Origin of the sequence: Brevibacillus formosus, from assembly GCF_003013405.1 — a bacterium.
Lineage (GTDB): Bacteria > Bacillota > Bacilli > Brevibacillales > Brevibacillaceae > Brevibacillus > Brevibacillus formosus.
In genome coordinates this window covers 115343-346028 of the sequence record NZ_PXZL01000007.1, presented here as the reverse complement: position 1 = coordinate 346028, position 230686 = coordinate 115343, and the positions used below count along the sequence as shown (strand labels likewise).

General features: G+C 48.4%; 210 protein-coding genes, 1 pseudogene and 4 riboswitches (2 of these 215 cut by a window edge). Of the genes and pseudogenes, 183 read left to right on the top strand and 28 right to left on the bottom strand.

What is annotated here, in order from left to right:
- On the bottom strand, positions 1-48 hold the beginning of the coding sequence (locus C7R91_RS08370) for a DUF779 domain-containing protein (protein WP_047070024.1). 303 nt of this gene lie to the left of the window's left edge; the window shows 48 of its 351 coding nt (coding positions 1-48); its start codon is at positions 46-48; the stop codon falls past the left edge of the window.
- Between the two features lie 3 nt (positions 49-51).
- Positions 52-1572, bottom strand: coding sequence for an aldehyde dehydrogenase (adh, locus tag C7R91_RS08365; protein ID WP_047070023.1), 1521 nt, complete (start codon positions 1570-1572; stop codon positions 52-54).
- A gap of 296 nt (positions 1573-1868) precedes the next feature.
- On the opposite strand from adh, the gene C7R91_RS08360 reads away from it, so the two are divergent.
- From C7R91_RS08360 to C7R91_RS08265, 20 genes are all read left to right on the top strand, one after another.
- On the top strand, positions 1869-2069 hold the full coding sequence (locus C7R91_RS08360) for a helix-turn-helix transcriptional regulator (protein ID WP_047070021.1): 201 nt from the start codon (positions 1869-1871) through the stop codon (positions 2067-2069).
- Positions 2070-2076: 7 nt separating this feature from the next.
- Positions 2077-2466 carry a hypothetical protein gene (locus C7R91_RS08355; protein ID WP_047070019.1) on the top strand — a complete coding sequence of 130 codons (390 nt, stop codon included), beginning with the start codon at positions 2077-2079 and terminating at the stop codon, positions 2464-2466.
- A 105-nt stretch (positions 2467-2571) separates the two neighbouring features.
- The gene (locus C7R91_RS08350; RefSeq protein ID WP_047070017.1) at positions 2572-4305 is read left to right on the top strand and encodes a sigma-54-dependent Fis family transcriptional regulator; all 1734 of its coding nucleotides are present in this window, start codon (positions 2572-2574) and stop codon (positions 4303-4305) included.
- Positions 4306-4521: 216 nt separating this feature from the next.
- Positions 4522-5598 (top strand): tartrate dehydrogenase, encoded by a 1077-nt coding sequence (locus tag C7R91_RS08345; protein WP_047070016.1) that lies wholly within the window; start codon positions 4522-4524, stop codon positions 5596-5598.
- A gap of 20 nt (positions 5599-5618) precedes the next feature.
- Entirely contained in the window at positions 5619-7043 is a 1425-nt protein-coding gene (locus C7R91_RS08340) for an aldehyde dehydrogenase family protein (protein ID WP_047070014.1), read from the top strand.
- The gene (locus C7R91_RS08335; RefSeq protein WP_047070013.1) at positions 7040-7810 is read left to right on the top strand and encodes an SDR family oxidoreductase; all 771 of its coding nucleotides are present in this window, start codon (positions 7040-7042) and stop codon (positions 7808-7810) included. The genes C7R91_RS08340 and C7R91_RS08335 overlap by 4 nt, the downstream gene beginning before the upstream one ends.
- A gap of 28 nt (positions 7811-7838) precedes the next feature.
- Positions 7839-8894 carry a TRAP transporter substrate-binding protein gene (locus C7R91_RS08330; RefSeq protein WP_047070012.1) on the top strand — a complete coding sequence of 352 codons (1056 nt, stop codon included), beginning with the start codon at positions 7839-7841 and terminating at the stop codon, positions 8892-8894.
- Positions 8895-8958: 64 nt separating this feature from the next.
- Positions 8959-9426, top strand: coding sequence for a TRAP transporter small permease (locus C7R91_RS08325; protein ID WP_047070011.1), 468 nt, complete (start codon positions 8959-8961; stop codon positions 9424-9426).
- Positions 9427-9433: 7 nt separating this feature from the next.
- Positions 9434-10708 carry a TRAP transporter large permease gene (locus tag C7R91_RS08320; RefSeq protein ID WP_047070009.1) on the top strand — a complete coding sequence of 425 codons (1275 nt, stop codon included), beginning with the start codon at positions 9434-9436 and terminating at the stop codon, positions 10706-10708.
- Between the two features lie 16 nt (positions 10709-10724).
- The gene (locus C7R91_RS08315; RefSeq protein ID WP_047070007.1) at positions 10725-12089 is read left to right on the top strand and encodes an FAD-binding oxidoreductase; all 1365 of its coding nucleotides are present in this window, start codon (positions 10725-10727) and stop codon (positions 12087-12089) included.
- 147 nt (positions 12090-12236) lie between these two features.
- Positions 12237-13865 carry a formate--tetrahydrofolate ligase gene (locus C7R91_RS08310; RefSeq protein ID WP_047070006.1) on the top strand — a complete coding sequence of 543 codons (1629 nt, stop codon included), beginning with the start codon at positions 12237-12239 and terminating at the stop codon, positions 13863-13865.
- Positions 13866-14000: 135 nt separating this feature from the next.
- Positions 14001-14101, top strand: a riboswitch (cyclic di-GMP riboswitch).
- A gap of 72 nt (positions 14102-14173) precedes the next feature.
- Complete coding sequence (locus C7R91_RS08305) at positions 14174-16147, top strand: methyl-accepting chemotaxis protein (RefSeq protein ID WP_047070004.1); 1974 nt, start codon at positions 14174-14176, stop codon at positions 16145-16147.
- A 117-nt stretch (positions 16148-16264) separates the two neighbouring features.
- On the top strand, positions 16265-17122 hold the full coding sequence (locus C7R91_RS08300; RefSeq protein WP_047070003.1) for a transporter substrate-binding domain-containing protein: 858 nt from the start codon (positions 16265-16267) through the stop codon (positions 17120-17122).
- A 252-nt stretch (positions 17123-17374) separates the two neighbouring features.
- The gene (cshA, locus tag C7R91_RS08295) at positions 17375-18913 is read left to right on the top strand and encodes a degradosome RNA helicase CshA (RefSeq protein ID WP_047070002.1); all 1539 of its coding nucleotides are present in this window, start codon (positions 17375-17377) and stop codon (positions 18911-18913) included.
- Positions 18914-19215: 302 nt separating this feature from the next.
- A complete protein-coding gene (locus tag C7R91_RS08290; RefSeq protein ID WP_047070001.1) occupies positions 19216-20646 on the top strand; it encodes a PTS mannitol transporter subunit IIBC in 1431 nt (476 codons plus the stop codon).
- A 63-nt stretch (positions 20647-20709) separates the two neighbouring features.
- On the top strand, positions 20710-22815 hold the full coding sequence (locus C7R91_RS08285; RefSeq protein WP_047070000.1) for a BglG family transcription antiterminator: 2106 nt from the start codon (positions 20710-20712) through the stop codon (positions 22813-22815).
- Entirely contained in the window at positions 22812-23246 is a 435-nt protein-coding gene (locus C7R91_RS08280; RefSeq protein ID WP_047069999.1) for a PTS mannitol transporter subunit IIA, read from the top strand. The genes C7R91_RS08285 and C7R91_RS08280 overlap by 4 nt, the downstream gene beginning before the upstream one ends.
- A gap of 6 nt (positions 23247-23252) precedes the next feature.
- On the top strand, positions 23253-24413 hold the full coding sequence (locus C7R91_RS08275; RefSeq protein ID WP_047069998.1) for a mannitol-1-phosphate 5-dehydrogenase: 1161 nt from the start codon (positions 23253-23255) through the stop codon (positions 24411-24413).
- A 17-nt stretch (positions 24414-24430) separates the two neighbouring features.
- Positions 24431-26152 carry a phosphoenolpyruvate--protein phosphotransferase gene (ptsP, locus tag C7R91_RS08270; protein ID WP_047070337.1) on the top strand — a complete coding sequence of 574 codons (1722 nt, stop codon included), beginning with the start codon at positions 24431-24433 and terminating at the stop codon, positions 26150-26152.
- 18 nt (positions 26153-26170) lie between these two features.
- Positions 26171-26428 carry an HPr family phosphocarrier protein gene (locus C7R91_RS08265; RefSeq protein ID WP_047069997.1) on the top strand — a complete coding sequence of 86 codons (258 nt, stop codon included), beginning with the start codon at positions 26171-26173 and terminating at the stop codon, positions 26426-26428.
- A 67-nt stretch (positions 26429-26495) separates the two neighbouring features.
- Here C7R91_RS08265 and C7R91_RS08260 read toward each other — a convergent pair whose 3' ends face one another.
- Together C7R91_RS08260 and C7R91_RS08255 are read right to left on the bottom strand one after the other, a co-directional pair.
- Positions 26496-28172: a sulfatase family protein gene (locus C7R91_RS08260; protein WP_047069995.1), complete on the bottom strand. Its 1677-nt coding sequence runs from the start codon at positions 28170-28172 to the stop codon at positions 26496-26498.
- A gap of 136 nt (positions 28173-28308) precedes the next feature.
- The gene (locus C7R91_RS08255) at positions 28309-29376 is read right to left on the bottom strand and encodes a YeiH family protein (protein ID WP_047069994.1); all 1068 of its coding nucleotides are present in this window, start codon (positions 29374-29376) and stop codon (positions 28309-28311) included.
- A 127-nt stretch (positions 29377-29503) separates the two neighbouring features.
- Between C7R91_RS08255 and C7R91_RS08250 the strand changes: the two genes are divergently transcribed.
- The 28 genes from C7R91_RS08250 (at position 29504) to C7R91_RS08110 (ending at position 53926) form a co-directional block, all read left to right on the top strand.
- Entirely contained in the window at positions 29504-30400 is an 897-nt protein-coding gene (locus C7R91_RS08250; protein ID WP_047069992.1) for a LysR family transcriptional regulator, read from the top strand.
- A 332-nt stretch (positions 30401-30732) separates the two neighbouring features.
- Positions 30733-31383, top strand: coding sequence for an ethanolamine utilization microcompartment protein EutL (gene eutL, locus C7R91_RS08245; RefSeq protein WP_016739628.1), 651 nt, complete (start codon positions 30733-30735; stop codon positions 31381-31383).
- 35 nt (positions 31384-31418) lie between these two features.
- Entirely contained in the window at positions 31419-31904 is a 486-nt protein-coding gene (locus C7R91_RS29895; protein WP_047069991.1) for a BMC domain-containing protein, read from the top strand.
- Complete coding sequence (locus C7R91_RS08235; RefSeq protein ID WP_047069990.1) at positions 31904-33397, top strand: acetaldehyde dehydrogenase (acetylating); 1494 nt, start codon at positions 31904-31906, stop codon at positions 33395-33397. The genes C7R91_RS29895 and C7R91_RS08235 overlap by 1 nt, the downstream gene beginning before the upstream one ends.
- 49 nt (positions 33398-33446) lie before the next feature.
- Positions 33447-33734 (top strand): ethanolamine utilization microcompartment protein EutM, encoded by a 288-nt coding sequence (eutM, locus tag C7R91_RS08230; RefSeq protein WP_047069988.1) that lies wholly within the window; start codon positions 33447-33449, stop codon positions 33732-33734.
- Positions 33735-33743: 9 nt separating this feature from the next.
- The gene (gene pduL / locus C7R91_RS08225; protein WP_047069987.1) at positions 33744-34520 is read left to right on the top strand and encodes a phosphate propanoyltransferase; all 777 of its coding nucleotides are present in this window, start codon (positions 33744-33746) and stop codon (positions 34518-34520) included.
- Positions 34521-34535: 15 nt separating this feature from the next.
- Complete coding sequence (locus C7R91_RS08220; protein ID WP_047069986.1) at positions 34536-35363, top strand: hypothetical protein; 828 nt, start codon at positions 34536-34538, stop codon at positions 35361-35363.
- Between the two features lie 4 nt (positions 35364-35367).
- Positions 35368-35655, top strand: coding sequence for a EutN/CcmL family microcompartment protein (locus C7R91_RS08215; protein ID WP_007720099.1), 288 nt, complete (start codon positions 35368-35370; stop codon positions 35653-35655).
- Positions 35656-35657: 2 nt separating this feature from the next.
- Complete coding sequence (gene eutS, locus C7R91_RS08210; RefSeq protein WP_047069984.1) at positions 35658-35999, top strand: ethanolamine utilization microcompartment protein EutS; 342 nt, start codon at positions 35658-35660, stop codon at positions 35997-35999.
- Entirely contained in the window at positions 35996-36439 is a 444-nt protein-coding gene (locus tag C7R91_RS08205; protein ID WP_047069982.1) for a EutP/PduV family microcompartment system protein, read from the top strand. Before eutS ends, C7R91_RS08205 begins: the two co-directional genes overlap by 4 nt.
- Positions 36440-36532: 93 nt before the next feature.
- Positions 36533-37993 (top strand): sensor histidine kinase, encoded by a 1461-nt coding sequence (locus C7R91_RS08200; RefSeq protein ID WP_047069981.1) that lies wholly within the window; start codon positions 36533-36535, stop codon positions 37991-37993.
- Positions 37959-38555, top strand: a complete 597-nt coding sequence (locus C7R91_RS08195) for an ANTAR domain-containing response regulator (protein ID WP_429780242.1) — start codon at positions 37959-37961, stop codon at positions 38553-38555. Before C7R91_RS08200 ends, C7R91_RS08195 begins: the two co-directional genes overlap by 35 nt.
- Before the next feature lie 142 nt (positions 38556-38697).
- A complete protein-coding gene (locus C7R91_RS08190; protein ID WP_047069978.1) occupies positions 38698-40158 on the top strand; it encodes an ethanolamine ammonia-lyase reactivating factor EutA in 1461 nt (486 codons plus the stop codon).
- 20 nt (positions 40159-40178) lie between these two features.
- Positions 40179-41540 (top strand): ethanolamine ammonia-lyase subunit EutB, encoded by a 1362-nt coding sequence (locus C7R91_RS08185; RefSeq protein ID WP_047069976.1) that lies wholly within the window; start codon positions 40179-40181, stop codon positions 41538-41540.
- Positions 41541-41560: 20 nt separating this feature from the next.
- Positions 41561-42502, top strand: coding sequence for an ethanolamine ammonia-lyase subunit EutC (gene eutC / locus C7R91_RS08180; protein WP_047069974.1), 942 nt, complete (start codon positions 41561-41563; stop codon positions 42500-42502).
- Between the two features lie 30 nt (positions 42503-42532).
- Positions 42533-43474: a malate dehydrogenase gene (gene mdh, locus C7R91_RS08175; protein WP_047069971.1), complete on the top strand. Its 942-nt coding sequence runs from the start codon at positions 42533-42535 to the stop codon at positions 43472-43474.
- A gap of 364 nt (positions 43475-43838) precedes the next feature.
- The gene (locus C7R91_RS08165) at positions 43839-45212 is read left to right on the top strand and encodes a helix-turn-helix domain-containing protein (RefSeq protein ID WP_047069969.1); all 1374 of its coding nucleotides are present in this window, start codon (positions 43839-43841) and stop codon (positions 45210-45212) included.
- A 159-nt stretch (positions 45213-45371) separates the two neighbouring features.
- Positions 45372-45497: a hypothetical protein gene (locus tag C7R91_RS29665; protein WP_255322399.1), complete on the top strand. Its 126-nt coding sequence runs from the start codon at positions 45372-45374 to the stop codon at positions 45495-45497.
- A gap of 158 nt (positions 45498-45655) precedes the next feature.
- On the top strand, positions 45656-45946 hold the full coding sequence (locus tag C7R91_RS08160) for an aspartyl-phosphate phosphatase Spo0E family protein (RefSeq protein WP_047069967.1): 291 nt from the start codon (positions 45656-45658) through the stop codon (positions 45944-45946).
- Between the two features lie 181 nt (positions 45947-46127).
- A complete protein-coding gene (locus C7R91_RS08155; RefSeq protein ID WP_047069966.1) occupies positions 46128-47483 on the top strand; it encodes a helix-turn-helix domain-containing protein in 1356 nt (451 codons plus the stop codon).
- 98 nt (positions 47484-47581) lie between these two features.
- Positions 47582-48934 carry a helix-turn-helix domain-containing protein gene (locus tag C7R91_RS08150; protein WP_047069964.1) on the top strand — a complete coding sequence of 451 codons (1353 nt, stop codon included), beginning with the start codon at positions 47582-47584 and terminating at the stop codon, positions 48932-48934.
- Between the two features lie 255 nt (positions 48935-49189).
- Entirely contained in the window at positions 49190-49495 is a 306-nt protein-coding gene (locus C7R91_RS08145) for an aspartyl-phosphate phosphatase Spo0E family protein (RefSeq protein ID WP_047069962.1), read from the top strand.
- Positions 49496-49518: 23 nt separating this feature from the next.
- A complete protein-coding gene (locus C7R91_RS08140; RefSeq protein WP_047069960.1) occupies positions 49519-50265 on the top strand; it encodes a hypothetical protein in 747 nt (248 codons plus the stop codon).
- 46 nt (positions 50266-50311) lie between these two features.
- Positions 50312-51052 carry a hypothetical protein gene (locus tag C7R91_RS08135; protein ID WP_047069959.1) on the top strand — a complete coding sequence of 247 codons (741 nt, stop codon included), beginning with the start codon at positions 50312-50314 and terminating at the stop codon, positions 51050-51052.
- Positions 51053-51199: 147 nt separating this feature from the next.
- Positions 51200-51652 carry a hypothetical protein gene (locus C7R91_RS08130; RefSeq protein WP_047069958.1) on the top strand — a complete coding sequence of 151 codons (453 nt, stop codon included), beginning with the start codon at positions 51200-51202 and terminating at the stop codon, positions 51650-51652.
- A gap of 452 nt (positions 51653-52104) precedes the next feature.
- The gene (locus C7R91_RS08125; protein WP_236697864.1) at positions 52105-52506 is read left to right on the top strand and encodes a DUF4309 domain-containing protein; all 402 of its coding nucleotides are present in this window, start codon (positions 52105-52107) and stop codon (positions 52504-52506) included.
- A 317-nt stretch (positions 52507-52823) separates the two neighbouring features.
- Positions 52824-53360: a hypothetical protein gene (locus C7R91_RS08115; RefSeq protein WP_201781905.1), complete on the top strand. Its 537-nt coding sequence runs from the start codon at positions 52824-52826 to the stop codon at positions 53358-53360.
- A gap of 65 nt (positions 53361-53425) precedes the next feature.
- Positions 53426-53926 (top strand): hypothetical protein, encoded by a 501-nt coding sequence (locus tag C7R91_RS08110; RefSeq protein WP_047069957.1) that lies wholly within the window; start codon positions 53426-53428, stop codon positions 53924-53926.
- Positions 53927-55248: 1322 nt separating this feature from the next.
- On the opposite strand, the gene C7R91_RS08095 is transcribed toward C7R91_RS08110, so the two are convergent.
- Entirely contained in the window at positions 55249-56211 is a 963-nt protein-coding gene (locus C7R91_RS08095) for a hypothetical protein (protein ID WP_047069956.1), read from the bottom strand.
- A gap of 303 nt (positions 56212-56514) precedes the next feature.
- Between C7R91_RS08095 and C7R91_RS08090 the strand changes: the two genes are divergently transcribed.
- The 3 genes from C7R91_RS08090 (at position 56515) to C7R91_RS08080 (ending at position 59509) form a co-directional block, all read left to right on the top strand.
- Positions 56515-57234, top strand: coding sequence for a hypothetical protein (locus C7R91_RS08090; protein ID WP_047069954.1), 720 nt, complete (start codon positions 56515-56517; stop codon positions 57232-57234).
- Between the two features lie 156 nt (positions 57235-57390).
- A complete protein-coding gene (locus tag C7R91_RS08085; RefSeq protein ID WP_255322396.1) occupies positions 57391-58050 on the top strand; it encodes an RNA polymerase sigma factor in 660 nt (219 codons plus the stop codon).
- Positions 58043-59509: a DUF4179 domain-containing protein gene (locus tag C7R91_RS08080; protein WP_047069953.1), complete on the top strand. Its 1467-nt coding sequence runs from the start codon at positions 58043-58045 to the stop codon at positions 59507-59509. The genes C7R91_RS08085 and C7R91_RS08080 overlap by 8 nt, the downstream gene beginning before the upstream one ends.
- Positions 59510-59549: 40 nt before the next feature.
- On the opposite strand, the gene C7R91_RS08075 is transcribed toward C7R91_RS08080, so the two are convergent.
- Positions 59550-60833, bottom strand: coding sequence for a haloacid dehalogenase-like hydrolase (locus tag C7R91_RS08075; protein WP_047069952.1), 1284 nt, complete (start codon positions 60831-60833; stop codon positions 59550-59552).
- Positions 60834-61121: 288 nt separating this feature from the next.
- Between C7R91_RS08075 and C7R91_RS08070 the strand changes: the two genes are divergently transcribed.
- Positions 61122-62066, top strand: coding sequence for an aminopeptidase (locus C7R91_RS08070; RefSeq protein ID WP_047069951.1), 945 nt, complete (start codon positions 61122-61124; stop codon positions 62064-62066).
- Positions 62067-62148: 82 nt separating this feature from the next.
- The gene (cls, locus tag C7R91_RS08065) at positions 62149-63597 is read left to right on the top strand and encodes a cardiolipin synthase (protein WP_047069950.1); all 1449 of its coding nucleotides are present in this window, start codon (positions 62149-62151) and stop codon (positions 63595-63597) included.
- A 142-nt stretch (positions 63598-63739) separates the two neighbouring features.
- Here the strand turns inward: cls and C7R91_RS08060 are convergent, their stop codons facing one another.
- The 3 genes from C7R91_RS08060 to C7R91_RS08050 all read right to left on the bottom strand — a co-directional run bounded on the left by C7R91_RS08060 (position 63740) and on the right by C7R91_RS08050 (position 66659).
- Positions 63740-64129, bottom strand: coding sequence for an OsmC family protein (locus tag C7R91_RS08060; protein ID WP_047069949.1), 390 nt, complete (start codon positions 64127-64129; stop codon positions 63740-63742).
- Positions 64130-64222: 93 nt separating this feature from the next.
- A complete protein-coding gene (locus C7R91_RS08055) occupies positions 64223-65860 on the bottom strand; it encodes a M20/M25/M40 family metallo-hydrolase (RefSeq protein ID WP_047069948.1) in 1638 nt (545 codons plus the stop codon).
- Positions 65861-65918: 58 nt separating this feature from the next.
- Positions 65919-66659 (bottom strand): IclR family transcriptional regulator, encoded by a 741-nt coding sequence (locus C7R91_RS08050; RefSeq protein WP_047069947.1) that lies wholly within the window; start codon positions 66657-66659, stop codon positions 65919-65921.
- A 351-nt stretch (positions 66660-67010) separates the two neighbouring features.
- Between C7R91_RS08050 and C7R91_RS08045 the strand changes: the two genes are divergently transcribed.
- Complete coding sequence (locus C7R91_RS08045) at positions 67011-67775, top strand: dimethylarginine dimethylaminohydrolase family protein (protein ID WP_047069946.1); 765 nt, start codon at positions 67011-67013, stop codon at positions 67773-67775.
- A 72-nt stretch (positions 67776-67847) separates the two neighbouring features.
- Positions 67848-69257, top strand: coding sequence for an amino acid permease (locus C7R91_RS08040; protein ID WP_047069944.1), 1410 nt, complete (start codon positions 67848-67850; stop codon positions 69255-69257).
- Positions 69258-69333: 76 nt separating this feature from the next.
- Here C7R91_RS08040 and C7R91_RS08035 read toward each other — a convergent pair whose 3' ends face one another.
- Complete coding sequence (locus tag C7R91_RS08035; protein ID WP_047069943.1) at positions 69334-70650, bottom strand: D-arabinono-1,4-lactone oxidase; 1317 nt, start codon at positions 70648-70650, stop codon at positions 69334-69336.
- Positions 70638-71825 carry an amino acid deaminase/aldolase gene (locus C7R91_RS08030; RefSeq protein WP_047069942.1) on the bottom strand — a complete coding sequence of 396 codons (1188 nt, stop codon included), beginning with the start codon at positions 71823-71825 and terminating at the stop codon, positions 70638-70640. Before C7R91_RS08030 ends, C7R91_RS08035 begins: the two co-directional genes overlap by 13 nt.
- A 292-nt stretch (positions 71826-72117) precedes the next feature.
- Positions 72118-72217: riboswitch (purine riboswitch) on the top strand.
- A gap of 52 nt (positions 72218-72269) precedes the next feature.
- Here C7R91_RS08030 and C7R91_RS08025 point away from each other — a divergent pair.
- From C7R91_RS08025 to C7R91_RS08015, 3 genes are all read left to right on the top strand, one after another.
- Positions 72270-73703: an NAD(P)/FAD-dependent oxidoreductase gene (locus C7R91_RS08025; RefSeq protein ID WP_047069940.1), complete on the top strand. Its 1434-nt coding sequence runs from the start codon at positions 72270-72272 to the stop codon at positions 73701-73703.
- 183 nt (positions 73704-73886) lie between these two features.
- On the top strand, positions 73887-74219 hold the full coding sequence (locus C7R91_RS08020; RefSeq protein WP_047069939.1) for a hypothetical protein: 333 nt from the start codon (positions 73887-73889) through the stop codon (positions 74217-74219).
- Positions 74194-74469 (top strand): hypothetical protein, encoded by a 276-nt coding sequence (locus C7R91_RS08015; protein ID WP_047069937.1) that lies wholly within the window; start codon positions 74194-74196, stop codon positions 74467-74469. The genes C7R91_RS08020 and C7R91_RS08015 overlap by 26 nt, the downstream gene beginning before the upstream one ends.
- A gap of 50 nt (positions 74470-74519) precedes the next feature.
- On the opposite strand, the gene C7R91_RS08010 is transcribed toward C7R91_RS08015, so the two are convergent.
- On the bottom strand, positions 74520-74933 hold the full coding sequence (locus C7R91_RS08010) for a MarR family winged helix-turn-helix transcriptional regulator (RefSeq protein ID WP_047069936.1): 414 nt from the start codon (positions 74931-74933) through the stop codon (positions 74520-74522).
- Between the two features lie 206 nt (positions 74934-75139).
- Positions 75140-75757: a DUF3298 and DUF4163 domain-containing protein gene (locus C7R91_RS08005; RefSeq protein ID WP_047069934.1), complete on the bottom strand. Its 618-nt coding sequence runs from the start codon at positions 75755-75757 to the stop codon at positions 75140-75142.
- 154 nt (positions 75758-75911) lie between these two features.
- Between C7R91_RS08005 and C7R91_RS08000 the strand changes: the two genes are divergently transcribed.
- From C7R91_RS08000 to C7R91_RS07930, 14 genes and pseudogenes are all read left to right on the top strand, one after another.
- A complete protein-coding gene (locus tag C7R91_RS08000; protein WP_047069933.1) occupies positions 75912-77387 on the top strand; it encodes a methyl-accepting chemotaxis protein in 1476 nt (491 codons plus the stop codon).
- A 271-nt stretch (positions 77388-77658) separates the two neighbouring features.
- A riboswitch (SAM riboswitch) is annotated at positions 77659-77781 on the top strand.
- A 194-nt stretch (positions 77782-77975) separates the two neighbouring features.
- Positions 77976-79004: a BMP family lipoprotein gene (locus C7R91_RS07995; RefSeq protein WP_047069931.1), complete on the top strand. Its 1029-nt coding sequence runs from the start codon at positions 77976-77978 to the stop codon at positions 79002-79004.
- Positions 79005-79110: 106 nt separating this feature from the next.
- Positions 79111-80640: an ABC transporter ATP-binding protein gene (locus C7R91_RS07990; protein ID WP_047069930.1), complete on the top strand. Its 1530-nt coding sequence runs from the start codon at positions 79111-79113 to the stop codon at positions 80638-80640.
- Positions 80615-81685, top strand: a complete 1071-nt coding sequence (locus tag C7R91_RS07985; RefSeq protein WP_017252474.1) for an ABC transporter permease — start codon at positions 80615-80617, stop codon at positions 81683-81685. The genes C7R91_RS07990 and C7R91_RS07985 overlap by 26 nt, the downstream gene beginning before the upstream one ends.
- On the top strand, positions 81672-82586 hold the full coding sequence (locus tag C7R91_RS07980; protein WP_047069929.1) for an ABC transporter permease: 915 nt from the start codon (positions 81672-81674) through the stop codon (positions 82584-82586). The genes C7R91_RS07985 and C7R91_RS07980 overlap by 14 nt, the downstream gene beginning before the upstream one ends.
- Before the next feature lie 37 nt (positions 82587-82623).
- Positions 82624-83286: pseudogene (locus C7R91_RS07975) on the top strand (sulfite oxidase-like oxidoreductase); the annotation flags it as partial.
- A gap of 4 nt (positions 83287-83290) precedes the next feature.
- Positions 83291-84013 (top strand): nucleoside phosphorylase, encoded by a 723-nt coding sequence (locus C7R91_RS07970; RefSeq protein ID WP_083995073.1) that lies wholly within the window; start codon positions 83291-83293, stop codon positions 84011-84013.
- Positions 84014-84426: 413 nt separating this feature from the next.
- Complete coding sequence (locus C7R91_RS07960) at positions 84427-85026, top strand: glycerol-3-phosphate responsive antiterminator (RefSeq protein ID WP_047069924.1); 600 nt, start codon at positions 84427-84429, stop codon at positions 85024-85026.
- Complete coding sequence (locus C7R91_RS07955) at positions 85004-85666, top strand: HAD family hydrolase (protein WP_047069923.1); 663 nt, start codon at positions 85004-85006, stop codon at positions 85664-85666. Before C7R91_RS07960 ends, C7R91_RS07955 begins: the two co-directional genes overlap by 23 nt.
- A gap of 6 nt (positions 85667-85672) precedes the next feature.
- A complete protein-coding gene (locus tag C7R91_RS07950; protein WP_047069922.1) occupies positions 85673-86740 on the top strand; it encodes an ABC transporter ATP-binding protein in 1068 nt (355 codons plus the stop codon).
- Positions 86740-87696, top strand: coding sequence for a carbohydrate ABC transporter permease (locus tag C7R91_RS07945; protein WP_047069921.1), 957 nt, complete (start codon positions 86740-86742; stop codon positions 87694-87696). The genes C7R91_RS07950 and C7R91_RS07945 overlap by 1 nt, the downstream gene beginning before the upstream one ends.
- Positions 87697-87723: 27 nt before the next feature.
- A complete protein-coding gene (locus C7R91_RS07940; protein WP_007720517.1) occupies positions 87724-88551 on the top strand; it encodes a carbohydrate ABC transporter permease in 828 nt (275 codons plus the stop codon).
- 32 nt (positions 88552-88583) lie between these two features.
- Positions 88584-89912, top strand: a complete 1329-nt coding sequence (locus tag C7R91_RS07935) for an ABC transporter substrate-binding protein (protein WP_047069919.1) — start codon at positions 88584-88586, stop codon at positions 89910-89912.
- 30 nt (positions 89913-89942) lie between these two features.
- Positions 89943-90662, top strand: a complete 720-nt coding sequence (locus C7R91_RS07930) for a glycerophosphodiester phosphodiesterase (protein WP_047069917.1) — start codon at positions 89943-89945, stop codon at positions 90660-90662.
- 62 nt (positions 90663-90724) lie between these two features.
- On the opposite strand, the gene C7R91_RS07925 is transcribed toward C7R91_RS07930, so the two are convergent.
- Both C7R91_RS07925 and ggt read right to left on the bottom strand, forming a co-directional pair.
- The gene (locus tag C7R91_RS07925) at positions 90725-92713 is read right to left on the bottom strand and encodes a methyl-accepting chemotaxis protein (RefSeq protein ID WP_047069915.1); all 1989 of its coding nucleotides are present in this window, start codon (positions 92711-92713) and stop codon (positions 90725-90727) included.
- An 80-nt stretch (positions 92714-92793) separates the two neighbouring features.
- The gene (ggt, locus tag C7R91_RS07920; RefSeq protein ID WP_047069913.1) at positions 92794-94512 is read right to left on the bottom strand and encodes a gamma-glutamyltransferase; all 1719 of its coding nucleotides are present in this window, start codon (positions 94510-94512) and stop codon (positions 92794-92796) included.
- A gap of 181 nt (positions 94513-94693) precedes the next feature.
- A riboswitch (cyclic di-GMP riboswitch) is annotated at positions 94694-94782 on the bottom strand.
- Positions 94783-95028: 246 nt separating this feature from the next.
- On the opposite strand from ggt, the gene C7R91_RS07915 reads away from it, so the two are divergent.
- The 8 genes from C7R91_RS07915 (at position 95029) to C7R91_RS07875 (ending at position 103425) form a co-directional block, all read left to right on the top strand.
- Positions 95029-95646, top strand: coding sequence for an SET domain-containing protein (locus tag C7R91_RS07915; RefSeq protein WP_047069911.1), 618 nt, complete (start codon positions 95029-95031; stop codon positions 95644-95646).
- 79 nt (positions 95647-95725) lie between these two features.
- On the top strand, positions 95726-97393 hold the full coding sequence (locus C7R91_RS07910) for a glutamine--tRNA ligase/YqeY domain fusion protein (protein ID WP_047069910.1): 1668 nt from the start codon (positions 95726-95728) through the stop codon (positions 97391-97393).
- Positions 97394-97513: 120 nt separating this feature from the next.
- Complete coding sequence (locus C7R91_RS07905) at positions 97514-98851, top strand: APC family permease (protein WP_047069909.1); 1338 nt, start codon at positions 97514-97516, stop codon at positions 98849-98851.
- A gap of 662 nt (positions 98852-99513) precedes the next feature.
- Complete coding sequence (locus C7R91_RS07895; protein ID WP_047069908.1) at positions 99514-100119, top strand: QueT transporter family protein; 606 nt, start codon at positions 99514-99516, stop codon at positions 100117-100119.
- Positions 100116-100958 (top strand): energy-coupling factor ABC transporter ATP-binding protein, encoded by an 843-nt coding sequence (locus C7R91_RS07890; RefSeq protein ID WP_047069907.1) that lies wholly within the window; start codon positions 100116-100118, stop codon positions 100956-100958. The genes C7R91_RS07895 and C7R91_RS07890 overlap by 4 nt, the downstream gene beginning before the upstream one ends.
- Entirely contained in the window at positions 100955-101770 is an 816-nt protein-coding gene (locus C7R91_RS07885) for an energy-coupling factor ABC transporter ATP-binding protein (protein ID WP_047069906.1), read from the top strand. Before C7R91_RS07890 ends, C7R91_RS07885 begins: the two co-directional genes overlap by 4 nt.
- 1 nt (position 101771) lies before the next feature.
- Positions 101772-102560, top strand: coding sequence for an energy-coupling factor transporter transmembrane component T (locus C7R91_RS07880; RefSeq protein ID WP_047069904.1), 789 nt, complete (start codon positions 101772-101774; stop codon positions 102558-102560).
- A 16-nt stretch (positions 102561-102576) separates the two neighbouring features.
- Complete coding sequence (locus C7R91_RS07875) at positions 102577-103425, top strand: alpha/beta fold hydrolase (RefSeq protein WP_047069903.1); 849 nt, start codon at positions 102577-102579, stop codon at positions 103423-103425.
- 40 nt (positions 103426-103465) lie between these two features.
- On the opposite strand, the gene C7R91_RS07870 is transcribed toward C7R91_RS07875, so the two are convergent.
- On the bottom strand, positions 103466-104161 hold the full coding sequence (locus tag C7R91_RS07870; RefSeq protein ID WP_047069902.1) for a hypothetical protein: 696 nt from the start codon (positions 104159-104161) through the stop codon (positions 103466-103468).
- A gap of 147 nt (positions 104162-104308) precedes the next feature.
- On the opposite strand from C7R91_RS07870, the gene C7R91_RS07865 reads away from it, so the two are divergent.
- The 4 genes from C7R91_RS07865 (at position 104309) to C7R91_RS07850 (ending at position 109701) form a co-directional block, all read left to right on the top strand.
- Positions 104309-105058, top strand: coding sequence for a gluconate 2-dehydrogenase subunit 3 family protein (locus C7R91_RS07865; RefSeq protein WP_083995072.1), 750 nt, complete (start codon positions 104309-104311; stop codon positions 105056-105058).
- Between the two features lie 15 nt (positions 105059-105073).
- Complete coding sequence (locus tag C7R91_RS07860; RefSeq protein ID WP_047069900.1) at positions 105074-106795, top strand: GMC family oxidoreductase; 1722 nt, start codon at positions 105074-105076, stop codon at positions 106793-106795.
- Positions 106796-107014: 219 nt separating this feature from the next.
- Positions 107015-108220 carry a trans-sulfuration enzyme family protein gene (locus C7R91_RS07855; protein WP_047069899.1) on the top strand — a complete coding sequence of 402 codons (1206 nt, stop codon included), beginning with the start codon at positions 107015-107017 and terminating at the stop codon, positions 108218-108220.
- 26 nt (positions 108221-108246) lie between these two features.
- Complete coding sequence (locus C7R91_RS07850) at positions 108247-109701, top strand: sigma-54 interaction domain-containing protein (protein WP_047069898.1); 1455 nt, start codon at positions 108247-108249, stop codon at positions 109699-109701.
- 67 nt (positions 109702-109768) lie between these two features.
- Here the strand turns inward: C7R91_RS07850 and C7R91_RS07845 are convergent, their stop codons facing one another.
- The gene (locus C7R91_RS07845; protein ID WP_047069896.1) at positions 109769-110092 is read right to left on the bottom strand and encodes an antibiotic biosynthesis monooxygenase family protein; all 324 of its coding nucleotides are present in this window, start codon (positions 110090-110092) and stop codon (positions 109769-109771) included.
- 183 nt (positions 110093-110275) lie between these two features.
- Here C7R91_RS07845 and C7R91_RS29890 point away from each other — a divergent pair, with 183 nt between their 5' ends.
- Positions 110276-110644, top strand: a complete 369-nt coding sequence (locus C7R91_RS29890; protein WP_047069895.1) for a DUF6713 family protein — start codon at positions 110276-110278, stop codon at positions 110642-110644.
- A gap of 117 nt (positions 110645-110761) precedes the next feature.
- On the opposite strand, the gene C7R91_RS07835 is transcribed toward C7R91_RS29890, so the two are convergent.
- Together C7R91_RS07835 and C7R91_RS07830 are read right to left on the bottom strand one after the other, a co-directional pair.
- Entirely contained in the window at positions 110762-111673 is a 912-nt protein-coding gene (locus C7R91_RS07835) for an arylamine N-acetyltransferase (protein ID WP_047069893.1), read from the bottom strand.
- 203 nt (positions 111674-111876) lie between these two features.
- Entirely contained in the window at positions 111877-112392 is a 516-nt protein-coding gene (locus C7R91_RS07830; protein WP_047069892.1) for a stalk domain-containing protein, read from the bottom strand.
- A 223-nt stretch (positions 112393-112615) separates the two neighbouring features.
- On the opposite strand from C7R91_RS07830, the gene C7R91_RS07825 reads away from it, so the two are divergent.
- A complete protein-coding gene (locus tag C7R91_RS07825; protein ID WP_047069890.1) occupies positions 112616-113305 on the top strand; it encodes a uracil-DNA glycosylase in 690 nt (229 codons plus the stop codon).
- A 78-nt stretch (positions 113306-113383) separates the two neighbouring features.
- On the opposite strand, the gene C7R91_RS07820 is transcribed toward C7R91_RS07825, so the two are convergent.
- Together C7R91_RS07820 and C7R91_RS07815 are read right to left on the bottom strand one after the other, a co-directional pair.
- Positions 113384-114025, bottom strand: coding sequence for a thiamine diphosphokinase (locus tag C7R91_RS07820; RefSeq protein WP_047069889.1), 642 nt, complete (start codon positions 114023-114025; stop codon positions 113384-113386).
- Between the two features lie 34 nt (positions 114026-114059).
- Positions 114060-114470 carry a 2Fe-2S iron-sulfur cluster binding domain-containing protein gene (locus C7R91_RS07815; protein WP_047069888.1) on the bottom strand — a complete coding sequence of 137 codons (411 nt, stop codon included), beginning with the start codon at positions 114468-114470 and terminating at the stop codon, positions 114060-114062.
- Between the two features lie 141 nt (positions 114471-114611).
- On the opposite strand from C7R91_RS07815, the gene C7R91_RS07810 reads away from it, so the two are divergent.
- Entirely contained in the window at positions 114612-115520 is a 909-nt protein-coding gene (locus tag C7R91_RS07810; RefSeq protein WP_047069887.1) for a GNAT family N-acetyltransferase, read from the top strand.
- A gap of 16 nt (positions 115521-115536) precedes the next feature.
- Here C7R91_RS07810 and C7R91_RS07805 read toward each other — a convergent pair whose 3' ends face one another.
- A complete protein-coding gene (locus C7R91_RS07805) occupies positions 115537-116343 on the bottom strand; it encodes an Fpg/Nei family DNA glycosylase (RefSeq protein ID WP_047069886.1) in 807 nt (268 codons plus the stop codon).
- Positions 116344-116548: 205 nt separating this feature from the next.
- On the opposite strand from C7R91_RS07805, the gene C7R91_RS07800 reads away from it, so the two are divergent.
- Complete coding sequence (locus tag C7R91_RS07800; protein ID WP_047069885.1) at positions 116549-117706, top strand: THUMP domain-containing class I SAM-dependent RNA methyltransferase; 1158 nt, start codon at positions 116549-116551, stop codon at positions 117704-117706.
- A gap of 42 nt (positions 117707-117748) precedes the next feature.
- Positions 117749-120484, top strand: coding sequence for a DUF4855 domain-containing protein (locus tag C7R91_RS07795; RefSeq protein ID WP_047069884.1), 2736 nt, complete (start codon positions 117749-117751; stop codon positions 120482-120484).
- Between the two features lie 47 nt (positions 120485-120531).
- Here C7R91_RS07795 and C7R91_RS07790 read toward each other — a convergent pair whose 3' ends face one another.
- Complete coding sequence (locus C7R91_RS07790) at positions 120532-121179, bottom strand: hypothetical protein (RefSeq protein WP_047069883.1); 648 nt, start codon at positions 121177-121179, stop codon at positions 120532-120534.
- 233 nt (positions 121180-121412) lie between these two features.
- Between C7R91_RS07790 and C7R91_RS07785 the strand changes: the two genes are divergently transcribed.
- The 3 genes from C7R91_RS07785 (at position 121413) to C7R91_RS07775 (ending at position 125229) form a co-directional block, all read left to right on the top strand.
- Entirely contained in the window at positions 121413-122006 is a 594-nt protein-coding gene (locus tag C7R91_RS07785; protein WP_236697862.1) for an RNA polymerase sigma factor, read from the top strand.
- Positions 121981-123207: a DUF4179 domain-containing protein gene (locus tag C7R91_RS07780; protein WP_047069882.1), complete on the top strand. Its 1227-nt coding sequence runs from the start codon at positions 121981-121983 to the stop codon at positions 123205-123207. Before C7R91_RS07785 ends, C7R91_RS07780 begins: the two co-directional genes overlap by 26 nt.
- A 195-nt stretch (positions 123208-123402) precedes the next feature.
- The gene (locus tag C7R91_RS07775) at positions 123403-125229 is read left to right on the top strand and encodes a polysaccharide deacetylase family protein (protein ID WP_052773394.1); all 1827 of its coding nucleotides are present in this window, start codon (positions 123403-123405) and stop codon (positions 125227-125229) included.
- Positions 125230-125372: 143 nt separating this feature from the next.
- On the opposite strand, the gene C7R91_RS07770 is transcribed toward C7R91_RS07775, so the two are convergent.
- Complete coding sequence (locus tag C7R91_RS07770) at positions 125373-126611, bottom strand: MDR family MFS transporter (RefSeq protein ID WP_047070328.1); 1239 nt, start codon at positions 126609-126611, stop codon at positions 125373-125375.
- Positions 126612-127177: 566 nt separating this feature from the next.
- On the opposite strand from C7R91_RS07770, the gene C7R91_RS07765 reads away from it, so the two are divergent.
- The 7 genes from C7R91_RS07765 to C7R91_RS07735 all read left to right on the top strand — a co-directional run bounded on the left by C7R91_RS07765 (position 127178) and on the right by C7R91_RS07735 (position 136402).
- Positions 127178-128290, top strand: coding sequence for an aminopeptidase (locus C7R91_RS07765; RefSeq protein ID WP_047069881.1), 1113 nt, complete (start codon positions 127178-127180; stop codon positions 128288-128290).
- Positions 128291-128855: 565 nt separating this feature from the next.
- Positions 128856-129788 (top strand): RluA family pseudouridine synthase, encoded by a 933-nt coding sequence (locus tag C7R91_RS07760; protein ID WP_047070327.1) that lies wholly within the window; start codon positions 128856-128858, stop codon positions 129786-129788.
- A 123-nt stretch (positions 129789-129911) separates the two neighbouring features.
- A complete protein-coding gene (locus C7R91_RS07755) occupies positions 129912-130535 on the top strand; it encodes a YhbD family protein (protein WP_047069880.1) in 624 nt (207 codons plus the stop codon).
- Positions 130536-130549: 14 nt separating this feature from the next.
- Positions 130550-131278 (top strand): bactofilin family protein, encoded by a 729-nt coding sequence (locus C7R91_RS07750; protein WP_047069879.1) that lies wholly within the window; start codon positions 130550-130552, stop codon positions 131276-131278.
- A 126-nt stretch (positions 131279-131404) separates the two neighbouring features.
- Positions 131405-132031 carry a TetR/AcrR family transcriptional regulator gene (locus tag C7R91_RS07745; protein ID WP_047069878.1) on the top strand — a complete coding sequence of 209 codons (627 nt, stop codon included), beginning with the start codon at positions 131405-131407 and terminating at the stop codon, positions 132029-132031.
- Positions 132032-132062: 31 nt separating this feature from the next.
- Positions 132063-133295 (top strand): efflux RND transporter periplasmic adaptor subunit, encoded by a 1233-nt coding sequence (locus C7R91_RS07740; protein WP_047069876.1) that lies wholly within the window; start codon positions 132063-132065, stop codon positions 133293-133295.
- Positions 133292-136402: an efflux RND transporter permease subunit gene (locus C7R91_RS07735; protein ID WP_047069875.1), complete on the top strand. Its 3111-nt coding sequence runs from the start codon at positions 133292-133294 to the stop codon at positions 136400-136402. The genes C7R91_RS07740 and C7R91_RS07735 overlap by 4 nt, the downstream gene beginning before the upstream one ends.
- A 58-nt stretch (positions 136403-136460) precedes the next feature.
- Here C7R91_RS07735 and C7R91_RS07730 read toward each other — a convergent pair whose 3' ends face one another.
- Complete coding sequence (locus C7R91_RS07730) at positions 136461-137312, bottom strand: CPBP family intramembrane glutamic endopeptidase (protein WP_047069873.1); 852 nt, start codon at positions 137310-137312, stop codon at positions 136461-136463.
- A gap of 198 nt (positions 137313-137510) precedes the next feature.
- On the opposite strand from C7R91_RS07730, the gene C7R91_RS07725 reads away from it, so the two are divergent.
- From C7R91_RS07725 to C7R91_RS07685, 9 genes are all read left to right on the top strand, one after another.
- Complete coding sequence (locus tag C7R91_RS07725) at positions 137511-138806, top strand: HD domain-containing protein (RefSeq protein ID WP_047069872.1); 1296 nt, start codon at positions 137511-137513, stop codon at positions 138804-138806.
- Positions 138799-139329, top strand: a complete 531-nt coding sequence (locus tag C7R91_RS07720) for a YwgA family protein (protein ID WP_047069870.1) — start codon at positions 138799-138801, stop codon at positions 139327-139329. The genes C7R91_RS07725 and C7R91_RS07720 overlap by 8 nt, the downstream gene beginning before the upstream one ends.
- A gap of 184 nt (positions 139330-139513) precedes the next feature.
- Complete coding sequence (locus C7R91_RS07715) at positions 139514-139903, top strand: thioredoxin family protein (protein WP_047069868.1); 390 nt, start codon at positions 139514-139516, stop codon at positions 139901-139903.
- 36 nt (positions 139904-139939) lie between these two features.
- Complete coding sequence (locus C7R91_RS07710) at positions 139940-140824, top strand: S-layer homology domain-containing protein (RefSeq protein ID WP_047069867.1); 885 nt, start codon at positions 139940-139942, stop codon at positions 140822-140824.
- A 92-nt stretch (positions 140825-140916) separates the two neighbouring features.
- Complete coding sequence (locus C7R91_RS07705; protein WP_236697861.1) at positions 140917-144828, top strand: ABC transporter permease; 3912 nt, start codon at positions 140917-140919, stop codon at positions 144826-144828.
- Between the two features lie 66 nt (positions 144829-144894).
- The gene (locus tag C7R91_RS07700) at positions 144895-147702 is read left to right on the top strand and encodes a lipase/acyltransferase domain-containing protein (RefSeq protein ID WP_083995093.1); all 2808 of its coding nucleotides are present in this window, start codon (positions 144895-144897) and stop codon (positions 147700-147702) included.
- Positions 147703-147706: 4 nt separating this feature from the next.
- A complete protein-coding gene (locus C7R91_RS07695) occupies positions 147707-148039 on the top strand; it encodes a hypothetical protein (protein WP_047069863.1) in 333 nt (110 codons plus the stop codon).
- An 83-nt stretch (positions 148040-148122) separates the two neighbouring features.
- A complete protein-coding gene (locus C7R91_RS07690; RefSeq protein ID WP_047069862.1) occupies positions 148123-148620 on the top strand; it encodes a YwhD family protein in 498 nt (165 codons plus the stop codon).
- Positions 148621-148859: 239 nt separating this feature from the next.
- Positions 148860-149117: a hypothetical protein gene (locus C7R91_RS07685; protein WP_015893678.1), complete on the top strand. Its 258-nt coding sequence runs from the start codon at positions 148860-148862 to the stop codon at positions 149115-149117.
- Between the two features lie 50 nt (positions 149118-149167).
- On the opposite strand, the gene C7R91_RS07680 is transcribed toward C7R91_RS07685, so the two are convergent.
- Positions 149168-151219 (bottom strand): transglycosylase domain-containing protein, encoded by a 2052-nt coding sequence (locus C7R91_RS07680; RefSeq protein WP_047069861.1) that lies wholly within the window; start codon positions 151217-151219, stop codon positions 149168-149170.
- Between the two features lie 196 nt (positions 151220-151415).
- Between C7R91_RS07680 and speE the strand changes: the two genes are divergently transcribed.
- From speE to pyrG, 18 genes are all read left to right on the top strand, one after another.
- The gene (gene speE / locus C7R91_RS07675; protein ID WP_047070326.1) at positions 151416-152249 is read left to right on the top strand and encodes a polyamine aminopropyltransferase; all 834 of its coding nucleotides are present in this window, start codon (positions 151416-151418) and stop codon (positions 152247-152249) included.
- Between the two features lie 19 nt (positions 152250-152268).
- Positions 152269-153138: an agmatinase gene (speB, locus tag C7R91_RS07670; RefSeq protein WP_017252411.1), complete on the top strand. Its 870-nt coding sequence runs from the start codon at positions 152269-152271 to the stop codon at positions 153136-153138.
- Positions 153139-153319: 181 nt separating this feature from the next.
- Complete coding sequence (locus C7R91_RS07665) at positions 153320-154564, top strand: MFS transporter (RefSeq protein ID WP_047069859.1); 1245 nt, start codon at positions 153320-153322, stop codon at positions 154562-154564.
- A gap of 52 nt (positions 154565-154616) precedes the next feature.
- Positions 154617-155030 carry a YwiB family protein gene (locus tag C7R91_RS07660; RefSeq protein WP_047069857.1) on the top strand — a complete coding sequence of 138 codons (414 nt, stop codon included), beginning with the start codon at positions 154617-154619 and terminating at the stop codon, positions 155028-155030.
- A 74-nt stretch (positions 155031-155104) separates the two neighbouring features.
- Positions 155105-155497 (top strand): membrane protein, encoded by a 393-nt coding sequence (locus C7R91_RS07655; protein WP_047069856.1) that lies wholly within the window; start codon positions 155105-155107, stop codon positions 155495-155497.
- 77 nt (positions 155498-155574) lie between these two features.
- Positions 155575-156993: a sigma-54 interaction domain-containing protein gene (locus tag C7R91_RS07650; RefSeq protein WP_047069855.1), complete on the top strand. Its 1419-nt coding sequence runs from the start codon at positions 155575-155577 to the stop codon at positions 156991-156993.
- Positions 156994-157157: 164 nt separating this feature from the next.
- Positions 157158-158522 carry a lysine 2,3-aminomutase gene (kamA, locus tag C7R91_RS07645; RefSeq protein ID WP_047069854.1) on the top strand — a complete coding sequence of 455 codons (1365 nt, stop codon included), beginning with the start codon at positions 157158-157160 and terminating at the stop codon, positions 158520-158522.
- 269 nt (positions 158523-158791) lie between these two features.
- A complete protein-coding gene (locus tag C7R91_RS07640) occupies positions 158792-160867 on the top strand; it encodes a heterodisulfide reductase-related iron-sulfur binding cluster (RefSeq protein WP_047069853.1) in 2076 nt (691 codons plus the stop codon).
- A 115-nt stretch (positions 160868-160982) separates the two neighbouring features.
- The gene (locus tag C7R91_RS07635; protein WP_047069852.1) at positions 160983-161522 is read left to right on the top strand and encodes a sigma-70 family RNA polymerase sigma factor; all 540 of its coding nucleotides are present in this window, start codon (positions 160983-160985) and stop codon (positions 161520-161522) included.
- The gene (locus tag C7R91_RS07630) at positions 161519-162631 is read left to right on the top strand and encodes a hypothetical protein (protein ID WP_047069851.1); all 1113 of its coding nucleotides are present in this window, start codon (positions 161519-161521) and stop codon (positions 162629-162631) included. Before C7R91_RS07635 ends, C7R91_RS07630 begins: the two co-directional genes overlap by 4 nt.
- 161 nt (positions 162632-162792) lie before the next feature.
- On the top strand, positions 162793-163971 hold the full coding sequence (locus C7R91_RS07625; RefSeq protein ID WP_047069850.1) for an acetyl-CoA C-acetyltransferase: 1179 nt from the start codon (positions 162793-162795) through the stop codon (positions 163969-163971).
- Positions 163972-163986: 15 nt separating this feature from the next.
- Positions 163987-164838, top strand: coding sequence for a 3-hydroxybutyryl-CoA dehydrogenase (locus C7R91_RS07620; protein ID WP_047069849.1), 852 nt, complete (start codon positions 163987-163989; stop codon positions 164836-164838).
- 31 nt (positions 164839-164869) lie between these two features.
- A complete protein-coding gene (locus C7R91_RS07615) occupies positions 164870-166012 on the top strand; it encodes an acyl-CoA dehydrogenase (protein WP_047069848.1) in 1143 nt (380 codons plus the stop codon).
- Positions 166013-166047: 35 nt separating this feature from the next.
- The gene (locus tag C7R91_RS07610) at positions 166048-167190 is read left to right on the top strand and encodes an acyl-CoA dehydrogenase (protein WP_047069847.1); all 1143 of its coding nucleotides are present in this window, start codon (positions 166048-166050) and stop codon (positions 167188-167190) included.
- A 169-nt stretch (positions 167191-167359) separates the two neighbouring features.
- The gene (locus C7R91_RS07605; protein ID WP_047069846.1) at positions 167360-167992 is read left to right on the top strand and encodes a TetR/AcrR family transcriptional regulator; all 633 of its coding nucleotides are present in this window, start codon (positions 167360-167362) and stop codon (positions 167990-167992) included.
- A gap of 121 nt (positions 167993-168113) precedes the next feature.
- Complete coding sequence (gene icmF, locus C7R91_RS07600; protein WP_047069845.1) at positions 168114-171365, top strand: fused isobutyryl-CoA mutase/GTPase IcmF; 3252 nt, start codon at positions 168114-168116, stop codon at positions 171363-171365.
- A gap of 256 nt (positions 171366-171621) precedes the next feature.
- Complete coding sequence (rpoE, locus tag C7R91_RS07595; RefSeq protein WP_047069844.1) at positions 171622-172182, top strand: DNA-directed RNA polymerase subunit delta; 561 nt, start codon at positions 171622-171624, stop codon at positions 172180-172182.
- Between the two features lie 206 nt (positions 172183-172388).
- Positions 172389-173990 (top strand): CTP synthase, encoded by a 1602-nt coding sequence (gene pyrG, locus C7R91_RS07590; protein ID WP_047069843.1) that lies wholly within the window; start codon positions 172389-172391, stop codon positions 173988-173990.
- Positions 173991-174062: 72 nt separating this feature from the next.
- On the opposite strand, the gene C7R91_RS07585 is transcribed toward pyrG, so the two are convergent.
- Positions 174063-174857, bottom strand: a complete 795-nt coding sequence (locus C7R91_RS07585) for a lipid II flippase Amj family protein (RefSeq protein WP_047069842.1) — start codon at positions 174855-174857, stop codon at positions 174063-174065.
- A gap of 170 nt (positions 174858-175027) precedes the next feature.
- Between C7R91_RS07585 and C7R91_RS07580 the strand changes: the two genes are divergently transcribed.
- The 15 genes from C7R91_RS07580 to spoIIR all read left to right on the top strand — a co-directional run bounded on the left by C7R91_RS07580 (position 175028) and on the right by spoIIR (position 189119).
- Positions 175028-175402 carry a response regulator gene (locus C7R91_RS07580; protein ID WP_007725537.1) on the top strand — a complete coding sequence of 125 codons (375 nt, stop codon included), beginning with the start codon at positions 175028-175030 and terminating at the stop codon, positions 175400-175402.
- 103 nt (positions 175403-175505) lie between these two features.
- A complete protein-coding gene (gene fba / locus C7R91_RS07575) occupies positions 175506-176360 on the top strand; it encodes a class II fructose-1,6-bisphosphate aldolase (RefSeq protein WP_016740164.1) in 855 nt (284 codons plus the stop codon).
- Positions 176361-176374: 14 nt separating this feature from the next.
- Positions 176375-177019, top strand: a complete 645-nt coding sequence (gene fsa / locus C7R91_RS07570; RefSeq protein WP_015893657.1) for a fructose-6-phosphate aldolase — start codon at positions 176375-176377, stop codon at positions 177017-177019.
- Between the two features lie 79 nt (positions 177020-177098).
- Positions 177099-178382 carry a UDP-N-acetylglucosamine 1-carboxyvinyltransferase gene (gene murA / locus C7R91_RS07565; RefSeq protein ID WP_047069841.1) on the top strand — a complete coding sequence of 428 codons (1284 nt, stop codon included), beginning with the start codon at positions 177099-177101 and terminating at the stop codon, positions 178380-178382.
- A 28-nt stretch (positions 178383-178410) separates the two neighbouring features.
- Positions 178411-179373 (top strand): class II fructose-bisphosphatase, encoded by a 963-nt coding sequence (gene glpX / locus C7R91_RS07560; protein ID WP_047069840.1) that lies wholly within the window; start codon positions 178411-178413, stop codon positions 179371-179373.
- A 66-nt stretch (positions 179374-179439) separates the two neighbouring features.
- Positions 179440-180720, top strand: coding sequence for a transcription termination factor Rho (gene rho / locus C7R91_RS07555; RefSeq protein WP_017252384.1), 1281 nt, complete (start codon positions 179440-179442; stop codon positions 180718-180720).
- Between the two features lie 75 nt (positions 180721-180795).
- Positions 180796-181698: a M23 family metallopeptidase gene (locus tag C7R91_RS07550; RefSeq protein WP_047069839.1), complete on the top strand. Its 903-nt coding sequence runs from the start codon at positions 180796-180798 to the stop codon at positions 181696-181698.
- 70 nt (positions 181699-181768) lie between these two features.
- On the top strand, positions 181769-183034 hold the full coding sequence (locus C7R91_RS07545) for a radical SAM family protein (RefSeq protein ID WP_047069838.1): 1266 nt from the start codon (positions 181769-181771) through the stop codon (positions 183032-183034).
- A 106-nt stretch (positions 183035-183140) separates the two neighbouring features.
- Positions 183141-183341: a 50S ribosomal protein L31 gene (gene rpmE, locus C7R91_RS07540; RefSeq protein WP_047069837.1), complete on the top strand. Its 201-nt coding sequence runs from the start codon at positions 183141-183143 to the stop codon at positions 183339-183341.
- Positions 183342-183424: 83 nt separating this feature from the next.
- Positions 183425-184879: a cryptochrome/photolyase family protein gene (locus tag C7R91_RS07535; RefSeq protein WP_047069836.1), complete on the top strand. Its 1455-nt coding sequence runs from the start codon at positions 183425-183427 to the stop codon at positions 184877-184879.
- A 28-nt stretch (positions 184880-184907) separates the two neighbouring features.
- Positions 184908-185483, top strand: a complete 576-nt coding sequence (locus C7R91_RS07530; protein WP_007725515.1) for a thymidine kinase — start codon at positions 184908-184910, stop codon at positions 185481-185483.
- A gap of 85 nt (positions 185484-185568) precedes the next feature.
- Positions 185569-186072, top strand: a complete 504-nt coding sequence (locus C7R91_RS07525) for a sporulation protein (protein ID WP_047069835.1) — start codon at positions 185569-185571, stop codon at positions 186070-186072.
- A 235-nt stretch (positions 186073-186307) separates the two neighbouring features.
- Positions 186308-187384 (top strand): peptide chain release factor 1, encoded by a 1077-nt coding sequence (prfA, locus tag C7R91_RS07520; RefSeq protein ID WP_047069834.1) that lies wholly within the window; start codon positions 186308-186310, stop codon positions 187382-187384.
- Positions 187368-188258, top strand: a complete 891-nt coding sequence (gene prmC / locus C7R91_RS07515) for a peptide chain release factor N(5)-glutamine methyltransferase (protein WP_047069833.1) — start codon at positions 187368-187370, stop codon at positions 188256-188258. Before prfA ends, prmC begins: the two co-directional genes overlap by 17 nt.
- A gap of 111 nt (positions 188259-188369) precedes the next feature.
- On the top strand, positions 188370-189119 hold the full coding sequence (gene spoIIR / locus C7R91_RS07510) for a stage II sporulation protein R (RefSeq protein ID WP_047069832.1): 750 nt from the start codon (positions 188370-188372) through the stop codon (positions 189117-189119).
- Between the two features lie 59 nt (positions 189120-189178).
- Here spoIIR and C7R91_RS07505 read toward each other — a convergent pair whose 3' ends face one another.
- Positions 189179-189976, bottom strand: a complete 798-nt coding sequence (locus tag C7R91_RS07505) for a DUF3298 and DUF4163 domain-containing protein (RefSeq protein WP_047069831.1) — start codon at positions 189974-189976, stop codon at positions 189179-189181.
- Positions 189977-190206: 230 nt separating this feature from the next.
- On the opposite strand from C7R91_RS07505, the gene C7R91_RS07500 reads away from it, so the two are divergent.
- From C7R91_RS07500 to murA (C7R91_RS07290), 42 genes are all read left to right on the top strand, one after another.
- Positions 190207-191286: an L-threonylcarbamoyladenylate synthase gene (locus C7R91_RS07500; RefSeq protein WP_047069830.1), complete on the top strand. Its 1080-nt coding sequence runs from the start codon at positions 190207-190209 to the stop codon at positions 191284-191286.
- 56 nt (positions 191287-191342) lie between these two features.
- Positions 191343-191903 (top strand): manganese efflux pump MntP, encoded by a 561-nt coding sequence (locus C7R91_RS07495; protein ID WP_047069829.1) that lies wholly within the window; start codon positions 191343-191345, stop codon positions 191901-191903.
- A 33-nt stretch (positions 191904-191936) separates the two neighbouring features.
- Positions 191937-192407, top strand: coding sequence for a low molecular weight protein arginine phosphatase (locus tag C7R91_RS07490; RefSeq protein ID WP_047069828.1), 471 nt, complete (start codon positions 191937-191939; stop codon positions 192405-192407).
- A gap of 140 nt (positions 192408-192547) precedes the next feature.
- Entirely contained in the window at positions 192548-193003 is a 456-nt protein-coding gene (gene rpiB / locus C7R91_RS07485) for a ribose 5-phosphate isomerase B (RefSeq protein WP_007725502.1), read from the top strand.
- The gene (locus C7R91_RS07480; RefSeq protein WP_047069827.1) at positions 193004-193573 is read left to right on the top strand and encodes a TIGR01440 family protein; all 570 of its coding nucleotides are present in this window, start codon (positions 193004-193006) and stop codon (positions 193571-193573) included.
- Positions 193574-193592: 19 nt separating this feature from the next.
- The gene (gene glyA / locus C7R91_RS07475) at positions 193593-194843 is read left to right on the top strand and encodes a serine hydroxymethyltransferase (protein WP_047069826.1); all 1251 of its coding nucleotides are present in this window, start codon (positions 193593-193595) and stop codon (positions 194841-194843) included.
- A gap of 180 nt (positions 194844-195023) precedes the next feature.
- A complete protein-coding gene (upp, locus tag C7R91_RS07470; protein WP_047069825.1) occupies positions 195024-195653 on the top strand; it encodes a uracil phosphoribosyltransferase in 630 nt (209 codons plus the stop codon).
- Between the two features lie 18 nt (positions 195654-195671).
- The gene (gene wecB, locus C7R91_RS07465) at positions 195672-196820 is read left to right on the top strand and encodes a non-hydrolyzing UDP-N-acetylglucosamine 2-epimerase (protein ID WP_047069824.1); all 1149 of its coding nucleotides are present in this window, start codon (positions 195672-195674) and stop codon (positions 196818-196820) included.
- Between the two features lie 222 nt (positions 196821-197042).
- Positions 197043-200207 (top strand): phosphodiester glycosidase family protein, encoded by a 3165-nt coding sequence (locus C7R91_RS07460; RefSeq protein WP_047069823.1) that lies wholly within the window; start codon positions 197043-197045, stop codon positions 200205-200207.
- 419 nt (positions 200208-200626) lie between these two features.
- Complete coding sequence (gene bioA, locus C7R91_RS07450; RefSeq protein ID WP_047069822.1) at positions 200627-202012, top strand: adenosylmethionine--8-amino-7-oxononanoate transaminase; 1386 nt, start codon at positions 200627-200629, stop codon at positions 202010-202012.
- Position 202013: 1 nt separating this feature from the next.
- Positions 202014-202733, top strand: a complete 720-nt coding sequence (gene bioD / locus C7R91_RS07445; RefSeq protein WP_047069821.1) for a dethiobiotin synthase — start codon at positions 202014-202016, stop codon at positions 202731-202733.
- Between the two features lie 20 nt (positions 202734-202753).
- Positions 202754-203749: a biotin synthase BioB gene (bioB, locus tag C7R91_RS07440; protein ID WP_047069820.1), complete on the top strand. Its 996-nt coding sequence runs from the start codon at positions 202754-202756 to the stop codon at positions 203747-203749.
- 13 nt (positions 203750-203762) lie between these two features.
- Positions 203763-204962, top strand: a complete 1200-nt coding sequence (gene bioF / locus C7R91_RS07435) for an 8-amino-7-oxononanoate synthase (RefSeq protein ID WP_047069819.1) — start codon at positions 203763-203765, stop codon at positions 204960-204962.
- Positions 204959-205696, top strand: coding sequence for an alpha/beta fold hydrolase (locus C7R91_RS07430; protein WP_047069818.1), 738 nt, complete (start codon positions 204959-204961; stop codon positions 205694-205696). The genes bioF and C7R91_RS07430 overlap by 4 nt, the downstream gene beginning before the upstream one ends.
- A complete protein-coding gene (bioC, locus tag C7R91_RS07425) occupies positions 205665-206483 on the top strand; it encodes a malonyl-ACP O-methyltransferase BioC (RefSeq protein WP_047069817.1) in 819 nt (272 codons plus the stop codon). The genes C7R91_RS07430 and bioC overlap by 32 nt, the downstream gene beginning before the upstream one ends.
- A 99-nt stretch (positions 206484-206582) precedes the next feature.
- A complete protein-coding gene (locus tag C7R91_RS07420) occupies positions 206583-208571 on the top strand; it encodes an AraC family transcriptional regulator (protein WP_047069816.1) in 1989 nt (662 codons plus the stop codon).
- 147 nt (positions 208572-208718) lie between these two features.
- Positions 208719-209909 (top strand): acetyl-CoA C-acetyltransferase, encoded by a 1191-nt coding sequence (locus C7R91_RS07415; protein WP_047069815.1) that lies wholly within the window; start codon positions 208719-208721, stop codon positions 209907-209909.
- Positions 209910-210046: 137 nt separating this feature from the next.
- Positions 210047-210256 (top strand): AtpZ/AtpI family protein, encoded by a 210-nt coding sequence (locus C7R91_RS07410; protein ID WP_083995069.1) that lies wholly within the window; start codon positions 210047-210049, stop codon positions 210254-210256.
- A gap of 11 nt (positions 210257-210267) precedes the next feature.
- Positions 210268-210636 (top strand): ATP synthase subunit I, encoded by a 369-nt coding sequence (locus C7R91_RS07405; RefSeq protein WP_047069813.1) that lies wholly within the window; start codon positions 210268-210270, stop codon positions 210634-210636.
- A 67-nt stretch (positions 210637-210703) separates the two neighbouring features.
- Positions 210704-211519: a F0F1 ATP synthase subunit A gene (gene atpB, locus C7R91_RS07400; RefSeq protein WP_047069812.1), complete on the top strand. Its 816-nt coding sequence runs from the start codon at positions 210704-210706 to the stop codon at positions 211517-211519.
- Between the two features lie 56 nt (positions 211520-211575).
- Positions 211576-211797, top strand: a complete 222-nt coding sequence (gene atpE, locus C7R91_RS07395; RefSeq protein WP_015893623.1) for a F0F1 ATP synthase subunit C — start codon at positions 211576-211578, stop codon at positions 211795-211797.
- Positions 211798-211911: 114 nt separating this feature from the next.
- Positions 211912-212415, top strand: coding sequence for a F0F1 ATP synthase subunit B (gene atpF / locus C7R91_RS07390; protein WP_047069811.1), 504 nt, complete (start codon positions 211912-211914; stop codon positions 212413-212415).
- Entirely contained in the window at positions 212412-212939 is a 528-nt protein-coding gene (locus C7R91_RS07385) for a F0F1 ATP synthase subunit delta (protein WP_047069810.1), read from the top strand. Before atpF ends, C7R91_RS07385 begins: the two co-directional genes overlap by 4 nt.
- Before the next feature lie 43 nt (positions 212940-212982).
- A complete protein-coding gene (gene atpA / locus C7R91_RS07380; protein ID WP_047069809.1) occupies positions 212983-214494 on the top strand; it encodes a F0F1 ATP synthase subunit alpha in 1512 nt (503 codons plus the stop codon).
- Between the two features lie 74 nt (positions 214495-214568).
- Positions 214569-215432 carry an ATP synthase F1 subunit gamma gene (gene atpG / locus C7R91_RS07375; protein WP_047069808.1) on the top strand — a complete coding sequence of 288 codons (864 nt, stop codon included), beginning with the start codon at positions 214569-214571 and terminating at the stop codon, positions 215430-215432.
- Between the two features lie 48 nt (positions 215433-215480).
- A complete protein-coding gene (gene atpD, locus C7R91_RS07370; RefSeq protein WP_047069807.1) occupies positions 215481-216890 on the top strand; it encodes a F0F1 ATP synthase subunit beta in 1410 nt (469 codons plus the stop codon).
- Between the two features lie 27 nt (positions 216891-216917).
- Positions 216918-217316 carry a F0F1 ATP synthase subunit epsilon gene (locus C7R91_RS07365; RefSeq protein WP_047069806.1) on the top strand — a complete coding sequence of 133 codons (399 nt, stop codon included), beginning with the start codon at positions 216918-216920 and terminating at the stop codon, positions 217314-217316.
- A 221-nt stretch (positions 217317-217537) separates the two neighbouring features.
- Positions 217538-218278, top strand: a complete 741-nt coding sequence (locus tag C7R91_RS07360) for a DUF6042 family protein (protein WP_047069805.1) — start codon at positions 217538-217540, stop codon at positions 218276-218278.
- A gap of 342 nt (positions 218279-218620) precedes the next feature.
- The gene (locus C7R91_RS07355; protein ID WP_047069804.1) at positions 218621-218992 is read left to right on the top strand and encodes an NADH-quinone oxidoreductase subunit A; all 372 of its coding nucleotides are present in this window, start codon (positions 218621-218623) and stop codon (positions 218990-218992) included.
- Positions 218983-219501, top strand: a complete 519-nt coding sequence (locus tag C7R91_RS07350; RefSeq protein ID WP_007725455.1) for a NuoB/complex I 20 kDa subunit family protein — start codon at positions 218983-218985, stop codon at positions 219499-219501. The genes C7R91_RS07355 and C7R91_RS07350 overlap by 10 nt, the downstream gene beginning before the upstream one ends.
- Positions 219498-220685, top strand: a complete 1188-nt coding sequence (locus C7R91_RS07345; RefSeq protein WP_047069803.1) for an NADH-quinone oxidoreductase subunit C — start codon at positions 219498-219500, stop codon at positions 220683-220685. The genes C7R91_RS07350 and C7R91_RS07345 overlap by 4 nt, the downstream gene beginning before the upstream one ends.
- A gap of 3 nt (positions 220686-220688) precedes the next feature.
- Positions 220689-221837 (top strand): NADH-quinone oxidoreductase subunit D, encoded by a 1149-nt coding sequence (locus tag C7R91_RS07340; protein ID WP_047069802.1) that lies wholly within the window; start codon positions 220689-220691, stop codon positions 221835-221837.
- Positions 221834-222844: an NADH-quinone oxidoreductase subunit NuoH gene (gene nuoH, locus C7R91_RS07335; RefSeq protein ID WP_174769354.1), complete on the top strand. Its 1011-nt coding sequence runs from the start codon at positions 221834-221836 to the stop codon at positions 222842-222844. Before C7R91_RS07340 ends, nuoH begins: the two co-directional genes overlap by 4 nt.
- 135 nt (positions 222845-222979) lie before the next feature.
- Positions 222980-223393, top strand: coding sequence for an NADH-quinone oxidoreductase subunit NuoI (gene nuoI / locus C7R91_RS07330; RefSeq protein WP_007722093.1), 414 nt, complete (start codon positions 222980-222982; stop codon positions 223391-223393).
- 1 nt (position 223394) lies between these two features.
- Positions 223395-223904, top strand: coding sequence for an NADH-quinone oxidoreductase subunit J (locus C7R91_RS07325; RefSeq protein WP_047069800.1), 510 nt, complete (start codon positions 223395-223397; stop codon positions 223902-223904).
- Complete coding sequence (gene nuoK, locus C7R91_RS07320) at positions 223901-224212, top strand: NADH-quinone oxidoreductase subunit NuoK (protein ID WP_007722089.1); 312 nt, start codon at positions 223901-223903, stop codon at positions 224210-224212. Before C7R91_RS07325 ends, nuoK begins: the two co-directional genes overlap by 4 nt.
- Before the next feature lie 27 nt (positions 224213-224239).
- Complete coding sequence (nuoL, locus tag C7R91_RS07315; RefSeq protein ID WP_047069799.1) at positions 224240-226153, top strand: NADH-quinone oxidoreductase subunit L; 1914 nt, start codon at positions 224240-224242, stop codon at positions 226151-226153.
- Positions 226146-227678, top strand: a complete 1533-nt coding sequence (locus C7R91_RS07310; protein WP_047069798.1) for a complex I subunit 4 family protein — start codon at positions 226146-226148, stop codon at positions 227676-227678. Before nuoL ends, C7R91_RS07310 begins: the two co-directional genes overlap by 8 nt.
- Before the next feature lie 3 nt (positions 227679-227681).
- Complete coding sequence (nuoN, locus tag C7R91_RS07305; RefSeq protein WP_047069797.1) at positions 227682-229214, top strand: NADH-quinone oxidoreductase subunit NuoN; 1533 nt, start codon at positions 227682-227684, stop codon at positions 229212-229214.
- A 104-nt stretch (positions 229215-229318) separates the two neighbouring features.
- Entirely contained in the window at positions 229319-229549 is a 231-nt protein-coding gene (locus C7R91_RS07300) for a DUF1146 family protein (protein WP_047069796.1), read from the top strand.
- A 97-nt stretch (positions 229550-229646) separates the two neighbouring features.
- Complete coding sequence (locus tag C7R91_RS07295; protein ID WP_047069795.1) at positions 229647-230390, top strand: YwmB family TATA-box binding protein; 744 nt, start codon at positions 229647-229649, stop codon at positions 230388-230390.
- An 18-nt stretch (positions 230391-230408) separates the two neighbouring features.
- On the top strand, positions 230409-230686 hold the start of the coding sequence (gene murA / locus C7R91_RS07290) for a UDP-N-acetylglucosamine 1-carboxyvinyltransferase (RefSeq protein ID WP_016740202.1). 1048 nt of this gene lie beyond the right edge of the window; the window shows 278 of its 1326 coding nt (coding positions 1-278); its start codon is at positions 230409-230411; its stop codon lies beyond the right edge, outside the window.

Below are 230686 nucleotides of genomic sequence, written 5' to 3'. Positions count from 1 at the left end.
TAATACCAGTGCAGCATCTGTCGCGAGCACTTTTTCTGGCTGGCTCATTGATCAAAAGAAGCCCAGAGCTTGATCGCTGTAGCTGACCAGCAGGTTTTTCGTTTGTTGGTAGTGAGACAGCATCATTTTGTGTGTCTCACGGCCGATACCGGACATTTTGTAGCCGCCAAACGCTGCGTGAGCCGGGTAAGCATGGTAGCAGTTGGTCCAGACGCGACCAGCCTGGATTTCGCGTCCCATGCGGTAGGCTGTGTTCGTATCGCGTGTCCATACACCTGCACCCAAGCCATACAACGTATCATTTGCCATGGCGAGCGCTTCTTCTGTATCCTTGAAGGTCGCTACGGAGACGACCGGACCGAAGATTTCTTCTTGGAAGATACGCATTTTGTTGTGCCCTTTAAAGACAGTTGGCTGGATGTAGTAGCCGCCCTCGAGATCACCTGCAAGCTGTGCACGAGCTCCTCCAATCAGGCATTCTGCGCCTTCTTGTTTGCCGATATCCAGGTAGGAGAGGATTTTTTCTACCTGCTCCAAGGAAGCCTGTGCGCCAATCATCGTATCCGTATCGAGCGGATTTCCTTGCTTGATATTGGCTACGCGTTGCAGGGCACGCTCCATGAATTGGTCGTAAATGCTTTCGTGAATGAGCGCACGGGATGGGCATGTGCAAACCTCGCCTTGGTTGAGCGCAAACAGTACGAATCCTTCAATGGCTTTGTTAAAGAAGGCATCGTCTTTTGCAGCCACATCCGGGAAGAAGATGTTTGGCGATTTTCCGCCCAGCTCCAGCGTCACCGGAATAATATTTTGGGAAGCGTATTGCATGATCAAGCGCCCTGTGGTCGTTTCACCCGTAAAGGCGATTTTCGCGATGCGGTTGCTTGAAGCGAGAGGTTTACCCGCTTCCAGACCGAAGCCGTTCACGACGTTGACGACGCCAGGAGGGAGCAGGTCGCCGATCAGCTCCATCAGCACCAAGATGGAAGCAGGTGTTTGCTCCGCTGGCTTGAGGACGACGCAGTTGCCCGCAGCCAAGGCTGGAGCCAGCTTCCATGTAGCCATGAGCAGTGGGAAGTTCCAAGGAATAATTTGACCAACGACACCGAGTGGCTCATGGAAATGATAAGCGACCGTATCGTTATCGATTTCAGCGAGTGTACTTTCTTGAGCGCGGATTGCTCCGGCGAAGTAACGGAAATGATCAATCGCCAGCGGGATGTCGGCCGCAAGTGTTTCACGAACGGGCTTGCCGTTTTCCCACGTCTCTGCATTTGCCAGCATCTCCAGATTTGCTTCCATCCGATCCGCGATTTTTAACAAAATATTCGCGCGCTGTGCAACAGAGGTACGACCCCACGCGTCTTTTGCCTCATGGGCAGCGTCCAGTGCCAGCTCAATATCTTCGGCTGTCGAGCGGGCTACCTCGCAAAAGACCTTGCCTGTTACAGGTGATACGTTTTCGAAATACTCACCTTTCACTGGCGGAACCCAATTACCCCCGATGTAGTTTTCATAGCGGTTTTTGAAAGTCACCTTGGAACCGGCTTGGCCGGGCTGAGCATAGATCATTGCGAGCGCCTCCTCATTTATCACATATTTCTTTACAGCCCTCTCTAAAAGCAAGTCTCGTACCAACGTGAAAAAGCTCGAAATGACAGCGTTTTCTTGAATGGATGAGGGTAGAAATTGTTCCATAATGGAGCATGTTGTGTTCCGTATTGGGACAAAAGAGTGGATATGTGTCGGAAAATGACCGATGACGGCTAGGGGTGTAAAACATGTTTGACATGTCTCGTTGTCTTGCTCTATAGTTTGGGTGTAAAAGGTTTTTTACACCCACCTGTAAATGGAAGGTGAACAACTCCATGAAAAATCGAATAAAGGAATTTCGAGAAAAAGGGAACATCTCGCAAGGCAGGTTGGCTGAGCTGTGCAAGGTTAGCAGACAGACGATCAATGCGATAGAGAACAACAAATACGACCCGAGCCTGCAATTGGCTTTTGATTTGGCGAGCAATTTAGGGGTAACGATTGACGAGCTGTTTCAACCATACAGTGAGGAGTGAGAAAACCATGAAAAAGTTCAACGTGATTGTTTCATCCATCCTATTGTTGGCGATCGCAGGGCACGGAGGCTATCGGTGGGTTCGTTATGAGATGCTGGATGCAAGCACGATCATTTTCGGTTGCATTGCACTGTCGTACTTGTTGAACTCGATCACCTGGGGAGACTACGAGGGCGGGAAATACAGTGAAAGTGACGAATTGGACAAGCATATCAAGACGCAAAGTGCGAGAATCGGATACTATGCGCTTATGGTGCTGTCTGCTGCGGTCCTGTTTCTGTCGGAAGGGGTTACTGCACTTAATGACATTCAAAATATTCCTTTAGCAGTCGTCGTCGGTTTGACGTTCATTGTGGCGCCAATTACGGAATTTTTCTATTCGCGGAAATTCAGATAAATAGCAGCCAGTCGGACAAATGTGCTCGTGGTTCGACTGGTTTTTCTATAGCAAAGACTCTCATGTTATACTGAGAGGGAATGATTTTTGGGGGAGGGAATCGTGTTGTCGACGATTGTTCAGCAATCTTGGAAGCGCTGTCAGAAATCGAACCTCAAGGCTACGGAGAAGGCCAATGATCAAATCATTTCTGCCCGACGAATCAAAGAAATCATTCAGGATAATCACCCTCTGATTCGTGAAAGTCTCCCGCTTTTTAACAAGCTTGCTCCCTTTTTGTTATCGACTGAGCACATTGCACTCTTGTCTGACCGGGAAGGAAATATTATACAAACGATCGGGGACCCGGTCTTCGCCAACCAGGCACAAAAAGTACAGCTGCAAATCGGAGCGAACTGGACAGAAGATTACAAAGGAACCAACGCGATTGGGACAGCACTGATCGCGCAACAGCCGATTCAGGTACAGGGAGAGCAACACTACTTCTTGGAAAATCGCTTTCTTGCATGCTCGGCGGCACCTATTTTTTCACCAGCGGGTGAGCTGCTGGGCATCATTGACATTAGTACGCGTAAAGAATATTCCCACCCGTTTGCCCTAACCATTGCTTGCATGATCGCAGAAGCTCTGCAAAACCGCTTTTTGTTAGCAGATGCGGAACGCGTGATTGCCTTGCCAACATCATCAAGCTCAAGAGATGGTCGAGAAAAGCTGGCACTCGTCGGCTTGGATCGGGACGAGCGTATCGTGGGCCTAAATGAAGCCGCGCAGCAGCAGCTCGGAAAGGAAGCCTTGGGGACAAGAGTAAGTGCGGAGCAAGAGCGTGCTGGCCGTCATGTGAAAGATCATCGCCCGCGTTTTTGGTCTGCGGCACCCAAAGTACAGCTGAAGCCCTTTCCGCGTCTAGCTGGTTCATGCCCGCTCTTCCTGCAGGCAAAGATGCTCGGACAAAAGGCTGCTCAGGTAGACTTTCCTGTGATTATTTTGGGGGAGAGCGGTACGGGGAAAGAGCTGTTCGCTCAGATGGTCCATGAGACAGGTCCGCGCTCGCATGAGCCGTTTATCGCAGTGAACTGCAGTTCAATTCCAGAAAATTTGATCGAGAGTGAATTGTTTGGATATGAAAGCGGATCATTCACAGGGGCGCATCGGGAAGGTAGAATCGGAAAGTTTGAAGCGGCGAAAAAGGGCACGATCTTTTTGGATGAGATCGGGGATATGTCTTTGCGTGCGCAAGCGGCACTGCTGCGCGTTTTGCAGGAAAAGGTCGTCACCCCGGTGGGGAGCAATCAATCCCGCCCGATTTATGCGCGGATCATAGCCGCTACGCATAGAAACCTGTCAGAGGAGATCAAGGCGGGACGTTTTCGGGCTGACCTGTACTACCGGCTCAAAGGGGTCACCATTCATTTGCCGTCGTTGAAAAAGCGCAGTGATATCATCCAGTTGGCGGAGCATCTATTGCAGCAGATCGACACAGAACAACCATACATACTGACCACGGAAGCAAAGGATAAGCTGTGTGCTTATTCGTGGCCGGGCAATATCCGGGAACTGCAAGGCGTGCTGATTCAAGCGGTGTTTTTGGCAGAGGGGGACACCATTGATTGCGATCACATCCAGCTCGAGGGATTGATGGAAGCCGATACGTCTGAGACTTCGGATCATGCCATACCTTCGCTGCGTGAAACAGAGAGAAAAGCGATCAAAAAGGCGCTCGAGAAAAGTGGCGGTAATGTCAGCAAAGCGGCTAAAATGCTGCAAATTGGTCGAAATACGTTGTACCGCAAAATAGAAGAATACCAGATTGGAGCACCGATTAATCAGGAAGAGCCATAATGGATGAAACGGTATGGCTTGAAGTGAATAAATGTTGCAATGTGTGTTGCAACATTTTGTTGCGTTTGTTTTGCAATGTCACCTGACAAGTGAGGCATGGAGAGAACGGATGATAGCCTTTTATCCGGTCAGGGGTATGATACGGAGCTTGGCATTAATCATGCAAGGGATAGTTTGTATAAAGTCGAAAAATTTAGATTTTTAGGAGGGAGACCGTTGCTACACTATTCCATTGCAGTAATTCCAGGAGACGGAATCGGTCCCGAGGTCATGGAAGAAGGCCTGAAGGTGTTAGGTGCCATAGAAGAGAGTCACGGCGGCATTCGGTTTGCTCGTGATGTCATGGATTGGAACTGTAGCTACTATCTCCAACACGGCAAAATGATGCCGGAGAATGGACTCGGTATTTTAAAAGACTATGATTTGATTCTGCTTGGTGCGATTGGTGCGCCCGAGGTTCCTGATCATGTCTCTGTGTGGGAGTTGATCTTGCCGATTCGCCGGGCATTCCAGCAGTATGTGAACCTTCGCCCGGTCAAGCTGCTCAAAGGTCTGGAAAGCCCTCTTCGCTATAAAGGGCATGCCGATTTCGATTTCGTCGTGGTGCGGGAGAACACAGAGGGTGAGTACTCCAATATGGGAGGGCGCATGCATCAGGGTACACCGTACGAAATGGCGGTGCAAAACAACGTGTTTACCCGGTATGGCACAGAGCGCATCCTCAAGTACGCTTACGCACTGGCGGAAAAACGTTCGAAAAAGAGTGTGACCGCGGCAACGAAATCCAACGGCATTAACCATTCCATGCCTTTCTGGGATGAGATCGTCAAGGAAGTCAGTCAGGAATACTCAGGTATTCAGACCAATTTGTATCATATCGACGCACTCGCTGCCTATTTCATCACGCGACCAGAAACGTTTGACGTCGTTGTCGCGAGCAACTTGTTTGGGGACATTTTGACCGATCTGGGGGCGGCGATCGTCGGAGGTTTGGGCTTGGCTCCTTCCGCGAACATCAATCCGGAGCGCAAGTATCCATCCATGTTTGAGCCCATTCACGGCTCTGCGCCAGATATCGCGGGCAAAGGAATCGCCAATCCGATCGCACAAGTATGGAGCCTCGCCATGATGATGGATCATCTCGATCTGCCAGAGCTCAGTACGGTCATCATGAACGCCATCGAAAACGTGTTGCAGGATGGCAAGGTGCTCACTCCTGATCTTGGGGGAACGGCGACAACGAAAGAATTGGGAGACGAAATCGTTCGCCACATCTATCAAACAACGAGATAAATATGAGGGAGGAAGAGGACATGGAAGCGAGATCGTATGATTTGTACATCGGTGGAGAATGGGTGAAAACCGAGAGCTACATTCCCGTCCTTCACAAGTACACGGGTGAGTGCATCGCGCGTATTGCCAAGGCAGAGCAGCAGCATGTAACAGAAGCGGTGGAAGCTGCGTGGGAGACGTTTAAGACAGATAAATTGACTCCTTTTCAACGATACAAAATTTTGCTGAAAGCCTCTGAGCTAATGGAGGAACGCCGGGACGAGCTGGAGCGATCCTTGATTCGTGAAGTGGGCAAAACGCGCAAGGACGCGATGAATGAGCTGGATCGGACGATCAATACACTGCGCTTGTCAGCAGAGGAAGCCAAGAAAATTCACGGGGAAATGATTCCGCTGCAAGCAACGGAAGGCTCAGAAAACCGTCTGGGCTTTACCATTCGGGTGCCAAAGGGAGTGATTGGGGCCATTACGCCGTTTAACTATCCCTTGCTGCTCAGCACGCACAAGATCGCGCCAGCGCTAGCCGCAGGAAATACGCTGGTGGTTAAGCCCGCTACAGTCACGCCTATCGCAACCTTTCTGTTAGTGGAGATTCTGGAGGAAGCAGGCCTGCCTAAAGGCTATGTAAATATCGTGACGGGGGCAGGCAGTCAGGTAGGGGAATGGCTGCTGGATGAAGAACGCATCGCCATGTACACCTTTACCGGGTCAGGAGAAGTCGGTCGCCGCATCAAGGAGCGAAGTGGCATGCGTCCCGTCGCGCTAGAGCTGGGCAACAACTCTCCCAATATCGTGCACCTCGATGCAGATTTGGAGCTGGCAGCCCGTCAAACAGCCGCCCGCAGCTTTCACAATGCTGGCCAGGCGTGCATTGCTGTCCAGCGCATTTACGTGCATGAATCGGTTATGCAGGCGTTCAGTGACTTGTATATCTCGCATGTCCAGCAGTTGAAGGTAGGGAACCCGGAAGATCCGGACACGGATGTCGGTCCGATGATCAGTGAAAAAGAGGCGAGTCGTACTGAGGAATGGGTACAGGAAGCGATTAGCCAAGGGGCCAGATCGCTCCTGCCTGTCAAACGGGAAGGGGCACTCTTCTATCCTGCTGTGTTGGTGGATACCAGGCCAGAGATGAAGGTGGTTTGCCGGGAAGTGTTCGCGCCCGTTGTTACGATCATTCCGTACAGTGACCTTGAAGATGCTTTTACACAAGCGAACGATTCGGAGTACGGCTTGCAGGCGGGGATTTTTACCCGTGATTTGAACATCGCGATGAAAGCGGCGCGTGTGCTGGAGTACGGTGGCGTGGTGATCAACGACGTATCGACCTACCGCAATGACGTCATGCCATACGGCGGAATCAAAAACAGCGGGCTGGGCAAGGAAGGTCCGCGTTACGCAGTCGAAGAGATGACCGAAGAGCGAATGGTAGTGATCAACCTATGAATGGGCAGCTTTTGCAAGGAAAAACGGCGATTGTAACAGGGGCAGCGTCAGGAATGGGCAAAGCCATTGCGATGCTTTTTGCGGCCGAGGGAGCCAACGTCATTCTGGCTGATTTGAACAAAGAAGCGGCAGTATCAGTCGCTCAAGAGCTGCCACAAGGGAAAGGTCATGCGGTGCAAACGGATGTGGCAGACGATACGAGCGTTGCTGCACTCGTGATGGAAACGCTCGGAGCGTACGGCTCGATCGATGTTCTGGTCAACTGCGCGGGTGTTCCGCAAGCGTTTACTCCTATTGAGGAGCTGACCTTGGAGCAGTGGGATCGCATCATGTCTGTGAACACGAAGTCGGTCTTTTTGACGACAAGACATGCGGTTCCCCACATGAAAGAGAAGGGGAAAGGCAGCATCATCAACATCGCTTCGATTGCCGGGATCAGAGCCCGTCCGGGGCTGAATGCGTACTGCGCGTCCAAAGGGGCCGCTATCATGTTGAGCAAGGCACTGGCGATTGAGCTCGCTCCTTTTCAAATCCGGGTCAATGTTATCAATCCGGGGCCGGCAGAGACGCCGATGCTGGGTAAGTTTATTAATGGAGATGAAGCGCAAGTAGAGGCCGGGAAAAAAGATATTTTCATCAGCAGTGTCCCATTGGGCATGTTGATTCAGCCGGAGGATATCGCGCAGGCGGCTCTCTATTTGGCTTCAGATCTATCCAAAATTGTCACGGGCGAGGTCATGAATGTAGACGGCGGAAGAGGCATCTAAACAAAAGAATCAACAGGGGGACTATTGCATGTTTCGGAAAAAGGGGAGCTTCGTGCTAGCGAGCATCATGTCTGTGTCTTTATTTCTGGCGGCGTGCGGAGGAGGGGGCGGTCAACAGACTGCCCCGTCTGCGGGACAAGCCGGGGGAACAGAAGCGCCGAAAAGTGACGGCCAAAGCTATGTATTCAAAGCAGGGCATTCACTGACGGAGGATCATCCATATCATTTGGCACTGAAAAAAATGGCCGAGGATGTCGACAAGCGCTCGAGCGGAAAAGTGAAAATTGAGGTGTATCCGCTGAGCCAGCTGGGAGCGGAGCGTGAATTGACAGAGGCGCTGACCTTTGGAACGGCGGATATGTCGATTACCTCGACTGCGCCGGTGATGAACTTCCATCCGAAGCTTGGCGTGCTGGATCTTCCGTTCTTGTTTGAGAGCCGTGAGCAAGCGTACAAGGTACTCGACGGACAAGTCGGAAAAGACTTGCTCAAGGATTTAGAAAATGCCAATCTGGTCGGGCTGGCATGGGCTGAAAACGGCTTCCGCCATATTACAAACGGCTCGAAGGTGATCAAAAAGCCGGAGGATGTGGCAGGGTTGAAGATACGCACACAGGAAAACCCGATCCATCTGGCTGCATTCGAAGCATTGGGAGCGAAGCCGACCCCGATGGCTTGGACAGAGGCGCTGACGGCGCTGCAACAAGGAGTCGTTGATGCCCAGGAAAATCCGGCGATTGTCGCACAAACCTACAAGCTATATGAATCCAAGCAAACACAAATGGCCCTCACCGGGCATGTCTACTCAGCGGCGATGATCTTGTTCAGCAAGCCTGTATGGGATAAGCTCCCGGCAGATATCCAGCAACTTCTTGCCGAGGAAGCCAAGAAAGCAGGTCAATACGAGCGTGAGTTGATGATCAAGATGGAAGAAGAGGCTATCTCGAATATTAAGGCAAAAGGGGTAGTCATTACCGAGGACGTGGATAAGCAAGCTTTCCGCGATGCGATGAAGCCTGTCTATGACAAATTTTCCGGACAGTTTGGCAAAGAGCTGGTGGATCAAATTGTAAATATAAAATAAACGGCAGAAGGGAGAGGAGCCACTCTGGCTTTTCTCCCCTTTTTCCTGCGAAAGGAGATTGTGTGTGGGCAACCTTGTTTCCAAAATAAACAGCATCCTTCGTTTTTTCATCATTGCCCTTCTGGCTATTATGGTGATCGCTGTCTTCCTGCAGGTGCTTTTCCGTTTTTTGCTCGACCAGCCCTTGGCCTGGACGGAGGAATTGGCTCGGTATTTGCTGATCTGGATCACGTTTCTGGGATCAGCGTACGCAATGTCGATCAAAGCACATATCGGTACGGAATACATTCAAAAGTACTTGTCGCCTCGCATGAACAAGCTGGTGCTGGTTATTGCCGCTTTGTGTAGTCTGGTCTTTTTTCTCGTCATGGTTCAGCAAGGCTATTTGTTGTCTGCGAGAAGCATGACCCAAACCTCACCCACTCTGCTCGTTCCCATGGGTTATGTATACATGGTGATTCCGATCAGCGGTGCTCTGCTCATCATGAACGTGATCCATGTGACATGGAAAGACATTATCGGGAAGGAGTGACCAGATTGTGGGTACGATTCTGTTTTTAACACTGTTGGTGCTTCTGATCCTGAATGTGCCGATTGGTGTTGCACTGGGGTTATCCGTCGTTGTCGTGTTTATGCTGGAGGGCAACATCCCTCTTCTGGTTGTCATTCAAAAAATGTTCAACGGGACAGACTCCTTCCCGCTGATGGCGATCCCGTTCTTTCTCCTGGCAGGAAAGCTGATGGAAACAGGCGGAATCTCGGCTAGGCTGATCCGTTTTGCGAATACGATTGTCGGGAACCTGCCTGGAGGATTGGCAATCGTGGCGGTCATGGGTTGTACTTTTTTTGCGGCGATATCGGGTTCTTCGGCCGCGACAACGGCAGCTGTAGGGGGAATTTTGATCCCGCATATGGTCAAAAAAGGGTACAATGTTCGGTTTTCTGCTGCCTTGCATGCAACAGGCGGAACAATCGGTGTCATGATTCCTCCGAGTGTGCCGATGGTTTTGTACGGGGTAGCAGCAAGTGCCTCGATTAGCGACTTGTTTATTGCCGGGATAGGACCGGGCATTCTCGTAGCGATCTCGCTGATCCTGTACTCGTATTGGATCAGTAAGAAAAATGGCTGGGGTGGCGGTGAGAAGCATACGATCAAAGAGATATGGGAGGCGTTCAAGGACGCCATTTTGGCGATTCTCATGCCGATCATTATCCTTGGTGGTATTTACGGAGCCATCTTTACTCCGACAGAAGCAGCAGTAGTAGCCGTGATTTACGGTCTGGTTGTCGGGCTTTTTGTCTACCGGGAAATCAGGTGGAGGGACTTGGGGGAAATTTTCGCGGGCTCTGCCAGCATGACAGCGGTCATTATGCTTATTATCGCGACCGCCAATGCATTTGGCTATCTGATGACGAGGGAAAACATCCCGCAGGAAATTGCGCAATTCATGCTGGCAATTACTGACAGTACAATCATCACGTTGCTCATTATTAACATCTTGCTGCTTATTTTGGGGACGTTCATGGAAACGGCGGTTACGATCATTCTCCTGACACCGATCCTGCTGCCGATCACGAATTCTTTGGGTATTGATCCGGTGCTATTCGGGGTGATCATGGTCGTCAACTCCGCGATCGGAATGCTGACGCCGCCTGTTGGGATCAATTTGTTGGTAGCAGGAAATATTGCGAAGCTCCAGAATACGGAGATTGAGCGAGCGGTGATCCCGTTTTTGGTCATCATGATCGTCGATTTGATGCTCATCACCTACATTCCTGAAATCAGTTTATTCCTTGTCAACTTGAGCAAGTAACGGAGGGGGAACCAACGTGGATTACAAACAAGCATTAGTGGGATTGCTGGGGGAGGAACGAGTAACGACCAACCCCACTGTACTGGAGCACCACAGTCATGATGAATCGTATCATGCCCCGCATCTTCCAGATGTGGTCGTGTTTCCGAAGACGACAGAGGAAGTCAGTCAAATCATGAAGCTGGCCAACGAAAAGCGTATTGCGATAACGCCGTTTGGCATGGGGACCAGTCTGGAGGGACATGCGATTCCTTATGCGGGCGGAATTAGCATGGATTTTTCCTTAATGAACCAAGTGCTGGAGGTGCGACCGAAGGACTTTCTCGTGAGAGTCCAGCCGGGTGTGACGCGCACTCAGCTCAATAAAGAATTGAAAAAGCATGGATTGTTTTTCTCCGTCGATCCTGGCGCGGACGCGACTTTGGGTGGGATGGCTGCTACAAACGCCAGTGGAACGACTTCTGTTCGTTATGGCGTGATGCGTGATCAGGTTCGCGATCTAGAAGTGGTGACGGCGGACGGTCGTATGATACGTACAGGGAGCATGACAGCCAAATCCTCCTCAGGCTACCATCTTACTGGGCTGTTTGTTGGGTCAGAGGGAACGCTCGGTGTATTCACAGAGCTGACCTTGCGTGTTTACGGCATCCCTGAGGCGACAACAGCGGCGCGTGCCAGCTTCCCTACTGTTCAGGATGCCGTCGACACCGTCGTGGATATTCTCGGAGCGGGTATTCAAGTAGCGCGAATCGAGCTGGTTGATGAACGTTCCATCCAACAAGTGAATCTGTACAAAGAAACGAGCTACTCGGAAGCACCGACGCTGTTTATCGAGTTCCACGGCAGTGAACAAGGGCTCGCGTATGATATCGACTTCGCGCAGAACATCGCCGATGGGCATGGCTGCACGCAGTTTCTTTTTGAAACAGATTCGAAGGCCCGGACGCAGCTCTGGGACGCTCGTCATAACCTGGCGTATGCCTTCCTGCACAAATCCCCCGGGAAAAAGCTGATGGTGACAGATGTTTGCTTGCCGATTTCCGAGCTGGCAGGAGCAGTTGTGGACGCACGGCAAGCTATTGATCGCGCAGGGCTGGATGGAGCGATTGCAGGGCATGTCGGGGATGGGAACTATCACGCGATCCTGATGATCGACCTGAATGACCCCGATGAAGTGGCGCGTGCCGAGGAAGTAAATGCCCATCTGGTGGAATACGCATTGAGTCGGGGAGGAACCTGCACAGGAGAACATGGTGTGGGTGTGGGGAAAATCAAATATCAGCGCAAGGAACACGGAGAAGCACTGGACGTCATGCAAGCCATGAAGCAAGTGTTGGACCCGAACGGCATTTTGAATCCGGGAAAAATTTTCAGGAAATAACAGAGAGCCTGCATTCTGAACGTTTGTCGGAATGTGGGCTTTTTCTTTTGCGTAATGTGTCGAAGAGGAGAGGAGAAAGGATGATTATGCAGAATGTAGAAGATTGGTAACTGGTGCATTACATTCTGGTGTGGCAGGGAGGCAAATATGAAGTCTATTGTTGAAATTGCCAAGAGTGCAGGTATCGAAGAACAGCATTTGGAGCTATACGGAAAATATAAAGCCAAACTATCAGATGAACTATGGGAGCAAGTAAAGGATCGCCCTGATGGCAAACTGATTCTTGTTACAGCGATGAACCCCAATCCGGCGGGAGCAGGCAAGACGCTCACGACGATTGGTCTGTCACAAGCTTTAAATCATCTCGGGAAGAAAACAATTGCAGCGCTTCGCGAGCCGTCCTTGGGCCCTTGCATGGGGATCAAAGGAGGCGCAACCGGAAGCGGTCAGGCACAAATTCTCCCGGCTGATGAAATTAACCTGCATTTTACAGGGGATATTCATGCGATTACAGCTGCACATAACTTGTTGGCAGCGATGATCGACAATCATATTTTCCACGGCAATCCGCGTGGGCTCAATCCAAAGAAAATCGTTTGGAAACGAGCCATGGACATGAACGATCGCGCACTGCGAAACATCGTGGTTGGTCTGGGTGAAGGCAATGGGATGACGCGTGAGGATGGCTTCATGATTACGACCGCTTCGGAAATCATGGCGATCTTATGCTTGAGTGAGAATCTGGCAGACTTGCGCGAGCGGTTGAACCATATCATTATTGGCTACGATTTCAATGATCAGCCTGTACGAGCAGAAGAAATCAACGCGGTCGATGCGATGTGCGTTCTCTTGAAGGAAGCCATCAAGCCCAATCTCGTACAGACAATCGAAGGAACTCCGGTCATCATTCACGGGGGGCCTTTTGCCAATATCGCGCATGGGTGCAGCAGCGTGATCGGAACCAAGATGGCCTTGAAGCTGGCAGATTACGTCGTAACAGAGGCGGGCTTCGGTGCGGATCTGGGAGCAGAGAAGTTTTTTGACATCAAGTGCAGAAAAGCAGGTCTGACTCCATCGGCTGCTGTCGTGGTCATTACGGTTCGCTCGTTGAAATACAATGGCGGGGTAAAAGTACCTGACCTGGCAGTAGAGAACTTGTCTGCTCTGGAAAAAGGCTTCGAAAACGTCAAGCGCCATCTGGAAAACCTGCAAAAGTTCGGTGTGCCAGCGGTGGTGGCCATCAACCATTTTGCGACGGATACCCAGGCAGAGATCGATTCTGTAATAGCGTTGTGTAAAGCCGCAGGAGCAGAAGCAGCACTCTCCAAAGTATGGGCAGAAGGAGGAGCAGGCGGTGTTGAGCTGGCTGAAAAAGTGACTCGTGCAGCAGAACAGCCTTCATCCTTCCGATTCTTGTATGAGGAAGACCTCAGCATTAAAGACAAGATTGAGACAGTCGTAAAAGAAGTATACCGTGGATCGGGAGTTGTCTTTTCGCCGCTGGCATTGAAAACGATGCAAAAGGTAGAAGAAATGGGCATGTCCCATCTGCCTGTGTGCATGGCAAAAACCCCGTACTCCTTTACGGACCGCGCTGATCTGTTGGGGGCACCTGTTGACTTCACGATCCAAGTGAGTGAAGTGCGCATATCAGCAGGAGCTGGTTTTATCGTGGCACTGACCGGAAGCTTGGTTACCATGCCAGGCCTCCCGAAAAAGCCGGCTGCTGAATCATTATATGTAGACGAGGATGGACAAGTGATCGGATTAAGCTAATCAAAAAGTTTGACAAAAAGCTGACAACTGTAAAAGGTTGTCAGCTTTTTTTCGTTTTTGAGGTTTATTATCGGAAAGTTATGGGAAAAGAAAGGTGAGATTGAAAAAATGTGAACTTAATTGAAAAACAACAAGGAATGACAAAGGCAAACTTGCTGAAAGGCAGGGACGCAAAGCCACGGGTCTAAGGTCGAAAGTCAAATGACTTTCGCAGCTAGGACAGCCGGGTTGCCATACCGTAGTCATGATGGACTGTCGGTAGGCAGTCTTTTTTTTGTTGAAAAAAGAGAAGGGAGAAGGGATTCGGTATGAAAAATAGTTTGAAGAATAAGCTAATTATCGTGTTGTGCCTGCTGTTGGTTATAAGTTTGGGTACGGTTTGCGGTGCAAGCTATTGGAGTGCTTCTAATCTTTTGGCAGGCAGTCTGGACAAAGAAGCTGAGTTGTCAGCTAGCAATCTCTCAATTCGTATCGATGGTTTCTTTCAAGAAAAAATTGAGATTGTAAGGGCGCTGGGAGGGTTGATGTCGGCTGATCAAAATGTCGAGCACGACCTAAAAATCATTCAAGAAGCCCAAAAGAAAAACCCCGAGTTTGAGACGTTCTTCTTTTCGCATGATTTAAGCGGAAAGAAAGTAATCAATTTCAAGGGTGAAGTAACCGATATCTCGGATCGTCCGCATATTAAGGAAGCCAGCAAAGGGGAAGGGAAGGTTGTTGTCTCTGAGCCAGTCATTTCGAAGCGGACAGGGAATAACATCGTGACACTGGTCGTTCCATTGATGAAGGACAATCGTCAATACGGTTACATCGGTTCTACTATTCCGATCAATGAGATCCAAAAAAAGGTGTCTGAGGAGAAATTCGGACAATCAGGCTACGCTTTTTTAGTAAGCAAATCAGGAACATTTATTTATCACCCGAATAACGAGTTCATTCTGAAGGAATCGATTCTCGACATGGGTATTCTTGAACTTCAGACTGCTTTTGAAGATATCAAGCAAGGGAACCATGGAATCGCCCAATATAATTACGAGAACACAGAGCGATTTGCTTCCTATTTTCCTACCAATTTGAATTGGGGCATATACATCACTGCACCCGTAGCGGAGCTGCATGCGCCTGTCGATCAACTGTCAGCCCGATTGATGGTTATTTCCCTCATCGTATTGGCGATTGGGGTTGTCCTCGTTTATTTCTTGGCTGTACGCATGGTGAAACCAATTGAGCGTCTGAATCACGCAGTAAATGTAGTGGCGCAGGGGAACTTGAAAGAGACTGTAACGGTTGACGGAAAAGACGAGATTGCGGTTCTGTCCCGTGACTTTAACCAGACGGTGTCGCACTTGAAAAATTTGATTGAAGACGTATCTCTGTCGTCTGATCAAGTACAGCGTTTTAGTCAGGAAGTATCCGAAGGCATTAAACAAGCGACGGAAAACATCAACCAAATCGGTTTGTCTATTGCGCAGATTTCTGAGGGAGCAGAGGCGCAGGCAGCCAGCTCGCAGGAAGTCGCATTGTCGATGACTGACATGGCAGCAGGCATCGTGAAAATCGCGGAGACGTCTGCACATGTTTCAGAGGCTGCCCAGATAGCAACAGAGCAGGCTGAGCAAGGGACTGCTGTGGTAGAGCAGGCAGTTCGCCAGATGGGAAGCATTGGCGAGGGAACATCGAAGGCAACAGTAGCCATCGAGCAGCTCAATAATCGCTCCAAAGAAATCGAAGGCATTCTCGATACGATCAGTCAGTTGACCTCGCAAATCAATTTGCTTGCCTTGAACGCTTCGATTGAGGCAGCACGCGCCGGCGAGCATGGACGTGGGTTTGCTGTAGTTGCAGGTGAAGTGAAAAAACTGGCGAACCAATCCGAGGAATCCGCATCCAAAATCGCAATGCTGATCGGGGAAATCCAGCAGGATACCCATCACGCGGTAGAGGTTATGACCGAGGGCAACCAAAACGCACAGCAAGGTATTCAACTGGTCGAAGAGGTTCGAGAAATCTTCGGGCACATTTTGGAATCTTCCCGGAACGTTGCTGCACACATTTTGGAAGTATCCGCCGCATCTGAACAAATGTCAGCGGGCTCCCAACAGGTGAGTGCTTCTGTAGATGAAATGCATAACATTGCAAAACATGCTTCACTCGACGCGCAAACAGTGGCAAAGGCAACCGAAGAGCAGCTGCAAGCCATCCAGGAAATTGGCAAGTCTGTCGAGCATTTGAACGCAGTAGCAGAAGAATTACAGCATGGAATCGGCAGGTTTACTGTGTAAGAGGCAGCTCAACAGGTTGTAAGTCCTCTTCTTTGAAAGGGGGGATGCCATCAAGGGATGATGGAGTTTGTTTCTGAGCAACTAAATTCATTACCGTTTAACAGGAGGAGAACCCAGATGAAAAAAATCACAAAAACAATCTTGGCGAGCACACTCGCTGCAACTATGCTCATGACATCAGGAACAGGTGCTTTTGCTGCAACAGCGGTTAAGCCTGTCCCAACCGTAGCTGCTGAAGCTGCTAAAAAACCGCAAGCGAAGAAGTTTGAATCCCGTTTGGATGAAATCATCGCGAGAGGCTACATCCTCGTAGGTACTCCAGGGGACTACAAACCGTTTACATATCTGAATCCAAAGACGAACGAATTTGAAGGCTACGACATCGATGCGATGAAGGAATTCGCAAAAAGTCTAGGGGTTGAGGCGCGTTTTGTCCAAACCTCTTGGCCGACACTGATGGACGATCTGTTGGCAAATAAATTCGATATTGCTGTCGGAGGCGTTACGCGCAACACAGACCGCCAGAAAAAAGCACACATGAGCGATCCTTATATTATGTTCGGTAAAGCTCCGCTCATTCGTGCAGTAGACAAGGACAAGTACAAGAGTGTAGCAGATATCAACAAGCCAGAGGTTCGCATTGGTGTGAATCCAGGAGGCACCAACGAAAAATTCGTTCGTGAACACCTGACAAAAGCAACTGTGACTGTTGAACAAAACAACCTCGACATCCCTGGTCTGGTAGCAAGCGGCAAGTACGATGTGATGATCACGGATACGCTGGAAGCGCTTGTATATTCCAAAGCAGATTCCCGTCTGTATGCCGCTCTGACTGACAACCCGTTCACCAAGAGTGAAAAAGCGTACATGATTCACCGTGGAGACACAATCTTCGCTAACTACTTGGATCTTTGGATGGACGAAATGAAACTGCAAGGGAAGTTTGATGAGCTTTACAACAAATGGGTAAAATAATCCAATAACAGACAAGCAGCCTGATTCTGGGCTGCTTTGTTAATTTTTACAAGATTCATCACCAAAAAATCAAACAATTTGGGTATATAAGCTGTTTGCTTTTTCAGTCATTGCATGGTACGATTACAGCTATGTTCTTTAGGGCGCTACGTACAATCGGGATAAAAGGGCATGTTCCGGATCGTAAGGAATAGTGCCCTTTTTTTTGAGAATTTTATAGATGAAGGTATTGATAAAGGAGACTGACATTCATTGGCGACTTTTAACGATTTTGGCTTACACCACTCCATTGTTAGAGCGTTGAGCAACATGGGTTTCGAAGAAGCTACAGCAATTCAGGATCAAACGGTTCCTGTAGCACTGCAAGGTCGTGACCTGATCGGTCAAGCACAAACAGGTACAGGTAAAACGGCTGCATTTGGTATTCCGCTGATTGAACGCATGGATGAAACAAGCGGAAATATTCAAGGGGTTGTATTGACCCCAACTCGTGAGCTGGCTGTTCAGGTTGCAGAAGAGATTAATAAAATTGCCCAATTTAAAAACATCTCTGCCCTGCCAATCTACGGTGGCCAAGACATCACGCGTCAAATCAAGGCGTTGAAAAAACGCCCGCAAATCATCGTAGCAACACCTGGTCGTTTCATGGACCACATGAGAAGAAGAACGATTCGTCTGGATGCTATCGAGGTAGTCGTTTTGGACGAAGCGGATGAAATGCTGAACATGGGTTTCATCGACGACATTAAGGAAATCTTGAAAGAGGTTCCAGAAAGTCGTCAAACCCTGCTGTTCTCCGCAACGATGCCGAGAGCGATTCAGGAAATCGCCCAGCAGTTCATGAACGAGCCAACGATCATTCAGGTGAAAGCAAAAGAAGTAACCGTACCAAACATCGAGCAGCAATATATGGAAGTAGCAGAAAGACAAAAGTTTGATGTTCTGTGCCGTTTGCTGGATATTCATTCGCCTGAGCTGGCTATCGTATTCGGTAGAACCAAGCGCAGAGTGGATGAGCTGTCCGAAGCACTGACCAAGCGCGGTTATGGAGCGGAAGGCATCCACGGAGACCTGAACCAAGCAAAACGCGACAGCGTACTGCGCAAGTTCAAGGAAGGTACAATTGAGGTATTGGTGGCGACTGACGTTGCGGCCCGCGGTCTGGATATCAGCGGTGTTACGCACGTATTCAACTTTGACATTCCACAAGACTCTGAGAGCTACGTTCACCGTATCGGTAGAACGGGACGTGCTGGTAAAACGGGTCTCGCGATCACATTTGTTACTTCCCGTGAAATCGACCATCTGCGCCTGATTGAGCGTACGACCAAGCGTCGCATGGAGCGTCGTGCTGTTCCTTCGATGGCAGAAGCTCTGGAAGGTCAACAAAAAATGACAGTAGACAAAATCCTGGAAGCATCCGGCAGAGATGATCTGTCTGCTTACAAAACATTGGCAGAACAATTGCTGGAGGATGTTGATTCCGTAACGCTGGTATCCGCAGCACTCAAGCTGTTGACCAAAGAGCCGGATACGACACCTGTTCGCCTGACGGAAGAAGCTCCTCTTCGCGTTGGGAAGAAAAAGCTGCCTCCAAAAGGAAAAGGTGGCTTTGGCTCAGGTTCCGGTTTTGGCGGAAAGCGTCCATCTCGCCCACGCAATGGCGAATATCGTCCTCGCGGCGGCGAATCTCGTCCACGCAGTGGCGAATCCCGTCCACGCAGCGGTGATTCCCGTCCACGCGGTGGCGAATCCCGTCCACGTGGCGAATCTCGTACACCGCGCAGCTAAGAATCGAACGGTATCTCAAGCAAAGACTGGTGTGCACATTATGTGCGCATCGGTCTTTTTTTCGTGTTGACCTGCCTGTGAATATTTAGGGGAACCCGTGACAAACTAGGAGTGTTTTGGCTTCTGCAACTGGGTAGAGGTCTTTTTCTTATGGGCAATTAACTTTTGGCAACAACGAGTCAGACAAATTCGCGCTTTGATTTTGTTGTTAGCCCCTATGAAAACGCTTTATATTTGAGGTGTACACATTACCTTTTCAATCATGTCAACATCTCATAAATAGGGGTAAAGGAGGGTGCGGTATGGAGAGCGTGGAAACAAAAAACTCTTCGGGTGGTGGAATACGGGTCTCGGTACAAAAGTTTGGGCGATTCTTGAGTGCGATGGTCATGCCAAATATCGGTGCTTTCATCGCTTGGGGATTGATTACTGCGTTGTTTATTCCGACAGGCTGGCTGCCTAACGAGAACTTGGCCAAACTGGTCGGACCGATGATTACGTATTTACTGCCACTGCTGATCGGTTATACCGGCGGGAAAATGGTCCATGATGTTCGAGGCGGGGTCGTAGGTGCCGTCGCTACGATGGGGGTTGTCGTAGGGGCAGACATCCCGATGTTCCTGGGAGCCATGATCATGGGTCCTTTGGGCGGCTGGGTCATGAAAAAAGTGGACCAGCTGTTCGAAGGAAAAATTCGTTCCGGCTTTGAAATGCTAGTAAATAACTTTTCCGCTGGTATTGTTGGCGGGTTACTGACACTTTTGGCTTTCCAAGCAATTGGTCCTGTCGTTGTAGGCTTGAGCAAGGCGCTTGCAGCGGGTGTAGAAGTCATTGTAGGTGCAGGGTTGCTGCCGCTTGCCAGTATTTTCATCGAGCCAGCGAAGATCCTGTTCCTGAATAATGCGATTAACCACGGTATTTTGAGTCCGATCGGTCTGGATGAAGCGGCGAAGCTGGGCCAATCCGTTTTCTTCCTGCTTGAATCCAATCCGGGACCAGGTCTGGGAATTTTGTTGGCGTACTGGCTTGCTGGCAGAGGCAGTGCCAAGCAATCGGCTCCGGGTGCTGTCATCATTCACTTCTTCGGGGGTATCCACGAAATTTACTTCCCGTATGTGCTGATGAATCCGCGTTTGATTCTGGCGGCCATTGGCGGCGGGATGGCTGGTGTGTTTACCTTCACGCTGCTTGGCGCAGGATTGGTGGCGCCACCGTCTCCAGGTAGTATTTTCGCCTTGATTGCAATGGCACCGCGTGGTGGATTGCTACCGGTACTGGCTGGTGTGTTGGCAGCGACTGTCGTTTCCTTCCTGATCGCATCTGCTCTCTTGAAAATGAGCGCGAAGACAGATGAAGATGAACTGGAAAAAGCGACAGAAAAAATGCAAGAGATGAAAGGCAAAAAAACGCAGGAACAAGAAGTAGTAGAAGCTCCCGTGAAGCATGAGGTAGCTGCTGACGTGAAAAAAGTTGTCTTCTCTTGCGATGCGGGTATGGGCTCCAGTGCGATGGGCGCGGCGTCCTTGCGCAAAAAATTCAAGGATGCGGGTCTGACCGAGATTACGGTCATCAATACGGCGATCAACGATATTCCTGATGACGCTGATATTGTCATTACGCACAAGTCTTTAACAGAGAGAGCGCAGGTCAAAGCGCCTTCTGCCGAGCATATCTCCATTGAAAATTTCTTGAATAGTCCCGAGTATGACAAGTTGGTCAAACGCCTGGGGTAAAGGGAATCAACGCTAGTGAGAGCTAGCGTCTTCCCTCTTTGGCGTTAAGGAGGGAACGAAGACATGCATGTATCCTCTCGGCAGCGATCTATTATCGAGATTTTATTGAAGGAACAAAAAGGGGTTACCGTTGGTTCGATCGCCGAACAGATTGGTGTAAGCGGCCGTACCGTTCACAGGGAATTGGATGCGCTGGATTCCTTGTTTGATGAATTTGAACTGGAGTTAGTCCGAAAAACAGGATCAGGGCTTGAAGTGGTAGGGACCGACGACCAAAAGCGTGCCCTCAGAATGTCTGTCCTGCATCACATGACGAAGGAATACACCGCCCAGGAACGTAAGGCCATCATCCTGTGCGCGCTCCTGGAGGCATCGGAGCCAGTCAAGCTGATTTCGCTAGCAATCGATCTGAAAGTGACGACAGCGACCATCAGCCATGATCTGGATGATTTGGAGACTATGCTTGCTCGTTACGATCTGTCACTCTTGCGAAAAAGAGGGTACGGCGTAGAGCTGCAAGGTACTGAGTCGTCCAAGCGGCGGGCTATCAGCAGACTGATTGCCGAGCATCTGGACGATCACGAGCTGATTGGGATTATCAAAGAAAATATTCAAAACAAGGCACTACGAGACATCGACTCGATATCGGAACGGCTGCTCGGCTTGATTGACCGGGAAAAGCTGATCAAGGTCGAGAATGCATTGAGCCATCTGGATGAGGAGCTTCCCTATCCTTTGGCTGACAGCGCCTACCTCGGATTGGTCACACATTTGGCATTGGCCATGGAACGGATTGAAAAAGGGGAGGGCATTCATTTTGACGAGAACACCCTCAGTGAATTGATTGGAACACCTGAGTACGAAATAGCCAGCAACATCATGGAGAGGCTGAAGCAAATTTTCCAAATGGAAATCCCAGCGGATGAGATCGGCTATATTACGATGCATTTGCGGGGAGCCAAGCTGCGGCATTCTCCGGATGAACAGGTATGGCCGGAAAATACGGAACTCATGGTCATTACTAAACGCTTCATTCAAGCCTGCGGAGAGCGCTTGGATATTCCGCTTGGCAATGACGCCTCGCTGTTCCATGGTCTGTTGACCCATTTGGAGCCAGCGTTGTACCGATTGCAGCGAAAGATGGAGATTCGCAATCCAATTCTCGAACAGATCAAGCAAAACTATCCAGAGCTGTTTGCTGTAACAAGGGAAGCGGTCCATACGACTTTGCCAGGGCTACAGGTTCCAGATGAAGAGATCGGGTATCTGGTAATGCATCTTGGAGCGGCACTGGAGAGAACGCGCCATGAGCAGCAGTGGTACCGGGCATTGGTAGTATGCTCCAGCGGGATCGGCTCCTCCAAGATTTTGGCAACGCGCATCAAAAAAGAAATACCGGAGATTGTCAGCTTAAAAAATCTGTCCATGTTCGATTTGGAAGAGGTTCCGGCAACGGACTATGACTTAATTATTTCCACCCTTCCATTGCCGCTCGATCCAGCGGAATATGTCGTGGTCAGCCCGCTGCTTCCGCCAGATGATATCCAAAAAATTAAATATCAATTGCATACGACGAGTCAGAAGCAATTCTATCAGGAGAAAAGTCAGCTGGTTCCCGCAGGACAGCAGTCCGTCGAACAACTAAGAGCCATGCAATACTACGCTGCGTATGCCAATGAGCTTTATGATGGGCTATGGGGAATGAGATGGGATAACCGTGATCAGGATATCGCCCAGCTTTTGAGCCAAATCAGCAAGAGGCTGAAAGAACGCGGAACGATCGAGGAGGTCGAACCGGTAGTCAAGCAATTGATCGAGCGGGAAAAGTTCGGCGGTTTGGGGATTCCGGGAACATCCTTGGCCCTTTTTCACGGAAGAAATGAAGCGGTGAACAAGGCGTCTTTTACGTTTCACCAATTACAAGAGCCTGTGCTTCTTCGCTCGATGGATGAAGAAGTGATATCCATTGACATGCTTCTGCTCTTGTTAGGGCCGAAAGAAGTGCCGAAGGAAGGGCTGGAAGTACTCAGCGAGATCAGCTCCCTTTTGATTGAAGAAGAAATGCAAGCGGTTTTGAGAAAAGGAGAAACACAGCAAATTGCTGATTATATAGCGGGCAAAATGTATGCGTTTTGCCTCAAAAAGATAGGATTGGAGAGAACGAAATGAAAAACATACTGACAGTAGAAAAAATCATGTTGAATGCAAAGGTAGCCAATAAAGAAGAGGCAATCAGACTGGCAGGAGAATTGCTTGTGCGCGCAGGCCACGTAACAGAGGCGTATGTAGAGAAAATGCAAGAGCGCGAGCAGCTGGCGACCACTTACATCGGAAGCGGCGTAGCCATCCCGCATGGAACGAACGAATCCAAGGCAGAGATTCAATCCACTGGGATCTCCATCATTCAGGTTCCGGAGGGCGTAGATTTTGGAGAAGGGAATACAGCATATTTGCTGGTGGGCATTGCTGCTGTTGGAGACGAGCATTTGGAGGTGCTCTCGAACATCGCAATTCTTTGCTCCGAGGAGGAAAACGTCAAGCGGATTGTGAACGCGGCTTCGGCGGAAGAGATCATCGCGATGTTCTCCGAGGAGGTGTAACCCCCTATGCTAGCTGTACATTTTGGAGCGGGAAACATTGGGCGAGGCTTTATCGGACAACTGTTGCAAAAGGCTGGCTATGAAATTGCGTTTGTGGATGTCAATGCGGCTTTGGTCGACGAGCTGAATGAGCGAAAAAAGTATCGCGTGCAACTAGCAGAAACAGGGAAACCGGAGTCGGTCGTGGAAGGAGTTCGAGCGATAAATGGTCAGGATGTAGCGGCGGTAGCAGAAGCGATCGCCACTGCCGATTTGGTAACTACGGCAGTTGGTCCAAACATTCTTCCGCATATTGCAGGAGCCATCGCAGCCGGCATTACCCGGAGACTTTCTGTTCAGGCGAAGCCGCTCAATGTGATTGCATGCGAAAACATGATTGGCGGCAGCGAGAAGCTGAAGGAGCATGTGTATGAGCATCTGACGGAGTCGGTTAAAGCCGAGGCAGCACAATGGATCGGATTCCCCAATGCAGCGGTAGACCGGATTGTTCCTTTGCAGCAGCATGATGACAAGCTTCTGGTTATGGTCGAACCGTTTTTCGAATGGGTGGTAGATTCGTCGCAGATGGTTGGAGAAGTCCCGTTCATAGAGGGCGTTACGTATGTGGAGGATTTGGCGCCGTACATCGAAAGAAAGCTGTTTACCGTCAACACAGGTCATGCTGTCATCGCATACCTGGGGTATCAGTTGGGGATGAATACGATTGATGAAGCGATGCGAGACGACCGGATTGTTCAGGCGACACGGGGAGCTCTTCAGGAGACAGGTGCGCTGCTTGCTGCCAAGTACGGATTTGACCCGCAGGTGCATGGGCAGTATGTAGAAAAAATCCTCGGCAGATACACCAACCCGCTGCTGTCTGACGATATTGTCAGGGTGGCACGTTCGCCGATCCGCAAGCTGTCGCAGCATGATCGTTTGGTCGGCCCGGCGCTGCAATGCATGGAAAAAGGAATGAATCCAGAGTATTTGGGACTGGCGATTGCAGCGGCACTGGCATTCGACTATCCAGAGGATGCGGAGTCCGCACGGATACAAGCAAGCCTGAAAGAGTTTGGATGGGAAAATACATTACACAATTGTACCGGCATTCCGGCAGGTCATCCACTTGAGGAGATCGTGCGCGAACAGGCACGCAGATTGAAGGAATGGTCAGGTAGCCATTGAGAAAGGCTGGTGTTACGATGTCCCAAAAGATCACAGGTGTAAAAGCTTCAGCAGGTATAGCCATTGGCAAGGCGTTTTTACTGACAACGCCCGATTTACAGATCAATACCGTAGCGATTGAAGATCCGGCGAATGAAATCCAACGCTTTCAAGAGGCGTTGGCTCGAGCGAAAAATGATTTGGAGGGCATCGTTCTGCGCGTGGAGCGGGAGATGGGGACGGAGCATGCAGACATTTTCAAAGCTCACCTGCTCGTCTTGGAAGACCCGGAACTGGTCGATACCGTCAAAGATAAAATCTCAAACGAAAAGACAAACGCCGAAAGTGCCTTGAATGATGTCGCACAAGCATACATCGGACTTTTCGAGCAAATGGACAACGAATACATGCGGGAGAGAGCAGCAGATATTCGTGACGTGACCAAACGTGTACTTTCTTACTTGCTCGGGGTACCGTTTGCAGGACTCGGTGAGCTGACAGAGGAAGTGATCCTTGTAGCGGATGATTTGACGCCTTCCGATACAGCTCAATTAGACCGTCGCTATGTCAAAGGCTTCATCACGGACATTGGGGGACGAACCTCGCATTCGGCGATTATGGCGCGTTCTCTGGAGATTCCTGCTGTTGTCGGAACACAAGGGATTACTCGTGCGGTTCAGCCCTCAACGCTTATCATTCTTGACGGGCATGAAGGGATCGCGATTATTGACCCGAGTGAAGAGGAAATCGCTTTCTACAAACGCAAGCAGGCTGATTACGAAGCACAAAAAGCCGAACTGGCGAAGCTTGTGAACAATAAAACCGTTACGTTGGACAATCATCATGTCGAGCTTGCCGCCAATATCGGAAGCCCTGAAGATGTCGCTGGGGCAATCGCCAACGGAGCTGAAGGTGTCGGGCTGTTCCGCACGGAGTTTCTGTACATGGGACGCAATGATTTTCCGACGGAAGAGGAGCAATACCTCGCGTACAAGCACGTGCTGGAGCATATGGGCGACCGTCCGGTGGTTATTCGCACGTTGGACATTGGCGGGGACAAGCATCTCTCCTACCTGGCTTTGCCAGAAGAAATGAACCCGTTTCTTGGACATCGCGCCATCCGGCTGTGTCTTGACAACCAGGAACTGTTTCGTACGCAGCTGCGTGCTCTATTGCGCGCAAGTGTACACGGCAATTTGAAAATCATGTTTCCGATGATTGCGACCCTGGAGGAGTTTCGTCAGGCGAAAGCGATTTTGGAGGAAGAGAAAAAATCCTTGGTCAATCGCGGAATTGTAGTATCCGATCAGTACGAAGTGGGTATCATGATTGAGATCCCTGCTGCAGCACTGATGGCCGATCAATTTGCACGCGAGGTTGACTTTTTCAGCATTGGAACCAATGATTTAATTCAATACACAATGGCAGCCGACCGCATGAACGAGAAGGTCGCTTATCTCTACCAGCCTTATCACCCTGCCGTTTTGCGCTTGCTGTACAATGTCATTAAAGCAGGGCACGCGCAGAACAAATGGGTCGGTATGTGCGGGGAGATGGCGGGCGATCCAATCGCGATCCCGATTCTGTTGGGAATGGGTCTGGATGAATATAGTATGAGTGCAGGGAGTATTTTGCCTGCGCGCCAACAGCTGAGTCGTTTGAGTGTGGAGGACGCAGCGAAACAGATTGATACGATTTTACAGATGAGCACCTCCGCGCAAGTAGAGGCGTTCGTGAAGGAATGGCTTGAGAAAGTATAGAGAAGGAGGCAGATCAGAATGGTAGAGAAAAAAATAGTGGTTCAATTGGCGCACGGCCTGCATGCGCGTCCTGCTGCGAACTTTGTGAAGGTAGCCACGTCTTTTTCCAGCGAAATTAAAATCATCAAAAATGAGAAAAATGTAAATGGCAAGAGCATCATGGGCATTATGGCAGCAGCGATTGCAAAAGGGGAAGAAATTACCCTGATTACGGATGGTGTCGATGAACAAGAAGCGATGGCTGCATTGGAAAAAGCATTGACCGAACAGGAATAGGGGAGAGAATAGGAAAGAAGAAAAGCCCCTCGATTTTGAGGGGTTTTTTCTGTTGTTCCGGGAAAATTCACGTAGACAGTAGTTGTACGAAAGGGGGCAAAAATGGTGTCAGTCGCTTTTGGGCGCGTTGTTCTTCTAAAAGCAGCTCCATATTCAGGCGGACGCGCTCCGAGTGTGTGGTTTTGTAGAGGGGGATTACCATGTTCCGTGCTTCCAAAGGATCGGCCGTGAGATTGTACAATTCGTAATCCGTCATCGTTGGGGTGTATACATCCTCGGAAAAATAGCAGGAGTATTTCCATAAAGCGCTGTGCCCGGCAGAATTGATGTAGGCGATGACCGTTTCTATCCGATTCGGAGGAATGACAGAGTCATAGGGTTGGTGCTGCACGTTTACTTGATGCTGTCCTTTTGTCACATCGTCGTCCGTCATGAAGTAAATCGGCTCGCTGGAGATAGAGTCAGTATCGTGGGACAAGATGATGGGAGTAAGATCACGACCGACAAGAGGGCGTACCTCGCTGTGTGTATAGGTCAGCTCCTCACTAAGCCTGTCTGTGTCTGCTCCGGCCATACCGAGTAGTGTCGGAAGAATATCCACATGGCTGGTTAACAGCTCTGTGGAGGCTGCGTGTGGAAAAAGAAGCGGGTTGTGGATAATGAGGGGAACGTGTATCGCCTCTTCATAGGCACAGTACCATTTTTGATGCAGATTGCCGTGAGCACCCAACAATTCGCCGTGATCAGATGTGAACAAGACCAATGTCTCGGGATAAAAAGAACTGGCGACGAGTGCTTCAAGAACGCGCATCACTTCCCGATCGGCGTTTTTTTGGAGCTGATAGTACAGTCTTCGATAATGGGCTTGGTCCGAAATGGGCTGGAACGCTTGTGGAAATACTTCCCGATAACTCGCTTGGCAGCGCGGTTTTGTCGCAAGTGATTCGTGCTGAGTAGGGGCCGGGGCAACAGCGGGAACTGACTTATCCACATAAAAGCGAAAAAACGGCGAGGTCGCAGAGATATCCCCATAGATGGCGATATCATGTGGATTGACGAAAGACGCCACGATCAGCCAAGGATGGCAGCTTTCAACGGAGCTTTTCTCTTGGTCTAATGCATGAAGCAGCTCGATGACTCCGCTGCTGTATACCACATCACGACCATTTACTCCGATGGCTGTGGACGAACCGGAGTTATGCGGCGCTATTCCATGCGGTTCAGGGCCTATCCAACTGGAGAAGCCATAGCCGTCCAGCCGATCGGCAAGCAAGTATAAGCGTTCCTTATCTGGATCAGGAACTCCTGTTCCAGGGATATAGCTAGGGATAGGAAAATGGGTACCCGGTACCCAAATGTCGGCATCGGATATATGCCATTTGCCTTTATAGAAACAACGATAGCCCGCTTGACGAAAATAATTTCCCATCGTCGGTACAGTATTGCAATCGAGCCAGAACATGTCACTGTCGGGAGCTCGTTTAGCGGCGCCGCTGGTCTGGGTGACGCCGTGCAAAGAGGGGTACTGACCGGTGAACAAGGTGGCTCTGCTAGGGCAACAGCCTGTGGAGCCGACGTAATGACGCTTGAACTCCAACCCATGCTCTCGCAAAAAAGCATGAGCGTGGAGTGTATCCTCGCTCCATTCACGTATCGCGGGCTCTTCATAAACAGGGGGAAACCGTTCCTCATCCACAATGATGAATAAGATGTTCGGTCGTCTTCTCAACCATTTTCTCGACATATAGATCCCCCTCTGCAAAGATGTACACATCTTTATCAACATATGGGGATAATCTTTGTCCTTATCCACAAAAAAACTCGCCGATCATCAAGGAATCGGCGAGTTTGAACCCGTATCTTTGGTTATCCACAGCTTTTTATACCAATGCAAAGGAGAGAACCGATAAAAGAATCGAGGTAATGCTCATGGCAATCAGTGGGCGCGCCGCTTTTGTTCGCAGTGCACGCAGATTGACATTGAGGCCAAGCCCGACCATCGCCATGGTGAGCACGAAGGTTGTGATATTGGCGACACCGTTATGGAACGCTTCTGAGACAGGAATGGATGTGCCGAGAACGTAGCTACCAAAAACACTCATGGCGAGGAAGCCGATCAGGAACCAAGGGAATTCGATTTTGGTGCCACTTTGTAATTTCCCGGAGCGTTTCATCCAAATCATCAGGATAAAACAGAGCGGAACCAACAGAAGCACACGCCCCAATTTTGCCAGCAGTGCAATCGCTAGCCCATCTTGACCCGACGGTGCAGCAGCCAACGCGACATGCGCAATCTCGTGCAGACTGATTCCTGACCACATGCCGTATTCGACTGCGGACAGGGGAAGGAATGGACGCAGGATCGTGTAGGCAATAGCAAATAGGGTGCCGACGAGGGCAATCATTCCTACGCCAATGGCGGTATCCTCATCCTTGGCAGCAACGATAGGGGAGACGGCTGCAATCGCCGCTGCTCCACAGACGCCTGTACCGACTCCGAGCATGAGGGAGAGGGAAGAGTCTGCTTTCAGCCACTTGGCTATCAGGATCGTGACTCCAATGGCAAAAATGATGACACCAGCGTCATAGACGAGAAGCCCGAGGCCTTGATTCAAGACGACATCGATATTGAGCTTGAGCCCGTACAAAATAATAGCCAGACGCAGTAAACGTTTGGCGGAAAATTGAATCCCTGATCGCAATGCTTCCGGATATCCACGAAAATGCCGGTATGCGACCGCGATCAGGATCGAACAGGCGAGGGGGCCAACTTGTTGAAAGCCAGGTATTTTTGCTAAGCCGTAGCCTGTCAGGGCGATGAAAAAAGTAAAAGCGATTCCGGCTATCCACAGCGAGAAGGATGCAGGTTTGCTTTCGTTGTTTTTAGCGGGCTGTATGCTGGCATTGCTTTCGTTCAATGGCACGCTGCTTTTTACCTGAGTTGCCATTGTCATCACTCCTCGAAAAGTTTTACAAACTCAGCATACGGCAACTGTTATAATAAGAAAAATAAATCATTGCGATAGTCATCATAAGTGAAATGAATGGTTAGTGGTGGAAAGGAAGTGAAGGCAGTTGGATCAGCACTTGCTTGTATTCGTGACGGTTGCAGACAGACAGAACTTTTCCCGAGCTGCAGAAGAGCTCCATATGACGCAGCCTGCCGTTAGTCAGTATATTCATGCGCTGGAGCGCACGATAGGGACAAAGCTCCTGGAGCGAAGCAACAAATATGTTCGCTTGAATAAAGCGGGGGAGATTGTCTATCATCACGCTCGGGAGATCTTGGGCCTGTACACGCGGATGCAGAGTCTCGTGGATGATTTGATGAATACACCGAGCGGGCATTTGACGATTGGCGCCAGTTACACCTATGGAGAGTATGTACTGCCTCACGTCATTGCCCGTCTTCGTCAGTATTACCCAATGATTACCCCCACGATTACGATTCACAATTCCACAGTCATTGCTGAGCTGGTGGCGAAGCGACAGCTCGACGTCGGGATTGTTGAGGGGGAGTATGTGGACGAAAAAATGTGCGTGGAGCCGTTTGCTGATGATCGTATGTATTTGATTGCTTCTCCAGAGCATCGATTGGCTGGGCAGTCTGAGGTCAGCATTGACGAACTGATGAAGGAAACGTGGATTGTGCGGGAAGAAGGGTCAGGCACGAGGGAAGCGGCTGAAAAAATGTTTCGCCAGCTGCAAATCACACCTCACAAGCGAATGGAGTTCGGCAGTACACAGGTGATCAAGGAGTCAGTGGAGGCGGGCTTGGGAATCAGCCTGCTGTCTTATTGGGCCATCCGCAAAGAACGCAAGCTCGGCACGCTTTGTACATTGAAGGTGCCGGGGACGCCGGTTACCCGTGATTTTTCGCTCGTCACGAAATCTGACGAGTTTCATACCAAAGCATTGGACATCTTCATGGATCTCATCCGCACACATGTGCCAGAGGGTGCCCATACGTAAAAGAGGAAGCGGCACGATTCATCGGTGCTGCTGAAAAAGTCCGATCAATTCGCCATTTTCCCCGTGTGCTTTTGCCAATAGGCGGGAGGGCTTGTGTCCGTAATCTGACCGGAATATGGAAAAGTGACGGAATGCCGAAAACGCTTGCATTTTTCCCTGCCTTGTTCTACATTAGAGACAGGTAAAAGAGCACGTAAATCATGTGTTATCTTCTACCCACAAGTGAATAATCAAAAGGCAAAGGTGCCCTTGAACACAAAGTATGTTCTTTTGTGTTTAGGCACCTTTTTTTGCTTTTGAAAAGGGAAGTTGTCTTGAAAGGAGTGACACGCATGGAAAAACCAATTCGAGCGACGCCGCTTGCGATCCGACTGATTCCCAATGTCGATCCACAATTTGCGGAGAAGCTGAACCTGCCTTCTCATATCCGAAGTCTGGGGCTTTTGACCTCCACGATTGACGATGTGGGGTATACGGCCATTGATGAAGCGACCAAAAAGGCAGCGGTGGAAGTTGTGTATGCCAAGTCGTTTTATGCAGGCTCAGGCCATGCGTCTGGACCGTTGTCCGGCGAGTTCATCGGGATGATCGGAGGCGCGACGCCATCGGAGGTGCAGAGCGGACTGGATGCAGCCGTTGCATTTATGGAGAGCGGAGCATGCTTTTACTCTTTGAATGATGAAGGGACGCATGCGTATTACGCCCATGTTGTGTCGCGGACGGGCAGCTACTTGTCCCAACTGGCGGGAATCAGAGAAGGTGAACCGCTTGCCTATTTGATCGCACCACCGCTGGAAGCCATGTATGGTATTGATGCCGCCCTCAAGGCTGCAGATGTAGAAATGGTTCAATTTTTTGGTCCACCGACAGAAACGAACTTTGGGGGAGCACTACTCACTGGCAGCCAGTCGGCATGCACGGCAGCCGCCGATGCATTTGCTGATGCCGTAAGAAGTGTCGCCCAACAGCCTGTCAAACGATAATAGGGATTTTCCCTCTTGAAGGGGAGGTAATGTAAATGCGCGCTACGTCATATTCACTCGGCATGATCGAGACATTGGGCTTGCCAGCTCTCATCGCTGCCGCAGACGCTGCTGCCAAAGCGGCTGACGTCAAAGTTGTCTCTTATGAAGGCGCGGACGCAGGGATCGTTACCGTGTATGTAATCGGAGATGTCTCCTCCGTACAGTCAGCAGTAGATGCTGGTGCTGAAGCTGCGAGACGTGTCGGAACATTGCTGCACTCACACGTTATTCCACGTCCTGACGAAAATGTACCAAAAATGCTTAAAAACCTGCTGAAACCGGAAGCAAAAGAAGAGGCTAAGGCAGAGCCGGCCCAAGTGCCAGCGACCAAATTGCAAGATCAGTCTATCAATGATCTGCGCAAAATGGCGCGTTCGTATGCGGACTTCCCGCTGACAACGAACGAAATCAACATGGCGAAGAAAGAAGATCTCATTCGTCTGTTGGAAGAGAAACAAGGCGGAGGTGACAAAGCCTAATGACACTCGACGCTGATCTGTATTCCATACAGGAAGTGCGTACCTACCTCGCACAAGCGAAGGAAGCACAGGCCAAGTTCGCTACTTACAGCCAAGAACAAGTCGACAGAATCATCGAAGCCATGTCCAAAGCGGGCGTGGAGCATGCAGATCGACTCGCAGCTATGGCTGTAGAAGAAACAGGCTTTGGTAACATCCCGGACAAACGGATGAAAAACCTGTTTGCTGCTCAAGATGTATACGCATCTGTGAAAGATGTAAAAACGGTTGGCATCATCCGTAAGGACGAAGAGAACAAGGTATGGGAAGTGGCGCAGCCATTCGGTATCGTAGCTGGTATCGTGCCTTCCACCAATCCGACGTCCACGGTTATCTATAAATCGATGGTCTCCCTCAAGGCGAGAAATGCGATTGTCTTCAGCCCGCATCCGTCGGCAGCCAAGTGCACGCTGGAAGCAGCGCGACTGATGGCACAGGCGGCAGTAGCGGCTGGAGCACCAGAAGGCTTGATCCACTGCGTTACCAAGCCTACGCTACCAGCGACAAACGAGTTGATGAAGCACAAGCTGACCAATTTGATTCTCGCTACTGGCGGAACGCCGATGGTACGCGCGGCATACAGCTCCGGCAAGCCTGCTTACGGTGTAGGACCTGGTAACGTTCCAGTCTACATCCACCACAGTGCTGACTTTGCTGCTGCTGCCAAGCGCATTGTGCAGAGCAAGACGTTTGACTATGGTACAATCTGCGCTTCTGAGCAAGCATTGGTAGTGGAGGAATCCGCCAAGCACCGATTGATTGATGCCCTGAAGCGTGAAGGCGCCTACTTCCTGAACGAGCAAGAAAAGGAAAAGGTAGCTGCCATTGTCACGATAAACGGCTCGCTGAACGCTAAGATCGTTGGCCGCTCTCCGCATGTGATCGCTCAAATGGCAGGTATCACCATCCCTGCTGATACACGTGTCCTGATTGCGGAGGAGAACAATGTAGGCAAAGCATATCCGATGTCCGTTGAAAAACTGGCTCCGGTCCTTGCCCTCTACACTGTTCAAGGCGACAGCGAAGCGTTTGCCCGTTGCCGCGAATTGCTGGAGCATGGTGGTCTTGGTCATACAGCGGGTATTCACGCCCAGGATGACAATGTCATCGCAGCGTATGGTCAAGCAATGCCAGCATCCAGAATTCCGGTCAATACGGGTACGACCTTCGGAGGAATTGGTGCAACGACTGGCGTACAACCAGCGTTCACACTTGGATGCGGTTCTTTAGGGGGCAACATCACTTCCGATAACATCGGTGCCAAGCACATGTTCAACATCAAGCGTGTTGCATTTGGCATCAAAGAAATGCCACAATCAACGCCAGCACCACAAGCTCCTGCGACACAAGCGGAAGAAGCTGTTCTACAGGCTGTCTCTTCCATGAACGTTGGCTTGAGCCGTGATGAGATCAAGAACATCATCAAATCCGTGTTAACAGAAATGACGTCTTAATGTCGTAAAACACTAAAATCTTGGAGATATAATTAAGGAGGATACAAAAATGGCTGGAGAAATGTCCGCATTGGGAATGGTAGAAACAAAAGGTTTGATCGGAGCAGTTGAAGCTGCTGACGCAATGGTAAAAGCAGCAAACGTAAAACTGATTGGTAAAGTACACGTAGGTGGCGGTCTCGTAACTGTTATGGTACGTGGTGACGTAGGTGCAGTAAAAGCTTCCACAGACGCAGGCGCCGCTGCTGCTGAAAAAGTAGGAGAGCTCGTATCTGTACACGTAATCCCACGCCCTCATGGAGACATTGAATTGATCCTGCCTAAACTCGAAGGGTAATAAATCCCTATGGCAGTGATTACAGAAGCATCCTTGAGAGCAATGCATAAGTCAGGTATCCCAAACCCCTTTCTCGTTGAGAAAGGGGATAAAATAACACCAGCAGCGGCAGATTTCTTGAAAGGAAGAGGGATTCAAGTGAAACAAGTAGATCAGCACCAGCAGCCTTCCACCAATCAAGCTGCCGAGGCAGTGCGTGAAATTCCTTTGGGCGTATCGAATCGTCACGTTCACTTGTCGCAAGAAGATGTGGAAAAGCTTTTCGGAGCAGGCCATCAATTGACGCCAATGCGTGATTTGTCGCAGCCAGGCCAGTTTGCTTGCCAAGAAACAGTCACCATCGTAGGACCAAAAGGCAGCATTCACGGAGTTCGCATCCTGGGACCAGCTCGTGGCGCGACACAAGTGGAAATTTCCAGAACAGACGGCTTCGCAGTAGGTGTTCATGCCCCTGTGCGTATGTCTGGAGATATTGAAGGAACACCAGGAATGGTGCTTGTAACGGCAAAAGGGACTGTTGTGATGGACAAAGGCGTAATCGTAGCGAAGAGCCACGTTCATATGTCTCCAGCAGATGCCGAGCAATATCAAGTGAAGGATGGCGATACGCTAATCCTGGCGACTCAAAGCGATCGTCCTATCATCTATCCAGATGTAGTCGTTCGTGTACATCCGCAGTTTGCACTTGATTTCCACGTTGATACGGATGAAGGAAATGCCGCTAATTTGAAAACGGGCGACCGGGTAAAAGTGATCGGCAAGAACGGGCAATTTTACTCCGGCTAACGGAGGTTGAGCTTGATGGACATCAGAGAAATGGTGGCGTCGATTACAAAAGAAATTTTGCAATCGATGAATACAGAAAAGCAAAGCAGCACAGCGCCTCGTGTCCTGTACGTTTTTTGCGACAGCCAGGCTCATGAGGCGTTTCAGGATCATTTTATCCAACTGAAAAACCACGGGATCTGCCATGACATTCTCTTCCTGGACGGAGAAACCTCTTCCTGGTTGGGAATGCACAAGATCGAATGTGGGGGAGCAGGCAAAATTCTTACAGCAGATGAGTACGCTCCTGCCCCGTTGGAAGTGCCGAAAGATTATGTCGGTATCGTGATTCCAGAAATCGATTTGGATAATGCAGCGAGAATTGCTTCCGGTCTAAAAGGAACAATCAAAGCGGAAATCGTCTTTTCCGCATTGGTGACGGGCAAATTCGTCATCGCTGGTTCCGATGTGCCAGGGATCAAGCGCGCAGACCGTCGAACCCTGCAAACATTGACACTGACACCTGCTTATGAAAAGCTGTTCAACCGTCACGTTGAGAGCATGAAAGAGCTGGGTGTGGAGTTTGCGGAGCAACGCCGTCTGGCTGATCGCGTGGTTTCCAAGCTGAAGTCTCAGCTGCAAAAAGTGGAGACTACTAGCAAGACAGAACAACCGACATTGACTCCTTTGGATGAGCAAGAAGCCGTCTTTTCCGGGAAGCTGTTGACAGCGGATTGGATCAGATCTCAGCCTGAGCTTCGCGATACGACTTTGATCGTGAAAAAAGGTGCAATTGTTTCTCCGCTTGCTTATGACAGCATGAGAGAACGCGGTATTACGGTCAGCTATTTAGGAAAAGGGTGATCGCATGTTTTTGGGAAAAGTGATCGGCAGCGTCTGGGCCACGCAAAAAGAAGCAGGTATGGAAAATCTCAAGCTCATGGTGGTTCAGCCGATTGATTGGCGTGGCGAAGAAGGCGGACAAACCGTTATCGCAGCGGACAGGATCGGTGCGGGAATCGGGGAGCAGGTTATCGTCTCTCGTGGGACGCCTGCCCGAATCCTTTTCTCCGGCACCAGTGTGCCGATCGATGCGATCATCGTAGGCATCGTGGATTCGTTTGAGGTGCCGGGTGCCGCAGGAAGAGAGGAATAGGAATGGAACAGGAACGTTCACGAGTCATCCAGGAATTCGTACCAGGGAAACAGGTCACGTTGGCTCATGTAATCGCAAACCCTGACCCAATGCTCTATACCAAGCTAGGTATCAATGAGGCCGGTGCGATCGGCATTTTGACTTTGACGCCTACCGAAACAGCCATTATTGCCGCAGACATTGCGACAAAGGCTGCTGGCGTCGAGCTTGGGTTTCTCGATCGTTTTACAGGTTCACTGATTGTCGTAGGAGATGTATCCGCTGTTGAGATGGCAGTCGATGCGGTCAATCAGGTGCTGAGCGAAAAACTGCGGTTTACACCGGCGTTGGTGACGAAATCATGACCGGCCGTGTAATGATTATCGGTGCAATCGAAGCAGGAAAGTCTTCTCTGGTGCGGGCGCTGTTCAATGACGAACAGCCTGCCAGGAAGACACAAGCGCTCGAATATCGGGACTGGGCGATTGACACTCCGGGTGAGTACAGCGAAAACCCGATGTTTTACCGCACGCTTATGGCTACCTCTCTTGAGGCGAAGGTCATTGTGATGGTGCAGGATGCTACGCGGGAACGCAATTATTTTCCTCCTGGCTTTTCACAAGGGTTTCCGCAATCGTGCATCGGGGTCATTACCAAAATGGATCATCCTGATGCAAATGTAGAGAGGGCAGAACAATTCCTGCGTCAATCGCTCGACAATGCGAAAATTTTCCGGACCTCCTCGCTCACGAGTGAGGGAGTGCCAGAATTGCGAGCGTATTTGCAGGAAATTGTAAACGAGTAAGCGTGATTAACCAGTATTACACCCCTTTCCGCCGTAGCGTGTCTGTGAGAAAATGAGCTCATATCAACTCCTAGCAGGTGAAAAGAGGTTCACATGCAATCAATACGAGAAGTGTGCAAAGCGTCCACGACGTTGAGTGATGACGACATTCGGATTGTGGAGGATCTGGCTTCCAAGCTTCAGATTTTTGCTGATCTGTCTCAAGCGGACATGTTTATCGATTGTCCGACGGTAGATCGGAGCGCTGCGATGGTAGTCGCACAAGCTGCACCGAGTACGGCACGCTCTATGTACAGTGGATCGGTCGTAGGGCATTTGGCGACGGCGATTAATGAGCCGGCTGTTATGTATTGTCTGACTACAGGCAAGCCCGTCATCGGTTCACGTGGGGTTTCACAGGAGCAGGTCGTGATGAGACAAAGCGTCGTACCCATCACGAATGCGGCTGGAAAAACAATCGGGACCTTGATAACTGAACAAGATATATCCAAACAGGTAGAACAGGAAAAGAACGTCGAAATGCTCAAGGAAACAACGGAGCATTTAAGTGAGACGCTCATCCAGTTCGCTATGCATGATCTGCCCATTTCGTCACTTTTGCACGAGGGTATGATCTTGTTTGATCAGAGTGGGGTTATCACGTACGCGAATGTTCGTGCCCACAAGCTGCTCTCCTTGATTGGCTTTGAACGGCCGGAAAAGGGAGAGAGCATCGAACGTATTTTTTCCTGGAGAGTTACCCCGGAGAATTTTGTGCGCAACGGGGGTTATATTCAGGAGGAGCTGTCAAAAGGCAAACATTTTATCATGATGAAAGCGGTTTCGTCCGTCCGCAAGCAAGACATCATCGGGGGATTCATTCTCCTGCGAGACATATCGGACATTCGGGAAAAAGAAAAGCAATTAATGATCAAATCCGCGGTGATCAAAGAGATTCACCACCGGGTCAAAAACAATTTGCAAACCATCTCTAGCTTACTGCGCCTGCAAATGCGGCGTTCGCAGTCCAACGAGATTGAAAAGGTATACCGGGAAAGCATCAATCGCATCAACAGCATCGCCATTATTCACGAATACTTGGCACAGGATGGTCTGGAGCAGATTGACTTCAAAGAGATTTTAACCAAAATATCGAAAATAATCGTCTCTTCGATGAGACGTTCTGAGCAAGCTATACACGTCGTGGTGACGGGCGAATCGGTGTATCTGCCGTCCAACAAAGCAACATCGTTTGCCTTGATCGTCACCGAGCTGATTCAAAATTGCATGATTCATGGTTTTCATGAGCAGCAAGAAGGGAAAATCTCTATTGCACTCGTCGCCAAGGAAGACTTCGTGAGTCTGTCTGTGACAGATGACGGTGTAGGCATCGAGGACATGGAGCAAGTCCACAAAAAGGGCCATCTCGGCCTGAAAATTGTCGATACACTGGTCAGGGAAGACCTCGAAGGCACGATGCATTTCCGCAACACTGGGAACGGGACAGAGGTTACCATACTCTATCCGATCCAAAAGGAGGATGAAGATGACACAGCCGAAGATTATGGTAGTTGATGACGAGCCGATTATTCGCATGGATTTGCGCGAGATGCTCGAAAATGAAGGGTATTTAGTGGTTGCCGAGGCGAAAAACGGAGAAGAGGCAGTCGAACAGGCCCATCGTCACAAGCCCGATCTGATCATCATGGATGTGAAAATGCCTGTCTTGAATGGAATCAAGGCAAGCAGTATCATTCGTTCCTTTTCAGACAGTTCCATTCTTCTTTTGACGGCTTATAGCCAAAAGGAACTCGTTCAGGATGCCAGAAAAGCGGGTGTGACGGCTTACTTGGTGAAGCCGGTGTCGGAGGATGACTTGATTCCCGCAGTAGAAATCGCACTCAGTCAAAAGGAAAAAGTCGTTTCACTGAAGAAGGATATAAACGATCTGAAGCAAAAGATCGAGGATCGCAAGGCAGTGGAAAAGGCAAAAGGAAAGCTGATGAGTGCCCTATCCTTGGAAGAGGATGCGGCTTACAAATGGATGCAGCAAGTTAGCATGCAACGGCGCATGCCGCTTGTGAAGCTGGCAGAGGAAATTTTGTCAGGCGAGCAGGCCATTTTTACGCAAGGCTAGTACTGACGTTATCATAAAAAGCAGTGACAAGTAGATACGAAGAAAGCAAAGGCGCTTGAATCAGACCGGGAGCGAGGAACCGGCTGTTCAAGCGTTTTTTCGTAGGGCCCGTCTGACACGCCAATGGTTCAAGGAGGTTCATATGGACGAACAATGGATCCAAAGCGTCGGGATCGATGTGGGAACAAGCACGACCAAAATGATCGTAAGCCGATTGCGATTGGGTCGCATGTCCAGCACGTTTTCGTTGCCGCGTTATCAGATCGTGGAGCGACAATTGCTGTATGCGAGTGAAGTACATTCCACACCGCTCATCGGATTTGATGAAATCGACGCTGACGGAATCGGAGCGATTCTTGCAGCCGAGTACGACAAGGCACAAATCAGCTTGTCTCAAATCAAGTCCGGGGCGGTCATCATTACCGGAGAAACAGCCAGCAAAAAGAACGCACAGCATATCGTTCATCTGCTGGCTGAACGCTCCGGGGATTTCGTGGTAGCGACAGCAGGTGCTGACCTTGAAGGCGTACTGGCGGGCAAGGGCGCTGGCGCAGAAAAACGCTCGCAAGCCATGCAAGGTGTGATCGTCAATGTCGATATTGGCGGAGGCACAGCGAATGCAGCTTACTTCCAACGTGGCCGAGCGATTGCGACGGTTACGTTCCACGTCGGAGGAAGGCTGATCCGTCTCAGTCCACAGGGTGTTGTTCAATACGTGTCGCCGAACATTCAACAATGGCTGACGGCAAAAGGACTGCGTATTCCAGTCGGACAGGAAATCGGATTCGCGCAGCTCACAGAGGTTGCCGAACAGCTGGGACGCAGTATGCTCGATTATTTGACGGGAAAAGAGCGCCAAGTATCAGGCTTGCTCGTAGTGGGACCGCATTTGCGCGATGCCATCCCTGTTGACGAATTGACTGTCTCAGGCGGTGTAGGTCTGCTCATGAGTGGACCTCCCGTCAGAAATATAGCGGATGCGAGCCGATACGGCGATTTTGGTCCGCTGCTCGGATATGTGCTCCAGCAGGAGCGCGAAAAAGGAACGTATCCGGTACAGTGGCTAGACCCGGATCAAACGGTACGGGCAACGGTAATTGGCGCGGGAATGCAGAGCACGGAGATTAGTGGTTCAACCGTGCATATCAAGCCGGAGCTGTTGCCGATCAAAAATATTCCGATTCTCAAGCTGGAGCTTACCGAGGAACAATTGGCAGATGCCACACGACTGCGACAGGAAGTGGCTTCGATCTACCAACTGGGTGAGCGCCTGTTTGAAAAAACGACAGGGATTCCTTTCGCACTCGCGATCTCCGGCATTGGGTACTGCTCGTACGCTCTGCTACAGACGCTGTCCCAGGAGCTGTCGGAGCAATACCGGGCAACTTTCCCCGAGAGTCAAACGATGGTCGTGATCTGTGAAACAGATATGGCGAAAGCGCTCGGGCAGGCCTTGGCGCTGCGTTGCAAAGGGGCACCGGAAATCATTTGCATCGATCAGGTGCGTGTGGAATACGGCGATTACATCGATCTGGGTGAGCCGATCTCGGGAACGATCATTCCTGTCGTCGTCAAAACACTCGCGTTTGATGAAAGGCCGTAACGTAAGAAGGGGTGGACGTGATGAACACGAAAACGACTGTGCTTGGACAGACCTATCAATTTCGCGATTTGAAAGAGGTTTTCGCGAAGGCTAATGAAGATAAATCAGGCGACCAGCTGGCTGGCATCGCCGCTGCTGATTCCCGGGAACGTGTAGCTGCCAAGCAGGTTTTGGCTGATCTGACATTGGCGGATATCCGCAACAATCCGATGGTTCCGGCAGAAGAAGACGAAGTATCGCGTGTGATCGAAGAAGGCATCAACGAAAAGATTTACAACGAAATCAAGAATTGGAGTGTAGCTGAGCTGCGCGAGTACATTCTGAGCCATCAAGCAGGCGATAATGAACTCAAGCGAATCAGCCGCGGCTTGTCCAGTGAGATGATCGCAGCGACTGCCAAGCTCATGAGCAACCTGGACTTGATTACCGCTGCGTCCAAGATCAAAGTTGTGACGCATGCCAACACGGCAATCGGTCAGAGGGGCGTATTGGCTTCTCGTGTACAGCCGAACCATCCATCCGATAACGTACAAGGCATCAAAGCGTCTCTGTACGAAGGACTGAGCTACGGAATCGGCGATGCGGTTATCGGGATCAACCCGGTTATCGATACAGCGGACAGCGTCAAGGATATTTTGAACATGACCAAAGACGTGATGACCAAGTTTGATATCCCGACGCAAAACTGCGTATTGGCTCACGTATCCACGCAAATGCGTGCCATCCGTAATGGAGCCCCAGCAGACTTGATCTTCCAAAGTTTGGCGGGCAGTGAAAAAGGAAACAATGCATTTGGTATTGATGTAGCACTGCTGGATGAAGCAGATGAGCTGATGCGCAAAGAAGGCACCTCCTACGGGCCGAACTTCTGGTATTTCGAGACAGGCCAAGGCTCAGAGCTGTCTGCCGAGGCGCATCACGGCATGGACCAGGTAACAATGGAAGCGCGCTGTTACGGACTTGCTCGCAAGTACAATCCGTTTATCGTGAACACAGTAGTTGGCTTCATTGGACCTGAGTATTTGTACGACAGCCGTCAAGTTATCCGCGCGGGACTGGAAGACCATTACATGGGCAAAATGCACGGTTTGCCGATGGGCTGTGACGTATGCTACACGAACCACATGAAGGTCGATCAAAACGACATGGACAATCTCGGCATTTTGCTCTCGTCGGCAGGGGTTAACTTTGTTATCGGCGTAGCGATGGCTGACGATGTCATGCTCAACTATCAATCGACGAGCTTCCATGATATTGCGGCATTCCGTGAAGTGATGGGACTGCGACCTGCTCCTGATTTTGAAAAATGGCTGGAGAAAATGGGCATCATGGAAAACGGTAGACTGACTGCAAAAGCAGGCGATCCGACAATCTTCATGTAAGATCAGGAGGTGAAAGACGGATGGAACAACAATTAGATTTCTTGGTAGATAAAGTAGTAGCAGAGCTGCAAAAGAAGCTGGGTGAGGTTAGCGAACAAGCTCCGTCACCAAAAACAGAGACAGGCTTGATCCAACTGAGATCGGAGCCAAAGGCAGAGCCAGTAGCAAATGCGACAGCGGCACCGACACCGGCTCCTGTAGTGAATGAGCAGCCTGCTCCATCGAAAGAACCAGAGAGAACCACACATGTGCCGAATCCGAAGTACAAGGAAGGCTTGGATGAACTGCTGTCCAGCACGCCAGCGCGCATCGGGGTTTGGCGTACAGGTGTGAGACCTTTGACCAAAACTATGCTCGAATTGCGCCGTGACCATGCTGCGGCTGTGGATGCTGTATACGGTGAAGTCAGTCAAGCGGTGCTCGACCAGTTCTCTCTGTTCACAGTGGAAACACAGTATGACAACACGGAAAACTATTTGAAGCGCCCAGACATGGGACGTATCCTCACTGAGGAAGGCGTGCGCATGCTCCAAGAGCGCTGCCAAAAGAAACCGCAGGTACAAATCGTCGTTTCAGACGGCTTGAGTGCTGCTGCGGTGGATGCGAACCTGAAAGACGTGCTTCCATCCCTGATGGACTCTCTGAAAAGCTACGGACTGACCTGCGGCACCCCGTTTTTTATCAAGGGCGGACGCGTAGCCAGCATGGATCACGTCGGGGAGATTTTGGAGCCAGAAGTATTGGTGCTCTTGATCGGAGAACGTCCAGGACTGGTTACGGCGCATTCCATGAGTGCGTACATGTGCTACCGTCCACGCAAAGGTATGGTAGAATCAGAGCGTACAGTGATCTCGAATATTCATCGTCAAGGTACATCTCCGGTTGAGGCGGGGGCCCACATCGGGACAATCCTCTCCAAAATGCTGGAGCAAAAAGCAAGTGGTGTAAAACTAGTCTTGTAATAGAACCAATGACGACGAGGAGGATTCTACATGACATTCCGCAGAAAAAAAGTAGCCGTAATCGGTAGTGGCTTTACTGGAGCGACAACTGCGTTCATCATGGCGCAAAAAGAGCTGGCTGACATCGTATTGGTGGATATTCCGCAACTGGAAAACCCAACGAAGGGGAAAGCACTCGACATGATGGAGGCTTCTCCCGTTCTCGGCTTCGATGCCAGCATTACAGGTACTTCCGACTATAAAGACATCGAAGGCTCCGATATCGTAATCATCACAGCAGGTATTGCTCGCAAGCCAGGTATGTCCCGCGACGACTTGGTAGCAACGAATGCAGCCATCATGCGCTCTGTTGCCGAGCAAGTGAAAACATATGCGCCAAACTCCATCGTACTCATCCTGTCCAACCCGGTAGATGCGATGACCTATACATTCTACAAAACATCCGGCTTCCCGAAACACCGCGTTATCGGTCAATCCGGCGTCCTGGATACAGCTCGCTTCCGTACGTTCGTAGCGATGGAACTGAATGTATCTGTAAATGACGTAACAGGCTTCGTATTGGGCGGTCACGGTGACGACATGGTGCCACTCCTGCGTTACTCCTACGCTGGCGGCATCCCGCTCGAAAAATTGATCCCACAAGATCGTCTGGATGCCATCGTCGAGCGTACACGCAAAGGCGGCGGCGAAATCGTAGCTCTCTTGGGCAACGGTTCCGCTTACTATGCACCTGCGGCAGCTCTGGTAGAAATGGCAGAAGCGATCTTGAAAGACAAGAAGCGCATCCTCCCATCCATCGCTCTACTCCAAGGCGAGTATGGCTACAACGATATCTACTTGGGCGTACCAACTCTCTTGGGCGGAAACGGTATCGAGCAAGTCATCGAGCTGGATCTGACTGCTGCTGAGAAAGCAGCCTTGGATAAATCCGCAGATTCCGTTCGTGCGGTTATGAAAGTAGCTATGCAATAAGCACAGTATGAAAATGAAAGCTTCGCCAGATGTATTGGCGGAGCTTTTTTTACAATGTGGATAGAGTAGCTGTAGTGGAGGGAAGAAGCGGATTTCCAGTCTACGCTTCGGCCTGCGCCCTGCTGAGGGCGGGTACTGTTCGCTCCGAAATAAATAGCGGGAGCGCTTCAAAAGTAGAGTTCCGAGGCTGTATTCGCATGAAAGCTGATTCAAGAGGTCGTAAGCAAACATCTGTAAAATACTGGAGGAATTGTTCGGAGAGTGACGAACTAGTTTACTGAAATGTTAAGAATTGTAAAGAAAAGTCTTTCAAAAAAATATATTTTATTGTAAAATTAAGGAAAAAAGTAGGGGTTGATTCTTTATGGGGGGGCTGCAAGGGACGATGCACTGGTCGCTGCGGTCAGAGATTGAAAGACACCGTAGAGAGTGCGGCTATACCTTGAGTAAATTAGGTGAATTAACGGGCATCAACCATGGGAGTTTAAGCGAAATCTTGAACGGAAATCCACCGCGGGCTATGACCATTGGTCAATTGGATGCGCTAGCGGCGGTGTTTGGTCGCGAGCCAGGTTGGTTGTACGAATTGTATACGGAAGAATGCATAACAGAGGGGCGAATATCGCGCCCTCGGTTGATACCTTATTTAGTTCGATGCGCGGAGGTTGGGCGGAAAGATTGCATAGAAGAGGTTGTTCCTAAATTGTTGGACAACCCTAAAAATATTTCGACTCTCTTTTTAGTGGCGGAACAGCTATATGAAAGTGGGAAACAAAAAGAGTCCGTACCTTTTTATCAGGCTGTCGTTGATAGCGAGAAGGATGGACATTCTGACCAATTCGTAATGAGTCAGTATCGATTGTTTCGGGCTGCACTCGGAACCAATTCAGAAGAAAATGGGGAGGCGGTTATTCGGTTTTCCCCTTATCGGAATAGGCTTCCTGAAAACTATCAGCTGGATGCTTTATTTCAATTAGCGCGGGTTTGTTTCGCTTTGCAGAAGTGGAAGAAATCAGAGCAGTACGCTGATGAGTTGCGGTTTCTTGCAGAAACGATTTATATACATGAGTTGGATAGGTTGAAAAGAAACAAAAAGAGTGAACTGCCTGAGACAGAACGGCACTTGGTCTTTTACTATGCAATAGGACACCTATTCAAGGGTGCAGCATTGGAAATGCAAGGCCTGTATGCACAGGCAAAACCATATGTACAAGGTTACGCTGATTTAGGATGGTTTGAATTACTGGATGAAGTCGGGCACCAAGAGGTGGAAAAATTCCGTGTTTGGGCAAAGGCAAACTTATACACATTAGAGGTACTAGCTGGCAATACAAGCATCATTGAGGAGTATGCAGACTATCTTGAGAGTCTTCCTACGAATGAAATACTTGCTGGTTTAATTTCTATTATGATATCAGCTAATATGTACCAATTTTGTGTGGATGAGATATTAGAACGTTTTTCTTCGCATATTGCCAGTTTCGGTCAATTTAAAGAAGCTATTGGATTGGATAGACATCTCCAGTTTCGATATCAGACAGCCATTTATGAGTTTGATAAAGGACGGATAGAAAGAGGAATCGAAGAAACATTACGTTGCCTTTCTCTAGCAGATTTGATGAATCGCTATGACGATACTCTTAAATGTGTAGCATTATTTGAAGAATATCGGCAGTATGCATCCACAACACAAGTGGAACAGTATCGAACAATTGTAACGGGTAAAAGAGCGATCTGATTATCCAAAGTGATATAGGGGTACCTAGTATTACATTCTCAAAGATGCACTTCAACAGTTATAGTTATGTTAGAGAATGGCGCTGTTGCCTAGGACTTAGCAATACCCGGATTGTTGCATGTAAAATGTTATAAAGGAAAAAGAGGGGGATTAAAAAAGATGAAGGGATTTATTCTTGCATTTTTTATTACGTTTGGACTTCTCGCAGGTATACCAATTGATTTTGATTCAAGCCATTCCAACATTTATACAGCCAAAGCACATCAGCATGGAACTGATGCTTAGGAATTTTACTGGGAATCTGGTTGTTAAATAGAGTGTCCTCCCCCAAAAACATCCCTCCGATGGGATGTTTTTTTTCTATTCAATTTTTCTTAGTCGGTGAATTTCTGCACATCCCTGTATAGTAATTATATGTAATAAATTGTAAAAGAGAGGGGGCGTTGGATATTACTGCTATCGCGAATATTTTAGATAGGGATGTTTCTTTCCATCCTGGAAACTCCCCCAAAAAAGGCGCAGCATCAGCCCCTAAAAGTAAGTGTACGATCCGGGGCATGGTAAAGGAAATCGGTTGCCACTTAGAGTTGGATAATAGAATCGAACAGCTACGACGGGAAATGATGGAGTTGGCGGGAAAGTACGGTCTCTCACATGATAAAGTTTTGGCTGTGAGCCAACAATTGGATAAATATATTGTCATTGCACAAAACAGATTGAAAACGGAAAAGTAAGGATCAGGTCAGTTCTTCTAACACCTCAAGGCCCCCAAAAACCCTTCCGTTACCCCACTATCTGGGTATCTGTTGACTCCTAGGTTATGAACTGGATGACGAAACTGCTAGGAAAATTAAGTAGTGTATTTCAAAAAAACAAAAATTGTAAAATAAAGTAAAAACGAAGGGATGAACCTTTATGGTAGGGCTGCAAGGGACATTGTATCAGTCACTGCGGTCAGAAATCGAACAATGTCGGAGAAAGCACGGTTATACATTAAGCAAACTGGGTGAATTAACGGGAATTAACCCCGGTAGCTTGAGTGAGATTTTAAATGGAAATCCCCCGAGGGCTATGACCATAGGGCAATTAGATGCGTTCGCCAAGGTATTTGGACGTGAGCAGGGTTGGTTATATGAATTGTATACGGAAGAATGTTTATCGGAGCAGAGAATATCGCGCCCCCGATTAATTCCTTATTTGACTCGATGCGTGGAGGTTGGGAGAAAGGATTGCATAGAGGCTGCCGTTCCCATATTGCTGGAGAATCCGAAAAATATCTCAATTCTGTTTGCAATTGCAGAACAGCTATATGAGAAAGGGCAACTGAAAGAATCGGTGTCCTTTTATGAATATGTCATTGAGAATGAGAAAGATAGCTTTTCTGACCACTTTGTGATGAGTCAGTACAGGCTTTTTCGAATAGTTGTACAAGGAACGAATTTTGAAGAAAATTTGAAAGCAGTTATTCGATTTGATCCGTATCGAAGGCGCTTACCGGAATATATCCAGTTGGATGCTCTTCTGCAATTGGCCAATGTTTGTTATACGCTACATAAGTGGAGGCAAATGGAGCATTATTCAGATGAATTAAGAGAATTGTCTACAATTGTCTATGAGGATGAGTTGCGGAGGCGAAAAAACAACATACCGAGTGAAATGTTAGCAACAGAACGTCATCTGGTTGTGTACTATGGACAATCATTTCTTATTAAAAGTATAGCATTAGAAAAACAAGAGTTGTATGTAGAAGCGAAGCGATATGTTGAAGGATATGCTGATTTAAGCTGGTTTGAACTCTTGGATGAAGTTGGACAAATCGAGGTTCAGAAATTTCGAACATGGGCAACAGCCAATTTATACACATTGAATATCCTGATGGGGGATGGTGACGTCATCCCTGAGTATATTCAATTCCTGGATGATCATCCGAAAGAAATACTTTCCGGTTTAGTAACGATTGTGAAAGCGGCCAATGAACATGGTTTTTCCGTCGACTCAATATTTGATAAGTTTGCAGAAAATATAGATAGTTTCAAGGGGCGCATAGACGCTATCGGCATGAGTGAACATATCCAGTTTCGGAATGAAATGGCGAAATACTTGCTAGAAAAAGAGAAGTATGCAGAGGGGCTTAATGAAACATTTCAGTGTCTCTCCTTATCTGATATTACTAAAGACTATAACAATTATAGCAGTTTGTTCAAATTATGGGTGTGGGTATCAAAGTCGTTAGTGGATAAGCAACAAAGTAGGCAGAGTGATATATGTTAGGCTAAAAATATCCGAATTAGAGGATATTTTTCTATTTGGATATTAGAAACTGCTAGTTCCTTTAAAATTCATAAAATAAAAAACAAGGGAATTATGCTATATGGGGGGCGCAAGGGACATTGTATCGGTCGCTGCGGTCAGAAATCGAACAAAATCGGAAAAAGCATGGCTACACATTAAGCAAGCTGGGTGAATTAACTGGCATTAACCCCGGAAGCTTGAGTGAGATTCTAAATGGAAATCCGCCGCGTGCAATCACCATTGGTCAGTTAGACACGCTAGCCAAGGTGTTTGGTCACGATCCGGGTTGGTTGTATGAATTATACCCGGAAGAATGTATATCAGAGGGGAGAATATCGCGCCCCCGATTAATACCATACTTGATTCGATGCGTGGAGGTTGGGAGAAAGGATTGCATAGAAGCTACTGTCCCCCAAATGATGGAGAATCCGAAAAACATCATGATTCTGTTTGCCCTTGCAGAACAGCTATATGAGAAAGGGCAACGGAAAGAGTCGGTGCCCTTTTATAATTATGTGATTGAGAATGAAAAAGATAGCTATTCTGACCACTTTGTTATGAGTCAGTATCGGTTATTTCGTGTTGTACTTGGGACAAATGCAGAAGAAAATTGGGAGAATGTCATTCGGTTTTCTCCTTACCGAAACCGGCTTCCTGAAAACTACCAACTCGACGCCTTATTCCAATTGGCGAAGATCTGTTTCGCTTTGCAAAAGTGGGAAAGATCAGAGCAGTACGCAGACGAATTAAGGCTGCTGGCAGACACTGTTTATAGGCATGAATTGGACAGAATGAAAAGAAAGAAAAAAGGCGAATCTCTTAAAACGGAGCGCCATCTCGTCTATTATTACGGATTGGGCCATTTATATAAGAGCGTTTCACTAGAAATGCAAGGACTGTATGAAGAGGCGAAGAAGTATGTGCAAGTTTACGCTGATTTAGGATGGTTTGAATTACTTGATGAAGACGGACGTAAAGAGGTAGAAAGATTCAAAGTATGGGCAAAAGCGAACTCCTACACATTGGAGGTGTTGTCTGGCAATACTAGCATCATTGAAGAGTATGCAGACTATCTCGATAATCTTCCCACCAATGAAGTTCTTGCTGGTTTAAATGCCATTATGAAATCCGCTAACACCTACCATTTTTGCGTGGATGAGATTTTAGAGCGTTTTGCCTCCCAAATTGCTAGTTTCGATCAATTTACAGAAGCAATTGGATTGGATCGACATCTTCGGTTTCGATATCAGATGGCTATTTATGAGTTCGGTAAGGGAAGGATGGAGAGAGGAATTGAAGAAACGATATATTGCCTTTCTCTAGCGGATTTGTTAAATCGACATGACGAGGCTCTTACATACATAACCCTGTTTGGATGGTTAGGAAATTTGAATAAGCGAATAGGGAACCAAAACGAGTTAGGTGGCTAGCATCCTGATAGATCATTGTGAATATAGCGTAGATTGATGAAACATCCTTTGTCAGGATGTTTTTTTATTCCATTTTTTGCAGTTGGTAAAAACATGCATAACAATTTATGGTTAATTATGTAATGAATCTCAAAATAAGGGGTGGTGAGGCTAATGATAATCCATGAAGCAATAGAAATCTAATAACATCTCTAAAAAGAGGAGCCACAGGTGCTACTAAAACCAAGTGTATAATCCGGTAGTAAAGGAAGTAGGGTGAGACTTATAGCAGCAATTGCATTTAAAAAGGGCGTTCCACCCCTTCGACAGGTAAAAGGAACGCCCGCAGGAGGAGCAGTTAAAGCTCCTATAGGTAAATGTATCACGCTACCTCTAGATCGAGAAGGAGTAACCTATCACGATATTGATCATTTGAAAAACATTGTGGAACAATTGCGAGAACAACTGGTGCAATTGTATTTAGAGAAGAATGATTTCTTGGATGATGAAGTCGTGGAATTAAGTCAGCAATTGGATCGGTACATTCTGGTGATTCAATCTAAATACTATTACCTTGAGTAAATTTCTGGTCGGGGGGTTGAGGTATGCGAAAAGTTATTTCAAGTATTGTATGCGTATTGACCTTAGTTGTTTCAACGTTTTCATTTGGTCACGGATATGCAGCTGAAAAGCAGGGAAAGGTGATGTATAAAACTGAAATGAAATCAGAGAAAGAACTTCGTAAAGATGCGTTGGCAGGAAAAAAAGATTATGAATTTAAGGACATTAGATTCCAGTTACATGATGAGAAAGGGAATGTAGTTAAAGACCTAACTAAATATAGTCACTATACCGTTCAAAAATTACAGGAAACACAAGTAGGTCAGCAGGTAATTAGCGATTATGTACTTTATGCAGTTTCAGATCCGTCTGATTATGACAACCGTGATCAGGACTCTAACCCAGCTCTAAACTTTCAACAAACTGTTTGGATGTGGACGAGCATCATTAAGGAAAATAATATAGATGTTTGGGGAAAAGCTACTCGTTATGAAGCAAGATGGGATCTACTAGATAGAAACGGTTTAACAATAAAATCAGGAGAATTTACAGCGAAAGCATATGGTAGAAGTAAATCTAATGGTAAAACCTTAAATTACAGTGATCCAAAAACGTACACCCCACCAGCTTGGGGGACAAATTATGTCAAGAAGCCGACATGGGATTACGTTCGGATTGACGATTCATATGGTGTTTTCGGTGCCAGATTGAAAACCTCCTACACTGCTCGTACATCCACCGGTACACTGTACAGCACTGTTATTGTTGGTAGCGGCAGCATTTCATGGTAAACACCATGAGTTAACTTTACTCATTTTCATTCAAGGAGGTTGTATAATGAAAAAGGTTATTGCAAGTATGATTTGTGCATTAGTCTTAGCTGCTTCAACACTTTCATTTGGTCATGGATATGCAGCTGAAAAGCAAGAAAAGTTGCTGTATAAAACTGAGATAAAATCAGAGAAAGAACTTCGTAAAGATGCTTTGATAGGAAAAAAAGACTATGACTTTAAAAACGTGAAATTCGAGTTAAAAGATGAGAAAGGGAATGTAGTTAAAGACCTTACTAAATATAGCCACTATACAATTCAAAAATTGAAGGAAAGACAAGTAGGTCACCAGGTAATTAGTGATTACGTACTTTATGCAGTCTCAGATCCTTCAGGATATGACAATCGGGACCAAGATTCTAACCCAGCTCTAAACTTTCAACAAACAGTTTGGATGTGGACAAGCATTATTAAGGAAAATAATATTGATGTGTGGGGTAAAGCTACACGTTATGAGGCTAGATGGGATTTACTAGACAAGAATGGTTTAACAATAAAGTCTGGAGAATTCACTGCAAAAGCTACTGGAAATAGTAAATCTACTGGAAAATACGTGAACTATAGCGATCCAAAAACGTACTTTCCTCCTTCCTGGGGCCAAAGTTATGTTAAGTCACCATCATGGGATTATGTCCGCATTGATAATCAGCTTGGAGGATTTGGAGCCCGTCTAAAAACTTCTTATACCGCACGAACGTCAACGGGTACCATCTATAGCACGGTTTCTGTAGGGAGTATAGCTTGGTAAGATTCCAACATGAAAGTGAACGGTCTTTAATAGGCCGTTCATTTGATTTCATATCTTTAAACTTGAAAACTAATAGAATGGATTACGATGAATATAATACTTGTTGTAGCATAGACTTAATCATACTTTGAGATAGGAGGTTTACCTTTGAAAAAAACGATACTAGTATTTCTTATTCTCCCACTTCTTTTGCTCGGTGCTTGTTCCGAAAAGGAATGGTCCTACAAGTACGAAGGAGCTACTGACAATTGGAATGGAGTTACTGAAATTTTTCACGATAAAGAAAATGGTGCACGCTTTGTAGGTAAAATTAAGTATTTAGGACATGGTGATGTTAAGAAGCTTAAATTTATTTCTGAATTAACCCAAACAAGTCAACAAACAGGTAGTGTTCAAACCCCCAATTTTAAAGAGGGTTATATCATCATCTTTCAAGATGTACCTAACACGGATAGCACCAAAAATGATTTTAAGAATGGAGTAACGGACGAAGAAGTCAAATCGTTTTTTGGTGACTATCCTGTTTTCAAAATTGATTGGACTGATGAGGAAGGTATAGATCACACCGAAACTATTTACCTAAAATATGTGGCTCAATAATAAAAGCAACAATGGCTAGGAACCTTTTGATAGCTTCCTAGCCATTGTTGCATAGCCGTAATTTTGAAATATCGTTGAATAAATTGTTTTCGCACCTTATTTTTAAGTGTGTTTCTGATCAAATGTGTAAAATGGGGTGATTTAGTGGTGTATAAATACTAGTTCTTTTTACGAGTATTCTTAGTTGCAGTAGTTTTAATAATGTCTATACATATGAATTTCGCCATTTTACTTGGCCTTTCTCCAGCGTTGTTTTATGGAATGAAGACGTATGAAAGTGCTAAACAGAAAAAGCCCATAAAAAATGATTTAATTTCTACGATCTTAATCTTAATAGTAGTTCCTATTGCATTTCTAATCGTAATCAATCGTTGATCCTACCACTGACAAATTTATTTAGTATGTATATTGAATTTTGCGCAAATTAAGGTAAATTAGGCTTTATGAGGAGCGTGGTTGATCTGCCTAAAATATATCGTAATGCTTTGCTCGTTGTAGTTCTTAGCACAATAACTTTATTTGGCTGCTCCAATATATCTGAAAAAACTGAAGATATTACTGTTACTTCTGCTCAATCGGACACTTTGGAGAAAGTAAAAAATGGGCAATTAGAAGGTGTCTTAACTGGCATTGGAGCAACAAAGAAAGAGGTTCTGGATAAAATCGGAAACCCTGTCAAGAGCGGATATTCTGAGTATGGATTCACAGTATATTATGAGGGTTTTGATTTACAATTCGAAGACTATGCTAATTCAATTGATGAAGTAAAGGATACGAGTAAAGTCGTCCTAATGAATGCCGAACCAAAGACTGTTGGAATAACTGGAAAACCTGAGGAAATCAAAAAAAATTAGGAGAACCCTCTAGAGAGTTTGTGGATGACTCAGGTGATCATACGTTTATATTGGAATATGAAAACAATGGAAACCTACTAAGATTTACGTTTGATTCAAAAGAAAGTCCAGTAAAGTATGTTACCCTTCGAGTCCAATAAGCCAGATTACGATAATGACCCTAATTACCGAAAATAAACGTAAAAACGGACTGTCATCTAGGTGGCAGTCCATGCTTTTATTGAAAGGGTGTGTAGACATGAGTAATTCGTTTGACGGCAGTATCCGTAAGATCCGAGGAAGTCGAACAGAGCGGGATGGGAACTTGCAAATAATAAATGAAAAACATGACTCCATTTGTGAATGCTAGTGGTAATGTTTATAACACAGGTAGAACAATTGTCCCTTCGAAAGCAATTGCCACAGCAGCTACAACCCACTTTATGAATCCAAAAGTCATCATTGCCGCCTTGCAAAAAGAGTCTAGTTTGGTTAGTGCCGCACCCGGTATCGTGAGCTACTCATCCCGTCGCTTCTATTACGCTATGGGATATGGCGCAACAGACAGTGGTGATATCAACGGCACAAGCGGCTTTGATGTTCAAATCGACAAAGGTACAAAACTGTTCAAGGACCTCTGGGCGCAAGCACCTGTTACTCAACCCGCCATGTTTAGTGGTATCAATTATAACAAAACTGTTACTTCAAACGGTGTAACCTACAAAAACTACATCTGGACAAAGAACTGGGGAACTTGGGCGTTGTACAAATATACACCTCATGCTTTGGACATTAATCTGCTCCCAACAATCGGTGGAGGTAACTATTTGTTCTATCAAATATTTAAGGGATATTGGGGAACAGATTGGACATAACAAGATTGGGAAGCAACCTTCATTAAAGAGTGAAGGTTGCTTCCGCACATAGAGGAGGGTAAGATATGATTCATGCTCGATATATAACCTTATTTTTTGGGGTGATCTCTTTTTTGGTGTTGATCATGGGGTGCTCCGAACGTACTGATGCCCCGATGAGCGAAACAAATTTGAAATCTATTTTTCCAAAAGAACAACTAAAAGAAATATGGGTACAACTCTATCGTGAAGACTCGATAAAAGCTCAACCAGAACTAATTGCTGTGTACTTCGAAGATCCGGACTTAAACAAAATCCTGAATTGGATACATGAAGGGGTAATAAGCGACTTTGAAGGAACCATTGCTTCCCTGTCTATATTGCAGTTTGAATATGGAACGAAGGAAGGTGCGGCAGAGGCCAAATATATAATGTACGCCGCAACCAAAGAGGGGGGTTACTACATCAAACCATTCAACATAACTCCTCATTTTAATTTTGATTCCTACAAACAAGAAGATGGAGACAAATTAATATCCTTATTGGGCAAAACTGAGTGGTACAAAGTTGAAAGAGCGCCCTATTGATTTATAAATCTTGAATAAAAGCATTTAAGGAAAGTGTTCATTAATTCGTATTCATGTTGGGCTATAACAAATCAGTTTATACTACCAATGTAATGGCAAAAGCAGAATAATAAGGCGATCAAGGTAATCAGACTGAAAGGTTTTTAGAATGATTTAAGAAAGAAATGTTTTTATGTTCCCCTTTTATTTTAAGCAAGAAATAGGGTGTCTTACTTGCCACTCAACGTTCTTTGGTGGAATTGTACCGTACTTCAACCATACCTTAGTCTTTAAACTCCGTTAAAATCTGAGACACGTTCATGGCATCCACCAATTTATTTCGTCGCGACGGCATCGAGCAAACAAGCTGTACATACTTTGTTTATTTTTCTCGAAATTCCTCTTGTATGGGCATGGATCTCGTCCATTGCTTCTGTGGTGAACACGGGATGCTCGCTGCCTACCACGGCAAACTGGTGCTCAATATAGTCTCTTGTTTCCTGAACTTCTAATCCACTCAAGTGAAAACGGACGTTCATCCGTTGCGTTATGGTAACGATCTGCCGGACGCTGTTTGAAACTGTTATGCACTTTTTGATGGTAAGCGACTTCCAACCATGCAGTAAAAAAACGGTTCAAATCCTACAAGGTCTGAATTTTTCCCTGTTCGATAAGGTCATAGGCTTCTGGAACAAAACTCTGGTCAACAAAACGAAAAATCTTCTCTTGCTTTCCTCGCCCTTGCGGCCGACCCGGTTTCGCATGCTTAAGTAGCATACCAAGGCGAGCACAAATGCGTGCAAAATGGATGATTGCTCCATTGTCGACATAAATCATTTGAGGATCGCTTTCTTTAAGCAGTCTTCTAATCTTGGGACACGCTCTTCAAGGTAAAACTGCCCAGGTACGATGTAGCGAGAATAGTCGTCGATGAACACGACGAGGTATGCCATCTTTTTCTTACCTGGTTTTTCGGAATTCGGCAAATAGAGCGTATGCTGGACATCGCCTTGCCAACAAGTTCCTAATAAACGCCGAACCAAAGACTGTTGGAATGACTGGAAAACCTGAGGAAATCAAAAAAAACTTAGGAGAACCCTCTAGAGAGTTTATGGATGACTCAGGTGATCATACGTTTATATTGGAATATGAAAACAATGGAAACCTACTAAGATTTACGTTTGATTCAAAAGAAAGACCAGTAAAGTATGTTACCCTTCGAGTCCAATAAGCTAGACTATCTGGCTTATTGTGGCCTGAATTCTGAAAATTAGTCCATAAAAAAAGAGACGGTTCTCCCGCCTCTTCTCTTTTACTTGTGTACCCCAGTTGACTCTGTTTTTCTACCATTCCGTTTCCGTTTTGTGTTCAATTATGTGTACGACTTTTGGTTCAACTGCTTTCATCATTTCTTTCAATGATTGCTCGGTGATCGGTACTCCATCACTTTGAAGTTGTCCTCTAGCCTGTGTTTCTGCAATCACATCAATCACTTGTTGTTTCGTGACATTTTTAGATGCTGCAATCTCCACAACAGTTTTACCTTTTGCTAATTCTTGTTTTAATTCTGTCGGGCTGATTTTTAGTAAAGCAAACAGTTTTTCATCGTTTAAAAAGTTGTCAGCACTATAATCAGGCTTACCATTTCTAGAGAATAGGCCTTCTACTTTAATGTTTGAAGGTGTATCAGAAGGTGTATCAGCTGTAGGAATACCTACGATCTTAGTAAGGCTAATAGTATTGTCCTGAACAAAAACCTGGAAGACCGGTTTATCGAACATCTCATTGGTGTAATTCAACATCCATGTTTTTTGATTTGGATTCTCCATTTGCTCGATAGCAACCTGGTACGTTTCGACGTTGCCATACATTTTATCAATAAGATCATTTACCTTCGCCTTGATTTCCTGATCGGTTAAAGTAATGAGTGACTTCTCCTTAGGCTCCCAATTCTCTTGAATCACGTGTTCAATCTCATCCGTACTACCGTTTGTATGGAGGGTAATCTTTTTGCCGGTTCCTCCTTTTTCCTGTAGTACGATACTTGTTTGCTTCACGTTGATTACATTGTTCCCTTTGGATACATCACCTTGAACGTTGCTTGCATCGATAATCTCAAACGATTTTGTTTCAGGATATGCGAGATACAGCTTCTCAAGCGTTGATTTGCCAACCTCATCCACCTTGACTTGTTCAGAAGTCATCGGTGTTCTTGTAGGCATGTCAATCACGCCAGAAGCCGCAAATGCTGCAACTGGAATCAAAATCGCAGTAGCAACAATTCCACCAATTAATCGTTTTTTCATAATTACTTCGCTCCTTTTTTGTTGTAAATAATGTGAATCGGATTGTTCTATTTGTTCTTTGAATAAGCAGCTTACACACTATATTGCCTCTTTAGCGGAAAAAGGTTCGGTTCATATTTTATTTTTTTGCATCGTGAGCAGACCCCATGCCCATCAAGCGAAGGAATTTGCTACCTCCTCAAAAGGAAATACGCTATTCTTTCGGTAGACTGACTAACGAACCTCTACTACTGATCAATCGCTTTAGTAACTTAGATGGGTTCAAACTATTCTATCTATCATTTTGTAGAAAGGAGAATGCTAATGATTAGCATTAATAATTTTAAATCTACGAAAAAAATAGCACTGGCTACTATTGGTTTTATAACAATTGCAGGACTTGCTGTTTACTATATAGGTGACTTGAAAAAACAGAGTTTTCTTTATTCCAGTGATACAGATTATAAAATTGTTTCGGGTGAAGTATGGTTTAGGGAGACCTTTAATAGCGTGAAGGGTCTCGCTGAAAATGCAGATATCATTGCCGAAGCTGAAGTTATTTCTAAAAAAAATAACCCTAATTATGAAAGACTAGATGTATATACAGTCTCTGAATTAAGATTAACGAAAGTCTATAAAGGTGATGTAGAGATAGATGAGACAGTATCTGTACTGGAAACTGGAGGGGAATTCGATGAAAGAGAGGTGGCCAAATATTTCTCAGGAAAGCCAGGATCTGAATTGAATGATGATCTTGGTGATCCTGGAATAATAATGATAGGGCTTGAAGGAAGTATTCCTATGAAAGAAGGAAATAAATATTTTGTTTTCTTAACAGAAGATGATGATGACGTCTATAACATAGTAGGGTCCGTTCAAGGAAAGATAAAAATCAATAGCGAGAACACTCTGGTTTCACAAGTTTCTCCAGAGACAATAGATCAGCATGGTGATCTTTATTTCCTTCAGGAAAGTTATTCAGGGCAGGATATTTCTGAACTTAGAAACGAAGTTGAACAACTCATTGCATCCTCTCCCAATTAGCCCCCCAAAGGTTCTCTCAACCGCAAGATCATTACGAAGTAGATAGAAAAAGAAGATAACGGATAATTACAAAGGAAGCCGGGAGCCAAGGTGCTCCCTATTTTCGTTGTAATGGCATAGCGGAGCATACTTTTTGTTAAGGGGACGGGTTTTTCCATGTTTCATATTTTTCTCCTAAGTAACGTGAACCAAACTCCGCGTTCTCGTGAATATACAGTAGAGAAAACGAAGGGAGGGAACGCTGTGGATGAGTGGGAGTTGATTGCCAAATGCCAAGAGAACGAGCCTGAAGCTTTCGAACAATTGGTCAAGCCCTATCTGGCGATGGCATACCGGACAGCGTATCTGATTATTCATGATAAGCATCTGGCGCAGGACGCCGTTCAGGAAGGGCTCATCGAAGCGTATCAGCACATAGACCGACTCGATAAAAAACGGGGAGTGGCGTTTCGCAATTGGCTATACCGGATCATTACGTTTCGGGCTCTGAATCTGGTACGCAAGCAGAAGCCTGTGGTGGAGTATGAGGAGATGATTCCGGAAGAAGCGCTGACGCCGTTGGACAACGTGATCCAGCGAGAGGAGCAGCGGCAAATATGGCAGGCGATTCGCAGCATGAAGGCGGAGCATCGCGCGGTCATTATTCTTTACTATTACGAGGGCTTCAGCGTGTCGGAGATCGCCAAAATTACGGGCTCCTTTGAGGGGACGGTCAAATCGCGCATGCATAAGGCGAGGAAGCTAATTGCACAACAATTGGACAAGGGTTGCATTTCATCTGATTTTTTGCGGGAAGGGGCAATGACGCATGACTAACGAGGAGAGGCAAATCCAAGAGACGCTTAGGAAAGTAGCGGGAGCTGTCGAGATACCGAGTTTTCAAATGCCATGCCAGAATAACGCGTTGCAGGTGAGAAGGCGTCCATTTTACCGTAACAAAAAATGGGCTTCCATCGGCATCGTTTCCGCTGTCGTACTCGGGCTGCTCGGAAGCATACAAGTGTCCCCAACGTTTGCGGCCTATGTCAAATCGATCTTTGCACAAGGTGTGTTCAATGACGAAGGACTGCAACAGGCGGCGAGACAAGGCTTCTCCGAAACATCGAATCTTTCTGTTACCGATCAGGGGATTACCTTGGAGGTGAAGGAAATCATTGCTGATCCGGTGCAGGTAATGGTTGCTTTAATGATAAAACAGTCGGATGGCCAGCAGCTCGATCCTGAATGGAAGACAGCAAGTAACTCTCAATTTAATGCCGTTGAATTGCTGGATGCCAAAGGGAATGTCATGTCTGACGAGTGGGGAACAGCCTTTGAAGATAATGTCGGATTCGTCCGGTTTATCCTCGGGAAAAAAGGACAGGAGCCCCTTCCGAAAACATTGTCGATACATTTTGATGAAATCGGTGATAGAAAAGGAAACTGGAAGCTGCAAGTTCCGATCACGATGGCAAAAACAACAGCCGCAACCACTGTGTTGCCTGTCAATCAAACGCAAGTGACGAAGCATGGATTGAAGATGACCCTGCACCAGATCGTCAACACGCCAACGGCCACCCGAATTGAGCTGGAAACACAATGGACAGAGGCGGCCAAAAAACAACTGGAACAAGAAGCAAAAAAGCTAACCGGAAAGACGACGAACCCGGATTACGCTCCATTTCTTCCGTATCAGCAATATAGGCTGGGATATTACTACGAGGGAGCAGATGGCAGCAAGGGGAAGGAAAGAATCATATATAATTCTTATTCCATTGATCGCTATGGGCATTTCCGTTGGATCAATGACGACGATCCGTTGCAAAAAGGCAAAGCAGCGACACTGGTCATAAATAGCCTCCATAAAGCGATCCCGTACGATATGAGTGTCACCTTCCATCCGGATGAATTGAACAAGAAGCCAGTGATCAAACAAGTAGGAGAAGATATCTTTACGTTGAAAAGCATTAAGCTGGCAAAAGATGATGATTCGGAAAAACAGCAAATGGAAATGGAAATCGAAGTACAATCCAAAGATATTACGAGGATTTATTTGCCTTGGTGGGTACTTCAAGATGAGCAGGGGACAACCTACCGGGCTAAAATGGGTCATCAATCCAAGGGACCCGTTGATCAGTCAGGACGCGAGCGAGCAACGTACAAAATTCGGCTGGAGGACAGCAGACATTGGGAAGGAGGAGAAATAACCAAGCTCCCGGAGAGGCTCACCCTACGACTAGATGCTGTTCAGAAAAAATATCCGCTAGAGTGGAGAATTCCAGTTACCAATCAATAAAGAAGAAAACCGCCCCGGTACAAGGGCGGTTTTTTCTACGTTATTTCGCGACCAACTGCGGCTCTTTCTGCCCAAGTCGGATTGTCGCTTCGCTCGGAATCCACATACCTGTGTTCTCGTCACGTCCTTGCAGGACTACCGTCGGGTTTGCTTTGCCCATCTGCTCAGCACCTTTGGTAATTTGCTGCCCAATTTTGCCGCCCTTGACGCGGTTCACGACGAGCACGAGCTGTACGCTGTCGAGTTCAGTCATCATCTCGAAATCACCGTTGCTATCGCCCGCGATGAAGATAGGACCATGACCATACTTTTTTACCAATACATCCTGGATCACTTCCGTCTTGCCGTGGGCTACTGTGATTGGGTAGTCAGGCTGGTACACATTCGTGATCCGTCCGTCTTCTGTTTTCAGACGCATACCGATGATGTTCTCCGAAGGGAGATTGTAGCCATATTTCGGGAGTGTAGCGAAAACACGAACAACATCCTCCAAGGAAGCACTCACGACATACACGTCGATGCCATTAGCACGCAGCGTGTTCATCAGGTTTGCGACTTCGGAAGTGAGGCGCAGGCCTGTTGTATGGGAGGCTTTCACCACGCCCGCTTTGCCTGCCAACGATTTCGGGCTCGTCCAGGTTACTTTTTCAATCGCCATGCCCAGGCCCAGATCATTGGATGCTTCTGCCAACTGTTGCACTTCTTTCACTGTCATGTTCGTGAAGAGGTAGAGGACCCATGGATAGCCAATCGTGTTGCTGTGCGTATCGTTGATCGCTTCATACAAGAAAAACAGTTTGGCTTTGAAATCTGCGAATTGCTCTGTTGCTGTTACTTCCTCCAGCGACTTCGTTCCTTTAAGACCTTGATAATTTTGATATAAGTACGTGTAGTCGGCTACGAGATCAGTCGCGATGGCATCGAGTGTGACAGGCTTGCCGTCGACATTTTTATACGAATCGGAAAACGGTCCCTCTGGTACATTCGTGCGAATGACCTTCCCGAATTCTTCTGGTGTGAGCTTGTAAGCCAAATGGTTGATCTGATAGACAAACAGCGCTTCCTCTGTGTCATGCATGATGCTCGTATTGTCCCAGTCAAAAACGGCATACGGCTTCTTTTTGGCGTTGTAGGAGGCACTCTTGATGCCGTTTTTCTCAATCAATTCGTGGACGGCTTGATAAGTCGCAGGTGCCCATTTCCCTTTGTCGAGCATCTGCACGTTGGTGTCCTTGGCCAAAGCTGGCATCTGCATCGCGAGCAGAGCGACGATCATCAGCATGGTCAGCCACCACGTTTTGGGTTGTGCTTTTCTGTGTGACATGGTTGTCATCCCCTTCTTTTTTCTCGATCCCCCAAATGAAAACGCTATCATTTTTTCAAAAGAAAAAGGCCTTCCCCACGCCTATTGATAAAGCGCGGGTAGAAGACCTCATTGTCTTAAGCGTTTTCATTTGTATTCTAATCATACTAAATTTAACAGTAAAAGCAAGAAGATTCCGATAAACAGGATAAGGGCAGGACTAACGATTCGATCTAGCGAAGACAGAAGAGTTTGCAAGAAAAAAGTGGATATAATCTAAGCATAAATAGATGAGAAGGATGATGCGGCATGACATTGATAGAATCCAGCAAAGCCATTTTGATGAATTGCTTGGCATTGCAAGCGAATGAGACATTTTTGGTGGTGGCCGACGAACGGAAGCGGGACATCGGGGAGGCACTCTGGGAAGCAGGAAAACAGCTCGGGGCAGAAGCAATGCTGATGGTCATGCAGGAGCGGGAAAAGTCTGGTCAAGAGCCTCCCGCAGCTGTTGCAGCGGCGATGAAGAGCGCAGATGTGGTGGTATGTGTGACCCAGCACTCCTTGACGCATACAAAAGCACGCAAAGAAGCAGCAGCAAATGGGACGAGACTGGCTACCATGCCAGCTATTACGGAAGACATGTTCCTTGCAGGAGCGATTTCCGCTGACTATACACAAGTAAAGGCACTCACCGAGCGCGTGACCGAGATGCTGACCCGAGCAAGTACCGTGCGAATCGAAAAAGCGGGCAAGTCACTGACGTTTTCCATCGCAGATCGCAATGGGGTGCCGAGTACTGGCATGTACGTCAATCCTGGAGAATCGGGCAACTTGCCTTCCGGGGAAGCGTATATCGCTCCACTGGAAGGGACAGCAGAAGGACAAATCCTGGTCGATGGTTCTATCGCTGGTATTGGAAAAATTGATTCGCCCTTGCTGCTGACGGTCCAAAATGGTCGGATCACAGAAGCAGAAGGAACATCGGCTGAACGCCTCCTGCAAATGCTTGGGGACCAAGACGGGCGGATGCTGGGTGAATTCGGAATCGGAACGAATGACAAGGCGCGTATTACGGGAGTTGTGCTGGAGGACGAGAAGGTGTACGGAACGATTCACGTAGCCTTTGGCAGCAACAACACGTTTGGCGGGACGATTGTCGCGGGGGTACATATCGATCTGGTTGTCAAAGAGCCGGATGTATATTTGGACGACAAATGTATCATGAAGAACGGAAAACTATTGGCAACATAGGATAAACTAGATGGATAGGAAGGATGAATCCCAGTTGAAAATGTTGCAATAGGGGAGGCATCCTAGAGGTGGATGTGGTGTAATGGCATTGTCTGAAAAGGTATTTGCGATAGTAACAATAGGTAACCTGATTTTGGCTGCCGTTCTTATTTTCATGGAGAGGCGAAACATTGCGGCAACCTGGGCCTGGTTGATGGTTTTGCTGTTTTTGCCGGGCATCGGGTTTATTATTTACCTGATTTTTGGACATAAGCTCAGCAAGAAAAAGCTGTATCGGCTCAAGGAAGGGGAGTTTTCCCATTTTCGAGCTGCGGTTGATAGACAAAAGCAGCTGCTTGCCCATGGTGAACTACAAGTGAACGACCCTGAGATGGAGAGACACCGCGACATGATTTTCATGAACGTGGTAAGTGATGGAGCGTATTATACGCAGGATAATACCATTCAGGTTTTTAAGGAAGGCCATAGTCTGTTCAAGCTCATGTTCAAACAGATGGAGGAAGCACGCGAGCATATACATTTGCTCTACTATATTTTGAATGACGATGATTTAGGGAAACAGCTCATTAAACTGTTGACGAAGAAGGCACAGGAGGGCGTCGAGGTTCGATTGCTTTATGATGCGGTAGGTTCCTCTGGTGTCTCATCCAGCTTTCTGCGTCCACTGGTAGATGCAGGGGGAGAAGTCGCCTCCTTTTTCCCGGCGAAGATTCCATTCCTGAATTTTCGGGTCAACTTCAGGAATCATCGCAAGCTGACGATTATTGATGGCAAGATTGGCTATATCGGAGGCTTCAACATCGGGGATGAATACTTGGGTAAGGATAAGAAGCTGGGGTATTGGCGTGACACCCATTTGCTGATAGAGGGAAGAGCGGTGTACATGCTGCAAGCACGCTTTTTCCTGGACTGGAATTTGTCCGCACCGAAAAGAATGCATGAGTCACTCGCCTATTTTCCGGAGCTTCATGAAGCTGAAGGAACGATCGGGGTTCAAATCGTATCGAGCGGGCCAAACTCGGAAAAAGAGCAAATCAAGCATGCCTTTTTAAAGATGATTTACAAGGCACGGAAGAAGATTTACTTGCAGACGCCTTATTTCGTTCCGGATGAAAGTATGCTGACCGCACTAAAAATGGCAGCAATGTCCGGGGTAGATGTGCGGGTGATGGTTCCGGGAAGGCCAGATCATTTGTTGGTATTCTGGGCGACTCACTCTTATCTCGGCGATTTGTTAAAGAGCGGTGTGCGCTGCTTCCTCTACGAAAAAGGCTTCATGCACGCCAAAGCCATTGTGGTGGATACCCAGTTGTCGTCTGTGGGAACGGCCAATGTCGATATTCGCAGCTTCAAGCTGAATTTCGAGACGAATGCGTTTCTGTACGATTCGCAGATGGCAAAGGAGCTGGAGGAACTGTTTGTCTCCGATCTGGCTGACTGCCGGGAAATGACATTGGGAGAGTACGTGAACCGACCACTGCGTTTGCGCTTGTTGGAATCGTTGGCGCGCCTATTGTCTCCGCTTTTATAAAAGCTGGACTGGAAAGCAAAAGAGGACCTGTTAGCCTATGTAAACAAGTACGGGCTGGCAGGTCCTTTCCTATTCACTTTTTATGCGGTTCCGAACGTAACAACCATCTCCGTCAAGTATTGACGGTAAGCGCTGCTCCCGGTCACTTGTTAGATACCAATTCGAAGGACTCGGTTACGACGATGCTTCCCTTGACAGATTGGACCATCGGGCAGTTTTTGCTCGCGGCTTCAATGGCTTTTTGCACTTTTTCTTCTTTCATATTTTCTCCCGTAATGATGAAGTGGAGGTGAATTTTTTCAACCCGATTTGCCTCTGCCTCATTCCGCTGAACATCTGCTGTTACTTTCATATCCGTGCACGGCATTCTCATCTTGTCCAATACTTTTCGCAGAACACCGCCACTGCAAACAGCGATGGAAGAGACCAAGAGCTGGTAGGGGCGAAAGCCATACTGTTCATCACCCGATACGTGCAGCTCACCGTAGGACAGTTGAGTGACAAAGCCATTTTCTTTCGCTTGAAATTCCATGCGTAACCCTCCCTTGAAATAGTTTTTCTTCATTATAAGGAAAAAGGCTCCCGCGCGACAGTAATCTATCGGTACAGGAACCTTTTCTCTTTGCTATTCCTTCAATGCTTTCCCATTTTGCAAGAGAGACTGGATGCAACGAGGCAGCATGTCTTTTAATGTATCGAAAGCATAGTCGACGTCCAGACGCTCTGTCCATTGATGGGCGTCACGTCCGACTGGACCGAGGTTCATGACAGGTACATCAAAAGCCTCGAGCTCCTGAAGCGGAATGGAGTAGCCGTTGTCCCACAAAGGCATGTTCGCAACCAATGGCTTCATGGATGCCGCAGGATATTGGAGTCCGACGTAGCTTAAGTCAGAGATACCGCCAAAGTAGTTTTGTTTGACCAAATTGACCTGGTGCTGATCTCTCGCGTATGCTTTCATCTCTTCCATCGTTTGTTGGATCAGAGGATGATTGCGCGAGCTGACTGCCGGGTAAAACGGTGGTGCGAAGAACAAGATCATCATCGGGGACAGTTCTTTGCACAGAATCGCTAATTGATCCACCAGCTCAATCGTGGTGTCGCGGTCGTCCTTGTCGCCGCGGTTGGCGATCACATCTGCTTCCAGCTGGCGCAGTTTGTCTTCCCCGTACGTTTTCTTCGCATAGGCATACAGTTCTTCGTAGGTCATGACGGAAATGGACAGATCACGCGGGCTAAAAGGCGCGAAGTTGGCAAACTGGCTCGCGTGCTTGAGGTAATTTTGCTTCATGCGCTCTGCGACATTTCTTGCCGATTCCAACAGGGGTTCTACGACATCCTCCATTTGTTTTTCCAGCAGGAACAGGTTGAACAGCGTCACGGCACGGTGCGGAATTTGCACAGAGTACTCTTTTTTCAGATCCTTTTGAATCAGGTTCGTCGGTGGAGGAGATGCTTCCCCCTCAACGACCTCGCAAAAGGATGTGTTCAGCTCGAGCTCACATGTTATTTGCGAGGCCATGTAATTGCCGTTTAACCCAGCAAAAGGCTCGCCGACATGTGTTTCTTTGCCGTAGCAGAGGAAGCCTGGCAGCACTTTTCCGATAGAGCCTGTGTACAAGTACGTATTCGTATCCCCTGGGTAGCGGGTAAACATCGGCTCGGAGTTGAGTACGGTGGTGTAGCTCAGGTCGAACTCTTCGGCGATTTTCAACAGCGCTGGGACTGCTGCACGCATCCCGACAGAATTCACCTCTTCGTCAGGGACTGTCAGAAGCAAAATGTTGCCGTCGAACTCTCCAGCAATCGCTTGCTCAATCATCGACATGTGCAGTGTCAGTCCGCATTTCATATCCATGGTGCCACGGCCAAACAGCCAGTTGCCTGTGCGGATATCCTGTTGAACGTCTGCTGGCATATCTGCTTGATTTTGCTGGAAGAGAGGAGTGAGGGTCTTCGGATCAAAAGCATGCTTCATCCAAGCCCCGTAATCCTCGACGTCGACCACATCAAAATGGCTGACGAGAATGACGGTGTCCCGCACCCCTGCTTTTTTAACCAGAGCAGTGACAAAATGACGCCCGTCTCCGGTCGGATTCGCACGCACATGATCGGGATTGGCTTGATAATAAGGCAGGGTGCGCAGCTGATCAACGACGTAGCCAGGCAAGTCCTTCTCGGCAGCTGATCCTGTAATGCTTGGGATGCTTACCAAATTGCACAAGAGATCAACGAGCTGCTCTTTTGTTTGCCATTTTTGCATAAAAAACGCCTCCGTTTTCCGTATAGTGAAAACCGTTTCCGATTAGTGGGCAAAAAAATTAAGACAAGGCACCGATTTTGTGGGAAATTTCTTTGGCACTTTGTTGGGCTTGTTCAATGAGTGAGGACAAGAGCTGCTCGTTGATCCGATAGCTCGGCACGCCGATACTCAAAGCGCCTACGACCTTTTGATTAACACCGAAGATAGGAGCGGCAATGGATGCGGTGCCCTCGGTTTTCTCACCGTAGCTGACTGCGTAGCCGTTTTGTCTGATTTCTGGCAGTCGTTCTAACAGCTCGCGGCGTTTTTCTGCGTCCGGGATTAAATCGGTCACGATTTGCTCTGCTTCGGTCGGATTCATGCTGGCGAGAATCGTTTTGTTTGCCGCACCGATATGCAGTGGAATACGCTCGCCCAGATTATCCATGCTTCTGACAGACATGGGACCTTCCACTCTTTCGAGTACGGTGGCATGAGAGCCCTGTGGAATGTTCAGATAGACTGTTTCTCGTACATCTGCTGCCAATCTCTCCATAACAGTTCGGGCGACAGCGCGCATATCCATCTTGTCCAGGATGCGCAGTCCGATTTCCATCCACGTATAGCCGACCTTGTACTGCTTGCTCTCAGGAACCTGTAGGATGAGTCCATGCTTGATGAGACTGCTGATTAAACGGTGTACCGTACTCAGCGGCAGGTCCGTTTGTTCAGCAATTTCCGAGATGGACCAATGCTGCTTGTTTGGATCTGATACCAGGACGGAGATGATGCTCATCGCCCGGTCAATCGATTGTACCAACGTGGGTTACCTCCTGGCTTTGTTGCATAGTGACCCCTCGTTGAAAGTCACGCCAGCTTAATATGACCTCAATCTATCAGAATTTTTCAGCGGAATCAATATAATTTAGACTAGATAAAATTCCATTGACAAAAAATTTGAAACTATTTTACATTAAGAGTGTAATTTTGTATTGCAGAAGTGATTCCACAATGCGGAATATTTCTGAGTTCGTGCTCAGAGGAGAATGAATGCAACGTGGTGGCGAGAACAAGCAAAAGCAACCGATGAGGAAGCGTTTACATGCTCGTTTCTCCGTCGCCCACTGTTAGACAAAGGCAAGATTCGAAAACAGAAGGGAGATCTATCATCATGAAATTTTCACGTGCGATTGTAAGAAAACCGGGAAAGAGTTATGTAAATGGTTTGACGACTTCTGATTTGGGTACACCTGATTTTGAACTTGCTCTTAAACAGCATGCCGCTTATGTAGAAGCGCTAAAACAGACAGGTCTGGATGTAACCGTTCTGGAAGCGGACGAGCGTTACCCGGATTCTACGTTTGTGGAAGATACAGCTGTCCTCACGGAAAAGTGCGCCGTCATTACCAATCCCGGTGCAGAAAGCCGCAATGGTGAAATTGAGGATATGAAATTGGTGCTTCCTCGTTTTTATGACACGATTGAGTATATTCAAGCCCCTGGCTTCCTCGATGGTGGAGACGTCATGCAGGTAGAAAACCATTTCTATGTCGGTCTGTCGACACGCACCAATGAAGAAGGAGCCATCCAGTTCCGCGAGATTCTCTCGAAATACGGATATGAAGTCACCATTGTACCGTTGAAAGAATTTTTCCACCTGAAAACAGGAATCGCCTACCTTGGCAATGACTTGCTGGTTCTGGCTGGGGAGTTCATTGATTCTGAAGTATTTAGCCAATACAAGCATCTGGTTGTGGAAAAAGAAGTCGAGTACTCTGCGAACTGCATCCATATCAACGACTACGTGATTATTCCAAAAGGCTTTGAGAGCACGAAAAAGCAAATCACTGACGCTGGCTACAACGTGATTGAGCTGGAAATGTCTGAATTCCAGAAACAAGACGGAGGATTGAGCTGCCTGTCCCTGCGTTTCTAGCGCAGGCAGTTCTCTCTTGGTTTATAGACTCCTGATAGACCTCTTAAAAAGCAGGTGAAAGAGAGGAATCATATGAACACTGGGAATGAAAGAGACACACAGCTACAACGTTCGATGAAAAGTCGCCACTTATTTATGCTGTCGTTAGGCGGTGTCATCGGGACAGGGCTTTTCCTCAACGCTGGCTTCACGATCAATCAGGCTGGGCCTGGCGGAGCACTTGTCGCCTATATCGTCGGCGGGATTTTGCTGTACCTGGTCATGACGTGTCTGGGAGAGCTTTCTGTAAAAATGCCAGTAACAGGCTCTTTTCAAGCCTACGCCAGCCAGTATATTGGTCCGGCGAGCGGGTTTACACTGGGATGGATGTATTGGCTAGGGTCAGCTACAACGGCCGGGGTAGAGTTTACTGCTGCGGGCATGGTCATGCAACGGTGGTTCCCGGATACACCGATCTGGATTTGGTGCGCGCTCTTTATCGTTTTGCTCTTTACCTTCAATGCGCTGACGACAAAAGGGTTTGCCGAAACGGAGTACTGGTTTGCCGGAATTAAAGTATTGGCTGTACTTATGTTTATTATTGTCGGACTAGGTGCTATATTCGGTATTGTCAGTATGGAAGGAAGAGCGGCTCCTTTTCTCTCCAACTTTTCAGCAGATGGGGGACTATTCCCGTTTGGCATTGCGATCGTCTTTGTGACGATGATGAACGTTGTATTCTCTTATCAAGGTTCTGAACTGATTGGAATCGCAGCCGGTGAAGCAGAAAACCCGCAAAAGACCATTCCGCGGGCGATTCGCAACGTTGTGTTTCGTATTCTCGTGTTCTATGTGGCGTCAGTCACGATCTTGTCCGCCCTCTTTCCCTCAAGCGAGCTGGGACTCTTGGAAAGTCCGTTTGTGACGGTATTTGATGCAGTGGGGATTCCTTTTGCAGCGGATATCATGAACTTCGTCATCTTGACGGCTCTGTTGTCTGTCGGCAACTCATGCTTGTACGCGGCCACTCGCTTGTTGTGGTCCCTTTCCCATAGCAATATGGCACATCCTGTTTTTGGAAAATTGACCAAGCGTAAAGTACCTTTGAACGCACTCTTGGCGACGCTGGCGTTCTCGCTTCTGTCCCTGTTAACCAGCGTGGTTGCAGCGGATACGGTATACGTGCTGCTCATGTCTGTATCTGGTATTGCGGTCACCTTCACGTGGATGGGGATTGCTCTCTCTCAATTCAATTTCCGTCGTCAATACTTGCGTGAGGGTGGAAAAATAGAAGATTTACAGTTCGTGGCACCGTTTTACCCGGTGATGCCGCTCCTGTGTCTGGCTCTTTGCACGTTCATTCTTATCTTCCCGGCGTTTGACCCGACACAGCGAATTGGACTCTTCTACGGAATTGGTGCACTCGTACTGTTCTATACCTTCTATTATGTGCGCTATGGACGCAAAAAGGCGCATAAACCGAATCTCCCAACGCAAGGCTAAGCCTTCCTGCTCCATAGAAAAATACCCCTGCCATGAGTGATGTGGTCGGGGCATTTTTGTGGCGGAAGAATGGTCTTCAGGATATTCCGAACAGCTCGGCTAAATACGTATTTACGAACAAGCCGTCAGGGTCGAGCTCAGAGCGAATGGCGAGGAAATCGGGCAAGCGCGGATAGACCTGATAGAGCTGCTCGGCGGTCATGGTGTGCATTTTCCCCCAGTGTGGACGTCCTCCATATCGGGCGAAAATCTCCTCCATCCGGGCAAAGTAATCTTCGTAGGGCATGCCCTTGTACATGTGGACGGCAATGAAGGCACTATCACGCTCATAGGCGGGACTGAGCCAGATGTCGTCCTTTTTGACATACCGGCATTCCAGCGGAAAATGAACGGCAAAGCGTTCCTGCTCAATCGCCTGACGCAACTCCCGTATGGCATCACCCATATGCTCAGCGGGTAAGCAGTATTCCATTTCATAAAAACGAACAAGGCGAGGGGTGGCGAAAAGCTGATGGCTGTAGCCGCTCTCATGGACAGAGGGAACGCTTTGGGCGGACAGCCTGCTGACGCTTTTGGTGAGAGAAGGGCGCAATCGGCAGCTCTCCGACAAGAGCCAAAACAGCCCATTTTCCACCACCATTTTTTTCAAATAGCTCCATCGTTGATTGCCGCTGGGGGGATCGCTGGTCTCGTTCATGAATTTCACCTGAACGGTGTCTGAATACGGGAAGATAAAAAATTCGAAATGCCGATGCTCGGTTTTAAACGTTTCCAGAGAGGACAGGCACTCCTCCACCTGCATGCGACGGCTTTGGTAGCGCAGGCGGTAGGCTGGGAGGACACGCAGCTTGACGCGTACGATGATGCCCAAGAGACCAAGAGAAACTTGCATGGCTTTGAACAGCTCCGGCCGGGCCTGCTCGGATACTTCCAAAACCTCCCCGGCTGCGGTGACGACTGTCAGCCCGACGACTTGTGTGGAGATGCTGCCAAAATGAATGCCTGTGCCATGTGTCCCGGTGCTGACGGCCCCTGCAATGGACTGGGCGTTAATATCTCCGAGGTTTTCTTGAGAGTAGCCCGCTTGATGCAGGAGGTGACCGAGTGTCTTGAGCTTGGTGCCTGCCCAGACTTCAACGGTATCATCGGCAGGGTTTACACTGACGATTCCTTGGAGATGATCCAGGGATAGCAAGCAGTCTTCTGTCTGGACCAGCCGCGTGAAGGAATGACCGGAGCCGACGACTCGAATCCGTGTACCTGCCTTCTTGCAAGCAAGGACAAGCTGCACGACCTCATCCACGGACTCTGGCATCGCGACTTGCTTCGGCTGGCTTTGTACATTTCCTGTCCAATTGGTCCAGTGATTCGCGTGCTTCTTTACAGTGAGCATAATCCATCCCCCCGATAGGTGGTCACTTCCTCAATGATTTTCCCGCCAGAGATGCAATACAGCCGGGTAAAACGCTCGCAGAGCTCTCCTGCTTTGGCGTGGCGAAAAAAGATCGGGTCTCCCAGTTCCAGCGTTTCCAAGCCTTGATAGTGGATCGGTGTCTGTACTTCACCTGCTCCTTCGTTGGGGAACAGCTTTGCTCCCGCTGGCAAGTAGGGCTTGGGTAGTCTGTCACGCCCAGCAGAACCAGAGGCGATGTAGCCCCCGCCGGCACATGTGTAGATACGCTCTGTGGGCTTGCGGATAATCTCCAGGGCAAATCCGGCAGCAGGATGAAACCGAAAATCTTGAAAGTAGTCAAAGAGCCCAGGCGAAAAAAAACCGGAGCCTGCTGTAACCTCTGTGACGGCGTCTTCTTTCCCGGTCAAGTGCAAGCTGCCCGTTCCTCCACCGTTTACGAAGCGGAGGGAAATGCCCAGCTCGCGAATGGCGTGCACCAGTGTGGCGCGTCGAGCAGCCACTTCTTTCACGGAATATTGCTTGAGGAGACGAATGATGCTGTTTTTCAGGAATTGACGAGGGTATCGATCACCAACGCCAGCAATTTGAGCTTCATACCCCATGACACCATCTAGGTAGAGATGATCGGAGGAAGCAACGCGCTTGGCAAGGGAGAGGGACGCTTCGAGAGAGCGGAGTGGCGAGCGCCAGACGCCGAAATGCAGCCCCAACACATCAGACGACATGTCGATATCGAGACAGACCGGCAGTCTGGTTCCTGTTTCCCGGGCGATTTGTTCGAGCTGTTCGACATGAGGGAGAGAGTCGATCATTAAAGTAATGGAGCGTCCGTTCTTAATCTCAGCGGCGATTGACAAAAGCCAGCTTTTTTCCCAGAGCGGATAGCCAAGCAGCAGGTCATCGAAGCCTGCCTCGCACAGGTGAAGCACCTCAGGAGCGGAATAGCACATGAGACCACGAAAGCAATCGTCCAACTGCAATATATGTTTGAGAATGGCAACGCTTCGGATCGACTTGCTCGCGATTCGAACGGGTTTTCCATTGCTTTGCAAACTGATTTGCTCCGCATTTTCCTCCAGCAGATCCAGATCGACGAAAGCAAACGGCTTGGGAACACCGGCAAAGGCAGACTGATAATAGCGATAATCCCGCATGTACAGGCCTCATCCTTTTTTAAGAGAAATAAAGATCATGTGAAATATTTCTTAAAATTCTCTCTATTCTACCCATTTGTAATCGATTCCTTCCTGAGCAGATGAGCGTCATGTACAGAAAACGCGAATGTTCGTTTTTGAATGTTCGTGTTTTGTGGTAATTATTGATTGTAAAGGTATGTTAACAATAAAATTAACTTTAAAAGGCGAATAAATGGACTGTTTTCGGTTGACTTGATTCAGCTTATAAGCTACTATACATATTGTTGTGAAGAACAACACAGGCTTGACGAATGAAATAGTAATTTGTATTCGTATATCCTCAGAAATATGGTTTGAGGGTCTCTACAGGGAACCGTAAATTCCCGGCTACGAATAGGGCAGTTTTGGTATACCCTATTCGTCGGCCGGGAATTTTTTTCATTTTTTCGGGGAGGGAACGACATGAATAAGTATGATGTGATCGTTGTAGGAGCAGGACCAGCAGGGATTTTTACATGCTACGAGATAATGCGAAAAGCACCGAATGCCAAGGTGCTGTTGATTGATAAAGGGCATGACATCTATAGCAGACGCTGTCCGATCTTGGAGGAAAAGATCAAGCTCTGCCCGCCGCCAGCAGGAAAAAAAGAATTCGCAGGCTGTTTGCCGGCCTGTTCGATTACCAGTGGTTTTGGTGGAGCAGGCGCCTATAGCGATGGCAAATTTAACATCACCACCGAATTTGGCGGTTGGATGACAGACTATCTCAGCCCTTCGACTGTACTTGGGCTGATCAAATACGTAGATGAAATCAATTTGGAGCATGGGGCTACTCAATCGATTACGGACCCGACCACAGAGACGATCAAGAGCATCGAGCAGCGCGGCTATGCAGCTGGACTCAAGCTGTTGCGGGCGCAGGTGCGTCACTTGGGAACGGAGCAAAACCTGGAGATTCTCCAGTCGATCTTCGAGCATTTGAAGAAGCATATCGACATGATGTTCAAGACAGAGGTTGAGGACATCGTTACGGTGAAAGAAGCAGACGGACATCAGGTAAAAGGTGTGATCTTGAAAAACGGACAAGAGTATGAAGCTGATTACGTGGTAATCGGACCAGGACGCGATGGCTCCGCATGGTTGACGGATATCCTGAAAAAGCGCCGCCTGAAAATGTACAACAATCAAGTCGACGTAGGCGTGCGTGTGGAAACGTCCGATGTCGTCATGCGCGAAATCAATGAGCACCTGTACGAGGGAAAATTCATTTTCAATACATCTGTCGGAACGCGTGTACGGACGTTTTGCAGCAATCCATCCGGTCACGTAGTCGTGGAAAACCACAGTGGAGTGATGGCGGCAAACGGGCACTCTTACAAAGACCCAGCGCTGGGCTCGATGAATACGAACTTTGCGCTCCTGGTATCTCATACGTTTACAGAGCCGTTTGACAAGCCGAATGAGTACGCGAGAGAAATTTGCAAGCGGGCAAATGATCTGTCTAACGGTGGGGTCATCGTGCAAAAGTACGGCGATATCTTGCGCGGTCGCCGTTCTACAGAGTCGCGTATTAAGGAAGGCTTCCTGGAGCCTACTCTGAAGGAAGCGGTACCGGGTGATTTGGGACTCGTGTTGCCTTACAATACGATGAAAAGTTTGATCGAGATGGTGGAAGCACTGGACAAGGTAACGCCGGGAATTGCTTCCGAGCATACCTTATTCTACGGAGTGGAAGCGAAATTCTACTCGGCTCGTCCAAAACTGACTGAGGAATTCGAAACAGAAATCAAGGGATTGTTCTGTGGCGGGGATGGTGCCGGAATTACACGTGGTCTGGCTCAGGCTGGAGCTGCTGGGGTCTGGATGGCTCGCAATATCGCGAAACGCATGCAATAAGGAATACGTTCATAACCAATAGGCTTCTTGCTGGGCACGCTTGTGCTTGGCGGGGAGCCTTTTTTCATGACAAAACAACATCAGGAAAGTGATGGTCCCGATGTCACGAGGAATTAGGCAGAAGCGTATTGTATAGAAGGGCCAATAATCAAACCATGACTTTTTATTGGCATGGAGGTATCTATGTTTTTTTGTGATGATGACGATACCGCTGTAATTGCACTTTGGATTATTTCCATTGGTTTTGTCATACTCGCCATTGATAAAACAACCAGATTAAGTCAAAAGCCTGCCTGCGACAATGAAAAGTTGATACAGCCCCTCATTCAATTAAACAAGCAAGTCAATGGGAAGAACAAGAATGGCAATGACGACGATGAAGATAAGCAATTCAAACGAATTGAAGAGCAAATTGCCCAACTACGCGACAGTGTTCAAGATATAAAGAAAAACTTGCAGGAGAAGCCATCCAAAAACGGAGGGAAGAAGGATGATCGACAAAAATCTGGCGAATGAGCTGGTAGCAGTAGGCGGGTGGATCGCAGTTCTAGGTGCCTTCCTTGCTGCCATTGGCTCGACTGGTCAGGTGGAACCGGACCCGGATACTTCTACATCGAACGAAGCAAATGACAAAGAATCAAATGATTTGAAAAAACAGGTGGTGCAACAGAAAAAACAATTGCAAAAGCAACAGATACAGCTTGAACTGATTCAATTGGAACAAGAGCTCAACACCATCATCCATAGCACAAGAAAGAATGGCTAACAAAAAATGACTTCACCAAACTGCTTTTGGGCGAAGTCATTTTTTACTTGTTACGAAGGCTGTAAATTATCGTTCATTTTCTTCAATACGCGGTTAAAGATAGCGAGTTCTGCTTCGTCAAGGCCGCGGAGTGCCAGCTCTTCTTGCTCTTTGGCAGCCTCCAGCCATTCCGGGAACCGTTCGATTGCTTGCGGAGACAAGGACACATAGCGCTCACGCTTGTCATCACCCTCTGAGCGAATAATCCAGCCCATCTCTTCCAAACGGGTGAGTGTCCGGGTAATCGTCGGCGCTTCAACATTCAGGTAGTTACTCAATTGAACCTGGGTGAGCGATTCACGATAATGCAAGCAAAGGATAATACCCCATTGCGAGCTGTATAATCCCATGGGAGCCATAGTCACATTCAATGTTTTACTGAATATTCTTGCGGTTTGGCTAATTCGATGTCCATAATATTGCATGAGTATATACCTCCAGGAAAGCTGGTCCGATATATCGTACACTTTATTGCTTAAGTAAATATGTACACTAACATACTAGCAGTTTCGGACATATAAGTAAACGTTTATTCGATGGCGAAATAATGGATTTTCTGACACAAATAGAATCAGGCGAGTGTCATGGAAGAAGACACTCACCTGGCTGAAAAATATGGCGATACAGTGCATTAATCTGCGGACAAGATGCTCAGTGGTCCTTTTTCATTGATAAGCGGCTCCAGTTCATAGACCGAAATGGGGAACATGGGGAAACCGACGTAGTAAGGCGTAATTTCGTACAACTGGAAGTAGATGACCAGTGCTTTGTCGGCGAGGTAATAATCTTGATCGGGCTTAATCGAAGTAAAGCCATTGAGTGTGGGGATGCTTCTTTCTTTGATTTGACGCTTGATGTTTTCGGAAATCACCCTGACGTAATCGCTTCCTGGCTTGAATAATTCACGCAGCGTATACAGCTTGCCTGTTTGGATATCAGCGGTGATCGACCCGAGAAAGGTCATGCCGTGAGCCATTTGCGGTGTGTAGGCGTAGTTGCTCAACACGACGCTGAAAATACCGCGTTCGTTTGTCTTGATCTCGTAGCTTCCTTGCATTTCTGTATTTCCCGGTACCTGGACCCGTTGTTGCTCGTGAATCAAGCCTTGAACCGTTTGATAAATCGCCCGGTTGATATCTTTTTCCGCTTGCTGGTTGGCTAATCCCGCCAATTGCGGATAGTAAATCGTGGTGTTCGGACGGCTAATCGTCCGTGTCAGCACGGTAGCTGGCAATTGATTAAGTTCCACTTTTCTCCGTTTACCTCCTGTACGTGTGGGTTGTGTAATAGCCTATTCGAAATTGTTTTTGGCTGTTCTCACTTTTTTCACAAATTTGGCAAAGGTTTGGCTATATAATGGGGAAAGAATCCGATACATAAGTAAAAGGAAAAGGGGGGCAATTATGATTCAATTGATTCGCAATACCTTGACTGACAAAGAAGGCTTTATGATTTTTATCCTATGGAATCATTTGTGGATGGCGGGACTCATTGCCTACCAAGTGGATGTGAATTTCTGGAAAGTGACGTCCTTGGGATTGCTGGTCACTTTAATTGTTTCGCCGTATTATTTCATTCGCAAAGATAGTCTTGTGATTCGTTATCTGGTAGCAATCGGACTCATGTTTTATGCGATTTCATTCGATCACTTTACCACTTATCAAGAGGTTTCGTTTCTCGCCTTCATCGTCATGGGCTTTTTGGCAGCCTATTTGGACTGGAAGCTGGTCGTAACAGCGGGAATTGCCCAAATCATCGTCACCGTTGTCGGGTTTTATACGGGAACCTATGAGATTTTCAATGGTGATTTTTCGGAGCTCAATCTGGGTGTCCGTATCGTAGCGATTCTCATGATGATGGGAGCCGTAACGTATCTGTGTCTCGCCGGACAAGCCTCCCTGCAAAAAGCGCACGACGCAAGGCAGGAAGCAGAAGAGAAGGAGCGCCGTCTGGGAGAAATGCTTTTGAACATCCAGGAAATGACGGAGCAATTGGATCGTACAAGCGATCATGTACATGAGCATGCGGAAGGTACGAAGCGCAATACAGATGAAATGATGGTAGCCTTCAAGGAAGTCGCCGTCGGTATGGAATCGCAGGCGAATTCTACGGTAAAGATCGAAGAAGAGGTTCAATCCATCGATCAGGAAATCGAGGCAGTCACTACACAGACCAATGCAATGAAAACAGAATCGCAACAAAACAACCGTCGTCTGACAGAGAGCGTTCAGATGATGAACGAGCTGTCCTCGCAGATGGAGCAAATTGTGCAGGCAGTCAATGTAGCAGCCTCTACGATTCACCAGCTTAATCGGCAGGCCAATCGTGTAGAGGAAATTGTCGGCGCAATTAATCAGATCGCGACACAAACAAATCTCTTGGCACTGAATGCAGCGATTGAATCGGCTCGTGCAGGCGAGCATGGACGGGGATTTGCTGTTGTAGCGGATGAGGTACGCAAGCTGGCAGAACAAAGCGCGACAGCTACGCAGGAAATTACCGACATTCTCAAGTCACTCCACCAGGAAAGTGAGAATGCGGTGCAGCATATGAGCAATGGGGAAGTGTCTGTTGCAAAAGGCCAAGAGCTGGCAGTAAAAACAGTGGCCTCCATTGAAGCCGTGCGTGCCGGGATGATGGCCTTCCTGGAAGCAGCTGATCAAGTAAGCTCCAGCATGGACCGGGTAAAAGTGCGTTCCGGCGAAGTTGCCATTGAGATGTCGACGATTACAGCGGTAACCGAGGAATCGGTAGCCAACCTAGAAGAGCTCTTTGCGACAGCAGAAAACCAGCATCAAAAAGTGCGTGAGATTACGGAAGAGCTGGGCGAGCTGAATACGTTGTCGCATCGCCTCCAGCAAACCTTTCACGTAAATTAGAGGTTGTTTAAAAAGTCGTCTTTTGATCACGAAGTAGTTCTGAAAGCTGATTCGGCATCGAAATTGACGTTCACCTTCGAAGTCCGGTGCCCATGTAGGTCCCCTACATTCCGCACCTCCTTCTTCAGGTTCTCGCCAATTTCACGGTGCTGAAAAGACGACTTTTTAAACTTTTATTCACTTTTAGAAGTGTTTGGAATTGAGAAAAAAGAATTGCATTTTTGAACCGTTCTGCTAGAATGAATTCCATTGTAACTAAATATATTCACCTACCTTATCAAGAGCGGCGGAGGGACTGGCCCGATGATGCCCGGCAACCACTGATCATGTCTATGCATGAACAGAAAGGTGCCAATTCCTGCAAAACCTGTACCATGGTTTTGACAGATGAGGAAGAGAACGGCTTCGTACGCAAACTCTTCCTCCGGGGAGAGTTTTTTTGTTGTATTTGTAAAAGGGAGGAGGTAATAGACGAACGATAAAATAATTTTATAAGAGAATATTCGTAAATAGTATTGAAAATATAGGTAAAAAGCCGTACATTACCTAATAGGATAAAGAAAAAGTTCGGATAGGGAGAGATACATCATGAAGAAGTTATTGCTGGCATTAACGACATTCGCAGTATTGGCAACAGGGTGTTCGACTGGCACAAGCACACCTGCAGATCAGCCAGGAGGACAAGCAGCAGGACAAGAGGGCGCGGCAAAAAAACGAATTGCCTTGATTTTGCCTGAGAAAATCGGTGTGAATCCGTTCTTCCAACAAATGGATGAGGGTGCGAAGAAAGCTGCACAAGAGCTGGGCGCAGACGTGAAAACGATCGAATCTACCGATCATGGAGCGATTGAGGAAAATCTGCGTGTGGCTGTTGCAGAAAATTATGATTTGATCATCACTTCTTCCTTTACTTCAGAGGATGCATTGAAAAAAGTAGCTACCGAAAATCCTGACCGTAATTTTGCGATTATTGATACCGTAGTGGATTTGCCAAACGTACGCAGTGTTACCTTCCGCGAGCAGGAAGCGGCTTACCTAGTGGGAGCTGCAGCAGGTTTGGCAACGAAAACGAACAAAGTAGGTATGGTTGTCGCTCTTGATATTCCGCAGTTGAAAAAATGGACAGTTGGCTTCGAAGAGGGCTTGAAAGCGACAAATCCAAAAGCAGAACTGATGGTCAACTATGTGGGAAGCTTCACTGACCCGGCAAAAGCGAAGGAGTTGGCTTTGCTCCAAGCTTCCAAAGGCGCTGACTTCATTAACGGTGCAGCAGCAGTAGGCGACCTCGGCGTTTTCGAAGCGGCGAAGGAAAAAGGCTTCTTCACAGCAGGTCAGGATGTTGACCGTACGACGATTGATCCAGAGCATATTGTTTTGTCCCAATTGAAAGGAACTGATGCGGCAGCTTATGAAACCGTGAAGACCTTTGTAGAAGGAACGTTCAAACCAGGTGTTGTGGCGTACGGCTTGAAGGAAAAAGGTGTTGGCGTAACTTATGTCACGCACGAAAGCAAAACGCCACTGAACGCCTTTATTGGACAAGAGGTTGTCGATAAAGTGAAAGCGATCAGCGATGAGATTGTAGCGGGAACTCGCCAAGTACCAGATAAATTCTAAACACGCACGTCAAAAAGCTTGTGCACAGTGATGGATGTGACCGACTACGGCTGTGTAGTCGGTCTTCCATTTTCATAAAAGGACGTACAGAAATGAGGGAGTGGGAATGACCGATCGCTTGGAAATGAGGGGCATGACCAAGAAGTACGGAGATTTTACCGCCAACGACAAGGTGTCGTTCTCACTGGCAGCAGGAGAAGTCCATGCGATTGTCGGGGAAAATGGAGCGGGCAAAACGACACTGATGCGGATGCTGTACGGGATGGAGCAGCCGACGTCGGGAGAGATCGTGTTAAATGGCAAGCCAGTTGTTTTTCGGGGACCAGAGGATGCGATTCGAAATGGAATCGGGATGGTTCACCAGCATTTTATGCTCTTCGGTGAATTCAGTGTGACTGAAAATATAGTGATCGGATACGAGCCGAAGCAAGCGGGTTTTTTCAAAAGAAAGGACGCGGAGGACAAGGTGAGGGCGCTAAGTGAGCAGTATCGCATTCCGATTCATCCGCAGGCCAAGGTAGCGAATTGCTCGATTGGGGAACAGCAACGGGTCGAAATTCTGAAGGTCCTTTACCAGGGAGCGGATATTATCGTGTTGGACGAGCCGACCGCTGTCCTTACCCCGCTGGAGGTACGCGACCTGCTGCAAACGATTCGAAACCTGGCAGAGAGTGGCAAGAGCGTCATTCTGATTACACATAAGTTGCAGGAAGTCATGGAGGTAGCTGATCGTATTACGGTACTGCGCGGAGGCAAAGTGACGGGAACGGTTTCCCGTACAGAAACCAATACGGACGATTTAGCCAGACTGATGGTTGGACGTGAATTGCAGGAGCTAGCTGAGCGAGTTCCTCTGGATAAAGGCCCCTTGTTGCAGGTGGAGAATCTCACGGTTCGAGAAAAGCAGACACTGCTCGATCAAGTCAGCTTTACAGTGCACCACGGGGAAATCGTAGGAATCGCAGGTGTGTCCGGGAATGGACAATCTGAGCTGCTGCAAGCCATCAGCGGTTTGCGAACGGCACAGGAGGGTACGGTGCGTTTGGGCGGGAATGACGTGACGAACAAATCAGTAGCCACCATTCGGGATGCCGGCTTGGCGCATATTCCGGAGGATCGCTACCTGTGGGGAGCGGCCAAACTCTCAAGCGTCGAGGAAAATGCGTTGATGGGCTATCAGCGAAAGCCTGCTTACAACCGCCGCGGCGTCGTTTTACGGGAGAAATTCCGCCAAGTCGTAAAAGGCTGGGTGGAGCAGTTTGCCATCAAGACAGGCTCCCGACAATTGCAGGAGCTGGCAGGGAATCTGTCAGGTGGAAATTTGCAAAAGCTGATCGTAGCAAGGGAGCTGGGACAGGAAACCCCGTTTTTGATTGCGGCTGAGCCTACGCGAGGGGTGGATATCGGTGCCATGGAGTACATCCATCAGGCGCTGATCGAAAAGCGCAATCAGGGAGACGGGATCTTGCTTGTCTCGTCCGAGTTGTCCGAAATTCTCGCCTTGTCTGACAGGATTTTGGTCATGTATAAAGGGCGAATCGCTGGAGAGCTTTCACGCCTGGAGGCAACCGAAGAAAAAATCAGCGTGATCATGGCGGGAGGAAGCATTCATGGCAGCAATCAAAGAGCTATCTAAGTCATTGGTTCAGCCGTTCTTGGCTGTCGTCATCGGTTTGTTGACCGGGGCGCTGGTCATTGCTGCAGTTGGCGAATCGATTTTGGGCACCTATCAGGAAATGTGGAAAGGGGCCTTTGGCAGTTTTTATTTCTTTACATCTACATTAGCGAGAGCCACACCTATCATGCTGATTGCCTTGGGGCTTTCCCTCGCATTTCGGGCAGGGGTATTCAACCTGGGGGCGGAAGGGCAAATGGTGCTGGGTGCCGTCAGTGCTGCGTTAGTCGCGATCTATTTGCCAGCACCGGGAATGATCAAAATTGTGGCGGGTATTTTCGCAGGAATGGCGGTTGGCGGGTTCTGGGCGTTGTTGCCAGGCTTTATGGAAGCACGCTTTCGTATTCCGTTGCTCATCTCTACGCTGCTCTTCAACTACATCGCGGTATTGTTTGCGAGCTATCTCGTGACAGAGCCATTCCGGGATCGCTCGGGTTCTGCGGCACTGGCACAGACTGTCATGCTGGAGAAAAGTGCGTGGCTTCCGAAGCTGTTTGCCGGGATGAGTGTGCATGCAGGGTTTTTGTTTGCGATCGTTGCAGCGCTGCTGTTGTTCTGGGTACTTCGTTTTACGCCTTTTGGCTATGAAGTGAAGATGCTGGGCCAAAACTCGCTGTTTGCTCAATACGGAGGAATTAATCGGATTCGGGTGATGCTGACCGGGATGTTTGCCAGTGGTGGACTGGCTGGCTTGGCGGGAACCGTCGAGGTAATGGGGGCGCACTATCGTTTTGTGGACGGGGCGCTGACTGTACCGGGCTTCGCCTGGACGGGCCTGATGGCAGCTCTGCTTGCGAACTCGCACCCACTTGGCATCATTGTGACTTCGATCCTGCTTGCTGCTTTTCAGACAGGTGCCATGGGTGTAGAGCGCAATACGGATGTGCCGCTGGAGCTAGCAAGTGTTATACAAGCCGTATTGATATTGTTCATCTCCGCCAAGTTCAGCTACGACTGGTGGAAAAAGCGGAAGGCAAAAGGAGGGGAATCGCATGGAGCTCTTTGATTGGTCCCTTCTCAGTTCTACCATTCGGATGGTCACGCCGATCTTGCTGGCAGCTTTGGGTGGAGCGCTCTGCGCACGTGTCGGAATTTTTAATGTTGGCTTGGAGGGATTGGTGCTGGTCGGTGCCTTTTCCGCGATTGTCGGCAATCATTTTACCGGGAATCTCTTTCTGGCCGTTTTGATTGCGGCGCTGGTCAGCATTGTCTTTTCACTGTTATTCGCGTACATGACGATCAGGCTTAGGGCGAATGAAATCGTCATAGGTGTGGCGATTAACTTTCTCGCGCTGGGGTTGACGACATTTGCACTGCGTGCGATCTTCGGTGTCAAAGGGGCGTTTTACGATAAGGATATGGCTGGCTTGCCCACCGTCGAGATTCCTTTCATTCACGATATTCCGGTCATCGGAGGCATTATCTCTGGTCATTCACCGCTCGTGTACTTTGCGTTTTTGGTTGCGATTTTGTTGTATGTGTTCTTTTATCGGACGGTTACGGGCTTCCGCGTCCTCGCAGTTGGTCTGAATCCCGTTGCGGCGCGCAGTCTCGGTCTGAAGGTGACCGGGCTTCAGGTACTGGCGATTGTGATGAGTGGTGCATTGTGCGGGATTGCAGGGGCACAGCTTTCCCTGGGGCAAGTCACGATGTTTACAGAAGGCATGACGGCTGGTCGAGGCTTTATCGCATTGGTAGCGATGATGATGGGGCAGTCGCATCCACTCGGTATTTTGGCTTCGAGCCTTTTGTTCGGGTTGATGGATGCGCTTAGCATTCGTTTGCAGGGCTTTTCGCTTCCGACTCAATTTACGGCCATGCTGCCATACGTGCTGACGATTGCGGCGATGTTCTTCTTGAAGAATAAGAGTCAGATCGGCAGCGACAATCAGCAAAGCACCCGTTAAACACAGGCCATACAGCGTAGACAGGGGGAAATGCGATATGAACAAGGCAGATCGGATCAAAAGAATGAAAGTTCCCGCCCCAGTGGGACCGGGACTCGCCAAACGACTTCCGCCAGGACAAATCCTGACAGAGCGTTTTCCCATTTTGCATGAGGGAGACGTGCCAGTGTATGACATGAACGAATGGACACTGCGCGTTTTCGGTGAGGTAGACCAGGAAGTGACGCTCTCCTACGAAGAGATCATGGCGATGCCGCAGGTGACAGTGACGAGCGACATTCACTGCGTGACGCGCTGGTCCCGTTTTGACAATGCGTTTACGGGCGTGCGTTTTCGTGATTTTCTACAGGCGATTGGCGTGACTCCGCGGGCGAACTTCGTCATGCTGCACGGTGATCATGACTATACCGCCAATGTGCCGCTCGCTGATCTGGAGCGTGATGATGTGCTGCTGGCTCACTCCTTTGATGGAGAGCGACTGACGGACAAGCACGGCTGGCCGCTTCGCCTGGTTGTTCCTCATCTGTATTTCTGGAAAAGCGTGAAGTGGATCAGAGGAATTGAATTTATGACGGAAAACAAGCCCGGCTTCTGGGAGCAAAATGGTTTTCACTTGATCGCAGACCCGTTCCGCGAAGAGCGGTTCTCCGGTGAAGCGTTGCCGATCCCAGAGGATGAATGGGAGAAAAAGGAGTTCGATTGTGATGTTGACAAATCTAAAGATAGATCCAGAACAACTCCCAAAGCGCGTCATCGTGTGCGGTGATCCAAAACGCGCCGCCTTGATTGCATCGAAACTCGACGATCAGCGTCAAATCGGGGAAAACCGCGAGTATCACAGCTATGCGGGTACGTGGAAAGGCGTAGAGGTAGCGATAGTGAGCCATGGGGTAGGCGCACCGGGAGCAGCTGTATGCTTCGAGGAGCTGGCGAAGGGCGGCGTTCAGGTCATCATTCGTGTAGGAACTGCCGGATCATATCAAAAGGAAATAGAAACAGGCAGCCTCGTTATCAGCTCCGCAGCGGTTCGCCAAGACGGCTTGACCAGTCAGTTGGTTCCAGCGGGCTTCCCGGCTGTTGCCAATCGCCATGTCGTGGACGCGCTCGTACAAGCAGCGGGAGAAAACGCATCAGACTTGAAGGTATTCGAAGGAATCACGCTGACACTCGATGTCTTTTACAGTGGGGTGTTGGAGTTCCCGCATAAGCTGTACCAAAAAGCAGGCGTTTTGGCAGTCGAAATGGAAAACACCGCCCTCTTCGTGATTGCGGCTCTCCGCGGTATGAAGGCAGGCTCTATTTTAGCAATCGACGGATATGCAGATGCAGACCTGCTCGAATCGTATAACCCGCACACCGATGTGATGGCAAAAGCTATTGAAGTGGAAGCGTTGATCGCATTGGATGCGGTTATTGCGGTTTCGTAAACATCATCATGGCATACACTCAGGACTGAATGGTTCTGGGTGTTTTTATTTTTATAAGCTTGATAAAGAACCAGTAGCTGTAGAGAGGAAAAAGGAGAAACCGACGAAGGGTCTTTGGAACCAGGCCAGTCAAACCCCCAGCAGGTGTGACAAGAAGCCTGAGTGGTTTCTCCTTTTTCCTCTCCTCCACTAAAGTCCGATCAAATTGTAAACCACATCTTTTCCGATAATTAACATTTCCTTTAAGCTTCCTTAACGCTCGTACAGTACCATTCAAAGTGACAAGTGAACACATCCCTTCGGTTGGAGCCATGGAGAAACCCCCGACAGCCTTTCCAAGCACTTTCATAGAGAGTTCTTTGGCATTGTCATGTCGCAGGGTTTTTTGTCTTGGGCATAAGGAGGCGTAAGCGATGAACCGGGAACAGTTTCGTGCAAGACTGGCACAGTACAAGCTAATCGCTTCCGTAAAAGAAGCGAAGCACCTGGAAAAAGCGGCAGAGGCAAATTTGAGTGCTGCGGTACTCTCGATTGGCAACATTGGTGTAATTAAAGGCTACGTGGATTATTTTAAGTCGAAAAATATCCCTGTTTTTCTTCATTTGGAGCGGATTGGCGGAATCAGTCATGACCGGGAAGGCATTGCATTTTTGGGACACTACGTCAAGCCAGACGGGATCGTCACTACGCGCAACACACTGGTCAAGCTGGCGAAAAAGCAAGGCCTGCTGACGATTCAGCGTTTGTTTTTGGTAGATAGCGACTCGATTAAATCAGGCTTAACTTCCCTGCAAGATACACAGCCTGACGCTGTTGAGCTGATGCCTGGCTTGCTGCCGGAGTTTATCGAAGAATTTCGTAATGTGATCGATACCCCGATCATTTCTGGTGGTCTGATTCGCAAGCAAGAACAGATGGAGGAAGTATTAAAGCATGGAGCGACAGCTGTTTCAGTCGGAAGTCCCCTGCTGTGGAAGGAGTGTAAGAACCTTGATTCAAGCGTTGTTATTTGATTTGGACGGAACCTTGCTGGACAGTCGGGATGCGGTCGTGGATGCCGTTGCTTTTACGGCTGAGCAGTACGCACCGGGACACTTTAGCAGGGAAGAGCTTCTTGCGCGTTTTGGAGAATCGTTTGATGACTTTTTAGCGGCAGTTGCTACAGCAGCAGGTGTCCCTGACAAAAAGGAAGTGCTGACGAGATACTTCGCGTATGTACGGGAGCATCATGAAGAACACGTCAAGCTGTTTCCGTTTGTTCGCGAAGGGTTGGAAAAGCTGAAGGCGGCGGGCTTTACGATGGCGATTGTCACGAACAAGCAACGGGAGTTTACATTGGCTGGTCTGGAGATGGCGGGGATTGAGCATCTGTTTGAGGCAATCGTCACGGTCGATGATGTATCACGGGGCAAGCCGTCGGCTGAGCCTGTACAAAAAGCGCTGGGAGCGCTAGGCAAAACTCCCGAGCAAGCCATGATGATCGGCGACAGTCGCTATGATGTACTGGCTGCGGTAGGAGCGGGTGTGCAATCTGTCGTGCTGGAGTGGTACGGACAAGAGAAATGGCCCTACGCTTCTCCGGATTACCGCTACGCCGATTTCGAAGCATTTGTTACGGAGATGCTGGCCGCAAAGGCACAAGGAGGGAAATAAAAACAGATGGCACGTGTGGTATTGGAGCAGGTAACGAAAGCCTTTCAGAATCAAAGCGTGGTCAAAGGATTGGATTTGGTCATTCCAGACGGCTCCTTTACGGTTCTGGTAGGTCCGTCCGGCTGTGGGAAATCAACCACACTCAGGATGATCGCTGGCTTGGAAACAGTGACGGACGGCAAAATCATAATCGGTGATCAAACGGTGAACCAATTGCCACCTGGCAAGCGTGATATTGCGATGGTTTTTCAAAATTACGCCCTCTACCCAACAATGAACGTGTACGACAATATCGCCTATGGCTTGAGAAACCGCGGAACGTCGAAAAAGGAATGTCAGGTGCTGGTAGAGGAGATCGCGGAAATCGTCGGGCTATCCGATTACCTCAAGCGCAAGCCTTCTCAGCTCTCCGGTGGTCAAAGGCAACGTGTTGCACTCGCGCGGGCCATGGTGAAAAAGCCAAAGGTCTTCCTGATGGACGAACCGCTCTCCAATCTCGATGCGAAGCTGCGAAATCAGATGCGTGTGGAATTGACGAGCCTGCATAAACAGCTCGGCAGCACCTTCATCTACGTGACACATGATCAGGTCGAGGCAATGACCATGGGCGATCAGATCGTCGTCATGAATGACGGACACATTATGCAAGTAGCGACCCCGATGGATTTGTATCAGGAGCCGGAAAATCTGTTTGTTGCCCAATTTATCGGTTCCCCGCCGATGAACATTGTTGCTGCGGAGGGCAAAAGTGAGCACGTATGGGGATTCCGCCCGGAAAAAGCAGTGTTGTTGCCTGCTGCGGTCTCTGCCATCGCGAGCGAAGAGATGTGGAGCGCACGAGGTCAGGTCGTATCCAGGGAAATTCTCGGGTCAGACACGCTCCTTCATGTGGAGACGGAAAAAGGCAGGGTCATCGTCAAAGCGGACTCGGAGGCAGCGATGCAGGTCGGCTCCTCGGTCACGGTCACTGTACCGTGGGAGTACATGTATGTGTTCGAAAAAGGGAGCGGGAAACGAGTGGGTCGCATGAGTGGACGAGTGCCTGTATCGACACGCGCAGGAGGGGATAGCTGATGCGAAAAGCGGCAACTGTACAGGAGTTGCCGGGTGTAAGCCAGTCGAAAACAGAAGTGCGTTCACAGGCATTTGCATGGTCTGACCTCGCATCCCGGCTGCGTCCGTACTTGTATCTGGCACCCGCATTGATTTGCTTCGTCCTGTTCTTCTTTTACCCGATTGGCTCGATCATTTATTTGAGCTTTCAGGACTGGTCATTGATCAATTTGGAGCAAATGGAATGGGTAGGCTTGCAAAACTATCAGGACTTGATGAAGGACGGAGATTTTCATCAAGTATTGGGAAATACCGCGGTCTTTACCATTGCGACAGTGGGGATCGGATTGACGCTATCTTTCCTGCTCGCCCTATGGCTGAACAAAAAGGCAAAGGTGTACGGCATTATTCAGGCGACTGTTTTCAGTCCTCACATCATTTCGCTGGTATCTGTCTCGATGCTGTGGATGTGGCTGATGGACCCGCAGTTTGGCCTGTTGAACGCAGGACTGGAAGCGGTCGGACTGCCTGCGTATACGTGGCTGACTGACCCGAAAAGCTCCTTGCTGTCACTGATTATCGTCAGCATTTGGAAAGGTGTCGGCTATAACACGCTCATTTTCATCGCAGGATTGCAAAGTATTCCGGGCGATATATACGAGGCAGCAGCGCTCGATCAATCGCCGTGGTGGCGGACTCTGAGACGGATTACGATACCGATGCTGTCGCCGACGATTTTCTTTTTGCTGATTATCAATACGATCTCATCCTTTCAAGCGTTCGACACGATTGCCATTATGACGCAGGGTGGTCCAATCAATAGTACGAACATGCTTGTCTACTACATTTACGAGCAGGGCATGGACTTCTACAATGGCGGGATTGCTTCGGCTGCCTCTGTCATTTTGCTGATACTGGTAGGGATTTTAACAGCTGTACATTTCCTGGTGATGTCCAAGCGCGTGCATTATCGTTGATGAACTCGTCGTGAAAGGAGGAGCAGCATGTATCGAGTGGTTTTGGCTTCACGCAAGACCGTGGAATGGATTGGACTTTTGATCGTGGCTTTCCTGTTTGTGTTCCCGTTTCTGTGGATGGCATCGACGGCTTTCAAAACGATGCCAGAGGTCCGGCAATTTCCCCCGACGCTTTTGCCTGAGACGTGGGAGTGGAGCAACTTTGCCCAAGCCTGGGAATCAGGTCCGTTCCTGATGTATACGTGGAACAGCATTCTGGTTGCGGTAGGGATTTTGATCCTGCAATTTTTGACGGCGGTGCCTGCGGCTTACGCTTTTGCGCGCTACAAGTTTCCCGGTCGCAATCTGTTGTTTGGTCTTGTCTTGATTGTCTTGATGATTCCTGGACAAGTCATCTTTTTGCCGATCTACGTGCAATTGAGCGGTTGGGGACTCGTCAACACACTGTGGTCGCTCATCCTGCCGTACGCAGCCAGTGCTTTCGGAATCTTCCTGCTCAGACAAGCATTCATGCAGGTGCCTGATGAAGTGATCGAGGCAGCACGTCTGGATAACGCGTCCGAATGGAAGATCATGTGGACGATCATGGTGCCGATGGCAAAGCCAGTGCTAGTCACTTTTGGCCTGTTTAGCTTTATTTACCACTGGAACGACTATTTCTGGCCGCTGATTATGACCAACAGCGACGAGGTTCGTACCTTGCCAATCGGAATATCCAGCTTGCACATGTCCGACGGCGGAACCTTGTGGAACGTCATGATGGCGGGCAACATGATTCTCATTCTACCGATTCTCGTGATTTTCTTCGTGGCACAACGGCATATTATCAAAGCGTTCATCTATCAATCCAAATAATAAAAGATAGCTCTTAGGGAGGAAATCAAACCATGTTTTCCATGAAAAAGACTGGAACGATTCTATGTGCATTGACTATCGGTTTGTCAGGAGTTTTGGCTGGATGCGGATCATCCGGTAAAGAACAGTCTGCAAGTACAGGCAGTACTTCTCAGCCAGCAGCGTCAACAGCATCCAGCGGCCCTGTCGAAATTGATTTCTGGTATGCGTTGGGTGGCGTTCGTGGGAAAACAATTGAGGATATGGTCAAAAAATTCAACGAAACACATAAAGATATTATCGTCAAACCAGCCTACCAAGGTGCGTATCAAGAGAACCACTCCAAAGTACTGGCATCTGTAGCAGCGGGCAACAATCCAGATGTCACGATGGTCGAGATCGCTTCAATCGCAGCATTTGCGGATGCAAAAGTTTTGGAAGATTTGACTCCCTACTCGCAGGGGGATGAAAAGAAGTACATTCCAGGTCTCATGAAAAATTCCTATTGGAATGACAAACTGTACGCCGTGCCATTTAACCGTTCCACTCCACTCTTGTACATCAACCGCGATATGTTAAAAGAAGCAGGACTTGATCCAAACGGTCCGAAAACATGGGATGAGCTCGTCAGCTTCTCGCAAAAGCTGAGCAAAAAAGAAGGAGACAAAATTACCCGGTACGGCTTCTCGACGCCTGTTGATATTTGGTTCTACGAAGCGCTCGTTTTCCAAGGCGGGGGCAACATCCTGAGCGAGGACGGCAAGGAGCTGACGATCAACAACGAAGCGGGAAAAGCACCGCTTGAGCTCTGGTCCAAAATGGTGAAGGAAGGCATCATGAAAAACCCTCCAGGAGAGAACTACAATGCGTGGGATGTAGCGGAGCAAGACTTCCTGAATCAAAAAGTGGGCATGATTTTCACCTCGACAGGCTCCTTGACGGAATTGAAGAAAAATGCCAAATTTGACATGGGTGCTGCCTTCCTGCCAGCCAATAAAACGTTTGGTACGCCAACGGGCGGTGCGAATCTCGTGATGCTGGCGAAGTCGACCGATGCAGAGAAAAAAGCGGCGTGGGAATTCATGAAGTGGATGACCGATACCGAGCAAACGGTTCCGTGGTCCATCGCTTCCGGTTATATGCCTGTCACGACAGAAGCTATCGATTCTGCTGAAATGAAGGCATTCTATGAAAAAGAACCAAACTTCAAGGTTGCGGTAGATCAGCTGCAATACGGCTATCCTCGTCCAATGGCTCCAGGCTACAAGGAATTGCAGGATGTGATTCAAAAAGAACTGCAGCGTGCGATGCTTGGCCAAGCGACAGTAGATGAAGCGATGCAGGCGGCAACGGAAAAAGGCAGCAAGCTTTTGAAAAAATAATAGAAACGAAATGATAGAGGAGCTGGCGAAATGAACATTTGTATGGCACATCGCGGGTGGTCAGGCAAAGCCCCGGAGAATACAATGACAGCGATTCGACTGGCTTTGGCAGAGCCAGCTATCAAAGCAATGGAAATTGATGTTCAACTGACCCGTGACGGTGTTCCGGTGCTGATTCATGACTTTACGCTGGAACGCACGACCAATGGCCGCGGTCTGGTCATGGACCATACTTTGGCAGAGCTGCGTGAGCTGGATGCAGGGAGCTGGTTTGACGACAAGTTTGCGGGCGAGCGCATCCCTACACTGGAGGAAGTGTTGATCGCAGTAAAAGGTCGCTGCACGCTAAATATTGAACTGAAAGCAACAAGTGACATGTATCCTGGTATCGCAGAAAAGGTGCTCGCGCTTGTAGAAAAGCATGGAATGAAGCAAGAGGTGTACCTGACTTCATTTGACCATGATTTGATCCGTCACGTTCGCACGCTCGATCAAGAAGTGCAGACAGGCCTGATTGTATATGGTCGCCCTGTACTCATGCTGGAACAGATGGAGGCAGCGGGTGCTACGATCCTCTCCATGGGATATCCGTTTCTGAATCGTGAGCTAACAGTAGCCGCGATTGAAAAAGGCTTCAAAGTCATTGCATGGACGCTGGATGATCCGAAGCATATCCGCGAAGTCATTTCGTGGCATCCTCAGGTTCAAATTTGCACCAACCATCCTGACCGGATGTGGGAGTTTGTATAAGCGCAAACAGGAAAGAGCCGCCGGGCAACATGCAAGGCGGCTTTCCTTTTTTGCTGTTTGGACTATATCTTGAATTTGCTTACATGAGATTGCAGTTCTTCGGCTATTCTTGCCAAAGAAGTAGCTGATGAACTGACCTCTTCCATAGCTGCCAGCTGTTCTTCTGTGGCGGCCGACACGCTTTGTGTTCCGTCAGCAGAATTCTCCGCTACTTCTTCAATGACACTGACCAATTCTACTACCTGTTTGGTGCCGAAAGACATTTGCTCAGAATAAGCCTTTACTTCTTGAATTTGGCTTGCTACTTGCGTGACAGCATCTTGGATCTGTTCGAAGGACTTGCCTGCATTGTTAACGACAGTAAGTCCAGTGGCGACCTCTTTGGTGCCCTGTTCCATCGAAAGGACAGCCTGGTTTGATTCGAGCTGAATCGTCGTAATCAACAGTTTGATCTGTTGCGCGGATTGCGCGGACTGCTCAGCCAATTTGCGCACTTCGTCTGCTACAACGGCGAATCCGCGCCCCTGTTCACCAGCTCTCGCCGCTTCAATCGCTGCGTTAAGCGCTAACAGATTTGTTTGTTCAGCAATGGCGGTGATGACTTGTACGATTTGTCCGATTTCCTGCGAGCTGTTTCCTAATCGTTTGACGATATCGGCAATGTTGCCGACAGTGTTCTCGATCGATTGCATCTGGCTGATAACGACCTGAAGGGCTTGATTGCCTTCCACTGCAATTTGGGAAGCGCCCAAAGCTGATTCGGCAGCTTGCTGTGCATTCGTGGCAACCTGTTGAGCTCCTGTCGATACACCTTGAATTGCGGTGACACTTTCCTCTACACTCTTCACTTGCTTTTCCGCACCGTAAGCTACTTCCTGAATCGTTATGGCGATTTGCTCGGTAGCCTTGCTCGTATGGTCGGCGTTGACTGACAATTCCTCTGCTGAAGAAGCGAGGTCTGAAGCTGTATCATTAACTTGTTGAATAATCGTTCGCAGGTTGAGCACCATTGTGTTTACTGATTGGGATAGCTGTCCAACCTCATCCTTGGTTCGAATTTGCAAGGGTTGTACAGTCAGTTCACCCTCGGAAATGCGGTTAGCCACTGAGGCAACTGCCGCAATAGGGCGTGAGATTTGTCGGGAAACAGCGTATGCGATTGCCGTCACGACAGCAACAACAACGATGACAATGATCCTAACCATGGTGGTAACGGATGAAACCGCAGACGTTATGGATTCGACAGGGATATGCAGATACAAACCAAAGTTGGTCTTGGGAATGGGGGAATAGGTGACAACGTATTCCTTGCCATTGTCCGAGTAGCTGTATGAGCCCTTTTCCGTTTTTCCTGATTTCAGGATTTCCATCAATGGTTGCGGCAGAGCGGATTCCTCAAGCGGTTTTCCGATCAGATCCTGGGTAGGATGGTACTGAATTTGATCCTTGTTATCAACGAGAATCGGATAACCATCGTTGCCTACTTTCAAATCCTTGAGAAATGTTGCTGTGAAGTCATCTACATTGACGAGCCCGGTCAAGACACCGAGCTTCTCATTGTTTTTCGTTTTTACAGGGGAAGCGACGATGATAGAGCGATTGCCGGTTGTCTTCGCAACAAGAACATCGGAGAAGCTGGGCTTGTCCTGCATACCGTCTTTGAAGAATTGGCGCTCGCCAAGATTGATTCCAACGCTTTTGGGGAACGTATCAGCCGTTACTTTTCCATCGCTTGCGATAAACGTATTTCCGTCATACAGTTTCATTTCCTCGGTAAACTTGCGGATGAATTCGTTTTTTGCTGCTGCATCATCGGATTGAATATCCGAGGTGCGGGCTAAAATCTGAATTTCTGTCATTCGCCGGTCCAGATATTGATCCATAGCTATGGCTGTACTGGAAGTAAGGTCAACATAGGATGATTTTTGTTTATCAATCAGAATGGATGAAAAGCTGTTCGTGATAAACAAAGAAACGGCAGTAAGTGGAATGACAGCCACGACGAGAAACCAAAGGATCATTTTGTTCCTGAGCTTGTTGAACAAAAACATAGGTTTTTCCACTCCTAATCCGTGATTGCAAAATAGAAACAGGTAGACTGCTGAGATTTACTCAGCAGTCTGACAAAATATTAGTATCCCATTGCTGCGCCTTCACCGCGAGGGTCAGCGCCGCCAAATTTTACATTGGTTTGCGGGTCAATCAGGATTGCGCCGGACTGTCCCATCGCGTCGGTATAGGCTGCTTCCAGCTTTTCGACCGGATGCCCACGTTTTATCAACTCATCCAGGACTTCTTGAGGGATGCGGCTTTCCACCTTGAGATTGTTGGAAGCAGATCCCCAGTTGCGTCCATGCAGCCATCTTGGCGCTTCGATTGCGTCTTGCACGCTGAAACCAAAGTCGACGATACGCGTGACGAGAGCGGCTTGCGTTTGCGGCTGTCCTTCTCCCCCTTGTGTTCCGTAGAGAAGATAAGGCTTGTCCCCTTTAAAGAGCATAGCCGGGTTAATTGTGTGGAAGGTGCGTTTTCCTGGTTCCAAATGATTGATGTGTTTGGGATCCAAAGAGAAATAGCTTCCGCGGTTTTGCAAAAGGACGCCCGTATCTTTCGCTACGATGCCGGAACCCCAGTCAAAATAGTGACTCTGAATGATGGACACGGCATTTCCATCTTTGTCGACGATCCCGAACCAGGTTGTATCGCCTTTTGGATCAAGTGGTTCTACAGATTTGGCGGCTTGCTTCATATCAATGCGCGCAGCTAAATCTTTCCCGTGCTGCTTGGACAACAGCTCATCCACAGGGATATCCACAAAGGCAGGGTCAGTTAGCCATTTGTCGCGGTCAGCAAAAGCTTGTTTGGTTGCTTCTACAATCGTGTGATAGTAATCGGGTGTTCCTTCACCCATGCTCTTGAGGTCAAAGTTATTCAAAACATTAAGAATAGAGAGTGATGCCATGCCTTGAGAGTTCGGTGGAACGTTATACGCTTTGTATCCTCGGTAGTCTACCGTAATTGGATCTGCCCAAGTGGAGGTGTGCTTCTCAAAATCTTTCAACGTGAGCAATCCGCCGTTGGCTTGCATGTCTGCTACGATTTTTTTAGCAACTTCTCCTTTATAAAAACCGTCAGCGCCTTTTTTTGCAATGATTCGCAAAGTATTGGCAAGGTCCTTTTGTTTGAGAATTTCCCCTGCTGCATAAGGATCGCCGTTGGGCTTCAGGAATGTTTTACGGAATCCATCAAAACGTTGAAGATTCTTCAAGTCATTGTCAGTTGGATCTGTCGCGTATTTCGTCCAATATACTTGGTTGGGAGAGACTGGATATCCGTTCTCGGCGTATCCAATGGCAGGCTCCAGCAGTCTGCTCCATTGAAGCTTGCTGTTGCCCATTTTTTTGTGTGCGTAGTTGTACGCCTCCCACCAGCCGGAGACCACACCAGGGACAGTGTTTGCTGATTCATAACCGCGGGACGGGATTTTTTCGTAGCCCTTGCCTTTGTAATAGTCGATGGTTGCCTTTTCGCCTGCGCGACCACTGCCGTTCAGTGCTTTCAGCTCTTTTGTTTTGGCATTGTAGATGAGCCAGAAGTTATCTCCGCCAATGGTTGTGTAATGGGGATAGACAACAGCTAAGGTGGAAGCGGCTGTAATAGCAGCATCTACTGCACTTCCACCGTCTTCCAAAGTCTTCAGGGCCGCAGCCGTAGCCAGATAGTGAGGAGTCGTCACCATTGCGTTCGGTGACATCGATGTTGGACGGTTAGCAGCTTGTGCTCCAGAGAATGTTGATACCCCGATGACAGCAGTCAGCGCGACGGTCGAGAGTTTCTTCCAGAATGACATTCCTATGAAACCTCCTTCATGATGAATAATATAATGATTCATTAAACCGGCTATCCGCTGTTGCCTCACCTCCTTTAAAAGTTAAAAATACACAAACATACAAAAGTAGACAAAAATAGACATTGTGAGCGCAAAAAAAGACCAATGATATAGGATCATTGGTCTCGTCCTACATCAATACTTCGGTAGCTGGCAAGCGTGTCCGCTGTTGCGGAGGTAGCCCCTGTAGCTTTGCGTCGCCGGATTTCCCCGGGTATGCCGTTTCGATATCAATGGGTGAAGCATAAAATGACACAATACTGATTCTATCGTTGTGGGAAAATGTTCCTAAAAGTCCGTTTGCCAATAATATAGACTATTTACCATTTGTGGTAAATAAGAAAAAATTTTTAATCCGGAAAAATAGTCAGGAATAGCATGGGGAAGGTTGTTTTTCGCAGACATTCACACACCTCCTGGGGCAAAACTGCTTATGATGATAAAAAGGCACATTCGCCAAGGAGTGAAACAAAGACCATGATGCATCCCGATACAGAATTGCGCTATATCAACGATGAGATCGGGTACGGTGTGTTTGCGACAAGGTTTATCCCAAAAGGAACGATTGTATGGGCACAGGATGATTTGGACCAGGTATTGGACCCTGCGTTTGTGGAAAGACTTGACTCATTACGAAAACAGGACGTACAAAAATATTCGTTTAAGAACCAGTTCGGAAAGTACATTCTTTGTTGGGATAAGGCAAGGTACGTGAACCACAGCTTTCATGCGAATTGTGTGCCGACCATGTATGATATGGAATTGGCTGCACGGGATATTTTTCCGGAAGAAGAGCTGACAGATGATTATGGAACGTTAAATTTGGATGAACCTTTCGATTGTTTGCCCGAGTCCGACACGGACCGATCCCGCGTAATGCCCGATGACTTGCTTCGGTATTACCCGCGGTGGGATCGGATTGCAGCGGAAGCATTCCAACGTTTCAATCATGTTGAACAGCCTTTGCTGCATCTGATTTCCCCGAAGCATCTCGAAACGATTCGTGGGATCACGGAGCAGCGGTTAGCCATTGATTCTGTCATTCACCTGTATTGCAGGTCACAATGGCAAACGAGGCAGCAATGGGAGACGTGAGCGGGTCGGTCAACGACCCGATTTTGTTGAACTCTGGGTAGAGAATCAGTATTATGGAATGTAAAGGTGAAGTGAAAGGTTGATTTCATTGGAAAACAAGGTAGCGGCATCCAATTTTATCCGCAATATCATGATTGATGACTTGCAAGAGGGCAAAGTAAAGGAAATCATTACCCGCTTTCCCCCAGAACCGAACGGGTATCTTCATATTGGACATGCAAAAGCGATCTGCCTCAACTTTGAGTTGGCTCGAGAATTCTCCGGCAAGGCCAACCTGCGTTTTGACGATACCAACCCGGTGAAGGAAGACATCGAATACGTAGAGGCCATCAAAAGGGACGTTCAATGGCTTGGCTTCGAATGGGACGGGTTGTTTTTTGCATCTGATTACTTTGAAGAGATGTACAACCGTGCGGTGCTGTTGATTAAAAAAGGTCTGGCTTACGTAGACGATCTGTCTCCAGAAGAAATGCGTAAAATGCGTGGAACGTGGACAGAGCCAGGCACAGATAGTCCGTTCCGCAATCGGTCTGTGGAGGAAAACCTGGACCTGTTTGCACGTATGCGCCAAGGTGAATTCAAGGACGGGGAAAAGGTGCTGCGTGCGAAAATCGACATGGCTTCTCAGAACTTCAACATGCGTGATCCGGTTCTCTATCGGATCTCCCATGCAACGCATCACAACACGGGCGACAAATGGTGTATTTATCCGATGTACGACTTCGCTCATCCGTTGGAGGATGCTATTGAGGGCGTGACACACTCCTTGTGCTCACTGGAATTCGAAGATCATCGCCCGTTGTACGACTGGGTAGTACGCGAGTGCGAAATGGAGAAGGTACCGCACCAGTACGAATTTGCTCGCTTGAACCTGACAAACACCGTTATGAGTAAACGCAAGCTGAAACAGCTTGTCGATGAGAATGTAGTAGACGGCTGGGATGACCCGCGCATGCCAACCATCGCAGGCTTCCGTCGTCGCGGCTATACACCGGAAGCGATTCGTACATTCGCTCGTGAAGTAGGGGTAGCGCGCGCGAACAGCACCGTTGACGAGAAAATGCTGGAGTATTTCATCCGTGAAGACCTGAAGCTAAAGGCACCACGTACGATGGCTGTTTTGAATCCGTTGAAGGTCGTCATCACGAACTATCCGGAAGGACAAGTCGAGATGCTCGAAGCGGAGATCAATCCAGAGAACCCAGAGATGGGCAATCGTCAAATTCCGTTCTCCCGCGAAATCTACATTGAGCAGGACGACTTCATGGAAAACCCGCCGAGCAAGTACTTCCGCCTGTTCCCGGGAAATGAAGTGCGTCTGAAGCACGCGTACTTCATTAAATGCAATGACGTCGTGAAGGATGCAGACGGCAACGTGATCGAGATCCATTGCACGTATGACCCTGAGACGAAGAGCGGCAGCGGTTTTACAGGTCGTAAGGTAAAAGGTACAATTCACTGGGTGGATGCGACCAATGCCGTTCCTGCTGAATTCCGTTTGTATGAGCCATTGATTATGGATGATGAAGACGCAGAGGGCACATTCCTCGACAACGTTAACCCGAATTCGTTGGAAGTGCTGCAAGGCTATGTGGAACCAAATATGAAAGAAACCAAGCCACAAGACAAGTATCAATTTTTCCGTCATGGCTATTTCAATGTCGATCCGAAGCATACGACAGAGGATAAGCTCGTATTCAACCGGATTGTATCGTTGAAGAGTTCCTTTGAACTGCCAAAAGCATAAGAAATACCATATAAATCAAGCGCTGCTGTACATGGTGAACCCGTGTGCAGCGGCGCTTTTTTCTTTCGTCATTATAAATCAGCGTGTATAATTATTCTGTTACATAAAGGGGGACAGGCAGTGAACGGGAGAGCAGAACTAACACGTAGTTTGAAGTTGCGGCATATTGTCGTAATTGGACTGGGCTACATGGCCCCGATGGCCGTTTTTGACACCTTTGGCATTGTTTCTGGAGAAACGGGGGGGCACGTTCCTGCTGCTTATGCAGTCACACTTCTTGCGATCCTGTTTACGGCGGCAAGCTACGGAAAGATGGTACGGCTATTCCCTTCAGCAGGGACCGCGTATACGTATACACAGCAAACGATCCATCCCTATGCAGGATTTTTGGTAGGCTGGGCGTCCTTGCTGGATTATTTGTTTTTACCGATGATTAACGCTTTGTTGACTGGGGTTTACCTTTCCTCCGTTTTTCCCGAGGTATCGACTGCATGGTGGATTATAGGATTCATCGTACTAGTGACGGGGTTAAACGTATTTCGGGTGACGGTGACTGCATCCGTCAACTCGATTTTGGTGCTGTTTCAAGTCGTGGTCGTCTTGTTGTTTGCGGGATTGGCAATCCGTGGTCTTATACAAGGTGACGGGCTTGGGCAAGTATTCAACCTGCGGCCATTTGTGTCACCGGATATGTCTGTCATTGCACTGCTTTCCGGTGCATCGATTCTTTGCTTTTCCTTCCTTGGCTTTGATGCAGTAACCACGCTAACGGAGGAAACCGTCGATGCGAAAAAGACCATTCCTCGCGGGATTATGCTCGTAGCACTCGCAGGAGGAGCGTTGTTTATTACAGCATCTTATTTCATGCAATCATTATTTCCGGATGTTTCGGTATTGTCTGATCCAGAAGCAGCCTCTGCGGAGATTGCTTTGTTTATCGGTGGGACGATCTTTCAATTGGTGTTTTTGGCGGCAGCGTTGTCTTCGACTCTGGCATCCGGGCTCGTATCTGTCACGAGCGTAACGCGCTTATTGTACGCAATGGGACGAGATGGATTTTTGCCGCGAAGCTGGTTCGGTTATGTACATCCAAAGCTGAGAACGCCTTTATTTAACGTCTTACTGGTCGGAGCGTTGATGCTGTTCGCTTTGTATTTGGATTTATTAACGGCAACTTCCTTTATTAACTTCGGTGCACTGATCGCTTTTAGCTTTGTAAACATCAGCGTAATGGCGTATTATTTCCGCAAACAAAAGAACAAGCATATCAAGGATTGGTGGGGCTTCGTGTTGTCTCCACTCATCGGGACAACGTTCATCGCCTTTTTGTGGGTCAACCTGGAAGAAACGTCCATGATGCTCGGCTTGCTCTGGACCTTTGTTGGATTGATCTATTTGTTGTACTTGGTGAAGGTCAAGAAAACCAATTTAGAAATGGTGAAGTTTGAGGAGCAGTAGCTGTAGTGGGGAAGAAGTGCATTTCCAGTCTGCGCTTCGGCCTACGCCCCGCAAGGGGGATTGACTGTCCGCTCCGGAATAAATGGCGGGAGCGCTTCAAACGTAGAAGTTTCGAGGAAGTTATTCATAAGTGAAGCTTAAATTCCCCGCCATTTATTCCGAAGCTAGGCTGGGCTCCAGAGGCGCTTGGACTGGAAATGCACTTCTTCTAACGTGGGATTTAAATAATATTTGAAAGTGGATTCAGGAGGGAGAGAACAATGATTCTCTCCCTTTTTTGTCTTTATCCTCCAGATTCACCCCAATTAAAGCAGGGGGAAAACAAGCAGCTCGCAGAGGAAACAGGAGAAATAAGCGAAGATCTTAGGGACACCGACCGAGACGGAATGCAAAAAGCGAAACACGCCCTTAAGCGTCCACCTCTGAAACACATCCTGAACCGACCACTTTGGACGCGGTTTCGCTTTTTGCATGGAGTCGGGCAGTCAATCCCCCAGGGGGTGGCCCTAGAAGCTGAGCGTTTTCTCCTGTTTCCTCCCCACCACTACAGCCAGAACCAATGGTTTTACCCACCCTCTTCTAGACGATCCAGAAAAGAGGGAGTAAACTGGCTAGAGGAATATTCCAAACATTAACGCTTGACACGAGGAGGGTTTATTCTGATGCTTTCGACTCTGTTCCGGCGGAAATGGACGACAGTAGATTACGTCCTGATTGTCGTCACTGCCGCGCTCTATGCTGTTGCCATTATTATGCTTGCCAATATCAAGCTCATTCCTTCCGTACCGATCCGTCCAGCCAATGCCCTTCAGCCCGTATTTGGCATGTTATTCGGCTTGCCGGGATGCATAGGCCTTGCCTTTGGAAATATGGTCAGTGATTTATTAACCGGAAGCGCCCCGCCTCATGCGATCGCGGTCGGTTTCTTTTCTAATTTTATGGGGGGCTTTATCGGGTTGCTTGCTGTGAGTCACCCTGCACTCAAAACAAAGCGGAGCGTCCTTCAATATATCGTGTTTGTTGTCATAATCAGCTCGATTGTGGTAGCCTGCGGGATTTTGATTAACGTGGCGCTGGGCCTGACCCCAAAAGAAGTGGCGGTCTGGTACATCCCAACCGTGTTCTTGAACCAAGCCATTTCAACGGCGATTCTGGGGCCAATCCTCTTAAAGCTGTTGTACCCATTCGTAAAGCGTTCTGGACTATACCGGGGTCGCCCCTTGCAGGAATTCAACTATCTCGGAAATGAAAGCAGGATCGCAAGGTGAAAACAGAACCATTGCTGCGAGTAAACGGAGTCTATTGGCACTATGAAGAGGGAGCAATGCCTGCGCTAGTGGACATTCATCTGGCGCTCTATCCAGGGGAAGTGGTCGGTGTTGTCGGGCCTGCTGCCGCAGGGAAAACGACGCTGCTATTGACGATGTCAGGTCTGATTCCGTCTAACTACGGTGGACAGTTCGTGGGGAGTGTCGAGTCCAAAAGTGAGCAAGGCATCGTCTTTCAGGACCCAGAAACCCAGTTCATCGGGCTGACCGTCGAAGAGGAGCTTGCCTTCTCGCTTGAGAATACCGGGTGGCCGGACGAGCGAATAGAGCGGCGAATGGCAGAGGTACTCGATCTGATCGGCTTGAACGGCTTTGCTAATCGTTCGCCTCTTGAGTTGTCGGGAGGAGAAAAGCAGCGGGTGGCGATAGCATCCGCTCTCTCCCACAATCCGCAGGTGCTCATTTTGGATGAGCCTACTTCCGAGCTGGACCCGGTGGGAGCGAGGGAGGTTTTCTCGCTTCTTTCACGGCTGAAGCAGGAAAAAGAAATGACGATTGTGGTATCGTCCCATGCGACGGAAGAGCTCGCGGCTTTTTGCGACCGAATGATTCTGATTGTTGAGGGGAAAATCGTATTGGACCAGCCGACTCGCGAATTTTTTGCCCAAGTGGACGTGTTGGACGAGCATGGCATATTGGTCCCGGATGTCATCCGACTCTATCACATGCTATGCCAGGAAGGCGTCATGCCGGCATCCTCTACTGGTGTGCCTTTGACTGTTGAGGAGCTGGCACTCCACTACAAGGAAGGACAGCTCGTTCGGGAGGGAAGCCTGTGAGTGTCGTTATTGAATTCGATGAGGTCTGGTATGGCTATGAAAAGGAAAAGCCGGTGCTGAACGGCGTTTCGCTCCAACTAAAACAGGGAGAATTCGTCGCCATCATTGGGGGAAATGGTTCCGGTAAAACGACGTTGGCCAAGCATTGTAACGGTCTGTACAAGCCGACGCAGGGTGCCGTCAAAGTGAATGGTCTCGATACCAAGACGATGAATGTTGCCCAACTATCGAGAATCGTGGCGTATTGCTATCAAAATCCTGATCATCAAATCTTTCATTCGACCATAAAGGCGGAGGTAGCATTCGGGCCCAAAAACATGGGCTGGCCGCCTGAAAAAATAGAGCAAGCTGTTGCGGAGGCGTTGGCAGCAGTGGGGTTATCCGACAAAGGCGAAGAAGAGCCCCATTTTTCGAGCAAAGGCACGCGGCAAAAAATCGCGGTGGCTTCGATTTTGGCGATGAAGCCGCAAGTGATCGTGCTGGACGAACCTACGACGGGTCTCGATTATCGTGCCATGCAAGAAATGATGGAGCTTGTGCGGCAGTTGCACGCGGAAGGCCATACAATTATCGTCATCACGCATGATATGCGTCTGGTGGCGGAGTACGCCCAGCGAGTGATCGTTATGCATAAAGGAAAGCTGCTATGTGACGGGGACCCACAGCACGTATTTTCACAGCCGCAAGTATTAGCTGCTGCCCAAGTAGAAGCGCCTGCCATGTATCGTTTCGGGAAAGCAGTGGATGTCCATAATCCGATTCCACTCACGCTGACAGCGATGAGAAAACAGCTGCTGGGGGAGGGGAAGTAAGATGAGGAATGCCCATCCGAGCTACACGCTGCTTGTATTCGTGTTGCTGGGCCTGCTCCCTTTTTTATTCCAGGACCCGCGCGCGCTTATCATTCTGTTGGCGATAAACATCGCGCTGATTGCCAAGCTGGGCTGGGAGCGCTCCATGATGAAGGCGTATGTATTGGTTGGTGGAATCGGTTCGTGCTTTGCTGTGATTACATGGCTGCCGTTTACCAATGTAGGCACTCCGTACTGGAGCAGCACGATTCCGGTGATCGACTATCCCGTGCAAATTACGGATGTCGGTGTCTTATGGGCATTGGGAATGGGACTACGACTGGCGAATGTCGCGTTACTGTCGATGTACTATGTGTTTACAACTTCCCCCAGAGAAATAGCGATGGGACTTCGCGGGATTGGCGTTCCATTTTCGGTCAGCTATTTGCTCTCACTTATTTTTCGTTTTATCCCCCTCGTCAAAAATGATTTGGCGATCATTCGGGAAGCGCAGATGGTACGAGGGATGTCGACGAGCGAAGGGAATGTTCCGGAACGCATCAGGAAGTACAGCTATTTGCTCGTACCGCTCATCTTCAACTCACTCAAGCGTGTGCAACTGATCGCGAATGCATTGGATGCCAAAGGCTTTCGCATCCGTAACAGTCAGCATCGGTTTTACCGCAGCAAACGGTGGGAAAAAACAGAAATAATCACACTAGTGGCTGGTGTATGTATCGTCGCCGCACTATTTTACATCGCCAGGTTACATCCCGATCATACTGGCGTGCTGATTCCGGGGCGTATTTAGTAAGGAGGCAAGCAAAATGAACGAAGCATTGTTCTCGCATGTCAATCGCTTGCAGGTAGAAGGGGGCACGCTGGAGTACGGCGTCACAGGAAAGCCAGATGCACCTGCCCTGCTGCTTTTGCATGGCATTCGCAACACCAAGCTGCTGTTTGCGCCCATCTTGCCAGCATTGGCAGAGGAATATCGGGTGATTGCGGTAGATATCCGTGGTCACGGGAATTCTGTGAGCCAGGGTCCCTTTTCGTTTGAGGGGATCGTAACAGATTTGATTCAACTCATGGAGAAAGAACAGCTCGAACAAGTAACGATTGTCGCAGCGTCCTTTTCTGCTGTGCCTTCCCAGATGCTAGCGATTCGCGAGCCCAAGCGCGTAGCTTCGCTCGTATTGCTGGATGGAGGCTACTATTCCTTGGGAGAAGTGCCCGGGTTCAATAGGGAGAAGGTTGTCGAGAGGCTGGCTACCACGCGGTTTTTCTCCGTAGAGGAAGCAGAAAGGCAATTCGCAGAGCGGTATGGTACGAGAGTGATGCCTGAGGGCTGGATGCGAGAGGAGCTTGTGAAAAAGGAAGACGGAAGCTACGGTTACCGTTTGCCGAGGGAGGCATTCTCGGCCTATTTCCAAGAGTACAGCGTTCATTGCCAACCAGAATTGTTCCAACAGCTGACATGCCCCGTGCTTTTACTACTGGCTGATGACAGCTTGTTGTCAAAAGAAGAGCAGCAGTTTCATCGTCAGGCAGTTGCTACCTACCAGGAAATGGTGAAGCAGGCCAAGGTGAAAATGATACTGAAAGCACAACATTTGCTGATGGTGACGCATCCGCAAGAGACCGTGAACGAAATCCATGTTTTTTTATCGAAATAAGGGAAGGGACAAGCGAGTTGGCTTGTCCCTTTTACTTTGTTTACCGCTTCGCTTCACGAATGAGCACGTTCAACTGTTCTGCCATGGCTTGCTGATTCTTTTGCTCCCTCATGTGCTTTTTCACCGTTTCTAGCGCTTTGATGCCTTTTTTCGAGGTCACGACCTTCACAGGTGCATCCGTTCCGTAGATACGCTCGATTTGGGTACGAGCTTGTGCGAACGTGTGCTGGTGATCGCTCGTACCCAATGTCCCTGCCGTTCCGCTCCCTGATTTTGTATGGGCAGCATCATGCCCGCGACTGGAGCTACCGGAGTAATTGCTGATGAGATGAGACTGCATCGGGTCCATTTGATTGATCGATTGTGCATTGGCAGTAGAAGGGGCCAAGTAGATGGCATCGTTAACGATCAACGCCTGGACACCGTGAACGCCCGCTGCCTTCAGTTGGGCTTCTAGCTTCGTGGAAGGACCGCCCGTGTGCAGGTGTGAGCTGCCCATAGAGCTGTATAGAGCATTGCCCATCCCGCTATACGTATGGCCTTGCGAATTTGTCGTGAATTTTTTGTCGCGGTCCACGCTGGGAATAACGGTTGCGTCATTTGGATTTTGTGCCAATGACTGAGTACGTGCTGGTGGTTGTGGTATCGGAGCCGGAGCCGCTTGATTCACACAGGCTGTCAAAAGAAGGACAGCTCCTAATCCTGCGGTTCCTACCCATGTATGGAAGTGCTTCATCACGATCCCTCCAAGTCTTCCTGCCTAGATAAGATTATCCTTTGTTCGCTGCATGAAGTTATGAGTGGAGCATGTTGGAAAAATTTTTGTTAACCACGATTATCTTTTGGAAAAAATGCACAAAACAAAGGGAGGAAATAACTGGAGGTGGTCATTTTGGCAGAAGCAAACAACACGAATGAACGGCCAGTATCCCGAAGGAACTTTTTGAAAAACTCCGGGCTGGTGCTCGGCGGTTTGGTCGTAGGAGGAGTGGCAGGGAGCTTGCTCCGCAGACCGGAAACTCCGGCCCAGCCAGCAGCACCGCCCCCTGCGACCGATTACAATCAGGCGCTCATGTTTTTTACTCCTGAGCAATTCAAGGTGGTGGATGCCGCCTGTGAGCGCATTTTTCCTGAGGATGAGCTGGGTCCGGGCGCGAAGGCACTCGGTGCAGCTTATTTCATTGACCACCAGCTAGCGGGTGATTGGGGCTTTAATGCTCGAGAATACATGCAAGCACCCTTTTATCCAGGTGAGATTACACAGGGCTATCAAGGCAGGTTAAAACGAAGGGAAATATTCGATATCGGCATTCAAGAAATGAACAACTACAGTAACAGCACCCACGGAAAACGGTTTTATGAACTCCCGCCGGAACAGCAGGACGCTGTTTTGAAGGCTTTTGAAACCGATGAAGTAAAATTGACGACCATTTCGGCGAGCACTTTTTTCAATTTGCTGCGGGCCAGTACGATCGAAGGCGTTTATGCAGACCCTCTGTACGGAGGAAATAAAAATATGGATGGCTGGAAAATGAAGAATTTCCCAGGCAATCAGATGACGTATACACAGCTGATCGATAAGCCTGAGTTTGTGAAGATGGCTCCCTTAAGCTTGCGGGATCATCAACATTGAGGGAGGACGGTACATATGGCCAAAAAATTGCCAAAGGTTGACGTCGTGATCGTGGGGGTGGGCTGGGGTGGAGGCATTATTGCTTCTGAGCTAACCAAGCAAGGTCTGACGGTGGTGGGGCTAGAGAGAGGCAAGGAGCGCAAAACCGAAGACTACTTCATGGTACACGACGAATTGCGTTACGCTCTTCGTTACGAGCTTATGCAAGATTTGTCCAAGGAAACGATCACGTTCCGCAGTAAAATGAACGTTCGCGCGCTTCCCATGCGGTCATACGGTTCCTTTTTGCTCGGGACAGGACTCGGGGGTGCTGGTGTCCACTGGAACGGACAGACCTTCCGCTTCCTGCCGTATGATTTCGAGATCCGCAGCAAGACGATTGAAAGGTATGGCGCAAAGAAAATTCCAGAGGGGATGACGATCCAGGATTGGGGCATTACCTACGATCAACTGGAGCCGTACTTCGATAAGTTTGAAAAGATGGCGGGAATCGCAGGCGAGGAGAATCCGTTGGGGGGAAAACGCTCGAGTCCGTATCCGATACCTCCGATGCGTACTACACCAAGCATGCAATTATTTGCGGATGCGGCGAAAAAGAAAAACCTGCATCCATACATCCTTCCCTCAGCAAATCTCTCGCAAGCGTATACCAATCCAGACGGGGTGGCACGGGCAGCTTGTCAATATTGCGGCTTCTGTGAAAGGTTTGGCTGTGAGTACGGAGCAAAAGCCGATCCAGTGGTGACGGTGATTCCGGTAGCCAAGAAGACAGGGAAGTTTGAAATTCGCACGCATTCCCATGTCCGCAGAATATTACATACAGGGAACAAGGCGACTGGCGTCTTGTATACGGATGTCACGACAGGGGAGGAATTCGAACAGCCCGCTGATATTGTGGTAATGACCAGCTATGTATTCAACAACACGCGCATCTTGCTCATGTCCAAGCTGGGTAAACCGTATGATCCAGCAACGGGAAAAGGCGTGATCGGTAAAAACTACGCCTACCAGGTCATGAGAGGAGGCGCAGTCGGCTTCTTCGACGACAGGGAGTTTAATAATTATGCTGGCGCAGGATCGTTGGGAATGTGTTTGGATGACTACAACGGTGATAACTTCGATCACTCCGATCTGAAATTTATCCATGGGGCGAATATCTCTGTCACACAAACCGGCTACCGACCAATCGGCACGAACAAGGTACCGCCGGGGACGCCTAGCTGGGGCAAGGAGTTCAAGGCGGCATCAATCAAATACACGAATCGCTTCATATCGGTAGGCGCCCAAGGGGCTTCGATGCCATTTCGACAGCACTTCCTTGATCTGGACCCTACGTACAAGGATGCGTTTGGCGATCCGTTGATTCGCATTACATATGATTTCGTCGACCAGGACAGAGAGCTGGCGGCTTTTTGTGCAGATAAGTGCGCGGAAATTGTAAAAGAAATGGGAGCGAACGAGAAGCTCGAAATCAACCGCAAGCTCGGACCCTACGATATCACACCATACCAATCGACGCATAATACAGGCGGTGTCATCATGGGTGCTTCACCTGACACTTCGGCAGTCAACAACTATTTGCAGATGTGGGATGCGGAAAACGTATTTGTCGTCGGGGCTTCCTCGTTTGCTCATAATAGCGGCTACAATCCGACAGGAACGATGGGTGCTCTCTCCTATCGAGCAGCAGAGGGCATTTTGAAGTACAGGAAAAGCGGGGGCGGCATGCTCGTATAAGCTGCTTTTCTAATCATGCAAAACGCAATTGCAACTATGCGAAAAGTCGTTGGGGCAACTAACGGCTTTTTTGCGTGCATCTGAAAAAGTTGATTTTCATATTTGCGAATGTCTATGAGCGCAAAAAGCGCAAAGCCCTGAAATGATGCGGTTTCTAACCTTGGCATGCTCCTTGCTATAGCATTTGGTAACAGCACAAACCAAAGGGAGAGACAGTAAATGACGACAAACAAGTGGAAGATGGACACCTCCATTATTCATACCGCACAAACGCCTTGCCAAAAAACAGGAGCAGTCGTATCCGCAGTGGTGCCTGCCGTGGCCTACGCCTTTCCAGATGCAGACTCCGCAGCGGCGTGCGTGGCGGGCGAGCGGGAAGGAACGTACTACGGAAGATATGGCAACCCTACCATCACCACTTTAGAGCAAAAAATCGCCGCATTGGAAAATGGAGAAGCTGCCTTGGGCGTAAGCAGTGGGATGGCTGCCATTTCGGGGGCTTTGCTCGCCTTTTTGAAGCAGGGGGATCATGTGGTGTGTACGCGGGATGTGTACGGTGGGAGCTACAAGTTTCTTACGACCATGGCCCCGCGTTATGGCATTGCGACGGACTTTGTCGATTGCACCGATTTGCAGGCAGTCGAGAGAGCATTTTTGCCAAACACAAAAGTCCTGTACATCGAAACACCCTCGAACCCGTGCCTGACTGTTTTAGATATCTCGGCGTTGTCACGTTTGGCGCACGCACATGGCATTGTGGTCATCGTCGACAACACCTTCTTAACGCCGTATTTGCAGCGACCGCTTGAGCTAGGGGCGGATGTCGTCGTGCATAGCGCCACCAAATATTTGAACGGACATGGCGATGTCATCGCGGGCTTCATCGTCGGGAAGCAGGAGCATATCCAATTCATGCGCAAAAACGTCATGGGAGACTTGGGACAAAATTTGAATGCTTGGGATGCGTTCTTAATCCTGCGTGGGCTGAAGACACTCGGCTTGCGCGTCAGACAGCATGGGCAAAACGCACAGGCAGTGGCGGAGTTTTTGGCGCAGCACCCGGCAATCTCGCATGTCTACTACCCTGGTCTGCCTTCGCATCCACAGCATGAGCTGGCCAAACGGCAAATGGCCGGAATGGGCGGAATCGTTTCCTTCGAAGTAAAAGGCGGCTACGAGGCAGCCAAATCTTTCATTAACGCTCTGCACTTGGCTATGATATCGTTTAGTTTAGGAGATCCCGAGACACTGGTACAGCATCCTGCCTCGATGACGCATTCCTCGATTCCTGCCTCTGAGCGGATCAAGTTCAACATTACGGACGGTCTGATTCGCTTATCGACTGGCTTGGAGGATGTGGAGGATATCATCGCAGATTTGGAGCAGGCGCTGGCTAGTCTGCCAATGGCGGCGAGCAGGGGATAAAGGAACGTGAAATTGGAGGATTGGGCATGACAGAGTTTTCCCGGATCGAGGAATTCATTCAATCGTACGCCGACAATATTTCCAAAGTACTGGGACTCGATGTCACTATCCTGGATGAACAAGGGATACGTGTGAGCGGAACCGGCTACTATCAGGATCTGATTGGATTGCCTGCGCCGGAGGGATCGTTTTTCCGCATGATCCTGCAAACCGGACAGCCGGGAATGATTTTTGACATGAAAAAGAACGAGTCGGAGTGTGGCAATTGCAAGTTTTTGCAGCAATGCCGGGAGCTGGCGACGATTGGATTTCCGGTGCACAAGCGGGAGAAGACGGTAGGAGTCATCGGAATTATCGGCTTTTCCCCCGAGCAAAAAGAAAAAATGCTGCACCATTCGGAAAAATGGATGCCGTTTTTACAGCATACGAGTTCCTTGATAGAGCACAAGCTGCTAGAGCTGGATGCGGAACGGGAGAAGAGCTGCAACATTCAAGAGGAAATGCCGCAGGCTTCTGTTCATCCGGTGTATTTTGCCCAACTGATCGGTGCAGAAACAGGCTTGCGTGATGTGATTGCCAAAGCGAAAAAAGTGACGAACAGCATTTCCACTGTTTTGATCCGGGGAGAGAGCGGAACGGGCAAGGAGCTGTTGGCCAAAGCCATTCACTGCGAGAGTGCGCGCAGCAGACAGCCGTTTGTGGCAGTCAATTGCGCGGCGATTCCCGAGACCTTGCTAGAAAGCGAATTGTTCGGGTACGAAGGCGGCGCATTCACAGGCTCCAGACGCGAAGGGAAGCCGGGGAAATTTGAATTGGCCCACAAGGGAACGATTTTTCTGGATGAAGTAGGCGATATTCCGTTGTCCCTCCAGCCCAAGCTGCTGCGTGTCCTTCAGGAAAAAACGGTAGATCGGGTAGGCGGCGTGAAGACGCTAGGTGTCGATGTGCGTGTCATTGCGGCCACACACAGAGATTTGGAGAGCATGGTCAGGGAAGGGACGTTTCGCGAGGACTTGTATTATCGTCTCAACGTCATCCCCCTGCGGTTAAAGCCGTTGCGTGAACGTACGGAGGATATCGCGCTTTACTTGCAGCACTTCCTGTATCGGTACGGGACGTTGCTGCAAAAAGGCAAACTGGAGCTCGAAGCCCAACTCGTCCAGCGACTACGAGCATACGAATGGCCGGGGAATATTCGTCAGCTCGAAAATGCCGTCGAGTATATGGTCAACATGGCGGAGGGGCAGGTCATCGGCAATGAGGAGCTTCCAGAGTATTTGCTGTTCGAGGATGAGTCGTCGACAGCAGGAAGCGATTTGGGACTGGAAAAGCTGGTGGCAGAATACGAACGCTCCATTCTCCAGCGCTATTTGAACGCAGGCAATTATGGACAGGACAAAGCCGCGATTGCCAATGAGCTGCGAATCAGCTTGTCGACCTTGTACCGGAAGATGGAGAAGTACGGATTGGAAAAAGGATAGAGGAAAAATAAAAAACCAGCCTGGATTGATCGGAGTTTTTCCGACGTACGGGCTGGTTTGTTTGTATTTACGAAGGGTTTGGTTCTTTTTTCGCTTTGAGCTCGTAATGGCCGGTTTTGCCGCTAATGTACCACTCAGGGGTTTCTTCCTCACGTGCTTGGCGGTGACCTGCCAGATGAACATCACTCAGCTCCCACTGCTTCCACGCCTCTTTTGATTCCCAACGGATCATGACGACCACTTCTTCTTCACCTTTGCGTGGCTTCTGTACCAGCACGCTTAAATCTACAAAGCCAGGAGCCTTCTCAACAGCACCAGGCTCGCTAAAGCCTTGTACAATTTTGTCAGAATGACCTTCCTGGACGACGTATGTTTTTATCTCCATCATCATGAAGCGCGACACTCCTTATATACCATTTCCCTACTTTCTCATATTATTGAGAAATATTATCATTGTCAACCAGATATTAGGAAATAGCGGGACGATCGAGATGTAGACCGAAAAATGTATTTTGACCTCATTATTTATTAGGGTGTAGTAACATAAAGTAATAAAATTGTAGGGGGGCTTTAAATGCCTGATCTCTTGCTTGTGATATTTTTGATAAACTTATCTTTATTTCTTTTGCACGAAATGGATGCGATTAGACGTTCTGAGTGGAGATTGTTTATCGTGCTTAAGGATATGGAGGATTCTAAAGCTTATAAAGTATTCACATTTATTCACCTTCCACTTTACACAATAATACTCTATTTACTTTTTAGTAAATATCAGACAGTTACTTTTTGGGTCCTAGATTTATTTTTTATCATACATGCAATCCTGCACCTATTTTTTGAAAAGCACCCCCGTAATGGATTTAAAAATACATTTTCCAGAACAATTATTTATCCAATGGGAATCCTAGCGGCTATTCATTTAGTATTACTATTTAATAACTGAGTACCAATAATATCAAAGACAAAGATGTTTGATTCGATAGCAATATTAAAACTCATGTGATAAAGAACTGAGGCAGTCTAGGACTTTATTTTCTCGTCCAAGGCTGCCGATTGTATTTTAAACAAGTAAGTCTAATGCTGAATTTTCTTTGAGCACGAGAGCTTCGTTTTCAAGTGGAACTTCTTCTTTCTTGGGGGCAGCGAAAATATCAATACCGCGTTCGAGCAGGATTTCTACCGCTTCGCGAACAGGGAGAAGTGGCAGTTGCATTTCATCGGCTACGGCAGCTTCTATATCAGAGACAGTGTGGAGGGTTGTTATCTGGTTTGTGCCATCCGAATAGCCGAGCTGGAGGGTATTGTTTTTGAGTACCACGAAGCGATCTTGCTCCAGCTGAAAACGATGAATGTGAAGTCGATTCAAAAAGAAGGCGTCTGGTAAAAACGAGGAGCGGATGACTTCCGTCAAGTCGGACAGTTCTTTTCGTTCATTCGGATGAAAATCCCACGGAGGAATTGCCACTTTTCCGTTTTCATACCGCGTAAAGCGATAGTGTTCAGGATGATCGGGACTTTTGGTTAAATCCATCGAAACAGTGCCAAAAGATCTGGCATGGTTCCCCTCTTCCAGAAAATGAATCGGCTCAAAGATAGGAGCAGTAGCGCCTGTATCTACATAGACAGGTGTTTCTCCAGTATCGGGACCATCGATCAGGATGGCAGCATGCCCTCCCCCTGGCAAGACCAGATTACCGGAAAATCCAAGTGCACGAAGCAGTGCGAGAAAGCTGTGATTATTTGTCATGCATGTGCCGCCGAAGTGATGACTGATTGCGTTTTGTACATATTCTTCCGGGGAAGGTATAGCATGTTTTCCAGCACGGAAGAAAAGCAGCTTGCTTACATTTTCATAAGGGAAAGTCTGCAGATGCGCACGGCAGAGCTCACTGAGATAAGAGAGGCTAGGGGACTTGCGATCTAGCTGTAGACGTTGAAGGTATAAACTCGCCCAGTTTGGTAAGATAGACATAAACAAGTTCACTCCTTATATAAAATAAATAGTAAATAAAAATGTTTATTAAATAGCTGTAGGGAGATCGTATCACATAGGACAAGTGGTAATCAATCTAAATTTTTCCATGAAGACAAAAAGGCACCGGAAGGATATCCTCCGGTGCTAGCGGGTCCCTAGTCCGCTGTCTTTTTCGTACGAATAAATAAGTGCAGAAGAAATTATAACAACGACTTAATTTCCCCGGTGTTCGGGTTCACTACGAACCAGCCATACGTACTGGTGTAGCTGTCGCCAGATTGGAAGTTGTTCACGACCGTTTGGTACACATGAATGACATAGTGACCTTTTTCGTCGTCATGAGCGTACTCAACTACATGTGTCGGCGAGAGTTTGCCAGCGAATTTCTTTTTCACCAGCTCGATCGCTTCCATTTTGGAGTACATTTTTGCTGATGGGATTTTACCGATGAAAATCGATTTGGTTCTCGCGTCGTAAATGACAGGTTTGTTCAGGTTCTCTGCTACGAAGCGGATTGGCACATAGACAGAGTTTTTGTACATGATGCCTTGTACGTCACTGTTTGGTGATTTCGGCAAGCCGTCAAAGTAGTAGGTGAACGGTGTTTTCATTCCTTCTTCCGTGTCTGGAAAAGCAGGTGCTGCGATGGCAATTCCGGAAAAGAGCACCGAACCTACAACAATGCCCCCCAAAAATGACTTGATGTCCCATTTCATGATGTGAAACCCTCTCCCTTTCTCTTTTCTCTAAATCTTCCCAGCCATCATTATGTCAAAGATCATAGGAGAAAAGCTATCAAACGAGGGTACTAGGAAACAAAGACTAGGAATCATGAGAAAGATAGGACTAAATCAGAATAGTCCTAGTTCTCGAATCAGTGGTTCAGTGATTGGAAGGTTTGTGGTAAGGTAGAAAAAAACAGCGGACAAGGTGAGGAACATGGCTACCATATTGCAAAATGACTGGGCCCCCGTATTGGCCGATGAATTTGAGAAGCCCTATTATGTAAAGCTTCGTCAAACGTTGAAGGAAGAGTATCAGACGCAGACAATCTACCCAGATATGTATCATATATTCACAGCATTGCACCTGACTGAATATCAGAATGCAAAGGTTGTGATTCTGGGGCAGGACCCGTATCACGGACCGGGACAAGCACATGGATTGAGCTTTTCGGTCAGGCCGGGAATCAAGCCGCCGCCGTCACTGGTCAACATTTACAAAGAGCTGAAAAGCGATGTCGGCTTTGAAATTCCCCAGCATGGTTACCTGAACCATTGGGCGAAGCAAGGCGTCATGATGCTGAACACTGTTCTGACGGTTCGTCGGGGCACTCCGAATTCGCATAAGGACATTGGGTGGGAGACGTTTACGGATCGCATTATTCATTTGTTGAATGAACGGGAGACTCCACTCGTTTTCATCCTGTGGGGTAAGCATGCGCAGGAGAAGGCGGCATTCATTGATCGAAACAAGCATTTCGTCATCGCCTCCCCGCATCCGAGCCCATTTTCGGCGAATCGCGGCTTTTTTGGCAGCCGTCCTTTTTCGCGGACCAATGAGTTTTTGCGTTCGCACGGGCTTCAAGAGATTGATTGGCAGTTGCCGATGCATGTAGAAGAAGAGTAGTCTGTATTTGTGCAGGTAAAAGGAAAAGGATCTCCATTGTTTTGCATCATGCAAGGGAGATCCTTCTTTTTCTAATGATTAGTCTTTGCTTTTGACGACGAGCAGCTTGCCTGTTTGAATCGTGATTGTTCCAGTCTGTTCCGTTAGCAGATTGCTGATGCCAAGCGTGTCACCAATTCGCAGGGTTGCGTCCTGCAACGGATAGAGGAATCCGGTTAAGGTAATCCCTGTGACTTCCGGTGTAAAGGGCAGCAGGGAGATATGATCAAAATGATCCTGCTCTATCGTACTCTGGCGGTCAATCAGACGGATTTCATTGGTCTCATCGAGGATGCGGCAGTTGGTGCCCGTCTGCAACGCTTTGTTCAGCAATTGTACGTTTGCCAGCATATGGTCAAAACGAGAGCCAAGCACACCGAGCAGTACAATTTCCTCGGGCTGTTGCTCGATTGCCCAAGTAAGGGCCATCTCTGTATCAGTCAAATCCTTCATGACGGGATCGCAGGAGGAGACGTGCATACTGTGGTGTTCAATTTCTGCCATTTCCTCGGAGCTGACTGAATCAAAGTCACCGATCGACAATTTTGGCTCAAGACCGTTGCGAACGAGGAACAAGGCACCTCTGTCAACACCGACGAGCCAATCATTTTCGCGTATCTCTTGGATCGCCCAGTTGCCCAGATTGCCTCCAGCGAATAGTAGGATGCGTGTAGGATTCATGCTACGGCCACCTTTTTTCTATTAAAAATATCCTCTATGTAGAAATCGAAGAGCGAAATGTGCTTTGACAAGCGAGGCGATAGCCTGTAGCGAGTTTTTCTCCCAGCTTTGCTTTTTCCTGTCCGCTTGGGGTGTCGAGTAATGATGCACCAGCTACGATCTGTACACTGCACTTGCCGCAATGCCCTTGTTGGCATTTGTAAGCGATAGGTTGATCTTGCGTGAGCGCAGCTTGCAATAGTGTCTCGGAGGGAGTATACCGGACTGGCATCGTTTGTGAGCGTTGTTTCACCTGTACGAGCTTCTGCTCTGATTGGGGGCGAGCCGGGCTCCTATCTGTTTTTTTCAACGACGTATGCGTATGCACGGGAACGGGAGCTGGAGTCGACATCTGTACGTCAGATCGTCCCGGAATGAGCGAGCCGACCGTAAGCTGTTTGCGCATAGGAACCTCCCGAGAAAGTGATTTTTTAATTTTACCATGTCAGGCGGGTGGGTGACAAAGCTGGAGAAAGGTGTGTAGATGATTGAATTTTTAGATTTTATCGATTAAAATAATTCTATTAAATACCAGGAAGGTGATACCATGATTACCATCAAACGGATGAGCGACTGTACCTTTGCAGAAGTGACCAAAGCGTGGAACCGAGGCTTTGAAGGCTATTTTATAGAGTTTACGATGACAGAAGAAATGCTTGTCCAGCGACTGGGGGGCGAGGGATACGTACTGTCCCTGTCTGTGGTTGCTTTTGATGGCACAGAGCCGATTGGCTTAGTGGCCAGCGGGATGAGGACCGTTGCAGGGAAAAAAGTCGCGTGGAATGGTGGAACGGGTGTCGCCACAAAATATCGTCGCCAAGGAGTAGGGAAGCAACTGATTGAGGCGACATTGGATCTGTACAGAGAAGCTGGGGTGGAAGTAGCTACCTTGGAGGCATTGAGCCAAAATACCAAAGCGATTGCCTTGTATGAGCAAAAAGGCTATGACGTTGTAGATCGTCTGTTGTTTTTACAGCAGAGTGGACCACTGGAGGAGAATGCCTTTCAGACAAATGTACAGGCTGATTATCGGGTTCGGCGGATTTTGGCCCAGGAAGCCGCCATGCTGCCGTTTTACGTGACCGATGTCCCTTGGCAAAATTACTGGCTGAACTTGCGAGATGCGCAGGCTGTGCTCGTAGAAGACAGAGAGGGTCAGGCGGTCGGCTATGCGATGTACAAGTGTGCGGTAAACGAAGAAGGCAAAGTAAGTGGGATCGTACTGCGTCAATGTGTAGCGCAGCCAGAGCATCCTAATGCACCAGACATTTTGAAAACCGCACTCGCGCATGTGTATGGGCCGCTTGGACACGATTGCCGCCGGTCTACGTTTAATATGCGTGCGGCTGATACCTTGCTTGTTGATATACTGCAAGCGGCAGGATTCAGTGCTTCCGAGACAGAGCAGGTGTTTATGATCAAGCAGATGGAAGCTGCACAGACCCCTGTCGTTTAGGGAGTAAAGGCGTCTGTCAATGCTGGCAGTTCGTGCAGGCGAATACTTTGCGGGAGGAGAGCTCGCTCTTTTCGATAGGCTGTCCACAGCGCGGGCAAGGCTCTCCGCCGCGATCGTACACCTGGCAGCGCTCATCGAAGCCGCCTGTCAGGGAATCGCCTTGAAAAAGCGGCTGCATGTAACCGCCGAATCGAATTGCTTCTTTGAGCACGGTTTGCATGGAATGATACAGTCGTTTTTGTTCCTCGAGAGAAAGTGTCGGGATCGTTCGGGTAGGCAGGATGGCGGCATGAAAGCAGATTTCGTCCGCATAGCAGTTGCCGATGCCCGCCAGCCAATGCTGATTGACTAGTGCTGTTTTGAGAACACCTCGTTTTTCATCAAGCAGCTCCGTAAATCGGGTAAAGGTAAACGACGAGTCCAATGGCTCGGGCCCAAGCGGAGCCAGCCTTTCGTCGATCTGAACGTTCGTGAGTAAATGCAGGTAGCCCAAACGGAGGCCGTGAAAATATAAAATGCGTTCTCCGAAGGCAAGAGTCACTTGGGCGGTTCTCTTCAGCTTGTCTTCGGCAGAGCCCAGGTATAGAAAACCACCGAGCATCAGATGAAGCAGCAGGACATGTCCACTTTCCAGATGGAAGAGAAGATGCTTGCCGCGTCGGTCGACTAGTGTCAGGCGATTATTTTGCAAAAGACGAGCAAATTCCGCAGGCGGCAGATTAATCGTTTTTTCCCGCTGAACGTGTGTGGCTGTAATCGTTTCGCCTTCGATTTTCTCCTGCAACAGTCGGCGATAGGTCTCCATCTCAGGTAATTCTGGCACGCTGACTCCCTCCCGTACGTAAAGTTTTTCGTAGGATTTCCCATATGGATGATTCGCATGCCGCACCTGTCACTGTTTTTCGGTGATGGGTCTTTTGAATTTAGACAAGATTACCAACGCTATTAGGAAATGGGGTAATATAATATGTAAGGTAGTAGGATGAGGGCATGACCCGAAGGATTATTGGACGGACAGGAGATTACATATGCAAAAAGTAGAATTAATCGCTACGGCGACTTTTGGTTTGGAATCAGTAGTAGCAGAAGAGGTAAAGGCGCTCGGATACGGTTCGGTACAGGTGGAAAACGGCAAGGTAACGTTCACCGCGGATATTTCTGCGATTCCCCGCACAAATTTGTGGTTACGAACTGCCGACCGCGTGCGTCTAAAGATAGGGGAGTTCAAAGCGACTACGTTTGACGAGCTGTTTGAAAAGACGAAGGCACTGCCGTGGGCCGATTGGATCACAGAGGATGGGACGTTTCCTGTGGAAGGAAAATCGGTCAAATCTACCTTGTTCAGTGTGCCGGATTGCCAAGCGATCGTGAAAAAAGCAGTGGTAGAAAGTCTGAAAAAGACCTACAAGCGCGAGTGGTTCGATGAGCAAGGGCCGCTGTACAAGATCGAAGTGGCACTTCTCAAAGATGTGGCGACGCTGACGATTGATACGTCAGGACCGGGCCTGCACAAGCGCGGCTACCGGGAATTGATCGGACAAGCGCCACTGAAGGAAACCATGGCTGCGGCGATGATTATGCTGTCTCGCTGGAAGCCTGATCGGGTATTCATGGACCCATTCTGTGGATCGGGTACACTTCCGATTGAGGCGGCGTTGATCGGACAAAACATCGCTCCGGGGATGAACCGGGAATTCGTTTCTGAGACGTGGCCTGTCATTCCGAAAACAGCTTGGCGTGAAGCTCGCGCAGAAACCCATGATTTGGCGCGCTATGATCAAAAGCTGGAGATTATCGGGACAGATATAGATGACGAGATCCTGAAGATTGCCCGCCGGAACGCGACGGAGGCTGGTGTAGATGACCTGATTCATTTTCAGCGCATGGATGTGCGGGATGTGCGAACCAAGCGCAAGTACGGCTACTTGATTTGCAACCCACCTTATGGGGAGCGCTTGGGAGAATGGAAGCAGGTTGCCAAGATGTATGGCGAAATGGGGAAAACCTTTGCTGCCATGGATACGTGGTCTTTCTACATTATTACGTCCGACGAACAGTTTGAGGAGCACTTTGGTCGTACAGCAAGCAAAAAGCGCAAGCTCTACAACGGAAATATCAAAGTAGATTACTACCAGTTTTTCGGACCTAGACCGCCGCGCGGACCAATGGTTACCCCGACCGAATAAACATAAAGAAGGGGCATGGGCATAATTGGAGGAGAAAATGCAATGAGCAAGAAACGATTCGGGAGCAGAATGCTGGCTGCGCTATTGGCAGCGACTACATTACTGGTCCAAAGCACACCGCTGACTCATGCTGCAACAGAGCCAGAGAAACCGGCGGTGGAGAGTGGGAAACCAGCAGAAGAGACTAAGAAACTGGAAGATCAGTTCAAAAAACAAGAAGAAGCGCACACGGAGTTTACGGATTTGGGCAACAGCTACGCTAGTAAAGCCGTAAACAGACTCGCAGCTCTCCATATGATCAGTGGTCAGGGAGAAAACCGCTTCAACCCACAAAACACGATTTCTCGACAGGATATTGCGGTGCTTTTAACAAAAGTAATCGGTCTTCAACCAACAGAAATCGAGGATGCCGCTTTTGAGGATGTACCATTGGAAAGTCCTTATGCACCGTACGTTTATGGGCTCACTGAGGTGGGTGTGATGAACGGCAGAAGTGAGCACAGCATGGGTGCTCTAGACCCGCTTACACGACAAGAGCTAGCTGTCATGCTGTCTCGCTTGATGAAAGAGGGATCTGTGACCAAAGTGGCAGGTCAGACTCCTGTTACTTACAGCGATGAAGAAGAAATCGCAGACTACGCCAAAACGGCAGTGGAAGAAGTGACGAATCAGCGTTGGATGCAAGGTGCAGGCGGCAAGTTTAATCCGACAGGAACCGTCACGCGTGCGGAGGCAGCTGTGATCGCTGAGCGCGTCTTGGATGCACGCTACCAGCAAGCAGAGCAGGTGAAATACAAGGTAGATGTAGAGCGGCTTAGTTTGGCTGCTGGCACGAGCCAACGCTTGAAGGTAAGCAGTATCAGCGGAGATGAGTTGCCATTTACACCTATTTTCGCTTTTGATCGTCCTGAGCTGGGAACCATTTTGGCTGACGGAACCTTTGTTGCTGGTTCTACAGCAGGAAAAGGAAATCTCACGGTGACAGTCGGCTACCAAACGACGACAATTCCGGTTGAGATCAAGGATGCTGGTAAGCCAGCTGGCGAAAAGGCAGAGGACACATCAAAGACTGCAACGGTGACTTCCTCTACTGACTCGGCAACGAAAGTCGATGAAAGCAAGGCGGCCGTAGAGGGAGAAAAGCCAGACGCAGACAAAGGAACAACAGAAACGGATACAACGAAGCCTGCTGATCCAAAGGAAGAAGCGAAGGAGCCAGCAAAGAAGGAAGAACTGGTCAATATCGCGCCCGGCAGTTATACATCGGTGACTACTTTTGGAGCGCCAGACTCGTATTTCCAAGAGCTGGAGAAGCAGTATCCGGGTCCTGTAGGTGGACTTGTTACGCCAACAGAAGACTGGACGGGATACCACCGTCAGTTTGGGCGCAAGGTGACCGTTGAGCTCGACGAGGCGAAACCATTGGAGAGAGTTGCGCTGACGTTTAAGCAGCAGAAGACCTCGGGAATCACGATGCCAGAATACATGGAAGTCGAGGTATCTCGCGACGGAAAAGTGTGGTCGTATGCGGGAAGAGCCGTTCACGATGTTTCCGCCAAAGAGGACAAGCTCGTAACACGCACATTGAGCGTGACCTTGCCTGACGTCAACACCCGCTATGTCCGGGTATCCTTCCCGGTGAAAGTATTTACGTTCGCTCGTCAGCTGGAGGTATGGGCAAAATCCGATAGCGAGTGGAACAATGGCGCTGTCTTGCTGCCGCCACCAAACCCGGCGAAGCTGGAAGAAGCCAAACAAGTAGGGCGTCGTGTGGAAAATATGCTGCTCGCATATACTGGAGAGCATGGTGAACTCGGGACATGGACCAAAGAGGATTTCCTCCCGATGGTTGGCTACCGCACTGTAGATGGTTATATGCGTGACCAGATGTTTGACACGATTCTGTTCCTGCCGTATCAGACCATTCCTGCTACGAAGGAAAGCTGGACAAAGTACATGAATGATTTGTTCGGCTCAAATAAGCAGCTCGACGCTCTCAACCAGGCAATGCGGGAGTACAACCGCCTGCGCGGAACGTTGTATTCAACACCGGCGCAGGAAAATGTCGTGTTGGCTCTGCCATATCCGAATGCCAGTCAGACCAATTTTGGTCAACTGGATGAAAAGAAACCATCCCTCTCCTTCAACCCTGCGGGAATCGGGGAAGAGCAAGCGTATCAGAACCGCAAAGCTGCGTTGGAATGGTACTTCCAGGAGCTCATGAAGCGCTGGAACAAGGAAGGGTACGCCTATCTGAAGCTGGAAGGAATCTATTGGTTCCATGAGCTGGTGGAGGATAGCGCGCCGAAAGAGCGTCAATTGATTCGCGACATGGGAAGCATGGTGCATGACGAGGCGTTGCGCTACTATTGGATTCCGTATTTCGGTTCACCGGGAGTGTCTGAGTGGAAATCTCTTTATTTCGATAAGGCTTTCCTGCAGCCGAGCTATTACAGCGACAAGCCGGTGGGAATTGACCGTATTCAAGGGGTGCTGGAGGTCGTCAACAAGTACAACATGGACATCGAGATCGAAGGCGACTGGAAGATGTACAACGATCCGAAGTTCTATCAGACCTACTATAATCAGCTAGTTGCCACCCACAAGCTGGGGATGGATAAAAACAACGTACACGCTTACTACTTCGGCTCCAAGACATTGCTAGAGTCTGTCAAGAGCACGGACCCTGTCAAACGCGCCATCTATGATGATACGTACAAATGGATGCGCGGTCGTTTTGACAGAACAGAATTTTTCGAGGGCAGTGAGATGCCGTAGTGAATGGAAAAGAGTCTGTTTCCCGCTTTGAGGGGAGACAGACTTTTTTAATGCGGATGGGCAGACTCTCGCCCAATCGTTTTCCTATAGATCTCCACCAGTTCCTCCGCGATCATTTCTTTCGCCGCATGTAGAGGGGGACTTGGGTGGTAGTAATCGATTCCTTTGGGGCAGGGCTTGCCAAAAGTCGGTATTCCTGCTGCTGCGATCCGTTGTTTCCACAGTTTCTTGAGCGAAGAAAAATGCTGCCACGAATGGTGGTGGGAAAGCCCCCAACCGAGCAGGATCCACGGATGCTTTTGCAGTTCCTGCGTAGATACGAGTTGAGCCTCGAGCGTCGTCTCTTTTTCTTTAATCAATTGCTCAAAATGAGAGATGGCACTTACGGCAGCGGTGTTTTGTACGGAAAAAAGGTTGTAAATATGAAATCTCCCTGCCAATGGCCGCTTTCCATGAATCTTCTCTACTAGCCGGATCAATTGCCGCATCGTGGGATCGATCGTGGTTTGACCCATAATACTGTGGTGGGATGCAGGTCTTTCACGAAAGAGCTTTGCGCTGCCAGGATTCAGTAAAAGACAGCTCCCTAGAGAATGATGGCCCTCTGAATCAGGTCCCCATTGAAGGTAGGTGGAAGTACGGTAGACGACTCCATTTTTTTCTCTGAATGTAGCAAAGGCAATTGGCTGATCCATGTCAATCCCTCCTGGCCAAGCTTTTCTATGACCCATTTATATGTAAGGAGGGGAGTTGGCAGAACGTGATAACTCAGAGATAATCGTGGCCCTGATTCTTTTCGTCAGTTCAGATTCCCTAGCGTTTAACACCTCGTCCGCAGAAAGGAAATTGAAGAAACTTTTAGCCCCTGTCACGAAATGGGTCTCTTTATTCGTTTTACTTATGTACCCGGCAAAAAGGAGGGAAATCTTTGAAACAGCCAAACTACGGAAAAATAGGCGTAAACAAAGGACAACAAGGGATCGAGTCAATTATAGATCAGGTAAAATCCGGACATATTCAAAAATATAGTGTTGTTATTCAAAAATTCGAGAAGAAGATCTATACCTACTGTTACTGCATCCTAAAAAATCGTGAAGAAGCAAAGGACGCGGTTCAGGAGATATTCATCAAAGCTTATCAAGACATAGAACGTTATGAGAATCGATTGTCCTTCTCGGCGTGGCTTTATAAAATTGCGTACCACCACTGCTTGGATCAGATCAGAAAGCAAAGCCGCTGGCAAAAAGTCGTATCTCTTTACATGGAGCTGCAGACTCGCTCTCATTTCAGGCTCAATCAATATACGCTTGTTGATGAGCTTCTTTCATCCTTGAATCGGGAAGAAAGAAATATCCTGCTACTAAAAGTGGTCGAACAATATACGTTCGAAGAAATGGCTGAAATTATGAGTTGCAATTCTACAACGCTGCGCAAGAAGTTTGAACGGCTTCGAAAGAAACTACTTCACCAAAAAAATCAAGAAAGGGGTATTGGGCATGAAGAAATTGCTAGTTCGAACTGAAACACCAGAATTAGAGAACATTCGGGATATCATTCAAACAATCGAGATGCCAGTGAATAGTTTTAGCAACGAAATTATCGGACGTTTGGAAGCCGGAGCCATAAAGAAAAACAAAAGTCCTTTTATGAAAAAAGCAGCGATTGCTACTTTTTCAGCAGCAACTGTAGGAGTCTTCGTCATTGGTAGCAGTTTCTTTTCTCCTGTCATGGCTGAATCGTTGAAAAAGATAGGAGTAGTAAACAGTATTTTCAAATTGGCTGGCGATATGGGACTGCGGACCGCAGATGAGAAAGGATTGGCAACGAAAGTGAATCAAAGCGATACACACGATGGTATTACTTTAAGCATACCAGAGGTGATCAATGACGGGACACGCTTCGCTATGGCAGTCTACCGCGACGCACCGAACATGACAAGCTATCTGAACGGCATGAAAGTGAACGAAGATGGCACAGCGACATCCGAATCTGAAAGCGCGAAAGGAACCATACAGCAGGTCGAGCTGTTATTCAATGGAAAGCCTCTGCATGCAACAAACGACACTTTAGCTCGTCGGATAAAGCCTGTGATTGCTCCTGGTGCTGACAAGAATTCGGCCATTCTTATGTTTTCTGATCTATCTAACAACGGGTTAGGAGATTCAGCCCTTCCCAATGATTTTGACATAACAATCAGACTGACACTTAGTAAGGTAAAAGAACCATTTAACATAAAGATTCCCGTTAAGAAAAACACAAAGGACAATATCGTTCTGTCAACAGCTATGACCAAAGAGTTTGAACATTTACGCATCACGTTGGAAAAAGCTGAACTTACTCCCATAACAACACGATTGGCGATTGCAGTAGATGGAACTTCCGAGGACATTCCGAAGAAATACAGAGCGGATAAGGGACTTGTGAATAAAACCAATTTGCAGTCAAAATTCCCAGGATTAGATTATGATCTAATTGATGATCAAGGAAACCCTGTGGGAAAAGTGAGTGGTTTTGGTCATGATGAAATACGTGAAGGTTATGCCTACTACGATTTGACGTATGAGCCATTTAAAGAGATTCCAAAATCTATCACATTGAAACCGTATATCTATGTTTTAAAAGATAAAAGCAAATCGAGTGGTGAGTTTTTGTATGACAATAATGGACAACCTGTCAAAGCCTATATTAAAGAGTTGGAAATGACGATACCTATTCTCAAATAAAAATTTCCAGGTCTCTTCGAAGAAATCAATCCAATGGTTGAAAGATGTTAACGAGTTAAGTCTCAAAGGGAACTAGCTTTGTTTTACACGAGTGAGCGTAAGCAAAGTATGTTTTAAAACTACGCTTGCTCATGTAAAACGTAGTGCCTCAATTAGACAATCAACTTGTAATGCTATCAAATTATGAGGTGTGAAATGAAGTGCAATACATGGATAATAAAACGTTTCATCATGGCTATGATGACTCTTTCTTCGTTTTTGTTTCTCTTTAACTATGTTGTTGATCCATTTGGTGTCTTTGGGGATACGTTTTTGAGAATGTATCCGCATAACAAAGAAAATAATCCGAATATTTATAATATTCAATATCTAGATCAAAACCACGATAAATACAATTCTTATATCATAGGTGGTTCTCAATCCAGTTCATTATCGCCTGAAATGTTAAATCATTTTTATGAAGGTGCAAAATTTTACGGAATCCCGATAAGTTCAAATAATATTCGCGACTACGAAAAAACATTCTTTTATCTTGTTAGGAACTATCATGTAGAAAATGTGATTCTGCATATTGGTCTGTCAGAATTAGTCCAACATCAGGATCATTCTTCTAACGTGAAAGAGAGACTCCATCCCAAAGTTTCAGGTGATTCTCTTGGGTTGTTTTATTTGGAGTTTCTCATGTTGAATCCAAAATGGGGACTTCAGAAACTGGAAGAATGGTATAAAAAGAATACACGTACTGTTGAGGATGAAAGCACACTAAGGTCTTTTCTCGTACATAGTTCTACGAATACGGATGACCTAGAGAATTATTTGGTTCAGAATCCCCAATTTATAAAGCCTTTGACTAACCTGTCAACCGCAAACATAGATCAAATCGTTGCCTCACTTAAACGAATCAAGGAGCAGTGCGAGGCAAGGGGGATTCATTTGGAGGTTGTTACCGCACCCACTTATTATAGAGAAGTCGATCAATTTGGATTGGAAAGTTTACAAAATTATTGGAGGAGGATTGCTCAGATAACTGACTTTTGGGATTTCTCTGGATACACTTGCGTAAGTCTGGATCCACGCTATTTTTACAACCCTACGAATTACAGAAAAAGCGTTGGTCAAATGATGGTGGGATACATGTTCGGTGACAAGGATGTGTTCATACCGAAAAATTTTGGACATTATACGACCGCTCAGAATGTCGAGGAGCATAGTAAGAAGGTATTTACGAAACCGTCTCATTTGGCGACTTCAGTTATTGAGGAGAAAAAAATACCTATTATTACATATCATCATATTGTGACGGATAGTAAACTGGAGAATGCCTCTACCATCACGTTGGTCAAATTTAGAAATGATATGCTTGAATTAAAGCGTAATGGCTATCAAACGATATTTATTAAAGATATGGTTGATTATGTCGAAAGCAGAAATGAACTGCCGGAGAAGCCAGTCGCTGTCACTTTTGATGATGGGTATCTAAGCAATTATCAATATGCTTATCCCATCTTAAAAGAGCTCGGAATGAAAGCAACGGTTTCCATCATTGGTTGGTCTGTTGGGAAAAACAAATATAAAAACACAGAAAAAAGTATTATTCCTCACTTTTCCTGGGAACAGGCAAGGGAAATGTACCAGTCTGGCGTTTTTGATATTCAGAATCACACCTATGATTTGCATAATACGAATGAAAAGGAGTATCCATATAGACGAGGGGTTTTACAGAAAACAGACGAAAGGAGCGGAACTTATTACAGAGAGTTCGTCGAGGATATTCGTAAGAATCAATACTTAATTGAAAATAATGTAGGCAATAAAGTGGTCTGCTTTACATATCCAATGGGTGAATACAGCTTTCTTTCCGAACAATTTTTGGCGGAATTAGGCTACAAAGTAACTTTATCTACGAAAAAGGGAGTCAATACGATAAAAAAAGGGCAACCACAAACTCTATATGCGATGAAGCGAATCAATGCTGGCCCGGATTTAACCAGCAAAGACTTGGTTCGTTTACTTGAAGGTTAGATGGACTCCGCCTTCATTTCTCTGGCGTTTTATTGACTATGAAAGAGAAAAAATAGTTCTCAAAAACCCCCTCAATTTTAAGTTGAAGGGGTTTTTTTCATATAAACAAAGTCTTGGGGAGTAGCCCTTATGTGGCCGGAACCTTAGCTACCTTCGCTAGCACCAATCATCCGGAACAAAATGATATACAAATAAGCACTGACGAGCGTTAAGCCCAGGATGACACCGAATACGCCAACAGGAGCGAGCCATTGGGATAGACCGATCGTCAGGGGAGCGATGAAGCGACCAATCGAGAACTGGAGTGAAGAAGCTCCCATGTACTGACCGCGTGCGTCCTCCGGCGAGTATTTACTGATGAAGCTCTGGGCCACTGGTGTGCGCATCAGCTCGCCGAATGTCAAAATCGCCATACAGCCGAACAGGAGCCAAATATTCGTCGTAAAGGCCATCAAGAACAGACCGACACCGAATAGGATGGAGGAGATGACGAGGCTGTTGCGATCACTCCAGTTTTCGAACCAGCGTGTGACTGGCAGTGTAAACAGAACCACCAAAAAACCATTTAAGGCCATGAGCCAGCCAAATGCGCTGGTTCCCCCAATAGAATAAGTCCAATTGCCCCACGAGAATAATGGTTGCTGCATAACATGCTCTTTGACATACAACGCCATGTAAATATCCAACTGCATGAACCCAATGGCGATCAAAATCCCTGCCCCAATGTACAGGGCAAATGCTTTGTCTCGGAAAATAATGGCGTAACTCTTGAATTGCTGAATCAGGGAAAAACGCTCCTTTGCCTTCTCCTGACGAACGTGTTCAGGCAGCGTTTCTTTGATCAGAAAAAAGACGGTAATCGCAAAAAGCAACTCAACGATGGTACAGAACATCAACAGCTGCGGGCGATAATGAACAAAAAAGACAGAACCCAATACGGGACCCGCGACCACCCCGATGTTCATCGCTGTGTAAAAGGTGGCAAAAACAATTCTGCGATCTTCTTCTGTGGTCAAATCAGCCACCATGGCGGAGCTGGCAGGCCAGTAGAGAGCCCCAGCGATTCCGATCCCGATGAAGGCAATATAGTCGATCCAAGGAGACGGAGAGAACGCAAACAGCGCGAACATCACCGTCGATGTACAGAGCGAGAGCAGCATGGTGAATCTGCGCCCTACCCGGTCAGCCAGATATCCGCCAAACAGATTGGACAGCATCCCGAGCAGCGGCGGCACCATCAACAGAAGACCCGCTACATCCTTCCCGAACGTATCGCTAAAGTAAATCGCCATAAACGGAAAGTACATCCAAAAGAAGGTGTGAGTAATCAATTCACCAAAGAGACGTACCTTCAAATTAAGATCCCACGAACGCCAAATCATGACACGAATTCCTCCATTCATTTCGGCAGGTGCCTGACCTCGATTCTCTTCTTGGAAAAATTCCACGTAAAAAAGCACAAACGGGGTAGAGACACTGCTCTTCCGCTTGCGCTTTATCAAACGATACAAGGGTGGCGGGAAATAACCGGTTCAACGGAGTACAAAAGAGAGACGGTTACCTACCTATGGTTTTAGGTACAGTAAACCGACTGTTCACCCGAGAACATGGCCCGCAATTCATATCGGGAAAAAGACGGAAGCGGTTCAGGCATCCTGCAGCTTCTAGCTTTTGATAGGGTTGTAAGAGGCAGTGCCCCTTAAGAGAGGCCCCACCTAAGCGAAGATAACTACAGAAAACACCATGAACTCAGCACTCCCGTCTTTCAAATTTTTTACATAGGTAAACTCTTGTTGATTAGAATACTCGAAAGAGTCGAATTTATGCAAGATAATTTTTTGGTTTTTTTTGAATAGTACCAAGAACATCGATAATTGAAAAAGGGTCTTTCATTCGGTAAAATATTTTTTACAACACTAAATCATGCTAGGAATGTGGGGGATATCGCATGCGGGATGTACGCATCGTCAAGCTGGCTACAAATTTGCTGAGCCATTCTGTACGCCTGAAGGAAAAAGAAAGCTTGCTGATTGAAGTTCGTGGCGAGGGTCACGATTTGGCGAAGGAATTGGTTAGGCAGGCGTACGACTTGGGAGCTTATCCGTTCGTACGGATTATTGACCCGTCTATCCAACGTGAGCTGATGCTCGGTGCAAGTGCAGAGCGTGCGACTCATTTGGCGAAATGGGAAGAGCCAATGTACAAAGATTTGGATACATATATCGTCATCAATGGTCCATCCAACGACAGTGAGATGGCCGATGTTCCGGTAGAGCGTCGTCGTGCGCATCAAAGTGCGATGCAAGAATTGCATGATTACCTGACCAACAATGTACGCTGGACACTGCTCAACTACCCGACCACGGCTTTGGCGCAAAATGCCAACATGTCTACCGTCGCTTTTGAAGATTTTTATTTTGACGTATGTTCCGTTGACTATAAAAAGATGCACGAAGCCTTTTTGCCTTTGCAGCAATTGATGGATCGCACGGACAAGGTGCGTCTGGTTGGACCGGGAACGGATCTTCAATTCTCGATCAAAGGCATTCCGAGTGTCATCTGCTCCGGGCTGCGCAATATTCCAGACGGTGAGATTTTTACAGCACCTGTACGCGACTCCGTGAATGGAACCATTACGTACAACACCGCAACAAGCTACATGGGCACGAAATTCGAAAATGTATGTCTGAAGTTTGTAGACGGAAAAATCGTCGAGGCGACTTCTAACAACACCGAAAGACTCAACCAAATTTTCGATACGGACGAAGGTGCGCGCTACATTGGGGAATTCGCGATTGGCGTACATCCGTACATCCTGCATCCAATGAATGATATCTTGTTCGATGAGAAAATTGCCGGCAGCTTCCACTTCACACCGGGCCGTGCATACGACACCGCAGATAACGGCAACCGCAGCCAAATTCACTGGGATATGGTAAACATCCAGCGTCCCGAGTACGGCGGCGGCGAAATCTGGTTTGATGATGTGCTGATTCGCAAAGACGGTTTGTTCGTTTTGCCAGAGCTGCAAGGACTCAATCCGGAAAATTTAAAAGGGTAAGTCGGTACAACAGGGTCATCATGCTTAGCATGGTGGCTTTTTTTACGTAGCTATTGGTGAGGGAAGAAGCACATTTCCAGTCTACGCTTCGGCCTACGCCCTGCAAGGGGGATTGACTGTTCGCTCCGGAATAAATAGCGGGAGCGCTTCAAACGTAGACTTTTCGAGGAGGGTTTTCATAAATGAAGCTGAAATTCCCCGCCATTTATTCCTACGCTAAGATGGGCTCCAGAGGCGCTTGGACTGGAAATGCACTTCTTCCTACGGAGCTGATGTTTAACTTCTTGAGAGGTGATTCATTCTGATGAAAGTTCTAAAACTCCCTTGTTATAACAACCGAAACGCTCTAAAAACATGAAGTAAACACAAGCTGTACGCAAGCACTGTCAAATGTCTGGAAGGAGACCGCCCGAGCGAAGAGAGGATACAGGCGACTGGAAGACATGTGGCAGGGCTTCCCCCGACCACAACAGTTGGAGGATAACCGTCTTTGAGCAGTACAGACGAGCATCTCAAGCATCCTTTTGCTACAATAAGAAAAAAGCATGGAACAGAGGGATTAGACGTGAGCCGCAAAGATTGGATCGAATACATCGTCAGTGAACAAGACACGGGAATGAACGTGGAACAAATCGTCCGGCAAAAGCTTAACGTGTCGGGTCGTATGATGCAGCGGCTGACGAGAAGTAAAGGGATTTTGCTCAATCGCAAGCAGCCCTTCCTGCAAAGACAAGTAAAGGCAGGGGATACAATCGCTGTTCGTGTCATCGAGAGACAAGAGCAAGCGCCTAGGCAGCCCCAGCACGCTACGAAGCCTGAGGGACCGATCACACCTATGCCCTCTATCGAAATTTTGTACGAAGACGATCATCTTTTGATAGCAAACAAACCGGCAGGCATGATGGTGCACCCGATTAAACAGGAGACCGACACATTGGTACATGCACTCGCTGCCGTACTGGCGGCACGTGGTGAGCAGACGAGCGTACATCCTGTGCATCGGCTGGATAAAGATACATCAGGAGCTATTCTCGTAGCCAAGAGCAGCTATGGTCATCAATTGGCTGACAGGCTGCTGCGCGAAGGGGGCATTCACCGCGAGTATCTTGCGGTTGCCAGTGGGGTGCTGTCAGAGGGAGCTAGAACAATTGATGCGCCAATCGGCCGAGATGCGCGTCATCCTACGAAGCGCCGTGTCGTGGAGAGTGGCGATCCTGCCATCACGCATTACGAGGTAGAACAGACTTCTGAGGGAATGACGCTTGCTCGCGTCTGGCTGGAAACGGGTCGTACCCATCAAATTCGCGTTCACTTTGCCCACCTTGGACACCCGCTTGCTGGCGATACGATGTACGGGGGAGTGAGAGGTTTGTTACGCCGACAGGCTCTGCATGCTTCGAAATTATCCTTTTTACATCCGCTTCTCGAAAAAGAGATTGTGGTCGAGGCACCGATACCATCAGATATGAAACGCTTGATGCAAGCAGAGTTTTCATAAGAACGGACAGAAGGACTTCTATGGCAGAAGTCCTTTTTTATGTGCAAAAGTCCTCAGAGTCAAACAATCTGTAGTTGAATAACGTAACAGTGTTATGTTACATTGTTTTTGGAGGTGCTTCAATTGGAAACAAATGTAATCTCGAAGAAGGACCTGCTGGAGCTTACTGGCATTTCGTACGGACAATTGTACCGATGGAAACGAAAGAACCTGATTCCGGAGGAGTGGTTCATTCGCCGAGCAACTTTTACAGGGCAAGAAACCTTTTTCCCGAGGGAACAGATTTTGGCTCGTATCGACAAGATCCTGAACATGAAAGACGACTTATCGCTGGATGAACTGGCGGACATGTTTTCACCAAGTATGAGTGGAATTTCGTTGACCGCAGATGAATTATTGGCACGAAACATTGTTTCATCCACTTCTTTAGAAGTGTTTAACGTTTTTCTCGGGAGCTTACGGACCTTTACCTTCCAGCAGGCATTATACGCCTATGTGTTAGAAAAGCTTTTGGCCGCCGGAGACTTAAGTGTAGATGAAGGCGGCGGATTGCTGCAGGTACTGGCTAGCCACTATCCCAAATTCGAAGGGAAGCCTTGTGAGCTGATCTTTATGCGCAAGATGGGGATTTCCACGTTCGTGTTGGTGTCTGGCTCTACTGAAATGTATTTTGATAGCGGTGTAAAGGTAGTGAAGCGGCTCGATCTAGCCAATTGTATCGAGGAATTAAAAGGAAAATATTTGTAGGGGGAGACCATACCATGCAGAACGAGAATAAGAACAAGCTAGATTTGATCTTTCATGGGGCAGTGAATGCTACGGGTGGCGTGTACAACAAAGTAGATGTCCAAGGTTACGGCAAGATTAATGGCGATGTAGAGTGCGAGTCGCTTCATTGTGCGGGACATGTCAGTATCACGGGAGATCTCATTGGTTCTTCGGCAAGAGTAGAAGGCAACGCGTCAATTAGAGGCAAAGTGAAAATGGATAAGTTATCTGTATACGGTCAGCTTGATGTTGCGGATGATTTGAATTTTACAAGTCTAAAAGTCGGTGGCAATGTCAAAGTACAGGGCAATATGGCAGGAGAGGATGTAAAGATTCACGGATCATTGAAAGCAGCAGGGGATTGTGAAGCCGAAGTGTTCCGGGCAAACGGTGCGTTTAGTATCGGGGGGCTTCTGAATGCAGGGCGAATCGAGGTAATTCTGCATGGTAGCTGCGAGGCAAAAGAAATGGGCGGAGAACATATCGAGGTGCGCCGAACCGGGTATAGCACTTTGGGCAAGTTGTTGAAGCATTTTCTCAACAATACCTTGTCCGTAGAGACGATTGAAGGTGACGAGATCTATCTGGAAAACACAAAGGCCAAGGTCGTTCGCGGCAACAAGATCGAGATTGGGCCAGACTGCGAAATTGACCTGGTCGAATACAGCACAGAATGCAAGCAGGACCCGAGCTCACAGATTAAGACGCTGACACAACGATAAGGCTGACAAGGAAAAATAAACATTCCAAACTGCATGCAAGTATTTACATGCATGCAGTCCCTTTATATAATGAGTTTGGAAAAAAATGAGATGCAAGTAATTACTTGCTTGGTACGGAGGTGCGTTATGGATCACCCAGATATAGAACAGAAGCTGGGGGGGAGAGGCGAAGAGGAACAGGAAACCCGTGAGCGAATTTTATTGGCCGCACGTCAGCTAATGGCACAAAAGGGATACAAGGGAGCGACTACACGCAAGATTTCTGAGCTTGCAGGGGTTAATGAGGTGACGGTATTTCGTCACTTCAAGAACAAGGTAGGCATCTTGACAGAGCTCCTGAAAGAAATCATGGATGTCCGGGAGCAGCTGGAGCAAGGGTTGCAAGGCGAGTTTGCTGACCTCAAGGAAATGCTGGTCAGCTACGCACGTACGTATTACGGCTTATTGGTCGAGCGCAAAGAAATTTTCATGATCTGCATGATTGAAGCGGATAACCACCCGGAAGTCGTGCAGATGTTCAGCAGCCTGCCGATGACCGCAGTCCAGGTATTGTCCAATAAGCTCCTAGCGTTTCAGGAACAAGGGCATTTGCCAAAGGCGGACCCGTTCACGGCAGCTCTTATGTTCGTCTCCACTTTTTTCTACGCCTTTATGGCGAAGTATCGGGTCAATCTCGATCTCGAAATGGTAGAAGAAGAGCTTTTTGAAAATGCTTCTGAAATTTTGCTACAAGGCATCAGCGGACTCAAATAAACAGCATAGCTACATAGGGGCGGAGGAAGTCATGAAGAGAAGATGGCTTGTATCTGTAATGATGATCGGACTATTGGCAACAACGGCTTGCAGCGAACAACAGCCTGCTTCGGCACCCCAGAAGGAAGTGAAGCATGTCGTCGTTGCACCAGTGAAGAAGGAGCAGGCTGTTACCGTTACGGAGTTGTCTGGTACGCTGGCTCCTTTGGAGGAAGCACTCATCTCTTTTGAAGTAGGCGGTCGTATTGTGGAGATGAACCGAAAAGAAGGAGACATGGTCAAAGCGGGAGATGTGCTTGCCCGTGTGAACGCCACAGATTACTCGCTGCAGGTTGCTTCTTCCAGCGCTGCCGTGCAGCAGAGTGCGGCAAATCTTAGCAAGGTAAACAATGGCGCGAGAGAGCAAGAAGTGACGCAGGCGCGTTTGCTTGTGGAGAAGGCAACAGTAGGACTACAAAAGATGCAGGATGATTTCAATCGGATTGAAAAGCTCTACCAGCAAAACGCCATTTCCAAAAGCGAGTATGAAAGTGCACAAAATGGACTGACGATTGCGCAAAAGGATTTGCAAAATGCACAGCAGTCTTATTCACTGGTTACTCAAGGGGCTCGTGCGGAAGACAAACAGTTAACGCAGGCTGTATACAATCAGACGGTTATCGCCAAAGAAGTGGCAGCCAATACACTTGCCAAAACGCAGCTTCGTTCGCCGATTAACGGGACGATCATCGCCAAGCTCTCGTCTGCGGGCAATTTGGTCGGTTCAGGTACCCCTGTCTATCAAGTCGGCAACATCGACACATTAAAAGTCGTATTGCCCGTTCCTGACCGTGAGATTTCTGCATGGAAAGTTGGCGAGACGATCTCCTTAGACCTGTATGGACAAAAACGGGATGGCAAAGTGGCAAAAATATTTCCTGCCACGAACCAAAATACCGGAACGATTGGCGTAGAGGTCCAAGTCGCCAACCAAGCTCGTGACTGGTTTGCTGGTCAGGTGGTGAAAGCGACCAAAACGGTAACGGGGCAGGAAGGGGTCTACGTACCAGTAGAAGCCGTCATCAGCAGAGGAAAAGATGACGCGCATGTCTTCGTCAATGCAGGCGGTAAGGCTGTCAAAACAAGCGTAGCCATCGGGCAGATTGTAAGTGACAAGCTCGAGATCAAGAGCGGACTAAAGGAAGGAGACCAACTGATCGTCAAAGGGGTGGACCGTTTGTTTGACGGTGACCCAATCGAGGCGGCAGGAGGTACACAACCGTGATCAAGTACATCGTACAAAAGCGCAAAATTACGCTCCTTTTTTTCAGCATGATTGTACTTGTAGGCTCCCTCAGCTTTTTTCAGCTGCCCAAGCAAGAGATGCCGGATATTATCGTGAACATGGCGACGATCACGACGGTTTATCCAGGAGCTTCGCCGGAAAAGGTCGAGCAGGCTGTTACGAAAAAGCTGGAAGAAAAAATCAATGAATTGCAGGGACTTAACTATATATCATCCTCATCTTCCCTCGGAGTCTCTTTTATCATGGTGGAAGCAAAGAGTGACGTAGACCCGAAGCAAAAATGGGATGAATTGCGGAAGAAGGTAAAGGACGCAGAGGCTGATCTGCCAGCCGATGCGAAACAACCGATCATCAATGATGATTTGAACCGTACGTTTGTCCAATCGTTTGCGGTCACCGTTGACACGCGTGAGGAATTGTACAGCATGCGCACCATGCTGAAATCGTGGAAGGAACAGCTGCGCACCATTCCAAATGTAGCGGATGTACTGGTGGAAGGTCTACCGGAGCAGGAAGTCCACATCGAGGTTGATACGCAAAAGCTGAGCCAGTACGGGATCACGTGGAGTCAGGTGATGATGGCTGTCAAAAAGGAAAATGAAAAAATCCCGCTTGGCGACCTGACCACAGAAAAACGGACCTACCAGCTCAAGCTGCCGGAAAATACAGATGTCGAAGAACTGAACAAGGTCATTATCTCCCGTTCAAAAGAGGGCTTCCCGATCTATCTGAAGGACATCGGATCGGTCAAAATGACGACGGAGACAGTGAAAACAACCTCGTATTTCAATGGAAAGCCTTCGATCACGATCAGCGTCAATGCAGAGACGGGAAGTGATGTGCCGTCCTTGCAGAAGCGCGTTGACGAGATGATGGTGACTCTGGATAAAACACTTCCGGCAGGGGCCGAGAGACACTCGATCTACAGTCAAAATGAACGCGTGGATGAGCTTTTTAGCGACCTGACCCGGGAAATGATGATTGCCATCGTCGCAGTTTTGGTGGTGTGTGCGCTCGGATTGAACCTGATCACATCGTTGGTAGTAGCGATGGCGATTCCGATTTCCTTGGCTGTGGGGCTTATGTTCCTGCCATCTCTGGGTATTTCACTCAACATGATCTCGATCGTGTCCTTGATCATTGTGCTCGGGATCTTGGTCGATGACGCCGTGGTGGTCAATGACAATATCGAGCGGCGACTGTCTGTCCTGGGGGAAAAACCGATTACTGCGGCGGTTAATGGCGCCAAGGAAGTATCGATATCGATCACGACCGCTACGCTGGCTACGATTGCGTCGTTTGCTCCGTTGATGTTTCTTAGTGGAAACGTCGGACAGTTCATTCGTCCGGTTCCTGTCATTATTTCGATGACGATGCTGGCGTCGATGGTCATGTCGCTCACGATCATCCCGATCTTTCGCCAATGGTATGAGCAACGTAGAAAGGCTGGTGTAGAAGGGTATCGCAAGCCCGCTGGACTGTTGGGGAAACAATTGTTGCAGCTGACCAAGTGGTATGCGAGCAAGTTCATGCCGAAAATTTTGAAGCGACCGCTTTTGGCAGGAATGATTGGCGTATTGATTGGAACGGCAGCATATGGATTGATACCGCTCACTCCGGTGGAATTGTTTCCGAACGATGATCGCCCGCAGTTTCTCATCGATATCCGTCTCCCTGTGGGCAACAGTCTGGAAGAAACAGACCGAGTGGTGCGTGGGACGGCAGACTGGGTGTTGAAGCAGCCTGGCATCGAGTCAGTATCTGCATACGCGGGAGGCAGTGCACCGAAAATGTTCGGTGGAGATACAGCTGCCGGAAGCGGCATTACCGTCGGACAGCTAGTGGTTCGTTATAATGAAAAAGAGACCCATCTCGAGAACCTGCTGGAGCCATGGGCGGAGGAATTCAAAAAGCTGTATCCGGAAGCGAGTATCCTTCTGAAACAGCTGGAGGCAGGTCCCCCGGTCGGAAAACCAGTTGTGATTCGTTTGTATGGAGAGGATATTGAGACGCTGCGCTCTCTTTCTGCACAAGCAAAAGAAAAGGTTGCCGGATTAGAGGGAACGTACAATGTCCAAGACGATTTCGGGGTAGAACGCTACACCTTGGAATTTGTCGTCAATAAAGAGCTGATGGAGCAAAAGCTCGTCAACTACACCGACTTGTCCACGACATTGCGTCTGGTGAGCGAAGGCATTACCGTCAGTGAGTTTGATACGGGCTCAGACCTGATAGATATGAAGCTGTTCTTGCAAAAAGGCGGGGAAGACCCTGCATTGCTGTTCCAACGACTCAGTATCGCCAATGCCCGTGGAGAGCTGATTCCGTTGTCACAGCTCGCGGAAGTAAAACCGACTTTCAGTACTCAGACGATCCCGCATCGCGATTTGTCGCGGAGCGTGACAGTTACCAGTGATCTGAAAGGGAGAACGGCTACAGAAGTAATGGCAGAGATCAAGCCAATGCTCGATAGCATGTCCTTGCCTGAAGGATACCGCTATGAGATTGGCGGCGAGACTTCCGAGCAGACCGATATTTTTATCGACATGGGCAAACTCTCGATTCTTGTCGTTTTCCTGATCCTGATTTTGATCGCGATGCAATTCTATTCCTTGACGATCCCTGTACTGGTTACCAGTACGATTTACCTCGCTGTATCGGGGAGCTTGATCGGATTGTTCGTGACCCAGACACCACTTGGCTTTATGACAATGATGGGGATTATTGCGTTGGCGGGCATCGTGGTGCGTAACGGGATCGTTTTGATCGAGTTCATCGAGGAGGCACGTCATACAGGCATGGAGCTGAAGCAGGCGGTTATTTCTGCGTGTGAGGCACGGCTGCGGCCAATTCTTTTGACCTCGCTTACAGCGATTGCAGGAATGATGCCGCTAGCTATTTCGGGTGACGTTTTGTTCAAACCGCTTGCGGTCACCATTATTTCCGGCTTGGCGTTCTCGACGCTTTTGACCTTGATCGTCGTACCGTCCTTTTATACGGTTCTGACGCAACACAAGACCAAAAAGCTGGCGAAAAAAGCCGCGAAGCGCCCGGATTTGTATGGGCCTGAGGCAGAGACATTATAAGGCATGCAACAGCGGCAAACTCTCCGATTCATTTCTTTCGGGAGTTTGTCGCTGTTTTTTAGTAAGCGGTTCTTGCTTTTCGCCAGCCGATAATCAAAAGAGCAAGGACCAGTATGAGAAAAACGAGTACACATAAAGCCCAAATCGACTGTAACAGCATGCTTTGGTTGACCAGCCAGGGAATCTCCTCCAGAGGCATGTTTTTCATTTTGGGGAGAGAGGGGATGATCATCGCGTCTGCATAAATGTGCAGGACGATCGGAGCTAACAATCCCCAGCGAAGTGCTGCCCATGCCCACAAAACACCAATGAGAAACGATTCAAAAAAAGCTCCTAGACCATGCCCAGGTACGTGATAGTAGGCGAAAATCATCGAAGGAATGAGTAGATATATCCATCGCGCACCAGTGGGCAGGTCTGTGTTTCTTCGATAGATGAGTGTTAGCAAGAGAAACGGGATGCCGCGAAAGACGAGCTCCTCCCACAAAGGATTATGCCAGGTGGCAAACACAAGCAGATTCGCTTTGCCAGAGAGTGACTGTGCACCGATTGGCTGTGTGCTATACCATCCGCTAATCGTCTGAAAGGCGGCTCCGGCCGCTTTTGCCAATAAGAGACCGACAAGGATGAACAGAAATGCTTGTCCCAATTTTTTCTTTCGTACAAGCCATAAGATACCGCAAGCGTAAATCAGCGAGATAACACCAAAAATGAGCCAGCCAGGAAGCGGGACTGCTACCTTCCAATCGGTTTTCGGCCAGAATAGCAGAGATACGGAAACAGTTTGTCCTAAAAAACCTGAGGAGAGAAACTGTCCCCAGGAGGCGAACAAGGGCAGAAAGAGCATAATCATCAATAAAAGGAGTAAAAGCGGGTTTTTGGTCATGTAACGAAATGTATTTGTCCACACTTGCGAAAACCTCTCAATCCAACCATTTTTTTCTATATAATCCTACATGCCTTTTACTCGGTCTAGATGGAAATGGCATTCTTCAGATTTTTGTAAGAGTTTGATTAAGCAAGAAATGGTATCGGACGTATGATATGATAGAATCAAAATTCACTGTCAGTAATAGATAGAAAGCAGTACAGGAAGGGAGTGTCCAGGATGCAACAGCCCCAGCTTCTTCATGAAGAAAAGGTATTCAAAGACCCTGTTCACCGCTACGTCCACGTGCGGGACAAATTCATTTGGGATTTGATCAACTCGGCAGAATTCCAACGTTTGCGCAGAGTCAAGCAACTGGGCACCAGCTTTTTTACGTTTCACGGTGGAGAGCATAGCCGCTTTAACCACTCGCTTGGCGTGTATGAACTGATGCGCAGAATTTTGGAGACGTTCGAAGGCCGTATTCAATTGACGTACGAGGAAAAGCTGCTGTGTCTATGTGCGGCTTTGCTCCATGATGTGGGCCACGGTCCGTTTTCCCATTCGTTTGAAAAGGTGTTCAAGTACCACCACGAGGATTGGACGCGCGCCATTTTGCTTGGAGATACGCAAATAAACCGCATACTTCGTCGGTTTGATGATAGCTTCCCGAAAAAATTGGCAGAAGTGATTAATAAGACATATGACAATAAACTGATCGTAAGCCTCATCTCCAGCCAGCTCGATGCCGATCGGATGGATTACCTGCTGCGTGATGCCTACTATACGGGCGTCAATTACGGCAATTTCGAGATTGAGCGTATCTTGCGTGTCATGCGGCCGCAGGAGGATGGCATTGTCTTTAAATTCAGCGGGATGCATGCTGTCGAAGACTACATCATGTCTCGCTATCAAATGTACTGGCAGGTCTATTTCCATCCCGTGACACGAAGTGCGGAAGTAATCTTGTGCAAAATTTTTCAACGGGCGAAGCTCTTGTTCTCCCAAGGCTATCCGTTCATGCAGGAGCCTGTTATGCTCTTGCCTTTCTTGCAGGAAAAGGTAGAGCTCGCTGACTATTTGGCGCTTGATGAGTCCATTATTCTTTTCTATATGCAGCTCTGGCGCAGAGAGCAAGACCCTGTCTTGAAAGATTTGTGCGCCCGTTTTTTGGACAGGAATCTCTTTAAATACGTCGAATATAATCCGAGGGATTTCCGCTTGCTGTCTGAACTAAAAGAACTATTTCAATCTGCCGGAATTGATCCGATGTATTATTTGGAGGTAGACACAACCTCCGATCTTCCGTATGATTTTTACCGTGCCGGAGAAGAAGAGGAGCGCATTCCGATTATGCTCCAAATGCCTTCAGGAGAACTTGTCGAGCTGTCACAGAAGTCAGAAATTGTACAGGCCATTAGCGGAAAGCGGCGCTTTGATTACAAGCTGTACTTTCCATTGGATAAAGTCATGGACTTGCCGGGGGATCTCTCCCGTAAGATTCGAGAACGTCTGGGAGTGATGGAGGATGCTTAATCGTCACGCCAAGATCATACGCCTGATTGAGATAGTCGGCGAAGTGAGCGGGCGAAAAAAATTACAAAAGATGGTGTACATAGGAAAACATCTGGAGATGGATTTCGATGAGCGCTACGAGTTTCACATGTACGGTCCATATTCGGAAGAACTGACGCTCAGAGTAGATGAGCTGTGCAACATGGGACTTCTGGATGAGCAAATGGAGAGTAAAGGTGCTATTCATATGTATCGTTACTCTTTGAACGAAACCGGTCATGATTTTCTCAAGTTTCATGAGGTTGACTTCGGGAGTGGAGAACGCGCAATTTTGCGAATGAACGAGGAGAATTCCCGTTTTCTCGAGCTGGTTTCTACGATTCTGTATTTCAGCCACCTGCCTTATGAGGAAATGAAGGGCAAAATCTTTACGTTTAAGAGCAAGCAGCGCTACACTGAGGAAGAGATTCAAAAAGGACAGGCGTTTATTGAAGAGCTGCGTGCGCTGATGAAGGAAGACGGCGGCAATTCACTTATGCAATAAGGAACAACATACAAGGACAAGCACGGCGTACGAACTTGCAAGAGTTGTGGTACGTCTTTTTTTTATGCATGTCAGCCAGTCCAATGGGGCTGGCTTTTTTTTGTCTCAGCCCTGGGCTGCAAAATAGAGGCATCGTTCTTTGACAAGTGCATAAGTATGAAACATTTTGCTTAGCGAAAGGGAGATGGACGTGAGTAGAAGCAAGCAATGGTGGCTGTGGATCGCGCTCGGTGTTGTTATGCTTGCCGTTGGTATAAGTGCGTGGGGTACAGCCCGTGCACATGAAGTAAGAGTGGTGTACGTCTATAGTGATAGCTGCGTGTATTGTACGGAGTTTGGCCCGATATTTGAGAGAGTCGTGAAGGAGTATCCACCGGAAATGATCCAACGACTGGATATCCATGAGCAGAAAGAGCTGGAAGAAGCGTCGCGCCTCGGGGCAGAGGCAACCCCCACTGTTTTTGTCGTCGAACAAGGTAAGGTGGTCGACAAGCTGGAAGGGTCGGTACCTGAGAATACGTTGCGAAGCTTTTTGCAAAGGAACCTAAATCAGACTCTTTCTAAAAATGGATAATATAGGTAAAATATCCGGTAAAGAGGGGGTCATTCCATGAACAAACGTGCAATGATGTCATACCTACTAGCAACTGTCCTTGCAATGGCAGGGTTTACTGGAGTAGCGGACAGTCCTACCGTACAAGCTGCTTCGCCAGAGAAGGATTACGCTTCCCATACAGCAAAGGCAGCCATTGATTTCGGTGTACAGAAGAAATACTTATGGCTGGATAGCAAGGGGAACTTTTATCCGAATAGTCAAATCACGCAAGGGCAGTTCATCGCGAGTTTAGTAGCCATTCGTGGATTGAAGGAGGTAGCACCCGTAACACAGCTCCCAGCAGGGCACTGGGCGAAGATGAGCTATGAGAAGGCGCAGAAGGCGGGGATTTTGGAAAATGTGAAGATTGATCCGAACCGTTTACTGACAAAAGAAGAAACAGCATTACTTGTTTTTAATACGTGGAAGCCATATCGAGGTGAAAAAAGCCCGAATCTAACTAATACCGGTGCGTTGGTTACCTGGGGATGGATGAAGCCAGGACCAAGTGGACAGCCAAAGTTCCGCGAGGATTTGCCAGTGCTTCGAAGTGATGCTGCCGAAATTTTACAATTTATGTGGCAGGATAAATGGCAGATCGAGCAAGGGAGAAAATATGCAGATGAATTTCATAAAAGCTTGAAAGTGGCAAATGGAAAGATTACAGGAAAAGTCCCTAAAGGGGACGGTAACTTTTTGATTAGAGCAATGTTTATCACTATTGGTGATGGAAGAAATGGATTTTTAAATAATGAGTCGTTCTCAGTTTCTGTCAATACTGTGAAATCTCTTTCCTTCCAAGTGACTAACTCGAAAGACTCTGGAATAGCGGGGGGGTATTGGTATCCCAAACTCCCTAAGCTTGGCCGTGAAAATCGAACACAAAAATTCTATCACTAGTTGAGGGTACTAATATGAATAATAAAATGTACAAGCACAGAAAAGTTCTTTTTTCTGTGCTCTCTTTCTGCCTTTTGATAGGATTGATCGGTATGCATCCATCGACTACTGAAGCTGCACTCAATTTACATGGAATCAAAATCGCGAGTATTGATTCCTACAAGCGTCTTGCGCCCATAAACGGCTTCGACACAGTTTATATCCAAACGATACCTGGGAGGCTAGGGGCGTCAATAGCCCAAATAGAGGTTGATCGAAGTATTGATGGACAGCAAGTATTGTTATTTTCTGATGTAGATGAAAATGCAGATAAAGGGTGGTACTTCGTAGATGAGTCCGAGGCTTCTTATTGGATCAAACAATTTGGTGGAAATCCCAACTTTATTCTCGGTGGGTCTGCTAATGTGTACAGTAAAAAAGTAACTAATGAAACTAATTATGAAAGCGAACCATACCAAGCTTACAATCTTGCAGAATTAGCTACCGCATCAGGTGGTGCAGGTTATACCATAGGAGACAACCTTGTCCCGAATAGCAATGGTGGATATATATCTATAGGACATGTTCGAACCACCCCACAACCCAGCGGCAGCATAACCACCAACAAAACCAAATACAACCTCAACGAAACAGTTGAGATCCATGCAAATGCCACGGACTTTTCTTACTATGACCGCGGCATTTTTGTATGGTCTTTAAGCGTGATCAACAAGACAACAGGGCGTGGATACAAAAGCCTCCTGTCTAATCGACCATTCAACGATCCCAGTACAGCCGTTCCCACGGTAAACGAGACAAGCAGTCCCCCAGGCTACAAGTGGAGCTATAAAAATACCGAATATAAGCCTACCGAGCCAGGCTTGTATGAAGTATCGCTAACAATCACTGACCTGCATAAAAGAAGCCGCCAAGGATCGAGCAGCATAAGCGTTTCGACACCTTACACGGCACACTTCACAGTGGGTGATGTAACCCCACCGGAAAAACCTGATCCCGAAAAGCCTGACCCAGGTCCAGCCTGTTCAATCGGATCAACAAAAACCAAACTGAACATTCAAGTCGTTGGCGACAAGGATATTAAAGACCACCATGCTGTTGCAAGCGGTGGTTCTGATTTCGCTGTCGAAAAAAATGCCGATATCACCCTCTATGCCAATAAGCCAGGTAAATTCACGATGAATGATTATGACATGAAGCCTGGAGCGAATGGCAACAGGAAAGTCGGGACAGGAAGCATCGGTAGCTCTGGACGGGTAAAGGTCGTCTACATCAGTGATGATGGAACAGAGTGCTGGGAGAAATATTTTAGGGTGGAGTCGCCAGCTGGTGAAGACTCATGCCCCATCGTTACGCTGGCGGCGTCTTCAGTCAGAAACGGTCAAACCATTGAGATTATGCCGTTCGATACGCTTACGTTCCGAGCCAAATACACAACCAAATACGGAGATAGCTCGGAGGCATCGCTTAAGTGGGATGTATCCCTTCCCAACGGAAAAATCTATACCTTGCCAGTCAAGGAAAATGACAATGGCAGATGGGGACCCTATGATTCCTCCAGTTTAAAGCTTCCGTACGAAAATGTTCATAACCCGTACTATTTTCCATTCGAGCGAGGAAAAACGTACAAACTGAAGCTAAACTTTGATGGGACAAAGTGGAGAGAACGACCTGAATGCAATTGGGAAATAACGATCGTCGTAAAAGATGCTTTCTGCTCCATCGCAGATCAAAAAAAGGTTTCATTTTTGGTACATAGCAAACCACCTCTGCCATTTTCTCCTGAAGGGGAAAGCATGAATGGATCAGTCAGCTCAGGATTTACATTGAAAGACCCTGTATACATCAAGTACTTTACGGAGGCTGGAGATCAATACGACACCAATCTATCGTTTTCCTCAAAGGTATCTGGTACTTGGTATTGGAATAGTCCCGAAGGAAAAACAGCGTTAACCGACAAGCTTGCGGCGAACGAGTCATTCAGGCTCATGTTGCCGGCAAGCGTAGATGTTGGCGATGAAATCGTGCTGCTGTTCGAGTCCGAGACGGGCTGCACTGGTGAAGTGCGATTCACCATTGAATCTGACCAAAAATGCTGGGATATTCTAGCTTCAGTAGAAATCGATCGAAACAACCAAAAGTGGAGCAAGGATATTCAACGTGGTGAAACCATTGAAATAGCAGCAGATGAGATTCCAGACAAGCATCGGTTTCGGATGTTTTTGTCGGATGATAGTCACTTTTCGATGAGATGGTTTGATCCCGCGTCTGGCTCCTGGGAAAGAAAGCGAAACGGAAAGGCACTCGATAGTTCAAACACCTCCACAAATAGCCACTGGGTGTATTTCCCGAAGGACGAAAATGGGCTTCTTTTAGAAGGGCTGTACAAGGTGCAATTTTACTCAACCCAGAGTGACGGCTGCGACGGTCATTTTTTTGTGCAAATCGGCAAAGGCGCTCCAAAACCGGAAGGAGAGAATTTGCTTATTGTGAAATCGAGCTTTCAAATTGATCCGAAGAGCCCTCAAGCCGCTGGAACCGACGCGACGATTACATTCAGCGTAAAGAATGCCGGGAAATTAACGCATGATACGAAATTGGCTGTTCGCTGGGCGAGCTCAGATAAGGAAACTCGCTTGGACGTGAATGAATTCAAGCCGGGTGAGGTGCGTAAGATTACGGTTCCGACGAAGTATCCGCAAAAATCCGAGGATTTTATTGCCCATATCAACCCTGCGAAATCCATGCCGGAAAACGAGACGATCTGGACGGACAATCGTGCGGTCTGGCCAGTGAAAATTGTCGGTGGAGAAGTTCCTGAGCCGCCTGGTGGTGGAGGCGATTTTGATGGCGGTGAAATTGGTTTAGAGATTTATGACAGTGATGGTCGACAGCTACAAAAACTGCCGCTACATGCAGATGGCGTGTGGGAACGTGAGCCTGCTACGATTCGCGTGATCATTGATCAGTCGAAAATAAACGAAGGCTTCCAAAAAACAGAACAGGAGATCAATCAGAAAATCAAGAAATTTAAAGCGCAATTGGAGAGTTCAGTTAGCGGGGACACTATCAAAAACGTAACTGTAACTGCGAATCCAGGGTGGATTTCAGATGCCAAGAGCATGGCGGTTTATACACCACCACAGCTTGATCTGAAGCTGAAAGGCCCCGGAGCGCCGATGCAATGGCAGGTAAGCAGTGCGTCTACAGGCACAGAGGTCGTATACACAGGAACCACTGTCCCCACGCAGACGACTTGGCGCCAAGTGCTCCAATCGCAAAAGTATAAAGCAGAAATCAACGGCTTTGTCATCGTGATGGATTATCAGGTCGATTTTGAACTGTCCTACGAGAGCTGTGCTGTGAACGACGAAGATGAAGAGGAGTGTGAACCACAGAATATATCCAAAACGATGAAAGGACGCTATACCATTACGGTAAAAGGGGGAGAGCGCTCCTTTGAAGTATTTGAGCCTAATGCAACAGGCTCTATTCGCCATACAGCCGAATGGACAGCGTATCATGCCAGGGATCGGTATCCAAACAGCCAGCCAAATGATTACTACGCGGGAGAGCGCATCTTGACACAAGTGGAGTTGCAGGATCGACACCGTCATCCTGTAAGCAACCAGTTTCCTGTCGTGACATCTGCCCGGGCTTGGATTTCAGAAGCTGGCTTGCGCCAAACGCCGTTACAGTCGTTGTTAGCCTTGCAACAAGCGACTCCGCAGCTCTGGAGAGGCCCCTCCTATTCCGCTTCCAAGCTAGGAGCTCGTGAAGTAGGAGTAGATACGCCTTTGATGGGGAATAAACAGCATGGTTTTCAAAAGGATGCGAGCTACGCAGTCTATTACTCCGTTTCCTTTCGTTTTGACGTGAACAAGGGCTTTCCCTATCAAAATAAAGCTTTAGGGCAAGGGCACGAACTTAAAGATTATCAGCTACCCTTCCGTATCATTGCAAATGCATGGGAACGACAAGGAATCCGCAACCATACGACTCAGTAAAAATATTTGCACCCCCTCTCTTTCTTTTTCTACAGTAAAGCTAGAAAAAGGATGAGGGGGATGTTTGTGGGAATAATCACGCGGCGCTTGCTATGTGTACTTCTCCTATTCGCTTTATGCTTGGGAAATACAGTGGAACAGGGCTCAGCAAAAGAACGGGAGATATTCGTAGAGGAGGCGTGGGCATGGATCGACGAGGGAGATGTGCGTTTTCAGGCACAATTATCAGGTGCTCCGGATAAAGTAGAGCTGTCTGTTAATCAGGATAGCGACAGCAAAACTCGTTATTTTCACGAGGAGTCTCAGATTTCCCTCGCTGTAATGCCTATGGATGATAGCCCTATCCAGATCACGATGTTCATAGATGATTCAGATGAGGCATTACGTAGCTGGGAGCTATCGTTGCCTGAACACATAGAGCCGACCGTAGAAAAAATAAAAATGAAAAAGGCGCCTTGGGATGAAATGGCTGCCGATCAGAAAGAGCCGTTAGAGTTGGTCGAGCGAGAGATCGAAGACCCAAACGAAGCCCCGCCAGAAGAGGCAGAACAAAAACAGGAGCAGGATGCCACCGATGAAGAGCTTTCGCGGCTGGCAGAGGAATTTTATGCGCATTTTTCAGGCGAGAATAAGCCAGGAGAAGCGGAACTGCGCAATAGAGAAGCTCGCTTTGAGGTAGAACCGAATGATACCTTGGGCAGCAAATCGGACTGGCTATTTGATGGAAAGGACAGCCATGGAAAGATTAGCAGCAAAGATGATGTTGATTTTTGGAAAATCAGAGGAACAACAAATGGGCAGATGAGTATATCCCTCACAGATATTCCGGCAAACAAAGATTACGATTTCTATGTGTATGATGAGGAGGAACGGGAGCTTGCCCGTTCAGAGCAGCATGGAAATGAGCCTGAATTAATCGAGGGACTGGCACTGGAAAAAGACAAATGGTACTACATCAAGGTCGTTGGAAAGCAGGGCTCGTTTTCGAAAGATTACTACTACCGCTTGCGAGCTGATTTCTCCGCGGATCAAGGAGGGGGCAAGGCAGATGAATACGAGCCGAACGACACAATGGAAGAGGCCTACGAGCTGGATGCATATAAACGAAATATCGTAGGAAATCTTCATTCAAAGACGGATGTGGATTTTTACAGCTTATCCTTTACGCTCTCCTCTACTGTGGAGGTCTCTCTCAAGGATATCCCTGCTGGAATGGATATGGACGTATTTCTGCTCGACGAGGCTGGAAAGGTAGTTGCCAGATCCGAGAAAGCGAAGAACTCGGATGAACATATTACCTTCAATGCCTATCCTGGAACCTACAAAGTCAAGGTCATGGCCAGCAAACGCTCGGGATTTACCGCTAACTCGTACAGTCTGTATATAGGAGACAGAACGATTCCGGTTATCTTAATCCCGGGAGTAGGTGGATCGCGCCTGGAAGTGGAGCAGAATGGAAAGAGGTCGGAAATATGGTTGGGACTTGGCGATAGTCTCATTGGTATTAATGATCCCAAACACCGCCGGCTACTCTCTTTGGAGCCGATCAAGCCAAATAGTGTAGATGTACAGCAAGTCGTCCGTGATGCGACGATCCATCCGGAAAAAGATGATTTTTACGCCATCGAGTATCTTTCCTATGCACCGTTTTTAAAAGAACTTACCGAACAGTATTACAGCATGGTGAAGGAACTGGAGAAGGCGGGATATAAAAAACACCGTACCTTATTTGCACTGCCGTACGATTGGCGGTACAGCAGCACCAAAAATGCCAAACTTCTAAAAGAGAAAATCGACGCTGCACTGAAGGCAAGTGGGGCAAATCAGGTGCATTTGGTGGCACATAGCATGGGTGGGCTCTTGGTAAAAGAAACACTTCTATCCAATGTGTCTTACCAGCGCAAAGTGAATCGTGTCGTGTATATGGGCACGCCATTCCTTGGCTCTCCACGGGCATATCAGGCTCTTAAGCACGGATACAATTTTTCCATCCCTTGGCTGGATGAGGAAACAGGGAAAGTGATTTCCTCTTATGCACCTGCCGTTTACGAACTGCTACCCTCTAAAAAATATTTTGAAACGGTGGGCTTTCTGAAAAGGAGTAACATTCAGTACTACACCTATGATGAATTTTTAAAGGACAAAAATATTCGCCTCGACTATGCGCCGCTCGTCAAACATGGCGGCACGTTGCATGAAAAGTGGGATAACAAAACGATCAATGTTCCACAGTATTCCATCGTGGGCACAGGCCAAGTAACACTGCTCGGTTACTTTTATGATTCTTTTTATAATGAATGGTCTCCGATTCTCGATCCTGGCGTTGGGGACGGTACCGTTCCGTATATGAGTGCCAATTACGCCCAGAAGGATATGAAAAAACGATACTACGTAAAAGGCGAACACGCCAAACTGCCGACCATACCAGAAGTCATCGACCAAGTAACGAGATTGCTACAGGGAGATGAGGAATTACAACCAGGGTTGCGCAATGCTCCGGCTCAAAATTCGGACTACCTGTATTACATCATTGCACAAGATGACAAGAGCTTTCCTGAAGTGACGATACACAAATCCGGCCAGACCTTCACACTCGACGCCAATAAAAAAGAAGTACGGGAAGACCTGTCTATTGAATATCACGATCGCATCGTTGTCATCCATGTTCGAGATGGTGAAGACTTGGAATTCCAGCCGCCAGTAGCTGTAGAGGGAGAGGAACCGGCGCGCTTTCTGATTAAACGCTTCTCTTCAGATGATTCGGAGCGTTACAAAGAAACAGGCAGACGTTACGTGCTTGATGAGCGTGGACTGGCTGAGGTAGAAGAATCTACGGATTCCATGACGTGTAGTCATCAAAAGCAAAGGGTGTAAGACAATGGATGATAATTGGATTGTCTGGTTCATACTCGGTCCTTTCGTATTCTCATTGATGTTTGCGGGGCCTTTGATCGGTTTGCTCATCGCTGCCTTCATTCGCTTCACGCTAGGCTTTCGAGGCTGGTTGATCTTTCTAAGTGTTCTTTTTATCAGCTTTGTGTACTACCTGTTTATTGTTCCCTCTGACACGATGTTAGGCGAACTGTTAGTCATGAAGGTTGCCATGGCGGTGCATACAGCCGTCGTAACGATCCTGATTATGTGGGGCATCGAAAAAATCATCCAGCTCGTAAACAAAAAACGAAACACCCAAAAACCTATGGATAAATAACTGGGCACATAGGCAAATTGCGTCATCGCACGTTTTTCGAGTAGAATAACAGGAAGGAGAATGATTGTCTGGAGGTTATTTAAATGGATATTTTTGATAATAAAAAAGGCGGCTTTACCATCATGAGTGGAAAAACCGATGTACACGGAGGTTTTGGTCAAGGTGTACTCGACTTGAATGCTGTGTCTTCTGTCATTATCGATGGGGACGAAGCGTACATTGACATGGGTGCCTTGCATGCCAAAAGTTCTGTAGAAAAGGGCATCAAATGGACGACAAATAAAGAAGAAGTACCAAATGGAAAGCCATATTGGCTCGTTTGGGTAACAGTCGATCGCAATGAAGCTGGTCCTTACTATGCAGGGGCAACTGCGTGCTACATGGAAATCGATCGGGAAGCGCGTCGGGGCTACAAAATTTTGGCAGATCACGTGAATCGCATGGATTATTCTATGAAGAGACGTATTATGCTGTCCGATCTATCCGAGAAAGAAAAAGCCGCTCTGAAAAAGCTTTTGGTTGAAAATAACGCGGCTATGTATGAGAATTCCACCGAGGAATTAAAGCAAAGCTTGTCCTAAAGTTGGAAAATCGTGAACGGTCTGTGAACAAATCGTGAAATCAATTGTTCAGACAATTGAAGTCAGGTAAACTTATTTCCATATTGTGTACATGTACACTTGGTCAACAAACAGGGAGAGAGCCGTCACTCTTTCCCTGTTTGTCTTATATAATTGTCATCGTTCATCATAGTTTTTGGGAAATCGCGGAACACTAATGGGGATTGAACCAAACTGTTTGACGGAAGGGGCGGTACCCATTGGAAGAAGATCTCCGTGGTAATGAACAATCGCATGATCATTTTGTGAGGCACGGTGGCGTCCATTTCCGTACACACGTGACTCCGACCGAGATAAACAACTTTGTGCGCAAGCTCCCTGCCGGAAAAAGGGACAGCTTGTTTGAAGTATTGGAACAGCTTGATCATGCTGGTCTGATTACGATCGTCAACGACCATGTTTTTGCCGATGGAGATGGAGTCGTAGGCGGTGGGGACAATCAGAGCACGTTAGGTTAATAGGCACAAACAAAAAGGACGTACTCGATAAGAGAAACGTCCTTTTTTCTTTATTGATTCGGTTTCCACCAACTGCCCATGCGCTGCCAAAAGGTCGAAGAATCTGGCGGCTTTAAAGGTGTCGGTGTCTCATTTGTCGGGATGTGATCCGTGCAGTAATCTTGGGGCTCTGTTCCGCTTGCGAAATAAAAGAGCTGTGGATTCGGACAATGCTCGGTCGCCAGTTTTCCAGAAGCGGGATCGATATAGACAGAAACAACACCAGCTGGCATGTCAAAGAGTGCAGGGGGCTGACCTTTGAGCGCACTTTCCATGAACTGAGCCCAGATTTTTTTGGACAGATAGCCTTCCTTTACATCATCGACCTTTTGATTTTTGTCGTAACCTACCCATACGGTCGAAACCAGCTGCGGAGTGAATCCGCTCAGCCAGGCGTCATAATCCGTTGATCCTGTTTTTCCTGCTACCGGTCGGTTCATTTCGCCAGCTACGCGATATCCTGTACCGCCTTGTTCGAATACGCTTTGCATCATATTCACTAAGAGAGCAGACGCGACAGGATCAGCTACCTGTGTTTTCTCTGGTTTTTCTTCGACCAAAACGTTGCCCTCGCTGTCCTCGATGGAGGTAATCGCAATCGGCTTCACTGCTTGTCCCTTGTTGACAATTGCTGCATAAGCTGCGTTTAACTCCAAGGGAGAGACAGGTGAAGTTCCTAGTGCCAGAGAGGGAACGGCTTGCATCGAGCTGGTGATACCTAATTGCTTTGCCTGATCGACCACTTTTTGCGGCCCGAGAAAATCAATGGTCTTGACGGCGTAAATGTTGTCGGAGGTTTTGATTGCTTCACGCATATTGATCAGTGCGTTTGCATATTTTCCGCCAAAATTGCCGGGAATGTACTGCTTATTGTTATCGTAGGTAAAAACGGTCGGTTCGCTTTTCATCAACGTGAGCGGTGTATAGCCGTTTTGCAAGGCTGACAAATACATGATCGGCTTGAAGGAGGAACCGGGCTGCCGCTTGCCAAGCACGCGATTGTACTGGCTCACCTTATAGTCACGTCCACCTACCATTGCTTTGATATAGCCAGTAGCAGGGTCCATGGCGACGAGGGCTACCTGCAAATTCGGATTATTTTTCGGTAAGACGGAGGCGACTATATCCTCGGCCTTTTTTTGTACGACTGGATCAAGGGTTGTATGGATTTTCAGACCGCCATGAATAAATTTTTCTTCGTCAATGCCATATTTGTTTTTTACCAAAGTAGCGATGTAATCGCGGAAATAAGGAGCTGGCTCGGTTACATTCTCGTTTGCTCGCTGTTTCAGCTTGATTGGTTCCGCGTATGCTTGCTCTACTTCCTTCGATGTCAGCAGATTGTCGCGCTCCATCGCATTCAAAATGAGCTTTTGTCTGGCTTTGGCGCGTTCTAAATCGACAAATGGCGAATAATAAGTAGGACCCTTGGGAATGCCAGCCAGCATGGCGCTCTCTGCAACCGTCAAATCTTTGGCGTCCTTGCCGAAATAGGTTTGGGCAGCGGCTTGTACACCATAGGCTGAATGACCGTAATAAATCTGATTCACGTACATTTCTAATATTTCATCCTTGCTGTAATTCAGTTCAAGCTGAATCGCAAGCAGGGCTTCTTTGATTTTTCGCTCCCATGTCTTGTCCAAGCTGAGATACAAATTTCTCGCCAATTGTTGGGTGATCGTGCTGGCACCCTGACGCATGTCCATGTTAATGACATCGACATAAGCAGCCATGGCCAATCGTTTCCAATCAAAGCCAAAATGCTCGCGGAACGAACGGTCCTCGATCGCGATGGTAGCATCAAGCAATGCGGGTGAAATCTCTGCAAGTGGCACAGAAATCCGGTTCTCGCCACGGTGCATCGTATCCAAAATCTCGCCATTGGAAGCGTAAATCGTCGTGGTTTGCTTCACAAACGTTTCTGGGAGTGGTTGTGAGCGTAAGTACAAAATGAGCAGCAAGATGGCAAAAGAGAAACATAATAGGCTGAGAATGGTAAATTTTACAAATTTCTTAGCCCAACGCAAATAGCGCAGCAATGGGGCTTCGCGAATGACTTCCATGTGTGCCTCTCCTCCTTTCTGCGGTTGAATCAATAAAATAGGACATACTACGTTACTAGTAGTATGTGTCGCTTGCAAGCTGGTTAAACTTTCCTTGCTAGAAAAATATCTTGCAATTTGGAAGACAGCTACTATAATTTTCTTGTTATATTGTATTTTCATGCGGTTAATTGAAGGAGGTTACATAGCCATGAACATGGAATTGTGGTACACCGAAAAACAGACGGAAAATCACGGGATAACAACGAAAATTACAGAAACCCTATACAGTGAGAAATCCGAGTTTCAACAAATCGACGTAATTAATACGAAGCAGTTTGGTCGCATGTTAGTGCTCGACGGCATGGTTATGACTACCGATGTCGATGAGTTTGTCTACCATGAAATGATTTCTCATATCGCGCTGAATACGCATCCAAACCCGAAAAAGGTTCTGGTTGTAGGCGGCGGCGATGGCGGTGCTATTCGTGAAATCGTAAAGCACGCGTCTGTAGAAAAAGCAGTTCTGGCTGAAATCGACGGTGGCGTCATTGAGTCTTGCAAAAAATATTTCCCTGAGATTGCGAGTGCATTGACAGGTAATCCGCGTGTAGATGTACAAGTCATCGATGGTATTAAACATATCCATGACCACAAAGGTGAGTACGATGTGATCATGGTCGACTCTACAGAGCCAGTTGGTCCTGCTGTAGGTCTGTTCGAAAAAGGTTTCTATCAAGGCATTCACGATGCATTGAAACCAGACGGTATCATGGTTGCTCAAACGGAATCTCCTTGGTTCAACCGTGATCTGATCAAACGCGTATTCAAAGACCTGAAATCGATCTTCCCGGTTACTCGTCTCTACACTTGCAGCATCCCTACTTATCCATCCGGACTGTGGAGCTTCACCATCGCTTCCAAGCAACACGATCCGTTGGAAGTAGATCCAGCGAAAATCAAAGATCTGGGCACCAAATACTACAATGCGGAAGTTCACCACGCTGCTTTCAAACTGCCTAACTTTGTGGCTGAGCTGACCCGCGAATAATCGGGGGAGAACTACACCTATGCGTTTTGACGAAGCATACTCTGGAAATGTCTTTATCCGTAGTCACGGGAATTACGAAGAAAGCCAAGCGGTTATTTACGGTATGCCGATGGACTGGACAGTGAGCTTCCGTCCGGGATCTCGTTTTGGCCCTGCCCGTATTCGTGAGGTTTCTATCGGACTGGAAGAGTACAGCCCGTACTTGGACAGGCTCTTGGAAGACATCAAATACTTTGATGCCGGCGATATTCCTCTTCCTTTTGGAAACGTGGAAGGTAGCCTGGATGCGATCCGTACATTCGTGGCAAAAGTGTTGGCAGATGGCAAATTCCCATTGGGTCTGGGCGGAGAGCACTTAGTTTCCTGGCCAGTATTCCAAGCGGTTTATGAAAAGTACAAGGACATGGTTGTATTCCACTTTGACGCGCATACAGACCTGCGCGACAACTACGAGGGATACGAATACTCCCACTCCACCCCGATCAAAAAGGTATGCAACCTGATCGGCGGTAAAAATGTATACTCTTTCGGAATCCGCAGCGGGATGAAGGACGAGTTTGAGTGGGCAAAAGAAAACATGCACCTGTACAAATACGATGTACTGGAGCCAGTGAAGCAAGTGCTGCCTACCATCGGCAACCGTCCGATCTACCTGTCGATTGACATCGATGTATTGGACCCTGCGCACGCTCCAGGAACAGGTACAACAGAAGCAGGCGGCATCACGTCTCGTGAGCTGCTCGATACCATTCACTTCATGGCAAACAACGGTGCGAATGTCATCGGTTGTGACCTGGTGGAGGTTGCTCCTGTATATGACCATAGCGAAATGACGCAAATCGCGGCATCCAAAATCGTTCGTGAGCTGCTCTTGAGCTTTGTAAAATAAGATATCTGCGTAAAAAGCCTCCGGTTTTGAAAAAGAACCGGAGGCTTTTCCTATTGGTGGTGATAGAGATTGAACTAATTTAATAAACATTTTAGTTTACAAAGTATAAAATAGTCAGTACAATCATAATAGTGAAATGATTGATTATTTGACGGAGGTTTCCTACAAAGGAGTTGTCTGCATGAGAGAGGTATTTGCCTACGCACCATTTCGAAAACTGTTCTTTTCTAATCTGTTCTCCGGCTTTGGGCAAGGCATGACGATGATTGGGATTGCTTGGTTCCTCGTGGAAACGACAGGCTCTGCTCAGCTTTTGGGCTCCACCATGTTCACTTCTGCGGTACTGATGTTTTTCATTGGGCCGTATATCGGGACACTCATCGATCGTTACTCCCGCAAGAAAATGCTGCTGGTAGAAAACTTGATCGGATTTGGCGTGCTTGGCATGCTCGCGATCTGGGGCTTTTTCGGAGAGTACACCGAGTGGATGCTGATTGTTATCTATTTGACAACGACTTTTATGTACCAAATTCATTACCCGACGCAGTCCGCGCTGGTTCAGGAGACGTTTGAGCCCAAGCATTACAACAGCATCAACAGTCTGCTCGAGATCGAAGGACAGACGGCATCCGTTCTTGCCGGCGCGTTTGCGGGGATTTTGCTTAGCTCCTATGGGCTGCATGTTGTGATTATTTTCAATGCGATTACGTACTTGTTCGCCTTTACCCTGCTGTCTACCATGACGTATACCTTCACGCTGGAAAAAGAAGCGAAGCAAAGCCAGGGTGTCGCATGGACGAGGCAGCTGATGGAAAGCTGGCGGTACATTCAGCAAAAGAAAGGATTCCTTCTGTTTGGGGTATCCGCACTCATGCCCTTCATTGCTGTGATGGCTACGAACTTATTGAAGCCTGTTTACATAAGCCAAACGCTGCAGGAGGGTGTCTCGGTTTATTCGCTAGGAGAGGTCACGTATGCACTGGGTGCCGTGGCAGCAGGTTTACTCGTTGCGATCGTGGTTCGCAAGATGGGGCAGCTGGCAGCCATGATCGGCAATACGTTGCTGTTCGCGATAGCCATTGTCGTCATGATTGCTTTGCCGTATGGCTGGGCGCTGATTGCGGCGTACACGTTTTACGGGTGGAGTAACGCTTCTGTGCGCTTGATTCGGCAATCGCTCTATATGACAGTTGTGCCGAAGCATCAGATGGGGCGGGTGATGAGCTTTTTCAACTCAATCGGCATGATGATGCGTTTGGTCCTGATCGGATTGTTTACGACTATGATCGATTACACAGGGGCAGGAGTCGGGTACTTGGTGCTGGCGGGTCTGCTGTTGCTTGCGGCGGTCGGGATTGCTGCTACCATGAGATACCTGCTGGCGGATGCCAAAGCGGAGGCGGCGGTTGCCACACAAGAGCGATGAAGGGTAGAATGTAGGGATAAATGGGAAGCGAAAGAAAGTGGAGTGTAAAAGCATGCAAGACATACAAGTGAAATTGACGGCACGGCATCATGTAGAAGGCAACTGGGAAGAAACGACTCACAGCTATGAAGGCAAGCGCGTACAAAAAGCATCCGCATGGTACTTGACCTACAAAGAGCAGATGGAGGGCGTAGGCGAAGTAAGCACGACACTGAAGCTGACAGATACGTCCATTACGCTGGTTCGTCAGGGCGGAGTTTCAACCAGGCAGCAATTCGAAAAAGGCGCCAGCACCCATTCTACCTATCAAAGTCCCTATGGTCCGTTTGCAATGGAGACCCATACGAACAAGCTGCGAATTCGCTACGAAGCAGAGGTTCCTGTACAGGTAGAAATCGCGTACCAGCTATGGATGAATGAGCAGTACGCTGGTGAGCATGAGCTGAAAATAGAGCTAGGAAAATAAGCCGCCCTTTGCAAGGGCGGTTTTTTGCACGTACAATAGGAGTACTTGCGGCTGAAGTGAGAGGGGGATACAGCATGTTTGTACTCGCAAATGGACTAATAGCCGGTCTGGGTCTTGCTGCTTTTTTGGCGCTTGGAGATGGTTTGTTTGATACCAATACCTTTCCTGTTTTAATTGATGTCAGCTATGTACCGGGTATGGAAAATCTGCCCTCTATTGTAGAACTGTTGATTCATCTGCTGATTAGTGTGATCGTCGCCTTTTTTCTCATGCACTTTTACCCGCGGGAACGAAAAGCCCGATCGGTACGATACTTGCTGTACTGGATGCTTGGTTTTTCTATTGCGTTTTTCCCATTTAGTGTGTTGAGTCAATCCCCGATGAGTATGACAGCGTTCCTCATCTGGATATTGGGACATTTACTGTATACCGCAATGCTTGCCATTCAGGTAGGGCGTAACCGATAAATTCCTAAAAGTGCCGAATATTCGGCGAAGTGATGATTTTTTGGCAGCATGGATGGAAGGAAGGAGTGAAAGCCAGGATGCCGTTGTCAGATACGGTAGAAATGTTGCAGGCGATCTTGGGTGCTATCGATGAAGGAATTCACGTTGTGGACGCAAATGGCATTACGATTTTCTACAATCACGTCGCAGCCAAGCTCGATGGGCTGACCTCAGAAGAGGTGTTGGGGAAGCCATTGTTGGAGGTTTTTCCTTCGCTTGATCGACAGTCGAGTACCCTGCTTCGTGTCATCGATAGTGGCGAATCAATTTACAACCAGACACAGACATATAAGAACTGGAAGGGAATGCGTGTGGAGACAATCAACACGACACTTCCAGTGAGAGTAGGCACACGATTAGTCGGGGCAGTCGAGGTGGCGAAGGATATCGGCAAGCTAAAAGAACTATCGGAGCGCTTAGTCGATCTTCAGGCCAAGATTAGCAAGCCGAAACGGACAAAACGCTCGGTAGATGAAACGACTTTCCATTTCGAAGACATTTTGACGATGAGTGAAAAAATGAAACGCCTCAAAGAACGCGCTCGAAAAGCTGCCCGGACAACTTCTCCCGTGTTGATATACGGCGAAACTGGGACGGGAAAAGAACTGTTTGTCCAATCTATTCATCACGCGTCTGTCCGCAGCAGTAAGCCATTCATCGCGCAAAACTGTGCAGCACTGCCGGCCGCGCTGCTCGAAAGCTTGCTGTTTGGCACAACAAAAGGCAGCTTCACGGGAGCCGATGATCGGCCAGGGTTATTCGAGCTGGCGGACGGTGGTACGTTATTTCTGGATGAACTGAACAGCATGCCACTCGATTTGCAAGCAAAGCTGCTGCGAGTCCTCCAGGACGGGCAGATCAGACGGATCGGCGGGAGCCAATCGACCAAAGTGGACGTACGGGTAATCGCCGCAGTCAACGAAGCACCGCAGTCACTCGTGGAGCGAGGAGTCATGCGAGCTGACCTGTACTACCGGATCAACGTCGTCTCTTTTGAACTGCCGCCATTGCGCGAGCGCAGAGAAGATGTGGATATGCTGATCGACCATTTCTTACAAAAGTTCAATCGGATCTTCGGTATGAATGTGCGTGGAATCAGCAGTGAAGTGGCTAATTTGTTTGCTGCGTATGATTGGCCGGGGAATGTCCGTGAACTGGAACATGTCATAGAAGCAGCTATGAATATGGTGGAGTCGGACATCATTTTGTTGGATCATCTCCCTGCTCATATGCTGGAACGCTCGCAGTCTGAGAAAAAAGAAGCGCCAATATCGGCTCAACTCCTATCAAAGGAAGGTTGTACGCTGCCCGAAATTTTGCGTGAGGTAGAGGAAAAGGTGATTAAAGATGCGATGCAGCAAACGGACGGCAATGTACTTCGTGCCGCCAAGCTCTTGGGCATCCCAAGACAGACGCTGCAATACAAGCTCGCGCAGCGGATGATCCCTCCCTGTTGAGTGCCGAGAATTCGGCAGACTCAAGAAAGATCAAACGGACGAGAAACGCTTACAAAACGCTCTATTCCTTATTTTCTAAATCTTTTGATTTGTTGGCATGGCACTTGCATCTCTTGTTGGTTGAGTGAAACGAAGAGGTTCACCATAAGACGAGAGGAGACGGGATGCACATGACAGTAGCGACAAAACGCGATTGGCGTTCGATAGAACTTTGGAAGGATGTCACGGACGAGCAATGGAATGACTGGATGTGGCAGCTTACGCATACCATCAAGACGGTCGATGATTTGAAGCAGGTAATCAACCTGACACCGGAAGAGGAAGAGGGCGTACGTATTTCTACGCAAACCATTCCGCTCAACATCACACCGTACTATGCTCATCTGATGGATCCAGACGATCCAAGCGATCCGGTTCGCATGCAGTCTGTACCTTTGTCCTCTGAGATGGTTCGTACCAAATACGACATGGAAGACCCACTCCACGAGGATACCGATTCTCCTGTACCTGGTCTGACGCATCGTTATCCAGATCGCGTGCTTTTCCTGGTGACGAACCAATGCTCCATGTATTGCCGTTACTGTACGCGCCGTCGCTTTTCCGGCCAGATCGGCATGGGCGTGCCAAAGAAACAGCTGGATGCCTGTATCGATTACATCCGCTCAAGACCAGAAGTCCGCGATGTACTGCTCTCCGGTGGAGACGGTCTGTTGATCAATGACCGCGTATTGGAATACATCATCAGCAGCCTGCGCGATATCCCGCATGTTGAAATTATTCGGATCGGTACGCGTGCACCCGTTGTATTCCCGCAGCGCATTACCGAAAACCTGTGCAACATCTTGAAAAAATACCATCCGGTTTGGCTCAATACACACTTTAACCATCCAAAAGAAATTACACCGGAAGCAAAGCAGGCTTGCGAAATGCTTGCCAATGCTGGTGTTCCGCTCGGTAACCAGGCAGTTATTTTGGCCGGTATCAACGATTGTGCGAATACGATGAAAAAGCTGGTGCAGGACCTGGTGAAAATCCGCGTTCGCCCGTATTACATCTATCAATGCGACCTGTCAGAGGGAATTGGACACTTCCGTGCGCCTGTCAGCAAAGGGATCGAAATCATTGAGCACCTGCGCGGCCATACTTCCGGCTATGCAGTTCCGACCTTTGTAGTAGACGCTCCACACGGCGGCGGTAAAATTCCCGTCAGCCCGAACTACATTATCTCGCAAGCGTCCGATAAAGTCGTCCTGCGCAACTTTGAAGGCGTTATCACGTCCTATCCAGAGCCGAAGCAATACCACGAGCATGATGAAGAAAACTGCGAATACTGCGTGGCTGCAAAAGGCAAAGCAGTTGGTATCGCAGCACTCATGCAAGACGAGGTGGACAATCTGGAGCCGACTGATCTGCCGCGCAACAAGCGAATCAAAGCAACCAAGGTCAAGTCACTCGCAGATGTACGTTCGGAGCAAAAGGCCAAGAAAGAGCAGACCACTGCCGAGACGAAGGAAGCTTCAGGAAAATAAGCAGGATCAACAGCTACCCGTATGAAGGTAGCTGTTTCTTTTTTTTCGTAAGAATATTTCCAACTCTTCGAAGAGGATGGATGATTCGCAACTTGTGTGTTAAGATCGAGTTGTACCCATTATGAGCGGTCGCTCAGTATCGTTTCATTTTTCGAAAAAAATAAACAGACTGACTGAATACTCATTCATTTATTCCCATGATTCTGATAAGATAGAAAAAACGATTTCCACGTCTAAAGAAAAACTCACAATAGAGGGGAGTAGAAAACATGCTGGCACTCATTAATTTGATCGCCTTTTTCCTGGTTCTTGCTTACGGGCTGTATTTAGCTGGGCATGTCGTGTACAGCAGATACCTGTTTATCAAGCTGGGGAAAAAGCCGGATGTGAAAAATGACTTTGGGGCACGCATCAATCTGATGCTCGACAACGTCATTTTCCACAAGAAGCTGCTGAAGGACAAAAAGAGCGGCGTGATGCACGTTGTGATGTTTTACGGTTTTATCACCCTGCAATTCGGGGCCATCGAGCTGATTATCAAAGGGCTTTCGAAAGGCTACGAGCTTCCTTTTGGCAGCGCTCACAAATATTTCTCTGTCATGCAGGAGATCACCACGTTTCTCATTTTGGCTGCAGTCGGCTACGCTTTTTACCGCCGCTATATCGAAAAGCTCAAGCGTCTGAAGCGCGGCTTCAAGTCAGGGATTGTTCTCTTGCTGATTTCCTCCCTGATGGCGACTGTATTGCTCTCGCTTGCTTTTGAACAAATTTGGCTCGGACATGAGCCATCGGCGTTCGCTCCGATCTCTTCTGTTTTCGCGATCGTATTCTCTGCGATTGGGGTAGGGACAACGGGTGCAGCAGTAGGCTTTTACGTTTTCTGGTGGCTGCATCTGATCATCTTGCTTGGCTTCGCGGTGTATGTGCCGCAGTCCAAGCACGCGCATCTGCTGTTTGCGCCAGTCAACGTGTGGTTCAAGAAGCTGGACCCGCCAGGCAAGCTGACGAGCATTAATTTCGAGGACGAGACGCAGGAAGAATTCGGTGTCGGCAAAATCGAGGATTTTACACAAACGCAGCTCATCGACCTGTACGCTTGTGTGGAGTGCGGTCGCTGCACGAATATGTGCCCGGCCTCTGGAACGGGAAAAATGCTCTCCCCGATGGATCTGATTACGAAAATGCGCGACCATTTGACGGAAAAAGGTGCGTCGGTGACGTCGCGTACACCATGGATGCCGAGCTTCGCTTTTTCGCAGACGACTGCCAATCAGATTGCGTTCCAAGCATCTGAAGTAGCGGCGACAGCGGAAGGAGCAACCGCGGTCTATGAGAAAAGCTTGATCGGCGATGTCATTACCGAGCAGGAGCTGTGGGCTTGTACGACCTGTCGCAACTGTGAAGACCAATGCCCGGTAATGAACGAGCACGTCGATAAAATCATCGATATGCGCCGCTATTTGGTTATGACAGAAGGAAGCATGCCAGCAGAAGCGCAGCGCGCCTTGAACAATATCGAGCGTCAGGGCAACCCGTGGGGAATCAACCGCAAAGACCGGACGAAATGGATTGAAGGTCTGAATGGTGAGTACGAGGTGCCAACTGTGAAGCAGGTCGAGGAATTCGAGTACTTGTTCTGGGTAGGCTCGATGGGATCGTTTGACTTGCGCAGCCAAAAAATTTCGCAGGCATTTGTGAAGCTCATGCACGAAGCTGGCGTGAAGTTCGCCATTCTGGGCAATGAGGAAAAGAACTCTGGGGATACGGCTCGCCGCATTGGTAACGAATTCTTGTTCCAGCAGCTCGCCCAAGAAAATATCGCCTTGTTTGAAGCGTATGAAGTCAAAAAAATCGTCACCTGCGACCCGCATGCGTTCAATACGTTTAAGAATGAATATCCGGAGTTTGGGTTGAATGCAGAGGTGTACCACCACTCTGAGCTGTTGGCGGAGTGGGTGAAGGAAGGCAGATTGAAGCCAACGAAGGAAGTCAAAGAGCGCATCACTTACCACGATTCCTGCTACTTAGGCCGCTACAACGAAATTTACGACAAGCCACGCGTGATTCTCGAAGCTATTCCTGGCGTAGAGGTAGTCGAAATGAAGCGCAGCGGCTGCGACAGTATGTGCTGTGGAGCGGGAGGCGGCTTGATGTGGATGGAGGAACATGAGGGCTCTCGTGTCAACGTCACACGTACGGAGCAAGCTCTGGAGGTCAACCCGACGGAAATCGCGAGTGCATGCCCATACTGCTTGACGATGATGAACGACGGAATCAAGACCAAAGAGCAGGAAGATCACGTTAAAACACGCGACGTCGCGGAAATTCTCGCAGACGCCATCTAGGTTCATACCATGCGCAAGTCTCGGTGCTGATCAAGCGACGAGGCTTGCGCATTATTTTTTTTGCAAAAAACTGTAAGATAAAAGAGCCAGCTGAATCTAAAGGAGTGGGAAAGGAGTGAGGAAGCTGGAGCTTGCAGACAAAAGTTTAATCAAAACAAAAGAAGCATTATTTGATGAGTTAATCCGGCACTATTTGAAAAAGGTGTTGCGACTCGTCTATTTGATGGTCAAGGACCGCAGTCTTGCTGAGGATATTACGCAGGAAGTGTTCCTGTCGGCTTACAAAAACTTGGGGAAATTCCGCCAAGAGAGCTCGATGCAAACATGGGTGTACCGAATCGCCGTCAACGAAGCGAAAAAACACCTGCGCTCGTGGTCGTTTCGTCACCTGTTTTTCAAATCGGAAGTGGATATAGAGGTAGTTGAGGGAGCAGAGTCGGCCGTTTTGCAAAATGACCTTCGCGCCCGTTTTGCACATCTCGTCATGAAGCTGCCGCATAGCTATCGTCAATTGATTGTCCTTCACTACTACGAGGAGTTGTCCGTAGAGGAGATCGCAGTCATTTTGGACACGTCCGCAGGAGCGATTTATACGAAAATGCACCGCGCACGCCAGAAGCTCAAAGCGCTCCTGGAAAAGGAGGGGATCGAATGAACCTGGATAAATTGCTGGCGGAGTTCAAGGAAACGGCCGACCGGACACTGTTGCGCGGAATGGAAGATACGACTGGCTTGGAGGAGCGGATTCGCATGAATATGGAGAAGAAAGGCAAGAAAAGGTTTCGTTTCATCTACCCTGTAAGCGCAGCACTTGTTGCGATCGCGCTTGCCATCGGGTTTGCCCCTTATTTATTGCAAAAGGAAAGCACGACGAGCACACATACGCCGCCGAAGGGAACGACTGCCGAACCAGGGACCCATCAAAAGCCCGATCCAAAGGCTCACCCTGCTTCTGATGATCAGGTGATTATGGAAACGGTAGATGGGATCGTCGATGTCTTGCGCGTTGGGATGACACAAGACCAAATGAAAGAAAAGATTTCGGTCCCTTACACAGTTGTAGATGATTATGGCGGAAGCGGGGACGATGGCACAGAAGAGTACTGGGGCTATTCGATTCTCGCAAAAGAAGGATATAAGCGAAAAGACTGGACATTGATTGAGACGGAGGCCCTGCTAAAAAGAGACGTGGGCTTGGAGATGTTAGTTGGATGGAAGGATAAAAAACTTCATTGGTACTCCGTGAGCTATGTCCAAGGCAAAGAAGTCCATTTTCTCAAGCTGAACAGCAACGGAACTGTCCAAGAAGAAATCATTCAAGATGGTGCCGAGACACCTGTTCCTCCGTCCAAATTCGACTTAAAGCCAGGGGAAGAGGATCGTTATTACAATTACATGTATGAGAAAAAAGATGAGCTTTTGCGTGGATTATCTCCAATCGATGTATGGAAGCTGTATATGAAAGCACAGCAAGAGAGTCAGCTCGAAATGCAGTACGCTTTGCATATCGAGGACGATGGATTCGAGAAGCCGACACTGGAGCAATACTTGGAAGATATGAAGAAAGATCCAGTTGGAGCACGAAATAGCTGGAGGCAGTTGAAAACGATGCGAGAATTGGCAAGTGACATCACGCTTGAGCAAACGTCTGACAAGGAAGCGGTTATATGGGTGACCTTCAAGGACAACAGGGATAAGGTTGGATATAAAATGCAGAAAAACAAACAAGGCATCTGGAAACTAAGCTGGATGGCACGACAATAGCGGCAACAGCCTGACTCTTCCAAAAGTCAGGCTGTTCTTTTTTTCATTATTGATTGACTATTCGTACGGAAGACGGCAAAATAAAAGTATGCAAAGTGAACGAACGCTCGATCAATTTAGTTTTTATTGATGTGAAACATCATCCGAATGGAGGGCATTCGATGAAAACGGTCATTGTAGGGGCAGCGCGTACCCCGTTTGGTAAGCTTGGCGGAGCTCTGAAAGCGCTATCGGCAGTAGAGCTTGGTTCCATCGCAATCAAGGAAGCCGTAGAACGCGCTGGCATTTCCGGCGATCAGGTAGACGAAGTGATCATGGGTATGGTCTTGCAGGCAGGTGCGGGTCAGGTACCTTCACGCCAGGCGGCTCGCAAGGCTGGTTTGCCGTGGAATGTAGCGAGTGAGACGATCAACAAAGTATGTGCGTCCGGGATGCGTGCAGTGACGATGGGGGACCAGATCATTCGCGCAGGGGACGGAGAAATCATCGTTGCGGGCGGCATGGAGAGCATGAGCAACGCACCGTATGCATTGCCAGATGCACGCTACGGAATGCGGATGGGAGATGCGACTGTTCGCGATCTCATGATGTACGACGGCCTCACTTGCCCGTTTCATCAAGTGGCGATGGCTGTTCACGGCAACAATGTGGCGGAAGAGAACGGGATTACGCGAGAAGAGCAAGATGCGTGGGCACTGCGCAGCCAGCAGCGAGCCGCACAAGCGATGGAAAAAGGACTTTTTGCCGACGAGCTTGTCTCGGTTTCCATTCCGCAAAGAAAAGGGGAGCCGCTGCAAGTAACCGTCGATGAAGGACCACGTCCAGATACCACCGAGGAAGGATTGGCGAAGCTGCCACCCGTGTACAAAAAGGACGGAACAATCACGGCAGGCAATGCACCGGGAATCAACGACGGAGCGGCAGCAATGGTGCTGATGTCAGACGCGAAAGCACAACAGCTGGGCATCAAGCCGCTTGCGACGATACTGGGACACGCCGCGGTCGGCGCAGAGGCTCCTTATATCGCGACAACTCCGGGGCTTGCGATCAATAAGCTCCTGGAAAAGACAGGTGTCTCGCTTTCGGAGATCGATCTATTTGAGGTAAACGAAGCATTTGCCGCGGTGATTTTGACCAGTGGCAAAATCGTTGGTTGGGACGCAGAGAAAGTGAATGTAAACGGGGGAGCGATTGCGTTCGGACACCCGATTGGCGCGAGTGGTGCTCGGATTATTATGCACCTCGCCTATGAATTAAAAAGACGAGGCGGCGGCTTAGGGATCGCGGCAATTTGCAGTGGTGCCGCACAGGGTGACGCCATCTTGATTAAAGTAGAGTAAGGGAGGCCTTTTTACATGAACGTACAAACGATTATGGTCATCGGGGCAGGACAGATGGGCAGCGGGATTGCCCAAGTAGCGGCGCAGGCTGGCTTTCGCGTTTTTCTGAACGACGTCCAGCAAGCATTTGTGGAGCGCGGTCTGGCCACGATTACGAAAAACTTGTCGCGCAACGTGGAAAAAGGCAAGCTCAGCGAAGCGGATAAGGAAGCGATTCTCGGGCGCTTGACACTGTCTACTGATCTGGCAGATGCGTCTGAAGCAGATTTTGTGGTAGAAGCGGTGACAGAAAACATGGCGGTCAAAACGCAAATCTTTTCCAAGCTGGACGAGGTATGTCCGCCGCATACGGTGCTCGCGAGCAATACATCCTCCCTGCCAATTACAGAGATCGCAGCAGTTACGAAGCGGCCGGAAAAAGTAATCGGGATGCATTTCATGAACCCCGTTCCGGTGATGAAGCTGGTTGAGATCATCCGCGGGCTGCAAACATCCGACGAGGTCTATCAGCTGACAGAAGATTTGTCGAAGCAAATGAGCAAGGTGCCCGTGAGCGTCAACGACTTCCCTGGGTTTGTGTCCAATCGGGTACTGATGCCAATGTTGAATGAAGCGATTTATTGTGTATACGAAGGAGTTGCAACACCGGAAGCGATCGATGAAGTTATGAAGCTGGGCATGAACCATCCGATGGGGCCGCTTCAGCTGGCTGATTTCATCGGACTGGACACTTGCCTCTACATTATGGAGGTACTGCACGAAGGGTTCGGTGATTCGAAATACCGCCCATGCCCATTGCTGCGCAAGTACGTCAAAGCAGGATGGTTAGGCAAAAAATCCGGTCGTGGTTTCTACGTGTATAGCTAACCGAAGATTTTCGCAGAAAGGTAGGACGGACATGGATTTCCGATTGAACGAAGAGCAAGAGATGATGCGCCGGATGGTGCGAGACTTTGCCCAGAAAGAGATAGCACCTTTCGTCCCGGTGATGGAAGAGACGGACCAGTTCCCGCGTCAGATTCTCAAAAAGATGGGCGAAATGGGGCTCATGGGCATTCCGATCGCCGAAGAGTGGGGAGGAGCAGGAGCGGACTTTATTTCCTACATTTTGGCCATTCACGAGATTTCCAAGGTGAGTGCGACTGTAGGCGTCATTTTGTCCGTGCATACCTCCGTCGGGACAAACCCGATTCTCTACTTTGGTACCGAGGAGCAAAAACGCAAATACGTGACCAAGCTTGCGAGTGGCGAATACCTCGGGGCTTTTGCCTTGACCGAGCCGCATGCAGGTTCTGATGCGAGCAGTATCCGTACCACAGCCGTGAAAAAAGGCGATGAGTACATCCTGAACGGAAACAAGGTGTTCATTACGAATGGCGGGGAGGCAGATACGTATATCGCGTTTGCCGTTACCGACTCTACGAAAGGAACCAAGGGAATATCGGCCTTTATCGTAGAAAAGGATACACCGGGCTTCACGGTTGGGAAAAAAGAAAAGAAAATGGGACTTCACGGTTCCTATACGACAGAGCTCGTATTCGACAATGCGCGTGTACCGGCTGCCAACCTGCTGGGGCAGGAAGGGGAAGGCTTCTGTATTGCGATGGCGAATCTGGATTCCGGTCGTATCGGGATTGCTGCACAAGCCCTTGGTATTTGTGAGGCCGCAGTCCAGTACGCGACAGAGTACGCGCGGGAACGCAAGCAGTTTGGACAACCGATTGCCAAGCAGCAAGCCATCGCTTTCAAGCTGGCTGACATGGCGACAAAAGCAGAAGTAGCCCGATTGCTGGTATACCGAGCGGCGTGGCTGCGCAGTCAAGGAATTGCATGTGGAATGGAAGCCTCGATGGCAAAGCGCTTTGCCACAGACTCTGCGATGGAGCTCGCCACAGAAGCCGTACAAATCTTTGGCGGCTATGGCTACACCAGAGAATATCCGGTTGAGCGACTATTCCGGGATGCGAAAGTAACGCAAATCTATGAGGGCACCAACGAAATTCAGCAAATCGTGATCGCCAAGCATTTGCTTGCTGATTGATAGAAAAATGAACAGCACATGGGGGAGTGAGCCATATGAATTTCCAACTGACGGAAGAACATGACATGATGCGCAAAATGATTCGGGACTTTGCAGAGAATCAAGTAGCTCCGACAGCAGCCGAGCGCGATGAAGAAGAGTGCTTTGATCGTTCCATTTTTGAGCAAATGGCTGAGCTTGGACTGACAGGCATTCCTTGGCCAGAACAATACGGCGGAGCAGGTGCAGACTACCTGAGCTACGTCATTGCAGTGGAAGAACTCTCCCGTGTCGATGCCTCCATCGGTGTAACACTATCCGCTCATGTTTCCTTGGCGAGCTGGCCGATTTATAAATTTGGGACAGAGGAGCAAAAGCAAAAGTTTTTGCGTCCATTAGCAGAAGGCAAGAAGATGGGAGCGTACTGTTTGACCGAGGCGGGATCTGGCTCTGATTCTGCTGGAATGCGCACGACAGCCGTACGCGATGGCGATCACTACATTTTAAATGGCACCAAAATTTTCATTACCAATGCAGGCGAGGCTGAAATCTACATCGTATTTGCGGTCACTCAACCAGAGCTGAAGCACAAAGGCATCACGGCTTTTATCGTTGAAAAAGGCATGGATGGCTTCACGATGGGGAAAAAGGAGAAAAAGCTGGGTATCCGTTCCTCGCCAACACTTGCGGTCAATTTTGAAGATGTGCGCGTGCCGGTAGAAAATAGACTGGGCGAAGAAGGCCAAGGCTTCAAGATCGCAATGATGACATTGGACGGTGGAAGAAACGGTATCGCTGCTCAAGCATTGGGAATTGCACAAGGTGCGTACGAGCATGCACGGAATTATGCCAAAGAACGCAATCAGTTCGGCAAACCAATCGCTTCCTTGCAGGCAATCCAGTTCAAGCTGGCAGACATGGCAACCAAGATCGAGGCATCCCGTTTGCTCACTTACCAAGCAGCATGGCTGGAGGATCAAGGTCTACCATATGGCAAAGCATCTGCGATGTCCAAAGTATTTGCAGGAGATACCGCAATGGAAGTGACAACCGAGGCTGTTCAAGTTTTCGGGGGTTACGGCTACACGCGGGAGTATCCTGTGGAGCGCTTCATGCGCGATGCCAAAATTACACAAATCTATGAAGGCACAAATGAAATCCAACGTGTCGTGATCAGTAATTTCCTGCTAAAAGAGTAGGAAGCTGTCTCGTCTTCCAACACGATTACACACATAGAAAAGAAAAGTTTGGCTTTGAGCTCTTACTCGCGTATAATGATCTGCGATGATACAAAAGTAGAGTGTTTGCGCCTTCTTTTCTATGAGGCGTCTGACCAAACGCTCAGTCGGTTGGAAAGGTGGATTTGGAGTGTCTGACAAGAGAAAAACGATACCGTCCCTGGTAAAGGACCCAAAACTGATCGAGAGAAGACGAGAGCAGATTATTGAGGCTGCCGTTCATCTCTTTATTAATAAAGGATTTCATAAAACGACGACAAGGGAGATTGCCCGGGCGTCTGGATTTAGTATTGGTACGTTGTACGAGTATATCGAGTCAAAAGAAGATGTGCTCTATCTTGTTTGTGATGCCATTCATGCGGAGATGGAGACGCGCTTGCGTGAAGCGATCAACTTCAACGGAACTGGCTTGAAAACATTAAAGATAGCACTAAAAAGCCTGATCCGCGTGATGGATCAGATGAGCGACCGCGTTTTGCTTATTTATCAGGAAGCCAAATCATTGCCAAAAGAAACACTGCGCTACGTATTGGGGCGTGAAGAAGCCATTTCGCATATTTTCGTCGAAATCCTGGAAAAAGGGATTGCCGATGGTTCGCTGCGCATTGACGAAAAGAACGTCAAGCTGATGGCGGACAATATCATGGTTCTGGGCGAAATGTGGGTCTTCCGTCGCTGGGCATTGAAAAAGCACTATACCATTGAGGAGTACACAGAGAAGCAAATTGCCCTGTTGCTTCGCGAAATCAGTGTCTCCGATTAAGAAGAGAGTTTAAAAAGTCTGGGAAACATAGGGTGCCAAGCATACTTCGCGTCTACCGCGCCTTGATCTGCTTGGCCCTGTTTTTCCTCCTTTTTAAACCTATAAAAAGGAGAGTGGAACGATGGAAACGGAAGTGTATCGCCCGCAAAACAAGGTTCGCTTTGTGACCGCAGCCAGTCTGTATGATGGTCACGACGCCTCGATTAATATCATGCGCCGTATTTTACAATCGTCGGGAGTAGAGGTTATCCATCTCGGACATAACCGCTCTGTTGACGATATTGTAACAGCCGCTGTCCAGGAGGATGTGCAAGGGATTGCCATCAGTTCGTACCAAGGCGGTCATGTGGAGTATTTCAAATACGTAATTGATCTATTACGCGAGCGGGGAGCAGAGCATATCCGTGTTTTTGGTGGCGGTGGCGGTGTTATCGTTCCACGCGAGATTCGGGAATTGGAAGAGTACGGAGTCTGTAAGATTTACTCGCCAGATGACGGCAGACGATTGGGCTTGCAGGGCATGATCAACGACATGATCAGACGTAGCGACTTCCCAACCGTCAAGCAGCTGGAGGAAGAAGTAGCAGGCTTGCGCGAGCAAAACCATCAGGCGATTGCCCGGCTTATTTCTGTTGCAGAGTATGCAGTGGACCAGCCCGAATGGACAGAACCTCTCCGTGAAAGTTTAGTGGAGGCCGATTCAACCATACCGGTATTAGGGATTACTGGTACGGGTGGAGCAGGAAAAAGCTCATTAACCGATGAGCTTGTTCGTCGATTTATTCGCGTTTATCCCGAGAAGACGGTTGCGATCTTGTCTGTCGATCCATCCAAGCAAAAATCAGGTGGAGCGTTACTTGGTGACCGTATCCGCATGAATGCCAATTCGACACCGCGCGTTTACATGCGCAGTCTCGCCACTCGCAAATCAGGCATGGAGCTGTCTGCCGCATTAAAAGACGCAATTCAAGTAACGCGTTCTGCCCATTTTGATCTGATTATTGTGGAAACGAGCGGAATTGGTCAGGGGGATGCGCAGGTCACAGAAGTGTGTGACGTCTCCATGTACGTTATGACCAGTGAATTCGGGGCGCCATCTCAGCTGGAAAAGATTGATATGCTCGACTTCGCTGATGTGATCGCGATCAACAAATTTGAGCGCAAAGGCTCAGAGGACGCTCTTCGCGAGGTTCGCAAGCAATATCGACGCAATCATCAGCTTTTTGAGCTGCCGGATGAGAAGGTTCCTGTGTATGGTACGATTGCGAGTCAATTTAACGATCCGGGAACGAACGTGTTGTTTGCTGCCTTGATGCATCGAATTGTAGAAAAGACTGGCGTTGACTGGTCTGTGGAGCATTTGGATACGACCCCTGTGAAAATTCATAAAACTTCGTTGATTCCGACAGAGAGAATCAATTATTTGCAGGAAATTGCGAACACCGTTCGTCAATATCGTGTCTATACAGAAGAACAGTCAGCGATTGCACGCAAGCTGTATCAGTTGCAGGGCGCGAAGGAAACAGTTCTGGCCTCGGGAGATTCTGCGGCTGCCGAGCTGGCAGCGGTGCTCGATAAACAAATCGTTCTCTTTGAAGAAAAGCTGCATCCGGAGTGCAGACGTATCCTCGAAAATTGGCCCAAGCTCAAGGAAGCTTATCGAAAGGATCAATTCGTCACGAAAATTCGCGACAAGGAATTGGTTACCCAGCTTTTCAGCGTATCGTTGTCGGGTACACGCATTTCAAAAGTAGCCGTCCCTGATTACGAAGATTGGGGCGAAATTTTAAAGTGGTCGTTAAAAGAAAATGTCCCAGGGGAATTCCCGTATACTGCAGGAGTATTTCCGTTTAAACGGGAGGGAGAAGATCCCAAGCGACAATTTGCAGGCGAAGGTACTCCAGAGCGGACGAACAGACGCTTTCACTTCCTGTCTCAAAATGATGAAGCGAAGCGACTCAGTACCGCTTTTGATTCGGTTACGCTGTATGGTGAGGACCCAGACTACCGCCCGGATATTTACGGAAAAATCGGTACGAGTGGGGTTAGCATATGCACCCTGGATGACATGAAAAAGCTGTACGCCGGCTTTGACCTTTGTGCACCGAGCACCTCTGTGTCCATGACAATCAACGGTCCTGCGCCTATGATTTTGGCCATGTTCATGAATACGGCGATTGAGCAGCAGCTGGATGCTTTTGTCCAAAAAGAAGGGCGCCAGCCTACCGAAGACGAGGCGAAGCAAATCAGAGCGTACACGCTGTCGACTGTTCGCGGAACCGTTCAGGCAGATATTTTGAAAGAGGATCAGGGGCAAAACACGTGTATCTTCTCGACAGAATTTGCCTTGCGGATGATGGGGGATATCCAGCAGTATTTTATCGACCATAAAGTGCGGAACTACTACTCTGTGTCCATTTCCGGCTATCATATTGCAGAGGCAGGGGCGAATCCGATTACGCAGCTTGCGTTTACACTGTCTAACGGATTTACCTATGTTGAGTACTATTTGAGCCGCGGGATGAACATCGATGACTTTGCGCCGAACCTGTCCTTCTTCTTCTCCAATGGTCTTGATCCGGAATACACCGTGATTGGACGTGTGGCTCGCCGGATTTGGGCAACCGTGATGAAAAATCGTTATGGTGCCAATGAACGCAGTCAAAAGCTGAAGTACCACATCCAGACATCTGGCCGTTCCTTGCATGCGCAGGAGATGGATTTCAACGACATCAGAACGACCTTGCAGGCCTTGATTGCCATTTACGACAACTGTAATTCACTCCATACGAATGCATATGACGAAGCGATTACAACACCGACAGAGAACTCTGTGCGACGGGCGATGGCGATTCAGATGATCATCAACAAGGAAATGGGACTCGCGAAAAATGAGAACCCGCTTCAAGGGGCATTCATCATCGATGAGCTGACAGACTTGGTAGAAGAGGCAGTCATGCAAGAGTTCGAGCGGATCAGTTCTCGCGGAGGCGTGCTTGGGGCGATGGAGACTCAATACCAGCGCGGCAAAATTCAAGACGAGTCCATGTATTACGAAATGAAAAAGCATACGGGCGAGCTGCCAATTATTGGGGTAAACACGTTTATCAATCCGAATGCGTCTGAGGACGATTACGAAATTGAATTGGCTCGCGCGACCGAAGAGGAAAAAGAACAGCAAATCATAAATCTCCGTGCATTCCAGGAGCGCCACAAGGATGTGTCTGCGGCTGCACTGCGGCGCCTGCAGGAAGTGGCTATGGCGGGAGAGAACATCTTTGCCGAGCTGATGGAGACGGTAAAGGTAGCATCGCTTGGACAAATCAGTGCTGCCCTGTATGAAGTGGGCGGTCAATACCGCAGAAATATGTAAAACAAATCCCTCGGTAGCGATTGCCGAGGGATGTCTTTGGTTTGGTGTCGACAAGAATTAATCAGCCCCTGTTTGAAAGCCTTGCATTTTCGTCTAAAATAAGGAATACTGTATGATAGCCTTCTTATGTTGTACGATGTACAATCGAAGAAATCGATATCATTTATGAATGACTTATACAAGCCTGCGTCCCCCGAACAGGGCACCGGGTCAGTATTCAAATCAATCGTTTTCATATGGAAAGGACGTGCCCTGAGTGAGTCAATTGTTTGCTCATATTGATTCCGAGAAACTGAGTGAGATGGCGTTAGTTGACATTGCGTATGAAATTTTGCGTGAAACTAACCGCACTTACAACTTCCGCGAGCTGATGAATGAACTGGTTGCAGTGCGCAAGCTGACTGATGAACAACTCATGGCAATCATCGCGCAAGTATACACAGAAATTAACATTGATGGCCGTTTCGTGTGCCTCGGTGACAATGTATGGGGATTGAAGCGCTGGTACCCAACCGACACCGTGGAGGAAACCCAAGAGGGTGGCGGAACGAAGAAGAAGAAAATCGTTTTGGACGACGACTTCGACGATTACGATACCGAAGACGAGGGTGTCGAAGAATACGAGGACGACGATGTTGTCATCTTTGAGGACGAAGAGGAATTCGTCGACGAGGATTCTGAAATCGATGAAGAAGAAATCGATGGAGAGATCGACGAGGAAGAACTTGAAGAAGAAGATGATGATATGTTCGAAGAGGACGAAGAGCTGGAGGAAGAGGAAGCTGACGAAGAGCTCGACGACGAAGACGAGAAATAGGTCCTTGACTTCCGCCTAAGGGACAGATAAAATACTCCTTGGGCTTCACATGAAGAAGGATCAAATATGGGAAACTATAAAACAAAAGTGCCCCTACCCCATTTCTTTACGGGATAGGACTCGCTTTTGTTTTTCTTTTTTTTTGGAGCCGTCTTCATACGTTTTTTATGACAACATAAGGGTGAGGGAAAGAGGGGACGTTAACGATGACGAAGTATATTTTTGTGACAGGCGGGGTTGTATCCTCGTTGGGAAAAGGTATTACAGCGGCTTCTCTGGGCCGACTCTTGAAAAATAGGGGTCTTAAGGTAACCATCCAGAAGTGTGACCCATACATCAACGTTGACCCGGGAACGATGAGTCCGTATCAACACGGGGAAGTTTTCGTAACGGACGATGGTGCGGAAACAGACCTGGACTTGGGCCACTATGAGCGCTTTATCGATATCAACCTGAGCGCTAACTCCAATATGACGACTGGTAGAATTTACTCGACTGTCATCGCCAAAGAACGCCGTGGCGACTATTTGGGAGGAACCGTTCAAGTTATTCCACACATCACGAACGAAATCAAAGATCGCATTTTCCGTGCAGGTCGCGAAACCGGGGCAGATGTAGTGATTACCGAGATCGGTGGAACAGTTGGAGATATCGAGAGCTTGCCATTCCTTGAATCCATCCGCCAGATCAAAAGTGACATCGGTCGTGAAAACGTCATGTACATTCACGTAACCCTGGTACCATACATCAAGGCAGCAGGTGAAATGAAAACCAAGCCTACGCAACACAGCGTGAAAGAACTGCGCAGCTTGGGTATTCAACCAAATGTGATCGTGACACGTACCGAGCAACCGATGACGCAAGAAATGAAAGACAAGTTGGCTCTGTTCTGTGATATCGATAAAAACGCGGTAGTGGAATGTGTAGACGCTGATAGCCTTTACGATGTACCACTGCAATTGCAAGCACAAGGATTGGACGATTACGTATGCCGCCACTTGGGTCTGACTTGCCAGGATGCGGATATGACAGAGTGGAAATCGCTCGTATCGAAAATCAAAAACCTGTCGAAAACGACTACCATTGCAATTGTTGGTAAATATGTAGAATTGCACGATGCTTACTTGTCTGTAGCAGAAGCGCTGTATCATGGTGGCTATGCGAACGACTCCAAAGTAGAAATCAAATGGGTGCACGCGGAAGAAGTTACGCCGGAGAATGTTGGCGAACTGCTCGGTGATGTAAATGGTATCCTCGTACCAGGCGGCTTTGGTGATCGTGGTATCGAAGGTAAAATCATCGCTACGCGCTATGCTCGTGAAAATAAAGTGCCATTCCTCGGAATTTGCCTGGGTATGCAAATCGCTGTGATCGAATTCGCTCGCCACGTAGCGGGTATGGACGGTGCAAACAGCTCCGAGATCAACCCGAATACAGCGTATCCGGTTATTGACCTCTTGCCAGAGCAAAAAGATATCGAGGACAAGGGCGGTACCATGCGTCTGGGTCTCGGTCCAACCAAAGTGGAAGAAGGCACGCTGACTGAGGCTGCTTACGGAAGCACCCTGGTTTATGAACGTCATCGTCATCGCTATGAAGTGAACAACGAATATCGTGATCAATTGGCTCAAATGGGCTTGCGTTTTGCGGGTACAACTCCAGATGGTCGTCTGGTTGAAATCGTGGAAGTTCCAGAACATCCATGGTATGTAGCGACACAGTTCCATCCAGAGTTCACATCTCGTCCGAACCGTCCACAGCCACTGTTCCGTGATTTCGTGAAGGCTTCCTTGAACCTGAACAAATAACATAGGTCGATAAATAGAAAGACGCACCCGCGATGTATGGTCGCAGGTGCGTCTTGTGCTTTTATAAGCAGATTAATGAAACAAGGGCGATAGCCAGGCTACCCAGTAGGCGGCTGGAATGAGCAGGAATTGGGCCAAAATCGTTCCGATGAAACGTGAGATCATCAGCCACAGGTACATGTCACGAATTGATTGCTGCGTGGTTTTCCCTTGCATTGCTTTTTCAGTCAAAAGGGCAATTTGCGGGTCTACCAAAATCGTCATGAAAATCGTGGCAAAACCGTTGATTAATCCAGAAGACATCAAAACGGTTGCTTTGTAATCCGGGGCTAGCAATGTCGCGTACAACACGGACAGTACGCTGCTTGTGTAGATCGCTGTCCCCAATGCATTTAATAACAGTAATCGTTTGGGAACGCCTTTGATTCGAAACCGGGAAATGGCTTGCCAGCTAGGTATGCGGACGTGATGGTGGACACGTCGGATGGTTTCGACAGTAACTGCCGTACGAATCATTTGCGGAATCGAGCCCGCTATCTCCAAGTGCGAGATCATTCGTTTTGATATTTGAACAAAAGTGGGAAACAGTACAATAGCTGCCAAGGTTCCCAGCGAGGATGATGCAATAATCACGTGCAATTGTGTGCTAGGATCAAAGTGCTCGATTGCAGCTTGATCCATCAATCCCCCAGTGAAGGGTCCTTGAATCAGGTTGGAAGTACGGGAGAGGAGCAATACGATCCCGACCAAAGACATCGCTACAGCGATCCTGCCCGTTTGTACCCCTGCAAAACGGATTCCGTAGGTAAGTGTCTCTGTCGTATGGATAATAAATGTTAACAAGCAAATCAGCCACAGAGCATCCATAGTGAGTATCTGGCTCCTTGTGTGTAGGGGAAATAGTTTTTCCCATTATACTCGAAATGAAGCCTATGGGAAATTTTAAGTTGACGTTCAGCAAAAAACGTGAAGGAGTTTCCTGTTTTTAGGCGAACCCATAATAATTAAGAAAACGCATTCGTCAGGGGGGAATCAGAATGTTCGACAAACAAGATAAAAAGGTACTGGTTGTGGATGACCAGTATGGGATTCGCATTTTACTGTATGAGGTGCTGGGAAAAGAAGGGTACAAGACCTTTCAGGCAGCAAACGGGAAAATGGCATTGGAAATCGTGGAAAAAGAATCACCAGATTTGGTTATCCTCGACATGAAGATCCCTGGGATGGATGGTATTGAGATCTTGAAACACATCAAGAAGATCAATCAGGAAATCAAAGTCATCATGATGACAGCTTACGGAGAGCTGGACATGATCAAAGAAGCAACACAACTGGGAGCATTGACTCATTTTACAAAGCCGTTTGATATCGATGAACTACGAATGGCAGTACATCAGCAGTTAGCTTGTTAGGAACAGACTGCAAAGGTCAGGGTACAAGCGTCCCTGTTAACAAATGCTTGTCTGTGGTATAATAAGCCACATGACTGAAGTCTGCTAGAGGAGGATTTACAAAATGCCACTGGTACCTATGACCGCTTTTACCGAAGACGTCAAAAAGCATAAATACGCCGTCGGACAATTTAACCTGAACAATCTGGAGTTTACTCAAGCGATTACAGAAGCTGCGATGGAAGAAAAATCGCCTGTGATCTTTGGTGTTTCTGAGGGTGCACTGAAATATATGGGGATCGATTATACAGTAGCGATTGCAAAAGTTGCTGCTGAGCGCGCAGGAGTTCCTGTTGCTTTGCATCTTGACCATGGTAGCAATTTCGACATGGTAATGAAGTGCATTCGTGCTGGGTTCTCTTCTGTTATGTTCGATGGTTCCCATCATTCGTTTGAAGATAACCTTCGCCTGACCAAACAGGTTGTAGAGGCTGCTCACGCTGTTGGCGTATCGGTAGAAGGTGAACTCGGTACCATCGGCGGGGTGGAGGACGACTTGTCTGTTGACGAGGAAGATGCCACTCTTGCAAATCCTGAGGAAGCAATCCGCTTCTGGGAAGAAACAAAAGTAGACTACGTAGCGATTGCTGTAGGTACAGCACACGGTATGTACAAAGGAGTTCCAAAAATTCGCTACGACATTATTGAAAAAGTAGCGAGCAACATTGGAGCGCCGATCGTTCTTCACGGTGGTTCCGGCGTACCAGACGAAGCGATTATCGAATCCATCCGTTTGGGCGTAGGAAAAATCAATGTAAATACAGAAAGCCAAGTCGCATGCACGGAAACAGTTCGCAAAGTGCTGGCTGCCAAGCCGAATGAGATCGACCCACGCAAATACCTGGGCCCTGCTCGCGATGCGATCAAGGAAGTAGTCAAAGGAAAAATGCGCTTGTTCGGAAGCAGCAACCGCGCGTAACTGGGAGGATAACCATGCGTTTTTTGATTGATACAGCAAACGTTGAAGAAATCCGCGAAATTCACGAATGGGGAGTTCTGGCGGGCGTAACGACAAATCCGTCTCTGGTTGCCAAAGAAGGACGCGATTTTGTAGAGACCCTGAAAGAAATTCTCGATATTGTTGATGGTCCGATCAGTGCCGAGGTCATCAGTACAGATGCAAAAGGCATGATCGAAGAGGGAGAGAAGCTCGCTGCTCTCTCGAAAAACATCGTCATCAAGCTGCCAATGACCGCAGAAGGTTTGAAGGCAACCAAGTATTTTGCCAAACGCAAAATCAGAACAAACGTAACACTGGTGTTCTCCGCGAACCAGGCACTTTTGGCTGCGCGCGCAGGTGCGAGCTTCGTGTCTCCGTTCTTGGGACGCTTGGATGATATTGGTCAAGATGGCATGCAATTGATCGAAGATATTGCAGAAATCTTTTCAGTTCACGGTATCGACACCGAAATCATTGCGGCATCTGTGCGCCACCCTGTTCACGTAACGGAGGCAGCCCGCCGTGGTTCTCATTTCGCTACCATTCCAGCGAAAGTCTTTAAACAACTCATTGCCCATCCACTGACAGACAGTGGCTTGGAGAAATTCCTCGCTGACTGGGCAAGCATGCAAAAATAAGGACACGTGTTGAAAGTCCAAGCACCTTTTCCATTGGGGAAGGTGCTTCTTTCCCGATTACGCCTGAGGAGAGCAAAGCATGGATAAGCTGATCATCAACGGTGGAAAACCGCTCGCGGGGACGGTGACCATCAGCGGAGCAAAAAACAGCGCAGTCGCACTCATACCAGCAGCGTTGCTGGCAGATGGACCCGTTGTTATTGAGAATCTCCCCCGTATTCAGGATGTAGGTATTTATCACGAGCTCTTGCAGGAAATGGGAGCTGACGTGCTGTTCGAAGAAGATTGGATGGAAATAGACGGACGCAGTATGAGGCTGATGCTCATGCCAAATGGTCGCATCAAAAAGCTTCGTGCTTCGTACTATTTGTGGGGAGCCTTGCTCGCCAAGTTCGGTGAAGCGCAGGTTGGATTGCCAGGTGGCTGTGATTTGGGCCCGCGTCCAGTAGATTTGCATATCAAAGGTTTTGAAGCGATGGGCGCCGAAGTGGAGAACAAAAATGGCGTCATGACTATCCGTGCCCAAAATGGACGTTTGCAGGGTGCGCGAATTTATCTCGATCTGGTCAGTGTTGGTGCGACCATTAACATCATGCTGGCTGCTGCCAAAGCAGACGGTGTGACCATTATTGAAAACGCTGCCCGTGAGCCTGAAATTGTCGATGTAGCAACCTTGCTCAACAATATGGGAGCAAACATCAAAGGTGCCGGAACGGACATGATTCGCATTCAAGGCGTAGAACGATTGCGCGGATGCCGTCATACGATTATTCCCGATCGGATCGAAGCGGGGACGTACATGATTGCGGCAGCGGCTACGAACGGCAATGTGATGGTAGAGAATGTTATTCCGAAGCATTTGGAGTCTGTAACGGCCAAGCTGCGCGAAATCGGTGCGCAAGTGGTAGAGCAGGATGACAGTATTCAAGTCATCGGACATGATTCTTATCGATCAATCGATGTGAAAACGAGTCCGTATCCGGGTTTTCCAACGGATCTCCAGCAGCCGATCACGACCTTGCTGACTCTTGCCAAAGGCTCAAGCATCGTGACGGACAATATTTACAGCTCGCGTTTTCGACATGTAGATGAACTGCGCCGTATGGGAGCTTCCTTGAAGATTGAAGGAAGATCCGCTGTCATCGAAGGCGGAAGCAAACTGAATGGTGCCAAGGTGGTAGCTTCAGATTTGCGTGCGGGAGCAGCTTTGTTCATTGCCGGGTTGGCAACGAACGGCACGACAGAATTAGAAGGACTCGAACATATAGATCGTGGCTACGAAAACTTGGTGGGCAAGTTGCAAGCCTTGGGGGCCGATATTACTCGGATAGGCCTGCAGAGCATGGAAAACCACCAGCGTTAACCAATCACCAGGAGAGGAGTCTTCCAGAATGGAACGCAGTTTAACACTTGAACTGGTACGTGTGACTGAAGCCGCTGCTTTAGCTTCTGCCAGTTGGATGGGTCTCGGAAAAAAAGATGAGGCTGACGATGCGGCAACGACCGCAATGCGCAATGAATTTATGAAAGTGCCGATGGATGGCGTCGTAGTAATTGGCGAGGGCGAAATGGACGAGGCGCCAATGCTGTACATCGGTGAGCGTCTGGGCCAGGGAGTGGCTCCGGCAGTCGATGTGGCTGTAGACCCTTTAGAGGGAACAAATATCCTCGCAAAAGGCACGTGGGGAGCGATTTCGGTCATTGCTATTGCAGACCGGGGAAATTTGTTGCATGCTCCTGACATGTATATGGAGAAAATGGCAGTAGGGCCTAAAGCAGTCGGCAAGGTCGATATCAACGCACCGGTTCGCGATAACCTGAAGGCGGTAGCGCAGGCACAAGGGAAAGATATCAGCGATTTGGTCGCTATTGTACTTGACCGTGATCGTCACTCTAAGGTGATCCACGAAATTCGTGAGGCAGGCGCGCGTATTCGCCTCATCTCTGACGGAGACGTAGCCGCTGCGATTAATACCGCTTTCCCGGATACAGGTGTAGACATTTTGTTCGGTTCTGGAGGAGCGCCTGAAGGTGTTCTGGCAGCGGTTGCCTTGAAATGCCTCGGGGGAGAAATTCAGGGCAAGCTCTTGCCACAAAATGAAGACGAGATTAAACGCTGTGTCAAAATGGGATTGACGAATCCTCATCAAGTACTGTTCATGGATGATTTGGTAAAAGGTGATGACGCCATTTTTGCAGCGACAGGTGTAACGGATGGCGAGTTGCTCAAAGGGGTTCGCTTCCAGGGAACTCGTGCGACGACCAATTCCGTTGTTATGCGTGCAAAAACCGGAACGGTACGTTTCATTGAAGGGAACCACCGCTTAGAACGCAAGCCGCTGAACGGTTTGTAAGAAATAATTTTCGCATGTATTTGTTGAGCTAGGCTTTTTCAAGAGTAAATAAAGAGTGGTGGATGTATGTTACTTTCTGAACTAGAAGAAAAGAAGCTGACCGACCTCTATAAGTTGGCCAAGGAATACCATATTCCGTACTACTCCCAGCTGAAGAAGAAGGAATTGATTTTCGCGATTCTTCGGGCGCGAGCGGAGCGGGATGGTCTCATGTTTATGGAGGGGGTTCTCGAAATATTGCCGGAGGGATATGGCTTCCTCCGCCCCATTAACTATCTCCCCAGCTCAGAAGATATCTACATCTCCCAGTCGCAGATTCGCCGTTTTGATCTGCGGATGGGGGATGTGGTATCAGGAAAAGCAAGACCACCGAAGGAGAATGAACGTTATTTTGGACTCCTTCAAGTAGAGGCTGTGAACGGAGAAGACCCTGAGACAGCCGCTGAGCGTCTTCATTTCCCCGCATTGACACCGCTGTATCCTCAAACCAAGCTCGTACTGGAGACAGCCCCTGCACGTGTTTCCACTCGCCTGATGGATCTTCTCTCTCCTGTTGGACTGGGTCAGCGTGGATTGATTGTGGCTCCGCCAAAAGCGGGGAAAACCATGCTGATCAAAGAAATTGCCAACAGCATTACCGAAAGCCGCCCGGATATCCACTTGTTTGTCTTGCTCATTGATGAGCGTCCGGAAGAGGTGACGGATATGCAGCGATCTGTCAAAGGAGAGGTAGTTGCCTCGACTTTTGACGAGTTGCCTGAGAATCACATCAAAGTTGCTGAGCTTGTCTTGGAGCGTGCAAAGCGACTGGTTGAGCACAAAAAAGACGTGGTGATCCTGCTGGATTCCATTACGCGTCTCGCTCGTGCTTACAACTTGGTTATTCCTCCAAGTGGTCGAACGTTGTCCGGTGGTATTGATCCGGCAGCCTTCCATCGTCCGAAGCGCTTTTTTGGTTCAGCGCGGAATATTGAAGAGGGCGGCAGCTTGACCATTTTGGCAACTGCTTTGGTTGAGACCGGCTCTCGTATGGACGATGTGATCTACGAGGAGTTCAAAGGGACCGGAAATATGGAGCTTCACTTGGATCGCAAGCTGGCGGAGCGCAGAATTTTTCCGGCGATCGATATCCGCCGTTCGGGTACGCGCCGCGAAGAGCTTCTGCTCACCAAAGAAGAGCTGGATAAACTGTGGATGATCCGGAAGAACATGAATGAAACAAATGAGTTTGTAGACTCCTTTATTAAAAAGTTGGCAGATACAAAAACAAACGAAGAATTTTTGCAAACCCTTGAGTCTAAGCAACAGGGCAGAGGGAAGGCAGCTAGCACGACGGTGAGTTCATGATGACTCACCGTCATTTTTTTTGTGGCGTTGGCATACCGTTAGGAAGGGAGCTGGAAAAGAAGGAGGAGATGCTTCGTGGAGTACGTGCAAGTTAGCGCTCCGGTGGAGTCACAGATGGAAGCGAAAAAAGCAGTCGTGGAGCAAGCACTATTTCAAGCGTTTAATCCCTATGCCAGTCTGACTTCACCTGCACCAGCAACGAAAGGAAATTCAGTGGTGTACGCTGTTCGGCAAGGAGATACGCTATCTGGTATTGCCCAGCGCTATGGTCTTTCTTTAAAAAATTTGGTAGAGGCTAATAGCATTACGAATCCCCATCTGGTAAGTGTGGGCATGAAGCTAATCATCAAGCGTGATGAAGTCGGACATATGGTGAAACGGGGAGAAACACTCGATTACATAGCAAGGCGGTACGGTGTGAGTCGGGAATCGTTAATCGAACGAAACCCGCTGCTAAAATGGCTGTCGGACAACCTGTATGTAGGACAGGTCGTGTATGTCCCTATCTCTAAAGGCAATCCGATGTTGGGCAATGATCCGGAGCAGAAGCGAAGTGCCGTTCAAGCAGCAAGTCGGCAAGTCATCACGAGGATTCGCGGCGGTCTAAATTGGCCTGTTAGAGAAGCTACGATTACAAGCGGATTTGGAGCCCGTTGGGGAAAGACACACAAGGGTGTGGATTTGTGGAATGAACAGGAATCAAAGACCCCGATTTTGGCAGCAAGGGCAGGAGTGGTTGTGGAGGCTGGCGCCAATCGGTCAGGGTACGGGCGGATGGTCGTAATTGATCATGGAGATGGCTTGCAAACCTTTTATGCCCATATGCGTCTATTGCTGGTGTCACCAGGTCAAACCGTAGAAGCGGGTGAGATATTGGGATACATGGGGCAGACGGGTAACTCTACGGGCTATCATTTGCACTTTGAAGTGCGACAGGATGATGTGCCGATCAATCCACTTCCCTATCTTGGCAGGTAACCCTATACAATTTACATTGCTTTTTTAATGCGATACAATGGGCAAAGCAAAGAAGCGAGGCGATTTTCCCATGTATTTAGTTTACGCAGATGAAAAAGGCAATGTATACGACCACCCAGGTCTTTTTGCAGTGGCTCGTAACGGAGATATATTGACAGAAATTCTGGAAGAAGAACTGATCCCGCTCCCGGAAGGATCGACGCTGGTCAGTTTGCCGGACACCGAGCCGATCGGAATGGACCCTGACACAGGTGAAATGGTCAAGTTGGATGGCTGTACAGCAGTAGGTGCACTTGTGCCGCAAGGAATTACGAGGCTCTTGCTGCCAGGCTACGTGAAAACGAACAAGGAAAGCAAGCTGCCTTTGTTTGGCTACTCCGCAGTCGTTTGGAAGGATAACCGTTTCTGGGTAACGGGACGGGAGAGTGACGATATTTACAAATGGGACCCGTTGAACTTCCCGATGGATGAACTGCGGCAGCGAGTGGCAAAGACGTTGGAGACGTTTCCGCAAAACCGCATTTTGAACCACTTGTCCCACTGTGCGTTGGAGTACGAATGCTTGACGGCCTCCAATAACTTTTTCAACCGCTGGGAAGGCAGCTTGCCTGTTTCCTATACCTGTAATGCCGGTTGCTACGGCTGTATTTCCGAGCAACCAGATGACAGTGGATTCCCTTCTCCACAGACGCGGATGAACTTCAAGCCGACAGAGGACGAGCTGGTGGAAGTGATGCTGCACCACTTGAAGACACCGGAGAGCATCATCAGCTTCGGACAGGGTTGTGAGGGTGAGCCTTCTACGATGGCTTCCATCATTGTTCCTGCTATGCGTCGTGTACGGGAAACGACAGATATGGGCTTTATCAACATCAATACGAATGCGGGCTTGACGGATCATATCAAAGGCATTGTCGATGCAGGGCTTGATCTGATGCGCGTGAGTATTATCAGTGCGATTGACGAACACTATCATGCATACTACCGCCCGCGCAACTACACGTTGGAAAATGTAGCGCGTTCTGCTGAGTACGCCGCATCCAAGGGTGTGTATACGTCCATTAACTATTTGTGCTTCCCTGGTGTGTTTGACCGCGAAGAGGAAATGGAAGCGATGATCGAGTTCATCCGCAGAACAGGCATTAAACTGATTCAGTTGCGGAATCTGAATATCGATCCAGAGAGCTACTTGGCGATGATTCCAAAAGCGCAGGGCGAAGTATTCGGCATGAAGCAAGCCATCGAGATTTATCAGCAGGAGCTGCCAGATGTCGTAATCGGTTCGTTTACACATATTCCTCCAGATCAACTCCAGCGCAGGAAAAACATGGCGTAATCGGCCAACCAGTTGCATTTCGGCAGTGTTTCATGCTACTATCTGTTATGTGTTTATATAACTCTGTTTCGGCAAACGATTCAGGGCGGAAAGAGGTGTAGATAAGATGAAACAAGACATTCATCCTAAGTACAACGTAGTAACAGTTAGCTGCGCATGCGGTAACGAATTTGAATCCGGTTCCGTGAAACAAGCGTTGAAAGTGGAGATCTGCTCCAACTGCCATCCTTTCTTCACAGGAAAACAAAAATTCGTTGATGCAGGCGGCCGTGTAGACCGTTTCAAACGCAAATACAATCTGTCCTAATCAGAATGTATGGGAACAACCAGGTAGAGCAATCTGCCTGGTTTTGTCTTTTTCTGGAACTGATTTTTTCGGGAGGACAAACGATGACTGCCATAGTCTGGTTCCGTCGGGATCTGCGCTTGCACGACCATGCTGCTTTGCACGCAGCTACGTTTACAGGTGATCCGATTATTCCTGTTTATATAGTGGAGGATTCGCTTTGTCGTTCTGCGGCTGTAGGGGATAAGCGACTGCATGCACATTTTTCTGCGATAGCTGCACTCGACGAAGCTTTGGCTCAACTGGGAGGGTGCCTCTTGATTCGCCACGGCAACCCACATCAAGTGCTCTGCCAATTAGTGGAAGATACGGGTGCAAATAAGCTGTTTTTCAATCGGGATTATACGCCAGAGGCTCGCAAGCGAGACGAGCTCGTGTCAGAAGTGTTGAGCAGTCAAGGCGTATTTGTACATACATGCAAGGATTTGGTATTGCATGAGCCCGGGGAAATTATGACGAAGCAGCGGACACCGTATGCGGTTTTTACACCTTATCGCCGCGTTTGGCAGACGCTCCCCAAAGACCGGCCACTCCTTCAGCCGACAAATTGGAATCTATTTGATCGGTTGAAGGAGTTGGAGAGTGAGCCAGTCCCTACTGTGGAAGTGTTTGGACGAAAACGACCGAACGGCTCTGAGTGGGAAATGGAGCAGTTCGGGGAGCGAACGGCACGCAAACGATTGCAGCAATTTTTAGATGGTGACATTTATACGTATAAAGAACAACGCGACATGCCAGGAGTGAATGCGACCTCCCGGCTGTCTTTTGCCCTAAACGCAGGTGCTCTGTCTATACGAACGGTGTATCATAGCGTACAGGAAGTGCTTGCTGATGCGCGGGGTGAGCAGGTTACCTCGATCGAAGCTTTTCTTACGGAACTCATTTGGAGAGAATTTTATCAGCAGGTGCTTTATTTCCATCCACACACGACTAACCATGCCTACCTGCCACAATTTGAAGAGGTCGCTTGGGAGAACAGGAAGGACCTGTTTGCTCGCTGGTGCCATGGGGAGACGGGCTACCCGATTGTGGACGCTGCTATGAAGCAGTTGAATGAGACGGGATGGATGCACAATCGGCTGAGGATGATTACTGCTTCCTTTTTGACAAAGGATTTACTTGTGGATTGGCGTTGGGGAATGGCCTATTTCGCACAGCACTTGATCGATTTCGATGAAGCGGCAAACATCGGGGGATGGCAGTGGAGTGCTTCGACTGGTACCGATGCGCAACCTTATTTTCGGATTTTTAATCCTGTCACACAAGGGGAAAAGTTTGATCCGGACGGCGTTTTCGTCAAAAAATATCTTCCCGTACTGCGTGAAGTACCTCTACAATATATTCATAAACCGTGGGACATGCCGGAGCATATCCAAGAGCAAGCAGAGTGCAGGATTGGCTTCGACTACCCGCTTCCTTGTGTGGACCATGCACAAAGAAGAAAGCTGGCCATGGCCTTGTTTCAGGAGGCAAAAGAACGCCATGCAAAGACTGAGTAACAACTTTTAGGCAAAGGGAGACAGAGACGTGGCACAACTATATTTTCGGTATGGAGCAATGAATGCTTCCAAATCCATTCAATTATTGACCGTTGCCCACAACTACGAGCAATCGGGGAAAAAAGTAGTAGTGTTTACTCCAGCAGTTGATGATCGCTATGGCGTGGGAAAAGTGGCTTCGCGTGTTGGGATTAGCCGAGAAGCGATTCCGATTAGCGAAGAGACGGACCTGTATCAAATCGTAGAGGCAGAGTCAGTCAAGCCGCATTGCGTGTTGGTTGACGAGGCTCAGTTCATCAGTCGCCACCATGTGGATCAGCTCGTCAGGATCGTAGACAAGCTGGGAATCCCCGTAATCGTCTATGGCTTGTTGAAAAACTTCAAGAATGAGCTCTTCCCTGGCAGCGCCGCCCTTCTATGCGAGGCTGATAAAGTAGAAGAAATTAAAACGGTTTGTGTATATTGCAATAAAAAGGCAACGCATATTCTCAAGTTCAAAAATGGACAACCCGTCTACTCCGGGGAGACGATTGAGATTGCTGGGAATGATACATACAGCAGCGTCTGTCGCAAGCATTACTATACCCCTCCAGTTGCCGAATAACGAAAGCATAGCCACCCCCTGTTTGTCCCGTGCATGAGCCCAAGAGGCGATGCGCAGACTAAGCAAAACAGGAGGTGGCTTTTTCATGCGGACACAGCCTAATTGGCTTTTGCGCAGCTCGCGTGTTGTTCTGGGCTTGGTTGTACTTACGACTGTCCTCACTGTGGGATGCGGGGGAAATACGGCTAGGCAACAGGGCTATAGTACGGATGTGAGAAATACACAGCACAATATGAAGATCAGAGGGGATCAAAGCGGCAATACACTTCAAGGCCGTGCGCCTGTTGCTGCGGATCGTGACCCGTTAATGGGACGCAATCAAAATCCGAATATGGTGATCGGCCACTGGAACTCACGTAATACCCAAGTCGACGTGACCAATATGGAAAGGATGGCCATGTCGGTAAAAGGTGTGGAAAACGCTCGCATCACACTCAGCGATGCCAATGCATATGTTACTCTTGACCTTGTGCATAACATCACTGCGAATCAAGCGCGAACCATCGAGCAGCAGGTGATTTCGCTTCTTCAGGAAAGAATCCCGCGTTACGATTTTCACTTAACCTCGCATGACGGTTACCATCGCTGACAGGTGAGCAGGACGTATGTAGCAAGGCTCGGCATAGCCGGGCCTGTTTGGCATCGGTAAAACATTTCCAGTTATAATGCACTTTGACTTCTCGCGCCATTCCTCCTATAATTTATCTGTTATAACCGTTTTTATGGTAGATAGCATTTTATCGCAATTCATATCTAACATACATGCTACCAAGGCTTCGCCTGCGCCAAAAGGCTATTATTCTTTGCGATGGGGTGAAATAAAAATGTTTACACGCTTATCTGCAGTCGAAGAGCGTTTTGAAGAAGTAACCAATCTCCTATGTGACCCCGACGTCATTAGTGATACAAAACGCTTGCGTGAACTGTCCAAGGAACAATCTTCGTTGGAAGAGACGGTAACAACATACCGTGAATATAAATCAGTGGTGAGTCAAATTGATGACGCCAAAGCGATGCTGGAAGAGAAGCTGGATGACGAGATGCGTGAAATGGTCAAGCTCGAACTCAACGAATTGTCAGCACGCAAGGAACAACTGGAAGATCGCTTGAAGATCCTGTTGCTTCCAAAAGACCCGAACGATGAGAAAAACGTGATTGTGGAAATCCGCGGTGCCGCGGGTGGCGATGAAGCTGCACTGTTTGCGGCGGTGCTGTTCCGTATGTACACGCGTTTTGCGGAGCGCAACGCTTTTAAAATTGAAGTGCTGGAGGCAAGCCCAACCGATATTGGCGGATACAAGGAAATTGTCTTCTCGCTTTCTGGCCGCGGTGCCTACAGCAAAATGAAGTTCGAAAGCGGCGCGCATCGTGTGCAACGCATCCCGGCTACTGAGTCCGGTGGGCGCATCCATACTTCTACTGCAACTGTTCTGGTTCTGCCAGAAGCAGAAGACGTGGAAGTGGAAGTACACGAAAAAGATATCCGCATCGATACGTTCTGCTCCAGTGGTGCAGGCGGTCAGAGCGTTAACACGACCAAGTCTGCGGTTCGCGTAACGCATATTCCTACAGGGATCATGGTTTCTTGTCAGGACGAGAAATCCCAGCATTCCAACAAAGACAAAGCGCTGCGTGTATTGCGTGCTCGTCTGTATGATTTCTACATGCAACAACAAAATGCGGAAGCAGATGCAACGCGCAAAAGCTTGGTGGGTACTGGTGACCGAAGCGAGCGCATCCGCACGTACAACTATCCACAAAGCCGCGTGACCGACCACCGCATCGGTCTGACCCTGCACCGACTGGAATCGGTATTGGAAGGCGAATTGGATGAAGTGATCGACAACCTGATCCTGCATGAACAAACGGAGCTTTTGAAAAGCCATGCACACTCAGCTTGATTGGTCTGATGTCACGACGATTCGAGAAGCCCTATTACGGGCTTCTTCCTTTTTGCGGGAAAAAGGGACGAAGGATCCTTTGTTCGAAGCGGAGCTAATGATTCGTCATTGTCTCAACTGGGATCGGACACGCTTTTTAATGGCGATGACGGATTCAATCGATGCAGAAACATTGGTGAAGCTGGACGGACTGTGCATGCGCAGGGCGAATAACGAGCCATTGCAATACATGTTTGGCGAACAGGAGTTTTACGGACGTCCTTTTACGGTGCGACCAGGGGTGCTGATCCCAAGACCGGAAACGGAGATACTGGTGGAGCAAGTGCTGGCTGCCGCTGCAAAGCTCTGGCCTGAGAGCGAAGAGCTAGCGGTGGTGGATATCGGCACAGGGAGCGGAGCCATCTGCATTACACTCGCGCTAGAAAAACCGCAATGGCGTGTGACTACGGTGGACCTGTCTCCTGAGGCAACGGCAATTGCTCGGGAAAATGCAGGTCGTCTTGGGGCAGATGTCCGCTTTCTACAAGGGGATTTGGTGCAGCCGCTTTTGGAAGCAGGCGAAAAGGTAGACATCCTCGTGTCCAATCCACCTTATATCCCGAGCCGCGATGTCGAGGAGCTGGACGATGAAGTGCGCGTACATGAACCGCGCTTGGCTTTGGATGGCGGTGAAGATGGTCTGGATTGCTATCGTCGCCTGTGTGAGGCGCTGCCGAGTCTATTAAAAGATAGAGCGGTCGTAGCGTTTGAGGTAGGCATTTATCAGGCTGGGGATGTAGCGGCATTGATGAGGGCATCCGGTGTCATGGATGAGGTAGAGATTGTTCCAGACTTGGCGGGGATTGAGCGGGTTGTTGTCGGAGTGAGACGATAGCACTGACTCGTCTCGCCTTTTTTACATAGGGAATGAATGTTTGAAATCGTGTGAATCCGTCCATACTGATTGCTAAAGAGAGAAGATCAGTATAGAGGGAGACGGATAACGATGAAACGGATGTTGTTGATGGCGTTTAGCCTGTTTATGCTTATGATGAGCTGGGAGGGGCAGCTTACTTCGGCCAATGTGTTGGATAATGGGCCGATCCCTCAGGAATCCGTTCGCTTGCGCATTATTGCGAACAGCGATTCTGTCCAAGATCAATGGTTAAAGCGCGAAGTCAGAGATGCGATTATCGCTCAAATGAATACGTGGGCGGACGATATCGAGACGTTGGAGGAAGCAGAGCAAGTGATTCAATCACAATTGCCTGTCCTTCAACAAGTGGTAGACAAGACGATCAAGAAACGCGGTTTTTCTTACAAAGCTGTAGTCGATTTCGGCGAAGTCCCTTTTCCGACGAAGCTGTACGGCTCCTATGTGTACCCTGCGGGTAATTACCGAGCAGTCCGTGTACAAATCGGGGAGGCAAAAGGTCAAAACTGGTGGTGTGTCCTGTTCCCGCCGCTCTGCTTTATTGACATGTCAAATGGCGACGCTGTAAAGGCAGAGCCAACTCCAGAACCTGAAGAAACTGAGCAAACGACCGCAGCTGTATCCGAGGAAGTAGCGGTCTTACCCCTAGAAGAAAACGAAGTAGAGCTACATTCCGAAACGAATAAAGTGGACGCTGAGCAAACAAAAGTAGAAGTGGAAGAGTCCGAAGAGGTAGAAAAAGCAGAAGAAGTAACGGCCTCTGCTCCTGAAGTAGAAGTGAGATTTTACTTATGGGAAAAAATCGAGGGCTGGCTCTCCTAAGCTGGACATAAAAAAACGACACCCGCCGCTCGTGCAGGTGTCGTTTTGAATTGCTGCGATTACTTTTTGAATAAAGCCTCACGAATCTCAGACTTCAACAAATCTTGGTAACGCTGAGCAGGGATCGCGAACTCTGGCATTCCCGCTGCATAGGCGGCAATTTCGTATTGACCAAAATGGATCATCAGGTTGCCATCTTTAAAAGAGAAGCCTTGATCCTCTCTGATGCTTTCGAATCCATCGTAAGGATTAAAGCCATCCGCCTCGGTTTTTTCTTTTATTTGTTGCAAAATGATTTGATTGAAAATGGTACGGTAGTCATGGCCGGACTGGAACAGATCAGCCAGCTTCAATTGTTTTGATTTGGTTTGATTATCGATGTTGTAATACGTAACATCCGTCATGCCATGTGCTCCGCCTGTATATATGTACGTCTGTACGGAGAAAGAAACGAGATTGCCAGCATTGTATACCTCATAAGAGATGTCGAGCGCATGAGGGCGTGGCTCCCATCCGTGCTTTTTCGCTTCTGCCGCATCTGCTTTGCCGGCTTTTTGTCCTTCCGCCAAGCCTGTTTGCGCTTCTTTCAGCAGAGCAGCGTTCAGTTTTGCTTCAAAAGCTTTATCCTTCATCCCGCTAATCACTGGGATGGATACTTTACCTTGAAATTCTTTCGTATCGACCGTAATGGTTTTTGGTGTGAATACGACACCGTTTGCTTGTGGCTTTGGCGCTTGCACAGCTGGTTTTGCGGAGGCTGCAGGTAAAGCAGGTGCTGCAAATACTGGGGCAGCGACGGCTGTTAACAATACAGCTGTGCCAAGCAGGCTGGAAGCTAAGGATTTAAAAGATGACATTTCATTCACGGTCCTTTCGATAAAGGGAAAGTTATTGTTTTGTTTTCGTGTTCATTCTACTACAAGGCTAAGACGGAGGAAGTTAAAAAAAGGTAACAAGGCTCCCTTTTCCACGCTGTTCAGAAAAGTTATTCACAAGTTACCCACAGCCTGTTGAAAACTTTTTTGTGCACATCTATACTTAAGGCACTCCTTACAAAGAAACGAGCTAGAGAAAGGATTTTTTAACGATGGAAATGAATTTTGTGACAAAAGTCTGGTCTGTGGATAACGATGTGGAAAATCAGCATAGTTGTGCACAGATTGTGGATGCAGCCCGTTTTCTTCGAGAAGGGGCGGTTGTCGCGTTTCCCACAGAGACGGTTTATGGCTTGGGAGCGAATGCATTATCAAATGAAGCAGTGGAAAAAATATTTACAGCAAAAGGCAGACCCAGCGATAATCCGCTGATTGTACATATTGGAGCCTGGGACCAGTTGTCCACAGTAGCAAGTGAGGTTCCGGAGAAAGGGAAAAAGCTGATGGAGGCGTTTTGGCCTGGACCCTTGACAGTGATTTTGCCAAAAACCGATCAGGTAGCTTCGCTGGTAACGGCAGGACTGGATTCAGTCGGGGTTCGCATGCCTGATCATCCGATTGCCTTGGCTTTGATCAAGGAAGCGGGAGTACCGATTGCAGCTCCGAGCGCCAATCGCTCTGGACGTCCGAGTCCTACGACTGCGGCGCATGTATTGGCTGACTTGGATGGACGCGTAGCAGGAGTGGTCGATGGTGGGGCAACAGGTGTTGGGGTAGAGTCTACTGTGATTGATGTGACACAGGACCCGCCCATGATTCTACGCCCAGGCGGCATTACACGGGAGCAAATGGAACCAGTAATTGGCTATGTGGAGCTCGATCCTTCTTTTCGAGTGGGAGCAGCCGAGGCACCGCGCTCTCCAGGGATGAAATATACGCATTACGCTCCGGAAGGCGAAATGTGGCTAGTATCTGGAGAGAGTGAAAAAGTTCGGGCAAAAATGGAAGACATGCTGCAACAGGCGAAGCAACACGGTCAAAAAACGGGTGTGCTGGCAACGGAAGAAACAGCTCCCTTTTGGCAAAGCCACGTGTCGGCAGATGTCGTTCTTGTGGTCGGATCACAAGCGGATCTGGAGGCGGTTGCCCAACAGCTGTACGCAGTGCTGCGAGAATTCGACGATCGAGAAGTGCAGTATATTGTTGGGGAGACTTTCCCGCGAAACGGGTTAGGTATGGCCGTGATGAATCGCTTGGAAAAGGCTGCTGGAGGCCGTGTCTTGTCCGTGTAAACCTGTCCTAAACTCCCCCTTGTCCGCATAAGGTGAAGAGACGGGAGGGGAGCTGCTTGGACCAGGTGTTATTCCAATGGGGGCAATTTTTGACGTTGCTCATTATTGCTTTCGCCTTAAGTATGGATGCCTTTTCGTTAGGAATTGGCGTAGGAATGGTTGGCATTCGGTTACGAGAGATTATCAAAGTAAGTATCACCATCGGACTGTTTCACATTATGATGCCGATCATCGGGATTGTCGTTGGAGCGTACTTGTCCGATTTGATTGGAGATATAGCCGTGTTTATTGGCGGTGGGGTCCTGATGATCATCGGCTTGCATATGCTATGGAATGGCTTTGTTCAAGGGGATCAAAAAAGTGTGTTGAAGACAAAAGGGTTCGGACTTATGCTCTTCGCATTTAGTGTCAGCCTGGATGCTTTCACCGTCGGTTTCTCGTTCGGCTTGATCGAGGTCAATAGAATTTTGGCCATCTCCCTGTTTGGAGTAATGGGTGCCACGATGTCTTACTTCGGCTTATTGTTAGGCAGGAGTGTGGGAGGGTGGCTTGGCGAATACAGTGAATTAATAGGTGGACTTATTTTGTTTGGTTTTGGGTTAAAATTTATGATATAACCGGACTAATTATCAGGAGAGGAGGAACCATACGTGAAACGGATACTTTTCGTCTGTACGGGAAATACGTGCCGAAGCCCAATGGCAGAAGCGATGTTCCGTGCGAAGACAGACGGACAGGGGCTTGAAATACGCTCAGCTGGCGTGGCGGCATTTGCCGGTCAGGATGCCTCCTTGCACGCCAAACAAGTATTAGAAGAGCGAGGAATTGCCCACGATCACAAGGCCAGCAAGGTAGACGATGGGTTGATTGAATGGTCTGATGTCATTTTGACGATGACGCACGGTCACAAGCGCGCGATCTTGACGTATTTCCCCTCAGCCGCTGAAAAGGTGCATACCCTACAAGAGTTCGTGGGGATAGAAGGCTTTAGTGATATTGCTGACCCATATGGGGGATCACTGATGGATTATCGCAGGTGTGCCGAAGAAATCGAAGAGTCACTGGAAAGGCTCTCATTGATGCTCAAGGACCCAGCTCTTCGTAAATCAGTGGATGAATAGGGTGCTGGTGTATAGCCAGGGCCTTGTTTTTTGTGAGAGTACGAACGATTTTTTAGTGACTTGATAAAAATGTTCACTTTTTACTTATGGCTTTTTGATGTATACTAGACGAAGATTATGAGACAAGCGAGGGATGACAGATGAAAGTAGCACTTGCTGCTGATCACGGTGGATACAAGCTAAAAGAGGAGATCAAGACTCTGCTGGCCTCCATGAACATCCAAACGGAAGACTTCGGCTGCACCTGCGAGGAATCGGTTGATTATCCCGATTATGCTTTGCCAGTAGCGGAAAAGGTGGCAGCGGGGGAGTTTGATCGAGGCATTCTCGTTTGCGGAACAGGTATCGGCATGTCGATCGCAGCCAACAAGGTTCCAGGCATCCGTTGTGCACTTGTGCATGATACGTTTTCTGCACGCGCAACCCGTGAGCATAACAACACCAATGTGTTGGCGATGGGTGAGCGGGTCATTGGACCGGGTCTTGCGCTTGATATCGTGAAAATTTGGTTGGAAACAGAGTTTCAAGGTGGTCGCCACGAGCGCCGTGTGGAAAAGATTTCCCAAATTGAAGCGAAGCATGCGGGAGTGAAGTAAGTGGATTTATCCGCTATCGAAAAACAAATCAGTGAAATTGTCGAAGAAGTAGCCGATTTGGCGGAGCTGAAAGCTGGACAGCTTATGGTGATTGGGTGCAGTACCAGCGAGGTGCTCGGGGAGCATATTGGAAAAGCTGGCAGCCAAGATGTAGCGAAAGCTTTGTATCGCGGGATCCAATCTGTTGTAGAGAAACGCGGCTTTGCTGTTGCCTTTCAATGTTGTGAACATTTGAACAGGGCTCTGGTCGTCGAGCGCGATGTTGCGTTGCGATACGGACTGGAAGAGGTCTCGGTTGTTCCCGTTCCGACTGCTGGAGGCTCTATGGCTGCGCATGCATTTACACAGTTCACGGATGCAGCCGTTGTAGAGCACATTCGCGCGCATGCAGGCATAGATATCGGCCATACGCTTATCGGCATGCATCTGAAGCATGTGGCAGTACCGGTTCGTCCGACATTGCGTCTCGTTGGACAAGCACATGTTACGGCAGCCCGCACACGTCCCAAGCTGATTGGCGGACCGCGCGCCGTGTATGAGAAAACACCACCAAATGAAAGCTGCACGTAAAAGAGGAGGAGAAACTACTATGCTAGATTTTTTACGTAAACAAGACCCACAAGTAATGGAAGCCATTCAATTGGAGCTCGGAAGACAACGCGACAAGATTGAGCTGATTGCTTCTGAAAACTTCGTAAGCCGCGCAGTTATGGAAGCAATGGGAACCGTTTTGACGAACAAATACGCAGAAGGTTACCCAGGCCGCCGCTATTACGGTGGTTGCGAGTATGTGGATATCGTGGAAAACATCGCGCGCGACCGCGTAAAAGAAATTTTCGGCGCTGAGCATGCAAACGTACAACCACACTCCGGTGCTCAGGCGAACATGGCAGTATACTTCACGATTCTTCAGCCAGGCGACACCGTATTGGGAATGAACCTGTCCCACGGTGGTCACTTGACGCATGGTAGTGCAGTAAACTTCTCCGGTACTCTGTACAATTTCGTTGACTACGGTGTAGATGAAGATACTCACCTGATCAACTATGAAGTTGTTCGTGCAAAAGCATTGGAGCACAAGCCAAAACTGATCGTTTGTGGGGCGAGTGCCTATCCACGTACGATTGATTTTGCTAAATTCCGTGAGATCGCGGATGAAGTGGGCGCGTACTTCATGGTCGACATGGCGCACATCGCTGGTCTGGTTGCGGCAGGTCTGCATCCAAATCCAGTGCCGCATGCACATTTTGTTACTTCTACGACGCACAAGACTCTGCGTGGACCGCGCGGCGGTTTGATTTTGTGCAAGGAAGAATTCGCGAAGGGCATCGACAAATCCGTATTCCCAGGCGTTCAAGGTGGTCCGTTGATGCATGTGATCGCAGCAAAAGCGGTTGCCTTCGGCGAAAACCTGCAACCAGAATTCAAGGATTACGCAAATCGCATCATCAAGAATGCTCGTGCGTTTGCTGAGGCACTGACTGCTGAAGGTCTGACGCTTGTTTCCGGCGGAACGGATAACCACCTCGTATTGGTTGATGTAAGCAAAATCGGCCTAACTGGTAAAGTAGCTGAGCATCTGCTGGACGAAGTAAGCATTACAACGAACAAAAATACGATTCCTTACGATACACAAAGCCCGTTTGTTACAAGCGGTGTGCGCATGGGTACGCCAGCAGTTACAAGCCGCGGTTTTGATGAGGAAGCAATGAAAGAAGTAGCAGCGATTATCGCTCTGACATTGAAAAATCCAGAGGATGCTGCGAAGCACGAGGAAGCACGCCAACGTGTGGCAGCTTTGTGCCAACGCTTCCCGATGTATGAAGGCTTGAATATCTAAGCAAGGCAACGAGAAGCAGACCCAGTGGAAATTTTCCCATAGGGGTCTGCTTTTCTTTACTTCCCGGCTGTTGCCAGGGGTCAAGGAAGGCAAAAAGTACGAAGATTAGGCAAATTGACGGCTCAACTCTCACCAGCTATTATAGAAAGGATGTATTGATAGGGAAACGGAGGAAATGACATGAGCCGTGTATATGTGTTTGACCATCCGCTGATTCAGCATAAAGTTACGTATATTCGTGACAAGAATACAGGGACCAAGGAATTTCGCGAACTGGTAGATGAAGTGACTACTCTGATGGGCTATGAAATTACCCGTGATATGCCGTTGGAGGAAACTACGATCGAAACGCCAGTGGCTACCTGTCAGTCGAATGTAATTGCTGGTAAAAAAGTAGGGTTGGTACCGATTCTTCGTGCTGGTCTTGGTATGGTGGATGGCCTGATGAGGTTGATCCCTGCTGCCAAAGTAGGACACGTGGGTCTTTACCGCGATCCGGAAACCCTGCAGCCTGTTGAGTATTATGTGAAGCTGCCATCCGATGTTGCTGAGCGTGAGTTGATTGTAACTGACCCGATGCTGGCGACTGGTGGTTCCGCTGTTGCCGCTCTTACTGCTTTGAAAAAACGTGGAGCGAAAAACTTGAAACTGATGTGCCTCATCGCTGCTCCAGAAGGCATCAAGCTAGTTCAGGACGAACATCCTGATGTAGATATTTACGTAGCGGCTGTTGACGAATATTTAAACGACCATGGATACATCGTGCCAGGCTTGGGCGATGCGGGTGACCGCTTGTACGGCACGAAGTAGTCGGAGAGGGAAAAACGGATGAAAACTGTAAAAGTAATGACGGTATTCGGCACACGTCCGGAAGCGATTAAAATGGCGCCACTTGTCCATGAATTGAACAAGTACAGCGAACAGATTGAATCGGTCGTTTGCGTGACGGCTCAGCATCGTCAAATGCTCGATCAGGTTTTGGACATTTTTGATATTCAACCAGACATTGATTTGAACATCATGAAGGATCGCCAAACGCTGGTGGGTGTGACCACTCGCGCATTGGAGAGCCTGGATGAAACGATGAAGGAAGTAAAACCGGACATTGTCCTCGTACACGGGGATACGACAACCACTTTTGTGGCGAGTCTGGCTGCTTTTTATAATCAAGTCGCGATTGGCCACGTGGAAGCGGGCTTGCGCACATGGGACAAGTACTCGCCGTTCCCGGAAGAGATGAACCGTCAGTTGACAGGTGTAATGGCTGACCTTCACTTCTCTCCGACCAATGGATCGGCTGACAATCTTCGTCGCGAAGCAAAGCCGGAAAAGAGCATCTACGTGACAGGAAACACAGCGATTGACGCGTTGAAAACAACGGTTCGCGAGGATTACACGCATCCGGTGCTTGATCGCGTAGCTGGTCAGAAGCTGGTACTGATGACGGCGCATCGCCGCGAAAATTTGGGCGAGCCAATGCGCCGTATTTTCCGTGCAGTTCGAAGACTGGTGGACGAGCATCCTGAGATTGCTGTTGTGTATCCGGTTCACTTGAATCCTGCTGTACAAGAAGTGGCGCAGGAGATTCTCGGAAACCACGATCGCATTTCGTTGATCGAACCATTGGATGCCCTTGATTTCCACAACTTTGCTCGTCGTGCTCATCTCATCCTGACCGATTCCGGCGGGGTACAAGAGGAAGCGCCGTCTCTTGGCGTACCAGTCCTGGTTCTGCGCGATACGACAGAACGCCCTGAGGGGATTGAAGCAGGCACGTTGAAGCTCGTGGGTACCGACGAAGAGCAAGTGTATGCAATGGCAAAAGAATTGCTGACCAACCAATCGGCTTACGATGCAATGGCGCATGCTGTCAACCCGTACGGGGATGGCGAGGCTTCCCGTCGTATCGTAGAAGCAATCCTCTATCATTTTGGTTTGCGAGCTGAACAACCAGAGCCTTTCCAACCAGGTCAGTAACATACAGCTAGGAAAACCCGCCAGGTATCGTTCGTCAAAACCGGGCGGGTTTCTTGTTGTAGAGGGATTTTCTGGTTTTGGTGACTGACGATTTGGTATGTTTTTCTAATAGGGAATCGAGAAAATTGGCGAAACTATCCATGACCTTTTGCGTCTAATATTTAGTTGCTTGGCTTAGATGGTAGAAAGACAGAGTTTGGAATACGGAGAGGAGTTACCAACATGAGAGCGCAAAGGATAGTAACGCTGCTCACGGCCACGACCATGGCCTGGGGAGCTTTTGTTCCGTTTGTGCCGTTTGCGACCAATGTCGCACACGCCAGAGCGGAAACCAGTGCATTGAATATGATGTGGCAAACCCCAATTGGTGAGGGGACCACTTTGCAGAAATATACGAAATCATTTGCCAATCAAGTAGTCACGATCATGGTAACCAAGGTTGATCTGAATAATCCTTACGTTGAGGTCAAACCGGTATACGGAACGAAAGGCAAGCTGACAGACAGGCAGACGGTTACACAAATGGCGCGTGAAACCGGAGCTGTAGCAGCGATCAATGCCGATTTTTTTAACATGTCCAAGCGGGGAGCGCCGTTTGGTATTGTCATGAAAGACGATGAACTCATATCTTCCATGGGCTTGGTCTCCTACTGGTACGCGCTGGGCTTGACTGGAGACAAGATGGCCATCGTCGACAAGTTTGGCTTTGGCGGCAAGGTTACTGCTCCTAATGGCGCTACCTATTCGATTCAGGGTGTCAACAAGGAAGAGTACAACCCGAGTGATTCACGAAAAAGTCACCAGAACCAATTGAACGTCTATACCCCTTCCTTTGGCAAAACCAGCTTGGGGACGATACCGGGCTACAAAGATGTCGTCGAGATTCTGTTTGTAGACAACGTAGCCAAAGAAGTTCGTGTGAATCAACCTGGCGTATACATACCTTACAACGGCTATGTCCTTTGGGGACATGGAGCAGCAGGAGCATTCCTCAAACAAAACTTCCCAGTAGGCGCTACTGCAGCGGTTGAGTACCAAACGACACCACAGACACTCAACCTAAAGCAAGCGGTAGGCGGCAATGTGATTTTGGTTGATCAAGGGAAAGCGCTCACTTCCTTTCAAGCGGACAAGTCCATCATCAACAAGACGGCACGCACATCGGTCGGAGTTTCCCAGGACGGGAAGACCTTGTACATGGTCACGATCGATGCGAGCCAAGGCGTTTATTTGGACGAGCTGGCAAAAATCATGGCGGAGCTCGGCTCTTATCGGGCTGTAAACTTTGACGGTGGCGGCTCTACGACCATGGCAGCTCGCATGCTGGGTGAGACACACGCCAATCTGGCGAATAAGCCGAGCGGCGGTGCTGAGCGTCGCGTACCTACTGGACTGGCCGTATACAACACGGCACCTGCTGGAGAGTTGAAAGGCTTCCAAATCGATGTACCGGCAGATGTGCTTATCGGACAATCTATCCCGCTCAGCGCATCCAAAGGTTATGACGTTCATTACCAGCCGTATGCAATCAATGCAGGCGATGTAAGCTGGGATGCTAGTCAGTCCGAGGCGGGCTCCGTAAATGGCAAGCACTTCACACCAGCTCGCTCCGGCAAGATCACATTGACTGCGCGATTGGGCAATGTGACGCAAAATAAAGACATTCAAGTCATTTCCGGAAACGATGTTCAGCAAATCATCGTTTCCCCGAATCCGATCACGATTGCACCGGGACAATCCCTTCATCTCGATGTCAAAATCAAAACGAAAAAGGGCTCAACCGTACAAGCGACGCCACTTAGCGTAAAAGCGAGTGTCGATTCTTCCGTAGCGACGATTAACGACAATCTGCAACTGGTAGCAGGCAATGAGCCAGGTAACGGAAACCTGACGATTACGTATGATGGCGTGGCGACAACCGTACCATTTGCCGTTGGACAATTTGAGCAGCCATGGCTCACGTTCGATAATCAGGCTGGCATGTACCATGCGGCAAATCCATCCAGCATCAGTTCGGCTGGTTCGTTCGCGCTCGTCTCCGATCAGACATTCCGCACGAAAAAGGCAGCGAAGCTGGTGTACAACTTCTCTGGAGCACCAGCGAATAACATGCGGATTTCGTACGGCGTTCTGGGAGCGAAACCTGTGACCATCCCTGGCAAGCCGCTCGGATTGGGCTTGTGGGTCAATGGTGATAACAGCGGACATTGGCTCCGTGCAGAAGCAGTCGATGCAAATGGCAAGCCGGTCTACGTCGATCTGGCAAAAGAGATCAATTGGACAGGCTGGAAGCAAGTGAAAGGCTACTTCCCGAGCAATGTTGCCTATCCATTGCAGCTGAAGAGTGTGTATGTCGTTGACCAAGCCAATGATGGCATTACACACGACAAAGGAACACTGTACATGGATGAATTCTCGCTACTCTTGGGCAACCAGTCAGGTCAGCCAAGCGATGTAGCCGTTGTCCCTGAACTGCCAGGCAGTATGTCCCTCGGGGCGGAGCTCGATCTCCATTATTCGTTTGCAAATACTGCATCTTACCTGGATAGTGCGCTGATTGATGTGGAGTCGATCGTGACCCAGCCGATGCCAGGATATGTGCCTGCTGATTATTCGTTTACGATTAAACCGGGCGAACTAAAAGCAGGACAAGAGGACGCAATTTCCACTTCGTCGATTCAGTTGACCTTGGCACCGAAGCAATGGCTCGCTGGAAAAGGCGTTGGACTCTTGTACGTAAACCAAGTGAACAATACTTTGGATCCGCTTCTGGGAACCATGAATGCTCAAGGTCAGTGGGTATATGAAGTCAATAGCTACGGCAAGTACATTCCGTACTACCTGGACAATGCAGGCACGAGCAGCGCTGGATTCACAGATATCGCGAAGCATCCCGCCAAGGCAGAAATCACCTACATGGCGGAAAAGGGCTACGTGAAGGGTTTGACGGAGACGACGTTCGGCCCAGAGGCTTCTTTGACAAGAGCACAGTTCGTTACCCTGCTCGCGCGCACTTTTGAATGGGAGCTGCCTTCCTCACCAAAGCTGAAATTTAAGGATAAGGTGCCTTCCTATGCGCAAGGTGCCGTACAGGTTGCTGTTTCCAAAGGCCTCGTGAAGGGGTATAACGATAACACCTTCCGTCCGGATCAGCCGGTGACTCGCGCAGAGGCTGCAGTCATTCTCAATCGTCTCGTGAATAAAAAGGGAGCGACGAAAAAGGTATCCGATAAAGGGACCTGGCCATCCTGGGCAACTACATCCATCAACAACATGGTCGGACTCGGTTTGATTGATCCAGTCGGAGGAAATTATCAGCCGAATAAACCGACGACGAGAGCAGTGTGTGTCGTAGCGCTTTATCGGATCCTACATCAAGTTAAATAGAATCGGAATAAAAAAGGTCAAGCTCCTCTAACGAAGAGGAGCTTGACCTTTTTGAGTTTTAGAAGATATCGATGAGCTGACAAAGCTGGTGAGAAGAAAAAGCGCAGAGCTCGTAGACCTTGACAACGCCTACCTAGTCGGAACTTCCAAAAGGGGACCACGCTTGTCGAACACTTCTTCCTTGAGAACCTTCCGCCCGTAGGGTGGCTTTGGCTCGACGGTCCCCTTTTGGAAGTGGAGACGGACAGTGAATCCCCATTGCGGGCGTGTCAGAGTCGAAGAGAACCGCGCTTTTTCTTCTCCTCCACTATGTTGACTCAAACCAGAAGAGCCTTCTTCGATCTTGCTAATTTTTCAAAGTCGAGAAAAAAGCTTTGCCAAAATAGGTTAACCATTTTAAAATAACGGTTAACAAATATATGTTAACCGAGGTTGTGATTTGGTTGTTAAATAATTATGCAGAGCTCTCTGCCAAAAACAAGCAATACGTTTGGCATCCCTTCACCCAAATGAAAGACTACGTCGCACAGGAGCCACTGATTATTGAGAGAGGAGAAGGGATCAAGCTGTTCGATGTGAACGGCAAGGCTTATTACGACGGCTTTTCCTCCGTGTGGTTGAACGTCCATGGCCACAATGTTCCCGAGCTGAATCAGGCGATCACGGAGCAGCTCGACCAGATTGCCCACTCTACCTTGCTCGGCATGGCAAACGTCCCATCCATTTTATTAGCGGAAAAGCTGATCCACCTCGCTCCAAAAGGATTGGGCAAGGTCTTTTACTCTGACAACGGGGCAACGGCAGTCGAAATCTCACTGAAAATGGCGTTCCAATACTGGCAAAATCGCGGGCAGACCAGTAAGCATTCGTTTATCACGATGAACAATGCCTATCACGGGGATACGATTGGAGCTACCAGCGTGGGAGCCATTCCTCTCTACCATCAGGTCTACAAGCCACTGCTCTTTTCTCCACATGTCATTCCATATCCTTATCCATACCGGCAAGGCGGCGAAGAAGCAGCCGTTCAGGCCACATTGAGCAGTCTGGAAAGCTTGCTTCGGGAAAGAGCTCATGAGATTGCGGCGATGATCGTAGAGCCTGTCGTGCAGGGAGCAAGCGGCATGATTATCATGCCAGACGGTTGCTTGAAAAAAATCGCGGAGCTGTTGCGTGCCTATGATGTATTGCTGATCGCAGACGAAGTAGCGACAGGATTTGGACGCACTGGCAAAATGTTCGCTTGTGAGCATGATGGGGTCGTGCCAGACATCATGGCGGTTGCAAAAGGGCTCACGGGAGGGTATTTGCCAGTAGCGGCTACCTTAGTAACCGAGCAGATTTATGATGCTTTTTTCGCCGACTATGAGGAACAGAAAACCTTCTTTCACGGACATTCGTTCACAGGAAATCCACTCGGCTGTGCAGTTGCTCTCGCCAACCTGCGGCTGATGGAGGAGCGCGGAGTCGTTCAACAAGTAGCAAAAAAAGCAATCGATCTGGATCAATTGCTAAAGCCACTTCGCGACCTGCCTCATGTAGGAGATATCCGGCAAAAAGGCTTGATGGCGGGAATCGAGCTGGTTCGAGATAAAGAGACCAAGGAGCCTTATCACTGGAATGAGCGGATCGGTGTACGTGTCTGTCAGGTAGCGAGAGAAAAAGGGCTTTTGACACGCCCGTTGGGCAACGTCATCGTTTTTATCCCTCCGCTTGTATCTACAACTGAAGAATTGGCTGACATGATTCGGATTTTGGCGGAATCGATTCAAGACGTAACGACAGGTGATACGAGGAGTGATTGATATGGCTGATCGCCCCTTTTCCGGATTGTTCATCACAGGAACAGATACAGGCGTAGGCAAAACGGTTGTGACTGCCGGAATCGCATCCGTGTTGCGTGAGACAGGAGTGGACATAGGGGTTTGGAAGCCAGTCCAGTCAGGAGCACGAGCACATGATGAGGGTAGTGACGCTATGTGCTTGAGAGCGTGGAGCGGAGTGACTGACGCGTGTGAGGAGATAGCCCCGCTCTGTTTTGAGGCACCGCTTACCCCTTTTCTGGCTGCGGAAGCAGAGGGGAAAAGCTTGACTATGGAGGAAGTAATCGCTTGCGGGCGCCCTCTGATGGAACGTTATCCGGCACTCCTCGTCGAAGGAGCCGGTGGTTTGCTTGTTCCATTGACTCCAACAGAAACGATGGCGGATCTTGCTGCTCGACTGAACCTGCCAATGCTCATCGTGGCTCGGGCTGGGCTCGGTACAATTAACCATACGCTCTTGACCGTCTGGTATGCACGGGAACTCGGGATCGAGGTTGCAGGTGTCATCCTGAATCAAAACAACTCAGCGGGTGTTATCGATGAGAGTGTCAAAACAAACGCGAGCATGATTGAGAGCTATGGGGGAGTTCCCGTGTGGGGTGTACTTCCATGGATAGACCAACCGTTAGAGCGCCAGCAGTTGACACAGCTAATCCACGAATGTGTGGACATCGGACAGTTGTGTCAGTGGAGCCATAAATAAAAAGAAGGGGAGACGAGAAAATGAAGCAAAGCACCTGTCTGGATTGGAAGGAATACGCTCATAAAGCGATCGCCAAAGAAGAGTTTACGCAGGAAGAGGCTATGAAGGTGTTGCAAGCGCCGGATGATGAGCTGCTGCTGGTCATGAACGAAGCTTTTCGCGTCCGAAAGCACTTTTTCGGGAAAAAGGTCAAACTGAATATGATCATCAATGCCAAGAGCGGCCTATGCCCAGAGGATTGCGGTTACTGCTCGCAGTCGATTGTTTCGAATGCTCCTGTATCCAAGTACACGATGCTGGACAAGGAGACATTGCTCGCAGGTGCGCGAGAAGCCATGAATCGAAAAGCAGGTACATACTGTATTGTCGCTTCAGGACGTGGTCCCACGGAAAAAGAGCTGGGCCAAGTTATCGAAGCAGTCAAAGAAATCCGCGAGACGATGCCACTGAAAATTTGCGCGTGTTTAGGGATTTTAAGCGATGAACAAGCAACGCGCCTAAAAGATTCAGGTGTTCACCGCTACAATCATAATCTCAACACGAGTCGCAACCATTACGAAGCGATTACGACAACGCACACATACGATCAGCGTGTACAGACAGTCGATACCGTGAAAAGAGCAGGAATGTCGCCATGCGCAGGCGTGATCATCGGCATGGGGGAGAGCGATGAGGAGATCGTCGAAATGGCATTTGCTCTGCGCAATCTCGACGCAGATTCCATTCCGATCAATTTTTTAAATGCGATTCCAGGAACCCCGTTGGAGGATAAAGGACGCACCCCGGCAATGAAAGCTCTTCGTGTTCTCGCCTTGTTCCGATTTATTTGCCCGGATAAAGAAATTCGTGTTGCGGGTGGTCGAGAAGTGAATTTGCGCACCTTGCAGCCGCTCTCCTTGTATGCAGCCAACTCGTTGTTCGTGGGCGACTATTTGACGACGCCCGGGCAAGAAATCACGACAGACCATCAGATGATTGAAGACCTCGGCTTTGAAATCGAGCTGTGTGCGCTATAGGACAGTATCAGTTATGAAGAAGCGCTACACATGGCTGGAAGAAGAATACGATTCATTGCGCAAACAATCGTTGGCAAGAGAATGGAACACCGTAGAGTCAGCTAGTGATCGCGCAGGCACGTGGATTCAAGTCGAAGGGAAACCATTATTAAACCTTTCATCGAACAACTATTTGGGCTTGGCCCATGATCGACGAATCGTGGAAGCTGGCAAGATGGCGGCAGAGGAGTGGGGGGCAGGAGGAACTGCCTCTCGCCTCGTCCATGGCAACTACGCGTTGTACGACGAGCTGGAACAACAATTGGCGGCGTGGAAAGAGAGAGAAGGGGCGCTTGTTTTTGCAAACGGCTATCAGGCAAATACAGGGGTACTTGCAGCGCTTGCTGGAAGAGGCGACGCTGTTTTTAGTGATCGGTTGAATCACGCCAGCATTGTAGATGGGATCGTGCTCAGTCGGGCGGAGCATTTTCGGTACAGACATAACGACATGGAACATCTGGAATTTTTGCTGAAAAAGCACCAGGATACAAGACGGAAGTGGATCGTCACGGACAGCATATTCTCCATGGACGGTGATAAAGCCCCTCTTCTTGAATTGGTACAACTGCGAGATCGTTACGATGCCATGCTGATGGTTGATGAAGCCCATGCAGGGGGAGTACGTGGTGAAGAAGGGCAGGGCTTGTGCCACGAGCTGGGCATCGCCGGACAAGTCGATGTTTTGATGGGGACCTTCAGCAAGGCATTTGGTGTTTATGGGGCATACGTATGCGCAGATGAGATCATCATTCGCTATTTGATGACAAAAGCGCGCTCACTGGTCTATTCCACAGCTCTGCCCCCTGCTGTGATTGGCTCGAATCTGGCGGCGTTGTCTCTAGTGCAAACAGACTCTTGGCGAAGAAAAGCAGTGAGGCAGAATGCGCTCATGTTTCGCCAGTTGCTTCGCTCACGCGGGTTTACCGTAGACGAAGAAGATACGCCAATCATCCCGCTCACGTTAGGGGAGAATGAATGGACCCTCCAATTTAGCAAAAGGCTTCGGCAGCGAGGGATTGCAGCAGTAGCGATTCGACCTCCTACTGTGCCAGCAGGAACTGCGCGTATCCGTTTTACGGTGATGGCTGCCCATACGCGCGAAGAGCTGGAGTGGGCTTGCGAGCAAGTGAGCGAAATCAGAGACGAGCTTCACAAAGGAGGGACGATATCGTGAGAAAAGTGATGCTGTGGCTAACCGGGTGGGGAATGCCAGATTGCAGCTGGGATGCAGTTCGCTCACAGTTTCCTTCCTATCAGCACATCAGTCCTACTTATTCGGACGTCACGGATTCCTCGCAATTCTTCGAGAGAGTAGAAGAGAAAGTCCGCTCACTAGCGGTGCAGGAGCTGATTGTAGTGGGGTGGTCTATGGGAGGGATGCTCGGGCTACGCCTCGCTGCCCAATACCCGGTCTCAGGACTTGTTTTGATCGGCACCACAGCCCGCTTTACGTCCGAACAGCATGACCTTCGCAGAGGGTGGCATCCTGTTGTTTTGCAAAGGATGAAAAGGCAGCTTTCAGTAGCACGCGAGCGGGTAATGGACGGATTTGTCGAACAGATGCTAACACCAGGAGAGCGTAAACAAACAGGTTTGCACGAGAGACTGAATAGCCAGAAGTGGAGTACGGAGGCGTTGATTGCGGGCTTGACCTATTTAGAAGAAGAGGATTGCCGACCGTTCCTGTCTTCGCTGACTACTCCCACTCTCGTCATTCATGGAACAGAGGATGCTATTTGTTCGTTCGCAGCCGGAGAAGAACTGGCGAGTAGCCTTGCAGGTGCCCATTTCGTGCAAATTCCTGACTGTGGTCATGCTCCGCATGTATTTGTTCCGGAGGTTGTAGGAGAATCGCTAAAGAGGATGGTGGAGCAGCTTGCAAAAGAGGGCAATCAGCAGCCGATTTAGTGAGAAGGCTGGCTCTTACGAAAAATACGCACTCGTGCAAAAGAAGATGGCCGATCATTTGAGCCAAATGGTTACAGAGATAATGAACGAGAACGAGGTGCGAAGCATTGTAGAGATTGGCTGTGGGACAGGGAGGTTAACCCGCGTCATTCGCAGCCATTTTTCTGCTGCCCATTACGAAGCAATAGAGATTGCATCAGGCATGTTGGAGCAGGCGAAGAACAATCTGGAGCAGCACGGCCTGATTTGTTCGTTTTCTCAAGCCGATGCCGAAGAATGGGTTTGGGAACAACAGGCGAAGTCAAAGGATTTGATCGTTTCAGGCGCGTGTTTTCAGTGGTTTGCCAAGCCAGCGCATACGCTAAAAGGATTGGGAAGAATCCTGAAGTCTGGAGCACCTTTGGTTTTTTCAACATTTGGACCCGATACTTTTTGGGAGCTGCATGATTCGTTTGCTCATGCTCATGTGATTTTGGGGGAAAAGGGAGTACGTCATGGCTTGGAGTTTCTCTCAGCACGTGATTGGCGAGAGCTATTGGAGCAAGCAGGGTTTACGGATATAGAGATCATTAGGAAATATGAACGGCTAACTTACCCGGGAGTACGGGATTTCTTGCATGCCGTGAAAGCCGTGGGCGCTAGTGCAAGTATGGAGCAAGGGAGCGGTATTGGGCGCAGAAGACTCCTTGCAGAAATGATTCGTTACTATGAGCAGACGTACAAAAGAGAAACGGGCATCCCTGTCACCTACGAAGTTATTTACGTTCGTGCAGTTTCATCTATGTAGTGTGTTTTCAATGATTTTTGTTATAGAAATGAGAATGGTTATCAAATAGAATGGATAGAAGAACGATGGGAGGGCTATCAAGGAGTTGACTGTGGGACAATGAACGTAGATGATCATATTTTTCTATGGAACCAGGCAAGTGTCCGATTACATGATGTACGCCATATCGTCATGCGAGCCGGGGAGCAGCTGCGATCCTACCAATTGCCGGCCAGTGCCTTTCTATTTTCGGTGAGAGGCAGTGGTCTGATTCGGCTTGACGGGAATGTGCATGCTATCAAGAATTGCTATATTACCCATGCTGGCAAAGGTACTTACGTGGATATCGAGGAAATAAAGGATGAGCTGGAATACTATCTGATTTTATACAAAGCTCATTTGTCGTTGCCTTGTCGGCAGGAGCTGCTACGTTTACTGGAGAAAACACAACCTTTTCACATCCAATACGGCTTTACTCCCATGCATCAGGCAAATGTATTTGTCGCAATATCACGTATGCAGCAAGCGTGGAATCAGAACGGCAACCTGGACAAGCTGCGAGCCAAGGCTCTGCTCTATCAACTCGTATGTGAGCTAATGGCACAGATGCAGTCGCAAGGAATCGGGGTAACGGTACCGAATTTGGTCGTTCAGGCCGTCAGGTATATCGAGGAGCATTATGCAGAGACTTTCACGCTCGAGGATCTTTCCACGCTCTTAAACTGCAGCCCCCGATCCCTTCAACGCACCTTTAAAGCCCAACTAGAGGTCGGCCCTATCGACTATTTGATCCAAGTGCGCATTCAAAAAGCGCAGGAACTGCTGCGTCAAACGAATTTGGGACTAAAAGAGGTAGCGGAATCAGTAGGTTATGCAGACAGCTATTATTTCAGTCGGATTTTTAAGAAATATACAGGCTTCTCCCCTTCTATGTATAAGGAAAATCCGCTGACATCGGAAATTCGTCGCCAAAGTCCATCACTCTTGTCGCGATATTCCATTGCTGGTCAAAAGCTGTGGAAATATAATGATCACATTGAAAATGAAAATCAAAATCATCCGCATTCAAGAGATGGAGGAGCCGTACCGATGTATAAGAGTACAAAAGCGATGCTGGCGCTGAACCTAATGCTGAGCCTTACTTTGCTGCTGGGAGCCTGCTCAGGCGGCGGTACGAATACTAGTAATTCTGGAAGTACAGCAACAGGCGCCTCGAAACAGGTAGCGACACAGTCGAATACCACGCAACCTAGCGCGAATCAAGAAGTGAAGAAAAGCGAGACGCGTACTATCAAGCACATGAAAGGCGAGCTGACGCTTGATTTTAAACCAGTCAGAATCGCTGTGCTGGATACGCAATACGCAGATCAAATGCTGGCCTTGGGCGAGCTGCCTGCGGGCAGTGTGATTACAACGGGGGATGGTACAAAGTTTCCCGAGTATCTCATGGACAAGCTAAAAGATGTACATGTACTTGGGACAAAGGACGAGCCCAATTCGGAAGCGGTCGTGGCTATGGAGCCTGACTTGATTATTTGCACGGAGTTCCAGGATAAAATCTATGATAACCTGTCCAAAATCGCTCCAACCATCATGTTTGGTCGAAACGAAGACTGGCGGGATACATTGCTTACATTCGGGAAAATTCTCGAAAAAGAACAAGAGGCTGAGAAAATCGTAAAAGACTATCAAGAAAAAACGAACAAACTGAAAACAGAGCTCGCAGCCAAGCTCAAGGGTGAGTCCGTCGCACTGATTCGTCCGCGTGATAATGCCATTCGACTGCACACAATTGAACACCGTACAGCTGCTATCTTGTATTCCGATTTGGGACTGACTCCTCCCAAGCCAGCGATGGATAAATCAGATACAGCTACGATGATTTCTCTGGAAGTGCTGCCAGAGGTAAATGCCGATCACTTATTTGTCGTAACGGACAAAGCTAATCAAGCATTAACGGACGAATTCAAAAACAGCTCCATTTGGAAAGGGCTAAAAGCAGCTAAGGAAAATAAGGTGTACGAGGTAAACACAACCGTGTGGATTGCCTATTACGGCCCGATTGCCATCAACAATATCGTCGATGAAATTGCAGAGGCGCTTCTATAAATCATACAGACCGTCACTCGCTCTCCTAAGAGCTGTGACGTTTTTTTATAAATTGGAAAAGAAAGCGATTTCTTGGCAGGAATTATCACAAAAAGATGGAATCTTAAGAAGGTTGCCTATCCTGTGTATTCGAGGGGTGTGTGGAAGATGAGTCAAAGAGAAATCGTCATTGCGAGTGCTGTGCGCACTGCTATAGGTAGCTTTCAAGGAACGCTTGCAGGTGTCAGCGCGACAAAGCTGGGCGGGATTGTACTGGAAGCAGCGCTGGAGCGTGCTGGTGTTTCCAAGGATGCGGTCGATGAAGTGATTATGGGGAACGTACTGTCAGCAGGCTTGGGTCAAAATCCGGCGCGCCAGGCTTCTATTCACGCGGGCCTTGCTCATGAAGTTCCCTCCCTGACAATCAACAAGGTTTGTGGTTCAGGTCTAAAAGCCGTTCATCTGGCTGTGCAGTCAATCCTTGCAGGTGAGGCAGAAGTTGTCTTGGCTGGTGGGATGGAGAATATGAGCCAGGCACCATATTTAATGGAAGGTGCGCGCTCAGGCTACCGCATGGGAGACCAGAAAGTAGTAGACTCCATGATTCGCGACGGACTGTGGTGTGCTTTCAACGACTACCACATGGGCATTACAGCGGAGAACCTTTGCACCAAATACGAAATTGGACGCGAAGAGCAGGATGAATTTTCAGCGTGGAGCCAGGAAAAGGCTCAGCAAGCGCTCGCTAGTGGTCGTTTTCAGGAAGAAATCGTGCCGGTTCCGATCCCGCAACGCAAGGGTGATCCGGTGCTGTTTGCCGTAGACGAATTCCCGCGTGCTGGCGTGACAGCCGAAGCACTAGGCAAACTAAAGCCTGCATTTAAAAAGGATGGAACCGTGACAGCTGGGAATGCATCTGGCATCAATGATGGAGCAGCGGCTCTATTGATTATGACACGCGAGAAGGCAGAAGAGCTGGGTGTGAAGCCTCTCGCCCGTATCGTAGCCAATGCGAGTGCAGGTGTTGATCCGAGCATCATGGGGTACGGTCCAGTTCCTGCGACCAAACGCGTACTGGAAAAAGCGGGTCTGTCGATTGCTGATATAGACTTGATCGAAGCAAATGAAGCTTTTGCCGTCCAATCGCTGTCTGTTGGCAAAGCACTAGGCTTTGATCGCGAGAAGCTGAATGTCAATGGCGGAGCCATTGCTTTGGGACATCCAATTGGTGCGAGTGGCGCGAGAATCTTGGTCACGCTCGTGCATGAATTGCAAAAACGCGAAGGGGTAAAATATGGGTTAGCAACCCTTTGCATCGGTGGTGGACAAGGGGTCTCTACAATTGTCGAGAAAATTTAAATTTTAAATTGTGAACGCTTTGTGTACAGACTGAGCCGAACGTTGACAAAGGGAATAATTCTTCGTTAATATGAATGAGGGCAAAGGGGCACTTGACACCAGCCCTCTCCTTATGTATGAAAGGAGAATGTTACTCTGTGTCGAAATTGGATAATCCGTGGCGAGCGATCACGTTGGTCACCCTGATCGGTGTCGATATGGCCGTTTGCGTGATTTCGGGAGTCCTTCTGGGAAAATACCTGGATGGCTTTTTCTCAACCAATCCGCTTTTTTTGATGGTTGGACTGCTCGCGGGATTAGGAATAGGCGTGTACAGCGTCTACCGCATCGTTCGCGGTTACCTCTAGGGAGATGGAACATGCAAACGTTTTCTTCGGCAATGCGATCCACGTTTCGCTATGCCTTTTTCTGTATGGCAACGGCCTCGATACTCTGGGCGGTGTTGCCATCGTATCGTTTCTTTTTACAAAGCCTCCTGCTTGGGATGGTTTGCAGTTTGGTAAATGGCACGGTCCTATTCAGCAAAACCTGGCGCATTGGTCAGATGGCTGTTGATCCAAATGTCCGGCCAAAAGGGACTGGAATGTTGCAGCGACTGGCTGTGGCAGGCTTTGCAGTTTTTTTGACAATGCGGTTTCCTCATTTGTTTGGAATCGGTGGCGTGTTGATAGGTTTATTCCTCTTTCAGATTCTCAGTTTCCTATTTGTGTATCGCTCCTTTAAATAGATAGTAGATATTTTTTCTTTAGACGTACGTAAGCAATAGACTCGCGCGGAAGAAAGGGGTGAAATACATGCATTATTCTCTGCGGTTTGAATGGTTGGGCATGGTATTTGACATCTCCACTATTCTCATGATTTTGGTTACCTCTCTGGTGGTGCTTTTGCTGTGTATCGGGATGACCCGCAACCTGACCTCCGCAACTCCAAGCGGCGCGCAAAACGTGATGGAATGGATTGTGGACTTCGTTACCGGCATTACAAAAAGCTACATCACACCGAAGAAGGCTGCGGGCTTTGTCTCGCTGGCACTCACTTTGTTCCTTTACATTTTCCTTGGAAACCAACTGGGTCTCGTATTTAACGTAAACACGGCTCACCACAACGGTCCTGACCATCAAGTAAGTGAAAAGGTTAAAGACATGTTGACGGCTTCCACGAATGAACAAATGAAGCAACAAAAGATGGCCAAGCTTGAAGAAGAGCTGAACTCTACCGATCCATCCTCGCATGGCGTTGTCATTGGCTGGTGGAAATCGCCAACAGCGACTCCTAGCGTAACTTTCGCTCTGGCGTTCATCGTTCTTCTCTACGCTCACTATCTGGGCATCAAGAAGAGCTTCGGCGGATGGTTGAAACATACGTTCCTGAACCCGATTCACATTCTGGAGGAGTTCATCATCAAGCCGTTGACGCTGCCTTTGCGTCTATTCGGTAACATCTTTGCGGGTGAGGTTTTGATTGCCTTCCTGCTTGGTGTAGGGATCTTCGGAAGCATTCCGCTGTTCCTGTGGCTGGGCTACTCAGTGTTCGTCGGTTCCGTACAGGCATTCATTTTCACAACGCTGGCGATGGTTTACCTGTCACAGCAGGTGAATGAAGATCACTAATTTTGTGCTTACCCGATTTTATCTTCGCTTTTAAACACTAAGGAGGTTTTTAAACAATGGAAGGTTTGGCTCTTGCAATTGGTATCGTATTTGGTCTGGCTGCTCTTGGCGCAGCGATTGGTAACTCTTTGGTAATCTCTCGTACAATTGAAGGCGTAGCTCGTCAACCAGAAGCACGTGGTAGCTTGATGGGTCTCATGTTCCTGGGTCTTGGTCTGGTAGAGGCAGTTCCGATCATCGCTGTAGCGATCGGTTTCATTCTCTTCGGTCGCCTGTAATCAGCGAGCATTTAGTAACAATAGGCGGGCACTTGATACCCGCCTATATTTTTGACAAAGACAATTAATAACCTTGATGATACATCTTTCTTTTCGCAGGAAGGAGTGAAACGAATGCTCGACTTTGGAGCGGTATCCCTGGAATGGGGAACGCTGTTAACCCAGGCAATTGTGTTCTTGTTGTTGTTGCTGCTTGTTCGTAAATTGGCTATGGGCCCGATCGTAGGGATCATGGAAAAACGTCGTCAGCATATCGAAAGTCAAATCTCCTCGGCTGAGAAGAACCGCACTGAAGCGGAAGCTCTTCTGGCTGAGCAACGTCGCGTGCTGGATGAAGCGCGTGCAGAATCGAAAGCAATCATTGACCGCGCTACAAAGCAAGCGTCTGATGAAGCAACCAAAATCGTGACAGAAGCACAAGCTGCATCCGAGCGTATGAAAGCGGAAGCAAGCGCTGAACTGGCACGTGAAGTGGAAAAAGCAAAACTCGAACTGCGTGAGCAAATGACCAGCCTGTCCGTGCTCTTGGCTTCCAAGATCATCGAGAAAGAACTGGACGAAGCAGCTCAAAAATCTACTGTTGACAAATTTCTCGCACAAGTGGGAGATCGCCTATGAGTAGCGCAGTAGGTAAACGTTATGCTCGTGCCCTCTTTGAAGTAGCGAGTGAACGTAGCAAGATTGATCAGGTAGAAGCTGACCTGGGTGCGATCGTGGAAGCGGTTGAAGGCAATGAAGATCTGAAAAAGATCATGCTGCACCCGCACATCGCAGCAGATGCGAAAGCTAAGCTCGCTGACGAATTGTTCAAAAGCCATGTAGGGGAAGAAACCTTTAATTTTCTGAACGTCCTGATTGAGAACGGACGCGAAGTTGATCTGGTTGATATCTACCGTTCTTTTGTACAATTGGCGAACGAAGCTCGTGGATTTGCAGATGCGATTGTGACAAGTGCAAAGCCGCTTTCTACTGAAGAGCAAAATGAGCTGGCTGAGAAGTTCGGTCAAACGCTGAATAAAAAGCTGCGTATGACAGCAGTCGTAGATCCAGCGATTCTCGGCGGCGTTATTATCAAAATTGGCGACCGTCTGTACGATGGCAGCCTGAAAACGAAGTTGGAAACCTTTGCGCAAAAAGCGTAAAGTTCGATGGCTTTTAAGAAGTTGGATGAATGGGGTGAATTAAGTGAGTGCAATCAGACCAGAAGAGATTAGCTCCCTCATTAAAGAGCGGATCGCTAACTTTAAATCTGAAATCGAAGTTGTGGATGTAGGCACAGTCATCCAAGTAGGTGACGGTATTGCTCGTGTTCACGGTTTGGAAAAGGCCATGCAAGGGGAGCTTCTCGAGTTCCAAAATGGCGTAATGGGTATGGTACTCAACTTGGAAGAAGATAACGTGGGTGTCGTTATTATGGGACCTTTCCGCGACATTAAGGAAGGCGATACTGTAAAACGTACCGGCCGCGTTATGGAAGTTCCAGTAGGGGAAGCGCTGCTCGGCCGCGTTGTTAACCCACTGGGTCAACCAATCGATGGTCAAGGCCCTATCGCAAATGACGGTTTCCGTCCAATCGAGAGCCCAGCTCCTGGCGTTATGGCACGTAAATCCGTACACGAGCCACTCCAAACAGGTATCAAAGCGATTGACGCGATGATCCCAGTTGGTCGTGGACAGCGTGAGTTGATCATTGGTGACCGCCAAACTGGTAAAACAGCAGTGGCGCTCGACACGATCATCAACCAAAAAGGTAAAGACATGATTTGTATCTACGTTGCAATCGGTCAAAAGCAATCCACCGTTGCAAACATCGTAGAAACTCTGCGTAAAGCAGGGGCTCTGGATTACACAATCATCGTTTCTGCTACTGCGTCTGACCCAGCTCCTATGTTGTACCTGGCTCCATATACAGGTGTAACAATGGGTGAGTACTTCATGTACAAAGGCGGACACGTTCTGTGCGTATACGATGACCTGTCCAAACAGGCTGCTGCATACCGCGAAATGTCCCTCTTGCTCCGTCGTCCTCCAGGTCGCGAAGCATATCCTGGTGACGTATTCTACTTGCACTCCCGCTTGCTGGAGCGCGCTGCGAAACTGTCTGATGATCTGGGCGCTGGTTCTATTACGGCTCTGCCATTCATCGAAACCCAAGCGGGTGACATTTCCGCATACATTCCAACCAACGTGATCTCCATCACGGACGGTCAGATCTTCTTGGAGACAGACTTGTTCAACGCAGGTCAACGTCCAGCGGTTAACACCGGTCTTTCCGTATCCCGTGTAGGTGGTTCCGCGCAAATCAAGGCGATGAAAAAGGTAGCAGGTCCACTCAAGCTCGAGTTGGCTCAATACCGTGAGTTGGCTGCGTTTGCTCAGTTCGGTTCTGATCTGGACAAAGCGACCCAAGCTCGTCTGACTCGTGGTGAGCGCTTGATGGAAATCATGAAACAAGGTCAGTTCGATCCAATGCCTGTTGAGAAGCAAGTTGCTTCTATTTATAGCGCTACAAGAGGTTACCTGGATGACATTCCAGTAGCAGAAGTGCGCCGCTTTGAGAAAGAGCTGTTGTCTTTCTTGGATTCCAACAAACCGCAACTGTTGGAGCACATCCGCACAACGAAAGACCTTCCAGATGAAAAAGAATTCAACGCAGCGATCGAAGAGTTCAAAAAAGGCTTTTCGGTAACTCGCTAATCGTTAACCTGATAGACATCAGATGCATGCCGGGCGATTTGCCCGTGCATGCGTCCTCAAGGTGGTGAAAACGAGTGGCTAAAGGAATACGTGAGATTCGACGCAGTATCAAAAGTAAAAAAGATATGCGCCAAATCACGAAAGCGATGAAAATGGTGGCAGCTGCAAAGCTTCGCCGTAACCAGGATAAAGCTGAGGCGGCACGCCCGTATGCTGACAAGATCCAAGAAGTGATCGCAAGCATCGCGAGTGGGACCTCTGGTTCCAAACATCCAATGTTGCAAAATCGTCCGGTGAAAAAGACTGGTTATATTGTCATCACTTCCGACCGTGGACTTGCTGGGGGTTACAATGCCAACATTCTCCGTAAAGTGGTAAATACCATCAACGAGAAGCACAAGTCCAAGGATGAATACGGTATTTTTGTGATTGGCCGCAAAGGTCGTGACTTCTTCAGCAAACGGAACTACCCGCTTTTGGAGGAAGTAACAGGTCTGCCAGTCAGCCCAGCCTTTGCTGATATCAAGAAAATTGCCGGTGCAGCAGTCCAAATGTTCGAGAATGAGCAGATTGACGAACTGTACCTGTGCTACAACAAGTTCCAAAGTGCAATTTCGCAAATACCTACCGTAAAACAATTGCTGCCATTGGAAGCTCCCGAGAGCAACAATGCACGCACAATGAATTACGAGTATGAGCCGTCCTCGGAAGAAGTATTGGCGGACCTGTTGCCGAAATATGCGGAAACACTGGTTTACAGTGCACTTCTCGAAGCAAAAGCTTCCGAAGAAGGTTCCCGTATGACTGCAATGGGCAACGCGACAGACAATGCTACGGATATGATCAACCGTTTAACGTTGAGCTACAACCGTGCTCGTCAGGCTGCCATTACACAAGAGATTTCCGAGATCGTTGCAGGTGCAAACGCACAGGCTTAGTGGCAGCGAATAGCTCCCAATTTAGCTTTACAGGAGGGAAGAAGTAAGATGGCGAATGGACGCGTGGTTCAGGTAATGGGTCCGGTTGTTGACGTCGAGTTCGACCGCGGACACCTGCCTGCCATTTACAATGCGATCAAGATTCAACATAAAGCACAAAGCGCTGGTGAGCGTGACATCGACTTGACTGTTGAGGTTGCTACTCATTTGGGCGATAACTTGGTTCGTACCGTTGCAATGTCTTCCACTGACGGTTTGGTTCGTGGTATGGAAGCAGTTGATACCGGTGCAGCTATCTCCGTTCCAGTGGGTGCAGTAACCCTCGGACGCGTATTCAACGTATTGGGTGAGCCGATCGACCTGCAAGAACTCGGTCAAGTAGATCGTCGTGACCCAATTCACCGTAAAGCTCCTGAGTTCGTAGACCAAGCAACAACTGTTGAGATCCTGGAAACAGGTATCAAAGTTATTGACCTCTTGGCTCCGTACATCAAGGGTGGTAAGATCGGTCTGTTTGGTGGTGCGGGTGTAGGTAAAACCGTTACTATTCAAGAGCTGATCAACAACATCGCGCAAGAGCACGGTGGTATTTCCGTATTCGCAGGTGTAGGTGAGCGTACCCGTGAAGGTAACGACCTGTACCACGAGATGAAAGACGCAGGCGTTCTGCCGAAAACCGCGATGGTATTCGGTCAGATGAACGAACCGCCTGGTGCACGTCTTCGTGTAGCTTTGACTGGTCTGACTATGGCGGAATACTTCCGTGATGAAGAAGGCCGCGACGTTCTTCTCTTTGTTGATAACATCTTCCGCTTTACTCAAGCGGGTTCGGAAGTTTCTGCTCTCTTGGGCCGTATGCCATCTGCGGTAGGTTACCAGCCAACACTGGCTACCGAAATGGGTCAGCTGCAAGAGCGTATTACCTCCACGAAAAAAGGTTCCGTAACGTCTATTCAAGCGATCTACGTACCAGCGGATGACTACACTGACCCGGCTCCTGCTACTACGTTTGCTCACTTGGACGCTACAACGAACCTGGAGCGTTCCATCGCTGAGTTGGGTATCTTCCCTGCGGTAGACCCACTCGCATCCACTTCCCGTGCTCTGGCTCCTGATGTAGTTGGTCAAGAACACTATGACGTGGCTCGTGGCGTTCAAAAAATCCTGCAACGTTACAAAGAACTGCAAGATATCATCGCGATTCTCGGTATGGACGAGCTGAGCGACGACGACAAGCAAGTAGTTGGACGCGCACGCCGCATTCAACGTTTCTTGTCTCAGTCCTTCCACGTTGCCGAGCAGTTCACTGGTAACCCAGGCCAATACGTGCCATTGAAAGAAACCGTTCGCAGCTTCAAGGAAATCCTCGAAGGTAAGCATGACCACCTGCCAGAGGGCGCGTTCCTGTACGTAGGTACAATTGAAGAAGCGGTAGAAAAAGCGAAGAAAATGGCGTAAGACACCCTGGAAAGGGGAGACGAGTAAGTGAGTAAGATGACAGTTGAAGTCGTAACTCCTGAACGGGTTGTCTACAGCGGTCAGGCTGAAATGGTGATTGCTCGCGGCTTGCAAGGGGAAATCGGTATTATGCCGAACCACATGCCGTTGGTAACCCCGCTGAAAACAGCGCCAGTTCGGATTAAGACAGAAGGCGATAAAGAAGTAAAGATGGCTGTAAGCGGCGGCTTCATGGAAGTGCGCGGCGATAAAGTGACCATCCTTGCTGAAACGGCTGAATTGCCGGGAGACATCGATGTTGAACGCGCGAAGGCAGCGAAAGAGCGTGCTGAAAAGCGTTTGGCTGAGAAATATGCCGAGCTCGACGTCAAGCGTGCAGAACGCGCGCTGCAACGTGCAATGGCACGTATCGACGTAGCGAAGTAAAGCGTAAGCTTGCTATCCCCGCGCCCATGTGGCTGCGGGGATTTTTCGGTTATAGGGGAATGAATGATAAGTCATGGAATTCGGGTATGATATTTCCAGTTGGTAATTGCCTAATGTTTCTGTGTATAATAGACCTAATGCCCTGCCGACGAGCTACGTTAGCATGAAAAATAGCGGGAAAAAGCGGCATTGGCTATTGGGATTAAAGGAGAGTGTAATTGATGCAAACCATTCGCGATATCCGCCACAATCAAGATGGCGTAGTGATTCCTAGCAGCTATGCGGCTAATGGCTGGACAAGCGTGCTATCTCATGAAATGAATGTTCTTTTCCAAGCAATGTGCTATGTAGTAACGAAGCATGAGTCCAAAGAAGAGATGAGAAAAGCTCTGGACGAGTTCGATGCATTGAAAGACACATTCACCGAGCCTGTTCAAGAAAGGTTTAAGTCTGAAGAGGATTTTAAAGGCTATGTAAACCTTTTGAACAGATTCAAAGCGTTTATGGGCCGTTCCGATTATGCGTATCCGACATCTCTTGACGAAGCGATTGAGCTTTTCGTGAAGTGGGGTCTGGTAATCGATAATGGAGATGCTTGGGATGTACCGGTATATCCATTCCCAGATGCATCTGAGTTGTTCAAGCTGAGAGAAGAAGAAGCTCTTGCGTTGGCTCATATTAAACTGGAAGCATTGGTTCATCCGATGTTTAGCCGCCTCGTAATGAAGCTGCACGAGCATGAAGAAAATACGTTTAGCATGTCCAAAGCAGAAATGAAGCAATTGCTGAACACCAATGACCAGATGCTGGCAGAGGTTCTGATCAAGCTGACTCCATATATGGAAGATGCGATTGAAAATATGCTGGAAATCCCAGAAGACGAGAAGATGAACTTCACGATTGTATGGGAGCGTATTTACGAGGACTTCCTCGGACAGCAATTTTCAAACAACGTTCAATAATTAAGAGAATAAGGGAGCCAGACGGGCATATTCGTTTGGTTATCATACTATGCTGGAAAAACTCAGGGAGAAATCTCTGAGTTTTTTCCCTTTATATGGGATAAAAGGGAGGCTTTCGTTAGACACCCTATTGGCAATTTGCTATAATGATAAAGGTATTTTTTTCTAGCAGCACTGGTTCAAAAGACGACTTTTGAACAACCCCTAGCAGTATCGATAAGCGACAGCGTTCATACCTACACCTTTGATGCTGCGAGCAGTACCCTTTTGAGGGAGTCTCGACTTCTTCTGGAGGACAGCGCAAGACGATTCATACCTTTCTCAAGAGCGGAGGGAACGTGGGTGAGTGACATCTATACCAACAATTATGTGATTGTCGCGATCTTTTTGATTCTTGGTGTGCTGTTGCCCGTAGCTACAGTCAGTTTTGTTGGTCCATTACTTCGTCCAAAGAAACCGACACGGGAGAAGCAAACTACTTATGAAAGCGGTAACATCCCTGTTGGTGACAGTTGGGTGCGTTTCAACGTGAAGTATTACATCTTTGCTCTCATGTTTGTCATCTTTGATGTAGAAACACTCTTTCTGTATCCGTGGGCCGTCGCTTACAAAGAACTAGGGCTCTTTGCTTTAGTCGAGATGGTCATCTTTATATCCTTGCTCATCATAGGATTGATTTACGCGTGGAGAAAGAAGGTGCTGGAATGGAACTAGACCTGACAAGCATTGCGCCTGAATTGCAAGAGGAATTGAATCGCAACGTCATGTTCACGACATTGGAAACAGTGAAGGGATGGGTTCGTAGCAACTCGTTATGGCCATTAACCTTTGGCTTGGCCTGTTGCGCAATCGAGATGATGGGAACGGGTGGGGCGCGTTATGACCTCGACCGGTTTGGCGTTATTTTTCGAGCATCCCCGAGACAATCTGATGTCATGATCGTAGCCGGAACCGTCACGAAAAAGATGGCACCACTGCTGCGCAGGCTGTATGATCAAATGCCTGAACCAAAGTGGGTGATTGCCATGGGCTCCTGTGCGACAGCGGGAGGTCCGTACGTGCGCTCATACAGCGTGGTAAAAGGTGTAGACCAGATTGTGCCTGTCGACGTATATATTCCGGGTTGTCCGCCTAACCCTGCCGCTTTGATCTACGGAATCAATAAGCTTCAAGAAAAAATCCGTTACGAAGCGAAGACTGGGAAGCAGGTGACCAATCTATGAGCGACGAGAAACGCAAACCGACGCCGGAGGAAAAGGCAGCGGCAGCGGCTGAAGCCCGTGCCAAGGCAGAAGCTTTGCGAAAATTAAGAGAACAGGAAGCGCAGGTTTCCCAAGAGGCGAGTCCCGTGGAGGCATCTCAAGAGCCACAAGAGAAAGCCTCTGCTCCGGAGGCAAAGCCTGTGTCGGAAATGACACCTGAGGAAAAAGCCGCAGCCAAGAAAGCAGCAGCGGCCGAAGCGATTGCCAAGGCAAAAGCAGCGAAGGAAGCAAAAGAAGCTGCGGAAGCGGAAGCCCCAGTTGCCGAACAACAATCAGAAGCAGTTGCTACATCAGCAAAGCCTGTGTCGGAAATGACACCTGAGGAAAAAGCCGCAGCCAAGAAAGCAGCTGCCGCAGAAGCACTAGCCAAGGCAAAAGCAGCGAAGGAAGCAAAAGAAGCCGCAGAAAATGGAGCCAATTCAGCTTCAGATGCGGATGCCAAGGCAAAGGCCGCTGCCGCCGCAAAAGCCAAGGCTGCCGCCGCAGCCGCTGCAAAGGCAAAAGCTGCACGTGAAGCAGGCGGCGATGAATCCGGTGATGACGACGCCAAGGCAAAGGCAGCAGCTGCCGCAAAAGCCAAAGCAGCCGCCGCAGCAGCAGCGAAGGCAAAAGCAGCGCAAGCGACTGGGGATGAGACCCCGGCAGAGGAAGCGCCAAAAGCACCTTCCAAAAACCAGCCCTATCTTGATAAATACGTGTCACGAATTTCCGAAGCATTTGGACAGGAGGTCATCGAGGCCTCTTATATTAACGAGCTTTCAAAGGAAGTTCCGACCCTCACCATTCAAAACGAACGTTGGCATCAAGTTGCCCAATTTTTAAGAGATGACGAGCAATTGAGTTTTGAGTACCTGTCTGATCTTCACGGTGTCGATTATGAGGATCGCCTGGAGGTATACTACCACTTTTATTCCTACAAAAATCGCCAAAGCTTGGCAGTAAAGGTCAAAACGAGCAGAGAAGAGTCAAAGGTTGCTTCTGTAATGGACCTCTGGCATGGCGCAAATTGGAATGAAAGAGAGACTTTTGACCTTTTGGGTATTCATTTCCCGGGACATAAGGATTTACGTCGAATCCTGTTGCCGGATGATTGGGTAGGGTATCCGCTGCGCAAAGATTATGTGCAATACGACGAGGAGGTTTAGCAGATGAACCATAACATCCTCACGACTCATGTTGATACCTCTTCTGAAACAGGACTTCGTACGGAAGAGATGTTATTAAACGTAGGTCCACAGCATCCAAGTACACACGGGGTATTTCGCTTGGTAGTTAAAATCGATGGAGAAACCATTAAAGAAGCGATTCCGGTGATGGGCTACCTGCATCGAGGTACGGAGAAGCTGGCAGAAAACTTGACCTATACGCAAATTATTCCCTATACAGACCGTATGGACTACGTGTCCGCCATGACCAACAACTACGTTCTCTGTCACGCAGTAGAGACGATGATGGGGTTGGAGATTCCAGAGCGTGCTCAGTTTCTGCGATTGATCGCGATGGAACTGAACCGGGTGGCGAGCCATTTGGTTTGGTGGGGAACGTATCTCTTGGACATTGGTGCGATGGGACCCTTCCTGTATGCATTCCGTGATCGGGAGACGATCCTGGATTTGTTTAATGAGCTATGTGGGGCGCGGATGACCTTTAACTACATGCGCGTAGGCGGAGTGAAATGGGATGCACCTCCAGGCTGGATTGACAAAGCCAAAGAATTTGTCCAGTACATGAAGAAAGAATTGAATAACTACCACCAGCTGGTGACAGGGAATGAGATTTTCATCAACCGTCTCAGAGGGATTGGCAAGTTCGATACAAAAACGGCATTAGATTACTCGCTATCAGGCGTCATGCTCCGCTCGACAGGTGTCAAGTGGGACCTGCGCAAGGACGAACCGTATTGCATATACGATCGTTTTGAATTTGATGTGCCGACAGCAACAGAGGGAGATTGCATGGCGCGCTATCATCTGCGCATGGCTGAAATTGAACAGTCTCTGCGAATTCTAGAGCAGGCATTGGAGCAATTTCCGAGTGAAGGCGAAGTCATGGGAAAAGTACCACGTGTGATTCGCCCACCTGCTGGGGAGGCATATGTGCGCATCGAGTCACCGCGGGGGGAAATTGGCTGTTACATAGCCAGTCAAGGCAAGGATAAACCGTGGAGATTGAAGTTCAGACGGCCTTCGTTTACCAATCTGCAAATTCTGCCTAAGCTGTTGCAGGGGGAAAACCTCGCGAACATGGTTGCCATCCTGGGCAGTATCGACATCGTGCTCGGGGAGGTTGACTGTTGATGAATACTCTCTTGCAGCAAGCCCCCTCATGGGGGACCACGCTTTGGTTTATCATAGCGGCAGTTTTACTGCTTGCAGTCGTGTTGGGATTCGTTACGTATGCCATTTACTTTGAGCGTAAAGTGATTGGGTGGATGCAGCTGCGTATCGGACCGAATCGAGTAGGTCCATTGGGACTTCTCCAGACGGTTGCGGATGTTGCCAAGCTGTTATTGAAGGAAGATGTTCGTCCACAACATGCTGACAAAGCGTTGTTCACCCTAGCACCAATTTTGGCCTATGCCCCTGCTTTTGCCGTATTGGCGGTCATGCCTTTTTCGGAGAGCATTCAGTTCGCTGATCTGGGAATAGGGCTGTTGTACTATATCGCCTTGTCTGGGATCACCGTATTAGGCGTGATCACGGCTGGCTGGGCGTCGAATAACAAGTACTCGCTGATCGGGGGTCTCCGCTCCGCTGCGCAGATGATCAGCTATGAAGTGCCGCTGGTCATGTCCGTGGTGGGGATCGTTCTATTGACTGGAAGCATGAATCTCGAGGATATTGTCAAGGCGCAGCAGGATGTCTGGAATATTGTTCCGCAGTTTATCGGATTTGCTGTATTTATCATTGCTGCCCAGGCCGAGCTGAATCGTACACCGTTTGACTTGCCAGAAGCAGAGTCGGAGCTCGTTGGCGGTTACCACGTCGAGTACTCCGGTTTCCGTTTTGCGATGTTCATGCTGGCGGAGTATGTGTACATGTTCGGGATGGGTGCCTTGATCACGATTCTCTTTTTGGGTGGATGGTTGCCGATTCATCCATCGCTGGACTTCATTCCGGGAATCGTTTGGTTTATCCTTAAATTTTCACTTTACGTCTTCCTCCAGTTTTGGATTCGCGCCACGATGCCGCGCTTACGTGTCGATCAACTGATGTCGTTTGCTTGGAAAGTGCTGTTGCCCGTGGCATTGTTCAACATCCTGCTCACAGCCGTAGTGGTTTCTTACCAAAATGGCATGTTCTAGTAGCGACTTGATCGAAAACGACTACGTCCCACTGTTTTCATAGCGCAGGCTTCGCCATAGGCTTGCTTCGTCAAAAGCTTGCTTTCGTCAAAAACGTGGTGCAGCCAAGTTCTCAAATTCTGAGGGGTGACACACATGCTAGGACTGGCCAAAGGCCTGGGGTATACATTTAAAAAGCTCACGGAGAAAAAAGTAACCCACTTCTATCCGGATGTGCCCTTTCCAATGCCGCCTCGCTTTCGCGGTATTCAGCACTTTTCTCCTGAAAAATGCATCGTCTGCAACCAATGCGCACGCATTTGTCCGACGGAGTGTATTCAACTGACAGGGAAGCCCCATCCTGATCCGGAGAAAAAGGGAAAGATTATCGATACGTACGATATCAATTTTGAGTTGTGCATTTTATGCGATCTGTGTACAGAGGTTTGTCCTACTGAAGCAATTGTGATGACAAACAACTTCGAACTGGCTGCCTATAGCCGGGACGAATTGTATAAAAACTTGAAATGGCTCGACGACAACAATACGAACGTCAGGGAGGAGAATTAGTATGACAGGCGAATTCGTTGCCTTTTTTATCCTGTCCCTTCTGACGATCGGTGGCGCGGTGTTTATGATCAGCTTTACGCGCGTCGTTCACATGGTCATCTCATTGGGCGTTACGTTTATCAGCATTGCAGGTCTGTTTGTTTTGCTGGGAGCAGAGTTCGTCGGGGTCGCACAAATTTTGGTTTATTCAGGAGCTATCTCCATTCTGATGCTCTTCGGAATCATGCTGACCAAGCACGATGCGAACGATGAGGGAACGGGTCGGACATGGAAAAACCGTTTTATCCTGCTCTTCGTAATCGTTCTGTTCGGATTATTGTTCTGGGGTGTGCAAAATACACCATGGCCTGCGCCACCGCCACCTGCAGATGCTCCTGTAGACAATGCAAAAGAAATCGGTATCGAAGTATTCACCAAATTCGTCATACCATTTGAGCTATTGTCTGTTCTATTGTTGGTCGCATTGGTCGGTGCGATCATCATGGCGAAAAAGGAGGGGGATAACGAATGACAGTAAGCATTTCCTCCTACTTAATGGTCGCTCTGATTCTCTTTTGTGTAGGCCTGTACGGTGCATTGACGAAACGAAATGCAGTCGTCGTCTTGTTATCAATCGAGCTGATGCTGAATGCTGTAAATATTAACCTGGTCGCCTTTTCCAAATTCGGACTGTATCCATCTGTGACGGGACAAATCTTTACCTTGTTCACGATGACGGTTGCAGCTGCCGAGGTTGCCGTAGGGTTAGCGATTCTGATTGCGCTGTACCGCAACAAGGAGACCGTGAATGTAGATGAAATGGACCAAATGAAACGATAAGAGGGAAACCTGAAAAGGAGGACAAAGATGGATACTCTAATGCACTATGCCTGGCTGATCCCTCTGTTTCCGCTTCTTGCTTTCATCGTGATCGTCTCATTTGGTCGCCAATTGAAAGAAGGAGCGGCCATAGTGGGCATTACCCTGACGGCTGTTTCTTTTGGAATCGCAGTGCTCATCTTCTGGGAGAGATTCCAGGGTGGGGGAACCGATTACAATTTTGTGATAGATTGGCTGCATATTGGCGATATCGTGATCAACATGGGATTCGAAGTGAATCCGCTGAATGCCATGATGCTCGTCATTGTGACATTGGTCAGTTTGTTGGTCCAAATCTATTCCAAAGGATACATGCATGGGGATGAACGCTTTCCAGTGTTCTATCAATACCTGGCGCTGTTCACGTTCTCCATGCTGGGATTAGTCATCTCGCCAAATTTGTTGCAAGTATATATTTTCTGGGAGCTGGTCGGGGTATGCTCTTTCCTGCTCGTTGGCTACTACTACTTTAAGAAAGAGGCAAAAGCAGCCGCCAAAAAGGCTTTTATCGTTACACGCATCGGGGACCTTGGTCTGTTCATCGGGATATGTCTGTTGTTCTGGTGGACCGGAAGCTTTGAGTACGGAGCGATTTTTGAGAGTATCGCGCTCGGACGACTGGAACCATGGATGATTACGCTCGCGGCGATCCTCATTTTCGTTGGGGCCATGGGAAAATCAGGTCAATTTCCGCTTCATACGTGGTTGCCTGATGCCATGGAAGGTCCAACGCCTGTGTCTGCATTAATTCACGCGGCAACGATGGTCGCGGCTGGTGTTTATCTGGTCGCTGCTACCTATCCGCTGTTTATCGCATCTGATACGGCTTTGACAGTTGTGGCGTATGTAGGAGGATTCACCGCCATATTTGCAGCTTCGATCGGCCTGACCCAACGGGATATCAAGCGTGTCTTGGCTTATTCCACAGTCAGTCAGCTCGGGTACATGATGCTGGCATTGGGTGTAGCTGGTGCAGCTGGTTATGTAGCAGGCTCCTTCCATTTGATGACGCACGCCTTCTTCAAAGCACTGCTCTTCCTTGGAGCAGGTAGTGTCATCCATGCCGTACATACACAGAATGTATTCGAAATGGGTGGCTTGTGGAAAAAGATGCCGATCACCGCTTTGACTTTCTTGATTGGTTGCTTGGCGATTGCGGGGATCTTTCCGTTCGCTGGTTTCTGGTCGAAAGAAGCGATTCTGGGGGCTGTTTACGGAGCGCATCGCTACGATTTGCTGTTCATCGCCCTCTTGGCAGCATTCTTTACTGCATTCTATATGTTCCGTCTGTTCTTCCTGACATTCGCAGGGAAGGCACGTGGCAAGCACGAAGCGCACGAATCTCCAAGAGTCATGACAGGTCCTCTCTTGGTCTTGGCATTGCTTGCGGTTGTCGCGGGCTTTGTGAATACGCCGTACGCGCCATTACTCTCTGATTGGTTATTGTCAACGAACACAGGGACGGCAATCACGAGCTTGTTTGGGGAAGGCAGTGAGCACGCGGCAGCTTGGTTGCAGATTGTGGCACTGTTGATCTCCATTCTTGGAGTCGTGCTGGCTTACCTGATGTACGGCAAGAAATCAATCTCCTCGGACACGATTCCAGAGACAATGCCGTGGCTCTATCAGCTCTCATACAAGAAGTACTACATCGATGAGCTTTATCACAACGTTATTGTTCGTCCATTAGGCTGGCTTGGATTTGTCCTGGATGTATTTGATAAGTATATTGTGGATGGTTTGGTTGGATTGACAGCAAAAATCACCCAAGGAATCGGATCATTGCACGCAAGAGTACAAAGCGGGCAGATTCAGTCCTATGGGGCAATGGTCATATTTGGTCTGTTACTATTGATCATCGCCATCAGTTTGACGGCTAAGGGAGGTGGACTCTTTGGGTAATATCCTTTTGTCATCACTGGTGTTCTCTCCGCTGTTGGCGATTCTCGTCATGTCTTTTATCCCTGGTCGACATGCAGGTGTGATCAAGCAAGTCGGGATTTTTGGAACGTTGCCGGCACTTATCTTGGCAGGCTGGATGTTCGGCATGTTTGATTACGAGACAGCCAATCTGCAGTTCGTAGAAAAACACAATTGGATTTCGATTCCGATTGGAATGGCCCAGGCAGGCACTGTTTTTGCTTTTGAGATCAACTACGAACTCGGTGTAGATGGTATTTCGATGCCATTGATTTTGCTGACGGCGATTATTGGTACCCTCGCAGCAATTGCTTCGTGGCAGATCAAGAAGAGGCAGAAGGAGTATTTTATCCTGTTTCACCTGCTGTTGATCGGCATGTTGGGAGTCTTTGCCGCAGACAATCTGTTTCTGTTCTTCATTTTCTTTGAGCTGACACTCGTACCGATGTACTTCCTCATCGGAATTTGGGGATATGGAGAGCGCGAACAAGCAGCGAACAAATTCCTTTTGTATAACGGAATCGGTTCAGGGATCATGCTGCTGGCTTTTATCGTGATCTTTGTCATCATGCGGACGCTCAATATGGATGAAATCACGGCGATCCTGACGACACCAGGGCATCCGATAACCGAAATCCTTACGCCCGAAATGCGTTTTGGCATCTTCCTAGCGCTGTTTATCGCTTTTGCGATCAAACTGCCAGTATTTCCGTTCCACACGTGGATGCTGCGCGTTCACGTACAGGCTCCACCTTCTATCGTCATGATTCACTCCGGTATTTTGCTGAAGATGGGGGCATACGGTCTTTTGCGGATGGGAATCGGCTTCTTCCCAGAGCAGGCCTATGATTTCTCTACGTGGATGGCAGTTTTGGGGATCATCAACATTTTGTATGGAGCTGTACTGGCCTTCGTACAAAAGGATTTAAAAATGGTGCTGGCTTACTCCAGTATCAGCCATATGGGTATCGTCTTGCTCGGCTTCGCTTCGATGAACACGATCGGGTTTCAGGGAGCGATGTTCCAAGTGGTATCACACGGCTTTATCTCAGCACTGCTCTTCTTCTTGATAGGTGTCATTTGGGATCGGACACAGACATCGCTGCTCGACGATTTGGGCGGTTTAGCCAAATCCATGCCGTTTGTCAGCGGCGTGTTGTTGGCAGGCGGGATGGCTTCACTCGGACTTCCGGGCATGTCCGGATTCATTAGTGAGTTCTTCGCCTTCCTCGGTCTGTTTGGTCGTTTGCCAGTCATGGCAGCAGTGGGAGCGATCGGGATTGTCCTCACGGCGGTTTATTTACTCAGAGCAATCTTGAAAACGACTTTTGGCCCTACTCCAGGAAGATGTACAGGACTTGCTGATGCACAGCCGATGGAAGTCATTCCGATGGTAGTCTTATTGGGATGCATTATTCTCATTGGGGTTTATCCGGCAGTTCTGGGGAATCCGATGCAGCAGGCGCTGAAGACGATCGTACCTATCGTAACGGGAATAGGAGGGTAATCCATGGAGGTTAAAGATATTTTCTCATATGACTGGAGCTACCTTCTGCCCGAGTTTATCATTCTTGGCTTTGCTACCTTTTTATCACTGCTGGATCTTTTTGCAGGCAAGCGCCTCGGCAAGCAGGTCATCGGTTGGCTAGCCTTCCTGGGAACGGTCATAGCGGCGATCTTTGTGATCATCAATATGAATGCTCTCGATAAGCCATACAGCTACATGATCGACATGATCCGGATCGATGATTACGGCAATGCGTTCAAGCTGATTTTCCTGGCAGGGACTGCTTTTGCCATTCTCATCTCGCTGTCCTATCTGAAATCAGGGGAAATCCAGCACAGAGGCGAGTATTATTACTTGTTGCTGACCGGATTGCTCGGGGCTATGGTAATGGCTTCGTCGGCTGACTTGATTACCTTGTTTGTGGGACTGGAGCTATTATCTCTCTCGTCCTATGTACTGGTCGGATTGCGAAAAAAATCGCAGCTTTCCAACGAGTCGGCGTTCAAGTACGTCGTTTCGGGCAGTATTGCCACGGCTGTGCTCCTGTTTGGGATGTCGTACGTGTACGGACTTACGGGAACTACACATATATATGAAATCTCGTTCCGATTGGCAGAAGCGGGAATGGCGGGCTATCAGTTCCTCGTCTATACGGCGTTTGCGTTTCTTGCAGTAGGTCTTGCCTTTAAAATATCGGCAGCGCCTAACCACATGTGGGCGCCAGATGTCTATCAGGGTGCTCCTACCCCGGTCACTGCTTTCCTGGCAGTTGTGTCAAAAGCAGCAGGGTTCGCGCTGATCTTTCGAGTAATGATGATCTCGTTTTTCAACGTTTCCGATGGAACGGGATCAGGACGATTCTTTTTCGAAGAGGGAAGCCTCTATCTGGGGCTGATGGCAGCCGCCTCGATGATTATTGGGAACACGATGGCTCTCAGGCAGACAAACGTCAAGCGTATGATGGCTTACTCAGGTATTGCGCAAGCGGGCTATTTGCTCGTGCCGTTTGTACCGCCGACCTCTCTCTTTTTCGGCGAAGTGATTTTCTATCTGTTCGGTTACTTGCTGGTCAGCTTTGGTGCTTTCGCTGTGATTATGGTTGTATCTCGTGAGCAAGAGACAGAGGATTTGAAAGGATTCGCCGGATTGTATCATCGCTCACCAGTGATGGCCATTGCGATGAGCATCTTCCTCTTGTCCTTGGCAGGTATCCCGATTACGGTTGGCTTCTTCGGGAAGTTCTATCTGTTCATGGGTACATTAGTGGTAGAAAACTACTGGCTGGCGGCAATTATGATCATCACCAGCGTCATTTCCTACTACTACTACTTCGGGATTATTCGTCAGATGTACATGCGTCCTGGGACAACCGAAGCACCTATGGTTGTGCCAAAAGGCATTTGGACGTTTATTCTCATCATGGCAATCGCTACCGTACTCTTCGGTGCTTTCCCGGGGCTGGTCACCGACTATATCCAGATTCATTTCAATCCGTCCTTTGATTTTGGGAACATGCTCTCTCCCAGCTCTCAGTGATACTCGTAACTGAATAGCACTTCAGGTACAATAGAAGGGATGGCTCGTGATCGGGCCGTCCCTTTTTCTATGATTCTCGAAAGGGCAATGAGGAGGTAACTAGCATGTCGCAAGAAGTATACGGCTTGTTGAGCATCATTTTATCGATTGCGTTTATTGGGCTCGCTTGGTGGGCGTTGCAATCCTTTCGCTTTGATAAGATTTTGAAAAAACCAAATGGTGCTCAGGCGAAGCTGTTGCAAATTTTTCTTTCCATTGTGATTGGATATGAACTGTCCCGCTTTTTCCTTGATTATTTGGGCTGGTCCCTGACATTCGGGAATTTGTTCAACTAAATACCCAAAGACGACGATTGGCTGGTATATCCACCCAGTTACATGTACAAAATGAGAAGTACAAAGAGATACATGTAAGCATAGGGAGAGGATATCAATGGGGAAATGGTCTGGTTGGTGTGTGCTGGCTCTATTGCTCGTGATGGGGGCCGTGTATTGGATGCCTGCACAAGCAAAGGAAGAAAAGCCGGTTGTGACAGAAATGATGAAAGTACTAGAAAAAACGGGCGCAACGGGTGTATCCGTTCAGGTACGTATGCGTACGGCGATGGGAGAAGGCCTGCGTTCCGAACAAGTAAAAGAGTTGGCGACGAAATGGGCACAACAACTTGAGATTCCGTTTTCCCCAAGCGAACAATCGCGTAAACACAACATACTCGCATATAGGACTACATACACACAAAACGGCGTGGATCTGAGCTACGAGGTGACAGGAGTGCCTAAAAATGGAGCATTTTCTGTATATCTAGTACTTCAGTTATCTGGAAACCGTGATTCGCTACTATATATTGGACAAGTACAGGAAACCTTCACGAATGCCCTGCAAAGCGCCGACTTTATTCCGCAAATTAGCACTTGTATTCGCGGATTGTACAATGTTAAGATGGGTGTTGACCAACAGGAGGGTAAAATATTGTCGATTTTTGGTACTCTCCAGGCAACAGAATTAGAACGTTTGCAAGATGAGACGGTTGTCAGCATTTCAGGGTATACCCCTATGTGGGAATCATTCATCGCGTTAAACGGTCAAAAGATGAATCTACAGGTGGCTACACATCGTGACAGCCATTCTGGAACATGGATTACGGTAGGTACACCAATCATCACTGTGGAATATTAGCACGCGGAGGGGTACACATTGGATAAAATTATTGTCCGTGGTGGTAAGGCATTGGCTGGAAATGTAAAAGTATCTGGCGCCAAAAATGCCGTACTCCCTATTATTGCAGCATCTATCTTGGCAGAAGAAGGGACTTGCGTCATCTCAGACGTACCAGGCCTCGACGATGTCCGGACGATATGCGACCTTTTGAAATCGATGGGAATCTCCCTTACATATGATCATGAAGTGCTGACGATCGATGCTTCCAAGCTTACGAGTGTAGAAGCGTCCTATGAACTGGTCCGCAAAATGCG

Coding starts and splice junctions, on each gene's coding strand:
- adh (WP_047070023.1), bottom strand. CDS start 1,572: ATGATCTATGCTCAGCCCGGCCAAGCCGGTTCCAAGGTGACTTTCAAA.
- C7R91_RS08360 (WP_047070021.1), top strand. CDS start 1,869: ATGAAAAATCGAATAAAGGAATTTCGAGAAAAAGGGAACATCTCGCAA.
- C7R91_RS08355 (WP_047070019.1), top strand. CDS start 2,077: ATGAAAAAGTTCAACGTGATTGTTTCATCCATCCTATTGTTGGCGATC.
- C7R91_RS08340 (WP_047070014.1), top strand. CDS start 5,619: ATGGAAGCGAGATCGTATGATTTGTACATCGGTGGAGAATGGGTGAAA.
- C7R91_RS08335 (WP_047070013.1), top strand. CDS start 7,040: ATGAATGGGCAGCTTTTGCAAGGAAAAACGGCGATTGTAACAGGGGCA.
- C7R91_RS08330 (WP_047070012.1), top strand. CDS start 7,839: ATGTTTCGGAAAAAGGGGAGCTTCGTGCTAGCGAGCATCATGTCTGTG.
- C7R91_RS08310 (WP_047070006.1), top strand. CDS start 12,237: ATGAAGTCTATTGTTGAAATTGCCAAGAGTGCAGGTATCGAAGAACAG.
- C7R91_RS08305 (WP_047070004.1), top strand. CDS start 14,174: ATGAAAAATAGTTTGAAGAATAAGCTAATTATCGTGTTGTGCCTGCTG.
- C7R91_RS08300 (WP_047070003.1), top strand. CDS start 16,265: ATGAAAAAAATCACAAAAACAATCTTGGCGAGCACACTCGCTGCAACT.
- C7R91_RS08290 (WP_047070001.1), top strand. CDS start 19,216: ATGGAGAGCGTGGAAACAAAAAACTCTTCGGGTGGTGGAATACGGGTC.
- C7R91_RS08285 (WP_047070000.1), top strand. CDS start 20,710: ATGCATGTATCCTCTCGGCAGCGATCTATTATCGAGATTTTATTGAAG.
- C7R91_RS08280 (WP_047069999.1), top strand. CDS start 22,812: ATGAAAAACATACTGACAGTAGAAAAAATCATGTTGAATGCAAAGGTA.
- C7R91_RS08275 (WP_047069998.1), top strand. CDS start 23,253: ATGCTAGCTGTACATTTTGGAGCGGGAAACATTGGGCGAGGCTTTATC.
- ptsP (WP_047070337.1), top strand. CDS start 24,431: ATGTCCCAAAAGATCACAGGTGTAAAAGCTTCAGCAGGTATAGCCATT.
- C7R91_RS08265 (WP_047069997.1), top strand. CDS start 26,171: ATGGTAGAGAAAAAAATAGTGGTTCAATTGGCGCACGGCCTGCATGCG.
- C7R91_RS08260 (WP_047069995.1), bottom strand. CDS start 28,172: ATGTCGAGAAAATGGTTGAGAAGACGACCGAACATCTTATTCATCATT.
- C7R91_RS08255 (WP_047069994.1), bottom strand. CDS start 29,376: ATGGCAACTCAGGTAAAAAGCAGCGTGCCATTGAACGAAAGCAATGCC.
- eutL (WP_016739628.1), top strand. CDS start 30,733: ATGGAAAAACCAATTCGAGCGACGCCGCTTGCGATCCGACTGATTCCC.
- C7R91_RS29895 (WP_047069991.1), top strand. CDS start 31,419: ATGCGCGCTACGTCATATTCACTCGGCATGATCGAGACATTGGGCTTG.
- C7R91_RS08235 (WP_047069990.1), top strand. CDS start 31,904: ATGACACTCGACGCTGATCTGTATTCCATACAGGAAGTGCGTACCTAC.
- eutM (WP_047069988.1), top strand. CDS start 33,447: ATGGCTGGAGAAATGTCCGCATTGGGAATGGTAGAAACAAAAGGTTTG.
- pduL (WP_047069987.1), top strand. CDS start 33,744: ATGGCAGTGATTACAGAAGCATCCTTGAGAGCAATGCATAAGTCAGGT.
- C7R91_RS08220 (WP_047069986.1), top strand. CDS start 34,536: ATGGACATCAGAGAAATGGTGGCGTCGATTACAAAAGAAATTTTGCAA.
- C7R91_RS08215 (WP_007720099.1), top strand. CDS start 35,368: ATGTTTTTGGGAAAAGTGATCGGCAGCGTCTGGGCCACGCAAAAAGAA.
- eutS (WP_047069984.1), top strand. CDS start 35,658: ATGGAACAGGAACGTTCACGAGTCATCCAGGAATTCGTACCAGGGAAA.
- C7R91_RS08205 (WP_047069982.1), top strand. CDS start 35,996: ATGACCGGCCGTGTAATGATTATCGGTGCAATCGAAGCAGGAAAGTCT.
- C7R91_RS08200 (WP_047069981.1), top strand. CDS start 36,533: ATGCAATCAATACGAGAAGTGTGCAAAGCGTCCACGACGTTGAGTGAT.
- C7R91_RS08195 (WP_429780242.1), top strand. CDS start 37,959: ATGAAGATGACACAGCCGAAGATTATGGTAGTTGATGACGAGCCGATT.
- C7R91_RS08190 (WP_047069978.1), top strand. CDS start 38,698: ATGGACGAACAATGGATCCAAAGCGTCGGGATCGATGTGGGAACAAGC.
- C7R91_RS08185 (WP_047069976.1), top strand. CDS start 40,179: ATGAACACGAAAACGACTGTGCTTGGACAGACCTATCAATTTCGCGAT.
- eutC (WP_047069974.1), top strand. CDS start 41,561: ATGGAACAACAATTAGATTTCTTGGTAGATAAAGTAGTAGCAGAGCTG.
- mdh (WP_047069971.1), top strand. CDS start 42,533: ATGACATTCCGCAGAAAAAAAGTAGCCGTAATCGGTAGTGGCTTTACT.
- C7R91_RS08165 (WP_047069969.1), top strand. CDS start 43,839: ATGGGGGGGCTGCAAGGGACGATGCACTGGTCGCTGCGGTCAGAGATT.
- C7R91_RS29665 (WP_255322399.1), top strand. CDS start 45,372: ATGAAGGGATTTATTCTTGCATTTTTTATTACGTTTGGACTTCTCGCA.
- C7R91_RS08155 (WP_047069966.1), top strand. CDS start 46,128: ATGGTAGGGCTGCAAGGGACATTGTATCAGTCACTGCGGTCAGAAATC.
- C7R91_RS08140 (WP_047069960.1), top strand. CDS start 49,519: ATGCGAAAAGTTATTTCAAGTATTGTATGCGTATTGACCTTAGTTGTT.
- C7R91_RS08135 (WP_047069959.1), top strand. CDS start 50,312: ATGAAAAAGGTTATTGCAAGTATGATTTGTGCATTAGTCTTAGCTGCT.
- C7R91_RS08115 (WP_201781905.1), top strand. CDS start 52,824: ATGAAAAACATGACTCCATTTGTGAATGCTAGTGGTAATGTTTATAAC.
- C7R91_RS08110 (WP_047069957.1), top strand. CDS start 53,426: ATGATTCATGCTCGATATATAACCTTATTTTTTGGGGTGATCTCTTTT.
- C7R91_RS08095 (WP_047069956.1), bottom strand. CDS start 56,211: ATGAAAAAACGATTAATTGGTGGAATTGTTGCTACTGCGATTTTGATT.
- C7R91_RS08090 (WP_047069954.1), top strand. CDS start 56,515: ATGATTAGCATTAATAATTTTAAATCTACGAAAAAAATAGCACTGGCT.
- C7R91_RS08085 (WP_255322396.1), top strand. CDS start 57,391: ATGTTTCATATTTTTCTCCTAAGTAACGTGAACCAAACTCCGCGTTCT.
- C7R91_RS08080 (WP_047069953.1), top strand. CDS start 58,043: ATGACTAACGAGGAGAGGCAAATCCAAGAGACGCTTAGGAAAGTAGCG.
- C7R91_RS08075 (WP_047069952.1), bottom strand. CDS start 60,833: ATGTCACACAGAAAAGCACAACCCAAAACGTGGTGGCTGACCATGCTG.
- C7R91_RS08070 (WP_047069951.1), top strand. CDS start 61,122: ATGACATTGATAGAATCCAGCAAAGCCATTTTGATGAATTGCTTGGCA.
- cls (WP_047069950.1), top strand. CDS start 62,149: ATGGCATTGTCTGAAAAGGTATTTGCGATAGTAACAATAGGTAACCTG.
- C7R91_RS08060 (WP_047069949.1), bottom strand. CDS start 64,129: ATGGAATTTCAAGCGAAAGAAAATGGCTTTGTCACTCAACTGTCCTAC.
- C7R91_RS08055 (WP_047069948.1), bottom strand. CDS start 65,860: ATGCAAAAATGGCAAACAAAAGAGCAGCTCGTTGATCTCTTGTGCAAT.
- C7R91_RS08045 (WP_047069946.1), top strand. CDS start 67,011: ATGAAATTTTCACGTGCGATTGTAAGAAAACCGGGAAAGAGTTATGTA.
- C7R91_RS08040 (WP_047069944.1), top strand. CDS start 67,848: ATGAACACTGGGAATGAAAGAGACACACAGCTACAACGTTCGATGAAA.
- C7R91_RS08035 (WP_047069943.1), bottom strand. CDS start 70,650: ATGCTCACTGTAAAGAAGCACGCGAATCACTGGACCAATTGGACAGGA.
- C7R91_RS08030 (WP_047069942.1), bottom strand. CDS start 71,825: ATGCGGGATTATCGCTATTATCAGTCTGCCTTTGCCGGTGTTCCCAAG.
- C7R91_RS08025 (WP_047069940.1), top strand. CDS start 72,270: ATGAATAAGTATGATGTGATCGTTGTAGGAGCAGGACCAGCAGGGATT.
- C7R91_RS08020 (WP_047069939.1), top strand. CDS start 73,887: ATGTTTTTTTGTGATGATGACGATACCGCTGTAATTGCACTTTGGATT.
- C7R91_RS08015 (WP_047069937.1), top strand. CDS start 74,194: ATGATCGACAAAAATCTGGCGAATGAGCTGGTAGCAGTAGGCGGGTGG.
- C7R91_RS08010 (WP_047069936.1), bottom strand. CDS start 74,933: ATGCAATATTATGGACATCGAATTAGCCAAACCGCAAGAATATTCAGT.
- C7R91_RS08000 (WP_047069933.1), top strand. CDS start 75,912: ATGATTCAATTGATTCGCAATACCTTGACTGACAAAGAAGGCTTTATG.
- C7R91_RS07995 (WP_047069931.1), top strand. CDS start 77,976: ATGAAGAAGTTATTGCTGGCATTAACGACATTCGCAGTATTGGCAACA.
- C7R91_RS07990 (WP_047069930.1), top strand. CDS start 79,111: ATGACCGATCGCTTGGAAATGAGGGGCATGACCAAGAAGTACGGAGAT.
- C7R91_RS07985 (WP_017252474.1), top strand. CDS start 80,615: ATGGCAGCAATCAAAGAGCTATCTAAGTCATTGGTTCAGCCGTTCTTG.
- C7R91_RS07980 (WP_047069929.1), top strand. CDS start 81,672: ATGGAGCTCTTTGATTGGTCCCTTCTCAGTTCTACCATTCGGATGGTC.
- C7R91_RS07970 (WP_083995073.1), top strand. CDS start 83,291: ATGTTGACAAATCTAAAGATAGATCCAGAACAACTCCCAAAGCGCGTC.
- C7R91_RS07960 (WP_047069924.1), top strand. CDS start 84,427: ATGAACCGGGAACAGTTTCGTGCAAGACTGGCACAGTACAAGCTAATC.
- C7R91_RS07950 (WP_047069922.1), top strand. CDS start 85,673: ATGGCACGTGTGGTATTGGAGCAGGTAACGAAAGCCTTTCAGAATCAA.
- C7R91_RS07945 (WP_047069921.1), top strand. CDS start 86,740: ATGCGAAAAGCGGCAACTGTACAGGAGTTGCCGGGTGTAAGCCAGTCG.
- C7R91_RS07940 (WP_007720517.1), top strand. CDS start 87,724: ATGTATCGAGTGGTTTTGGCTTCACGCAAGACCGTGGAATGGATTGGA.
- C7R91_RS07935 (WP_047069919.1), top strand. CDS start 88,584: ATGTTTTCCATGAAAAAGACTGGAACGATTCTATGTGCATTGACTATC.
- C7R91_RS07930 (WP_047069917.1), top strand. CDS start 89,943: ATGAACATTTGTATGGCACATCGCGGGTGGTCAGGCAAAGCCCCGGAG.
- C7R91_RS07925 (WP_047069915.1), bottom strand. CDS start 92,713: ATGTTTTTGTTCAACAAGCTCAGGAACAAAATGATCCTTTGGTTTCTC.
- ggt (WP_047069913.1), bottom strand. CDS start 94,512: ATGTCATTCTGGAAGAAACTCTCGACCGTCGCGCTGACTGCTGTCATC.
- C7R91_RS07915 (WP_047069911.1), top strand. CDS start 95,029: ATGATGCATCCCGATACAGAATTGCGCTATATCAACGATGAGATCGGG.
- C7R91_RS07895 (WP_047069908.1), top strand. CDS start 99,514: ATGCTTTCGACTCTGTTCCGGCGGAAATGGACGACAGTAGATTACGTC.
- C7R91_RS07880 (WP_047069904.1), top strand. CDS start 101,772: ATGAGGAATGCCCATCCGAGCTACACGCTGCTTGTATTCGTGTTGCTG.
- C7R91_RS07875 (WP_047069903.1), top strand. CDS start 102,577: ATGAACGAAGCATTGTTCTCGCATGTCAATCGCTTGCAGGTAGAAGGG.
- C7R91_RS07870 (WP_047069902.1), bottom strand. CDS start 104,161: ATGAAGCACTTCCATACATGGGTAGGAACCGCAGGATTAGGAGCTGTC.
- C7R91_RS07860 (WP_047069900.1), top strand. CDS start 105,074: ATGGCCAAAAAATTGCCAAAGGTTGACGTCGTGATCGTGGGGGTGGGC.
- C7R91_RS07855 (WP_047069899.1), top strand. CDS start 107,015: ATGACGACAAACAAGTGGAAGATGGACACCTCCATTATTCATACCGCA.
- C7R91_RS07850 (WP_047069898.1), top strand. CDS start 108,247: ATGACAGAGTTTTCCCGGATCGAGGAATTCATTCAATCGTACGCCGAC.
- C7R91_RS07845 (WP_047069896.1), bottom strand. CDS start 110,092: ATGATGATGGAGATAAAAACATACGTCGTCCAGGAAGGTCATTCTGAC.
- C7R91_RS29890 (WP_047069895.1), top strand. CDS start 110,276: ATGCCTGATCTCTTGCTTGTGATATTTTTGATAAACTTATCTTTATTT.
- C7R91_RS07835 (WP_047069893.1), bottom strand. CDS start 111,673: ATGTCTATCTTACCAAACTGGGCGAGTTTATACCTTCAACGTCTACAG.
- C7R91_RS07830 (WP_047069892.1), bottom strand. CDS start 112,392: ATGAAATGGGACATCAAGTCATTTTTGGGGGGCATTGTTGTAGGTTCG.
- C7R91_RS07825 (WP_047069890.1), top strand. CDS start 112,616: ATGGCTACCATATTGCAAAATGACTGGGCCCCCGTATTGGCCGATGAA.
- C7R91_RS07820 (WP_047069889.1), bottom strand. CDS start 114,025: ATGAATCCTACACGCATCCTACTATTCGCTGGAGGCAATCTGGGCAAC.
- C7R91_RS07815 (WP_047069888.1), bottom strand. CDS start 114,470: ATGCGCAAACAGCTTACGGTCGGCTCGCTCATTCCGGGACGATCTGAC.
- C7R91_RS07810 (WP_047069887.1), top strand. CDS start 114,612: ATGATTACCATCAAACGGATGAGCGACTGTACCTTTGCAGAAGTGACC.
- C7R91_RS07800 (WP_047069885.1), top strand. CDS start 116,549: ATGCAAAAAGTAGAATTAATCGCTACGGCGACTTTTGGTTTGGAATCA.
- C7R91_RS07795 (WP_047069884.1), top strand. CDS start 117,749: ATGAGCAAGAAACGATTCGGGAGCAGAATGCTGGCTGCGCTATTGGCA.
- C7R91_RS07790 (WP_047069883.1), bottom strand. CDS start 121,179: ATGGATCAGCCAATTGCCTTTGCTACATTCAGAGAAAAAAATGGAGTC.
- C7R91_RS07780 (WP_047069882.1), top strand. CDS start 121,981: ATGAAGAAATTGCTAGTTCGAACTGAAACACCAGAATTAGAGAACATT.
- C7R91_RS07775 (WP_052773394.1), top strand. CDS start 123,403: ATGAAGTGCAATACATGGATAATAAAACGTTTCATCATGGCTATGATG.
- C7R91_RS07770 (WP_047070328.1), bottom strand. CDS start 126,611: ATGATTTGGCGTTCGTGGGATCTTAATTTGAAGGTACGTCTCTTTGGT.
- C7R91_RS07765 (WP_047069881.1), top strand. CDS start 127,178: ATGCGGGATGTACGCATCGTCAAGCTGGCTACAAATTTGCTGAGCCAT.
- C7R91_RS07750 (WP_047069879.1), top strand. CDS start 130,550: ATGCAGAACGAGAATAAGAACAAGCTAGATTTGATCTTTCATGGGGCA.
- C7R91_RS07745 (WP_047069878.1), top strand. CDS start 131,405: ATGGATCACCCAGATATAGAACAGAAGCTGGGGGGGAGAGGCGAAGAG.
- C7R91_RS07740 (WP_047069876.1), top strand. CDS start 132,063: ATGAAGAGAAGATGGCTTGTATCTGTAATGATGATCGGACTATTGGCA.
- C7R91_RS07725 (WP_047069872.1), top strand. CDS start 137,511: ATGCAACAGCCCCAGCTTCTTCATGAAGAAAAGGTATTCAAAGACCCT.
- C7R91_RS07720 (WP_047069870.1), top strand. CDS start 138,799: ATGCTTAATCGTCACGCCAAGATCATACGCCTGATTGAGATAGTCGGC.
- C7R91_RS07715 (WP_047069868.1), top strand. CDS start 139,514: ATGGACGTGAGTAGAAGCAAGCAATGGTGGCTGTGGATCGCGCTCGGT.
- C7R91_RS07710 (WP_047069867.1), top strand. CDS start 139,940: ATGAACAAACGTGCAATGATGTCATACCTACTAGCAACTGTCCTTGCA.
- C7R91_RS07705 (WP_236697861.1), top strand. CDS start 140,917: ATGCATCCATCGACTACTGAAGCTGCACTCAATTTACATGGAATCAAA.
- C7R91_RS07695 (WP_047069863.1), top strand. CDS start 147,707: ATGGATGATAATTGGATTGTCTGGTTCATACTCGGTCCTTTCGTATTC.
- C7R91_RS07690 (WP_047069862.1), top strand. CDS start 148,123: ATGGATATTTTTGATAATAAAAAAGGCGGCTTTACCATCATGAGTGGA.
- C7R91_RS07680 (WP_047069861.1), bottom strand. CDS start 151,219: ATGGAAGTCATTCGCGAAGCCCCATTGCTGCGCTATTTGCGTTGGGCT.
- speE (WP_047070326.1), top strand. CDS start 151,416: ATGGAATTGTGGTACACCGAAAAACAGACGGAAAATCACGGGATAACA.
- speB (WP_017252411.1), top strand. CDS start 152,269: ATGCGTTTTGACGAAGCATACTCTGGAAATGTCTTTATCCGTAGTCAC.
- C7R91_RS07665 (WP_047069859.1), top strand. CDS start 153,320: ATGAGAGAGGTATTTGCCTACGCACCATTTCGAAAACTGTTCTTTTCT.
- C7R91_RS07660 (WP_047069857.1), top strand. CDS start 154,617: ATGCAAGACATACAAGTGAAATTGACGGCACGGCATCATGTAGAAGGC.
- C7R91_RS07655 (WP_047069856.1), top strand. CDS start 155,105: ATGTTTGTACTCGCAAATGGACTAATAGCCGGTCTGGGTCTTGCTGCT.
- C7R91_RS07650 (WP_047069855.1), top strand. CDS start 155,575: ATGCCGTTGTCAGATACGGTAGAAATGTTGCAGGCGATCTTGGGTGCT.
- kamA (WP_047069854.1), top strand. CDS start 157,158: ATGCACATGACAGTAGCGACAAAACGCGATTGGCGTTCGATAGAACTT.
- C7R91_RS07640 (WP_047069853.1), top strand. CDS start 158,792: ATGCTGGCACTCATTAATTTGATCGCCTTTTTCCTGGTTCTTGCTTAC.
- C7R91_RS07630 (WP_047069851.1), top strand. CDS start 161,519: ATGAACCTGGATAAATTGCTGGCGGAGTTCAAGGAAACGGCCGACCGG.
- C7R91_RS07625 (WP_047069850.1), top strand. CDS start 162,793: ATGAAAACGGTCATTGTAGGGGCAGCGCGTACCCCGTTTGGTAAGCTT.
- C7R91_RS07620 (WP_047069849.1), top strand. CDS start 163,987: ATGAACGTACAAACGATTATGGTCATCGGGGCAGGACAGATGGGCAGC.
- C7R91_RS07615 (WP_047069848.1), top strand. CDS start 164,870: ATGGATTTCCGATTGAACGAAGAGCAAGAGATGATGCGCCGGATGGTG.
- C7R91_RS07610 (WP_047069847.1), top strand. CDS start 166,048: ATGAATTTCCAACTGACGGAAGAACATGACATGATGCGCAAAATGATT.
- icmF (WP_047069845.1), top strand. CDS start 168,114: ATGGAAACGGAAGTGTATCGCCCGCAAAACAAGGTTCGCTTTGTGACC.
- pyrG (WP_047069843.1), top strand. CDS start 172,389: ATGACGAAGTATATTTTTGTGACAGGCGGGGTTGTATCCTCGTTGGGA.
- C7R91_RS07585 (WP_047069842.1), bottom strand. CDS start 174,857: ATGGATGCTCTGTGGCTGATTTGCTTGTTAACATTTATTATCCATACG.
- C7R91_RS07580 (WP_007725537.1), top strand. CDS start 175,028: ATGTTCGACAAACAAGATAAAAAGGTACTGGTTGTGGATGACCAGTAT.
- fba (WP_016740164.1), top strand. CDS start 175,506: ATGCCACTGGTACCTATGACCGCTTTTACCGAAGACGTCAAAAAGCAT.
- fsa (WP_015893657.1), top strand. CDS start 176,375: ATGCGTTTTTTGATTGATACAGCAAACGTTGAAGAAATCCGCGAAATT.
- murA (WP_047069841.1), top strand. CDS start 177,099: ATGGATAAGCTGATCATCAACGGTGGAAAACCGCTCGCGGGGACGGTG.
- glpX (WP_047069840.1), top strand. CDS start 178,411: ATGGAACGCAGTTTAACACTTGAACTGGTACGTGTGACTGAAGCCGCT.
- rho (WP_017252384.1), top strand. CDS start 179,440: ATGTTACTTTCTGAACTAGAAGAAAAGAAGCTGACCGACCTCTATAAG.
- C7R91_RS07545 (WP_047069838.1), top strand. CDS start 181,769: ATGTATTTAGTTTACGCAGATGAAAAAGGCAATGTATACGACCACCCA.
- rpmE (WP_047069837.1), top strand. CDS start 183,141: ATGAAACAAGACATTCATCCTAAGTACAACGTAGTAACAGTTAGCTGC.
- C7R91_RS07535 (WP_047069836.1), top strand. CDS start 183,425: ATGACTGCCATAGTCTGGTTCCGTCGGGATCTGCGCTTGCACGACCAT.
- C7R91_RS07525 (WP_047069835.1), top strand. CDS start 185,569: ATGCGGACACAGCCTAATTGGCTTTTGCGCAGCTCGCGTGTTGTTCTG.
- prfA (WP_047069834.1), top strand. CDS start 186,308: ATGTTTACACGCTTATCTGCAGTCGAAGAGCGTTTTGAAGAAGTAACC.
- prmC (WP_047069833.1), top strand. CDS start 187,368: ATGCACACTCAGCTTGATTGGTCTGATGTCACGACGATTCGAGAAGCC.
- spoIIR (WP_047069832.1), top strand. CDS start 188,370: ATGAAACGGATGTTGTTGATGGCGTTTAGCCTGTTTATGCTTATGATG.
- C7R91_RS07505 (WP_047069831.1), bottom strand. CDS start 189,976: ATGTCATCTTTTAAATCCTTAGCTTCCAGCCTGCTTGGCACAGCTGTA.
- C7R91_RS07500 (WP_047069830.1), top strand. CDS start 190,207: ATGGAAATGAATTTTGTGACAAAAGTCTGGTCTGTGGATAACGATGTG.
- rpiB (WP_007725502.1), top strand. CDS start 192,548: ATGAAAGTAGCACTTGCTGCTGATCACGGTGGATACAAGCTAAAAGAG.
- glyA (WP_047069826.1), top strand. CDS start 193,593: ATGCTAGATTTTTTACGTAAACAAGACCCACAAGTAATGGAAGCCATT.
- upp (WP_047069825.1), top strand. CDS start 195,024: ATGAGCCGTGTATATGTGTTTGACCATCCGCTGATTCAGCATAAAGTT.
- wecB (WP_047069824.1), top strand. CDS start 195,672: ATGAAAACTGTAAAAGTAATGACGGTATTCGGCACACGTCCGGAAGCG.
- C7R91_RS07460 (WP_047069823.1), top strand. CDS start 197,043: ATGAGAGCGCAAAGGATAGTAACGCTGCTCACGGCCACGACCATGGCC.
- bioA (WP_047069822.1), top strand. CDS start 200,627: ATGTTAACCGAGGTTGTGATTTGGTTGTTAAATAATTATGCAGAGCTC.
- bioD (WP_047069821.1), top strand. CDS start 202,014: ATGGCTGATCGCCCCTTTTCCGGATTGTTCATCACAGGAACAGATACA.
- bioB (WP_047069820.1), top strand. CDS start 202,754: ATGAAGCAAAGCACCTGTCTGGATTGGAAGGAATACGCTCATAAAGCG.
- bioF (WP_047069819.1), top strand. CDS start 203,763: ATGAAGAAGCGCTACACATGGCTGGAAGAAGAATACGATTCATTGCGC.
- C7R91_RS07420 (WP_047069816.1), top strand. CDS start 206,583: ATGAACGTAGATGATCATATTTTTCTATGGAACCAGGCAAGTGTCCGA.
- C7R91_RS07415 (WP_047069815.1), top strand. CDS start 208,719: ATGAGTCAAAGAGAAATCGTCATTGCGAGTGCTGTGCGCACTGCTATA.
- C7R91_RS07405 (WP_047069813.1), top strand. CDS start 210,268: ATGCAAACGTTTTCTTCGGCAATGCGATCCACGTTTCGCTATGCCTTT.
- atpB (WP_047069812.1), top strand. CDS start 210,704: ATGCATTATTCTCTGCGGTTTGAATGGTTGGGCATGGTATTTGACATC.
- atpE (WP_015893623.1), top strand. CDS start 211,576: ATGGAAGGTTTGGCTCTTGCAATTGGTATCGTATTTGGTCTGGCTGCT.
- atpF (WP_047069811.1), top strand. CDS start 211,912: ATGCTCGACTTTGGAGCGGTATCCCTGGAATGGGGAACGCTGTTAACC.
- C7R91_RS07385 (WP_047069810.1), top strand. CDS start 212,412: ATGAGTAGCGCAGTAGGTAAACGTTATGCTCGTGCCCTCTTTGAAGTA.
- atpD (WP_047069807.1), top strand. CDS start 215,481: ATGGCGAATGGACGCGTGGTTCAGGTAATGGGTCCGGTTGTTGACGTC.
- C7R91_RS07360 (WP_047069805.1), top strand. CDS start 217,538: ATGCAAACCATTCGCGATATCCGCCACAATCAAGATGGCGTAGTGATT.
- C7R91_RS07350 (WP_007725455.1), top strand. CDS start 218,983: ATGGAACTAGACCTGACAAGCATTGCGCCTGAATTGCAAGAGGAATTG.
- C7R91_RS07345 (WP_047069803.1), top strand. CDS start 219,498: ATGAGCGACGAGAAACGCAAACCGACGCCGGAGGAAAAGGCAGCGGCA.
- C7R91_RS07340 (WP_047069802.1), top strand. CDS start 220,689: ATGAACCATAACATCCTCACGACTCATGTTGATACCTCTTCTGAAACA.
- nuoI (WP_007722093.1), top strand. CDS start 222,980: ATGCTAGGACTGGCCAAAGGCCTGGGGTATACATTTAAAAAGCTCACG.
- C7R91_RS07325 (WP_047069800.1), top strand. CDS start 223,395: ATGACAGGCGAATTCGTTGCCTTTTTTATCCTGTCCCTTCTGACGATC.
- nuoK (WP_007722089.1), top strand. CDS start 223,901: ATGACAGTAAGCATTTCCTCCTACTTAATGGTCGCTCTGATTCTCTTT.
- nuoL (WP_047069799.1), top strand. CDS start 224,240: ATGGATACTCTAATGCACTATGCCTGGCTGATCCCTCTGTTTCCGCTT.
- nuoN (WP_047069797.1), top strand. CDS start 227,682: ATGGAGGTTAAAGATATTTTCTCATATGACTGGAGCTACCTTCTGCCC.
- C7R91_RS07300 (WP_047069796.1), top strand. CDS start 229,319: ATGTCGCAAGAAGTATACGGCTTGTTGAGCATCATTTTATCGATTGCG.
- C7R91_RS07295 (WP_047069795.1), top strand. CDS start 229,647: ATGGGGAAATGGTCTGGTTGGTGTGTGCTGGCTCTATTGCTCGTGATG.